General features: G+C 44.5%; 186 protein-coding genes, 1 tRNA gene, 2 pseudogenes, 2 riboswitches and 1 other annotated feature (1 of these 192 running past the window's edge). Of the genes and pseudogenes, 165 read left to right on the top strand and 24 right to left on the bottom strand.

Going from position 1 to position 218,681, the window contains the following annotated elements:
* Positions 1–203: 203 nt before the first annotated feature.
* From DW251_RS05165 to DW251_RS05125, 9 genes are all read left to right on the top strand, one after another.
* On the top strand, positions 204–1,547 hold the full coding sequence (locus tag DW251_RS05165) for an MATE family efflux transporter (RefSeq protein WP_021870558.1): 1,344 nt from the start codon (positions 204–206) through the stop codon (positions 1,545–1,547).
* A gap of 91 nt (positions 1,548–1,638) precedes the next feature.
* Positions 1,639–1,821, top strand: a riboswitch (cobalamin riboswitch).
* Between the two features lie 209 nt (positions 1,822–2,030).
* Positions 2,031–3,182, top strand: a complete 1,152-nt coding sequence (locus DW251_RS05160) for an ABC transporter substrate-binding protein (protein ID WP_021870557.1) — start codon at positions 2,031–2,033, stop codon at positions 3,180–3,182.
* A 5-nt stretch (positions 3,183–3,187) separates the two neighbouring features.
* A complete protein-coding gene (locus tag DW251_RS05155) occupies positions 3,188–4,276 on the top strand; it encodes an iron ABC transporter permease (protein ID WP_118300419.1) in 1,089 nt (362 codons plus the stop codon).
* Positions 4,276–5,127: an ABC transporter ATP-binding protein gene (locus DW251_RS05150; RefSeq protein WP_118300408.1), complete on the top strand. Its 852-nt coding sequence runs from the start codon at positions 4,276–4,278 to the stop codon at positions 5,125–5,127. Before DW251_RS05155 ends, DW251_RS05150 begins: the two co-directional genes overlap by 1 nt.
* 341 nt (positions 5,128–5,468) lie before the next feature.
* Entirely contained in the window at positions 5,469–5,663 is a 195-nt protein-coding gene (gene thiS, locus DW251_RS05145) for a sulfur carrier protein ThiS (RefSeq protein ID WP_118300407.1), read from the top strand.
* 2 nt (positions 5,664–5,665) lie between these two features.
* A complete protein-coding gene (thiF, locus tag DW251_RS05140; protein ID WP_207663354.1) occupies positions 5,666–6,319 on the top strand; it encodes a sulfur carrier protein ThiS adenylyltransferase ThiF in 654 nt (217 codons plus the stop codon).
* A 66-nt stretch (positions 6,320–6,385) separates the two neighbouring features.
* Entirely contained in the window at positions 6,386–7,150 is a 765-nt protein-coding gene (locus DW251_RS05135; RefSeq protein WP_118300406.1) for a thiazole synthase, read from the top strand.
* A gap of 12 nt (positions 7,151–7,162) precedes the next feature.
* Complete coding sequence (gene thiH / locus DW251_RS05130; protein ID WP_118300405.1) at positions 7,163–8,422, top strand: 2-iminoacetate synthase ThiH; 1,260 nt, start codon at positions 7,163–7,165, stop codon at positions 8,420–8,422.
* Between the two features lie 224 nt (positions 8,423–8,646).
* The gene (locus DW251_RS05125; protein WP_118300404.1) at positions 8,647–9,666 is read left to right on the top strand and encodes a hypothetical protein; all 1,020 of its coding nucleotides are present in this window, start codon (positions 8,647–8,649) and stop codon (positions 9,664–9,666) included.
* A 29-nt stretch (positions 9,667–9,695) separates the two neighbouring features.
* Here DW251_RS05125 and DW251_RS05120 read toward each other — a convergent pair whose 3' ends face one another.
* Positions 9,696–10,757: a LacI family DNA-binding transcriptional regulator gene (locus DW251_RS05120; protein WP_021870549.1), complete on the bottom strand. Its 1,062-nt coding sequence runs from the start codon at positions 10,755–10,757 to the stop codon at positions 9,696–9,698.
* 342 nt (positions 10,758–11,099) lie between these two features.
* Here DW251_RS05120 and DW251_RS05115 point away from each other — a divergent pair, with 342 nt between their 5' ends.
* From DW251_RS05115 to DW251_RS05085, 7 genes are all read left to right on the top strand, one after another.
* Complete coding sequence (locus DW251_RS05115; RefSeq protein WP_118300403.1) at positions 11,100–13,313, top strand: PTS transporter subunit IIBC; 2,214 nt, start codon at positions 11,100–11,102, stop codon at positions 13,311–13,313.
* A 12-nt stretch (positions 13,314–13,325) separates the two neighbouring features.
* Positions 13,326–14,174, top strand: coding sequence for an endonuclease/exonuclease/phosphatase family protein (locus DW251_RS05110; protein ID WP_021870547.1), 849 nt, complete (start codon positions 13,326–13,328; stop codon positions 14,172–14,174).
* 48 nt (positions 14,175–14,222) lie between these two features.
* Positions 14,223–15,725 carry a 4-alpha-glucanotransferase gene (malQ, locus tag DW251_RS05105; RefSeq protein ID WP_118300402.1) on the top strand — a complete coding sequence of 501 codons (1,503 nt, stop codon included), beginning with the start codon at positions 14,223–14,225 and terminating at the stop codon, positions 15,723–15,725.
* A 186-nt stretch (positions 15,726–15,911) separates the two neighbouring features.
* Positions 15,912–17,435, top strand: coding sequence for a 4Fe-4S dicluster domain-containing protein (locus tag DW251_RS05100; RefSeq protein ID WP_021870545.1), 1,524 nt, complete (start codon positions 15,912–15,914; stop codon positions 17,433–17,435).
* 168 nt (positions 17,436–17,603) lie between these two features.
* The gene (locus DW251_RS05095) at positions 17,604–19,139 is read left to right on the top strand and encodes an HD domain-containing phosphohydrolase (RefSeq protein WP_118300401.1); all 1,536 of its coding nucleotides are present in this window, start codon (positions 17,604–17,606) and stop codon (positions 19,137–19,139) included.
* Complete coding sequence (locus tag DW251_RS05090) at positions 19,136–19,963, top strand: GGDEF domain-containing protein (protein ID WP_118300400.1); 828 nt, start codon at positions 19,136–19,138, stop codon at positions 19,961–19,963. Before DW251_RS05095 ends, DW251_RS05090 begins: the two co-directional genes overlap by 4 nt.
* A gap of 2 nt (positions 19,964–19,965) precedes the next feature.
* Positions 19,966–20,325 (top strand): Hpt domain-containing protein, encoded by a 360-nt coding sequence (locus tag DW251_RS05085; protein WP_021870542.1) that lies wholly within the window; start codon positions 19,966–19,968, stop codon positions 20,323–20,325.
* Here the strand turns inward: DW251_RS05085 and DW251_RS05080 are convergent.
* A complete protein-coding gene (locus DW251_RS05080; protein WP_118300399.1) occupies positions 20,322–21,359 on the bottom strand; it encodes a HAMP domain-containing sensor histidine kinase in 1,038 nt (345 codons plus the stop codon). The two genes, DW251_RS05085 and DW251_RS05080, sit on opposite strands and share 4 nt — an antisense overlap.
* Positions 21,356–22,030 carry a response regulator transcription factor gene (locus DW251_RS05075; protein WP_182433581.1) on the bottom strand — a complete coding sequence of 225 codons (675 nt, stop codon included), beginning with the start codon at positions 22,028–22,030 and terminating at the stop codon, positions 21,356–21,358. The genes DW251_RS05080 and DW251_RS05075 overlap by 4 nt, the downstream gene beginning before the upstream one ends.
* A gap of 319 nt (positions 22,031–22,349) precedes the next feature.
* Between DW251_RS05075 and DW251_RS05070 the strand changes: the two genes are divergently transcribed.
* The 5 genes from DW251_RS05070 to DW251_RS05050 all read left to right on the top strand — a co-directional run bounded on the left by DW251_RS05070 (position 22,350) and on the right by DW251_RS05050 (position 30,377).
* Positions 22,350–23,507, top strand: a complete 1,158-nt coding sequence (locus tag DW251_RS05070; RefSeq protein ID WP_021870539.1) for an efflux RND transporter periplasmic adaptor subunit — start codon at positions 22,350–22,352, stop codon at positions 23,505–23,507.
* A 13-nt stretch (positions 23,508–23,520) separates the two neighbouring features.
* Complete coding sequence (locus tag DW251_RS05065) at positions 23,521–26,643, top strand: efflux RND transporter permease subunit (protein ID WP_118300398.1); 3,123 nt, start codon at positions 23,521–23,523, stop codon at positions 26,641–26,643.
* Positions 26,644–26,684: 41 nt separating this feature from the next.
* Positions 26,685–27,881: a TolC family protein gene (locus DW251_RS05060; RefSeq protein WP_118300397.1), complete on the top strand. Its 1,197-nt coding sequence runs from the start codon at positions 26,685–26,687 to the stop codon at positions 27,879–27,881.
* Between the two features lie 16 nt (positions 27,882–27,897).
* Positions 27,898–29,235, top strand: a complete 1,338-nt coding sequence (locus DW251_RS05055; protein WP_118300396.1) for a TolC family protein — start codon at positions 27,898–27,900, stop codon at positions 29,233–29,235.
* Between the two features lie 323 nt (positions 29,236–29,558).
* Positions 29,559–30,377 (top strand): YihY/virulence factor BrkB family protein, encoded by an 819-nt coding sequence (locus DW251_RS05050; RefSeq protein ID WP_021870536.1) that lies wholly within the window; start codon positions 29,559–29,561, stop codon positions 30,375–30,377.
* A gap of 101 nt (positions 30,378–30,478) precedes the next feature.
* Here DW251_RS05050 and DW251_RS05045 read toward each other — a convergent pair whose 3' ends face one another.
* Positions 30,479–31,348: a LysR family transcriptional regulator gene (locus DW251_RS05045; RefSeq protein WP_021870535.1), complete on the bottom strand. Its 870-nt coding sequence runs from the start codon at positions 31,346–31,348 to the stop codon at positions 30,479–30,481.
* A gap of 150 nt (positions 31,349–31,498) precedes the next feature.
* On the opposite strand from DW251_RS05045, the gene DW251_RS05040 reads away from it, so the two are divergent.
* The 22 genes from DW251_RS05040 to sigE all read left to right on the top strand — a co-directional run bounded on the left by DW251_RS05040 (position 31,499) and on the right by sigE (position 56,212).
* A complete protein-coding gene (locus DW251_RS05040) occupies positions 31,499–33,277 on the top strand; it encodes an ABC transporter ATP-binding protein (RefSeq protein WP_118300395.1) in 1,779 nt (592 codons plus the stop codon).
* On the top strand, positions 33,267–35,039 hold the full coding sequence (locus DW251_RS05035) for an ABC transporter ATP-binding protein (RefSeq protein WP_118300394.1): 1,773 nt from the start codon (positions 33,267–33,269) through the stop codon (positions 35,037–35,039). Before DW251_RS05040 ends, DW251_RS05035 begins: the two co-directional genes overlap by 11 nt.
* A 150-nt stretch (positions 35,040–35,189) precedes the next feature.
* Positions 35,190–36,536: a hemolysin family protein gene (locus DW251_RS05030; protein WP_118300393.1), complete on the top strand. Its 1,347-nt coding sequence runs from the start codon at positions 35,190–35,192 to the stop codon at positions 36,534–36,536.
* Between the two features lie 154 nt (positions 36,537–36,690).
* Positions 36,691–37,455 (top strand): zinc ribbon domain-containing protein, encoded by a 765-nt coding sequence (locus tag DW251_RS05025; RefSeq protein ID WP_118300392.1) that lies wholly within the window; start codon positions 36,691–36,693, stop codon positions 37,453–37,455.
* Between the two features lie 8 nt (positions 37,456–37,463).
* Positions 37,464–37,841 (top strand): hypothetical protein, encoded by a 378-nt coding sequence (locus DW251_RS18205; protein WP_021870530.1) that lies wholly within the window; start codon positions 37,464–37,466, stop codon positions 37,839–37,841.
* 16 nt (positions 37,842–37,857) lie between these two features.
* The gene (locus tag DW251_RS18570; protein WP_347474619.1) at positions 37,858–37,998 is read left to right on the top strand and encodes a hypothetical protein; all 141 of its coding nucleotides are present in this window, start codon (positions 37,858–37,860) and stop codon (positions 37,996–37,998) included.
* On the top strand, positions 37,971–38,369 hold the full coding sequence (locus tag DW251_RS05010) for a hypothetical protein (protein ID WP_021870529.1): 399 nt from the start codon (positions 37,971–37,973) through the stop codon (positions 38,367–38,369). Before DW251_RS18570 ends, DW251_RS05010 begins: the two co-directional genes overlap by 28 nt.
* Positions 38,370–38,524: 155 nt before the next feature.
* Positions 38,525–39,622: a redox-regulated ATPase YchF gene (gene ychF, locus DW251_RS05005; RefSeq protein ID WP_118300391.1), complete on the top strand. Its 1,098-nt coding sequence runs from the start codon at positions 38,525–38,527 to the stop codon at positions 39,620–39,622.
* Positions 39,623–39,737: 115 nt separating this feature from the next.
* Positions 39,738–40,622 (top strand): prolipoprotein diacylglyceryl transferase, encoded by an 885-nt coding sequence (gene lgt / locus DW251_RS05000; protein ID WP_118300390.1) that lies wholly within the window; start codon positions 39,738–39,740, stop codon positions 40,620–40,622.
* Between the two features lie 238 nt (positions 40,623–40,860).
* Positions 40,861–41,286: a division/cell wall cluster transcriptional repressor MraZ gene (mraZ, locus tag DW251_RS04995; protein WP_021870526.1), complete on the top strand. Its 426-nt coding sequence runs from the start codon at positions 40,861–40,863 to the stop codon at positions 41,284–41,286.
* A complete protein-coding gene (gene rsmH / locus DW251_RS04990; protein ID WP_021870525.1) occupies positions 41,286–42,239 on the top strand; it encodes a 16S rRNA (cytosine(1402)-N(4))-methyltransferase RsmH in 954 nt (317 codons plus the stop codon). The genes mraZ and rsmH overlap by 1 nt, the downstream gene beginning before the upstream one ends.
* Positions 42,240–42,243: 4 nt before the next feature.
* Positions 42,244–42,708, top strand: a complete 465-nt coding sequence (locus DW251_RS04985) for a septum formation initiator family protein (protein ID WP_021870524.1) — start codon at positions 42,244–42,246, stop codon at positions 42,706–42,708.
* Between the two features lie 58 nt (positions 42,709–42,766).
* Positions 42,767–45,049: a penicillin-binding transpeptidase domain-containing protein gene (locus DW251_RS04980; protein ID WP_118300389.1), complete on the top strand. Its 2,283-nt coding sequence runs from the start codon at positions 42,767–42,769 to the stop codon at positions 45,047–45,049.
* Positions 45,050–45,119: 70 nt separating this feature from the next.
* Positions 45,120–46,886: a penicillin-binding transpeptidase domain-containing protein gene (locus tag DW251_RS04975; protein WP_021870522.1), complete on the top strand. Its 1,767-nt coding sequence runs from the start codon at positions 45,120–45,122 to the stop codon at positions 46,884–46,886.
* 65 nt (positions 46,887–46,951) lie between these two features.
* Positions 46,952–47,920 (top strand): phospho-N-acetylmuramoyl-pentapeptide-transferase, encoded by a 969-nt coding sequence (mraY, locus tag DW251_RS04970; RefSeq protein ID WP_118300388.1) that lies wholly within the window; start codon positions 46,952–46,954, stop codon positions 47,918–47,920.
* A 62-nt stretch (positions 47,921–47,982) separates the two neighbouring features.
* A complete protein-coding gene (locus DW251_RS18200; protein ID WP_021870520.1) occupies positions 47,983–49,539 on the top strand; it encodes a Mur ligase family protein in 1,557 nt (518 codons plus the stop codon).
* 13 nt (positions 49,540–49,552) lie between these two features.
* Positions 49,553–50,848, top strand: a complete 1,296-nt coding sequence (locus DW251_RS04960) for an FtsW/RodA/SpoVE family cell cycle protein (RefSeq protein WP_118300387.1) — start codon at positions 49,553–49,555, stop codon at positions 50,846–50,848.
* An 86-nt stretch (positions 50,849–50,934) separates the two neighbouring features.
* The gene (gene murA / locus DW251_RS04955; protein WP_021870518.1) at positions 50,935–52,200 is read left to right on the top strand and encodes a UDP-N-acetylglucosamine 1-carboxyvinyltransferase; all 1,266 of its coding nucleotides are present in this window, start codon (positions 50,935–50,937) and stop codon (positions 52,198–52,200) included.
* On the top strand, positions 52,197–52,931 hold the full coding sequence (locus DW251_RS04950) for a hypothetical protein (RefSeq protein ID WP_021870517.1): 735 nt from the start codon (positions 52,197–52,199) through the stop codon (positions 52,929–52,931). Before murA ends, DW251_RS04950 begins: the two co-directional genes overlap by 4 nt.
* A 201-nt stretch (positions 52,932–53,132) precedes the next feature.
* Complete coding sequence (gene ftsZ / locus DW251_RS04945) at positions 53,133–54,437, top strand: cell division protein FtsZ (protein WP_021870516.1); 1,305 nt, start codon at positions 53,133–53,135, stop codon at positions 54,435–54,437.
* 194 nt (positions 54,438–54,631) lie between these two features.
* Positions 54,632–55,459 carry a sigma-E processing peptidase SpoIIGA gene (locus DW251_RS04940; protein WP_118300386.1) on the top strand — a complete coding sequence of 276 codons (828 nt, stop codon included), beginning with the start codon at positions 54,632–54,634 and terminating at the stop codon, positions 55,457–55,459.
* A 12-nt stretch (positions 55,460–55,471) separates the two neighbouring features.
* Positions 55,472–56,212, top strand: coding sequence for an RNA polymerase sporulation sigma factor SigE (sigE, locus tag DW251_RS04935; protein WP_021870514.1), 741 nt, complete (start codon positions 55,472–55,474; stop codon positions 56,210–56,212).
* Between the two features lie 36 nt (positions 56,213–56,248).
* On the opposite strand, the gene DW251_RS04930 is transcribed toward sigE, so the two are convergent.
* Entirely contained in the window at positions 56,249–57,163 is a 915-nt protein-coding gene (locus DW251_RS04930) for an NYN domain-containing protein (RefSeq protein WP_021870513.1), read from the bottom strand.
* 219 nt (positions 57,164–57,382) lie between these two features.
* Here DW251_RS04930 and DW251_RS04925 point away from each other — a divergent pair, with 219 nt between their 5' ends.
* Both DW251_RS04925 and DW251_RS04920 read left to right on the top strand, forming a co-directional pair.
* The gene (locus DW251_RS04925; RefSeq protein WP_243034881.1) at positions 57,383–58,816 is read left to right on the top strand and encodes a sodium:proton antiporter; all 1,434 of its coding nucleotides are present in this window, start codon (positions 57,383–57,385) and stop codon (positions 58,814–58,816) included.
* 15 nt (positions 58,817–58,831) lie between these two features.
* Entirely contained in the window at positions 58,832–59,851 is a 1,020-nt protein-coding gene (locus tag DW251_RS04920) for a cytidylate kinase-like family protein (protein ID WP_021870511.1), read from the top strand.
* 87 nt (positions 59,852–59,938) lie between these two features.
* On the opposite strand, the gene sigG is transcribed toward DW251_RS04920, so the two are convergent.
* Positions 59,939–60,715, bottom strand: coding sequence for an RNA polymerase sporulation sigma factor SigG (gene sigG / locus DW251_RS04915; protein ID WP_021870510.1), 777 nt, complete (start codon positions 60,713–60,715; stop codon positions 59,939–59,941).
* A gap of 190 nt (positions 60,716–60,905) precedes the next feature.
* On the opposite strand from sigG, the gene DW251_RS04910 reads away from it, so the two are divergent.
* Together DW251_RS04910 and DW251_RS04905 are read left to right on the top strand one after the other, a co-directional pair.
* Positions 60,906–61,337, top strand: coding sequence for a hypothetical protein (locus DW251_RS04910; RefSeq protein ID WP_021870509.1), 432 nt, complete (start codon positions 60,906–60,908; stop codon positions 61,335–61,337).
* The gene (locus tag DW251_RS04905; protein WP_118300385.1) at positions 61,334–62,389 is read left to right on the top strand and encodes a DNA/RNA non-specific endonuclease; all 1,056 of its coding nucleotides are present in this window, start codon (positions 61,334–61,336) and stop codon (positions 62,387–62,389) included. Before DW251_RS04910 ends, DW251_RS04905 begins: the two co-directional genes overlap by 4 nt.
* Positions 62,390–62,519: 130 nt before the next feature.
* Here the strand turns inward: DW251_RS04905 and DW251_RS04900 are convergent, their stop codons facing one another.
* Positions 62,520–63,287, bottom strand: a complete 768-nt coding sequence (locus tag DW251_RS04900) for a type III pantothenate kinase (RefSeq protein ID WP_021870507.1) — start codon at positions 63,285–63,287, stop codon at positions 62,520–62,522.
* 83 nt (positions 63,288–63,370) lie between these two features.
* Here DW251_RS04900 and coaBC point away from each other — a divergent pair, with 83 nt between their 5' ends.
* From coaBC to DW251_RS18475, 7 genes are all read left to right on the top strand, one after another.
* Positions 63,371–64,564 (top strand): bifunctional phosphopantothenoylcysteine decarboxylase/phosphopantothenate--cysteine ligase CoaBC, encoded by a 1,194-nt coding sequence (coaBC, locus tag DW251_RS04895; protein WP_021870506.1) that lies wholly within the window; start codon positions 63,371–63,373, stop codon positions 64,562–64,564.
* A 118-nt stretch (positions 64,565–64,682) separates the two neighbouring features.
* Entirely contained in the window at positions 64,683–66,287 is a 1,605-nt protein-coding gene (locus tag DW251_RS04890; RefSeq protein ID WP_021870505.1) for a peptide chain release factor 3, read from the top strand.
* 38 nt (positions 66,288–66,325) lie between these two features.
* Positions 66,326–66,772, top strand: a complete 447-nt coding sequence (locus DW251_RS04885; RefSeq protein WP_118300384.1) for a GatB/YqeY domain-containing protein — start codon at positions 66,326–66,328, stop codon at positions 66,770–66,772.
* A gap of 75 nt (positions 66,773–66,847) precedes the next feature.
* Complete coding sequence (gene pepV / locus DW251_RS04880; RefSeq protein WP_021870503.1) at positions 66,848–68,251, top strand: dipeptidase PepV; 1,404 nt, start codon at positions 66,848–66,850, stop codon at positions 68,249–68,251.
* Positions 68,252–68,360: 109 nt separating this feature from the next.
* Entirely contained in the window at positions 68,361–68,630 is a 270-nt protein-coding gene (locus tag DW251_RS04875) for a YlmC/YmxH family sporulation protein (RefSeq protein ID WP_347474622.1), read from the top strand.
* 353 nt (positions 68,631–68,983) lie between these two features.
* A complete protein-coding gene (locus tag DW251_RS04870; protein ID WP_182433578.1) occupies positions 68,984–69,313 on the top strand; it encodes a hypothetical protein in 330 nt (109 codons plus the stop codon).
* Position 69,314: 1 nt separating this feature from the next.
* Positions 69,315–69,491 carry a response regulator gene (locus DW251_RS18475; protein WP_118300382.1) on the top strand — a complete coding sequence of 59 codons (177 nt, stop codon included), beginning with the start codon at positions 69,315–69,317 and terminating at the stop codon, positions 69,489–69,491.
* Between the two features lie 17 nt (positions 69,492–69,508).
* Here DW251_RS18475 and aroD read toward each other — a convergent pair whose 3' ends face one another.
* Positions 69,509–70,276 (bottom strand): type I 3-dehydroquinate dehydratase, encoded by a 768-nt coding sequence (aroD, locus tag DW251_RS04860; RefSeq protein WP_021870501.1) that lies wholly within the window; start codon positions 70,274–70,276, stop codon positions 69,509–69,511.
* Between the two features lie 203 nt (positions 70,277–70,479).
* On the opposite strand from aroD, the gene nrdR reads away from it, so the two are divergent.
* The 20 genes from nrdR to DW251_RS04760 all read left to right on the top strand — a co-directional run bounded on the left by nrdR (position 70,480) and on the right by DW251_RS04760 (position 93,685).
* Positions 70,480–70,932, top strand: coding sequence for a transcriptional regulator NrdR (nrdR, locus tag DW251_RS04855; RefSeq protein WP_021870500.1), 453 nt, complete (start codon positions 70,480–70,482; stop codon positions 70,930–70,932).
* A gap of 24 nt (positions 70,933–70,956) precedes the next feature.
* Complete coding sequence (locus tag DW251_RS04850) at positions 70,957–71,457, top strand: YqeG family HAD IIIA-type phosphatase (RefSeq protein WP_118300381.1); 501 nt, start codon at positions 70,957–70,959, stop codon at positions 71,455–71,457.
* 58 nt (positions 71,458–71,515) lie between these two features.
* Positions 71,516–72,904 carry a shikimate dehydrogenase gene (gene aroE, locus DW251_RS04845; RefSeq protein WP_021870498.1) on the top strand — a complete coding sequence of 463 codons (1,389 nt, stop codon included), beginning with the start codon at positions 71,516–71,518 and terminating at the stop codon, positions 72,902–72,904.
* Positions 72,905–73,055: 151 nt separating this feature from the next.
* The gene (gene efp, locus DW251_RS04840) at positions 73,056–73,613 is read left to right on the top strand and encodes an elongation factor P (RefSeq protein WP_021870497.1); all 558 of its coding nucleotides are present in this window, start codon (positions 73,056–73,058) and stop codon (positions 73,611–73,613) included.
* A gap of 120 nt (positions 73,614–73,733) precedes the next feature.
* Positions 73,734–75,521: an arginine--tRNA ligase gene (gene argS / locus DW251_RS04835; protein WP_021870496.1), complete on the top strand. Its 1,788-nt coding sequence runs from the start codon at positions 73,734–73,736 to the stop codon at positions 75,519–75,521.
* 21 nt (positions 75,522–75,542) lie between these two features.
* Complete coding sequence (locus DW251_RS04830) at positions 75,543–78,692, top strand: DEAD/DEAH box helicase (RefSeq protein ID WP_021870495.1); 3,150 nt, start codon at positions 75,543–75,545, stop codon at positions 78,690–78,692.
* On the top strand, positions 78,689–79,711 hold the full coding sequence (locus DW251_RS04825; protein ID WP_021870494.1) for a sugar kinase: 1,023 nt from the start codon (positions 78,689–78,691) through the stop codon (positions 79,709–79,711). Before DW251_RS04830 ends, DW251_RS04825 begins: the two co-directional genes overlap by 4 nt.
* 17 nt (positions 79,712–79,728) lie before the next feature.
* Positions 79,729–81,462 carry a phosphatidylglycerol lysyltransferase domain-containing protein gene (locus tag DW251_RS04820; RefSeq protein ID WP_118300380.1) on the top strand — a complete coding sequence of 578 codons (1,734 nt, stop codon included), beginning with the start codon at positions 79,729–79,731 and terminating at the stop codon, positions 81,460–81,462.
* Positions 81,455–82,297 carry an alpha/beta hydrolase gene (locus DW251_RS04815; RefSeq protein WP_021870492.1) on the top strand — a complete coding sequence of 281 codons (843 nt, stop codon included), beginning with the start codon at positions 81,455–81,457 and terminating at the stop codon, positions 82,295–82,297. Before DW251_RS04820 ends, DW251_RS04815 begins: the two co-directional genes overlap by 8 nt.
* 170 nt (positions 82,298–82,467) lie before the next feature.
* A complete protein-coding gene (rsxC, locus tag DW251_RS04810; protein WP_021870491.1) occupies positions 82,468–83,793 on the top strand; it encodes an electron transport complex subunit RsxC in 1,326 nt (441 codons plus the stop codon).
* A gap of 15 nt (positions 83,794–83,808) precedes the next feature.
* Positions 83,809–84,750, top strand: coding sequence for an RnfABCDGE type electron transport complex subunit D (locus DW251_RS04805; protein WP_021870490.1), 942 nt, complete (start codon positions 83,809–83,811; stop codon positions 84,748–84,750).
* On the top strand, positions 84,747–85,355 hold the full coding sequence (locus tag DW251_RS04800) for an RnfABCDGE type electron transport complex subunit G (RefSeq protein WP_021870489.1): 609 nt from the start codon (positions 84,747–84,749) through the stop codon (positions 85,353–85,355). The genes DW251_RS04805 and DW251_RS04800 overlap by 4 nt, the downstream gene beginning before the upstream one ends.
* 12 nt (positions 85,356–85,367) lie before the next feature.
* Complete coding sequence (locus tag DW251_RS04795) at positions 85,368–86,048, top strand: electron transport complex subunit E (protein WP_021870488.1); 681 nt, start codon at positions 85,368–85,370, stop codon at positions 86,046–86,048.
* A 13-nt stretch (positions 86,049–86,061) separates the two neighbouring features.
* Positions 86,062–86,637, top strand: coding sequence for an RnfABCDGE type electron transport complex subunit A (locus DW251_RS04790; protein WP_118300378.1), 576 nt, complete (start codon positions 86,062–86,064; stop codon positions 86,635–86,637).
* Positions 86,638–86,652: 15 nt separating this feature from the next.
* The gene (locus DW251_RS04785; protein WP_021870486.1) at positions 86,653–87,444 is read left to right on the top strand and encodes an RnfABCDGE type electron transport complex subunit B; all 792 of its coding nucleotides are present in this window, start codon (positions 86,653–86,655) and stop codon (positions 87,442–87,444) included.
* A gap of 635 nt (positions 87,445–88,079) precedes the next feature.
* Positions 88,080–88,922, top strand: coding sequence for a cell wall hydrolase (locus tag DW251_RS04780; protein WP_021870942.1), 843 nt, complete (start codon positions 88,080–88,082; stop codon positions 88,920–88,922).
* Between the two features lie 278 nt (positions 88,923–89,200).
* Positions 89,201–89,665, top strand: a complete 465-nt coding sequence (locus tag DW251_RS04775; protein WP_021870943.1) for a YhcH/YjgK/YiaL family protein — start codon at positions 89,201–89,203, stop codon at positions 89,663–89,665.
* A 313-nt stretch (positions 89,666–89,978) separates the two neighbouring features.
* On the top strand, positions 89,979–90,353 hold the full coding sequence (locus DW251_RS04770; RefSeq protein ID WP_021870944.1) for a GntR family transcriptional regulator: 375 nt from the start codon (positions 89,979–89,981) through the stop codon (positions 90,351–90,353).
* Positions 90,346–91,245: an ABC transporter ATP-binding protein gene (locus DW251_RS04765; protein ID WP_021870945.1), complete on the top strand. Its 900-nt coding sequence runs from the start codon at positions 90,346–90,348 to the stop codon at positions 91,243–91,245. Before DW251_RS04770 ends, DW251_RS04765 begins: the two co-directional genes overlap by 8 nt.
* Positions 91,220–93,685 carry a DUF6449 domain-containing protein gene (locus DW251_RS04760; RefSeq protein WP_021870946.1) on the top strand — a complete coding sequence of 822 codons (2,466 nt, stop codon included), beginning with the start codon at positions 91,220–91,222 and terminating at the stop codon, positions 93,683–93,685. The genes DW251_RS04765 and DW251_RS04760 overlap by 26 nt, the downstream gene beginning before the upstream one ends.
* A 43-nt stretch (positions 93,686–93,728) precedes the next feature.
* Here the strand turns inward: DW251_RS04760 and sdaAA are convergent, their stop codons facing one another.
* Together sdaAA and sdaAB are read right to left on the bottom strand one after the other, a co-directional pair.
* Positions 93,729–94,661, bottom strand: coding sequence for an L-serine ammonia-lyase, iron-sulfur-dependent, subunit alpha (gene sdaAA / locus DW251_RS04755; protein WP_118300377.1), 933 nt, complete (start codon positions 94,659–94,661; stop codon positions 93,729–93,731).
* Between the two features lie 39 nt (positions 94,662–94,700).
* Positions 94,701–95,360, bottom strand: coding sequence for an L-serine ammonia-lyase, iron-sulfur-dependent subunit beta (gene sdaAB / locus DW251_RS04750; RefSeq protein ID WP_118300376.1), 660 nt, complete (start codon positions 95,358–95,360; stop codon positions 94,701–94,703).
* Positions 95,361–95,546: 186 nt separating this feature from the next.
* On the opposite strand from sdaAB, the gene hisC reads away from it, so the two are divergent.
* The 5 genes from hisC (at position 95,547) to DW251_RS04725 (ending at position 101,836) form a co-directional block, all read left to right on the top strand.
* Positions 95,547–96,608: a histidinol-phosphate transaminase gene (gene hisC, locus DW251_RS04745; protein ID WP_118300375.1), complete on the top strand. Its 1,062-nt coding sequence runs from the start codon at positions 95,547–95,549 to the stop codon at positions 96,606–96,608.
* Positions 96,609–96,623: 15 nt separating this feature from the next.
* Positions 96,624–97,742: a sporulation integral membrane protein YtvI gene (gene ytvI, locus DW251_RS04740; RefSeq protein WP_021870951.1), complete on the top strand. Its 1,119-nt coding sequence runs from the start codon at positions 96,624–96,626 to the stop codon at positions 97,740–97,742.
* 31 nt (positions 97,743–97,773) lie between these two features.
* Entirely contained in the window at positions 97,774–99,648 is a 1,875-nt protein-coding gene (locus DW251_RS04735) for a L,D-transpeptidase family protein (protein ID WP_243034879.1), read from the top strand.
* A gap of 142 nt (positions 99,649–99,790) precedes the next feature.
* Complete coding sequence (locus tag DW251_RS18190) at positions 99,791–100,201, top strand: DUF6465 family protein (RefSeq protein WP_021870953.1); 411 nt, start codon at positions 99,791–99,793, stop codon at positions 100,199–100,201.
* Between the two features lie 123 nt (positions 100,202–100,324).
* On the top strand, positions 100,325–101,836 hold the full coding sequence (locus DW251_RS04725; protein ID WP_021870954.1) for an RsmB/NOP family class I SAM-dependent RNA methyltransferase: 1,512 nt from the start codon (positions 100,325–100,327) through the stop codon (positions 101,834–101,836).
* On the opposite strand, the gene DW251_RS04720 is transcribed toward DW251_RS04725, so the two are convergent.
* Positions 101,799–102,734 carry an RluA family pseudouridine synthase gene (locus tag DW251_RS04720; RefSeq protein WP_021870955.1) on the bottom strand — a complete coding sequence of 312 codons (936 nt, stop codon included), beginning with the start codon at positions 102,732–102,734 and terminating at the stop codon, positions 101,799–101,801. The genes DW251_RS04725 and DW251_RS04720 overlap by 38 nt on opposite strands.
* Positions 102,735–102,921: 187 nt before the next feature.
* Here DW251_RS04720 and DW251_RS04715 point away from each other — a divergent pair, with 187 nt between their 5' ends.
* From DW251_RS04715 to DW251_RS04635, 17 genes are all read left to right on the top strand, one after another.
* Complete coding sequence (locus tag DW251_RS04715) at positions 102,922–104,166, top strand: D-alanyl-D-alanine carboxypeptidase family protein (RefSeq protein WP_021870956.1); 1,245 nt, start codon at positions 102,922–102,924, stop codon at positions 104,164–104,166.
* Positions 104,167–104,447: 281 nt separating this feature from the next.
* A complete protein-coding gene (locus tag DW251_RS04710) occupies positions 104,448–106,655 on the top strand; it encodes an SH3 domain-containing protein (protein ID WP_021870957.1) in 2,208 nt (735 codons plus the stop codon).
* Between the two features lie 24 nt (positions 106,656–106,679).
* The gene (locus DW251_RS04705; protein ID WP_021870958.1) at positions 106,680–108,311 is read left to right on the top strand and encodes a cadherin-like beta sandwich domain-containing protein; all 1,632 of its coding nucleotides are present in this window, start codon (positions 106,680–106,682) and stop codon (positions 108,309–108,311) included.
* A gap of 82 nt (positions 108,312–108,393) precedes the next feature.
* On the top strand, positions 108,394–109,596 hold the full coding sequence (locus DW251_RS04700; RefSeq protein WP_021870959.1) for an FprA family A-type flavoprotein: 1,203 nt from the start codon (positions 108,394–108,396) through the stop codon (positions 109,594–109,596).
* A gap of 131 nt (positions 109,597–109,727) precedes the next feature.
* Entirely contained in the window at positions 109,728–110,834 is a 1,107-nt protein-coding gene (mobB, locus tag DW251_RS04695; protein ID WP_182433577.1) for a molybdopterin-guanine dinucleotide biosynthesis protein B, read from the top strand.
* A gap of 65 nt (positions 110,835–110,899) precedes the next feature.
* On the top strand, positions 110,900–111,679 hold the full coding sequence (gene udp / locus DW251_RS04690; RefSeq protein WP_118300373.1) for a uridine phosphorylase: 780 nt from the start codon (positions 110,900–110,902) through the stop codon (positions 111,677–111,679).
* Positions 111,680–111,797: 118 nt separating this feature from the next.
* Complete coding sequence (locus DW251_RS04685; protein WP_021870963.1) at positions 111,798–112,187, top strand: GntR family transcriptional regulator; 390 nt, start codon at positions 111,798–111,800, stop codon at positions 112,185–112,187.
* 1 nt (position 112,188) lies between these two features.
* Positions 112,189–112,797 carry a UvrB/UvrC motif-containing protein gene (locus DW251_RS04680; protein ID WP_118300372.1) on the top strand — a complete coding sequence of 203 codons (609 nt, stop codon included), beginning with the start codon at positions 112,189–112,191 and terminating at the stop codon, positions 112,795–112,797.
* Positions 112,790–113,809 carry an ATP--guanido phosphotransferase gene (locus DW251_RS04675; protein WP_118300371.1) on the top strand — a complete coding sequence of 340 codons (1,020 nt, stop codon included), beginning with the start codon at positions 112,790–112,792 and terminating at the stop codon, positions 113,807–113,809. The genes DW251_RS04680 and DW251_RS04675 overlap by 8 nt, the downstream gene beginning before the upstream one ends.
* A gap of 44 nt (positions 113,810–113,853) precedes the next feature.
* Positions 113,854–116,364, top strand: coding sequence for an ATP-dependent Clp protease ATP-binding subunit (locus DW251_RS04670; RefSeq protein WP_118300370.1), 2,511 nt, complete (start codon positions 113,854–113,856; stop codon positions 116,362–116,364).
* 158 nt (positions 116,365–116,522) lie between these two features.
* Entirely contained in the window at positions 116,523–116,939 is a 417-nt protein-coding gene (locus DW251_RS04665; RefSeq protein ID WP_021870967.1) for a hypothetical protein, read from the top strand.
* A gap of 5 nt (positions 116,940–116,944) precedes the next feature.
* Complete coding sequence (radA, locus tag DW251_RS04660) at positions 116,945–118,327, top strand: DNA repair protein RadA (protein ID WP_118300369.1); 1,383 nt, start codon at positions 116,945–116,947, stop codon at positions 118,325–118,327.
* Positions 118,328–118,549: 222 nt separating this feature from the next.
* Positions 118,550–118,620: transfer RNA gene (locus DW251_RS04655), tRNA-Trp, on the top strand.
* A 106-nt stretch (positions 118,621–118,726) separates the two neighbouring features.
* The gene (locus tag DW251_RS04650; RefSeq protein WP_118300368.1) at positions 118,727–119,992 is read left to right on the top strand and encodes a DUF4317 domain-containing protein; all 1,266 of its coding nucleotides are present in this window, start codon (positions 118,727–118,729) and stop codon (positions 119,990–119,992) included.
* Between the two features lie 195 nt (positions 119,993–120,187).
* Positions 120,188–120,619 carry an NUMOD1 domain-containing DNA-binding protein gene (locus DW251_RS04645; RefSeq protein ID WP_021870970.1) on the top strand — a complete coding sequence of 144 codons (432 nt, stop codon included), beginning with the start codon at positions 120,188–120,190 and terminating at the stop codon, positions 120,617–120,619.
* Positions 120,620–120,880: 261 nt separating this feature from the next.
* A complete protein-coding gene (locus DW251_RS04640) occupies positions 120,881–121,123 on the top strand; it encodes an HPr family phosphocarrier protein (RefSeq protein WP_021870971.1) in 243 nt (80 codons plus the stop codon).
* Positions 121,124–121,279: 156 nt separating this feature from the next.
* Complete coding sequence (locus DW251_RS04635; protein ID WP_347474618.1) at positions 121,280–123,730, top strand: ATP-dependent DNA helicase; 2,451 nt, start codon at positions 121,280–121,282, stop codon at positions 123,728–123,730.
* A gap of 53 nt (positions 123,731–123,783) precedes the next feature.
* Here DW251_RS04635 and DW251_RS04630 read toward each other — a convergent pair whose 3' ends face one another.
* Positions 123,784–124,659, bottom strand: a complete 876-nt coding sequence (locus tag DW251_RS04630) for a LysR family transcriptional regulator (RefSeq protein ID WP_021870973.1) — start codon at positions 124,657–124,659, stop codon at positions 123,784–123,786.
* Positions 124,660–124,800: 141 nt separating this feature from the next.
* Here DW251_RS04630 and DW251_RS04625 point away from each other — a divergent pair, with 141 nt between their 5' ends.
* Genes DW251_RS04625 through DW251_RS04610 form a run of 4 tightly spaced genes read left to right on the top strand, consistent with a single transcriptional unit; the run spans position 124,801 to position 127,863 of the window.
* Positions 124,801–125,742, top strand: a complete 942-nt coding sequence (locus DW251_RS04625; protein ID WP_118300367.1) for a M14 family metallopeptidase — start codon at positions 124,801–124,803, stop codon at positions 125,740–125,742.
* On the top strand, positions 125,739–126,674 hold the full coding sequence (locus DW251_RS04620; protein ID WP_021870975.1) for a M14 family metallopeptidase: 936 nt from the start codon (positions 125,739–125,741) through the stop codon (positions 126,672–126,674). Before DW251_RS04625 ends, DW251_RS04620 begins: the two co-directional genes overlap by 4 nt.
* A gap of 33 nt (positions 126,675–126,707) precedes the next feature.
* Positions 126,708–127,259, top strand: a complete 552-nt coding sequence (locus DW251_RS04615) for a sigma-70 domain-containing protein (protein WP_021870976.1) — start codon at positions 126,708–126,710, stop codon at positions 127,257–127,259.
* A 1-nt stretch (position 127,260) separates the two neighbouring features.
* The gene (locus DW251_RS04610) at positions 127,261–127,863 is read left to right on the top strand and encodes a histidine phosphatase family protein (RefSeq protein WP_021870977.1); all 603 of its coding nucleotides are present in this window, start codon (positions 127,261–127,263) and stop codon (positions 127,861–127,863) included.
* A gap of 124 nt (positions 127,864–127,987) precedes the next feature.
* Here DW251_RS04610 and DW251_RS04605 read toward each other — a convergent pair whose 3' ends face one another.
* Positions 127,988–129,970 (bottom strand): sodium-translocating pyrophosphatase, encoded by a 1,983-nt coding sequence (locus tag DW251_RS04605; protein WP_021870978.1) that lies wholly within the window; start codon positions 129,968–129,970, stop codon positions 127,988–127,990.
* A 237-nt stretch (positions 129,971–130,207) separates the two neighbouring features.
* Here DW251_RS04605 and DW251_RS04600 point away from each other — a divergent pair, with 237 nt between their 5' ends.
* On the top strand, positions 130,208–131,455 hold the full coding sequence (locus DW251_RS04600; RefSeq protein ID WP_021870979.1) for a 6-phosphofructokinase: 1,248 nt from the start codon (positions 130,208–130,210) through the stop codon (positions 131,453–131,455).
* Positions 131,456–131,613: 158 nt separating this feature from the next.
* Here DW251_RS04600 and DW251_RS04595 read toward each other — a convergent pair whose 3' ends face one another.
* Positions 131,614–133,092, bottom strand: a complete 1,479-nt coding sequence (locus DW251_RS04595; protein ID WP_021870980.1) for a DUF1846 domain-containing protein — start codon at positions 133,090–133,092, stop codon at positions 131,614–131,616.
* 329 nt (positions 133,093–133,421) lie between these two features.
* On the opposite strand from DW251_RS04595, the gene DW251_RS04590 reads away from it, so the two are divergent.
* The gene (locus DW251_RS04590) at positions 133,422–137,195 is read left to right on the top strand and encodes a phosphoribosylformylglycinamidine synthase (protein WP_118300366.1); all 3,774 of its coding nucleotides are present in this window, start codon (positions 133,422–133,424) and stop codon (positions 137,193–137,195) included.
* Between the two features lie 288 nt (positions 137,196–137,483).
* On the top strand, positions 137,484–138,350 hold the full coding sequence (locus DW251_RS04585; RefSeq protein WP_021870982.1) for an SDR family oxidoreductase: 867 nt from the start codon (positions 137,484–137,486) through the stop codon (positions 138,348–138,350).
* A gap of 43 nt (positions 138,351–138,393) precedes the next feature.
* Here the strand turns inward: DW251_RS04585 and DW251_RS04580 are convergent, their stop codons facing one another.
* The gene (locus DW251_RS04580) at positions 138,394–138,912 is read right to left on the bottom strand and encodes a GNAT family N-acetyltransferase (protein WP_021870983.1); all 519 of its coding nucleotides are present in this window, start codon (positions 138,910–138,912) and stop codon (positions 138,394–138,396) included.
* Between the two features lie 185 nt (positions 138,913–139,097).
* Between DW251_RS04580 and DW251_RS04575 the strand changes: the two genes are divergently transcribed.
* The 27 genes and pseudogenes from DW251_RS04575 (at position 139,098) to DW251_RS04445 (ending at position 174,412) form a co-directional block, all read left to right on the top strand.
* The gene (locus DW251_RS04575) at positions 139,098–139,679 is read left to right on the top strand and encodes a hydrolase (protein ID WP_118300365.1); all 582 of its coding nucleotides are present in this window, start codon (positions 139,098–139,100) and stop codon (positions 139,677–139,679) included.
* Between the two features lie 229 nt (positions 139,680–139,908).
* Complete coding sequence (locus tag DW251_RS04570) at positions 139,909–141,228, top strand: aspartate kinase (RefSeq protein ID WP_118300364.1); 1,320 nt, start codon at positions 139,909–139,911, stop codon at positions 141,226–141,228.
* A gap of 17 nt (positions 141,229–141,245) precedes the next feature.
* A complete protein-coding gene (locus DW251_RS04565; RefSeq protein WP_021870986.1) occupies positions 141,246–142,085 on the top strand; it encodes a sugar phosphate isomerase/epimerase family protein in 840 nt (279 codons plus the stop codon).
* A 129-nt stretch (positions 142,086–142,214) separates the two neighbouring features.
* Positions 142,215–143,408: a cobalt-precorrin-5B (C(1))-methyltransferase CbiD gene (gene cbiD / locus DW251_RS04560; RefSeq protein WP_118300363.1), complete on the top strand. Its 1,194-nt coding sequence runs from the start codon at positions 142,215–142,217 to the stop codon at positions 143,406–143,408.
* A 37-nt stretch (positions 143,409–143,445) separates the two neighbouring features.
* A pseudogene (cobM, locus tag DW251_RS18565) lies at positions 143,446–144,189 on the top strand (precorrin-4 C(11)-methyltransferase); the annotation flags it as partial.
* On the top strand, positions 144,190–144,987 hold the full coding sequence (gene cobJ, locus DW251_RS18560; protein ID WP_347474621.1) for a precorrin-3B C(17)-methyltransferase: 798 nt from the start codon (positions 144,190–144,192) through the stop codon (positions 144,985–144,987).
* Between the two features lies 1 nt (position 144,988).
* On the top strand, positions 144,989–145,798 hold the full coding sequence (gene cobK / locus DW251_RS04550; RefSeq protein ID WP_021870989.1) for a precorrin-6A reductase: 810 nt from the start codon (positions 144,989–144,991) through the stop codon (positions 145,796–145,798).
* Complete coding sequence (gene cbiE, locus DW251_RS04545; protein WP_021870990.1) at positions 145,785–147,101, top strand: precorrin-6y C5,15-methyltransferase (decarboxylating) subunit CbiE; 1,317 nt, start codon at positions 145,785–145,787, stop codon at positions 147,099–147,101. The genes cobK and cbiE overlap by 14 nt, the downstream gene beginning before the upstream one ends.
* Complete coding sequence (locus DW251_RS04540; protein WP_021870991.1) at positions 147,086–148,573, top strand: cobyrinate a,c-diamide synthase; 1,488 nt, start codon at positions 147,086–147,088, stop codon at positions 148,571–148,573. Before cbiE ends, DW251_RS04540 begins: the two co-directional genes overlap by 16 nt.
* Position 148,574: 1 nt before the next feature.
* On the top strand, positions 148,575–149,675 hold the full coding sequence (gene cobT / locus DW251_RS04535; protein ID WP_021870992.1) for a nicotinate-nucleotide--dimethylbenzimidazole phosphoribosyltransferase: 1,101 nt from the start codon (positions 148,575–148,577) through the stop codon (positions 149,673–149,675).
* 2 nt (positions 149,676–149,677) lie between these two features.
* On the top strand, positions 149,678–150,229 hold the full coding sequence (locus tag DW251_RS04530) for a bifunctional adenosylcobinamide kinase/adenosylcobinamide-phosphate guanylyltransferase (RefSeq protein ID WP_118300362.1): 552 nt from the start codon (positions 149,678–149,680) through the stop codon (positions 150,227–150,229).
* Between the two features lie 2 nt (positions 150,230–150,231).
* The gene (locus DW251_RS04525; protein WP_021870994.1) at positions 150,232–151,017 is read left to right on the top strand and encodes an adenosylcobinamide-GDP ribazoletransferase; all 786 of its coding nucleotides are present in this window, start codon (positions 150,232–150,234) and stop codon (positions 151,015–151,017) included.
* Between the two features lie 73 nt (positions 151,018–151,090).
* Positions 151,091–151,582 carry a bifunctional adenosylcobinamide kinase/adenosylcobinamide-phosphate guanylyltransferase gene (locus tag DW251_RS04520; protein WP_021870995.1) on the top strand — a complete coding sequence of 164 codons (492 nt, stop codon included), beginning with the start codon at positions 151,091–151,093 and terminating at the stop codon, positions 151,580–151,582.
* Positions 151,583–151,703: 121 nt separating this feature from the next.
* Positions 151,704–152,678, top strand: a complete 975-nt coding sequence (gene cbiB / locus DW251_RS04515; protein WP_021870996.1) for an adenosylcobinamide-phosphate synthase CbiB — start codon at positions 151,704–151,706, stop codon at positions 152,676–152,678.
* 118 nt (positions 152,679–152,796) lie between these two features.
* On the top strand, positions 152,797–154,041 hold the full coding sequence (locus DW251_RS04510) for a threonine-phosphate decarboxylase (protein ID WP_118300361.1): 1,245 nt from the start codon (positions 152,797–152,799) through the stop codon (positions 154,039–154,041).
* Between the two features lie 4 nt (positions 154,042–154,045).
* Positions 154,046–155,569: pseudogene (locus DW251_RS04505) on the top strand (cobyric acid synthase); the annotation flags it as partial.
* On the top strand, positions 155,558–156,220 hold the full coding sequence (locus tag DW251_RS18185) for a precorrin-8X methylmutase (protein WP_279217517.1): 663 nt from the start codon (positions 155,558–155,560) through the stop codon (positions 156,218–156,220). The pseudogene DW251_RS04505 and the gene DW251_RS18185, both read left to right, overlap by 12 nt.
* 16 nt (positions 156,221–156,236) lie before the next feature.
* Positions 156,237–157,874 (top strand): response regulator, encoded by a 1,638-nt coding sequence (locus DW251_RS04500; RefSeq protein ID WP_021869422.1) that lies wholly within the window; start codon positions 156,237–156,239, stop codon positions 157,872–157,874.
* Positions 157,874–159,700, top strand: coding sequence for a sensor histidine kinase (locus tag DW251_RS04495; RefSeq protein ID WP_021869421.1), 1,827 nt, complete (start codon positions 157,874–157,876; stop codon positions 159,698–159,700). Before DW251_RS04500 ends, DW251_RS04495 begins: the two co-directional genes overlap by 1 nt.
* Entirely contained in the window at positions 159,693–160,664 is a 972-nt protein-coding gene (locus DW251_RS04490; protein WP_021869420.1) for a substrate-binding domain-containing protein, read from the top strand. Before DW251_RS04495 ends, DW251_RS04490 begins: the two co-directional genes overlap by 8 nt.
* Before the next feature lie 12 nt (positions 160,665–160,676).
* Complete coding sequence (locus DW251_RS04485) at positions 160,677–161,735, top strand: galactose ABC transporter substrate-binding protein (protein ID WP_021869419.1); 1,059 nt, start codon at positions 160,677–160,679, stop codon at positions 161,733–161,735.
* A 175-nt stretch (positions 161,736–161,910) separates the two neighbouring features.
* Positions 161,911–163,041 carry a substrate-binding domain-containing protein gene (locus tag DW251_RS04480; RefSeq protein ID WP_021869418.1) on the top strand — a complete coding sequence of 377 codons (1,131 nt, stop codon included), beginning with the start codon at positions 161,911–161,913 and terminating at the stop codon, positions 163,039–163,041.
* A 120-nt stretch (positions 163,042–163,161) separates the two neighbouring features.
* The gene (locus DW251_RS04475; RefSeq protein ID WP_118300359.1) at positions 163,162–164,703 is read left to right on the top strand and encodes a sugar ABC transporter ATP-binding protein; all 1,542 of its coding nucleotides are present in this window, start codon (positions 163,162–163,164) and stop codon (positions 164,701–164,703) included.
* A 12-nt stretch (positions 164,704–164,715) separates the two neighbouring features.
* Positions 164,716–165,714, top strand: a complete 999-nt coding sequence (locus tag DW251_RS04470) for a hypothetical protein (protein WP_021869416.1) — start codon at positions 164,716–164,718, stop codon at positions 165,712–165,714.
* A gap of 1,014 nt (positions 165,715–166,728) precedes the next feature.
* Positions 166,729–166,804, top strand: a riboswitch (cyclic di-GMP riboswitch).
* Positions 166,805–166,980: 176 nt separating this feature from the next.
* Positions 166,981–169,146: a response regulator gene (locus DW251_RS04455; protein WP_118300358.1), complete on the top strand. Its 2,166-nt coding sequence runs from the start codon at positions 166,981–166,983 to the stop codon at positions 169,144–169,146.
* Positions 169,147–169,258: 112 nt separating this feature from the next.
* A complete protein-coding gene (locus DW251_RS04450) occupies positions 169,259–172,132 on the top strand; it encodes a transporter substrate-binding domain-containing protein (protein WP_118300357.1) in 2,874 nt (957 codons plus the stop codon).
* A gap of 78 nt (positions 172,133–172,210) precedes the next feature.
* Positions 172,211–174,412 (top strand): ATP-binding protein, encoded by a 2,202-nt coding sequence (locus tag DW251_RS04445; RefSeq protein WP_182433576.1) that lies wholly within the window; start codon positions 172,211–172,213, stop codon positions 174,410–174,412.
* Between the two features lie 369 nt (positions 174,413–174,781).
* On the opposite strand, the gene DW251_RS04440 is transcribed toward DW251_RS04445, so the two are convergent.
* Positions 174,782–175,159, bottom strand: a complete 378-nt coding sequence (locus DW251_RS04440) for a type II secretion system protein (RefSeq protein WP_118300356.1) — start codon at positions 175,157–175,159, stop codon at positions 174,782–174,784.
* A 573-nt stretch (positions 175,160–175,732) separates the two neighbouring features.
* Between DW251_RS04440 and DW251_RS18555 the strand changes: the two genes are divergently transcribed.
* Both DW251_RS18555 and DW251_RS04430 read left to right on the top strand, forming a co-directional pair.
* Positions 175,733–175,852, top strand: a complete 120-nt coding sequence (locus DW251_RS18555) for a transposase (RefSeq protein ID WP_347474620.1) — start codon at positions 175,733–175,735, stop codon at positions 175,850–175,852.
* An 88-nt stretch (positions 175,853–175,940) separates the two neighbouring features.
* Entirely contained in the window at positions 175,941–176,375 is a 435-nt protein-coding gene (locus DW251_RS04430) for a TIM barrel protein (protein WP_147352216.1), read from the top strand.
* On the opposite strand, the gene DW251_RS04425 is transcribed toward DW251_RS04430, so the two are convergent.
* Positions 176,372–176,821, bottom strand: coding sequence for a CYTH domain-containing protein (locus DW251_RS04425; protein ID WP_021870761.1), 450 nt, complete (start codon positions 176,819–176,821; stop codon positions 176,372–176,374). The genes DW251_RS04430 and DW251_RS04425 overlap by 4 nt on opposite strands.
* Before the next feature lie 159 nt (positions 176,822–176,980).
* On the opposite strand from DW251_RS04425, the gene DW251_RS04420 reads away from it, so the two are divergent.
* From DW251_RS04420 to DW251_RS04390, 8 genes are all read left to right on the top strand, one after another.
* A complete protein-coding gene (locus DW251_RS04420; protein ID WP_021870760.1) occupies positions 176,981–177,535 on the top strand; it encodes a DJ-1 family glyoxalase III in 555 nt (184 codons plus the stop codon).
* A 263-nt stretch (positions 177,536–177,798) separates the two neighbouring features.
* Entirely contained in the window at positions 177,799–179,817 is a 2,019-nt protein-coding gene (locus DW251_RS04415) for a PTS sugar transporter subunit IIA (RefSeq protein WP_118300355.1), read from the top strand.
* A complete protein-coding gene (locus tag DW251_RS04410) occupies positions 179,814–180,284 on the top strand; it encodes a PTS sugar transporter subunit IIA (RefSeq protein WP_021870758.1) in 471 nt (156 codons plus the stop codon). The genes DW251_RS04415 and DW251_RS04410 overlap by 4 nt, the downstream gene beginning before the upstream one ends.
* Complete coding sequence (locus tag DW251_RS04405) at positions 180,285–180,602, top strand: PTS fructose transporter subunit IIB (RefSeq protein ID WP_021870757.1); 318 nt, start codon at positions 180,285–180,287, stop codon at positions 180,600–180,602. It abuts the gene before it with no gap.
* Between the two features lie 14 nt (positions 180,603–180,616).
* Positions 180,617–181,138, top strand: coding sequence for a hypothetical protein (locus DW251_RS18075; RefSeq protein WP_207663353.1), 522 nt, complete (start codon positions 180,617–180,619; stop codon positions 181,136–181,138).
* Positions 181,080–181,709, top strand: coding sequence for a PTS fructose transporter subunit IIC (locus DW251_RS18070; protein WP_207663352.1), 630 nt, complete (start codon positions 181,080–181,082; stop codon positions 181,707–181,709). The genes DW251_RS18075 and DW251_RS18070 overlap by 59 nt, the downstream gene beginning before the upstream one ends.
* Before the next feature lie 46 nt (positions 181,710–181,755).
* Positions 181,756–182,619 (top strand): ketose-bisphosphate aldolase, encoded by an 864-nt coding sequence (locus DW251_RS04395; protein ID WP_118300354.1) that lies wholly within the window; start codon positions 181,756–181,758, stop codon positions 182,617–182,619.
* Between the two features lie 14 nt (positions 182,620–182,633).
* Positions 182,634–183,818 carry an iron-containing alcohol dehydrogenase gene (locus DW251_RS04390; protein WP_021870754.1) on the top strand — a complete coding sequence of 395 codons (1,185 nt, stop codon included), beginning with the start codon at positions 182,634–182,636 and terminating at the stop codon, positions 183,816–183,818.
* Between the two features lie 100 nt (positions 183,819–183,918).
* Here the strand turns inward: DW251_RS04390 and DW251_RS04385 are convergent, their stop codons facing one another.
* The 5 genes from DW251_RS04385 to DW251_RS04365 form a co-directional block, all read right to left on the bottom strand.
* Positions 183,919–185,286, bottom strand: coding sequence for a sodium-dependent transporter (locus DW251_RS04385; protein WP_118300353.1), 1,368 nt, complete (start codon positions 185,284–185,286; stop codon positions 183,919–183,921).
* Positions 185,287–185,467: 181 nt separating this feature from the next.
* Entirely contained in the window at positions 185,468–186,406 is a 939-nt protein-coding gene (locus DW251_RS04380) for a GTP-binding protein (RefSeq protein ID WP_021870752.1), read from the bottom strand.
* Positions 186,407–186,520: 114 nt separating this feature from the next.
* Entirely contained in the window at positions 186,521–187,582 is a 1,062-nt protein-coding gene (locus tag DW251_RS04375; protein ID WP_118300352.1) for an NAD(P)-dependent alcohol dehydrogenase, read from the bottom strand.
* Between the two features lie 209 nt (positions 187,583–187,791).
* On the bottom strand, positions 187,792–188,460 hold the full coding sequence (gene deoC, locus DW251_RS04370; RefSeq protein ID WP_021870750.1) for a deoxyribose-phosphate aldolase: 669 nt from the start codon (positions 188,458–188,460) through the stop codon (positions 187,792–187,794).
* A 1-nt stretch (position 188,461) separates the two neighbouring features.
* A complete protein-coding gene (locus DW251_RS04365; protein ID WP_021870749.1) occupies positions 188,462–189,181 on the bottom strand; it encodes a GntR family transcriptional regulator in 720 nt (239 codons plus the stop codon).
* Between the two features lie 160 nt (positions 189,182–189,341).
* Between DW251_RS04365 and DW251_RS04360 the strand changes: the two genes are divergently transcribed.
* Together DW251_RS04360 and DW251_RS04355 are read left to right on the top strand one after the other, a co-directional pair.
* Positions 189,342–189,686: a cupin domain-containing protein gene (locus DW251_RS04360; RefSeq protein ID WP_021870748.1), complete on the top strand. Its 345-nt coding sequence runs from the start codon at positions 189,342–189,344 to the stop codon at positions 189,684–189,686.
* A gap of 88 nt (positions 189,687–189,774) precedes the next feature.
* Positions 189,775–190,410, top strand: a complete 636-nt coding sequence (locus DW251_RS04355) for an RpiB/LacA/LacB family sugar-phosphate isomerase (RefSeq protein WP_021870747.1) — start codon at positions 189,775–189,777, stop codon at positions 190,408–190,410.
* A 94-nt stretch (positions 190,411–190,504) separates the two neighbouring features.
* Here DW251_RS04355 and DW251_RS04350 read toward each other — a convergent pair whose 3' ends face one another.
* Positions 190,505–191,572, bottom strand: a complete 1,068-nt coding sequence (locus tag DW251_RS04350; RefSeq protein WP_118300351.1) for a LacI family DNA-binding transcriptional regulator — start codon at positions 191,570–191,572, stop codon at positions 190,505–190,507.
* Positions 191,573–191,832: 260 nt separating this feature from the next.
* On the opposite strand from DW251_RS04350, the gene tig reads away from it, so the two are divergent.
* The 5 genes from tig to yihA all read left to right on the top strand — a co-directional run bounded on the left by tig (position 191,833) and on the right by yihA (position 198,237).
* On the top strand, positions 191,833–193,119 hold the full coding sequence (tig, locus tag DW251_RS04345) for a trigger factor (protein ID WP_118300350.1): 1,287 nt from the start codon (positions 191,833–191,835) through the stop codon (positions 193,117–193,119).
* Between the two features lie 140 nt (positions 193,120–193,259).
* A complete protein-coding gene (gene clpP / locus DW251_RS04340) occupies positions 193,260–193,841 on the top strand; it encodes an ATP-dependent Clp endopeptidase proteolytic subunit ClpP (protein WP_021870744.1) in 582 nt (193 codons plus the stop codon).
* Positions 193,842–193,873: 32 nt separating this feature from the next.
* Complete coding sequence (gene clpX / locus DW251_RS04335; RefSeq protein WP_021870743.1) at positions 193,874–195,202, top strand: ATP-dependent Clp protease ATP-binding subunit ClpX; 1,329 nt, start codon at positions 193,874–193,876, stop codon at positions 195,200–195,202.
* A 93-nt stretch (positions 195,203–195,295) separates the two neighbouring features.
* Positions 195,296–197,608: an endopeptidase La gene (lon, locus tag DW251_RS04330; protein ID WP_118300349.1), complete on the top strand. Its 2,313-nt coding sequence runs from the start codon at positions 195,296–195,298 to the stop codon at positions 197,606–197,608.
* The gene (yihA, locus tag DW251_RS04325) at positions 197,605–198,237 is read left to right on the top strand and encodes a ribosome biogenesis GTP-binding protein YihA/YsxC (protein WP_021870741.1); all 633 of its coding nucleotides are present in this window, start codon (positions 197,605–197,607) and stop codon (positions 198,235–198,237) included. Before lon ends, yihA begins: the two co-directional genes overlap by 4 nt.
* A gap of 150 nt (positions 198,238–198,387) precedes the next feature.
* On the opposite strand, the gene DW251_RS04320 is transcribed toward yihA, so the two are convergent.
* Positions 198,388–198,906 carry a DUF4364 family protein gene (locus tag DW251_RS04320; protein WP_021870740.1) on the bottom strand — a complete coding sequence of 173 codons (519 nt, stop codon included), beginning with the start codon at positions 198,904–198,906 and terminating at the stop codon, positions 198,388–198,390.
* 101 nt (positions 198,907–199,007) lie between these two features.
* Between DW251_RS04320 and DW251_RS17880 the strand changes: the two genes are divergently transcribed.
* From DW251_RS17880 to DW251_RS04235, 18 genes are all read left to right on the top strand, one after another.
* A complete protein-coding gene (locus DW251_RS17880; protein WP_182433575.1) occupies positions 199,008–199,169 on the top strand; it encodes a hypothetical protein in 162 nt (53 codons plus the stop codon).
* Positions 199,166–202,741: a DUF5717 family protein gene (locus DW251_RS04315; protein WP_118300348.1), complete on the top strand. Its 3,576-nt coding sequence runs from the start codon at positions 199,166–199,168 to the stop codon at positions 202,739–202,741. Before DW251_RS17880 ends, DW251_RS04315 begins: the two co-directional genes overlap by 4 nt.
* Positions 202,742–202,810: 69 nt before the next feature.
* A complete protein-coding gene (locus DW251_RS04310) occupies positions 202,811–204,034 on the top strand; it encodes a DUF5716 family protein (RefSeq protein ID WP_118300347.1) in 1,224 nt (407 codons plus the stop codon).
* A complete protein-coding gene (locus DW251_RS04305; protein WP_021870736.1) occupies positions 204,031–204,846 on the top strand; it encodes a hypothetical protein in 816 nt (271 codons plus the stop codon). The genes DW251_RS04310 and DW251_RS04305 overlap by 4 nt, the downstream gene beginning before the upstream one ends.
* 2 nt (positions 204,847–204,848) lie before the next feature.
* Complete coding sequence (locus DW251_RS04300; RefSeq protein ID WP_021870735.1) at positions 204,849–205,319, top strand: YbaK/EbsC family protein; 471 nt, start codon at positions 204,849–204,851, stop codon at positions 205,317–205,319.
* A 71-nt stretch (positions 205,320–205,390) separates the two neighbouring features.
* Positions 205,391–205,689 (top strand) — a binding site (T-box leader).
* A 278-nt stretch (positions 205,690–205,967) separates the two neighbouring features.
* Positions 205,968–208,610, top strand: coding sequence for a valine--tRNA ligase (locus DW251_RS04290; RefSeq protein WP_021870734.1), 2,643 nt, complete (start codon positions 205,968–205,970; stop codon positions 208,608–208,610).
* Between the two features lie 127 nt (positions 208,611–208,737).
* Positions 208,738–209,646, top strand: coding sequence for a DMT family transporter (locus DW251_RS04285; protein WP_021870733.1), 909 nt, complete (start codon positions 208,738–208,740; stop codon positions 209,644–209,646).
* Between the two features lie 49 nt (positions 209,647–209,695).
* The gene (locus tag DW251_RS04280) at positions 209,696–211,000 is read left to right on the top strand and encodes a folylpolyglutamate synthase/dihydrofolate synthase family protein (protein WP_118300346.1); all 1,305 of its coding nucleotides are present in this window, start codon (positions 209,696–209,698) and stop codon (positions 210,998–211,000) included.
* The gene (locus DW251_RS17875) at positions 210,997–211,143 is read left to right on the top strand and encodes a hypothetical protein (protein ID WP_021870731.1); all 147 of its coding nucleotides are present in this window, start codon (positions 210,997–210,999) and stop codon (positions 211,141–211,143) included. Before DW251_RS04280 ends, DW251_RS17875 begins: the two co-directional genes overlap by 4 nt.
* Complete coding sequence (locus DW251_RS04275; RefSeq protein ID WP_021870730.1) at positions 211,140–212,447, top strand: tetratricopeptide repeat protein; 1,308 nt, start codon at positions 211,140–211,142, stop codon at positions 212,445–212,447. Before DW251_RS17875 ends, DW251_RS04275 begins: the two co-directional genes overlap by 4 nt.
* Before the next feature lie 215 nt (positions 212,448–212,662).
* Complete coding sequence (locus DW251_RS04270) at positions 212,663–213,007, top strand: anti-sigma factor antagonist (RefSeq protein WP_021870729.1); 345 nt, start codon at positions 212,663–212,665, stop codon at positions 213,005–213,007.
* Between the two features lie 10 nt (positions 213,008–213,017).
* The gene (gene spoIIAB / locus DW251_RS04265) at positions 213,018–213,479 is read left to right on the top strand and encodes an anti-sigma F factor (RefSeq protein WP_118300345.1); all 462 of its coding nucleotides are present in this window, start codon (positions 213,018–213,020) and stop codon (positions 213,477–213,479) included.
* Between the two features lie 5 nt (positions 213,480–213,484).
* Positions 213,485–214,204 carry a SigB/SigF/SigG family RNA polymerase sigma factor gene (locus DW251_RS04260; RefSeq protein ID WP_021870727.1) on the top strand — a complete coding sequence of 240 codons (720 nt, stop codon included), beginning with the start codon at positions 213,485–213,487 and terminating at the stop codon, positions 214,202–214,204.
* A 70-nt stretch (positions 214,205–214,274) separates the two neighbouring features.
* Positions 214,275–214,511 (top strand): hypothetical protein, encoded by a 237-nt coding sequence (locus tag DW251_RS04255; protein ID WP_118300344.1) that lies wholly within the window; start codon positions 214,275–214,277, stop codon positions 214,509–214,511.
* The gene (locus DW251_RS04250) at positions 214,508–215,155 is read left to right on the top strand and encodes a stage V sporulation protein AA (RefSeq protein WP_021870725.1); all 648 of its coding nucleotides are present in this window, start codon (positions 214,508–214,510) and stop codon (positions 215,153–215,155) included. Before DW251_RS04255 ends, DW251_RS04250 begins: the two co-directional genes overlap by 4 nt.
* Positions 215,145–215,582, top strand: a complete 438-nt coding sequence (locus tag DW251_RS04245) for a stage V sporulation protein AB (protein WP_118300343.1) — start codon at positions 215,145–215,147, stop codon at positions 215,580–215,582. Before DW251_RS04250 ends, DW251_RS04245 begins: the two co-directional genes overlap by 11 nt.
* Before the next feature lie 45 nt (positions 215,583–215,627).
* Positions 215,628–216,074, top strand: coding sequence for a SpoVA/SpoVAEb family sporulation membrane protein (locus DW251_RS04240; protein ID WP_021870723.1), 447 nt, complete (start codon positions 215,628–215,630; stop codon positions 216,072–216,074).
* A gap of 88 nt (positions 216,075–216,162) precedes the next feature.
* Positions 216,163–218,681, top strand: the 5' portion of a protein-coding gene (locus DW251_RS04235) for an ATP-dependent RecD-like DNA helicase (protein ID WP_118300342.1). 136 nt of this gene lie beyond the right edge of the window; 2,519 of the gene's 2,655 nt are visible here — the first part of the coding sequence; the start codon lies at positions 216,163–216,165; its stop codon lies beyond the right edge, outside the window.

Raw genomic sequence — 218,681 nt, 5'->3', positions numbered from 1 at the left:
TTGTAAGTATTCGGAAGATCAACAGTTCAATATGTGGTTTTGAAGGTATGTATAATATAAATAATATTTTGCCTGGGCAGAAATGCTCAGGTTTTTTGTTTTTCTTAAATCATTACACTTGACCCTACAACTGTTGTAGAGTATAAACTGATACAAGCAAATAGATTAATTTGCAATAAGACAACACAGGAGAGACACATATCATGGAAAGAAACCTTACTGAAGGAAGCGTATTTAAAAACATCATCTATTTTTCCCTTCCGTATTTACTATCCTATTTCCTTCAAACCCTGTATGGAATGGCGGATCTGTTCATCATTGGTCAGTTTGAAGGCGTGGCAAGTACCACAGCTGTTTCCATTGGAAGCCAGGTAATGCATATGCTTACTGTTATGATCGTAGGCCTGGCAATGGGAGCAACTGTAAACATCGGACAGGCCATCGGCGCAAGAGATAAGAAAAGAGCAGCAATGGATACAGGAAATACAGCTACTTTATTTATGGTACTATCGGTTGTTTTGACGGTGGTTTTATTCCTTTCCGTAAACGCAATCGTATCCATTATGTCTACGCCGGAAGAGGCAATAGCAGGAACCGCTCTTTATTTAAAGATATGTTTCCTTGGCATTCCTTTTATTACAGCTTATAACATCATCAGCTCTATTTTCAGGGGAATGGGAGACTCTAAGAGTCCTATGTATTTTATCGCCATTGCCTGTGTTGTAAATATTGCACTGGATTACGTTTTTATGGGCGTATTGCATTTAGGACCTTCCGGAGCAGCGCTGGGAACTACCTTATCCCAGACTGTCAGTGTGATCGTGGCCCTGACCATGTTTATGAAGGGAAAAACAGGGATTACAGTAAAGAAAAGCGATTTTAAGCCCAGAAAAGAGACCATGGGCAGACTGTTAAAGATCGGTTTTCCTATTGCTATGCAGGACGGTCTGATCCAGGTGGCATTTATCATTATCACTATTATTGCAAACAGGAGAGGTCTTACAGATGCGGCAGCAGTAGGTATTGTGGAAAAAGTGATCAGCTTTCTGTTTTTAGTGCCGTCTTCCATGTTATCAACAGTATCTGCTTTAGGTGCCCAGAATGTAGGAGCAGGAAAACCGGAGCGGGCGGCAGCTACTTTAAAATATGCCATCTGTATTGCCGGGGGATTTGGTCTGATCATTGCCATTATCATCCAGTTTACAGCAGGAAATGTAGTGAACCTGTTTACCAATGACCAGGCAGTGGTCTATGCCGGTGCCAAGTATTTAAAAGGTTATATCTGGGACTGTATGTTTGCAGGGATCCATTTCAGTTTCAGTGGTTATTTTTGTGCCTGTGGACGGTCCGGGTATTCCTTTATTCACAATATTACCTCCATTGCCCTGGTGCGTGTCCCAGGAGTGTATCTTACCTCTAAGATATTCCCGGAAACATTATTTCCAATGGGACTGGCAACAGCGGGTGGTTCTTTTATGTCGGTTGTGTTCTGTACCGGGTTATTCCTTCTTTTGCAGAGACAGAAACGACAGGAGAAAGGTATATAGAAATACAAACATTGCAGTGTAATAAAAAGGTATTGCGAAATCAGACAAAAAGTGATACCCTTTTAAAGGCTCAACTGAAAACTTGCAGCATCTGGAAAAAAGGCGGTCTGGTACAGAAAAATGAAAGACCGTCAGGGAAGTGGGGTGAAAATCCCCCGCAGCTGCCTCTACTGTAAAAACGGGGACAAAGGACAAAAAAGTCACTGCGAAAGCGGGAAGACGTCCGGAGGATGAACCATAAGCCAGGAGACCGGCCGGATGTCTGACAGAGGAATAGTCTGGGACAGGGACTATTACCTTTCAGTCTGCAAATACATATGCACTATATAAATGTGCAATTTTGTAATTTTGCGGAAGATATGGCTCTGTTATGCAATTTATGATGGAGAGCATATTTTATCCTTGTGCAAAAAGCTGTATATCAATAGATAAAAACAGTAAAAGGGAAACACACAGGATAGCAGACTGAAAGGAGACATAAAAATGAGAAACAGCAAGAGATGGCTGGCAGCGATCTTAGCAGGCGCAATGATCGCAGTAACTGGTTGCTCTGGTTCTGCTTCCAAGCAGGAGACCACAGCAGCTGAAACAACAGTAGCAGAGACTACAGCGGAGGAAACAACCGCAGCTGAAACTACTGCAGAAGCAAAAGAAGGGGAAACAACTACATTCGTAGATGACCTTGGAAGAGAAGTAGAACTGGAACTTCCGGTCACCCGCGCTTGTGTTGCAAACCGTTATAATAATGAGCTGATCCGTGCCGTAGGCGCTGGTGATGCAGTTGTTGGTGTAGATCAGTACACCTCCCAGGACCCTGTATACTGGCCACAGTTTGGCGAAGATGAGACCTTTGGAAAAGATGAGTACGATTATGAGAAGATCGTTGCATTAGATCCTCAGGTACTGGTAGTTCCAAAGAACGGTAAAGTAGAAGAGTCTGTTGAAAAATTAGAGTCCTTTGGTATCAAGGTAGTTGTTATCACAGGTTGGGATAACTCTGATGTTCCGAAGCAGATCCGTCTTTGCGGCGAGCTGTTTGGAAAGCAGGAGCAGGCAGAAGAACTGGTTGATTTCTACCAGAAACCAGTTGATTATATCAATGAGCAGTTAAAGCAGGTAACAGACCGTAAAAAAGTTTACTGGGAGTACGGCGATGATTACAGCACCTGTATCCCTGGAACTTCCAATGACGGCTGGCACAACATGATCCTGATGGCTGGCGGTATCAACATTTTCGGTGATGCTTCTTTAGCAGGTAAGGACATTGATCCAGAGCAGATCTTAACCGAAGATCCAGACCTGATCGTAAAGATCTACGCTGGTAAGAATGTAATCGGAAACAGCGGCGTATTTACAGCACCTCCACAGGAAGAGTTTGCAGAGAAAGCAGATGAAATGCTGCAGCGTCCAGGCTGGAAGGATTTAAAGGCTGTTAAGGAAGGAAACTTCTATCTGAATACAGCATTTATGAGCGGCGGCCTTGGAAAGATGATCGGTGCTGCTTACATGGCAAAATGGCTGTATCCGGATCTGATGACCGACTTAGACCCAGATGCAATCTTCACTCAGTGGATGAAGTATCAGGGATTTGAACCAAACGCACCTCATTACTATCACGTACCTGCACAGGGTTAATGACCATGAGGGCGGATGATAACCAGGAAAAAAGAGATTTAGCAGGTGATTATCTGCGAAGAGCCAGGAGAAAGAACATTCTCCTGGCTGTTCTTCTATTAGTGTTACTGGTAGCAGCTATATGGGCCGCCTGCCTGGGGGTAGCCCAGCTGACACCAGACCGTATGATCGTAACATGGCTCCCTTCTTTTAGCGGAATGTTTAAAGGAGTAGCGCCTTTAGATGCGAAAGAGCAGAACGTGCTCCTTATGTTAAGGCTCCCAAGAATTGCAGCAGCTGTGATCGCGGGAGCCGGACTGGGGATCGCAGGTTCCGGTATGCAGGCTATTACAGGAAACCCGATGGCCAGCCCCTTTACTACCGGTCTTTCCAGTGCAGCAGCTTTTGGAGCGGCTCTTATGATCTTGTTTGGCGGATTTCCTTTATGGATGCAGAAGGGAGCTACTGTAGCGGCCGCGTTTGTCATGTCTGTGATCTGCGCCGTTGTTGTTTATACAGTGGCAAGTTACAAACAGCTTCGTCCGGAAGCATTAGTTCTTACAGGAATTGCCTTAAACTACCTGTTTAATGCTTTAAACTCCACCATGCAGTTTATAGCGAATGAGCAGCAGCTTCCGGCCATTGTACACTGGTCTTTTGGAAGCCTTACAGCCGTAACATGGTCAGATATCGGGATCATGCTGTTTTTCTTTGCAGTATCTTTTCCTGTATTTATGAGTCAGGCATGGGCATTTAACCTGTTAGATGATGGTGGAGATGAAACAGCGAGAGCCTTAGGTGTAAATGTAAAGCGGACCAGACTGCTTTGCGGCGGAGCGGTAACTCTGCTTACAGCCTCTGTAGTCAGCTTCACCGGTATCATTGGTTTCGTTGGCCTGGTAGCGCCTCATATGGCACGTATGCTCATTGGCGGCGATTACCGTCATCTGCTTCCCTATTCCGCTGTAACAGGAGCATTCTTAGTGCTGGCGGCTGATACACTGGGAAGAAATGCATTTTCACCTACTACAGTACCGGTGGGAATTGTTGTTTCCTATGTAGGTGTTCCATTGTTCCTGTACCTCATCCTTCGTGAAAGGAGGAAGAGCCTGTGATGGAAAAGAAAAATGTGATTGGAAATGGAACCAAAACCGAAAATGGAAATGAGAATGGATCGGGAATTGGAATGGGAACTGCCAATGACCTGGAAGTTTCCGGAATTAAGTTCCATTATGGAAAACGTGAGATCTTAAAAGGAACCGGTTTCTGCGCCAGACGAGGGGAAGTATGCCTGCTGTTAGGTGCCAATGGAGCAGGAAAATCTACTTTATTAAAATGTATCAACGGTCTTTTAAAAGCCTCTGATGGAACTGTAAAATGGCTGGGACAGGACACAAAACCTCTTTCCCTCAGGGAAAAGGCAAAGATCTTCGGCTATGTTCCACAGAATACACAGGCCGGTTTAAGCCTTACTGTTATGGAAACAGTTATTTCCGGGCGGCTTCCATTTTCCGGCGGAAAAACAGGAAAAGAAGATGTGGAAAAAAGTGCCCAGGTATTAGAGCAGTTTGGACTGTCTGACTATGCTTTCCGCCAGATGGGACAGTTAAGCGGTGGAGAACGCCAGAGAATATTGATCGCCAGAGCCCTGGCAGGAGATCCTCAGGTGCTGCTTTTAGACGAACCTACCAGCAGCCTGGATCTTCGCTATCAGTATGAAGTTATGGAACTTCTGGTAAAAGTAAGCCGGGAAAAGAATCTGGCAGTAGCAGCCGTGATCCATGATCTAAACCTGGCTCTTGATTTTGCAGACCGGGTGGCATTGCTCCATGACGGTCATGTGCTGGCAGAAGGAGCCACCAAAGAGGTGATCACACCAGAGCGGATCGAAAAAGCCTATGGGATACGGGCTGCGATCCATAATCTGGAAGACAGATGGATCGTATTGCCGGAAAAATCGTTGTAATAGTGTAGAATTTTGCAATATTTTGTAATATTCAGAAAAATCTTATTGAAAAAAATTCTAAGTTAGTGTAATATTAAAAAGTAGGAAATGGACACAGTACCATTTCTGCTTTGTGAACTGGGGGCACCACTTTTCACAAACTTAAAAGGCGCCGGAACATATTTTATGTGTATCCCGGCGATGAATAGAAGAATGTATAAAACGCTTGTGGATATAACATCTGCAGGCGTTTTTTGTTGCCATGTATCAGGAAGAAACTGCCGGTGGCAGGTTCTGCAGGTTGCTAAAAAACGTCTGCACAGATAACAGAAAGCACATTAGATCAGAAAGGAGGAACTGTTTTGGTAACAATCAACGGAGAAGAAAAAAACGCAGCTGGAAAAACAATCTATGCCTATTTATCAGAAGAAGGATACGATACAAGCCGTGTAGTAGTAGAACAGAATTTACAGATCATTCCCCAGGATCAGCTTGAAAATACCCTGATCCAGGAAGGTGACCAGATCGAAATACTTTGTTTTGTAGGAGGAGGCTGAAAATGACAGCCATACAGGAAAAAATGCAGGCCCTTATTTCAAAAGAAGAACTGGAACGGGCTTTTGATGCCAGATTTCCACGGGAAATGAAGGAGAAATTCTCCAACGCCCGTGTGGCAGTAGCCGGACTTGGGGGACTGGGATCTAACATAGCTGTAATGCTTGCAAGAAGTGGGATAGGACATTTGCTTTTAGTGGATTTTGATACAGTGGATGTGACAAATTTAAACCGTCAGATGTATATGATTCCTCATTTAGGCAGACCCAAGGCAGAAGCATTGCCGGATATACTCTGCCAGATCAATCCATATCTGGAATATGAGTCTGTTTGTGTTAAAGTTACACCGGAAAATGTAAAGCAGCTGTTTGAAATGTATCCCATTGTCTGTGAAGCCTTTGACAAACCAGATCAGAAAGCCATGCTGGTAAGAGAACTTTTAGGACAATGTCCGGAGACAATGGTCGTTTCAGGAAATGGAATGGCAGGTCTGGGAGATACCAATGACATACAGACAAGGAAGATGATGAGACGGCTTTATGTATGCGGGGATCAGAAAACAGATGTAGGAAATGGGATCGGCCTTATAGCGCCCAGAGTAGCAGCCTGCGCTGCCCATCAGGCCAATAAAGTACTGCAGCTGATCCTGCAGTCATAAACAGAAGAAGCCTGTAAACAGAAAAATATATAAATATGTACATATGTGAAAAGAGAGGAAAACAACATGGAAGATAAACTGGTTCTTGGGGGAAAAGAATTTAGCAGCCGTTTTATTTTAGGTTCCGGCAAATATAATATCAATCTGATCAAGGCAGCGGTAGAACAGGGCGGCGCCGAGATTATTACTCTGGCATTAAGAAGAGCAAATACCCAGGAAAAAGAAAATATTTTGGATCATATCACGGAAGGAGTAACATTACTGCCCAATACTTCCGGTGCCAGAAACGCAGAAGAAGCAGTGCGTATTGCCAGACTGAGCCGGGCTATGGGCTGTGGGGATTTTGTCAAAGTAGAGATTATGCGTGATACAAAATATCTGTTTCCGGATAATTATGAGACAGTAAAAGCGACGGAGACCCTTGCAAAAGAGGGCTTTATCGTTCTGCCTTATATGAACCCGGACTTAAATGTGGCAAGAGATCTGCAAAGCGCCGGCGCAGCAGCCGTTATGCCTTTAGCAGCTCCGATTGGAAGCAACAAGGGTCTGGCAACCAAGGCCATGATCCAGGTACTGATCGACGAGATCGACCTGCCTATCATTGTAGATGCAGGTATTGGCAAGCCGTCCCAGGCATGTGAGGCAATGGAAATGGGTGCTGCGGCAGTTATGGCAAATACTGCTATTGCAACGGCCGGAGATGTGCCTGCTATGGCAAATGCCTTTAAGCTGGCCATTGAAGCAGGAAGAAAAGCATACCTTACAGGAATGGGAAGAGTCCTGGCAAGAGGCGGCAGCGCATCTGATCCGCTTACAGGCTTTTTACGTTAGGAGGCAGCGGACATGAACGAAGAAAACCAGGTCTATTTTGTAGACAGTGATAAGCTGCCTGAGGAAGCATTAAAGCGGAAGCACCGCTTAGAGCAGGATCCAACTTTCCGTACCAACCACATGGAATACATGGAAGGGATGGAAGTGATCCGGTCTGACATCAAGGACAAAGTGGAAGAGGCCATGAAAGCCTTTGATTATGATGCCTATACGGCAGGGGATGTAGAGCGGGCGCTGTCCCATGAAACATGTTCCATTGAAGATTTTAAGGCACTTTTATCCCCTGCAGCGGCTCCTTATCTGGAGGTAATGGCCAGAAAAGCTGAGGAGATCACAAAAAATCATTTTGGCAATACGGTATACATTTTTACCCCTCTTTATATTGCCAATTACTGCCAGAATTACTGCATTTACTGCGGTTTTAACTGCTACAACAACATCCGCCGCAAAAAACTTACATTTGAAGAGATCGAGCATGAAATGCAGGTGATCGCAAAGACCGGTATGGAAGAGATCCTGATCCTTACAGGGGAAAGCAGGGCCTATTCGGATGTAAAATATATCGGAGAAGCAGTGAAGATTGCCCGGAAATATTTCCGAAATATCGGCATTGAAATCTATCCTGTAAATGTAGATGAGTATAAATATCTTCATGAATGTGGCGTAGATTATGTAACGGTATTCCAGGAAACCTACAATACAGATAAGTATGAAACCCTGCATCTTATGGGACATAAACGTGTATGGCCATACCGCTTTGATGCCCAGGAGCGGGCTCTTATGGGAGGTATGAGAGGTGCAGGCTTTTCCGCGCTGTTAGGTCTGGATGATTTCCGAAAGGATGCTCTTGCAACGGCTCTTCATGTATATTATATCAACCGGAAATATCCACATGCAGAGCTTTCTTTAAGCTGTCCAAGACTACGTCCTATCGTCAATAATGACAAGATCAATCCAAGGGATGTAGGGGAAAAAGAACTTTGCCAGGTTCTCTGTGCATACCGTATTTTCCTGCCATTTGCAGGTATTACTGTATCCAGCCGTGAAAGCGCTGCTTTCAGAAACGGCATTACCAAGATTTGTGCAACAAAGGTTTCTGCCGGTGTATCCACGGGAATTGGAGATCATGAGGAGAAATACGAAGGCAAGGAAGATGCAGACGTAGGAGATGAGCAGTTTGAGATTAATGACGGACGTTCTTTCGCCAGTATGTATGAGGATATGGAAAAAGGCGGTCTGCAGCCGGTCCTTAACGACTACATTTATGTATAATAGAAGAACTTGATAGACAAAAAACACACAGCTTGTCATCTTTAGGCTGCTTTTGTGGGGAAACATCAGAGATTGTAAAAAGTAAGACTGAAATCGTAATAGAAAAGTAATAAAAGGATGTGCTATACTAAAACTAAGTAAAAAACGTCTGAAAACAGATGTCTGGGGTAGGACGATAGGTTCGGGAAATCTGCAGGGACAGACGGAACAGAAGGAGAAGTTTTATGAAGAAGACGGGAAAAATATGGGTAGCACTTATTACAGCACTCAGTCTTGCCATGCCAATGAATGTGTGGGCAGACACGAAGATCACCAGCATCTCATTGAAGATCGATTCGTCCATTGAAGCAGGAGACAGCGACAGTGACGTGGATGTAACTACTTCCTCAAGATACTGCAGTGTAGATGATGTGGAAGTTACAAACGAGCCGTCCGACGAGTGGAAGAGCGGTGCAAGACCAAAGATCAAGGTTACATTATCCTCAGATGGTGATGCGTACTTTGGCACAGGTATTACAAAAAGTGATATTTCTGTCAGTGGAAATGATGCTACCGTTACATCAGTCAGTCGTTCCGGCAAGTATGAACTGAATGTCAGTCTTACTCTGGAAAAACTGGAACGTGACTCCAGTGATTATGATCTGGATGTAACAGGGTTAAACTGGGATGATTATGACGGAACTGCAAGCTGGGAAGAGCCGGAAGATGCAAAGCGCTATGAAGTACGTCTTTACAGAGACGGAAGCAGCGTTTCTTCTGCAATCTCTACTACAGACACCAGCTACAATTTCGCCAGCTATTTCACAAGAAGCGGTGATTACACATTTAAGGTACGTGCGATCTACAACACCTCCAACAAAGGTGACTGGGAAGAGTCAGACGAATTAAGCGTTTCCTCCAGCGAAGCAAAAGATATCCGTGACAATGGAAAATCCTCCGGAAATACACCTTCCAATTCCATAGATGATGACGGCGGCCCTGGAGACACAAACACTAGTCAGGGCGCATGGCTTAAAAATGACACCGGCTGGTGGTACTGCAACGCGGACCGCAGCTATCCGGTAAACCAGTGGCAGTATATCAACAATTACTGGTACTTCTTTAATGCATCCGGCTATATGGTAACTGGCTGGGTACAGTGGAATAACGTATGGTATTACTGCTGTGACAGTGGAGAGATGCTTACCAATACCCGTACACCGGATGGCTATTATGTAGATGGAAACGGGGCATGGATCCAGTAGAAAACTTAAAACGGTCAAATGAGGACATTCTAATTTTTCGGCGGGCAGCAACTATCCCTCTCTACCATATGATGAGGCACCAGGATCTTGGTGGCAGGAAGCCCGGGATCTTCAATGTGGTTGATCATCTGGGTAGCGGCTTCTGCGCCAAGCTGGAAAGAATTGATATCCACAGAAGTAAGCTGAGGCGAAGCAAGCCTTGCAAACAGTGAGTTATTAAAAGAGACAATGGAAAGATCTTCCGGTATGGAAAGACCCATTTCCAGGCAGACACGTTCTAAGGTTGCAGCCAGGATATCATCACTGACTACAACAGCAGTAGGACGGTCCGGTAAAGAGAGAAGACAGCGTAAAGGTGCGCTGTCTTTTTCTGTTGCTGTAGATGACGCACTGGTGCCGCCTGCGTTTATGGCAGCAGTCATTTCCACGCAGTAATCCGCTCTTGGAAGGATATTGTGCTGTAAAAGGGCAGTCTGATAGCCGCTTTTACGGTCTGCGGAGAAGATCATGGAAGTATCACTTCCAATGTAGCCGATCCGTCTGTGTCCCATCTGGTACAGATACTCCGTTGCTTCCTGAGCAGCCAGGAGATTATCATTATCAATGTAGATCGTCTGGTTTGCATGGGAATAGGCTTTTCCTACCAGCACATAAAGAAATCCTTCATTATAGAGAAAATCAGCAATGGGGTCATCCTGGCGGGAATAAAGAACGATAAAACCGTCTACCTGTCCGCTGCGCGCCATGGTCTTGATCACCTGAAGGACTTCTTCTTCACTTTCACCTGTGATCACGGTGTTGATATACTGCCGCTTGTTGCACAGCTGGCTGATCCCGCGGATGGCTTCCAGATAAAAGGAGTTTTCGTATGCCTCTCTGGCGGAAACAGGCAGAATGATCCCGATGGTACGGGAATTCTGGGAAGCCAGATTGCTGGCCTGGAAGTTGGGCTCATATCCTAACTGCGCCATGGCCCGGCGAACTTTTTCTTTTGTTTCCTCACTGATAGAGGGATTGTTTTTACAGGTTCTGGATACAGTAGAAGAAGATACACCTGCCAGAGCTGCTACATCTTTTATGGTAACCGCCATGATAAAACCTCCTGGGATCATTAAAAATCGTCTGATATTATTTTAAAAGAGAATAAGAGCCTTGTCAATAAAGATTGCGCAAACTCAGTGCAAAAATTGCATAAAATATTGCAGGAAAGAAGAGACACCTCTGGAGTTGATAAAACAACTGGAAAATTGCACAAAACAGGGCAGAATAAATTGTGCAAAAAATAGAAAACCTGGAAAATATAGAAAATACACTTGAAAAAGCAATGCAAACTTATTATATTTAATGCAAGCGGTTGCACAATCTTGCAAAAACATGAGACGGGGCACAAAAGGAAAGCAGGCCGCAAAAGAATGTCCGGGAGGGAACAATTTATGAGCAGAGAAGAAGGTAAGAACGTGTTGATACTGTCACCACTGACAGGCAGGGCAGTACCGTTGGAAGAGGTTCCGGATCCTGTGTTTTCACAGAAGATCATAGGAGATGGAATGGCGGTCATTCCAACAGAGGGGAAGATCGTAAGCCCGGCAGACGCACAGATCGTATCCGTAGCAGACACAGGTCATGCCTATGGTCTGAAAACAGAAGAGGGTGTGGAACTTCTGATCCACGTTGGTCTTGAAACAGTATCATTAAAAGGGGAGTGTTTTAAGATACATGTAAAGCCAGGTGACACTGTAAAAGCGGGAGATCTGTTAGCAGAGGTGGATCTTGAATTTCTGGAAGAACGGAAGCTCAACCCCATCACTCCTGTGCTGATCTGCGGCGGAATGGAAGGAAGAGTCCTGGTAAAGAGTCAGCTAGGACAGGTGGAAGCCGGAAAGAGCGTGCTTTTGACAGAAACAACCAAAGAGAACCTGAAAGATGAACAAAAAACACAGACAGATCCATCCGATAACCTGGAAAATTCAGCACCAGAGCCAAAATCAGAAAAGAAAAAGCTGTCCATTAACTTTGACTTTTTACAGAAACTGGGAAAAGTACTGATGGCAGTAATTGCAGTTATGCCTGCGGCAGGTCTGATGATCAGCCTTGGAAAACTGGTACAGATGGCAGGAGCCGATATGAGTATGATCTTCACAGTGGGGAGCACTATGGAGAGCATTGGCTGGGCCATCATCAATAACCTGCATATCCTTTTTGCAGTAGCTATTGGCGGTTCCTGGGCAAAAGAACGGGCCGGCGGTGCCTTTGCATCTGTGATCGCCTTTATCCTGATCAATGTAATTACAGGAGCGCTGTTTGGCATCTCTTCTGACATGCTGGCAGATCCAAACGCAGTTACCCATACACTGTTTGGAAAAGAGATCCTTGTAAATGGATACTTTACCTCTGTTTTAGGCGCGCCTGCATTGAATATGGGTGTGTTCGTAGGTATCATATCCGGTTTCGTAGGAGGTACTGTTTACAATAAGTATTACAATTACAGAAAACTTCCTGATGCACTGGCATTTTTCAATGGAAAACGTTTTGTACCTATGGTAGTGATCCTGTGGTCTGTGATCATTTCCGCTGTTTTAGCAGTTGTATGGCCGGTGATCCAGGGCGGTATCAATGCATTTGGCGTGTGGATCGCAGGTTCTTCCACCACTTCACCGGTACTGGCACCATTTATTTACGGTACCTTAGAGCGTCTGCTCCTGCCGTTTGGCCTTCATCATATGTTGACCATTCCTATGAATTATACTTCTTTTGGCGGTACTTATGAGATCATGACTGGCGTAAATGCAGGAAGCAAGGTATTTGGACAGGATCCTTTATGGCTTGCATGGGCCAATGACCTGATCAACTTTAAAAGCGCAGGAGACATGGCGGCATATACAAACCTTCTTACAACCGTTACACCGGCCCGCTTTAAGGTAGGACAGATGATCGGTGCTACCGGACTGATCTCCGGTATTGCTCTTGCAATGTATAAGAGAGTAGATCCGGATAAAAGGGACAAATACAGATCCATGTTTTTATCCACAGTACTTGCTGTATTTTTAACAGGCGTAACAGAGCCACTGGAATTTATGTTTATGTTCTGTGCCCTGCCGTTATATCTGGTTTATGCAGTACTTCAGGGATGTGCATTTGCAATGGCCGGTATTATCCACCTGCGTCTTCATTCCTTTGGTAACCTGGAATTTATCACCCGTATCCCCATGTCTGTAAAAGCAGGACTGACCGGGGATCTGATCAATTTTGTAATCTGCGTGGTAGCATTCTTTGTGATCGGATATGTGGTTGCCTATTTTATGATCGGAAAATTCCATTTTGCAACACCGGGACGTCTGGGAAATTATACAGATGACGGAGCAGAAGAGGAAGATCAGGGCAGTACACAAACTGGAAGCAAAGAAAAGAAGGACTCCCAGGCAGAGCGCATCATCGCTCTTTTAGGCGGCAGGGAAAATATTGTTTTAGTTGATGCCTGCATGACAAGACTTCGTGTGACTGTAAAAGATGTAGATAAAGTAGCAGAACTGCCTGCATGGAAGGCAGAGGGAGCATTAGGGCTTTTAAAGAAGGATGGCGGTATCCAGGCCGTTTATGGACCAAAGGCAGATGTGCTGAAATCCGATATTAATGATATTTTACAATAGAAAGGCTGTAAAATGAAGATCCTTACGTTAAATACACACAGTTTGGCAGAAGAAAATGCCACAGAAAAAATGGAACTGTTTGCCGGTATCCTGGAAAAAGAGCAGCCGGAGGTCATGGCATTTCAGGAAGTAAACCAGACCATGGCAGAACCATTTATAAATGAGAAAGAAGTTTGTGGTTATCAGCCGGTCAAAGGCTTTGAAGGGAAAATGCGCCGGGATAATTATGGTGCGTCTCTGGCAGAAGCGTTAAGGAAAAAAGGTCTTTCCTACTACTGGACCTGGATCCCTGTAAAAGTAGGATATGATAAATATGACGAAGGACTGGCAATCTTTTCCAAAAGTCCCATTCTTTCTTCCTGTGTATTTAACTTAAGTGCTTCTGATGATTACTATAACTGGAAAACCAGAAAAACTCTGGGAATACACACAGAAAAGGGCTGGTTTTTTACTGTGCATATGGGCTGGTGGAAGGATGAAGAAGAGCCTTTTAAAGCCCAGTGGGAAACATTTTTAAAGAATACAAAGAGCCTGATGGAGAAAAAAGAAACATCCCTGTGGGTCATGGGAGATTTTAACAGTCCTGCTTCTGTAAGGGGAGAAGGCTATGATCTTGTAAGAGTAAGCGGTTTTAAGGATACATGGGATCTGGCAGAGAAGAAAGATGCCGGATTTACAGCACCGCCAAAGATCGATGGCTGGAAGGAAGCAGAAGGAAAATCGCCTGAGCAGGGAATGCGCATCGACTACATCTGGCATTGGGGAGATATTAATATAGAAGAGTCCCGTGTTTTATGCAACGGGAAAAGAGAACCAGCAGTTTCGGATCACTATGCGGTGATGATCAAAACAGGTATATAGAACCGTTGCAACAGGCATTAAAAACAGGGAAAGAGGAGCGTAAATAAAGTGAACAGAACAGCAGGAATACTTTTATCTGTATCCAGTCTGCCATCAAAATACGGCATTGGCTGCTTTTCAAAAAGCGCCTATGAATTTGCAGACTGGTTAAAAGAAGCAGGTCAGAGCTACTGGCAGATCCTTCCTTTAGGACCTACCAGCTACGGCGACTCTCCGTACCAGTCATTTTCCACCTATGCAGGAAATCCTTATTTTATCAGCTTAGAAGACCTGATTGAAGAAGGTGTTCTTACAGAAAAGGAATGTGAAAAACTGGAAACAGAGTCCAAAGAAGGGACCATCGACTATAAAAAGCTGTATGAGGACCGGTATCCTATTTTGCGAAAGGCCTATGAGCGCAGCAATATCAGTGAAAATCCGGATTATCAGCAGTTTCTTGCAGAAAATGAATGGTGGCTTTCTGATTATGCCCTTTTTATGGCAGTAAAAGACCGGTTTGAGGGAAGACCATGGACGGAGTGGGCAGAAGATATCCGCCTGCGTTATGGCTATGCCATGGATTATTACAGAAGAGAACTGTATTTTGACATAGAATTTCAGAAATACCTGCAGTTTACCTTTTATAAACAGTGGAATAAATTAAAGGCCTATGTCAACAGTCTGGGGATCCGCATGATCGGGGATATTCCCATTTATGTAGCTATGGACAGCGCAGATGCCTGGGCGAATCCTTCTTTGTTCCAGTTAGATGAGAAAAATGTGCCTTATGCAGTAGCCGGCTGCCCGCCGGACGGATTTTCTGCTACAGGCCAGCTTTGGGGCAATCCTTTGTACCGCTGGGAATATCACAGACAGACCGGGTATGAATGGTGGTTAAAGCGGCTTTCCCACTGTTTTAAACTGTATGATGCAGTGCGCATTGACCATTTCAGAGGATTTGACCAGTATTATTCTATCCCTTATGGAGCGGAAGATGCTACCAGAGGCCACTGGGAACAGGGACCGGGGATCGATCTTTTTAACCGGGTACGTCAGGTGCTGGGAGAAAAGGAAGTCATTGCGGAAGATCTTGGCTATGTAACAGACTCTGTGCGCAAACTGGTTTATGACAGCGGTTTTCCAGGTATGAAGGTACTGGAATTTGCCTTTGACTCCAGAGATTCCGGTTGTGCCAACGATTACCTGCCTCACAATTATCCGGAAAATTCCGTAGCTTATACAGGAACCCATGATAATGAAACTCTGGCAGGCTGGTTTGACAGCATTACAAAAGAAGAACAGAATATGGTACGTGATTATCTGTGTGATCATTACACTCCAAAGAAATATTTATATAAGTCTTTAAACAGCCTGGTAATGCGTTCTAAAGCTGCCCTTTGTGTGATCCCAATGCAGGACTATCTGGGACTGGATAATCATTACCGTATGAACAAGCCTTCTACTGTAGGAGAAAACTGGAAATGGCGCCTGAAAAAAGGAGAGCTGACTGACTTGTTAAAAGAAGAGATCCGTGGTATGACCCGCAGATATGGACGTTTAAATGGTCAATAACCTGTAATTCGTTTGTTTTTTAACAGAAACATAAGCTATTGAGAAAGAAAATCACTTGCAATGTATTTCGTATATGCGTATAATAAAAACAGAAACAGCCCGAATGAGCTGTTTCTGTTATGTTAATAAAACTTTTTTGATCTATATGCAACTGTTAAAAAAATCACAACAAAGAGGAGAAAGCGAATGAGAGGAGTAGAAACCCGTATTCAGGAGATCCGCCACAGAATTTTCAGAGAAGTAGCCCGTATGGCTTATCATACCGAATGGCCGGTAGACAAGCGTATTGAAGAGCTTCCATATAAGATCATTCCGGGAGAAGTTGGAAACTTCCGTAATGACGTATTCTTAGAGAGAGCGATCGTAGGAGAGAGACTGCGTCTGGCAATGGGACTTCCATGCCGTAATGCATCTGAGCATGCACCAGTTTCTGACAATATCGAAGCAGCAGACAGAGCAGAGACCTACTACACACCGCCTCTGATCAATGTTATCAAATTTGCCTGCAACGCCTGCAAAGAGAAGAGAGTCCATGTAACAGACGGATGTCAGGGATGTTTAGCTCATCCTTGCGTAGAAGTCTGTCCAAAGGGAGCTGTTACCCTGGATCGTACTACAGGACGCTCCCATATTGACGAAGATAAATGTATCAAATGTGGAAAGTGCGCAACTGTATGTTCCTACAATGCTATCATCGTTCAGCAGAGACCATGTGCAGCAGCCTGCGGTATGGATGCTATCTCTTCTGATGAAAACGGTAAGGCAGACATTGACTATGATAAGTGCGTATCCTGCGGACAGTGCCTTGTAAACTGTCCATTCGGCGCTATCGCAGATAAGTCCCAGATCTTCCAGACCATCCGTGCCATCCAGTCCGGTGAACGTGTATACGCAGCAGTAGCTCCTGCATTCGTAGGCCAGTTCGGACCAAAGGTAACTCCTGGAAAACTGAGAGCAGCTATGAAGAAATTAGGCTTTGCCGATGTATTTGAGGTAGCAATCGGTGCTGACCTTTGTGCAGCCCAGGAAGCACAGGACTTCTTAGATGAAGTACCGGAGAAGATCCCATTTATGGCAACTTCCTGCTGTCCTGCATGGTCTGTAATGGCAAAGAAAGTATTCCCGAAATACGCAAACTGCATTTCCATGGCACTGACCCCTATGACCCTGACTGCAAGACTGATCAAGAAGCAGCATGAGTCTGCAAAGGTTGTATTTATCGGACCGTGTGCAGCTAAGAAGCTGGAAGCAATGCGTACCAGCATCCGAAGCGATGTGGATTTCGTACTGACCTTTGAGGAAATGGCCGGAATTTTCGATGCAAAGCATGTAGATATTGAAAATATTGAAGAAGATCCAAACGGTGTCAACGATGCTTCCACAGACGGAAGAAACTTCGCTGTTGCAGGCGGTGTGGCAACTTCTGTTAAGGATGTATTAAAAGAACTGAAGCCGGATATGGAAGTTAAAATCGCAAATGCAGAGGGCTTAAAAGAGTGCCGTCAGCTGTTAAAGCTTGCGACCTTAGGCAAGTATGACGGTTATCTGTTAGAGGGAATGGCATGTCCAGGCGGTTGTGTAGCCGGCGCCGGAACCATGCAGCCTGTTAAGAAATCCCAGGCAGCCGTTAATATTTATGCTTCCAAAGCAAACCACAAAAACTGTCATGAGACAGAATATGTAAAAGAGCTGGATAAACTGGTTGATTAGTGGTTGTTTTAAATTACATTTTCCTTTATAATAATATGTGATTTTGGTAACTCAAAACACTGCTTTCCTGATGGTGAAAGAAAGTCTATGTTTCAGGCTTCGTGTACCAGAAGGGGAGCAGTGTTTTTATATACCAGGAACTTCCGTTTTAGAGGTAATTGAAAATACATGGCAGATAAAAAACAAAAAATACTGATCGTAGACGATTCAGAGATGAACAGGGACATACTGGCTGTAATGTTAGGCAGTGATTATGAGATCCTGGAAGCTGAAAATGGTCTTGAAGCTATAGAGATCCTTCAACAGGGAATGACAGACATTGATCTGATCCTGTTGGATATTATGATGCCGGAGATGGATGGGTTTGACGTGCTTGGCTTTATGAAGCGCAGCCATATGACAGAAGTGATCCCGGTGATCATGATCTCATCTGAAAGTTCTTCTTCCTATATAGAGAAGGCATATGAGATGGGAGCAGCTGACTATATCAGCCGTCCTTTTAATGCCCTGATCGTAGGACGAAGAGTTATCAATACACTGATGCTTTATGCCAAGCAGAAGCGTCTGGTGCAGATGGTAGCAGACCAGGTCTACGAAAGAGAAAAAAACAACGATATGATGGTCAATATTTTAAGTCATATCGTAGAGTTCAGAAATGGAGAGAGCGGACAGCATGTGCGCCATATCCATATGATGACAGAGATACTTTTGCAGCATTTGCAAAAGAGGATCACAAAGTATCAGATCACACAGGAAGATATTGTCCGTATAGCAACGGCATCAGCTCTTCATGACATAGGAAAGATCAGTATACCGGATACCATCTTAAATAAACCGGGAAAACTGACTAAAGAAGAATATGAGATTGTGAAGACCCATTCTATGGCAGGTGCCCAGATGTTAGACGCACTGCCTGAATATAAGGATACGCCTTTTGTAAAGACTGCTTATGAGATCTGCAGGTGGCACCATGAGCGCTACGACGGAAAGGGATATCCGGACGGATTAAATGGAGAAGAGATCCCTATTTCTGCCCAGATCGTTTCTGTTGCAGATGTATATGATGCTCTTACCAGTGAGCGATGTTATAAAAAGTCTTTTTCACATGAAAAGGCAATGGAGATGATCTTAAATGGAGAATGCGGGCAGTTCAGTCCGCTGATCTTAGAGTGTCTCCAGGACTCATCCCAGGAGATCCAGGAAAATCTTTGTGGAAATCCTACAGGAAAAACCAGTGATAAACAGGTTTACAGTGTGGTAGAAGAGATACTGGAACACAAGGACATTGGAGAAAGTTCCTATTCTGGAAACTGGATGGAACGGAACTGGGAAAAAGCAGCATTTTTCAATACCTGGAGCAATGAGCTGCAGTTTGATTACAACAGCAGTACAGGTATGATCTATTTTTCAGACTGGGGCGCTGCACTTTTGGGCCTGACGAAAAATAATATTGATCTGGGAAAAGAAAAACAGCTGTTAGAGCCTTGTGTGGATGTAGAACAGGTGATCAGCCGGATCAAAGAAACATGTCCGGAAAAACCTGAAGTCACTATGGATGTGGAACTGCATCGGCCGGATGGAAGTTTTATTTATGAATTACGTTTAAGATCTCTCTGGACAAAAGAGGAAACTTCGACTTATACAGGTACCATTGGAGTAGCCAAAATCAAAAGTGGCAAAAAAATGGGGGGGGGGGCAAAATGAATTACCGGGAATTAGACGAACTGGTCGTTCAGTTAAAAAAGATATTTGACGTAGTCCGCCTTGTAGATGTAGATAAGACAGAAGTTGTCATGCCGGAACAGTCCCATGCCTGCTATGCAGTCTGGAACAGGCAGGAGCGGTGTGAAAACTGTATCTCTGCCAGAGTCGTTGCCCAGAGGTGCCAGCTGACAAAGATCGAATTTGTAGACTCCAAAATATATCTTGTGATCTCTCACTATGTGGAAATCGATGGAAAGGGATATGCTTTAGAGATGGTAACAGAGATCCGGGATGAGCTGCTTTTTGGAGCTTATGGACGGAGTGAGCTGATCGAGAAGATCGAGCAGTATAACAATAAGATATATCGTGATCCCCTTTCCGGTGCTTTTAACCGGAGATATTATGAAGAGCAGGCCTGCCATATGGTATATATGGACGGTGTTGCCATGATCGATGCAGATGATTTTAAGGAGATCAATGATAAATATGGACATATGGTAGGAGACCTGGCGCTGAAAGCCTATACAGAAGGTGTCTTCTCCGTGATCCGAAGTACAGACATACTGATCCGCTATGGCGGTGATGAGTTTGTCTTACTGATCAATCATGTTCTAAAAGATGTTTTTATTGATAAGCTGGAGAGAATATGCAAAGCTGTTTCTGCGAAAAAAGTAGAAGGATATCCGCAGATCCAGTTATCAGTGAGTATCGGAGGCGTCTATAAAGGCGGTCCGGTGAAAACAGCCATTGTCCTTGCGGACAGTGAAATGTATAAAATAAAAAAGTTAAAAAACAGTGTATCTGTTTATGAAGGAGGAGAGTAGTCGTGAGTTTAAAAGAGTGTTATGATAAGATGGGTGCTGATTATGAAGATGTATTATCCAGACTTAGAAGTGAAGTGCTGGTACGCAAGTTTGCTTTGAAATTTCTGGATGATGACAGTTATGCCAATTTAAAGGCAGCGATGGAAAGCGGAAACGCCCCGGAAGCATTTCGCGGCGCTCATACCTTAAAAGGTGTTGCCCAGAATTTAGGATTTGGACCTCTTTATAAGGCAGCAGCAGAAGTAACAGAGAGCCTGCGTCCATCAGAAACAAGCTCCGGTGATATGGAAAAAGCAGCTAAGTTGATGCCTGCAGTAGATGAAGAATATGCACGCACCATAGCTGCTATTAAAGAACTTTAAGTAGTGCAGTTTACAGGAAGTTTTACCGTAAATTTAGATCCAAGGTCCGGCTGGCTGGTCACCTCAATGGTGCCGTCACAGAGACTGAGGATCTTTTTTACTAATGTCAGTCCAAGGCCATTGCCTTCCATGCTGCGGCTGCCTTCTGCCTGGTAAAATTTGTCAAAAATATGTTTTTGCACCTCTTCGGTCATGCCAATGCCGTTGTCCGCAACGACCACATTTACAAAAGAGTCTTCTGCAGTCATTTTTACAGATACAAGACCGCCGGATGGAGTAAACTTAATTCCATTGGAGATCAGATTGGTCCAGATCTGAAAGATCAGGTCTTCGTTTCCATAGAAAGATATTTCCGGAAGATTCAGGTCAATATCAATATTTTTGGCAGACCAGATGGGCTCTAGGGAAAGGACTGCCTGACGGATCTGTTCATCTAAAGAGAAGGTTTTCTTTTCAGAGATGATGGACTGGTTTTCCAGTTTGGACAATTTTAAAATGTTTCCGGTAAGAGTAGAAAGCTGCTGGGAGCTTTTTAAGATCTGTTCTGCGTACAGCTTATTCTGTTCATCCCTGGTAGAAGCAGACAGAAGGGCAGCGTAGCCTTCAATGGCAGCAAGAGGGGTTTTTATCTCATGGGATACATTCTGGATAAAATCAGACTGCAAAGTTTCAATGGAATTTAACTCCTTCACCATTTTATTGAAGTTTAAATTCATCTCCCTGACTTCATACCAGATGTCATTTTCTTTTAACCGCACATCAAAATTTCCTGCAGATACCTGTTCTAAAGCATGGACCAGGTCCTGGATAGGGCGGAAAAAGTGGTGGGAGATGACTGTGGTAATGCACAGGGAGATCAGTGCGGAACTGCAGGTGTTGGTGAGAAAAGGAAACCAGCCCATAGGGGGATGATCCGGACTTAATATGCCTGCGTGGAATAAACACCAGGCAATGCCGGAAAATACGAAAAATCCCAGTGCCTGCACAACAATGATCAAACTGATAAAAATACCCCATAATTTCAGATCTTTCATTCTTTCATCACCGCCTTATATCCAAGTCCACGGACTGTTATGATCTCAAAATCCGGATTATTCTCAAAACGTCTGCGCAGCCGGTTGATATGTACATCAATGGTCTGTAGGTCTGACTCACTGTTGCGCCCCCAGATCTCATCCATTAACTGCATACGGGTAAAGATCTTATTTGGATAGGAGATCAGCTTAAATAGCAGGAAAAATTCCTTCTGGGGAAGCATCTGGGGATCATCTCCCCAGGTTACGGTCAGTGCATCATAATCCAAGATAGTATGAGGCAGAGTAAGCCGTTTATTACTGGCAATGTGTGAACGGCGAAGCAGTGCCCGCACCCTCAATACCATTTCATCTAAATTTACCGGTTTTGTCATATAATCGTCTGTTCCCAGGGAAAAGCCCTTATTTTTAGAAGGAAAATCATCTTTTGCAGTGATCATCAGTACCGGCATGCCGGGGTTGGAATGGCGCAGCAGTTTGGTAAATTCATAGCCGTCCATAACAGGCATTAAAATATCGGTGATCACCAGATCTACATGTTCGTTCTCGATCAGATCCCAGGCTTCCTGTCCATTGTGTACAGTTAAAACCTTAAAACCTTCTTTTTCCAGCACAATGCGGTAGAGCTGCAGCAGGGAGTCTTCGTCTTCTATTACAAGAATGGTCAATATCTGCATGGTAGTTTCTTTGCCTTTCTTCTTTATATATTTTATAGATTGATCCTATTTTGGGCCTGCATCTTCAGATCAGCCTCATTATCATATTCAGCATAGCACATTTTCATGAACATCAGGTGAAATATTGGGAACAAAATAAAAGAATAAGGAAAGAAAGTTCAAAAAGACCTGAATGGAAATGTGAAAAATATGTGATTTCATCTTCAGTTCATCTTCGATTAAGAAAGGGTTCATTAAGTAATGGTATCCTTAGGAAGAATGTTAATGAGAAAAGCAGCGTTTTTTGCTGCGTGGGGAAAGGATAAGAGAAAAGATGAAGAAAAAGATCATAATTGCAGGGATCTGTATTATTGCATTGTGTGCGGTCATCGTACCTAAATTTACGAAACCGAAACAATTTGCCCAGGCAGTGGCTCTTCCTGTTATGGATGCAGAAAAACCTGAGACAGGAGATATCCGGCTGACCACCAGTGTGATCGGTAAGATCGAGCCTTCTGATGTGGTTTATATTTATCCAAAAGCAGCCGGTGATGTAACAGAGGTAAATGTAAAGGCCGGTGATATAGTGACCAAGGGACAGGTTCTTTGCAACATTGATACCAAGCAGGTAGAATCAGCGAAAAATACCATGGATTCAGCGGCATTAACATTACGTCAGGCACAGGAAGAACTTTCACGCCAGCAGCTTTTATATGCAGGCGGCGGACTTTCTGATCAGCAGTACAGCCAGTACCAGAATGCAGTGTCCAGTGCCCAGATAAACTATGACCAGGCAAAATATAACTACGAAACACAGCTGGAATACAGCCAGATCACAGCACCTATGGAAGGTCTGGTAGAGATCTGTAATGTGGAAAATTATGACAATGTATCCCAGGGCAATCTGATCTTTGTTATTTCCGGACAGGGAAGCAGAGTGGTATCTTTCTCCACTACAGAGCGCATCAGAGGCTATCTGAAAGAAGGAGATACCATTGATGTGGAAAAGGACGGACAGACTTATGAAGGTACGGTTTATGAAGTAAGTACCATGGCGGATGAGACTACAGGACTTTACAAGGTAAAGGCTTCTGTGGACGCAGATGTGGTTCTTCCTACCGGTTCTGAAGTAAAGCTGTATGTAACTTCTGAAAAGGCAGAGGGAGTTATGACCATTCCGGTAGATGCTGTTTATTATGAAAATGGCGAACCTTATGTGTATACATATTCAGACGGAAAAGTATGGCAGAAATTTATTGAAGAGGGAATTTTTGACTCCGATATTTTAGAGGTAAAATCCGGTCTTTCTATGGATGACATGGTAGTTACTACCTGGAGCTCTGAGCTGTATGACGGAGCAGAGGTAAGATTAAAAGGGGAAACGACACAGGATGACAGCACCGGTGATGCAGCCGGAGCACCTGCAGGTGGACCAGAAGGGAATGCACCAGGCGGACCGGGAGCTCCCATGACAGGAAACAAGGCACAGTAAGGAGGACGACATAATGAATGGTTTAACAAGATTTGTCCTCAAACGGCCCATTACCACATTGATGGCAGTGCTCTGCCTGATCGTTTTCGGCTACACTTCTGTAACCAGCATGAGCCTGGAAAATATCCCGGATATGGAAATGCCGGTACTTATGGTCATGACCACTTATTCCGGTGCAAGCCCTGAGGACGTAAATGAGATCATTACAAAGCCCATTGAGGACCAGGTGGGAACCTTAAGCGGTCTTAAATCTGTTACATCTAATTCCAGTGAAGGCAGTTCCATGGTCATGCTGGAATATGAATATGGCACAGATACAGACGAGGCGTATGATGACCTGAAAAAGAAGGTAGATCTGGTAAAAAACAGTCTTCCTGACAGTGCAGGCGATCCTATGATCATGGAAATGGATATGAACTCCATGCCATGTGTTACTTTATCTATTGATAATACATCCCAGGAAAACCTGTATTCTTATGTAGAAGATAAGATCCAGCCGGAGTTTGAAAAAATTGCCCAGGTAGCAGATGTAAGTGTCCGCGGCGGTTCTGATGAATATATTAAGATCCAGATCATTCCGGAAAAATTAAGCCAGTATAAAATGACCATGTCTTCTGTTGCAGCAGATATTGCAGCAGCGGACATTTCCTATCCTTCCGGTGATACCCAGGTGGGAAGCTTAAAGCTTTCTGTTTCTACCCGTACCACCTATGATACAGTAGACCTGTTAAAAGAGATCCCCTTGACCAGTGCAGATGGAAGCACCATTTATCTGGAGGATGTGGCAGATGTATACACTGCACAGGAGGAAAATGACGGTATCGCCCGTTACAATGGAAATGATACAGTGTCGCTTTCTATTACCAAGCAGCAGAGTGAAACAGCAGTTTCTGTTTCCAATGCAGTAAAAAAGACAATTGCAAATCTGGAAGGAGCCGATGAAAACTTACATATCATCACAGTACGTGATGATGCAGACAGTATTATAAGCTCTTTAAAGGATGTAGCCCAGACACTGGTCCTGGCGATCATTATCTCCATGATCATTATCTGGCTGTTCTTTGGTGACTTAAAGGCGTCCCTGATCGTAGGTACTTCCATTCCTATTTCCATTTTGTCAGCACTGATCTTAATGAGTTTAATGGGCTTTACCTTAAATACCATTACCATGAGTGCCCTGACACTTGGCGTTGGCATGATGGTAGATAATTCCATCGTTGTTCTGGAAAGCTGTTTCCGTATGACAGCAAAGCGGCGGGGCGGATTTGTAGAATATATGCAGGATGCCTTAGAAGGTACCAGTCTGGTATGGGAGTCCGTACTCGGCGGTACAGCCACTACCTGTGTTGTATTCCTGCCACTGGCATTTTTACAGGGTATGACCGGACAGATGTTTAAGCCATTGGGCTTTACAATTGTATTCTGTATGGCAGCATCCCTGATCTCATCCATTACCATTGTGCCCCTGTGCTATATGGCTTATAAGCCAACAGAAAAGCTGTCAGCGCCATTTTCCAGACCTGTAAAGAGGCTGCAGGAAGGCTACAGAAAGCTGATGAGCACCCTTCTTTACAGATCTAAGCTGGTTATGTTTACCTCCATTGCACTTCTGGTTTTAGCTCTGTTCGTTGGAAAATCCCTGAAAATGGAGCTGATGGCTGCAGATGATGAAGGTGAGATCACAGTAACTGTAGATACAAGACCGGGGCTTCAGTCAGAAAAGGTAGATGAGATCTTAAAGCAGGTAGAAGCCATTATCAGTCAGGACGAAAACCTGGACTCTTATATGACTTCCTATGGCAGCTCCCGAAGGGGCGGCAGTTCTGCTACTGTGACCGGTTATCTGAAGGACGACCGTACCATGGCAACTGCAGATGTGGCAGCAAAATGGCAGCAGGAGCTTTCTGATATTACAAACTGTGATATTACCGCAGAGGCCGGTTCTTCCATGAGCATGATGTCTGCTACCAGACAGAGCTATGAGGTGATCTTAAAGGGAACGGATTATGACGAAGTAAAAGAAGTAACCAATTCCGTTGTAGAAGAGTTAAAAACAAGGGATGATGTGACAAAGATCCATTCTGACGTGGAAAACTCATCTCCTGTAGTAGAAGTAAGAGTTGATGCCTTAAAGGCAAAGTCAGCAGGTCTTACCCCATCCCAGATCGCGACTGCAGTAAGCAATTGTATTGACGGTGTAAAGGCAACCACCATCCAGGTAAACGGTGAAGATATTGATGTAAAAGTACAGTATGCAGAGGACGAATATAAGAGCATTGACCAGGTACGTGGCATTGTTCTTACCACCGGAAAAGGCGGTTCTGTGGCTTTGTCTGATGTGGCAGATGTAAAATTCGTAGACAGCCCTTCTTCTGTAGCAAGAGAAAATAAGGAATATACAGTGACCATCTCTGCAGAATATACAGAAAAGGCCACCCAGAATACCAGAAACCAGATCCAGGAGGAAGTAGTAAAGCCTCATCTGACCAGCACAGTAAGTATTGGCTTAAATTCCAGGGATCAGTCCAGGAACGAGGAGTTTGCATCCCTGTTTAAGGCACTTGCTATTGCAGTATTCTTGATCTTTGTTGTAATGGCAGCCCAGTTTGAGTCTATTAAGTTCTCCGGAATGGTCATGACCACTATCCCGTTCAGTCTGATCGGTGCATTTGGGCTGTTGTGGCTCACTGACTGTTCCATCAGCATGGTTTCCCTCATCGGTTTCCTGATGCTGATTGGTACTGTTGTAAATAATGGTATTTTGTTCGTGGATACTGCAAACCAGTACCGGGGAACCATGAATCGTGATACAGCTCTTATTGAGGCAGGCGCTACCCGTATCCGACCTATTCTGATGACAACGCTGACAACCGTTGTTTCCATGATCCCTATGGCATTTAGCGGAACCACTACAAAGAGTCTTGCTATTGTAGATATTGGTGGTCTGACAGCTTCCACCATCCTGTGCCTTTTGATGCTTCCTGTATATTACCGCCTCATGAGCGGCAGGGAAAAACCAGGAGACCTTGAGGCACCGGCAAAGAAGCGTAAACGTACCAGAGAGAATATTATGAACAAAATAAAAGGATTATTTGCAGGATTTAGCAAAAAAGGGAACAAAAAGGATGATCAGTAATAAAGATAGCAATGGATCAAAGGATAGAAAGAAGGATGACCATGAGGAAAAATAAATATGGTACATATGGTACATTTTCCAGATCATTCAGCCGTGTGCTGGCAGCCGCTTTTGTGGCGGCTGTGGCAGCGGGGACTATGCCTGTATACAGTGCCTATGCAGCAAGTCCCTCTTTTGCCAGGACCGAAGAGGAATGGGCAAAATTAAGGGATAATGTGATCGAATATGATGAACTGGAAGGGCTGATCCATGAGTACAACGCTACAGTGCAGAATAATCAGTATACTTACCAGAAATTCCGCCAGGACTATGGGAATACCAATGAGGAAGTGGCCCAGGAATATTATAAGCTGGCCCAGGACTATTACAACGATATGTCCGGGGATGATGATGCTTCTTCCCGTATGTCGGACCTGAATTTACAGATCCAGGGAGACAATATGCAAAAGCAGGGAGATGAAACTTTGGAGGACAGTAGGATTTATCTTCTTACCTATGAGCAGGCAGAAAAGAACCTGGTTGTTACGGCCCAGTCAGATATGATCTCTTATTATGAGAATTTGATCCAGAAGGAGCAGGCAGAGGCAACCCTTACAGAGGCAAAGGAAAATCTGGCTCTGGCACAGACAAAGCTTTCTGCAGGTACCATTACCCAGTTAGATCTGCTGACAGCCCAGGAAAATGTACAGACAGCAGAAAATAACTTGACCCAGCTGGAAAATACGATCAAGAACTTAAAAGAGAATTTCCAGGTGCTTTTAGGCTGGAGCTACAATGACTCACCGGAGATCGGAAGTCTGACGGATGTGGATGAAAATGAGATCGCGGCCATGAACCCGGATACAGACCTGGCACAGGCAATCGAGAACAACTATACCTTAAAGATCAATGAGCGGAAGCTGGAAAACGCAAAAAATGAGACAGTAAAGAACCAGCTGACTACAGCCATTGCCAATAATAAGAAGCAGATCGGCGCATCTTTATCCGGCGCTTACAAAAAGGTGCTTTCAGCCCAGATCTCTTTACAGCAGGCCCAGACAAAAGCACAGTTGGAGCAGACCAATCTTTCCAATGCAGCTTTAAAGATGGCAGCAGGAATGATGACTAAAAATGATTACGATGCCCAAGAACGGGCTGCGAAAACCAGTGAAAACTCAGTAAAAACAGCACAGATCAGTCTGTTAAGCACAGTGGAAAATTATAAATGGGCGGTAAAAGGCCTGGCAGCAGCCCAGTAGGAAGGAGGCAGCTTGTATGTTTTTAAAGGATAAATATGGAAAAAAATGGAAACTGCAGGCGGCAAAGGTTTTAAGGACAGGTGCGCTTTGTGTGGCGTTAGCTGGTGTCGGTACAGGCGTTATGGGCACTTTGGGAGAACTTGGAGCTGATCTGGGCCGGCTGGGGCTGATCACTGCCTATGCAGATGAATTTGCAGACCGGCCGGAAGAAGTGGAAGGCAGCTCCCAGATCCAGGTGGGAAATGCAGACGGCTCGGATGCGGAAAAAGAGGATACCAAAGGTTCTGATACTGCCCAGTGGATGGGGCAGGTGGAGACCGATGAGACAAAGCTGCAGGATAACCAGTTAGAATACAGTGAGCTGTATACACTGATCTCACGGTACAATCCTACTATTGAGCAGTCTTTAACCAGTTTTAACCAGTCTTTGGAAGATTATGTCAATGCATGGGATGAATTGAAGTTTGGACAGTCAAGCGCGTCTACGGATCTGCAAACTGCTAAACGGGATGGCGATATGGAAAATTATGCTTACTACAGCCAGGAAAAAGCAGTTTACAAAGCTGCATCCAGCATGTATAAAAAAATGTATGACAGCATGAAAAAAGCCAGTGATAAAAGTTTAAGGACCATGACCCGCCAGCTGACAGTGGCAGCCCAGTCCCTGATGATGACTTATGAGACTTTAAGTCTTCAGAAGGATACACTGACAAAACAGGTGGAAGTATATGAAAAGGCTTTAAACCTGGAAAAAACAAAACAGGCAGCAGGAATGTCTACAGCAGCTGATGTGCTGGAAAAAGAAAATCAGTTGTTAAGTGCTAGGAGCAGCCTTTCTTCCCTGGAAGAGAGCTTAAACAGCACTTACAGCAGTCTCTGCCTTATGGTAGGACGGGATACGGACAGCGGCCTTGTGATCTGTGAGATCCCGGCAGCAGACCTTGCAAAGGCAGACAGTATGGATCTGGAAGCGGATACGAAAAAGGCTATAGGAAATAACAGCTCCCTGATCAGCAGCCGTGGCACGAAGGCAACTTCTACAGCAGCAAAAAATAACCGGAATGCTACCGTAGAAGAGGGGGAGCAGAACCTGACTATTCAGATGAACCAGCTTTATGAGAATGTATTGCTGAAAAAAAGTGAGCTTCAGGCAGCTCAGACTGCGTTCCGGAAGGCAGAAGGACAGAAGAAGAATGCGGATATTAAATACAGCGCCGGTTTATTAAGCCAGGAAGAATATCTCACAGAAGAAATGAACTATATTTCCCAGACAGCAAGCTACAAGGCAGCTGACCTGGCATTTACCCAGGCGGCTGATACTTATGGATGGGCAGTTATGGGAATTACACAGTAGGATTTAAGGATAAGAATTTAGGATATAAGATCGGGATACAGGCAGCGCCGGAGAGGGCGTTGAACTTGAAGGATATTTATGTTAAAATGCAGGCATGTGTATTGTGATGCCTGCATTTTTTGGAGTAAAAGCCGGTATTCCCGGCAGCGCGGGGAGCAGCCAGCCGGACATAGCCAGATGTCCATAAAATCCCCATGTTCCCCCGCGACGCGGGGGGAACAGTCACTCAGACTTTGACATGGGCGCAATACAACTGTTGTTGACACATCTCCGCCCCGCAGGGGGCGGTGATCCACTTTGCTTTAATAAGGAGGACTTGACCCATGGTACGTCTCATTCTCATTGGAAAACGTATCTACGATAAATTTTCAGAAGATGAGATGACGGTGTATGCGGCCCAGGTCTCTTTTTTTGTGATCCTTTCTTTTGTTCCCTTTCTGATGCTGCTTCTCACAGCGGTCCAGATGATCCCGGGAATTTCCAAGGCGGATTTTTTAGAGATCGCCATGGATATTGTACCGGCTGATTATAAATCTCTGGCATTTCGTGTAGTCAATGACCTGATGTTAAAATCCCCGGCAACCATGATCTCTGCTACAGCTGTAACCGCTCTCTGGTCTGCAGGAAGGGGTATGTTCAGCGTGGCAAGAGGCTTAAACCGGGTCAATGGAAGAGGAAGAAGGCACTGGTATGTGTTTAACCGCCTGATCTGCTGCGGTTATACCATTCTCTTTATTGCTGTCTGCCTTATGTCCATGGGCCTTCTGGTATTTGGACGGACGCTCCAGAATTTTATCCAGAGCCATTTTCCTCTTATCGCCCCATTTACCGGCTATGTGATCCAGCTGCGCCAGCTGTGGGGCGCAGCTATCCTTCTTATTTTCTTTTTAGGGATCTACTGTCTGGTGCCGGACCAGAAGGAGAGCGTAAAAGTAGCGTTGCCGGGAGCTGTATTTTCCACAACCGGCTGGATGCTGTTTTCTCTTGCATTTTCCCTGTATTTTAATTTTACAGGAGGGAAAAACTATTCTTATATGTACGGCAGCCTTGCAGCCATTGCTTTGTCATTTTTGTGGCTTTATATCTGTATGTGCATATTGTTTATGGGAGCGGAACTTAACTGGTTCTGGGATGAGATATAAGTAGTGGCTCCTTTGCTCAAGGAATTGCTACGTGCTTTGCACTTTCGCATCTCTGCTCCGCTTCGGTCGGTGCTGAACATGTTCCACTGGCACATAGCATCCTAGTTCGCAAAGTAGTTTGGAAAAAACTGGAAAAATTCTCTGGATACCCGGCTGACCATACCGTGTTTTCTGGCGATCAGCGCGATCCGGCTCATGACCCCCTGATCTTTCAGGGGGATTTTTAATAAGTCTTCGCCCCCTGCTTTTGCCATGGAAGAAGGCACAAGGGCAATTCCGGCGCCGCACTGGGCCCAGGTCATGCTGGTCCTGGCATCGTCATTGATACAAAGGTAATCCGGGGCAGTGCCAGGAAAGCAGTGGCTGATAAAAGGTTCCCATCTGCGGTAGACAATAAGAGGACAGGAAGCCAGGGAAGCTACGGATATGGAATTTGCTGCAGGATCCGGGAAAAATTCCGGCTTTCCTACTGCCATCATAGGTTCTGCCTCTAAAAAGTGGCACTGATAAGACTCTGTAGGAAGTGGAGTCCTTACCACTGCAACTTCAATGAGACCGGAATTTAGCTGATCCATCAGCTCATATGTATTTCCCTCACTGATGCGAAGGGTCACCTCCGGATGAAGACTGACAAAAGAGGAGAGTGCCCGGATCAGCCTGGGAGTCTGGACTGAAGAGATCATTCCAAGATGCAGAGGTCCTTTTAATCCCTGACCCATCTGCTGCAGTTCATCAGAAACAGCCGTAGTCAGATGTAAGATGTGCAAAGCTTTTTCGTAGAAAACCTTTCCTGCCTCTGTGAGAAAAATACTCCTGGAGCCCCGCTCAAAAAGCACCACGCCCAGTTCGTCTTCCAACAGTTTCATCTGGGCGCTTAAAGGAGGCTGGGAGATATGCAGAGATTTGGCAGCGGCAGAGATATTTCCCTCATTTACAATGGCTACAAAATATTCCATCTGTTTCAGGTTCATAAAAGTACCTCTTTTCCAAAAAAAATATAGCAATACCTATACGATAAACATATAATTTCCATATTAAATCAATATTTTAAATATATATTTTCATGTGCTATAATACCAGATAGTTAAATAAAATACAATATTTCATAGGAGAAATGCATTATGAAGCGATTGCTCAGTTACATGTGTGCCTACAAAAAAGAGAGCATACTGGGACCGCTGTTTAAAATGCTGGAGGCCAGCTTTGAGCTGTTTGTGCCTCTGGTAGTGGCCAATATGGTAGACGTAGGTATTGCAAACGGAAGTGTATCTTATGTGGTGCGTATGGGAGGTCTTCTTTTGCTCCTTGCAATCATTGGACTGACCTGTTCCCTGACAGCCCAGTACTTTGCAGCCAAGGCAGCAACAGGAACAGCCACCGCACTGCGAAATAACCTGTTTTCCCATATTGGTACCTTATCTTATACAGAGATCGATACCATAGGAACCTCCACCCTGATCACACGAATGACCAGCGACATCAACCAGGTGCAGAATGGTATCAACATGACCCTGCGTCTGCTGTTACGTTCCCCATTCGTTGTATTCGGTGCCATGGTCATGGCATTTACAGTAGATGCCCATACAGCGATGGTATTTGCAGTGACCATTCCTGTACTCTGCGTGGTAATATTTGGTATCATGTTGATAAGTATGCCATTATACCAGTCTGTACAGAGACAGCTGGATAAAGTTCTCTTGACTACGAGAGAAAATCTCATGGGTGTGCGCGTGATCCGCGCTTTTAACCGCCAGGAAAATGAGAGAGAGAAGTTTGAAGAAGAAAACGGCAGCCTGGTAAAGATGCAGGTATTTGTTGGAAAGATCTCCGCACTGTTAAATCCTGTTACTTATGTGATCATTAATATTGCTACCGTAGCTGTGATCTGGGTAGGTGCCGGAAGAGTAGATGCCGGTATCATCAGTCAGGGTAAAGTCATTGCCCTTGTAAACTATATGGCCCAGATCCTGGTTGAACTGATCAAGATGGCAAACCTGATCATCCTGATCTCCAAGGCAGTTGCCTGCATGAAGCGTGTGGACAGTGTATTTGAGATCAAGAGCAGTATTGAGGAAAAATCTCATGAGACAAAAACTCAAAATGCTGAAAACGAAATGGAAACTACACAGAAGATCAGCCCAGAAACTGCAAAAATGGAATTTGACCATGTGGATTTCGCCTATGCAGGAGCAAAATCTGACTCCCTTACAGACATTTCCTTTAAGGCAATGAAGGGACAGACCATTGGTGTCATCGGTGGTACAGGTTCAGGTAAGTCCACATTGGTAAACCTGATCCCAAGATTTTATGATGTAAGAGAAGGAAAGGTTCTTATTGACGGAGCAGATGTAAGAGATCTGCCTCTTACAGAATTAAGACATGCCATCGGTGTAGTACCTCAGAGAGCTGTCCTCTTTAAGGGAACGCTCCGTGACAATATGCGCTGGGGCAAGGAAGATGCTACCGATGAAGAGATCTGGCATGCACTGGATGTTGCCCAGGCAAGAGATTTTATTGAAGCCAAGGGCGAAGGTCTTGATCTGATGATCGACCAGGGCGGCCATAACTTATCTGGTGGACAGCGTCAGCGTCTTACCATTGCAAGAGCACTGGTACGGGATCCGCAGATCCTGATCATGGACGACAGTGCTTCTGCTCTTGACTTTGCAACCGATGCAAGACTGAGAAAGGCCATCCGGGAAAATACAAAGGATATGACTGTATTTATCGTATCCCAGAGAGCTACCACCATCCGCAATGCAGATACCATTCTTGTACTGGATGATGGAAAACTGGCAGGTATTGGAAATCACAAACAGCTTCTGAAGGAATGCGATGTTTACAGGGAGATCTGCCTGTCACAGCTGTCAAAAGAGGAGGTGGAACGGGATGAGCAGTAAAAAGCCAAAAATGAGCAAGGATAAGAGCATTGAAACATTAAAAAGAGTCCTTGATTACATTGCCGCTTACAGATGGGCCGTATGTTTATCCCTTCTGTTAGCATTAGTAACAGTTGCATTTACCCTTTATATCCCAATTCTTACAGGTAAAGCAGTAGATGAGATCGTAAGTCAGGGAAATGTAGATTTCTCGGCACTGATCAGTATTATTAAAAAGATCATCATGGCAATGGCAGCTACCGCCATCAGCCAGTGGCTTATGAACCATATTAACAACATTATCACCTACAGAGTTGTAAAAGATATCCGTACCAAAGCTTTCGGACATCTGGAAGTCCTTCCTTTAAGTTATATCGACTCCCACCCGTCAGGTGATATCATCAGCCGTATTATTGCAGATATCGACCAGTTCTCCGAAGGTCTGCTTATGGGATTTACCCAGTTTTTTACAGGACTGATGACTATTTTAGGAACCCTGCTTTTCATGGTTTCCATTAACCCGCTGATCACACTGGTAGTTGTAGTTTTAACACCTATCTCTCTGTTTGTGGCAAGTTTCATTGCAAAAAAGACTTATGTTATGTTTAAACATCAGTCTGAAACCAGAGGTGAGCTGACCACACTGACCGATGAAATGCTGGGAAATATGAAGGTAGTCCAGGCCTTTGGCTATCAGAAAGAAGCAGAAGAGCGTTTCCAGACGATCAATAACAAGCTGGCTGGCTACAGTCTGCGCGCTACCTTCTTCTCATCCATTACCAATCCGGCTACCCGTTTTGTAAACAGCCTGGTTTATGCTGCAGTTGGTATTACAGGCGCTTATGCAGCTATCCGTGGTTTTATGACTGTTGGACAGCTTACCAGTTTCTTAAGCTATGCAAACCAGTATACAAAGCCGTTTAACGAGATCTCAGGCGTTGTAACAGAGCTTCAGAACGCCCTTGCATCTGCAGCCAGAGTATTTGAGCTGATCAATGAAAAGACCATTCTGGAAGATAAGAAAGACGCCACAGTCCTTGAAAATGTAAAGGGCCAGGTGGAGATCGAGCATGTAAACTTCTCCTATACACCAGACAGACCGCTGATCGAAGATCTGAACCTTTCTGTAAAACCTGGTGAGAGAGTGGCCATTGTAGGACCTACCGGCTGTGGAAAGACTACCGTGATCAACCTGCTTATGCGTTTTTATGATGTAAATTCCGGTTCTATTAAAGTAGAAGGAAAGGACATCCGCGATGTGACCAGAAAGAGCCTTCGTACCAGCTATGGTATGGTGCTTCAGGAGACCTGGTTAAAATCCGGTACGATCCGGGACAATATCGCCTACGGAAGACCAGAAGCAACAGAAGAAGAGATCATAAATGCAGCTAAAGAGGCACATGCACACAGCTTTATCATGCGAATGCCTCAGGGTTATGACACAGTGATCAGTGAGGACGGCGGAAACCTGTCCCAGGGCCAGAAGCAGCTTTTGTGTATTGCCAGAGTTATGCTCTGCCTGCCGCCAATGCTGATCCTGGATGAGGCAACTTCCTCTATCGATACCCGTACAGAGATCCGCGTTCAGAAGGCCTTTGCCAAGATGATGGAAGGAAGGACCAGCTTTATTGTAGCCCACCGTCTTTCTACGATCCGTGAGGCAGATATGATCCTTGTTATGCGTGACGGACATATTGTAGAAAAAGGAAAGCATGAAGAACTTCTTGCAAAGAACGGCTTTTATGCTGAAATTTACAACAGCCAGTTTGCTGCTGTAGGATAAAAGAAATATTAAAAGTAAAAAAGTCAGTCCCTTTTTGAGAAAATAGGGGCTGACTTTTTTCGTGACTGTCTGTATAATAAAGTCTAAATGATAATCATACGGATGATAATTTGCGAAAATGCATACATCCAAAAGGAGGAATTTTTTATTATGGAAACCGATCCGCAATCGGCCAGTATTTTCACACAGCTTCTTATCTTGCTGGTACTTACTCTTATAAGAGGGTATTTTGCAGGAGCAGAGATGGCTGTGGCTTCTGTAAACAAAAACAAGATCCACAGGTTAAAAGAACAGGGAAATAAGAAAGCAGCCCTGATCGAGCGCCTGATGGAAGGATCAACAGCATTTTTATCTGCGATCCAGTTAATAGTCACACTGGCCGGTTTTCTTTCCAGCGCTGTGGCAGCAACGGGAATTTCAGGAATACTGGCTGTAAAGATGAATAGATGGGGAATACCAGGCAGTAAGATTGCTGCAGTGGTGGTCATTACCCTTATTCTTGTTTATGTGAATCTGGTATTCGGGGAACTGATCCCCAAACGAATGGCATTGCAGAATGCGGAAAAATTCAGTTTATCCTGCATTGGCCTGGTTTATTTTGTATCCTGTATCGTAAAGCCTTTTGTAGGCCTTTTAAATATTTCTACCAGCGGGATCTTAAAGCTTTTCGGTATGCACCATGAAAATCTGGAAACAGATGTATCTGAAGAGGAGATTAAATCCCTTCTGGAAACAGGAAGTGAGACCGGCGTATTTAATGAGATCGAGAAAGAGATGATCACTTCTATTTTCTCATTTGATGATAAAAAAGCAAAAGAAGTCATGGTACCGAGACAGGATATGGTAGCCATTGACATTGACGAACCGGTGGACTCTTATCTGGATGATATTTTACAGTCCATGCATTCCAAGATCCCGGTATATCAGGAAGATATTGATAATATCATCGGTATCCTTTCCACAAAGGCATTGACCATTGAGGCCAGAAAGAAGTCCTTTGAAAATCTGGATATCCGTTCCCTTTTAACACCTGCTTATTTCGTTCCGGAAAACAGGCGTACAGACGCCCTTTTCAGGGAAATGCAGCAGAAAAAAGAAAAACTGGCTATACTGATCGATGAATACGGCGGCGTATCCGGTATGGTCACTCTGGAAGACCTGATCGAGGTGATCGTAGGTGATATCCACGAAGAATACGAAGAAGTAGAACCGGAGATCATCGAATTGGAGCCGGGACATGTATACAGCCTTTCCGGAAGTATTGCACTGTCAGATTTAAAAGAGGAATTCCACCTGGATATGGACAGCGTATGTGATACCTTGTCCGGTTATCTCATGGAAGTTCTGGGATATATCCCTACTGAAAAGGCGCTGCCCCTTACAGTGACCACCCCAGAAGCAGATTACGAGATCTTAAAAATGGAAGACCGGGTGATCGACCGGGTAAAAATGACACTGAAAGAAGCGCAGACCTCAGAAACCGGGGATGCAACATAAAAATCTAAGCAGTCCTGCTTTACAATGGGGACTGCTTTTTTGCTGCCATACATTCGGAAAAGGCTGCCAGCGGCTTTCAATATCTATAGAAACAGCAAGTTGCTTTCCCAAAGCCTGTAATTCTGTTATGATCTATATAACGGAGGTAGATACCATGGAAACAAAAAATGTTATTTTTGAGCTTCGCACGAAAAAAGGGCTGTCTCAGGAAGAGTTAGCACAAAAGGTTATGGTTACACGGCAGGCGGTGTCACGCTGGGAAAATGGGGAGACCGTTCCCAATACGGAGACCTTAAAGTTGTTATCGAAGGAATTTGACGTGTCCATCAATACCCTTTTAGGCGACCCAAGGCAGCTTGTGTGTCAGTGCTGCGGAATGCCATTAGAGGATGGGATTATAAGCCATAACGGTGATGGCACATTGAATGAAGAGTATTGTAAATGGTGCTATGCCGATGGAACCTACACCTATAGTAATATGGATGATCTTATTGATGTCTGCGTAAAACATATGGTAAATGATAAATTCACAGAAGAACAGGCGCGTTCTTATATGAAGCAACTGCTCCCCAGTCTTGATTATTGGAAACGGTATGAAGAATTAAGTGATAATGGACAATTTGAGGCGTTTAAAGAACAATTGATAAAAGAGATCAATGATCTTCACATTGAAGGATTACCGAAAGTGGAAAAACTGAATGCCCTTGTGGGCAGCTATGTAAATCTGGGATATCCGCTGCCAAACGGAAAAACAGTAAAATTTTTAAATGATGAGATCACCTATCTGGGCAATCAGCTGGAGTCAGAATTTGGCGGTGACAGGTGTTTCGGCGTCCTTGCCAATATGGATTTCATTATGATCAGCACATACGGGCCAGAAGGGGAAACTCCGGAACTGGTTCTTTATAAGAAAAGATAACAAATCTATTGCTGTTTGATGGATTGAAAGATGCAGTAGTCCGTATGCTTGCAGGAGAAAGAGTTCAGGTCAATACGGGAACATTTTCCAATGATATGACAAACTTTCAGGGAAAAGATGATGTGCTGACATTACTGATCCATCTGGGATATCTCAGCTATCACTGGCCGGATAAGACAGTTACAATCCCAAATAAAGAAGTTTCCCAGGAATACATCAATGCTATCAGTACAATGAAGTGGTCCGAGGTGACTGCATCTGTTGAGGCTTCAAAAATATTGTTAGAAGCTCTTTGGAATCTGGATGAAAAGGCAGTAGCAGAAGGAATTGATAAAGCCCACAGGGAGATTTCAATCCTTCAATATAATAATAAAAATGCATTTTAATAAACCGGCAGTGATCATGGAATTAAAATGGGATAAAAGCGCAAAAGGCGCTATCAGTCAGATCAAAGAGAAGCAGTATGTGGATGCTTTAAAGGAATACCAGGGGAATTTACTTCTGGTGGGAATTAATTGCTTGTATATCAGGAACTCTGTATAGATACCTGTGCCTTTGGCGTTAATGGTGAGTCTGCACTGGCCAGGAAAAAGAAGATCAGACCACAGGATCTAAAGGATGTCAGGGTCCTGTGTGGAACCTGTGAATATATAGAAGCCTCTTTTGAAGAAATGCTAAAAGATACCGGGGCGAAAATGCAGGACCTACACACAGAATATAATCTGGAATCCATGGTCCAGGCGAAATTTCAGGAGTCCCTGCTTGTATTTCACAGCCATTGGGAAAACTGTTATTCCCATATTTTGAAAGTGCTGCCCTCCCACATCATAGCCGGAAGTGTTGGTGTGGTAATGCGAAAAGGAGAAGAAAAAAGACTGGAAGACCTGGTAAATGAGATCCAAAAAGCAGTCTGAAAGCGTGTTGAACCTTGAAAAAGAGAAATCCTTATGCTATAATCAATGATTGCATTAGACTCTTAAAGAAATGGTACATAATTGGTACATAAAGAATACAAAGAAAGGCGAAAACCTTTGATCTATCCGGGGGTTTTTGAGCAGGTAAAGCAAAAATGAAATTAGGTATCGTAGGACTTCCAAACGTAGGAAAAAGTACACTTTTTAACTCTCTGACCAAGGCTGGTGCAGAGTCTGCAAACTATCCGTTCTGTACGATCGATCCAAACGTAGGTGTTGTACCGGTTCCAGATGAGCGTTTAAATAAGCTGACAGAGATGTATAACTCTGAAAAGACTACTCCTGCAGTGATCGAGTTCGTAGATATCGCAGGTCTGGTAAAGGGAGCTTCCAAGGGTGAAGGTCTGGGCAACCAGTTTTTATCCAATATCCGTGAAGTAGATGCGATTGTTCACGTTGTACGTTGCTTCGATGATCCTAATGTCATCCATGTAGACGGAAGCGTAGATCCTGTAAGAGATATTGAGACGATCAACTTAGAGCTGATCTTCTCTGATATTGAGATCCTGGAGCGTCGTATTGCAAAGCAGTCCAAGGGTGCTTTCAATAATAAGGATCTTGCAAAAGAAGTAGAACTGTTAAAGGTAATCAAGGCACATCTGGAAGACGGCAAACTGGCACGCAGCTTTGAAGTAGAAGACGAGGATGACAGAGAATTTATCAATTCCCTGAACCTGCTGACCTGGAAACCTGTTATCTTTGCTGCAAACGTAGCAGAAGGTGACCTGGCAGATGATGGCGCTTCCAATCACTATGTACAGGAAGTACGGGAATATGCAAAGGCAAATGACTGCGAAGTATTCGTGATCTGTGCTGAGATCGAACAGGAGATCGCAGAGTTAGATGATGATGAGAAGCAGATGTTCTTAGATGACTTAGGCTTAAAAGAGTCTGGTCTTGAGAAACTGATCGCAGCAAGTTACCGTATTTTAGGACTGATGAGCTATTTAACAGCAGGTCCTCAGGAGTCCAGAGCATGGACCATCAAAGTGGGAACCAAGGCTCCTCAGGCTGCAGGAAAGATCCACAGCGATTTCGAGCGTGGTTTCATCCGTGCAGAAGTAGTAAGCTATGATGACCTGATGGCATGCGGCAGCATGAACGCAGCAAAGGAAAAAGGTCTGGTACGTTCCGAAGGTAAGGAATATGTGATGAAGGACGGAGATGTTGTACTGTTCCGTTTCAATGTATAATGATTGAGAATTAATCGATAGTAAAAAACAAACTGCCTGCTCTGCAGGCACTTGTTTTATATGCAGATAGCCATTTAACAGGGCAGCTGCAAATAACGGAAAGGAACAGTATATTATGGAATTACTCACATCCACAGGTGCGGACTTAAGTTTCGTCCATCTTGGGATCACCATAGAACACCTGCGAAACAGCATCAGTATCTTTGGCTTTCGCATTGCATTTTATGGTATTATCATTGGCTGCGGTATGTTAGCCGGTATGGCGGTGGCTTTCTCTGATGCCAAAAGGCGGGGACAGGACCCGGATCTGTATATGGATTTTGCACTGTATGGGATCATTTTTTCCATTATCGGTGCCAGACTCTACTATGTGATCTTTGAGTGGGATAATTATAAAAATGATCTGCTGCAGATCTTTAACCTTCGCGCCGGCGGACTGGCTATTTACGGCGGTGTGATCGGAGCAGTACTGACCCTTCTTATTTTTACAAAAGTACGGAAACAGTCCTTCTTTTCCATGGCAGACAGCGGCGTATTAGGACTGATCACAGGACAGATCATTGGCCGCTGGGGCAACTTCTTTAACTGCGAGGCATTTGGCGGATACACCGATAACCTGTTTGCCATGCGCATTAAAGAAAGTATTGTAAACCCGTCTATGATCTCAGCCGGACTGTTAGAACATGAGATCGTGGAAAATGGTGTAAAATACATCCAGGTACACCCCACCTTTCTTTATGAGTCCTGCTGGAACCTGTGCGTATTGGCATTTATGCTCTGGTATAGGAAGAGAAAGAAATTTGACGGTGAAATGCTGTGGGTTTATTTCCTGGGATATGGTCTGGGAAGAGTGTGGATCGAAGGACTGCGTACGGATCAGCTGAAGCTTCCGGGAACAGGACTGGCAGTTTCCCAGCTGCTTTCCGCAGCTTTAGTGGGAGCAGCAGTAGGCATCCTCCACTACAAACACAGTAAATTAAAAAAGCAAAAAAATATCTAAAAATATCTAAAGAATTTCAAAGCTGCAGAAGACGATTTCTGCAGCTATTTTGTTGTTATTTTGAAAGAAAAACGTAAAAAATCCTTGTCATTTCCCTCTTTCTGTACTATTATAAACATACAAGTGGTAGAAAGTGGTGCAAAGTGGTAGAGGATGGTTGTTGCGTGGATGAAGTGGAGGTATAAGGAGCCTCTTCTGCATCCCGCCTTGCCATGTAATGTACAAGCAGGTGATAGCTATGTTCATGGGTGAATACAATCATACAGTGGATGCGAAGGGGCGCCTGATCGTTCCTTCCAAGTTCAGAGAGCAGTTAGGGGACGAATTCGTGATCACGAAGGGACTGGATAACTGCCTTTTTGTGTATGACAATTCCGAATGGGCTGCATTAGAAGAAAAGCTTCGTGCATTACCGATTACCAACACCGCAGGACGTAAGTTTTCACGTTTCCTGTTGGGAAGCGCCGCCACCTGTGAAGTAGACAAGCAGGGCCGTATCCTTCTCCCCTCTGTTTTAAGAGAATTTGCAGGGATCGGGAAAGACGCAGTGCTTGTAGGCGTTGGAAGCCGCATTGAAATCTGGAATAAGGATAAATGGATGGAAGCCAACACCTTTGATGATATGGAAGAAATTGCAGAACATATGGAAGGCTTGGGTATTTGATGGAGGAACATGGATTTGTACATAAGTCTGTACTGCTGTATGAAACAGTGGGCAGCCTGAATATAAAGCCGGGTGGCATTTACGTAGACGGCACCTTAGGCGGCGGCGGACATGCCTATGAGGTATGTAAGCGGTTGGGCGGCGGAAGGCTCATTGGAATTGACCAGGATGCAGATGCTATCCGTGCGGCGGGAGAGAGACTGGCTCCTTTTAAAGATAAGGTGACCATAGTCAGAAGCAATTATCAGAATATTGAAAATGTACTGAAAGAGTTAAATATAGAAAAAGTAGACGGTATTTATCTGGATCTGGGAGTGTCCTCCTATCAGTTAGATACAGCGTCCAGAGGATTTACCTACAGGGAAGATGCTCCTCTTGATATGCGTATGGATCAGAGAAATCCTACCACAGCAGCTGATATTGTAAATGGATACAGTGAAATGGAACTGTTCCACATTATCAGGGATTACGGGGAAGACAATTTTGCAAAAAACATTGCAAAGCACATTGTAAAGGCGAGAGCAGAAAAGCCCATCGAGACCACCGGTGAACTGTCTGAGATCATAAAAGCAGCCATCCCGGCAAAAGTACGTGCTACAGGAGGACATCCTGCAAAACGTACCTTCCAGGCTATCCGTATTGAATTAAATCATGAGCTGGATGTACTGGAAAATTCAATCGATACAATGATCCGTCTTTTAAATCCGGAGGGAAGATTAAGTATCATCACCTTCCACTCCTTGGAGGACAGGATCGTAAAAACAAGATTTCGTACCAATGAAAATCCATGCATCTGTCCACCGGATTTCCCGGTGTGCGTATGCGGAAGGAAGAGTATGGGCAAAGTGATCACACGAAAGCCGATCCTTCCATCAAAAGAAGAACTGGAGGAGAACAGCCGTTCAAAGAGCGCAAAACTTCGGGTATTTGAGCGTGCGGGAAAGGAGGAATAAGGTTATGGCTTCTTACATTCATGGAACCGGAGCAGAAAAGCTGGCGCCTTCCGAAAGAGAAGAAAGACTGCAAAGAAAGAGAAGGCAGGATGTTGGAAGAAGTGTAAAACGGCAGCACAGGATCCGCAGAAATCAGGAACGTGCCATGTACATGGACCTGCCATATGTTATCATGCTGACCCTGGCGTCGATCTGTACCTTATACCTTTGCGTTAATTATCTTCATCTTCAGTCTGCCATCACAGCCAGAATGCACAACATCGAGGCGATGGAAGAAAAGCTGGAAAAAATGCGTACAGAAAATGACGCATTGGAAACAAGCATCAATACCAGCATTGATTTAAACGAGATCTATGAGATCGCGACCAAGGAACTGGGTATGGTTTACGCAAAAAAGGACCAGGTTCTTTTATATGACAAGACGGAAAGTGAGTACGTAAGGCAATATGAAGACATCCCGGAACACTAAAAACGGTGCTCATAATAAAAAAGAAAATTTATTTCGACGAAGGACATTCGTTAAATACATGCAGGAAAAGCTGGCGATCACGATCATATTGATCTCGCTGGCTTTGTTTGCTCTTATTTTTGTTTTATACAGGATCGTAAATGAAAACAGCGAGCGGTACAACAAGATCGTTCTGTCCCAGAGACAGCAGGAGTATGCAAGCAGGACTATTCCTTACAGGCGCGGTGACATCGTTGACAGAAACGGCACCTATCTGGCAACCAGTGAAAAGGTATACAATCTGATCCTGGACCCAAGCCAGATCATGGATAAACCGGATTATTATTTAGAGCCTACCATCCAGGCATTAGTAGATGTGTTTGGCTTTGATGGGAATGAACTGCGCGGGCTGATCCAGGAACGTCCAAAACAGGCGTATCTGCGCTATAAAAATGGCCGTCAGCTTTCTTATGACCAGAAAACGGAATTTGAACAGACTGAGAAAGAGAGAAATGCTGCTTACAGAAAAAGCGATGATGACAATCAGTCAAGATTTCGCGTTACCGGCGTATGGTTTGAGGATGAATACCGAAGGATCTATCCATATGGTTCCACTGCCTGCAATGTGATCGGTTTTGCAAGCGGGGACGGCAGCAATGGTACCGGCGGCATTGAGCAGTATTATAATGACAGCCTGATCGGTGTAAACGGAAGAGAGTATGGCTATCTGGATGAAGATGCCAATCTGGAAGGTGTGGTAAAGTCTGCAGTAAATGGACGGACCGTTGTATCCACCATTGACGTAAATGTACAGAATATCCTTCAGAAATACATTGATGAATGGCAGACCAGTGTGGGAAGCCATGTAACGGCAGCCATTGCCATGAACCCTAATAACGGTGAGATCCTGGGAATGGCAACCAGCAATACATTTGACTTAAATAATCCAAGAAATACAGACGGATATACAGAAGATGAACTGCTGGCTCTTGGAAAGAAAGAGGCAGTTGGTGTATATCGCCGTGAAAATCCGGACCAGACCATTACAGAAGATCAGGTTTTAGACCACTATTCCAGAGAAGAAGTTATCTCCTATGGTAAACAGGTTGCCTGGAACCAGCTGTGGCGAAACTTCTGTGTCAGCGATACCTTTGAGCCAGGTTCCCCATCCAAGATCCTGACAGTTGCTGCGGGACTTGAAGAAGGGATTTTAAAGGGAAATGAGTACTTTGACTGCGGCGGATATCTTCACGTAGGTGACTGGGACATTAAGTGTACGGCCTACAGAAGAGGCGGTCACGGTTCCTTAAGCCTGACAGAGTCCATTATGCAGTCCTGTAACGTGGCTATGATGCGGATCGGTGCTATGATGGGCCGTGATATTTTTACCAAATATCAGACTATCTTTGGTATGGGACAGAAAACAGGAGTAGACCTGCCTGGTGAAGCAGATGCAGCAGGACTGGTTTATTCTGCTGACAAAATGGGCCCTACAGAACTTGCTACCAATGCGTTCGGACAGAACTACAACTGTACCATGATCCAGATGGCAGCAGCTCTTTGTTCTGTGATCAACGGCGGGTCCTACTATGAGCCTCATGTAGTACGCCAGATCTTAAATGAGCAGGGGTCTGTAGTAGAGCGAAAAGATCCTGTTCTGGTACGTGAAACTGTATCCCAGTCTACCTCTGATTTCTTAAAAGAAGCCATGTTCCAGACAGTAGAAAATGGTACCGGCGGCGCAGCAAAGGTAGCTGGCTATCAGGTAGGCGGTAAGACAGGTACAGCAGAGAAGCAGCCACGTTCCGCAAAGAACTATCTGGTATCTTTCGCAGGTTTTGCACCTGCAGATGATCCTCAGCTGTTTGTATATGTAGTAGTGGACGTACCTGGTTTCCCGCCAGGCGACCAGCAGGCACACAGCTCCTTTGCAAGCAATATCTTCTCAAAGATCATGTCAGAAGCCCTGCCTTATCTGAATGTATTTCCAACTGGAGATCTTCCGGAAGAGAGCCAGGATGCAAATGGACAGACACCATCTGAGGGAATTAATACACCAGCTCCATCTGAAACAGGTTCAGAAGAAAACGGAGAGTCCCAGCCGGAGGAAAGCCAGAAGGTATATGAAACCGATGAATATGTAGATACAGATGGCGGAAGCGGTATACCGGATGCAGTGCCGGGAGATCCTAATGCGCCGGAACTGCCGGCGGCTGATCCGGGTGGTGATACAGAGGCCGGGGCCCAGCTGCCTTCAGCAAATGAAAGCAGCAGTGAGGCAGGAAACTCTCAGGAAGGATCTTCGGAAAACAGTACAGAAAACAGTACAGAAGAAGAAACTTCCCAGTCACAAAGTGAATAAAGGTTCCAAAATGAATAAAAAGAGAAATTACACCGTATATATTTAGGAAAACAGCAGGAAAGAGGCTGTTATGGATCATAGCGGTGGAAATTTAACGAAACACAGAAAAAATATAGCCGTCCTGTGGCTTCTCATTGCGATCGCAGTGTTGGGGCTTTTGGGACGGCTTGTTTTTCTTATGGTCTTCCGGTCGGAGCATTACAGCCAGATGGCCCTTGAACTGCATCAGAGGGAACGGTCCATTAAGGCGGCCAGAGGAAGGATCTTAGACGCAAAAGGAAAGGTGATCGCTGATAACCGGACAGTATGTACTGTTTCTGTGATCTATAACCAGGTAAAAGACAGGGAAAAAGTCACAGACGAATTAAGTGAAATTCTTGGGATCGACCGGGAAACAGTGCAAAAAAAGGTGGAGAAACGAAGTTCCAGGGAGATCATTAAAACCAATGTAGATAAGGAAACAGGGGATGCAGTGCGTAAATTGGAACTGCCTGGCGTAAAGGTGGATGAAGATTACAAACGGTATTATCCTTATGGAAGTCTTGCTTCTAAAGTTTTAGGTTTCACCGGGGGCGATAACCAGGGAGTGATCGGGCTGGAAGTACAGTATGATGCCTATTTAAAAGGAACCAATGGAAAGATCCTTACAATGACAGATGCCAGAGGTGTGGAAATGGAAAACGGGGCAGAGGACCGGATCGAACCTGTGGCTGGAAATGATCTAAGGATCAGTCTGGATATGGAAATCCAGCAGTATGCAGAGCAGCTGGCATACCAGACATTAGAGAAGAAAAACGCGAAAAAAGTATCCATCATCGTGATGAACCCGCAAAATGGGGAGATCTATGCCATGGTCAATGTGCCGGAGTTTGATCTGAATGATCCTTTTACCCCGGACCAGAACCTGCGAAGCGAGAGCCTGCGCAATCAGGCGGCAGAAAGGGATAAAACTGTAAAACAGCAGGAGCTTTTAAATGCCATGTGGCGCAATACCTGTATCAATGATACCTATGAACCAGGTTCTACTTTTAAGATCATAACAGCGGCTGCAGGACTGGAAGAAGGAGTAGTTAAGCTGACGGATCCATTCAGCTGTCCTGGTTTCAGGGTAGTGGAAGATCGGCGGATCCGTTGTCATAAAGCAGGAGGACATGGAGCAGAAACTTTTTTACAGGGAGTCATGAATTCCTGTAATCCCGTATTTATTGATGTGGGACAGAGACTTGGCAGTGATAATTATTATAAATATTTTGTGCAGTTCGGGTTAAAACAAAAAACAGGCATTGATCTTCCGGGAGAGGCAGCTACGATCATGCACAAGAAAGAAAATATAGGCCCTGTAGAACTGGCGACTATTTCCTTTGGACAGTCTTTTCAGATCACCCCCATCCAGCTGATCACGACAGCCGCCTCTATCGTCAATGGAGGAAGACGGATCACGCCTCATTTCGCTCTGGGGACAGTCAGTCCTGATGGGAAAAATTACCGGGAATTTTCCTGGCCATTGGGAAAAAGGATCCTGTCAGAAGAGACCAGTGCTACCATGCGCTATGTGTTAGAGCAGGTAGTAGCAGAAGGAAGTGGGAGAAAGGCAGCAGTGGAAGGATTTTCCATTGGCGGGAAGACCGCAACTTCCGAAAAACTGCCAAGAAGCAGGAAAAAATATATTTCTTCTTTTTTAGGTTTTGCCCCTGCAAATGATCCAAAAGTGATCGCTCTGATCACTATTGATGAGCCGGAAGGGATCTATTATGGAGGTACCATAGCAGCTCCGGTGATCGGAACACTTTTTGAAAATATTCTTCCCTGCATGGATACTTCCAAACCTTTAAGTTGATTATTCTGCAAAAAAGACGTATACTATTTACCAAATAAGACATACATATGAGATTGAGGTGCTTTATGATTCGTGAAACAATATTAGCTATTATTATCGCATTTGCTGTCAGCGCGCTGCTGTGCCCGGTTATCATACCGTTTCTTCACAAACTGAAATTTGGCCAGCAGGTAAGAGATGACGGTCCACAGAGCCATTTAAAGAAGCAGGGAACTCCTACAATGGGTGGCCTGATCATCCTGACCAGCATTATCATTACATCTGTTTTTTACATCCCGTCATATCCAAGGATCATTCCGGTGCTGTTTATGACCGTTGGATTTGGTATCATCGGATTTTTAGATGATTATATCAAGATCATCATGAAACGGTCCGAAGGCTTAAATCCGATCCAGAAACTGATCGGTCAGTTTATCATTACCGGTATTTTTGCCTGGTATCTGCTGCACAGCGGAGAAGTGGGCATTGATATGCTGATCCCCTTTACAGGCGGTTTTGAAAATGGTAAATTCTTATCCCTTGGTATTTTATTTGTACCAGCTCTGTTTTTTATCACTCTTGGTACAGATAATGGTGTAAATTTTACAGACGGACTGGATGGCCTCTGTACCAGCGTTACCATTCTGGTAGCTACTTTCCTGACGATCGTAGCCATCGGGGAAAATATGGGGATCAGTCCTATTACAGGAGCAGTGGTAGGAAGCTTACTGGGCTTTCTGCTTTTTAATGTTTATCCGGCAAAGGTATTTATGGGAGATACAGGTTCCCTGGCTCTTGGCGGTTTTGTGGCTTCCGCAGCTTATATGATGCGTCTGCCTCTGTTTATCCCGATCATTGGACTGATCTACCTGGTAGAAGTGCTTTCCGTTATCGTCCAGGTTACTTATTTTAAGAAAACAGGGGGAAAGCGTATCTTTAAAATGGCTCCGATCCATCATCATTTTGAACTGTGCGGCTGGTCTGAAACACGGGTAGTAGCTGTATTTTCTATCGTAACAGCGCTTCTGTGCATGATCGCTTACCTGGGGCTGTAAGATAAAAGAGGCGTAGCAAAAACTCCGAGAGAACATCAAAAGAACAGGAGGTTAAAAGCAACATGAACCAGAGCAAGGTATTGGTTGCAGGAACCGGCATCAGCGGCATTGCGGCTGCAAAGCTGGTTCTTGAAAGAGGCGGCGAAGTGGTGCTTTATGACGGCAACACAGCGTTAAATACAGATGAGATCCGGGCAAAGTTCGGAAAAGATGCGAAAGTGGGAATCGTCCTTGGTGAGATCAAGCGCTCGGATCTTTTAGGGGTGGAACTTTGTATCATCAGTCCGGGAATTCCTTTAAACAGTGGGTTTGTGGCAGTGGTAGATGAAGCAGGGATCCCTGTTTTGGGAGAGATCGAGTTAGCATATCAGTGTGGTCTGGGAAAACTGGCTGCTATTACAGGAACCAATGGAAAGACCACTACAACAGCTCTTACAGGCGCGATCTTAAGATCCCAGTATGAGGAAACCTTTGTAGTAGGAAATATCGGCGAGCCTTATACATCCAAAGTTTCAGAGATGACAGACCAGTCTGTGACTGTAGCGGAAGTGAGCAGCTTCCAGTTGGAGACTATTATGGATTTCCACCCGGATGTAAGCGCGATCTTAAATATCACCCCGGATCATCTGGACCGTCACGGATCTATGGAAAATTATATCCGCATCAAAGAATGTATCACCATGAACCAGACTGCAAAAGACGCAGTGGTCTTAAATTATGATGATCCTGTTTTAAGGGAATTTGGAGAAAGCCGGATCGAAGAGCCGGAACCTGCAGAGGATGCAGCGGATACAGAAACAGAAGCTGTGGCCCGGGAAGACGGACTAGATGGTGCAGAAGATCTTAGGGAGCCAGATGAGACTGCAGGTGAAGAGCCAGAGCAGTCAGAGACAGAAGTTACAGAAACTGTTTCTGAGTCAGAAGCTGAAGAAACGGATCCGGAGGAAGTTCTTTCCGGTCTTAAGGCCCGGGTATTCTGGTTTTCCAGCCGTGAGCGTCTGAAAGAGGGATTTTTCTTAGATGGAGACAATATTGTCTATGCAGACGGAACAAAAGAGCAGATCCTTGTAAATGTAAAGGAACTGCAGCTTTTAGGACGCCACAATTATGAAAATGTAATGGCAGCTGCCTACATCGGCCTGTTAATGGGAGTACCTTTTGAAAAGATCCGGGAAACAGTCCGGAAATTCAAACCGGTTGAGCACAGGATCGAATTTGTAAGGGAGCGTACAGGTGTGCGCTATTACAATGACTCCAAGGGAACCAATCCGGATGCGGCGATCCAGGCACTTAGAGCTATGCCGGGGCCTGTTCTTCTGATCGCAGGTGGCTATGACAAAAACAGCACCTATGATGAGTGGGCAAAAGAGTTTGCCGGCAGGGTGAAGTATTTAGTCCTGATCGGAAAGACCAGGGATAAGATCGCAGCCTGCGCGAAAAAATATGGTTTCACAGAGATCATGTATGCAGAGGACTTAAAAGAAGCGGTGCAGGTATGCGCTGTGTATGCAGATGCAGGAGATTATGTGCTGTTAAGTCCGGCCTGCGCAAGCTGGGATATGTTTAAAAATTATGAAGAACGCGGGCGCGTCTTTAAAGAATGCGTCATGGCGCTTTAGGAGGTAAAAGACAATGGCGGGAAAGAAACGGCGAAAGAACCGCCCCGCCCCTGCGCAGCAGGCAGTTCCTGTAAGGAGGGGCAATGAGCAGGTGCGTTATGTACAGCCGGGACGGCCTGCTTCTTATCCGGGAGCCGGGCAGGCTTATGAGCAGCCGGTTGCCCAGGAGGGAAAGAAAAGAAAACCCCGTCATTTTTATGATTACAGTCTTCTTTTCATCATTATTTTCCTTACTGTATTTGGGCTGGTCATGATCTACAGTGCCAGTTCTTATACTGCGCAGTTAAGCTCCAAATACAATGGAAACAGTGCCTATTTTATGCAGAGACAGGCGATGATCGCAGCGATCGGATTTTTCATTATGCTGGTGATCTCAAAACTGGATTATCATTTGCTGGCAAAGGTAGCAGTTCCTTCCTATGCACTGTCCTATGCTTTGATGATAGCAGTTTCACTGGTGGGAAGAGCTGTAAACGGAAAGAGAAGATGGCTGGGTGTGGGACCTTTCAGTTTCCAGCCTACAGAGTTTGCAAAGATCGCCCTGATCATTATGCTGGCGTCCTATATCACAGTGAAAGGTGATAAGATCAACCAGTGGAAGTATATGAGGAACGTGACTTTTATGACGCTCCCGATTGCCGGACTGGTTGCTGCCAACAACTTGAGTTCCGGTATCATCCTGGTAGGTATTGGCTTTGTCATGCTGTTTGTGGCATGTAAGATCAAGTGGCCGTTTTACAGTCTGGCAGCATTAGCAATGGGCATTTTAGCAGGTGCCGGACCCATCGGTAAAGCGCTGATGCAGATCAAATTGCTGCAGCCTTACCAGTACCGCCGTATTGAGGCATGGCTAAATCCGGAGCTTGACCCGGAAGGAAAAAGTTTCCAGGTGCTTCAGGGATTATATGCCATTGGTTCCGGCGGCCTTTTCGGACAGGGCTTAGGACAGAGTATCCAGAAGTTAGGTTTTCTTCCTGAGTCACAGAATGATATGATCTTTGCTATCATCTGTGAGGAACTGGGGCTGTTTGGCGCCATATCCATTATTCTGGTGTTCTTATTTATGATCTTCCGTTTTATGGTCATTGCAAATAATGCACCGGATCTGTTTGGAGCTCTTTTAGTAGTGGGTGTTATGGGGCACATTGCCATTCAGGTAGTTTTAAATATTGCCGTAGTAACCAATACCATTCCCAATACAGGTATCACCCTTCCTTTTATCAGTTATGGAGGTACATCGGTGTTGTTTATCATGATGGAAATGGGAATTGTTTTAAGCGTATCCAACCGGATCCGGCTGGAAAAATAAGGGTCAGAAATCAGCTGGCCATGCACATAAGCAGCCATCAGGGCATATGATCAAAGTAGATACACATTTTCTGCGGAGGTGCCTTTTTGGCTGCAATTCAGGTTTATGGGATGAATCCACTGGAAGGGGAGATTTCTGTACAGGGCTCAAAAAACGGCGCACTCCCCATTATGGCCGGGGCTCTGCTCCACAAAGGGACTACAGTGCTTTATAATGTGCCGGATATTGAAGATACCCGGTGTATGACAGATATTTTAAGGGAGATAGGGTGCCGCTGCGAGAAAACGGGTTCCCGTCTGGTGATCGATGCTGCTTTTGTGGACCGTACAGAGGTTCCGGGAAAGTATGTAAAAGCAATGCGTTCTTCCATTATCCTTTTGGGAGCTCTCCTTGGAAGGATGAAAGAGGGAAGGTGCAGCTTTCCCGGCGGCTGTCTGATCGGTGCAAGACCGGTAGATCTGCATCTGATGGTCCTTGAAAAACTGGGAGCTATAATAGAAGAAGAGGACGGACAGTATAAGGCAGAAGCCTTTAACGGTCTTAAGGGCTGTGAAATAGAACTTTCCTATCCCAGTGTAGGCGCTACGGAACAGGCCGTGTTGGCAGCTGTTCTGGCAGATGGGGTGACAGTGATCCACAATGCGGCAAAAGAACCGGAGATCAGCCAGTTATGTCATTTCTTAAATGGCATGGGTGCTGTGATCTGTGGGATGGAAACCGAGCATCTGATGGTCCAGGGAGTAAAAAGACTTCACGACAGTGTATGGAAAATAGAAGGGGACCGGATCGTGGCCGGGACTTACAGTACGGCAGTTATGGCAGCCGGGGGAAATATTTCTTTAAAAGAAGTAAACACAAAACAGCTGAAACTTCCTCTTGAACTTTTGAGAAAAGCAGGAGCAAATGTACGGGAAGAAGAGTTTTCTCTTCATATTTCCATGAAAGACCGTCCAAAAGCCCTTTCTGTGTGCACAGGACCTTATCCGGAGTTCCCTACGGATCTTCAATCCCCTTTTATGGCTTTTCTTGCATGTGCCAAAGGAGAGAGCAGGATCCGGGAGCAGGTGTTTGAGGACCGTTTCGGAACAGCGGCAGCTTTAAGAAAAATGGGAGCCGATATCACCTGTAAAGGAAAAGATGCCTGGGTCAGGGGAGTATATCCCTTAAAAGGAGCAAGAGTAAAGGCACTGGATCTAAGAGGCGGGGCAGCGTTAGCAGTGGCTGCCCTGGGGGCAGAAGGAAAAACTGTGATAGAAGATTGCAGCCATATTGTCAGGGGATACGAAGACATCTGCCGGGATATAAATGCCCTGGGAGGAAAGATAAGCTGGATGGAGAGTGATACGGGATGATAAGAAGAGCAGAGAGAAAAAGCTATAAATGGGTAGGGATCGCCGCAGCTGTTCTGCTGCTTGCGGCGGTCCTGGTGTTTGGTCTGCGCATAAAAGAAGTAAGCGTGTCAGGAAGTAACCGCTATACGCCGGAGCAGATTGAAAATATCCTGTTTTCCGGACGGTGGGGAAACAATACGATCCTGGCTTTTATCAGGGATAAAACACAGCCCCACAGACAGATCCCTTTTGTGGAGAAATATAAGATCGTTTTTCATGGTCCCTTTAAGGCAGAGGTGATCATTTATGACAAAAGCATTGTAGGCTATGTGTCTTATATGAGCAGTTACATGTATTTTGACAGGGATGGTATTATAGTAGAAAGTTCACCGGACTGCCTTCCGGGTGTGCCCTGGATCACAGGCCTGGAATTTGGCCGTATTGTTTTGTATCAGCATCTTCCTGTAAAAGATCCCAAAATATTCGAGGAGATCTTAAATCTGACCCAGCAGCTTTCAGTCTATCATATCCAGGTAGACCGGATCCGCTTTGGTTCTTCAGGACAACCTTCCCTTACCATTGGCCAGATGGAGGTAACACTGGGAGACGGAGGAGATGTTGACGGAAAACTGTCTCTTTTAAATGATATTCTAAGAGACCACCCGGAATTAAAGGATAAAAAGGGAACCCTGGAACTGGATGGATATTCAGATACGGGAAATGACGGGACCATTCCTTTTAAATTAAAATAAAGTCAACTGTCTAACCGTGCTTATGTGCAAGCACAACGCTCGGTTAAACGCTTGACAATGCTTAAAAAAGTAAATTCAGGGTTGATTTTTTCTGGAAAATAAAATATAGTATTAGTTAGGCTAGAAATCAGAAACATTAATTATAGAAAAAACACAGTCCCATGTTCTGTGAGCAGGGTTTTAAGAAGGAGGACAAGTATCTTGTTAGAGATTAAAATAAATGAGTCAGAGAATGCTGCAAGAATTATCGTAGTAGGTGTAGGTGGCGCAGGAAACAACGCTGTAAACCGCATGATCGATGAAAATATCGCAGGTGTTGAATTTATCGGTATCAATACTGATAAGCAGGCACTGCAGTTCTGTAAGGCTCCTACCGCTATGCAGATTGGTGAGAAGCTGACCAAGGGATTAGGTGCAGGCGCACGTCCGGAAGTTGGTGAAAAGGCAGCAGAAGAGAGCTCTGAGGAGATCTCCCAGGCATTAAAGGGCGCTGACATGGTATTCGTTACCTGTGGTATGGGTGGCGGTACCGGTACTGGTGCAGCTCCTGTTGTTGCAAAGATCGCAAAGGATATGGGTATCCTTACTGTCGGTGTTGTAACAAAGCCTTTCCGTTTTGAAGCAAAAGCACGTATGCAGAATGCGTTAAATGGTATTGAATGTTTAAAGCAGGCAGTAGATACTCTGATCGTTATTCCAAATGACCGTCTTCTTGAGATCGTAGACCGCCGCACAACTATGCCGGATGCTCTTAAGAAAGCAGATGAAGTTCTTCAGCAGGCAGTTCAGGGTATTACCGACCTGATCAATGTTCCTGGTCTGATCAACCTTGACTTTGCAGATATCCAGACTGTTATGATCGATAAGGGTATTGCCCATATCGGTATTGGTAAGGCAAAAGGTGATGACAAGGCCATCGAGGCTGTTAAGCAGGCTGTATCCAGTCCTCTTCTGGAGACCACTATTGAGGGTGCAAGCCATGTGATCATCAATATTTCCGGTGACATCAGCCTGATCGAAGCAAATGACGCAGCAAGCTATGTTCAGGAACTGGCTGGTGATGATGCAAACATTATCTTCGGTGCTATGTATGATGAAAATGCACAGGATGAAGCAAGCATTACTGTTATTGCTACCGGACTGGACGAGCATAACGCAACTTCTTCTGTCAGCAAGGTTATGAGCGGACTTAACAGCTATAAGGCACAGCCAGCAGAGAAGAGTGCTTCAAACGAAGCAGCAGCAACTGAAACTGCAGCTCCAACCTTTACAAAGCCGGCACAGCCAGCATTTAACCGCACATTTACACCAAATACACAGCAGACAACCGGATATACCATCCCTAAATTCAACGCTACTCCAACTTTCAATGCAGGAAATGCAGGAAGCCAGCCAGCAGAAAAGCCAGCAGCTCCGGCACAGGAAAGAACCACTCCTTCCTTCCGCCCGGCAGCAAACAAAGAGATGCAGATCAATATCCCGGATTTCTTAAAGAATAAGAGATAATTTGGATCCACAAATATAAAACTTCAAAAAGAATTTTAAAAGACCTTTCCTACAGGAAAAAAGCCTGTGGGAGAGGTCTTTTTTTGTCGAAAAAAACAACCATTTCTCCCCCTTACTTCGACAGCTTTTGCACTTGAGAATGATTATAATGTACCTCAGATGAAAACACAGGAGGTGGAAAAAAGCCAGGAAAGATGGTGTACAGAGTTTACATAGATGTCATATTTGCAGTGAACCTGTTTATGGATCTGGCGGTACTTGCCATGTTAAACCGACTTTTTTCTTACCGCGCAGACCTTAAACATATGATAAGAGGAGCCGTTTTAGGAGCTGTATGGGCCTGTGTCCTGGCTGTGTTTCCAGAGACTCCTCTGCTTTTGCAGATGTTTGGAACCTACGTGGCAGTTGGAAGCCTTATGGCAGTAACTGCTTATGGGATCCGAAGCAGGAAAGAACTGATCCGGGCAGTAGGCGGGATCTATCTAATATCCGTAGTCTTAGGAGGTGTTATGCTGGCGCTTTCTGAGAGCAGTCTGGGAAGGGAAGTTGCAAACTGGATGCCTGGAAGATTTTCCATCCGTTTTTTTCTGGCAGCAGGAGCTTTTTGTTTCTGCTTCTGGGTAGGAGATCTTTTAAGGATCACAGGAAACAGAAAAACGGAGCAGAAATATCTGCGGAATGTCACATTGCTTTATGAGGGCCAGAAAATAAAGACCAGGGGACTGATCGATACAGGAAACCATCTTACAGCTCCTGCAAGCGGTATTCCGGTCCATGTGGCAACTGCAGAGCTGATGAAACGGCTCTGTCCTGTTGTAAAAGGGGTCATGTATGTACCTTACCGCTGCGTAGGAAGCAGCGGGATCCTTCCGGCTGTAAGGATCGATGAAATGAAGGTAGAAGGGGAGAAAGACAGTTTTGTGATCCCGAAACCCTGGATCGCCATTACAAAAGGAAGTCTGTCTCCCTGTGACGAATATGAAGTGCTGATACAGAAGAATGATGAAGGCATGCAAGTGTAGGAGGAATGGATCATGATGATAAAAGTGGCTGTACCAAATCGTTTTCAGTTAAAGACTGTTTCCAGGTTCAGGACGGTTCTTATGCCGGGACAGGGGGAAGTACATTATATTGGAGGGGCTGACATTTTACCGCCACCTTTGGATGCAAGAGAAGAAGGAAAAATGATCGGTATGCTGGGAACAGAAGAGGATGGGAAAGCCCGTTCTGCCCTGATCGAGCATAATCTCCGCCTGGTTGTATACATTGCAAAGAAATTTGACAACACCAGCGTAGGAGTGGAAGACCTGATCTCCATTGGGACCATTGGACTGATCAAGGCGATCAATACCTTTAAGCCGGATAAGAACATAAAACTGGCTACCTATGCGTCAAGATGTATTGAAAATGAGATCCTCATGTATTTAAGGCGGAATAATAAAACCAAGCTGGAAGTTTCCATTGATGAGCCTTTAAATGTAGACTGGGATGGAAATGAGCTTCTGCTTTCCGATATTTTAGGAACAGATGAAGATGTGATCTATCACGGGATCGAAGATGAGATCGAGAAAAATCTGTTAAATACAGCCATCAGCCGACTGGCTCCTAGAGAGCGCAAGATCGTGGAACTGCGCTACGGGCTTACAAATGAAGACGGGGAAGAGATGACACAGAAAGAAGTAGCAGACCTGATGGGGATTTCCCAGTCCTACATATCCAGGCTGGAGAAAAAGATCATGAAGCGGTTAAAAAAAGAAATTGTCCGCTTTGAGTAATAAAGTTGTTTTATAAAAATGTGGTGCAGAGGCGGATCAACGCATCTGCACCACATTGTCTTTGATCTTAAAAGTATTGAAACTGCGGATAAAGCTGGATAAGCGGCTGAAACCGTACTGCTTTACATCAAAGGAAGGAAATGTTTTTTTCAAGTCTTCATGGATAATGCTTAAGTTATCCACACGTCCCTTATTGTTTTTGATCAGACGGCAGATCTCTTTTTCAATTTCTGATTTTGGAACAGAAGCGGTCTTTTCCTGGACGAAATATCCATTATGTAGTTTTACCACATGGAAATCATTGCTGTTTAAACTTTCCAAAAATGTGGAAAGTTTGGAATAACCGTAATTGCGCACATCAAAATCGGAAAAGCGTTTGGTAAGGAAGTTTCCGACTTTTGCCAGGTTTACAGGCTGGTTCTGGCTGTTGTTTTCAATAAGTAGTTTGGTGATGACTTTTTCAATCTCATCTGTACTTACTTTTACAGGGACAACATCCTCCGGCGTGTCTTCGGAAGAAATGATCTCTAGGATCTTAAAAGCGTCGCAGGCAGCGCGGAACGGCTTTGGCGTTTTCTGCTCACCGATCCCCATAACAAACATCCCTGCTTCTCTTAAACGCTGTGCCAGACGGGTAAAGTCAGAGTCACTGGATACCAGGCAGAAACCGTCTACATTTCCGGAATAGAGGATATCCATAGCGTCAATGATCATGGCAGAGTCTGTAGAATTTTTTCCGGTAGTATAGCTGTACTGCTGGATCGGGTTTACAGACCAGTCTAAGAGTACATTTTTCCAGCTTTTCTTTTCTGTATCTGTCCAGTCGCCGTAGATCCTCTTGTAAGTAGCCACTCCCAGATCGGAAACCTCGTTCAGAATGTATTTAATATATTTAGGTGAAACATTGTCAGCGTCAATAAGGACCGCAAATCTTCGATCATTCAGTTCCATAGGTTAAATTCTTCACTTTCTGTGGGTAATTATAATGTCAGCGATAAAATGTATGTTATTTTAAACATGATAGTACCAGTTTATCATACTTAAAGAAGAGGGGCAAGATGAGAAAATACGTGAATAAAATATCAATTCTTGCATTTATCTTAAAAAGTGCTACAATTCAACAATGCGAAGAATGAATGTATAAATGTAAATACAAAGGAGGAGATTATTTTGAAGAAGTTGGTTTCGTTGCTGGAAGCCATACTGCTTATGGTTATGGCATTTCCACTGACAGCGTTAGCCGGACAGGAAGGAACGCAGATCATTTCACCTGTGTTCTGTATTCCTTTTGCAGGTCTTTTGCTGTGTGTAGCCATTATGCCTCTTGTAAAGGCAGAATGGTGGGAAAGCCACCAGCCTCATGCAGTGGTATTCTGGTCTGTTTTATTTGTCATTCCATTTGCAATCTTTTTTGGCGCAGGAGAAGCAACTGAAAAAGTGCTGGAATGCATTATAGATGATTATCTTACATTTATTGTATTGCTGTTTGGCCTGTTCTGCGTAGCAGGTAATATTACCCTGGAAGGAGATCTGGCAGGTTCTCCAAGGATCAATGTAGGACTTCTGCTTTTGGGAACCATGCTTTCCAGCTGGGTAGGAACTACAGGTGCCAGTATGTTAATGGTGCGTCCTGTGATCAAGATGAACGCATGGAGAAAGAGAAGAAGCCACATTATGGTATTCTTTATTTTCCTGATCTCCAATATTGGCGGCTGCCTTACACCCATCGGCGACCCGCCTCTGTTAATGGGCTTTATGCGTGGAGTTCCGTTTTTCTGGAGCCTGCATCTGCTGCCTATCCTGCTCTTTAACGTAGTGGTCCTGCTGACTGTATTTTATTTCCTGGACCGCAGGGCTTACAGAAAGGACATTGCAGAAGGAAGAAAACCAGACATCAGCAAACCAGGTACAGAGGTACATATCCTGGGACTTCACAATCTGATCTTTCTGGTTATGATCGTTGCTGCCGTTATCTTAAGCGGAACTTTACCGGGAATGGCAGCATTTAAAGATGCAAGCGGAGCTGTAAAAGGCATTCCTGTATTTGGGGATGTAAAGCTTACCTATCCGGCACTGATCGAAGTAGTCATCATCCTGTTAGCTGCATTCTTATCCTTTAAAACCACGGATGCAGAGATCCGCCGCAAGAACCATTTTACCTGGGGCGCCATCAGGGAAGTAGCAGTGCTGTTTATTGGTATTTTCATCACTATGCAGCCGGCTCTTATGATCTTAAAGGCAAAGGGTGCAGAGCTTGGTATCACAGAGCCGTTCCAGATGTTCTGGGCAACCGGTTTCCTGTCAAGCTTTCTGGACAATACACCTACCTATCTGGTATTCCTTACGACAGCAGGTTCTCTGGGATTTACAGAGGGAATGCAGACCATTCTTGGAACTGTACCGGTGGCAATGCTGGAGGCAATTTCCTGCGGTGCCGTATTTATGGGTGCCAATACCTATATTGGAAATGCGCCAAACTTTATGGTAAAAGCGATCTCCGACGAAAACGGTATCAAGATGCCTTCTTTCTTCGGCTATCTGATGTGGTCCATTGCATTTCTGGTTCCGGTCTTTTTACTGGACATGCTTGTATTCTTTTTATAAGGAGGGGAACGTATCATGGAATATACCAAGGAAAATCTCCAGGAATTAGCGGAGAGTATATACGATCTGGATGCGGAAGTTTATGCCCAGTTAGGTTCTTCTCTGGGCCGTGTTTTCAACCGTGACCGTGAAGGCTGTGTCAGTGATATGGTACAGCTGATGTTAAGAAAAGACTCTCATCAGCTGCGAAGTGAACTGGCACTGATCAGCAATATGGCCCGTACCATTGAAGATAAGGGAACCCGGTCCATGATCATGACGGAATATAACCGTATTTTAAAGGAAGTAATAGCGCTTCCTACCAGTTTTGCAAGTGGGGATATCCTGGATGCGAAAGCAGCAGGCTTAAATGCACTGCAGTTTAAGGCACGTTTTGGTAAGGACAATCACCGGATCATCTGCATCAGCCGTACTTATGGCTGCGGCGGTAATGAGATCGGTTTTATGCTGGCGGATAAATTGAAGATCAATTACTATGATGCAGAGATCTTCTCCGCTGTTTTAAAACGTCTTCAGGCAGAACAGGATGAAAGGATTAAGGACAGCAGTGCATATCCGGATAAGGCAAACCTGGAAGTGGCTTTTGCAGCACCAAAGAGGATGACCTTAAGAGATCATGCAAGACAGTTCAGCCGTTACCATGGTTTATCCAAACGGGATGCTGTATTCTTTAACCAGAGTGATCTGATCTGTGATATGGCAAAAAAAGAGGATTTTATCGTTATGGGACGTTGCGCCGATGTGATCCTTACCAACAACCATATTCCTCATATCAGCATTTTTATTACAGCACCTTTTGAGCGGCGTGTGCAGCGTGCAATGGAAATGCATCCGGATTTTAATGAAAAGAAAGCAAAGCACATGCTGCGGCAGTTAGACCGCCAGCATGAGAGTTATTACCGGTTCTACACAGGTCGCAGATGGGGCAATGCAGATAACTATGACCTGTGTATCAACAGTTCTGCTTATGGAATTGAGGGCTCTGTGGATTTTATTTTAAGGATGTTGAAAAATTCAGAAGAGAAGGAAGCCTGATTTCAAGGCTTCCCGGCAGTATAAAGCATAGACTCTGATCATCAGGTCCGGTTTGGGGACAGAGGTGGCAGCAGGAGAAATCACAGATCAGGCCAGATAGGTACGCATGGAACGCAGGGCATTTTTTTCAAGCCTTGAGACCTGGGCCTGGCTGATGTGGATCTCCTGTGCCACCTCTGTCTGTGTTTTACCTTCAAAAAAACGCATGTCGATAATGTGGCGTTCCCGGTCCGGAAGCCGTTTCATGGCTTCTAAAAGAGAAAGGTCTTCCACCCAGTTTTCTTCCCGGTTTTTCTTATCGCTGATCTGATCCATAACATAAAGAGGATCACCGCCGTCTGTGAAAACCGGTTCATAGAGACTGACCGGTGTCTGGATGGCATCTAAGGCATAGGTGATATCTTCCCCGGAGATGCCGATCTCCTGTGCGATCTCCATGATCGTTGGCTCTTTTGCGTGAAGCCTTGTAAGCTGTTCCCTGGCACAGAGCGCCTTGTAAGCAGTATCACGCAGGGAGCGGCTGACCCGGATGGCATTATTATCCCGCAGATACCTTCTCACCTCCCCTAAGATCATTGGTACGGCATAAGTGGAAAATTTAACATTCTGTGTAATATCAAAATTGTCAATGGCTTTGATCAGGCCGATACATCCGATCTGGAACAGATCATCTAAATTCTCCTGACTGCCGGAAAAACGCTGGATCACACTTAGCACCAGCCGCAGGTTTCCTTTAATGTAGCGTTCCCTTGCATCTTTATCCCCTTTTAGTATCTTCTCAAACAATTCTTCTTTTTCTTTGCTGCTAAGAAGCGGCAGCTTTGCTGTATTCACTCCGCAGATCTCAACTTTATAGCCGGACATATTGTGTCTACCTCCGTTATGATAGCTTCGATGAAAAACGCCGTTATAACGGAATGATGCACGGAATGAGGGGATTTTATACCTGGAAAAAGAAATTGCGTGGATCAGAAGAAACAATTATAATATAAGAGTGTGTGCGAAAATGAAAAATTCCGAGAGGATATAAAACAGAAACGGGGTGTAAAATCGTATGATCCTGATCGTGTGTGTGGATGACAACAAGGGCATGATGTTTAACCATCGCCGCCAGAGCCAGGACAGGGTGCTTCGTCGGCATATTCTGGACAGAGTGGGAGATGCAAAACTGTGGATGAATGGGTACAGCGCAAAAATGTTTGAGAAAGATGAAAGCGAACAGGTACGAAAGTGCCTTATAGTGGATGAAGACTTTCTTAAAAAGGCTGCAAAAGGAGAATATTGTTTTGCAGAGTCAGATCCCTGTGGCAAAGACATGTTTCCTGATACAACCCAGGTTGATTCAGTGATCCTGTACAAATGGAACCGGGTATATCCTGCAGATCAGTATTTTGCTATGGATCTGTCCGGATGGAAACTGGTGGAAACAGTGGAATTTCCAGGTTCTTCTCATGAAAAGATAACAGAAGAGAGGTACGAAAGATGAGAAAAATAAAATATTGGGTATTGGGACTGGCAATGTCTGTGTCCCTTTTAGTTGGCGCCTGTGGACAGGCACCTGCTACGGGGGCGTCCGCAGCTGTAAAAGAGACAACAGAGGCAGTTACAGAAAGCGTGACTGTAGAAGCAGTCCAGACACCAAAGGCGGCAGCTGCCCAGACTGGAAACAGCGGGGCATTTGATCTGTCTGCGATCCCGGCTTATTCGGGACAGCCGTATGTTGCAGTTAATAACAATGTTCCCTTCTTTTCCGACGCAGATCTGACCGATGTTTCTTTTGAAAGTTATGGGGATCTGGATGCGTTGGGACGGTGCAGTGTGGCATATGCTTCTGTAGGAACGGATACCATGCCTACAGAGAAACGTGGAAATATCGGTCAGGTAAAGCCAACGGGCTGGCATACAGTAAAATATGACTTTGTAGATGGCAAATACCTGTATAACCGGTGCCATCTGATCGGATACCAGCTGACATCGGAAAATGCAAATGAGAAAAACCTGATCACAGGAACCAGATACTTAAATGTCCAGGGAATGCTGCCTTTTGAAAATATGACAGCCGACTATGTAAAAGAAACAGAAAACCATGTTTTATACCGTGTGACCCCTGTTTTTGAGGGTAATAACCTGGTAGCAGCAGGTGTGCTTATGGAGGCAGAGTCAGTAGAGGATAAAGGAGAAGGCGTTGAGTTCTGCGTATTTGTCTATAATGCGCAGCCGGGAGTAACGATTGATTATGCTACCGGTGACAGCTGGTTAGATGAAAATGGTACGGGAAATCAGCAGGCTGCTGCGAAGGAAACAAAAACAGTAGTGGAGACAGAGATCCAGGCAGAAAAACAGACTCAGGCTGAAAACACTCAGGCACCAGCAAAAGAGACTTCCACGTATATCCTGAATACTAATTCAAAGAAATTCCATAAACCGGGCTGTTCCGCTGCGTCACAGATAAAAGCGGCAAACAAAGATGAGTTTACAGGAACCAGGGATGAAGTGATCGCCAAGGGATATGAACCTTGTAAGAAATGTAATCCATAGGGGAACGAAGATCTTGTAAAAGAATGATCAGATGTACCCAGCATAACACAGGTGCGGGGAGAATTCAATCACAAAAATAAATAAATTAAAATTATTTCAGGAGCGGCAGAAATACCGCTCCTGAATTGTTTTATTGGGTATTCTTCCGGTAAAGGATCAGAAGTCCTTTAAGCAGCAGCGCATCATCAAAGATGATCTCATGTCTGCAAAGAGGGGTGATAAAACGTGCCAGACCGCCGGTTGCGATTACAGTAGGTGTTTCTCCCAGTTCTTTTTCCATACGGTCTAAGATACCGTCGATCATGTCTACATTGCTGAAAACAATACCGGCTCTCATACAGTCGATGGTGTTCTTTCCAATGACCTTATTTGGCACTTCCAGGCTGATGTAAGGAAGCTGGGCCGTTTTTCCGCTTAAGGAGTTTAAGGAAACACGCAGTCCTGGTAAAATGACGCCGCCTATGTAATTGCCCTTTTTATCAGCAACACTTAAGGTAGTAGCAGTTCCCATGTCGATCACCACCAATGGAAGAGGATGTTCATGGATAGCAGCTACTACATCTACGATCATGTCACTTCCTACGCTTTTAGGGTTGTCCATAAGGATGTTCATGCCGGTTTTCATACCGGAGCCAACTAACAGAGGGCGGATGCCTACTGCCTTTTCTACGGCATTTAAGATCGTAGTGTTTAAAGGCGGAACAACAGAAGAAAGAATGGCGCCTTCTATGTCAGATAACTGGATGTGGTGCATTTCCAGGATGTTTTTAAAGTGAATGGCGTACTCGGTGTCTGTGCGGCCCTGATCTGTGGTCACACGTTCGATGAAATAGGTCTGCTTTTCGTCAATACCACCCAGTACGATGTTGGTATTGCCCATATCAATGGCTAAAATCATGAGGGGGAACTCCTTTCAAATACTTGAAATGTGTGTTATGATTGTATCACACAAAAATAAGAAACACAACCGGAGGAACCCTTATGTTAAAAGGAAAAACAATACTCCTTGGAGTGACCGGCAGCATTGCCGCATATAAGATCGCCTATCTGGCAAGTGCCCTGGTAAAAGCAGGAGCGAAAGTACATGTACTTATGACACAGAATGCTACTAATTTCATTAATCCCATTACCTTTGAAACACTGACGGGAAATAAGTGCCTGATCGACACTTTTGACCGGAATTTCCAGTTCAGCGTGGAACATGTATCTTTGGCAAAAGAAGCAGATGTTTTTATGGTAGCCCCTGCTTCAGCCAATGTGATCGGCAAACTGGCTCATGGCATTGCAGATGATATGCTGACCACTACGTTTATGGCCTGTACCTGTCCAAAGATCATCTCACCGGCCATGAATACACGTATGTATGAAAATCCTATTACTCAGGATAATTTAAAGATTTTGGAGCACTACGGAATGGAAGTGATCCGTCCTGCAAGCGGATATTTGGCCTGCGGCGATACAGGAGCAGGCAAGATGCCGGAGCCGGAAACATTGTTTGAATATATCCTGCGCACGGTAGGATACCCGAAAGATATGGCAGGAAAGAAAGTTCTCATCACTGCGGGACCTACCAGGGAAGCCATTGATCCGGTTCGCTATATCACCAATCATTCTACGGGAAAAATGGGTTATGCCATTGCAAAGGCAGCAGCTTACAGAGGGGCAGAGGTAACTTTGGTAACCGGGCCTGTAGCGATCAAGCCACCTATGTTTGTAAAGGTAGTTCCTATTGAAAGTGCAGAAGATATGTTCCAGGCAGTGACCGGTGCAGCACCGGAACAGGATATTATTATCAAGGCAGCAGCAGTAGCAGATTACCGTCCGGCTGTAGTGGGCCAGGACAAGATCAAGAAAACAGACGGGGATATGTCCATTGCCCTAGAGCGGACCAAAGATATCCTTGGCTGGCTGGGACAGCACAGAACACCGGGACAGTTCTTATGCGGTTTCTCCATGGAAACAAGGGACATGCTGGAAAATTCCAGAGCCAAACTTGCCCGAAAGAACCTGGATATGATCGTTGCCAACAACTTAAAGGTAGAAGGCGCAGGTTTCGGTACTGACACCAATGTAGTGACCATTATCACAAAAGACAGTGAAAAGGAACTGCCGAAGATGAGTAAAGAGCAGGTAGCTGACGAATTGCTGACACAGATTCTTGACTTTACTTCATAATCATAATACAATAATATGTCGATACCAGGGTCAAAAACCCGGAAATCCGACGCAAGCTTGCTTGCAGGAGGATTTTTGAAAATTAATCAGTGAGTTAGTAAGAACGGAGGAAAGACCATTGTCACAGACAAATGATCAGATAACAGAACAGATAAAGAACCGCAGAACATTTGCGATCATTTCCCACCCTGATGCAGGTAAGACAACTTTAACAGAGAAGTTTCTTCTCTACGGAGGCGCTATCAACCTGGCAGGTACTGTAAAGGGAAGAAAGGCTGCAAAGCATGCGGTTTCCGACTGGATGGAGATCGAGAAGGAGAGAGGTATTTCCGTTACTTCTTCCGCCATGCAGTTTAATTACGAAGGCTTTTGTATTAACATCCTGGACACACCTGGACACCAGGACTTCTCAGAGGATACTTACCGTACCCTGATGGCGGCTGACTCCGCTGTCATGGTCATTGACGGATCCAAGGGTGTTGAGGCGCAGACCATCAAGCTGTTTAAGGTTTGTGTTATGCGCCATATCCCAATCTTTACATTTATCAACAAATTTGACCGTGAAGCAAGAGATCCATATGAACTGTTAGACGAGATCGAAGAAGTATTAGGAATCCGTACTTGTCCGGTAAACTGGCCCATCGGCTGCGGAAAGAACTTTAAGGGCGTATATGACCGCTTTACAAAGAAGGTAACTACCTTTACCGCTGCACAGGGCGGTGCAAAAGAGGTTGCTACCCAGGAATTTGACGCAGAGACAAATGATGTGGAAAGCATTATCGGCTTCCAGTACCATCAGCAGTTATTAGATGATATTGAATTACTAGACGGTGCCAGCGATGAACTGGATATGGACCGTGTACAGAAGGGTGATCTTTCCCCTGTATTCTTTGGTTCTGCGCTGACCAACTTCGGTGTTGAAACATTCCTGGAGCATTTTCTGAAAATGACCACACCGCCTCTTCCAAGAAAAACACTGACCGGCGTAGTAGATCCATTTAACAAGGATTTCTCCGCATTTGTATTTAAGATCCAGGCAAACATGAACAAGGCCCACAGAGACAGAATTGCATTTATGCGTATTGTTTCCGGCAAGTTTGAGGCTGGTATGGAAGTAAACCATGTTCAGGGCGGTAAAAAGATCCGTCTGACTCAGCCGCAGCAGCTGATGGCCCAGGATCGTAAGATCGTAGAAGAGGCATATGCAGGGGATATCATTGGTGTATTTGATCCAGGTATCTTCTCTATTGGTGATACTCTTTGCGCATCCAATGAAAAATTTGAATTTGAGGGCATCCCTACTTTCGCACCGGAGCATTTTGCAAGAGTGCGCCAGGTAGATACCATGAAGCGTAAGCAGTTCATCAAGGGCGTAAACCAGATCGCCCAGGAAGGTGCCATCCAGATCTTCCAGGAGTTTAATACGGGTATGGAAGAGATCATCGTAGGCGTTGTAGGTGTACTTCAGTTTGAAGTCCTTACTTATCGTTTACAGAATGAATACAATGTAGAAGTTATCTTAGAGAAGCTTCCATATGAATATATCCGCTGGGTAGAAAATCCACAGGAAGTAGATGTGGCGCGTATCCAGGGAACATCTGATATGAAGCGTATTAAAGACTTAAAGGACAACCCACTGCTTCTGTTTATTAACAGCTGGAGCGTTGGCATGGTCCTTGAAAGAAATCCGGGTCTTAAATTAAGCGAGTTTGGTAATAACTAAACATAAATCTGAAGGCATATTTAAGGAGGTTTTACAAAATGAGCAAGATCGATGTAGTAAGAGCAGCTATGGTACAGGCAATGAAGGCAAAGGATAAGGCAAGAAAAGACTCTCTTTCCATGTTATTATCCGCTTTAAAGAACGCAGAGATCGACAAGAGAGAGCCCCTTACAGAGGCAGAAGAAGACGCAATCGTTAAAAAAGAGATCCGTCAGACACAGGAGACTTATGATTTAGCTCCAGCTGACAGAGATGATATCCGCGAAGAGGCAGGCGCACGTCTGGCTGTTTACAAGGAATTTGCACCGGAAGACATGTCTGTAGACCAGATCAAAGAAGTGATCGACGGTGTATTAAAAGAACTGGGGATCGAAAATCCTACACCAAAGGACAAAGGCGCTATTATGAAGGTACTGATGCCAAAGGTAAAGGGAAAAGCAGATGGCAAGGTTGTCAACGAAACTCTGGGTGCTATGCTGAAGTAATAGCAGAATAAATAAAAAATAGTCTGGCCATGCAGATGTCATGGCTGGATTGTAAAAAAAGAACAGGAGAAGGTCATGTACAGAAAAGAAATCGAAGAATATATTGATTCCCACAAGGACCAGATGATCGAAGATATTTGCACTCTCTGCCGGATCAATAGTGAAAAAATGCCTTACACAGAGGGGAAACCATTTGGCGAGGGCCCATTTGAGGTATTACAGACAGCTCTTACCATGATGGAAAATTATGGTTTTTCTGTCCGCAATTATGACAATTATGTAGGAACAGCAGACTTAAATGATAAGGAAGCACAGCTTGACATCCTGGCCCATCTGGATATAGTGCCTGCAGGGGAAGGCTGGACTGTGACTGAGCCCTTTGAGCCAGTTATTAAAGACGGAAAGCTTTATGGCCGCGGTACTGCAGATGACAAAGGACCGGCTGTTGCAGCTCTTTATGCAATGCGTGCAGTAAAGGAACTGGGAATTCCTGTAAAGAAAAATGTCCGTCTGATCTTAGGTACAGATGAAGAATGTGGAAGCTCTGACATTGCTGTTTACTATAAGCAGGAAAAAGAGGCTCCAATGACCTTTTCACCAGATGCAGAATTCCCTGTGATCAACGTGGAAAAGGGACGGCTTCCAGGTCATTTTGTAGCTTCTTTTGAAAAATCCGATGCTATGCCAAAGCTGGTTAAGATCGATGCAGGCCTTAAGAGCAATGTAGTTCCTGGAAAGGCAAAAGCAGTTGTAGCTGGTGTAGAGGATGCTGTATTAAATGAAACAGCAGCTGCTGTTACAAAAGAAACAGAGGTTACATTTACCTTTACAGGCTGTGAAGAAGGAGTCCTGATCACAGCAGAAGGAGAAGGCGCTCACGCATCTACTCCGGAAGAAGGAAAGAATGCATTAACTGCACTGTTAATGCTGATCACAAAACTGCCGCTAGCTTCCTGCCCGCAGATGGATGCAGTAAAGAGCCTTGTAAAGCTGTTCCCTCATGGAGATACCAGAGGAAAAGCTTTAGGCGTTGCTATGAGTGATGAAGTTTCCGGAGAACTGACTATTGCATTTGACCTGCTTCATGTAGACGCAGAAAGCCTGGATGGCACCTTTGACTGCCGTGCTCCGATCTGCGCAAATGATGAAAATGCATTAAAGGTAGCAAAGGCACATATGGCAGAGGAAGGCATTGAGCTGCTGGCAGAACATATGAGAGCACCTCATTATGTAGATGGCGACTCCCATTTTGTACGCACTCTCTTAAAGGCGTATGAAGAATACACTGGTTTAAAGGGCAGCTGCCAGTATACAGGTGGCGGTACTTATGTACACAGCCTGAAAAATGGTGTTGCTTTTGGCTGCTCCATGCCTGGAACAGATAACCGTATGCATGGTGCAGACGAGTTTGCAGTTGTAAAGGAACTGGTTGACAGTGCGAAGATCTTTGCACAGGTAATCGTGGATCTTTGCTGCTGATAAAAGCCTGGTTACATGGATAAGAACTCTATCTCCTATATCGTGGGGATAGGGTTCTTTTTTTCTTTTTCCAAAATATATTTATAAATAAGAGAAGGAAAAGGGGCAGATAGAGATCCGTCTTTATGATCTGAAACAAAAGGAAGTCATCAATATAAAGGACTGCGCCCGCCTAGGGTATGTAGGAGATCTGGAATTTGATGAAAAAACAGGCTGTATTACAGCACTGGTAGTGCCGGGTCCCGGGTGTATCTGCGGATTTTTAGGAAGGGAAAAGGAATATGTGATCCCGTTTTGTGATGTATGCCAGATCGGAAGTGACATTATCCTGGTAAGCTTTAAAGAGAAAGAAAAGGAAAAGCCGGATAAGAAGTGCTAAGATGTAAAAAGTCCCATAAACGAGGAGTGGCCGACAGGTTTTCACCTGTCGGCCGATTTGTGAGAAAAAGTTGTATGAAAAGCATTCGCTTTTAACGTAAATAAATATACTGAAAAAATGTGAGAAAAAGTTGTGTAAAATGTGAAGAATGTGTGAACAAAAATCATTTGCGGCTGTTAAAGATTAACGCATTATCATATGGACATTTATTTTGTTGTCAACAAAGACCGTCCTGACATAAAAAAAGCACTGGACAGCGCAGTGGATTTCTTTCAAGGGAAGAGAAAAAATGGATCGCGGACCATGGTCCCATTCGGATCGGCTATTTAAATGATGATGCAGGTGTCGGTGTCATGGATCCTGCAACCGGTGAACTGACAGGAGTTATCAAGGATTATGTGGAGCTTGCAAAAGATTGTCTTCAGGGGCAGACTCTGGAATTTGACCTGAAAGGTTATGATACAAGAAATGAGCAGCTTCAGGCTTTACATATCGGGGAGATCGACCTGATCTTTCATGTCAGCCAAAATCCTTATTCAGCAGAAACAAACGGTTTTGTCCTGTCTGATACCATATGGACCTTTAATATGGCTGCTACTACGGCAAAGGACTCTTTTAATGAAAATGCAGAAAATACAGTTGCGGTTACGAAAGATAATTTTGCGTTAAAAGCGTACATTTAAGATCTGCGCCTTAGAACGGCCGGATGGAAAAACGATCCCTATTATTGCAATGACAGCCAATGCCTTTGCGGAAGATATGCAAAAATGCCTGGATGCAGGTATGAATGCCTATCTTGCCAAACCGTTGGAGGTCCAGAAAGTCATTGCTGTCATTGCACAGGGTTGTAATAACAGTTAATGGAATAATGGAATGAATCAGCTGTTTTCGTGAAGGATATGAAGGACAGAACGAAGTTTTAATGCATCGATCTGACCTGGTGCGGAAATATTTCCTGCAGTGCCAAAGGTAAGGCAGGAGCCGAATACTTCCCCGCTTAAGCGGCTGATCAGGCCTGTGCCTGCCATAGACATGGTGATAACAGGACAGGTGAGTTCTTTCTTTGCTTTGCAGGTGGCAGAAAGAAGAGTCAGTACATCTTCTGTGCTTTCAGGCATAACAGCGATCTTTGCAATATCAGCCCCTGCTTCCTCCATCTGCTTCAACCTTGAAAAGATCTCGTTTCCTGAAGGGGTTTTAAAGAAATCGTGGTTGGAAAGAATGGTTTTTACATTTTTTTCTTTTGCCAGGGCGATCAGCTCATTTACAGTATCTTTATCAGAAAACAGTTCAATATCTACCAGGTCTACCAGGCCGGAGCAGATGGCTCTTTTTACCAGTTCTTTATACTGTAAAAGGCTGGCAGCCATATTTCCGCCTTCCTTTTTGGTGCGGAAGGTAAAAAGAAGAGGAGTATCCCCGGCTGCTTTTCGTACAGCAGGAAGGATCTCTTCCAGATAGCCTTTTTTTAAAATGTCATCCATCCAGTCAACCCGCCATTCAATAAGATCAGCGCTGTGATCCAGCGCTTTTTTCATATCATTTAAAAGTGCATCCAGGCAGGTGCTTACAAGAGGGATACAGATCTTTGGGATCCCTTCTCCTAAAACTATATTTCTCACAGAAACAGAGGGTGTATGGTTCATGTTTTGTTCTCCTTTTAAACAGCATAGACTGTATTATTATCCGCTATTATAAGACATAAAAATGGTCTTCGTCTATAGATATAGGAACAAATATGGGAAAAACTGGGGAATTGTAACAAAAATCTTGCGCTTGAGGGGGCTTTCGGTTAAAATAAAATCATCATTTTGTAAAAAATACATGAGAGAAAGGATGTGCAGAGTTTATGAAGTGCCCGTACTGTAATGAAGCAGATACCAAAGTGATCGATTCCCGTCCGGCAGATGATAACAGTTCCATTCGCAGGCGCCGTCAGTGTGAACGCTGTGGCAAGCGTTTTACTACGTATGAAAAATTAGAGACCATGCCCCTTATGGTCATTAAAAAAGATGATTCCAGAGAGGCATATGACCGCTCCAAAATAGAAGCAGGCATTCTGCATTCCTGTCATAAACGTCCGGTATCTCCCCGTCAGATCAGTACCATGATCGATGAGATCGAAAACCAGATCTTTAACAGGGAAGAAAAGGAGATCCCAACTTCTGTGATCGGTGAACTGGTCATGGACAAACTGAAAAGTGTAGACGAAGTAGCTTATGTGCGCTTTGCCTCTGTTTACAGGGAGTTTAAGGATGTAAGTACCTTTATGGAAGAATTGGGAAAACTTTTAAAGAAATAAGTCTAAAAGAAAGTAGAATTTAATATGTTTCAATGTTTTTACCCCAGTAAAATGGAAGAGTCCTCTTATGTTATTCCTTATGAAAACTGGAAAAAAATGGGGATCCAGGGGATCGTTTACGATATTGATAATACTTTAGTCCCGCATGGGGCACCGGCGGATGAGAGAGCCATCCGGCTTTTTGAGCATCTGAGAGGCTTGGGATTGAAAACCTGCCTTCTTTCCAATAATAAAGAACCGAGAGTGAAATCTTTTGCGCAGCAGGTAAAATGCCCTTATATTTATAAAGGGGGAAAACCAGGGGCAAAAGGCTATAAAAAGGCCATGGAGACCATGGGGACCGATGTGAAAAATACGCTGTTTGTAGGAGATCAGCTTTTTACAGATATCTGGGGCGCCAACCGTCTGGGGATCCAGACTGTCCTGGTACGGCCCATCAACCCAAAAGAAGAGATCCAGATCGTATTAAAACGTTATCTGGAAAAACCGGTTTTATACTGTTACAGGAAAAGCCTTGAAAAGTAAGATCCAGACAAAAGAAAATCGTGTGAAAAAGTAAAAAGAGACAGCAGGAGATAACGCAATGGATGGAAAAACAAAAGTATACGGTGTAATGGGAGATCCCATCGAACATTCCATGTCACCGCTTATGCATAATTTTTACGCAGAGCGTACAGGAACAGACTTAGTCTACGTTCCCTTTCACGTAAACAGGGGAACTGTGGAAATGGCTGTAAAAGGTGCCTTTGCTTTAAATATCCAGGGAATGAATGTAACCGTTCCACATAAACAGGATGTAATGAAGTGCTTGGAAGCCATTGATGAAGACGCAAAAGCCATCGGTGCTGTAAATACCCTGGTGCGTACAGAGCATGGATACAAAGGTTATAATACAGACGGTGCAGGCTTAAAACGTGCTATGGATGAAGCAGGTATTTCTATTGCAGGAGAAAAATGTATCCTCATAGGAGCCGGAGGCGCAGCCAAGGCAGCAGCCTACATCCTTGCAAAGTCCGGCGCGTCCGTTGTATATATCTTAAACCGAAGCGTGGAGAAAGCAGCGGCTTTAGCTGATTATATTAACGGACTGATGGGCCGTGCAGTGCTTATCCCGTTAAAACTGGAAGAGTATGACCAGATCCCTCAGGAAGAAAAGGGCTATCTGGCGATCCAGTCAACCAGCGTAGGCATGCACCCTCATACAGAGGACGTTATTATAGAAGATGAAGCTTTTTATAAGCTGATCCACACAGCAGTGGACATTGTATACACACCTTCCTGTACGAAGTTTATGAAAATGGTACAGGCTGCAGGGGGAAAAGCAATTAACGGTCTGGATATGCTTTTGTATCAGGGGCTGATCGCGTTTGAACTGTGGAATCCGGAGGTAAAGGTAGATAAAGATACCATTGACAGGATCCGTGAAATGATCCTGGATCATTTACATGGAAATACCAGAAAGCACAATGTGATCTTTACTGGCTTTATGGGAGCAGGAAAGACCAGCGCAGGCCATTTTTATGCAGATCATTATCACATGCCGTTCATTGATACAGATCAGGAGATCGAAAAAGAAGCAGGTATGGCTATTTCCCAGATCTTTAAGGAACAGGGAGAGGAAGCCTTCAGAAAGTTAGAAACACAGTGCCTGGAAAAGCTGTTAAGGACCACAGACGGGGCAGTGATCTCTGTGGGCGGCGGACTTCCTTTAAGAGAGGAAAACCGGGAACTTTTAAAGAAGCTGGGACTGGTAGTATATCTGGATGTTTCACCGGAGACTGTTTATAAGCGGATCGGTGCAGATGTGTCCAGCCGTCCTATGCTGCACAGTGATGATGTGCCCGGACGGATCAGAAGTTTACTTAATGAACGCAGGCCATTATACTTAAAAGCAGCCCATGTGGCAGTGGATGTAAATGACCGGTCTTTAGATGCCATCACAGAGGAAATCTACAGGGAAGCCCATAAATAAGTGGCTGGTGGCTGTAAAATCATCCAGAATAAGCTGTAAAACAGAAAAAAGAACTTGAAAAACGTACATACATAGTATAAAATAAAAAAGATTAGAGAGAAATTAGAGGATGCAGGCAGCATCCTGAACGAACTTAAGGAGGAATATCTTTATGATATCAGCAGGCGATTTTAGAAACGGAATTACACTGGAAATTGATGGACAGGTTGTTCAGATCCTTGAATTCCAGCACGTTAAGCCAGGCAAGGGCGCTGCTTTCGTGCGTACCAAATTAAAAAATGTTATCAACGGCGGTGTTGTTGAGCGTACTTTCCGTCCAACCGAGAAGTTCCCGGCAGCAAGAATCGACCGTGTAGATATGCAGTATCTGTATGAGGATGGAGATCTGTATAACTTCATGAACGTAGAGAACTACGAGCAGTTAGCATTAAACAAGGACATCATTGGCGATGCATTAAAGTTCGTTAAAGAGAACGAGATCTGCAAGGTTTGTTCTTACAACGGCAACGTATTCTCTGTAGAGCCACCTCTGTTTGTAGAGCTGGAGATCACTGATACAGAACCAGGCTTCAAGGGTGATACAGCAACTGGCGCAAGCAAGCCTGCAACTGTAGAGACCGGAGCTACTGTAAGTGTTCCGTTATTCGTAAACACAGGTGATAAGATCAAGATCGATACCAGAACCGGCGAATATCTGTCCCGTGTATAAGCAGATTATTGCTTAGATAAAAAGTAAAAGATTGCTCCGGCAGACCGCCGGAGCGATTTTCGTATATGAGATATACTCCCGGGGAGTACATCAAGAAAAGAATACAAGGAGAATGATATTGTGAAAAAGATTCTGGAAGCTCTGGAGCAGGAGCTGAAAGCAGCATTTACAGCCTGCGGCTATGAAGAAAAATTCGCAAAAGTGGTTTTATCCAACCGCCCGGACCTGTGCGAATATCAGTGCAACGGCGCTATGGCAGCTGCCAAGGCATATAAAAAGAAACCTATCGACATTGCAAATGCAGTGGTAGAACAGCTTACAGGAGAACATGCAAGTTCTGTATTTTCTGAGGTTGTGGCAGTAATGCCTGGTTTTATCAACTTAAAACTTTCTGAAGGCTTTTTAGCTGACTATATGAACGGTATGGCAGCAGATGAGAAGCTGGGTCTGGGAGAACCGGAAAAGAAAGAGACCATTATCGTAGACTTTGGCGGTGCCAATGTGGCAAAACCTCTTCATGTAGGACATTTGCGTTCTGCAGTTATCGGTGAGAGCGTAAAGCGCATGGGACGTTTCCTTGGCCACAATGTGATCGGCGATGTGCATTTAGGCGACTGGGGACTGCAGATGGGCCTTATTATCGAGGAACTGCGCGACCGCAAGCCGGAACTGCCATACTTTGATGAAAATTATACAGGAGAATATCCAGCAGAAGCTCCTTTTACCATCAGCGAGTTAGAGGAGATCTACCCGGCTGCCAGCGGCAAGTCCAAGGTAGATGAGGCATTTAAGGAGCGCGCCCATCAGGCAACCTTAAAGCTTCAGAAGGGATATCCGCCATTCAGAGCCATCTGGAAGCATATTATGAATGTTTCTGTAGCGGACCTTAAGAAGAACTACTCCAACCTGAACGTAGATTTCGACCTGTGGAAGGGCGAAAGCGATGCAGAGCCATATATCCAGAAGATGATCGACACTCTGGAAGCACAGGGACTGGTACATGAAAGCCAGGGCGCTTTAGTTGTAGATGTAGCAGAAGAAAGTGATACCAAGGAGATTCCGCCATGCCTGATCCGTAAGTCAGACGGTGCTTCCCTGTATGCAACTTCTGACCTTGCTACCATTGTAGAGCGTGAGGAAGACTTTAAGCCGGACCGCTATATTTACGTAGTAGACAAGCGTCAGGCCATGCATTTTGAACAGGTATTCCGCGTTGCAAAGAAGGCCGGTATTGTAAAGCCTGAGACCCAGATGGTATTCTTAGGTTTCGGTACTATGAACGGCAAGGACGGAAAGCCTTTTAAGACAAGAGAAGGCGGCGTTATGCGTCTGGAGAAGCTGATCGCAGATATTGATGAGGCTGTTTACCAGAGAATTATGGAGAACCGCACTGTATCTGAGGAAGAAGCAAAAGAGACAGCAAAGATCGTAGGTCTTGCAGCTTTAAAATACGGAGATCTGTCCAACCAGGCTTCCAAGGATTATATCTTTGATACTGACCGCTTTATCTCCTTTGAGGGAAATACGGGTCCATACATCCTTTATACCATCGTCCGCATCAAGTCCATTTTAAATAAATATAAGGAAAATGGCGGACAGGTAACAGAAGAGGGCTCTGAAAAGAAGATCCTTCCTGCAAAGGGCGCTTCTGAGAAGGCACTGATGCTTCAGCTTTCCAAGTACAATGAAGTCATCGAAAACGGCTTTGCAGAGACAGCTCCTCATAAGATCTGTCAGTATATTTATGAGCTGGCAAATGCATTTAACAGCTTTTACCACGATACAAAGATCCTCTCTGAGGAAGACCAGGCAGTAAAAGACAGCTACATCGGTCTGATCACACTGACCAGAAGAACACTGGAGATCTGCATCGGACTTCTGGGAATCGAGGCTCCGGAGCGGATGTAAAGAAGGGATAGATCAACGTCAATGAAGATCGTCAAAATGGATACAAACAGTTTCTGGAAAGGCGAAGCTGGCGTAGTGGGTCTGGTGGAGGACCAGGCCCACACCTTTAAAACAAAGTTATATCTGAAAAATGGTCAGGTAAAGGATTATTCCTGTACCTGTGAAAAAGGGAATTCTTACAGGGGCATCTGCGCCCATGGGGAGGCCCTTTTTGCATATTATAAAGAATATCAGGCGGAAATGTCCAAACCTCTGGTACACAGTTCTTCCCAGGTCCACACGATGATCCGGGAGTATACCAACCAGGAGGTAGCCCGCATCTTAGAGGAAGAAGAGGGAAGCCAGGTAAAACTGGTGCCTGCTGTGATCTTAAACGGAAGGGATGTCCGGCTGGAATTTAAAGTAGGCCGTGAAAAAATGTATGCAGTAAGGGATCTGGCAGCTTTTTCCGATGCAGTGGCTGTAGGCGCCTATGTGGAATACGGAAAAGAATTGGCTTTCCATCACCAGGGAAGTTCCTTCTGTCCGGAATGCAGGGGACTTTTGTCTTTAGTCATGGCACTGACAGAGGGACAGAAATCCCAGAGGGATATATCCTTAAGCCGTATGAACCGGGAACGTTTTTTTGAGGTTTTACAGCAGGAAGAACTGGAGGTGCAGCTTCCGGGAGGGATCCGTTCCCAGCTTAAAGTACAGAAAAAAGATCCGAAACTGGTGATCCGCATCCGCAGATATGGAAGGGACGGCGTGGAAGCTGTGTTAGAAGGTGTCCGGACAGACGAAGAAGGGGACACAGAGCCGGTACTGGCTTTTTTCAGGGGAGAGCGGCGCATTTATATTGTCACAGGAAAGACCCTCTGCTGCTGTTCCCACCACTTCAGCCAGGCGGCAGGTACCTTTTTGGAGCAGATCACAAAGGAGAGGGAATACCGGATCCAGGCAGGAGCAAAGGACATTCCTCTTTTATATGAGCGTGTACTTAAGACATTAAAGCCCTACAGCATCATGATCCAGGAAGAAGTAGATCTGGAAGAATATAAAATGGAGCCTTTGAAAGCGGTGTTCCGTTTTGACGCAGACGAAAAAGGCACTTTATATATGGAACCTCTTTTATCTTATGGGGAATATACCTTCCATCCCATAGAAGATGAAAATCTTCCGTCTGCGATCTGCCGTGATGTGCCGGGAGAGTTTAAGATCAGCCAGGTGATCCGCAAGTATTTTAAGTGCAGGGATCCAAAAGACGGCAGGCTGGTATTAAAAGAGGATGAAAAAGCCTTGTACCACTTGTTAGATCAGGGAATGGAAGAATTCCGGGGACTGGGAGATGTATACCTGTCTGAGTCCATGAAAAACTGGAAAATTGTGGAAACTCCTTCTGTATCTGCAGGTGTCAGCGCTTATTCCGGCTGGCTGGAACTGACCGTGGATATGGGAGAATTTCCAAAAGAAGAACTGGGACGTATCCTGACTGCCTACAGCCAGAAAAAGAAATATTACCGCTTAAAGAGCGGACAGTTTTTAATGCTGGACCAGGGCGGTATGTTTACCCTTACAAAACTGGCGGGAGAGCTGGGAATCAGCAAAAAGGACTTACAAAGCGGCACCATCCGCCTGCCTGCTTACAGAGCACTGTATCTGGACCATATTTTAAAAGAAGGTCCGGGCATTACCTATTACAGGGACCAGCTGTTTAAGTCAATGGTCCGTGCTGTAAAGACGGTTGAGGACAGCGATGAGCCGGTTCCTGCCCGGTTTGAAGCTATTTTAAGGGAATACCAGAAAACTGGCTTCCGGTGGATGAAAACCCTGGATAAATGCGGCTTCGGCGGCATTTTAGCGGATGATATGGGTCTTGGAAAGACCATTCAGGTGATCGCTCTTTTTGAAGATACCTACAGCAGCGGGGAGAAGGCCCCAAGCCTTGTAGTCTGCCCAGCATCCCTGGTTTATAACTGGGAGCAGGAAATCCAGAAATTTGCCCCGGATCTGAAGGTTCGGTCTGTAGTGGGAACAGGACCCCAGAGATTGGAACTGCTGGAAAAAATAAAAGAAGATCCTTCCGGCTGCCAGATCCTGATCACTTCCTATGACCTGTTAAAGAGGGATATTGCCCACTATGAGGGGATTGATTTCCGATTCCAGATCATTGATGAAGCCCAGTACATAAAAAATGCCACTACCCAGAGTGCCCGCTCTGTAAAGGCTGTCCAGGTGCGTTCCCGTTTTGCGCTGACCGGTACGCCTATTGAAAACAGGCTGGGAGAGTTATGGAGTATTTTTGATTTCCTTATGCCCGGATTTTTGTTTGGAAATCAGTATTTCCGCAAGGAATATGAGGTACCTATTACGAAAGACCGGGATGAGCAGGTGTTAAAACGCTTAAAGGGACTGATCGGACCGTTTATCCTGCGAAGAGTAAAGAAAGATGTGTTAAAAGAACTTCCGGATAAGCTGGAAAAAGTAGTTTATTCTACTTTAGAGGAAGAACAGAAGAAGCTTTATACGGCAAATGCCCTTTTATTAAAAGAAAAGCTGGAAGCAGATGACTTTAAGGGAGCAGAAAAGCTGCAGATCTTATCAGATCTTATGCAGCTGCGCCAGATCTGCTGTGATCCGAGGCTCTGCTATGGAAATTACAAGGCAGGCTCTGCCAAGCTTAAGACCTGTATGGATCTGATCCGTACAGGTGTAGAAGGAGAACACAAGATCTTATTATTCTCCCAGTTTACCTCTATGTTGGATCTGATCGAGGAAGAACTGAAAAAAGAGGGGATCGAATGTTATAAGCTGACAGGGGCAACGCCAAAGGAAGAACGGATCCAGATGGTATCCCGCTTCCACCAGAATGAGGTTCCCGTATTTCTGATCAGTTTAAAGGCGGGGGGAACGGGACTGAACCTGACAGCGGCAGATATTGTGATCCACTATGATCCATGGTGGAATGTGGCAGCCCAGAACCAGGCGACAGACCGTACCCACAGGATCGGTCAGGAAAAGCAGGTTATGGTATATAAGCTGATCACCAGTGATACCATTGAAGAAAATATTTTAAATCTCCAGGAAGCAAAGCGAAATCTGGCAGACCAGATCGTAACCGGAGGAGGCATTTCCTTTGGCGAACTTACAAAAGCAGATATTTTAAAGATGATAGAGGAGAGCAGACCATGAAAAGAACAGTAACTTTTGGTGAGATCATGCTCCGATTAAAAACTCCGGAGCATATGAGGATTTTGCAGACAGATGCATTTGAGGCAAGTTACGGAGGCGCAGAAGCCAATGTAGCAGTTTCCCTGGCAGTGCTTAAGGATCCGGTATCCTTTGTGACGAAACTGCCGGAAAATCCTGTTGGCACAGCAGCCTTAAATGAAGTGAGAAGATACGGGGCAGACACTTCCAAGGTAGTCATCGGAGGTTCCAGACTGGGAATTTATTTCTTTGAAAAAGGAACAGATATTCGGCCTACCAATGTAGTCTATGACAGGGAAGGAAGCGCTCTGGCGTTGGCAAAGCCGGAAGAATTCCACTGGGATGAGATCTTAAAGGATACAGATATTTTCTATTTTTCCGGTGTGACACCGGCAGTCAGCGAGAATATAGCAAAGGCAGTATTAGAAGCCTTAAAATACTGCAAAGCCCACGGGATCGAGACAGTCTGCGACTTAAATTACCGCTCTAAAATGTGGGATACAAAAAAGGCACAGTCAGTTATGAGCGAGCTGATGAATTATGTAACATTATGCATTGCCAATGATGAGGATTTTGAGTCATCTTTAGGGATCCACGCATATGACGGGGATATTTCAAAGGGAATTGATCAGATTGAAAGCTACAAGGCAGGCATGAAAGAGATCCAGAACCGTTATCCAAACTGCAAGGCAGTTGCCAGCGTCCTTCGCAACATGTATACAGCAGAAGACGGTGACTGGATGGCGATCTATTTAAAAGATGGTGTGTTCTATGAAAGCCCGGTACATAAAGTACACAGCTTTGAGGCAGTAGGAGCAGGAGATGCTTTTGCAGGAGCGCTGTTACACAGTCTGGTAAGAGGATTTGAACCTCAGAAACTGATTGATTTCTCTATTTCAGCCAGTGTATTAAAACTGATGATCCAGAGAGACTTTAACCTGGTAACGGAAAATGAAATCATGAGAGTTATGGAGTCTAAAGCGGCAAACCTGCAAAGGTGATTTTGAGGGTGGCTTCTATGAGCAGACAGAAAAAAATACAACTAGAAAATGGAACCATATTATTTTTAGGAGCAGCAGCCTTTATCTTACTGGCAGCCAGTCTGTTTCCTTCTTCTGCCATGTCACAAAAGGTGCGCTCTTATCTGGAAATGAACCGGATGGTGGAGAGAGCTTTTGCAGTGATGCTGCTGGTCCTTTCCACCCAGCTGATGAAGCGAAAGAGGACGGCCTGGGAAATGACCATGGCTGTACTGACTTTAAGTCTCCTGCGGGGACTGGAAGAGATAATACATACAGGACTGGAGGCCCGAAGTTTATTCCTGCTGGTCCAGGCGGCTGTCTTTTTCATCCTTTTGTGGAGCAGAAAAGATTTTTGCTGTCCGGCCTCTAAAAAGTCGGTGGAACAGGCTGTTGGCTTTATCCTCTTATCCCTGTTGGGAGTAGCTGTCAACGCAGCCATCACCCGCCATTATATAAATCTGGCTCTGGGAAAAGGAACGGTCTCTTTTGTTGAAAGCCTTGCAGCTGGTGTGGGAATGCTTTTTGGCATAGGCGGTGAATTTCCAGGAGGAGAGTTTGCGGAGCATTTAGAGCAGCTGATGTTTCTGTTCAGCTGGGGCTGTATCCTGGCCGGGGCAGTCCATATATTCCGTCCGTGGATGGAATATCCCGGGAAAACAGCATCTGACCTGCAGCATGCCAGGACCTTATTAAACCTTTACAGCCAAAATCCCTGCTCCTATCTGACCTTAGAAGATGATAAGATCCTCTATTTTGGAAAGCAGGTGGACGGCGTTATCCCCTATGGGATCGTAGGCGATACTGTGGTAGTCAACGGTGACCCGGTTTGTAAAGATGAGGACTTTCCCAAGTTACTGGATGAATTTAAGGAATTCTGCTTAAAAAGCGCCCACAAGCTGTTTATCTTAAGTGTGACAGACCATTATCTGGACGAGTATAAAAAACAGGGCTTTGGAACTGTAAAATGCGGGGAAGAGGCGAGATTTAAGCTGGCTGACTATGAGATCAGCGGTAAAAAAGGCGCCAAGATGCGTATGAACATCAATCATGCGAAAAAAGCGGGGATCGATGTTTACGAGTATAAGATACTGGAGAAGAGGAATGCAGCTTTAGAGGTAGAATTTAACCGCATTACCGATGAGTGGCTGGAAGGTAAGAAAAGTTCCATGTTAAAATTTACCATGGGTACTCTGGGACTGGATGATCCTATGGACCGGCGGTATTTTTATGCAGTAGACGAAAGCGGAAGCATGGTAGCCTACATTGTTTTTGTGCCTTTCCTTGGAAAGAACGGATATATGGCAGATATGACCCGTCATGGAAAGAAAGCACCAGGCGGTGTTATGGAACTGATCATGTATGAAGCGTTTCAGGTATTTAAGGAAGAAGGCGTGGAGTATGCCAGCCTGGGGGTAGCGCCTCTTGCTGGATTAAAAGAAGAGAATGCCAGTCTTATGGAGAAGCTTTTGGAGTTTGTCTATGAGCATTTAAACCAGTGTTATGGTTTTAAAGATCTTTACCGGGCAAAGGAGAAATACAGTCCTACCGTCTGGGAACCATCTTATTATGCGTATCTGCCGAAGATCCCTTCTCCGGATATGTTCTATGCAGTGGTGAAGATCCAGAACCCACAGGGTATCCTTGATTTCTTCCAGACAGTAAAATTTCCAAAGTTTTGGGATCATGGACAGAAAAAGCAGGAAACAGAGGCGAAAAAAGACCATGAGTGAAAAGGAAAAAGAAACAGGTGAGATAGAGGAAAGGGATGGTTTTATCGCTATTCCCGATGGATCTTTATACTATAAAAAATACGATATACAGGGAAAGGTCGGACTTCCGGTGGTGCTCCTTCATGGAAATAGGGGCACTCACCGGGATTTTTCTTCTTATATAGAAGTCCTTACGAAGGCAGGCTGTTCTGTAATCGCCATGGACAGCAGGGGACATGGGGCATCTGTGATGAAAATGGCGGCATTAAAAGCAGCTGTATTAAAAACAGGCCGCTCACAGGAAAAGGGAAAAAGAAGATGGACCGGGGCTGCGGATATGGCGGAAGATGTAGTCCGTCTGTTAGATCATCTGAAAATAGAAAAGGCAGTGATCCTGGGATTTTCAGATGGCGCCAATACAGCTTTGGAGTTTGCCGCAGATCATCCAGAGCGGGCAGAAAAGATCATTGCAGTCAGTGCCAATGCACTGCCGGACGGTCTGATCCCTCCTATGCTGTTTATGGAGAATACCCGTTTCCAGTGTGCGAAGATCTTAGAGAATATAAAGCCAGTGGGAAAATTTGGAAAATGGTGTAAAAGAGAGCAGTTTTTAAGCAGCCTGATCCTTCATTCCCCTTTTCTCACAGAAGAGAGATTGAAAAAAATATCCGTTCCCGTACTTTTAATGGCGGGAACCCATGATCTGATCAAAGAGTCTCATACCCGAATCATTGCCCGGTGCATCCCGGGAAGTCGTCTGGTTTTGATCAAAGGGGGTACACACCAGGGCTTTTTTAGAAAAAAAGAACGCTATATAGGAGAAATTCTGAAATTTATTTTTGACGAAAGATGTTAGTCAAAACTAACAACTTTATCAAAAAATTAACATAATTATTAAAAAAATAACGATAACTTTTCATATTGTATACAAAGTTAAAGTGTGTTATACTCAAAAATGGCTGTTAGGGACATGCTAAAATTGTTCCATTAAACAAAAGAAATCAAAAAGAAAGAGGGGAAGAAACCATGGGTTTGGCGACTTTTAAAGGCGGCATTCATCCGTATGAAGGAAAAGAATTGTCAGAAAACAAACCGATCCAGGTCCTTCTGCCAAAGGGCGAACTGGTATTTCCTATGTCTCAGCATATAGGAGCACCTGCAAAGCCACTGGTAGCAAAGGGTGACAGGGTTCTTGCTGGACAGAAGATCGGAGAAGCCGGTGGATTTATTTCAGCAAATGTGATCTGTTCTGTATCCGGTACTGTTAAGGCAATCGAACCAAGACGTATGGTAAATGGCGCAATGGTACCTTCCATCATCGTAGAAAACGATGGTGAGTATGAAACAGTAGAAGGAGTAGGAGAGGACAGAGATCCTTCCACACTCTCTAAAGAAGAGATCCGTTCTATCGTAAAAGAGGCAGGAATCGTAGGTTTAGGAGGCGCAGGCTTCCCAACTCACGTAAAGCTGACTCCAAAGGATGAGAATGCGATCGATTATGTAATCGTAAACGGCGCAGAGTGCGAGCCATATCTGACCAGCGACTATCGTATGCTGATCGAAGAGCCTGAGAAGATCGTAGGCGGTCTGAAGGTTATCTTACAGCTGTTTGATAACGCCAAGGGTGTGATCGCAATCGAGAACAACAAGCCGGAGGCTATTAAGAAACTGACAGAGATGGTAAAGGATGAACCCAAGATCACTGTCTGTCCGTTACTTACCAAGTATCCTCAGGGTGGTGAGCGTTCTATCATCTACGCTGTAACAGGACGCAAGGTAAATTCTTCCATGCTGCCGGCAGATGCAGGCTGTATCGTAGATAACGTAGATACAGTTGCTTCTATTTATATGGCTGTATGCAAGTCTACTCCATTAATGAGAAAGATCATTACCATTACAGGTGATGCTGTGGCAGAACCACAGAACTTCAATGTAAAACTGGGAACCAATTACCAGGAACTGATCGAAGCAGCAGGCGGTTTCAAGACCGAGCCTGAAAAGATCATCTCCGGTGGTCCTATGATGGGACAGGCCCTGTTTACTGTAGATGTGCCTGTATGTAAGACTTCTTCTGCTTTAACCTGTTTTACAAAAGACCAGGTAGCAGCTTTTGAACCAACTGCATGTATCCGCTGCGGACGCTGCGTAAGTGTCTGCCCAAGCCATATCGTTCCAGTCATGATGATGAAAGCAGCTATGAACCGTGACTGTGAGACCTTTGAAAAGATCAACGGTATGGAATGTATGGAATGCGGAAGCTGTACATATATCTGTCCTGCAAGACGTCCTCTGACCCAGGCATTCAAGGAAATGCGTAAGACGGTTGCGGCTAACCGCAGGAAGAAAGGCTAGGAGGGGACAAAAGCTATGAATAAATTATTAAACGTATCTTCATCTCCTCATGTGAGATGCAGTGTGAATACACAGAACCTGATGCTGGACGTAGTGATCGCTATGCTTCCTGCGGCAGCTTTCGGTGTATATAATTTTGGCTTCCACGCACTGCTTGTACTTTTAGTCACATCAGCAGTTTGTGTGGCAAGTGAATATGTTTACGAAAAACTGATGCACAAGCCAATTACCATTGCAGACGGAAGTGCTCTTGTTACAGGTATGATCCTGGCACTGAACATGCCACCTCAGATCCCTGTATGGGTACCTGCACTGGGCGGTATCTTTGCGATCATCGTTGTAAAGCAGCTTTACGGCGGACTGGGACAGAACTTTATGAACCCGGCTCTGGCTGCAAGATGCTTCCTGTTAATTTCCTTCGCTGGCATGATGAACAACTTCTCAGCTGCAAGCCTGGGATTTGACAGCGTTTCCGGAGCAACTCCTCTGGCAGCTATGCGTGCCGGACAGAGCGTAGATCTGGCTTCCATGTTCATTGGACGTATCCCTGGTACCATCGGTGAAGTTTCTACCATCGCTCTTCTGATCGGCGGTATTTATCTGTTAGTCCGCAAGGTAATCTCCTGGAGAATTCCGGTGATCTACATTGGAACAGTTGCAGTATTTGTATTTATCTTTGGTGGTTTTGATGTAAATTATGTACTCTGCCAGGTATGTGGTGGTGGTCTTATCTTCGGTGCTTTCTTTATGGCAACTGACTATGTGACCAGCCCGATCACTCCAATGGGACAGATCGTATTCGGTGTTGTCTTAGGACTTTTAACCGGTATCTTCCGTCTGTGGGGTGCTTCTCCTGAAGGTGTTTCCTATGCGATCATTTTAAGCAACCTGTTTGTACCAATGATCGAGCGTGTAACCCTTCCAAAAGCATTTGGAAAGGAGGCAAAGAAGGCATGAAAGGAATTTTAAAAGACGCTGCCATCCTGTTTGTCATCACTTTAGTTGCAGGACTTTGCCTGGGCGCAGTTCACGAAGTAACATTAGATCCGATCGCAAAGGCTCAGGAAGCAGCAGCTACCAAAACTTATAAAGAAGTATTCCCGGAAGCAGCAAAATTTGAGCAGACCGATGAACTGACAGCAGCAGTAGCAGCATCTGCAGATGAGATCCTGGCTCAGGGCTTTGGAAATGTATCTGTTGATGATGCACAGGTTGCAGAAGCAGAAGATGGTTCTGTTCTTGGATATCTGATCACTGCAAGTTCCACAGAAGGCTACAATGGTCTGGTACAGATCTCTGTAGGCATCACTTCTGAGGGAAATCTGACTGGTCTTGGTTTCTTAAGCATCAGCGAGACTCCTGGTCTTGGTATGAAGGCAAAAGAACCAGATTTCAAGGATCAGTTCAATGGAATGAAAGCACAGAAACTGGAAGTAACAAAGACAGACGCAACAGCTGATAACCAGGTTCAGGCGATCAGTGGCGCTACCTATACTTCCAAGGCAGTAACCGGTGCCACAAATGCAGCTATTTACTTTGTGGAAAACTGCGTTGGAAAGTAGGAGGTGTAAGAAATGAACAAGTATACAGAACGTCTTTATAATGGTATCTGGAAAGAAAATCCTATTTTCGTTCAGATGTTAGGTCTGTGTCCTACACTGGCTGTAACTACATCTGCTATGAACGGTCTTGGTATGGGTCTTTCCTCTACCGTAGTATTAGTAGCAGCAAACTTCATTATCTCACTGATGAGAAGCATCATCCCGGGAAGAGTCCGTCTTCCAGGTGAGATCGTAGTTGTTGCTTCCCTGGTAACCATCGTAGACATGCTGATGGAAGGCTTTACACCAGATCTTTACAGCGCACTGGGTATCTACATTCCTCTGATCGTTGTAAACTGTGTAATCTTAGGCCGTGCAGAGGCATTTGCTATGAAGAACAAACCGATCATCTCCGCATTCGACGGAGCAGGCATGGGTCTTGGATTTACCTTCGCCCTTGTTTGTATCGGTGCTGTCCGTGAACTTTTAGGTGCAGGTTCCATCTTTGGTGTAGCCATTATGCCTGCTTCCTATCAGCCTATTTCCATCTTTATCCTGGCACCTGGCGCATTCTTCGTTCTGGCTTGCTTAACTGCTTTACAGAACAAGTTAAAGATGCCTTCAGCAACTAACGGTTCCGCTAAGGGCAAGAAGGCTAAGACCGCTTGCTGTGGCGATTGCGCAAACTGTGCAGAATCAAAGACGGAAGAATAGGAGGTAAAAACGGATGAAAGAGTTACTTGTTATTGCCATTAGCTCCGCATTTGTGAGCAACGTGGTATTAAGCCAGTTTTTAGGCATCTGTTCCTTCGTCGGCGTATCTAAAAAGGTAGAGACAGCAGCAGGTATGGGCGGTGCGGTTATCTTCGTTATCACCATCGCTTCCGTTGTTGCAAGCCTGATCTATCAGTTCGTCCTGAACCCATTAGGACTGGATTATCTGAAGACCATCGTCTTTATCCTTGTAATTGCGGCTCTGGTACAGATCGTAGAAATGTTCTTAAAGAAATGTATGGTTTCCCTGTACAACGCATTAGGTGTATTCCTTCCGCTGATCACAACCAACTGTGCAGTATTAGGTGTTGCACTTACTAACGTACAGAACGGCTACAGCTTTGTACAGAGTGTAGTAAACGGTATTGCAACTGCTATTGGTTACACTGTTTCCATCGTACTCCTTGCTGGTATCCGTGAGCGTATTGAAGGAAATGATATCCCATACAACTTCCAGGGATCTCCTATCGTACTGGTAACTGCAGGTCTTATGGCAATCGCATTTTTCGGATTTTCCGGATTACTGTAGAAGGAGGAGACGAAGATGAACATAACAGCAATTTTGATTGCTGCTGCAGTTATTGCAGTAGCAGGTATCATCGTAGGAATCGGCCTTGGACTTTTTGGTGAGAAGTTCAAGGTAGAAGTAGATGAAAAGGAAGTAGCTATCCGTGAGGAACTTCCTGGAAACAACTGCGGCGGCTGCGGTTTCGCAGGCTGTGACGCGTTGGCAAAGGCAATTGCAGAGGGCAAAGCTCCTGCAAATGCATGTCCTGTAGGTGGAGCACCTGTAGGCGAAAAGATCGCTGCTATCCTTGGCGTATCTGCCGGAGCAGCAGAGAAGAAGGTTGCATTTGTACGTTGTAAAGGTACCTGTGACAAGGTTAAGACTCTTTACAACTACGAAGGTATTGATGACTGTGCAAAGGCATCTGTAGTGCCAGCCGGCGGTCCTAAGGCCTGCAGCTACGGCTGTACCGGTTTTGGTTCCTGTGTAAAGGCATGTCAGTTTGACGCGATCCATGTTGTAGACGGTGTAGCTGTTGTAGACAAGGAAAAGTGCGTAGCCTGCGGCAAGTGTGTTGCTACCTGTCCAAAGGGACTGATCCAGATCGTTCCTTACAGCGCAGAACATTTAGTACAGTGCAGCAGCCATGACAAGGGCAAAGATGTAAAGGCTGCATGTCAGGCTGGATGTATCGGATGTACCTTATGTACCAAGCAGTGTGAGTCAGATGCTATCCATATGGATAACAACCTGGCATTCATTGATTACGAGAAGTGTACAAACTGCGGCAAGTGCGCGGCAAAGTGCCCTGCTAAGGTTATTCTGTAATTTAAGAAAAACAGTATTTAAAAGAGCTTCAGACGGTGTGAAAATATCGTCTGGAGCTCTTTTTATTTTGCTTTTGTAAACGTTCTAATAACAGGGCAGAGCTGTGGCAGCCATTTCCGTTTTCCTTAATGGATGATTGTCATAACCGGATATACATAAAAAATTACAAAAATGTTAAAAGTGGGGACTACACCCATTTTTTGACAAAATTATACAAGGAAAATCGAAAAATAAAATCACGTAAAATCAAGGGTTTGCGGCCACTAACAGTTTACATAATATGGCTAAAAAACATTGTTTATAAATTAACAAAATTAATTATTAACAAAAATGTAATAAATACGTAAAAAACAAATCGTTATAATGCTGATTTGAAGGATAAAATAAAGAAATAAATATACAAAACGCATAAAATAATTTACAAAAATCTCCACTGACAAATAAAACGTAACAAAGTTGTTACCCAATGGTTGACGTTTAGGATTTAATCCCATATAATTACCGATACATCCCAGAAAAACAGGCATAAAGTGGGGACTACATCCCACAATGGCACTTGGGAGCGGATGCAGTTTAACCGCTCTGAAACGGATTTACGAGGCAGTATGCTTCGGGAAAGAATATGAGGAGTATGTATGCTTACATGGCATTCATTCCTTCAGTCGGTGATGTTTTTTGTACGTTCTATTTCTGTTAAGGTGACAAAGAACCATTACCGTTCGTCTTCTGTCCTTATGTCAGGAGCCGTTGTGATTGCAGTAGTCGCTTTTTCAGCCAATGGATTTGGCGGAGGCGGAAAGAACGCAATGGCAGCGCCCAGAACCGTAGACTCTCTGGAAGCAGATGAGGAACCGGAGACAGAGGCACTTTTTGAAGGAAGCAGTTTTGTTACAGAAGCAAAAATACAATTCGGACTTTTGAACACAGGCAGTGAAGGTCAGCATCTGGCCGGTGCGCTGTTGGAGAGAGATGTCCGGGACAGACAGCGCAGGCAGGCAGATGCGCAGATAGAAATAGAAGCGCTTCAGAAACAGATATTAAAAGAAAAAGAAGAGGCTGAAGCAAGACGGAAAGCAGAGGAAGAGAGAAGAGCCGCCAGAAGGATCAAAGTGTCTGATGAAGATTATCAGGTATTACTTCGGATCGTTCAGGCAGAAGCTGGTGTATGTGATGAGAAAGGCAAGATCTTAGTGGCCGATGTGATCATCAACCGCGTTCTTTCAGGAAAGTTTCCTGGAAGCGTAAAGGGTGTTGTATACCAGGGTTCCCAGTTCCAGCCGGTGTCCAACGGCAGGATTAATTCCGTAAAAGTAACAGCTGAAACCATTCGGTGTGTGGACCGTGCACTGGACGGGGAAGATTATTCCAACGGTGCGTTATATTTTATGAACAGAAAAGCTTCCGGCAGAAAAGCAGGCTGGTTTGACTCCAGATTAACCTACCTTTTCGCACACGGAGGTCACGAATTTTTTAAATAGTTCAGCCATGCGCTGGCTTGAATGAGGGAGTGTGTTGCAAGCTTGCTTGCATAAGCACTTTCTCATTCGAACCAGCATATGGTGGAACCACAAGGCTTCTTGTTTTCATGAATATGGAAACAAGAAGATGTCATGGCTGGACTGTAATTAGTTTTTTTAAATAGCTGTAAGAAAGGGATTGAGTTTCAGGCTGCTTTGGGTGTATACTGGTAAAGACAGGAAACTGATAGAAAAATATCAATAAACTTGTCAATAACGACTCAAAGGAGAAAAAGACCATGATTTTTGATGAAAAACAGAATTTGGACTTTTACAGAAACTTAGGTATTGAGGGAAGATACGCAAAGGCAGTAGACTTCTTAAAGAATACCGATCTTGCAGCATTAGAGCCTGGAAAGTATGAGATCGACGGAAAAGACGTATATGCAAATGTTACCGCTTACACCACTATTCCGTGGGAAGAGGCTAAGTATGAGGCACATGAGCATTATACCGATATCCAGTACGTGATCGAGGGAAGTGAGGTTATGACCTACGCTCCTGTACATGAAATGACTGTAAAGACTCCTTACAATCCAGATAAGGACGTAGTATTCTTCGAGAATACCACAGACGGTCTGCAGGTAGTTGTAAAAGCTGGTCAGTATCTCATCTTCAATCCATGGGATGCACATAAGCCGAAGGCAGCTAACGGCGCTCCGGCACCTATCAAGAAAGTTATCGTTAAGATCAAAGAAGATTAATGGATCAGTAAGTTGATCGGATGATCAACAGATAACTCTGGGAAATGTAAATGAAATAAGTTTACGAAAAATATCGTCTGAACAGGACCATGAAAAATGGACTGTGCAGGCGATATTTTTTATTATGACTGAAAGTGAAGAAGGCTTTGTAATATATTCTTAAGAAAAAATACCCTTGTATAAATCATAAGATAATGCTATCTTAAGTGTATCACAACTGTATTAATATGATTAGTACAGTTAATACAATTCATACAGTCAAAACAGTTCATATATATGTTACAGGTGAACAGACAGAAAGGAGAGAGGCTAAATGATCGTGCTGGATTACAGGGACCGGCGTCCGCTGTATGAACAGGTGACGGAAAAACTGGAAGAGTTGATGTTTTCAGGCGTATTGCCGTCGGACAGCCGTCTGCCGTCGGTGCGCAGTATGGCAACGGAGCTTTCCATTAATCCCAATACTATACAGAGAGCCTACGCAGAATTAGAACGCCAGGGATATATTTATTCCATTCAGGGAAAAGGAAGTTTTGTTTCAGATGGAAGACATCTTGCAGAGGGGATACGCAAGGACTGGGAAAAGCAGTTTGACGCAGCCATAGAAGAGGGACTTCGCATTGGTGTAAGTTACCAGGATATGATAAAGATCTTAGAAGAGAGGGAAGGAGGTAAGGCAGATGCTTAAGGCAGTGAACCTGACAAAAAAATTTGACGATCTGGTAGCAGTGGATCACATTAACGCAGAGATCAAAAGCGGTTCTGTATTTGGTCTTATCGGAACCAACGGAGCAGGAAAATCTACGTTTCTGCGTCTGGCAGCCGGGATCCTTAAAGCAGATGAGGGCCATGTGACCATAGACGGAGAAGAGGTATTTGAAAACATAAAAGCAAAGAAAAAGTTTTTCTATATACCGGACGATGCTCATTTTTTCAGCAATGCTTCTCCTCTTGATATGATGGAATATTACAGCGTTGTGTATGAACGTTTTGACAAGGCCCGTTTCCATAAATTAATGGGTAATTTCGGCTTAGACGAAAAGAGAAAGATCCACACTTTTTCCAAGGGCATGAAAAAGCAGGTATCTGTGATCCTGGGCATCTGTTCCAATACAGATTATCTTTTCTGTGATGAGACCTTTGACGGCCTGGATCCGGTAATGCGCCAGGCAGTAAAGAGCATTTTCGCAGCAGAGATCGAAGACCGGAACATGACTCCTGTGATCGCATCCCACAACCTGCGGGAACTGGAAGATATCTGTGATCATGTAGGGCTGCTGCACAAAGGCGGCATCCTTCTTTCTAAGGATTTAGATGATATGAAGTTAAATATCCATAAGATCCAGTGTGTATTAAAAGAAGGAATGACGGCAGATGACTTAAAGGGACTTCAGATCCTTTCACAGGAAGGAAGAGGACGGCTTCTTACCCTTACAGTAAGAGGCACAAAACAGGAAGCAGAGGACATTATGAACCGGTATGAGCCAGTATTTTTTGAGTGTATCCCTCTGTCCTTAGAGGAAATATTCATCAGTGAAACGGAGGTGGCAGGTTATGACATCCGCAAGCTTATTTTTTAAACTGCAAAAAGAAGACTTAAAGCGCAGGATCTGGGTCATTGCCCTGTTGTTTTTAGGATTTTTCTTTGCCTATCCTGTAAATCTGGCGCTGATCATGGAAAACGCAGCAAACAGCCAGTTTGCCATGTACAACGGATATACGCCTCTGGTAGATACCGGAACACCGGAATACCTGGCAAAAGTGCTGGAATATAAAACAAAGGCGGTAGTGGATCTGGTTTCCTATGGAAATGTTATGCCATTATTTTTAATGGTAACAGCAGCGGTAGTGATCGGTGCAGCCGGTTTTGTTTATCTTCACAACCAGAAGAAGGTAGATTTTTACCACAGCCTTCCTGTAAGAAGGGAAATGTTGTATCTGGTATATCATGTAGATGGTATCCTCATACTGGCAGTCACCTATCTTATCCATCTTTTAGTGCTTACAGCGGCAGCTGCTGCATACGGCGTAAGCCCGGCAAAATTTGCAGGACCTATGCTCTTTGGCTTTTTCATGAACCTGCTGTATTACATGGTGACCTATGAGACCGTTATTGTGGCAATGATGATGACGGGAAAGATCATAGTGGGACTTTTAGCTACGGTTGTATTTTTCAGTTTCTTTCCGGTAGTTGGTGCTCTGATCGAGGGCTTTGAAGACATATTTTTCATTACGGCCAACCAGGTGCCAAATGAAGCGCTTTTTAATACACTGGGTCATTTATCCCCTGTAGGCGCGTACATTATGTCTCTGGCAGATATCTCCGCTGGAAAGACAGTGGAGGCAGATCAGATCCTGGGACTTTTGATCGCTATTTGTGCAGGAGCAATCCTGGGACTGGAACTTTACAGAAAACGTCCTATGGAAGCAGCAGGAAAGGCAATGGCCTTTAAAAAGACCATGGCACCCATCCGTATCCTTATTGTCCTTGCAGCTGGTATGGGAACCTCCATGTTTTTCTGGACTTTACAGAGCCGTCTGCGCTGGGGACTCTTTGGAATGGTTGTTGGCATCCTTTTAGCCCACTGCATTATTGAGATCATTTACCAGGCTGATTTTAAGAAGCTGTTTTCCCATAAAATACAGCTGATGGGCTGTGTGGCAGCAGGTGTCCTGTTTTTCTTATCCTTCCGCTATGATTGGTATGGCTATGACCGTTTTATCCCGGAAGAAGGAAAGATCGCATCAGCAGGTCTGGAACTTTCTATTGATGAAAACTTCTTAAACTGGTATGCACATGCAGTGGAAGAAGACGGTAAGTGGGTAGTTAAACATACCAGCAATATTGATTTTGTACAGAACCATATGCAGCTGACAGACATGGATACAGTACTTACTATAGCAGAAGCAGGCGTAACCCAGGCTGCCCAGGAACGGAAAACTCGTTTTGACCAGTTTTATGGAATATCCGTGGCAAGAACATCAGGTCTTGTGGTCCAGGAAACTGCCGCAGCAAATGCGGTTTCTGTGATCGGCGGGGCTGACGGTCCTACATCCATCTTTGTTGCCGGAAAAGTGGGTTCCGGTGAAAGTGATCCTTTAGAGAAAGATATTACGATTTCTGTGAATGTATTTTACAACTTAAAAAACGGTAAACAGGTGGGAAGATGTTATAATGTATCTTTAAACAGCATTATGAGTGCCTATGATACTCTGTATGCTTCAGAAGAATACAAAAAGGGTCTGTATCCTGTTTTTGAAGAGAACACAGGAGAACTTTCCAAAGTAGTCTACAAAGAAGCAGGAAGTATCTGGTATCAGACACAGGACAGCGCAGTAGCAGAAGAGGTGTTAAAGGCATACCAGGCAGACCTTCTGACTCAGACTGTGGCAGACAGAAGACAGGAAGATCCGGTAGGAAGCCTGGTGTTTATAGATAACAATATGGCCGCTTTCTTACAGCAGCAGGGCTACTGGAAAGAGGTTATGGAGATGCCTGTAAATGTTATGGCAGGCGGGTTTGAGTCCGGATATTATTATGACGGTGATTATACTTATGATATAGCAGATGATTACTGTGTTTCCTGGCCAGTTTATCCTTCTTTTAAGAATACAATGGAAGTTTTAAAGAAGCAGTCCGTTGTGCCGGGAAGTTATATGACGGCAAAAAATATCCAGAGCATAAGGATCGACCTGCAAAGCCTATATGTAGGTGAAGAAGGTGCCATAAGACTTCCTCAGGGAGATGAATTAGAAAAGCTAAAAGAAGAAAATCCTCATTATTCTGAACAGGGACGTCTGGATATTACAGATTCTGAGGAGATCGCAGAGCTGATCGGCGCCTGCCAGGAAAGCTCTTTAGCAGAGAATAATGGTCTTTGCAGCAGTTTTAATGGAGATGAAGATCTGTTTGTCTACGTGACAATGAAAAATGGAAGCCAGATCAGGAGCAACTTAGACCTTGAAAAACTGACTTCCAGGGGAAAAGAGTTATTTACAGGAATTCCTGTAGCTTTTTAATAAAATGCAGTTATCCGGTCTATAGCCAGATAACCATGAAAATTTATGAATGACAGCCGGAACAGCCGCTGCATCCGCCGGAAACGTTGCCAGGACCGAATACCTGGTCGTGAAGCTTTCTTCCTGTTGGTGTGGCGGCTAATCCGCCTTCTGCTGTTTCTTTTAAGGTAGGTGACATAACATCGCCGATCCGCTTCATGGACCAGATCACCTCGTCAGCCGGGATCGCACTGTCAATGCCTGCAAGAGCCATTTCCGCAGCAACAAAGGCACCGGCTACACCGGAAGCATTGCGCTTGATACAGGGGATCTCCACCAGACCTGCTACCGGGTCACATACAAGGCCAAGGATATTTTTTAAGGCAATGGCAACTGCCTGGGAGACCATATGGGGAGTTCCGCCAGCCAGCTCTGTGATAGCAGCAGCAGCCATGGCAGCAGCAGAACCGCACTCAGCCTGACATCCGCCCTGGGCGCCTGCTAAAGAGGCATTGTTTGCAATGACCATACCAACGGCAGAGGCTGTAAAAAGTGCCATTACGCAGTCGTGGTCAGAACATCCTTTCTCTTCCTGCATGGTGATCAGGGCAGCTGGAAGGATGCCGCAGCTTCCGGCAGTAGGAGCAGCTACGATACGGCCCATGGAAGCGTTTAATTCAGAGACAGCCAGTGCCCGGTAGAGAGCACCGGAAAGGAAGGAACCGGTAAGGCTTTTGCCGCTTTCACTGTACCGGCGCAGCTTAAAGGCATCGCCTCCTGTAAGTCCACTGGTACTTTTTAAGTGTTCATCACAGCCAGGTTCGATACATTCCTTCATAACCTGGAAATTAGAAGCCATTTTTTCATATACGGTCTTTTCGTCCAGTTCTATCTGCTGTGCCTGCTGGCTCAGCACCAGGGCTGAAACGGGAAGATTATTTTTTTCTGCAGCCTGGATCAGGGAGGCAACAGAAGAGTAGTTAAAATCAGTATTCATGATGTAAAGAAACCTCCTTAAGATTTAATGTTCTCTTTATCAGATAGGCTGCAGCATAGTGCTGGAATAGATATTGGGAAGCGTATTGATCTTCTTATTGATCTCAGGACTTGGTTTTCCGTCCAGTTCAATGGTCATAACCGCCTCGCCGCCTTTTTTCTGTCTGGAAAGACGGAAATTGCAGATGTTGATGCCTTCTTCTGCCATGACTTCTGTAACAGCGGCAATGGTGCCGGGAGCATCTTTGTGAAGGACGATCAGAGTCGTATACTGTCCGGTAAGGGAAACTTCCATACCATTGACTTCCGTTACCAGGATATTTCCGCCTCCGATACTGGAACCCAGAAGAGAAACCTGCCGTCCGTTGGCATCTGTCAATGTAACTTTTGCAGTATTTGGATGGGCGCCGTCAATGTCACCTGTGGAAATGTGTACTTCCAGGCCGGCTTCTTTTGCCAGTTCCGGAGCCTGTCGGATACGCACATCATCAGTAGCCATTCCCATGATTCCGGCGATCAGTGCCTTGTCTGTACCATGGCCTTTGTAGGTTTTTGCAAAGGAACCGTGAAGGAGGATATCTGCTTTTACAGCAGGAGCTCCAAGGAGTGTCCTTGTAATACGGCCGATCCTGGCAGCGCCGGCAGTATGGGAGCTGGAAGGACCGATCATAACAGGACCAAGTATGTCAAATACGTTCATAAGTACACCTTCTTTGATTTAGATTTTTAAAACATTTTTTAAGAAAGCTTTTTTGCGATCTGAGATAAAATCATTACTGAAAGTATACATTAAAATGTAAGAAAAAACAACGCTTCTTCTATATTGACAATCGGGGGTATCAAGGATAAAATCAAGAGAAGCAAATGTGAGAGGAGAGCTAAGCTTATGAGACCATGGGAAAAAAACATCCGTCAGGTAGTTCCTTATGTACCGGGAGAACAGCCTGCAGGTGATAAGATCGTTAAATTGAATACAAATGAAAATCCATATCCACCGGCGCCAGGTGTAAAAAAGGTCTTAGAAGAGATGGAAGCAGACCGTTTACGTAAGTATCCGGATCCTACAGCGTCCATTTTAGTTAAGGAACTGGCTTCTTATTATGGATTAAACGAGGATCAGGTTTTCGTGGGAGTAGGTTCAGATGATGTACTTGCCATGTCATTTCTTACTTTCTTCAACTCAGATAAACCGGTGCTTTTCCCGGATGTGACCTATTCTTTCTATAAAGTATGGGCGGATCTTTTTAAAGTACCGTTTGAGACACCTGTTTTAAAAGAAGATTTTACCATTGATGTAAAAGATTATGAAAAGGAAAACGGCGGTGTGATCTTCCCAAATCCAAATGCGCCAACAGGTGTATATATGCCACTGGATCAGGTAGAAGAGATCTTAAAGGCAAATCAGGATGTGGTAGTGATCGTAGATGAGGCTTATGTGGATTTTGCAGGGCCTTCCGCACTGGAACTTCTGGATAAATATGAAAATCTTTTAGTAGTCCAGACTTTCAGCAAGTCCCGCTCCATGGCAGGTATGCGTATTGGTTTTGCAATGGGACATCCGGATCTGATCCGCGCTTTAAATGATGTAAAATACTCTTATAATTCCTATACCATGAACCTTTCATCTCTCTTAGCAGGTGTGGAAGCAGTAAAGGATAAGGAATATTTTGAAAAGACAATTGAAAAGATCGTAGCTACCAGGGAACATGCAAAGAAGCGTCTTACAGAACTGGGATTTACCTTCCCCAATTCCCAGTCAAATTTTATTTTCGCTTCTCATAAGTCCGTTCCGGCAGAAAAGATCTTTGAGGCATTGAAGAAAGAACAGATCTATGTGCGCTATTTTAAAACACCTGGTCTGGACAACAGTCTTCGTATTTCTATAGGAACAGATGAAGAAATGGATACATTATTCCGCTTTTTGGAAGCATATTTACCCAATGCCTGAAAGGAAGATGAGTGAATGGATAAACATATCCTGCGTCTGATACTAAAGATCCTGCTGCCTGCGTCCGGATGGTTTCTTTTATGCTTTTTCGGACCCAGGTGTTTGAAATTTTTTATGCCCTTTGTGATCGGCTGGCTGATCTCCATGCTGGCCAATCCGCTGGTGCGTTTTCTTGAGAGAAAGCTATGCCTGGTGCGAAAACACAGTTCCATGGTCATTGTAGCCGGAGCCCTGGCTCTGGTCATTGGCCTTATTTATCTGGCTGTGTCAAATGGTGCCAGGCTTTTGTGGTCTTTTATGAAAGACCTGCCTGACTTATATGCAGGGATCGAAGCGGAAGTTCAGGAAAGCCTGACCCATTTGGAAAATCTGTTTGCCTATGCACCTGCAGGCATCAGGACAGGCTGGGAAAAACTGGGAAATAATCTGGGGGAACTGGTAGGAAAGCTGGCAGGTTCCATTGCCCCGCCTACAGTAGAGGCAGCAGGGGCAGTGGCGAAAATGATCCCCTCGCTTATGGTGTACTCTGTTGTTACTATTCTGTCAGCTTATTTTTTTATTGCAGACAGAGACCGGATCCTGGCTTTTGTAAGAAGCCATATGCCTGACTGGGCAAAAAAATACAGCCAGTATATAAGGACAGAGGCCCGACGTCTGATCGAATGCTATTTTACTGCCCAGTTCAAAATTATGGCAGTGGTATGGATAATACTGACAGTGGGATTTTTCATACTTGGAGTAAAATATAGCCTGTTATGGGGATTTCTCATTGCATTTTTAGATTTTCTTCCGGTATTTGGAGCAGGAACAGCTCTGTTTCCATGGGGGATCATTAAGCTGCTGGGAGGGGAATATGCCTTTGCAGCAGGGCTTCTGCTTATTTATGTACTTACCCAGGTGATCCGCCAGGTAGTACAGCCTAAGTTAGTAGGAGACAGTCTGGGATTAAACCCCATATTGACCCTGCTATTCCTGTATTTAGGTTTTAAATTAAAAGGTATTGCAGGAATGATCCTGGCAGTACCCTGTGGTATGTTTTTTGTGAGCCTGTATAATTATGGAGCCTTTAGAAATATCACGGACAGCCTAAAGGAGCTGACAGATATCCTGAAAGCATTCATGAATGAAAAATGACAATGTCAGAAAGGTTTTTTATATAAAAGATATGGAAAAAAAAGAAAAAAAGATTCCTGTAAGCCGCAGTAAGTCGGCTTTTAAAGAAAGGGAGCGGGAAAGAAAAGAAAAAGAAAGAGCGGAAAGAGAAAAGGCCAAGGCTGTCATGGAAGAAAACCTGGCAGATGAAAATGAAACACAGGAAAATGAAACACAGGAAACAGAGAAAAAGCCATTTTCCTGGAAGCTTGCAGCGGGAATACTGGCAGGTGTAGTAATAACCGGTGCAGCCGGATATGTGGGTATGTCTATGAAATACCAGAATACATACCTTCCAGGTACCTGCATTAATGGAATGAATGCAGCAGGAATGAGTCCTAAAGCAGTAGAAGAAGCTATGGCAAAGGAGGCAGGCGATTATTCCCTGCGCCTGGTGTTGAGAAATGATGCGTCTGAGAATATAGAGGGAAGTGCCATTGGGCTTAATACTGTATTTGATGGAAGTCTTGAAAACATCCTTAAGCAGCAAAATCCTTATACCTGGCCCATTCATATGATAAAAGGGGAAAATTATGAGATCGAGACTATGCTGGCTTATGAGGATGAGGCTCTTGATCAGGCAGTAGACAGCTTAAATGCCATGGATCCGGCTCATGTGACTGCGCCGGAGAATGCTCATTTATCAGACTATATAAAAGGAGAAGGCTATTCTGTTATTCCTGAGACAGAAGGAGACCAGTTAAATCCTGAAAAAGTAAAGGAAGAAGTAAAGGCGGCTATTAACGATCTGAAAGAAGAGATCGATCTGGATGAGCTGGGCTGCTATGAAGAGCCTGCTGTCCGCTCAGATGATGAAAGCCTTACAGCTATGGCTGACAGCCTGAACCATTATGTAAATATGACAGTCACTTATACCATGGGGAGCAAGAATGAGATCCTGGACGGTGAGCAGATCCATACCTGGCTTTCTTATTCAGATGGTCAGGTCACAGTGGATGAAGGAAAGATCTCTGAATATGTAAAGTCCCTGGCATCCAAATACAATACTGCATATACAAAACGTACCTTTAAGACCAGTTATGGACCGGAAGTAGAGGTAAGCGGTGTTTATGGCTGGCGTATTGACCAGCAGGCAGAGGCAGCTGCATTAAAAGAAGCCCTTGCAGAGGGAAAAAATGTTACAAAGGAACCTGCCTATGCCCAGAAAGCGGCCAGCCATGATGGCAATGATTATGGAAATACCTATGCAGAGGTAAATTTAACGGCCCAGCATATGTATTTTTACAAAGATGGAAAGAAGATCCTGGAGTCTGATTTTGTATCCGGAAATGTTTCAAAGGGATATACCACGCCTCCGGGACTGTTCAGCCTGACTTACAAGCAGAGGGATGCAACCTTAAAGGGACAGGGGTATGCAAGTCCTGTAAAGTTCTGGATGCCATTTAACGGCGGTATCGGTTTCCATGATGCCAGCTGGAGAAATACCTTTGGCGGCACTATTTACAAAAAGAATGGCTCCCATGGCTGTGTAAATATGCCATATGCAGCAGCCAAAACTTTATTTGAAAATGTGTATGCCGGTATGCCGGTCATCTGTTATAACCTGGCAGGAACGGAAAATGCCCAGTCTTCCAAGGCTTCAGGAAAGGATGACACAGCAGTACCTGCACAGCCAACAACGGCAGCACAGCCGACCCAGGCACCGTCCCAGACCCAGCCGGCAGAGACTCAGGCACCTGCTACAGACCCTGCGGGACCGGGAGAGACCACAAAGGCACCAGAGACTGCTGCACCGACCCAGGCACCTTCCGAGTCTGCTATTGTACAGCCGATAGAAACCACCTCTCCGGCGGAGAATGCCACAAAAGAAGTGGGGCCTGCGTTTACCACAGAAGCTCCTGCAGAGGAGATCGGACCAGGGGTCTGATGGCAGAAAACGTTGACAAATCGCAAAAACCATTCTATAATGCGTTTTGACACAACGAGGACGAACATACATAGAACGAAATAAAGACGGATTTCGGAGTTGGACTCCGGATATCCCAGATCCAACCAGGGAGGAATGAATTATGACAATGGCTAAGAAGGCAGCTAAAACATCTGCAGTAAAAGAAAATGTAAAAGAAACCGCAAAAGAGGTAGCTCCAGTAGTAAAGGAGACTGTAAAAGAAGCAGCAGCTACTGTAAAGGCAGTTGCAGCAGAGGCAAAGGAAGCTGTTAAGAAGGCTCCTGCAAAGAAGCCTGCAGCTAAGAGAACAACTGCAAAGAAGGCAGTTGAGCCAAAGATGGAAGTACATTTCCAGTTCGCTGGTAAGGATATCCTTGCTAAGAGCGTATTAGATCAGGCTGTAGAAGCATACAAGAGCACTCACAAAGATGTAGAGATCAAGAAAGTTGAGCTTTACATAGTTGCAGAAGAGGGCGCAGCTTACTATGTAGTAAACGGTGAAGCATCTGACGACTTCAAGGTTATGCTGTAATCGAAAAATCTTTTAGAACAGAAATTATGAAAAAGGCTGGTGGGCGGATAGACCTGCCGGCCTTTTCCTGTTTGTAACATAATCTGATAAACTCGTAATTTGACAAAGAAAGGAAACAATGGGATGACAGAACTGCCACAACGCTTTAAAGAGCGCATGAGGGAACTGCTTGGAAATGAATATGAAGCATTTGAAGCCAGCTATGAGCAGGAAAAGGTACAGGGACTGCGGTTTAACAGTTTAAAGACAAAAGAGGGAAGAGAACCTGACTGGGAAGAAGCAGGGGTAAAGACTCTGGCAGCAGAAACCGCAAAACTCTTAAATATGGAATTAACGCCGGTTCCCTGGGTAAAAGAAGGTTATTATTACCCGTTAGATGCAAGACCTGGCAAACACCCGTTCCATGAAGCAGGACTTTACTATATCCAGGAGCCAAGTGCCATGTCCGTAGTAGAGTTTTTAAATCCGAAACCAGGGGAAAATGTATTGGATCTGTGTGCAGCTCCCGGCGGAAAGTCCAGCCATATTGCATCCCGTTTAAAAGGAGAAGGCTTTCTTTTATCAAATGAGATCCATCCGGGCAGGGCAAAGATACTTTCCCAGAATATGGAGCGCATGGGAGTTGGAAACTGCGTAGTCACAAATGAAGATGCAGCAAGCCTTGCGAAAGTCTTTCCTCAGTTTTTTGACCGGATTGCAGTAGATGCTCCCTGTTCCGGAGAGGGAATGTTCCGTAAAGAGGAAGAAGCAGTCAGACAGTGGAGCGAGGACCATGTAAAAATGTGCGCTGCCCGTCAGAGAGAGATCTTAGAAGATGCAGCTTCTATGTTAAAACCAGGGGGAACCATGGTCTATTCTACCTGTACTTTTGCGCCGGAAGAAAATGAAGGGACCATTCTTGCCTTTTTAAAGAGCCATGATGATTTTTACCTGGAAGAGAGAGAATGCCCCAAAGGGCTTATGGCTGCAGTGCCGCAGTGGGCCTTTTTTGGAGCAGATAAGGAAGATGACTCTGAACGGGACCTGGCAGGAGAGAACGGAATTGAAAAGTATCATCTGGAACGTGCGTTCCGCATTATGCCCCATAAGACAGAGGGAGAAGGCCATTTTATGGCAGTGCTCCGCCGCAAAGAAGACGGTATGGGCTTTTCAGGAAAAAGAAGCCTGCCTGCTTATATGGATCTGAAAAAAGAAAAAGATGTGTTAAAAGAACTGCACCGTTTTCTGGAGGAGACACTGACAGAGCCGGAAGTACTGAAAAAAAGAAAAGAATATCTGCGTTTTGGGGACCAGCTGTATCTGCTGCCGCCTCAGATGGTAAGTTTAAAAGGACTGAAAGTGCTGCGTCCGGGGCTTCATATTGGAACCATTAAAAAGAACCGCTTTGAACCATCTCATGCCCTGGCATTGTGGCTGTTTCCGGAAGATGCAAAAGTACAAAAAGAAGTAGAACCAGATGGAACAGAGGCAGTGAAATATTTAAAGGGGGAGACACTGACCGGTGATACCGGTATGTCTGCTCCCTGTGAAAAAGGCTGGGTATTGATCTGTACAGGAAATGTAAGTCTTGGCTGGGGCAAGATGGCTGCCGGGACCATTAAAAATCATTATCCCAAAGGCCTTCGGTGGATGTAAGTTCCGGCTCTTTTACCAAAGCTGCCATATCCGCAGGCAGATGGGCCGTAAAGCTTAAAGGCTCTCCGGTAAGGGGATGGATAAACTCCAGACCATAAGAGTGAAGGGGCTGGCGGCTGATATAACGGTAGTCCGGGTTATAGAGGAAATCTCCGGGAAGGGGGTGGCCAATATAACTCATATGGACACGGATCTGGTGGGTCCGCCCCGTATCTAATTTAAGGCTGATATAGGAAAGATCCTTTTCTTCATCATAAGAGAGCAGGCGGTAACGGGTCCTGGCTGTCTCACCATGTTCAAAGTCAATACGGCGAAGGACGGTAGAGTCTTCAGCCCGTCCAATGGGGGCATCAATGATGCCCTCTTTTTCTGTTTTTCCGCAGACAATTGCCCGGTACTGTCTGTGGATCTGCCTGTTAAGCATCTGGTCTGAAAGGATGCAGCCAGCTAAAAGATGTTTAGCGATCACTAAAAGGCCGGTGGTATCCCGGTCTAAGCGGTTGATCGCCCGGTAGACTAAGGTCTGGCCTTTGCTCTGGTAATACCAGGCAACTGCATTTGCCAGCGTGTGGTCAAAATGGCCCTGGGAAGGGTGGATGGGTACACCGGCATCTTTATTTACCACTAAAATATCTTCATCTTCGTAAACAATATTTAAAGGAAGTTCTACAGGGACAATATTCTGAGAATTTTCCTCCTCTAAAGTAGCAATAAGTATCTCACCTGCCTGGAGCCTGTGGATGGTAAATGCAAGCTCTCCCCCGATGGTAAGGCCGGTAGGAGAATTCCGCAGTTTTACCACCAGACGGTGGGAATAACCTTTGCTTCTTAAAAACTGTTCTACGGTCTTTCCCTGGTCCTTTTCTGTTATTTTATATTGTAATGTCTTTTTGATCATCGATTGTCTGTATTCCCTTCATGATCTTTGTTAGATCGTTTATCTGTTTTAAGTTTCCTGTAAATCATAACACAGCCTAAAAGGTTCGTCAAAAGCTTCCGGTGCAGGTTATTGCATATCTGCAGGAAAATGGGAATAGGATGAAATAAGATTTTGAGAGTACATAAATGCTCCAGGGAGAAAATGGATGAGAAAAAAGATCAGGCCTGTATGGTTATGGCTTCTGTTTTTAACACTGTTTCTGGGGCTGATATTTCAAAGTTTTCCTGTTAAGGCCCAGGAACAGGAAGAACTCCGCCTGTATTCCCAGTCCGTCGTGCTTATGGATGGTTTAAGCGGACGCATCTTATATGGAAAAAATGCAGAACAGATCCGTCCCATGGCCAGCACCACGAAGATCATGACCTGTATCCTTGCCCTTGAAAATGGAAAAACGGAAGAATGGGTAAGTGCCTCTTCTTATGCAGCCTCCCAGCCTAAAGTCCGTATGGGAGTAAGAAAAGGGGAGCAGTACCGTTTAAAGGACCTGCTGTATGGCCTGATGCTGGAGTCTTATAATGATGCAGCTGTGATGATCGCGGAATTTATAGGCGGTACAAGAGAAGGTTTTGCAGCTATGATGAATGAAAAAGCCAGGGAGTTAGGCTGTAAGGATACCTGGTTTATTACCCCCAATGGTTTAGACGCCCAGGAAACAGATGAAAAGGGAGAAATACATACCCATTCCACTACAGCAAAAGATCTGGCAAGGATCTTATTATACTGTATACAGGAGTCGCCGAAAAAAGAGGAGTTTTTAAAGATAACCAGGACCCAGAACCATGGATTTTATGATCTGGAAAATAAAAGGCAGATCCAGTGCCGCAATCACAATGCTCTTTTGGATATGATGGACGGGGCCCTTACAGGAAAGACCGGTTTTACTGGGGGCGCAGGTTATTCTTATGTTGGTGCGCTGGAAAAAAATGGAAAACTTTTTATCATTGCCCTGTTAGGCTGTGGCTGGCCTCCTCATAAAACCTGGAAATGGTCAGATGCCAGAAGCCTTCTTTCCTATGGAATGGAAAATTATGAGAAAACAGATCTGTATGAACGCTGCCAAAAAACAGAGCCATTGCCTGTAAAAGTAGATGGCGGCATCTGCTGGGGAGAGCAGCCTCAGGACCATGTGCTGGCAAGGGAAGATTTACGATCAGAGGAAAAACATGTTTATGCTCTGGTAAAAAAAGAGGAAAAACAGAAAAAAAAGGTGTTCCTGCCAAAGCAGCTGCAGGCTCCTGTAAAAGAAGGGCAGAAGATAGGACGGGTTTGTTATTATGTAGAAGGGGAATTGCTAAGGGAAATTCCCTTATACAGTGACCGCCAGATCACAAAAATGACTTTTTGGGGAACGCTGGAACATATTTTTGGTCTGTGGGTCCACAAGTGTTAAAGTTTTCTTACGAATTAGTTTGATTTGTGTGAACATTTTTTGTTGCGGTTGACATTAAGGAGTAAATATCATTATAATGATACCAGTGTCGAAAGGTAAAAATCCGACGCAAGCCTGCTTGCAGGAGGATTTTTTATCTTGGGACACGCAAAAACATGAGTAAGTAGCCATTTTTGCAAAAAATGAGCGGATTACGAATGGTTTTGAAGATTGCGAGAGCACAAAGTGCGTAGCAATCTGGTATCATGAGATACAGAAAATTCAGGAGATAATACAGCAAGATGAAGGGAAAAATATACAAAAAAGGTCTGGCAGTCCTGTTAGGCCTGACACTGGCGGCCAACCTTCCGGTGACCAGCCCGTTGTCCATCCACATGTTGGATTCCTATGCTTATACGGGGGCGGCTACAGTCAAGGCGTCCTCTTTAAATGTAAGAAGTGATGCAGGAACCGGTTACAGTGCAGTGGCCCGTCTGGCAGCAGGAGCCAGCATCCAGATCACAGGAGAAAAAAAGGGAACTGATGGAAAGACCTGGTACCGGATCCAGTACACAGGCAGTAACGGTCAGGCAGGTACAGGTTATGTATCCGCCGCTTACATAAGACTCCCTGTTTCCTATTCTACAGATGCAAGCTTTGAGTCCTATCTGACTTCCCAGGGATTTCCGGAAAGTTATAAGGATGGTTTAAGACAGCTTCATGCCCAGTATCCAAACTGGGTATTCCGGGCGAAAAATACAGGGATCGACTGGAATACGGCCATTGAAAATGAGTCGGTCCTGGGTCGAAACCTGGTTGCAACAGGAAGCATTTCTTCCTGGAAATCCGTAGAAAGCGGTGCCTATAACTGGGATAACAGTACCTGGACCGGCTTTGACGGCAGCAACTGGGTAGCAGCTTCCCAGGACATTATCCGTTATTACATGGACCCAAGAAACTTTTTAGATGATACCTATGTATTCCAGTTCCTTTCCCATGAATATGATGGAAGCACACAGACAAAAGAGGGCCTTACAGGAATGGTTTCCGGCTCCTTCCTTTCCGGAACAACAGACTCCACCGGAACAGGGGGAAGTTCTTCTTCCGGCGGTTCTTCTACACCAGGAGGCAGCAGCTCTTCCGGCAGTTCTTCCAGTTCTGTTTCACAGGAGGGACCGGGAGGAAGAAACGGTGCAACAGGTGATACAAATCATGGACCTGGTGTGGCAGGAGGCAGCCCTTCCGGCAGCAGTTCTTCTGGTGAGAGCAGCACTACATCCGGCAGCAATGATGTAAGCACCCAGGCACCGGGAAGCAGTTCCGGTTCGGGAAACAGTACAGAAAGCAGTACAGGAGATGGAAATGTAAGTCTGGAAGCGCCTCATGCGTCTATTACACCAAAGGAGCATAACCTGGTAACTTCCAATGTAAGCCTGGTAGCTCCGGGACAGTCTGATGGCACGATAAATAGCACAGGCAGTTCACAGCCTGGAACTGTAACCACTGATAACAGTTCTTCCAGTCCTTCCGGCCAGACAACAAGTCCTTCTTCCGGCTCATCTGGAAGCAAGAGCTATGTGGATATCCTTATGGATGCAGCAGCGCAGTCCGGCGTAAGTCCTTATGTTTTAGCTGCCATGATCCTTCAGGAGCAGGGAACCAATGGCGGAACACCGCTGATCTCAGGTAATTATTCCGGATATTCCGGTTACTATAACTTCTTTAACGTAGAAGCCTATCAGTCCGGTTCCATGTCTGCAACCCAGATGGGACTGCGGTATGCAAGTCAGTCCGGCAGTTATGGAAGACCATGGAATACAGTAGAAAAATCCATTTTAGGCGGTGCCCAGAATTATGGTGACAACTATGTAAAAGCAGGGCAGAATACATTTTACCTTAAAAAGTTCAATGTGCAGGGATCCAATCCTTATAAACATCAGTACATGAGCAATGTACAGGGAGCAGCCTCAGAAGCAGAGCGCCTTTCCAAGGCATACAGTTCCTTAAAGAGTTCTGCCCTGGAATTCCAGATCCCTGTATTTAACAACATGCCGGCACAGGCATGCAGCGCGCCTACAGGAGACGGAAGTCCTAACAACAAACTTTCTGGTCTGAGTGCAGATGGTTTCAGCTTAACTCCTTCCTTCAGCAAGGATACAACAAGCTACAATCTGATCGTAGATACTTCTGTGACCAGCCTTCAGATCAGCGCTACAGCAGCAGACGGCAAGGCATCCGTTGCAGGTACCGGAAATACAGAACTTACTGGTAATTCCAGTGATATTACTATTACTGTTACAGCTCAGAATGGAAGCACAAGGACATACAGTATCCACGTAGTACGTCAGTCAGGAGGAAACACACCTTCCGGCACGGGATCAGCAAATTCTTCAAACAGCAGTTCCTCTTCCAGTCCGGCAAGTCCGGGCGGAAGCAGTGGAGGACCAGGTGACACGGGAAGCAGCCAGACACCTGGAGGCAGCAATGTGACCATTGTGAATGTGCAGTAAAAAAACAGGAAAGCAGGAATGAATATGACAATCAAACAGATCAGACGGTGGGCAGCCGCAGTTGCAGCCATCTGTCTATTAACCTTATTTTTGCCATTATACGGAATGACGGCGTTTGCAGCTACTGCAAGGATCGCTTTTTCAGATCCTACCGCATCTGTAGGCAGTGAGATCAATGTAAAAATGAAGATCACCAGCAGTGATAACCTTTCTACAGCGGATATCATGCTGGCATATGATCCGGGAAGCCTGGAATTCATAGAAGGAACCAATGCAGAAGGCGGAAATGGAGCAGTCCGTGTTCATGGTGACGGCGGTGGCGCAAATACCACCACCCTTGCCTATGACTTAAAGTTTAAGGCATCTGCAGCAGGAACCAGCAAGATTACAGTTACCAGCCAGGAGATCTACGATGCGTCTTCCCAGATCGTAACCGTAGACAAACAGGGTGAGTCCCAGGTAACAGTCAGTGCTTTATCAAGCGCTTCCAAGGACGCAAGCTTAAAATCCCTTCAGGTATCCCCGGGAAGCCTGACACCGGAATTTTCTTCTGATGTAGACTCCTATGCAGTTACCGTAGGAACCGATGTGGATAAACTGATCATCAGTGCAGATACTACAGATGAAGGCGCTTCCAAGGTGGTAAGCGGCAATGAAAATCTCCAGATGGGTGAAAACAGAGTTACTTTAAAAGTAACTGCCCAGGACGGAGAAACTACAAAGGAATATGTGATCGTTGTCACCAAGCAGGAAGGCGGTCCAAATGAAAGTACACAGGATGGAACTGGTGAAGAAAGCTTTGAACAGTTCCAGATGACTGTATCCAGACGCAGCTTTACAGTGATGGCACCGGATGCTTCTGTACAGGTACCGGAAGGACTGGTGGAAACAGCCATTACCATTGACGGACATGCTGTAAAAGGCTGGGTATGGGGCAATGAAACAGAGCATCAGTATTGCGTGATCTACGCTATGAATGAAGCTGGCGAGAAGAATTTCTACCGCTATGACTTAAATAATAATGAGCGTACCATTCAGCGTTACTTTGAAGACCCGGCTGCTCAGGGAGCAGTAAGTGAGGAAGTTTATACACAGCTGGCAGACAAGTATGACTCCTTAAGAAATGACTACAGCCTGTTCAGGACACTGCTGATCGCTGCCATCGTTGTAGCACTGATCTTTATGGTACTTCTCATCGTATCTGTTACAGGTAAGAAAAAGAAATCTTCTTCAGCAGAGAAAAAGACAGCCCGTTCTGAAAAGAAACCTGTAAAAGAGGAAGATGAGGACGAGGACGATCTTTATGGCGAAGAGGTGGAAGAGCCTGAAGACGAACCGGAAGATGATCTGGAAGAAGTAGACGACCAGGACGAGGATGACTTCCAGTTTGAGGATCTGGATGATGCAGATGATAAGGAACCGGAAGAGGACGAGCCAGAGGAAGACTCTGTAGATGAAAATGAAAAAGAAAATCCAAAAGAGGATACAGAGGATGAAGATCTGGAAGAAGATGATATAGAAGACTTTGACTTTGAAGATCTGGATATAGACGAGGTGGAAGAGCAGGAAGAAGAAAAAGAACCTGCCGGATCCGAAGAAACTTCTGAAGACCAGAACGAAAAAGAAGAAGATGATTTTGAGGTATTTGACCTGTAAAATGTAACGCTTAAACAACCAGGCGGCCCTGAAAGTCAGGAATGGGCTGCCTGACAAATAGGAACAGAAAGGATGATAAGCGATGTATTGTGTAAAAAAAGTAAAAGAAGATTTATTCTGGGTAGGAGGTACAGACAGACGTCTGGCTCTGTTTGAAAATGCATACCCGATCCCAAGAGGTGTTTCCTATAATGCCTATGTTTTGTTAGATGAAAAGACGGTTCTTTTTGATACAGTAGACTGGGCAGTAGCAGGACAGTTTTATGAGAACCTGGCAAAGGTTTTAGACGGCCGTCCATTAGATTATATCGTAGTAGACCACATGGAACCAGACCATGCTGCAACCTTAGGACAGATCGCAGAAAAGCATCCGGAAGCAAAGATCGTATGCAATGCAAAGACAGTTGGTATTATCAAGCAGTTCTTTGATCTTGATATTGACTCCAGATCCGTAGTAGTAAAAGAAGGAGATACTCTCTGCACCGGTAAGCATAACCTTACATTTGTAATGGCACCAATGGTACACTGGCCGGAAGTTATGGTTACTTACGATACCACAGACAAGACTTTATTCTCCGCAGATGCTTTTGGTACTTTCGGCGCCATGAATGGCAACCTGTTTGCAGATGAAGTAAACTTTGAGCGTGACTGGTTGGATGATGCAAGAAGATATTATACCAATATCGTTGGAAAGTATGGCATGCAGGTACAGACACTGCTTAAGAAAGCAGCAGGACTGGAGATCGCTACCATCTGCCCGCTACATGGACCTGTATGGCGTGAAAATATCAGCTGGTATGTAGATAAATACTTAACCTGGAGCAGCTATGCACCGGAAGAAAAGAGTGTTATGATCGCCTATGGTTCTATTTACGGAAATACGGAAAACGCAGCCAATATCCTGGCATGCAAGCTGGCTGACAAGGGTGTGAGAAATATTGCAGTTTATGATGTATCTGCAACCCATCCATCCCAGATCGTAAGCGAAGCATTCCGCTGCAGCCATCTGGTATTTGCAGCAGCTACCTATAATGGCGGCATCTTTACCAATATGGAACATGTTTTAAATGACTTAAAGGCACATGGACTGCAGAACCGTACTGTAGCTGTGATCGAAAATGGTACCTGGGGTGTTGTTGCAGGAAAGCAGATGAAAGAGATCCTTTCCGGCATGAAGAACATGAACATTTTAGAGCAGACTGTCACTGTTAAATCTGCTTTAAAGGATGAGCAGGATGCACAGTTAGAGGCACTGGCAGATGCTATTGTTGCATCTTTACAGTAAGATCTTGTAAGTACATTAGAAAATAAAAAGGCAGGAAGCGGGATATATGGCTTCCTGCTTTTTTACACCTGGATATTGGAAAATAACGAAAGATTTCCAGGTGTACGTATTTCATGATAAAGAGAAGGAAAATGAAAATGGAACAGTATGGATGTGTCCTGCTTAAAGGCGGAAAGTCCAGCCGTATGGGCGGAAGTGATAAAGCCAAGCTTCTTTACAGGGGAAAAAGTTTTGAAGAACGGATCAAAGGAGAACTGGAGCAGCTGGGATTGTCGGTTTTTGTATCAGAGGCAAAAAAAAGCCCGGATCCCAGGGCAATCCCTGATCTGATCCCAGAGGCCGGACCTTTAGGAGGGATCTATTCCTGTTTAAAACAGACCGGTCTTGATGGACTGTTTTTTGTTTCCTGCGATATGCCCTTATTTGCATCTTATCTGGGGAAACGCGCTCTTATGGAAGCAGGAGATAAATGGGATGCTGTGATCTGGAAAACAAGAGACGGGCGGATTCATCCAGTGTGCGGCTGGTATTCAGCCAGATGTCTGCCGGTTCTTGAAAAACAACTTTTGGAAAAAAATGGGAAAGTACGTGATCTGTTAGGAAAACTGCAGGTAAAGGTTTTAGAAACAGAAAACGAACATGTACCTGACCGGTGGTTTTTAAATGTGAATACTCCCCAGGCATTAGGAGAACTTACATGCTTGAAAACACCGGTATTTGCAGTCAGCGGAAAGAAAAATACGGGCAAGACGACTCTTACGGAAACTTTAGTCCGGGAATTTTCCGTGCGCGGGCTTAGGGTGGCTGTGATCAAACACGATGGCCATGATTTTGTGCCGGATGTACCGGGAACAGACAGTTACCGTCACAAAGCAGCGGGGGCAGTGGGAACGTTAGTCTATTCGGAAAATCGTTTCTGTCTGGTAAAAGAGGAAAAGGGCCATGAGGCAGAAGATTTTTTGCCTTTTTTTCAGGATATGGATCTGATCCTGGTGGAAGGACTGAAAGACTCCCATTATGCCAAAATAGAAGTGATGCGCCGTGATGTTTCAAAAAAAGCTGTGTGCAGAAAAGAGACTGTAAAGGCGTATGTTACAGATTTCAGGCCGGATACATGGTCCGGATTTGATGCAGAGTCTATGTCAGACTGTCCGGTGTATGATTTTCATGAGATCGACGCTATTTTGGAAATCGTTTTAAAAGAAGCAGAAAAGTTCTGGGACAACCGGAGAATTTGACAGACGATATAGGGGTGTGGTACAATAAAAACAGAAAATTTATGGATACAACAGGAGGGATTATTATGCCAGTTGCATACAGTGTAGGAAACGAGGAATATCATTTAAAAATACGTCCGGGAGATGTAGGACGGTATGTGATCCTGCCAGGTGATCCGGGCAGATGTGAGAAGATTGCCAGATATTTAGAAGATCCCAGATTTGTTGCTTCAAACAGGGAATATACCATTTATACAGGTACATTGGAAGGAGAGAAAGTAAGTGTGTGCAGTACAGGCATCGGGGGCCCGTCTGCTGCCATCGCAATGGAAGAACTGATCCACTGCGGCGCTGAGTGCTTTATCCGTGTGGGAACCTGCGGTGGTATAGAGGAAAATGTACTGGGCGGTGATCTGGTGATCGCTACCGGTGCGATCCGTATGGAAGGCACCGGGCTTCAGTACGCGCCTGTTGAATTTCCGGCAGTGGCGGATTTTCAGGTTGTAAATGCCCTGGCAGAGGCAGCAAAAGCAGATGGCCAGAGGTTCCATACAGGAGTTGTCCACTGCAAAGACTCTTTTTATGGCCAGTTAGATCCGGACAGTATGCCCGTAAGAGGGGAATTAAAGTCAAAATGGCAGGCGTGGCTTGACTGTGGCGCTCTTGCCAGTGAGATGGAGTCAGCTGCTCTGTTTGTTGTGGCAGCAGCAAGGAGAGTCCGCGTGGGAACGGTCCTTTTAGTACTGGGAAACCAGACAAGGCGGGCTAAAGGACTTGAGGATATCCAATGCCATGATACGGAGCAGGCAGTGCGTGTAGCAGCAGATGCCATGAGGCGCCTGATCAAAAGAGATAAAACTTCTTGACGGATGCAAAAAAAGTTGTTATATTATTATTAGAACAGATATAACTTAGCAGATAAAAACAGTGGGGCTGCCGCAGACAAAGATTTTGTAGCGGCAGCCCCTGAAAGTTGGTGGGTTTATGATACTGAAAATTGATTTTAACAGCGATGAAGCAATCTATATCCAGCTGCGCAACCAGATCATCATGGGGATTGCTACAGATATGATCCGGGAAGGGGATACCTTACCTTCTGTGCGACAGATGGCAGATCATATCGGCATTAATATGCATACAGTAAATAAAGCGTATTCTGTTCTGCGCCAGGAAGGGTTTGTGAAACTGGACCGCCGCAGAGGGGCTGTAGTTTCCCTGGATGTGGATAAGATCCAGGCCATCGATGAGATGCGTCAAAATCTGGATGTAGTGCTTGCCTGCGGGATCTGCAGGGATGTTTCCAGGGAGGAAGCGCATCAGCTGGTAGATGAGATCTATGACAGATATACGAAGCGTGAGGCCCGGGAGGATTAATATGTTATGTGAAAAATGCAAAGTACGGGAAGCGAATATTAAATATACAGAGATCATTAACGGAGTAAAAACGGAGCATAATCTCTGCTCCCACTGTGCGAAGGAAATTGATTTTGGACAGTATACGGCTTTGTTAGACGGAGAATTCCCGCTGGGAAAACTGCTTTCCGGACTTTTAGGGTTGGAGGAAGATGAAGAAGAAACCGATGAACGTTCCAGGGTGGTGTGTCCTACCTGCGGTACCAGTTTTGATGATTTTGTTCAAAACAGCCGCTTCGGCTGTCCGGACTGCTATGGCGTTTTTGATCTTTTTATCAATGATAAGATCAAGCAGCTCCAGGGCAGTGAAAGCCACAGGGGAAAACAGCCAAAATATCAGAGGGCACAGGAAACCATTTCTGAAAACAATGAAGAGATGGTACCGGCTGATGTTTTGCAGAAAGCAGGAGAGAATGCCGCAAAAGAGCAGCCGGAAGGCATGAAAGAGATAACGCAGCTGGAGCGAAGATTAAAAGAAGCCCTGGAAAAAGAAGATTATGAAACAGCAGCTGCATGCCGGGATCAGATCCGGGCATTAAAGGCAGGAAAGGGCGGCGAAGTGCATGAGTAAATGGTATGAGAAAACATTGGAAGAAAAGTCCAATATTATATACAGCAGGATCCGCCTTGCAAGAAACTGGGATGAATATGTATTTCCTTCCAGACTGGACGAAGAAGGAAGCAGGGAGCTGGTAGACGGCTTAAAAGACGGTTTAAAAGAGATCCCTTATCCCTACTATGCTCTGGAAAATATGCAGCAGGCAGAAAAGAAAGCCTTAAGGGAACGGCGGATCTTAAACCGCTGTGCAGTGGAAAAAACATACGCACAGGGACTGTACCTGTCAGAAGACGAGTCAGAAAGTATTTTACTGGGAGCAGATGACCATATAAGGATGCAGTTTTTGGCACCTGGTCTGTGCCTTGAAAAGCTGTGGCAGAAAGCAGATGCTGCAGACGACAGGATCAATAAACATTTCCCTTATGCCTATGATGAAAAATATGGTTATCTGACCACGTTCCCTACCAATATGGGAACAGGACTTAAGGCCTGCGTGGTGATCCACCTGCCTATGCTGTCCCAGCTGAAGAAATTTCAGGGGATCGTGGCAGATATGGGAAGACTGGGAACGTCCATACGGGGACTTTTCGGGGAAGGCAGTGAAAATGCAGGCAATATGTACGAACTGTCAAACCAGAGAACCTTAGGACTGTCAGAACGGGAGATCATTGAGCTGGTAAACAAAGCAGCTGTCCAGTTAAACAGTCAGGAACAGAAAGTGAGAAAAGCCGCTTTAAATGCCAGAAAGCTGGAGCGGGAAGACGAGACGTATAAATCCTATGGTGTTTTAAAGTATGCGCGGAAAATGGCAGAAAAAGATGCCAGGGTATTTATTGGACAGCTGATCTCCGGAGAGACAGACGGACTGATCTCTTTTGAGAAAGAAGAAAGTCTGTACAGTCTTTTGGTAGGTATCAAACCGGCCAACTTAAATCTGTGGGCCAGCAGGCCTTTGGACAAAGAAGAGACGGACTGTGTAAGAGCAGCTTATATCAGGGAACATTTACCTCAGATATGCAGCTGACAGATGGATTTTTGAAATGCACAGGGACATAAAGGAGGACAACAATGGAACGATATACACCGCAGGCGAAAGAGGCCTTAAGCCTGGCAGTAGGAATGGCAGAAAGCTTAAACCACGGTTATGTGGGAACCGAGCATCTGCTGATCGGCCTTTTACAGGAAGGAACCGGCGTTGCAGCCAGGGTCTTAGAGGAAAATGGGGTTGAGGAGTCAAAGGTAGTAGAATTAGTCAGCCAGCTGATCTCCCCAAATACTTCTGTACAGATGGCAGAAAATGCAGCCTATACCCCAAGAGCCCGCAGGGTAATAGAAAACAGTTATAGGGAAGCAGTACGCTTTAAGGCAGCACAGATCGGTACAGAACACATTCTGATCGCTATTTTAAGAGAAGGAGACTGTGTGGCAAGCCGTCTTTTAAATACAATGGGGATCAGTGTACAGAAATTATATATTGACCTTCTGGCAGCTATGGGTGAAGATGCGCCTTCTATTAAAGATGAGATGCAGCGTGGAAATTCCGGAAAACGGGGAAGTTCCACACCGGCCCTTGACAGCTACAGCCGCAATCTGACCCAGATGGCACTGGATGGAAAGTTAGATCCTGTGATCGGCAGGGAACATGAGATCCAGAGAGTGATCCAGATCTTAAGCCGCCGTACTAAGAATAATCCGTGTCTGATCGGAGAGCCGGGAGTAGGAAAGACCGCAGTAGTAGAAGGACTTGCCCAGAGAATTGCAGCAGGGGATGTGCCGGATACCATTGCGGATAAGAGAGTTATGACTCTGGACCTTTCCGGTATGGTGGCAGGTTCCAAGTACAGAGGCGAATTTGAAGAGCGCATTAAGAAAGTGATCGCAGAGGTAGTAGAAGCAAAAGACGTCCTTCTTTTTATTGATGAGATCCACACCATTATAGGTGCTGGCGGTGCAGAGGGTGCTCTGGATGCATCCAATATCTTAAAGCCGTCCCTTGCAAGAGGGGAACTGCAGCTGATCGGTGCTACTACCATTAACGAATACAGAAAATATATAGAAAAAGACTCTGCCTTAGAGCGCCGGTTCCAGCCGGTTACTGTGGACGAGCCTTCAGAAGAAGAGTCCATTGCCATTTTAAAGGGGCTGAGAAGCCGTTATGAGGAACATCACAGGGTAGAGATCACAGATGATGCCTTAGAGGCAGCTGTAAAGCTTTCCAGCCGCTATATCAATGACCGTTTCCTGCCGGATAAGGCCATTGACCTGATCGATGAGGCAGCTTCCAAAGTACGCCTGTCAAATTATACAAAGCCGTCCAAGATCAAGGATTACGAGGCACAGATCGATGATCTGGAAGAAGAAAAAGAGTCTGCGATCCGTGATGAGGCCTATGAAAAGGCAGGAGATATTAAGAAAAAACAGGAAAAACTGAAAGAAAAGATCCGCTTGACTCTGGAAAAATGGGAAAAAGAGAAAGAAACCAGAAAACTGGTAGTAGGTGAAAATGAAGTGGCAGATGTAGTAGCCGGATGGACCAAGATTCCGGTGAAGAAACTGGCACAGGAAGAGTCAGAGCGTTTAAAGAACTTAGAAGGCATCCTCCACGAAAGAGTCGTAGGCCAGGAGGAGGCTGTTACCGCTGTATCAAAAGCCATCCGAAGAGGCAGGATCGGCTTAAAAGATCCAAAGCGTCCCATCGGTTCTTTCTTATTCTTAGGACCTACCGGTGTGGGAAAAACGGAACTTTCAAAGGCACTGGCAGAAGCCATGTTCGGTACAGAAAGTTCCCTGATCAGGGTAGATATGTCTGAGTACATGGAAAAGCACAGTGTTTCCAAGATGATCGGTTCCCCGCCAGGATATGTAGGCTATGAGGAGGGTGGACAGCTCAGTGAAAAAGTGCGCAGAAATCCTTACAGCGTGATCCTGTTTGATGAGATCGAAAAGGCCCATCCGGATGTATTTAATATCCTTTTGCAGGTATTAGATGACGGACACATCACAGATGCCCAGGGAAGAAAGATCGACTTTAAGAATACCATTATCATTATGACTTCCAATGCAGGTGCTGAAAATATCATCGCACCGAAACGTCTTGGCTTCGGAGTTGCCACAGACGCAAAGGCAGATCATGAATTCATGAAGGGCCGTGTGATGGAAGAGGTAAAACGCCTGTTCAAGCCGGAGTTTTTAAATCGTATTGACGAGATCATCGTATTCCATCAGCTGACGAAAGAGCATATGAAGGGAATTGCGGATATTATGCTGAGAGGCATTGAAAAACGCAGCAAAGAACAGCTTGGCATTACCCTTACTGTAAATGAGGCGGCAAAGGATCTGCTGATCGACAAGGGCTATGATGATAAATACGGTGCAAGACCGCTGCGCCGTACCATCCAGAGCCTGTTAGAAGATAAGATGGCAGAAGAGATCCTGGACGGAAAACTGAAGAAGGGTGTAAATGTGGAAGTTGACTGTGAAGAAGGAAAACTTACCTTTACAGTAAAGAAGAAAGCAGCAGCCAGAAAGAAAAAAGCGCAGGCAGCAGATACTGCTTCAAAGCCTGAGGCAAAGGCGTAAAATATACTGGTTATTTTATGAAAATTGTTGTATAATTATAGATACCCGTTATAAATGATCTACTGGGAATACGGTGAAAACCCATAAAGTCTGACAGGAATGCCGGATGAAAAGGTACGACCAGAGAATTTACAGATAAAGAGCAGGAGGATAAAAAGATGCCAGTTGTTGAAGAATTGATCCGCACAGAGCAGGATGGCACCATCAGTTTTGGAAATTACAAGTTAGGACAGAAGTCAAAGAAGTCCGATTTTGAATACCAGGGAGATATCTATAAGGTTAAAACTTACAACGAAATCACAAAATTAGAGCGCAACGAAATGTTCGTATATGAGTCTGTTCCGGGCACAGTAGCAGAACATTTTAAAGTAACAGATGACAGTATAGAGTTTGAAGTAGAGGGCGATAAGGATGCCCAGATCACAGTTCAGCTGGAAAATGATACTGACTACGAAGTATATGTAGACGGAGCTGCTGTGGGAAGCATGAAGACCAACATGAGCGGAAAGTTAAGCGTCAGCGTAGAGTTAGAAGAAGGAACTTCCGTTAAGGTAAAGGCAGTAAAGAGAGCATAGAAAATATGGCAAAAGCAAAGACAACTGCATTTTTCTGCAAAGAATGCGGATATGAGTCATCCAAATGGCTGGGACAGTGTCCCGCCTGCCGGGCATGGAACACTCTGGTAGAGGAACCGGTGGCAGGTACAGCTTCGGCTGCAGGAAAAGGACGTATGTCTTCTGATCGAGGAGCGGGGAGAGCTGTGGCTAAACCCGCTCTTCTTTCAGAAATACGTCTGGAACAGGAAGACCGGATCTCCACTGGTTTTAAGGAACTGGACCGGGTATTGGGAGACGGCATTGTAGCCGGTTCCCTGGTGCTTGTAGGCGGTGATCCGGGTATTGGAAAATCAACCCTTTTGCTGCAGGTATGCCGCCATCTGGCAGCAGACGGACAGAAGGTACTTTATATTTCCGGAGAAGAGTCATTAAAACAGATCAAAATGAGGGCAAACAGGATCGGAACGGTCACAGGGGAACTGCGCTTTTTAAGTGAGACGAATTTAGAGCGCAGTGAGGCTGTGATCGATCAGGAAAAGCCTCAGATCGTAGTGATCGACTCCATTCAGACCATGTACCGGGAAGAGATCACCTCTGCGCCTGGAAGTGTAAGCCAGGTGCGTGAGTCTACCGGCGTTTTAATGCAGATCGCAAAAAGCCGTGGAATTGCCATCTTCGTAGTAGGTCATGTGACCAAAGAGGGAGTAGTGGCAGGTCCAAGGGTATTGGAACATATGGTAGATACAGTCCTTTACTTTGAAGGGGACAGACATGCTTCTTACAGGATCCTGCGAGGCGTAAAGAACCGTTTTGGTTCCACCAATGAGATCGGTGTATTTGAAATGCGGGAAGAGGGTCTTGTGGAAGTAGAAAATCCCTCTGAATATATGCTGGATGGACGGCCTCAGGAGGCATCAGGAGCAGTGGTATCCTGTTCCTTAGAGGGCACAAGGCCTATCCTTTTGGAGGTTCAGGCACTGGTAGCGGAGACAAATTTTGGTATGCCAAGAAGAACAGCGGCAGGTACGGATTACAACCGTGTAAACCTTTTGATGGCAGTGCTGGAGAAACGGTGCCGCTACGAATTGTCCCGTCTGGATGCCTATGTAAATATCACCGGCGGCATGCGTATGAGTGAACCGGCTCTGGACCTTGCCATTGTCATGGCACTGATGTCCAGCTATAAAGACCGGCCTGTAGATCCGGGTATGCTGATCTTTGGGGAAGTAGGTCTTTCCGGCGAAGTTCGTGGTGTATCCCAGGCAGCCCAGAGAGTAGCAGAGGCAGCTAAGTTAGGATTTACCACCTGTGTGCTTCCGAAAGTAAATATGGATAAGATAAAGCCTGCAGAGGGGATCCGCATGATCGGGGTGTCGAATGTGCGGGAAGCCATCGGGTTGTTATAAAAATATAGCGTAAAAAGAACAGCACCTGCCTGTGCCTGGTGTAAAAGCCGGTGTCAGGCAGGTTTATGTTTCAATAAAACTGTATTAAAAAACAGAAAAAAATAAGCAATTACTTTTTTTGAAAAAACTTTGAAAAAAATTCAAAATAGTTGTTGACAGTGTTGGAAACCTGTGATATTATAATACTCGTTCGAGGGAACAAAACAAAAAACAAAAGAACATAGGGGAATAGTTCAATGGTAGAGCAGCGGTCTCCAAAACCGTAGATGGGGGTTCGAGCCCCTCTTCCCCTGCTGACTATTTGAGAGAATAGCCCAACCCGAAGGAAGTTCAGAAGTCGTATGGCTTTTGGGCTTTTTCTTTTGTGTTAAAATCTACAAAAACAGGGGAGATACATACATGAACAAAAAAGAATGCAACGAAATAAAAAAACTTTTCACTCCGGCAAACTGTGCCATCAGCCGGATCTGCGGCTGCTATGTAGACTCAGAGAAAAATAAAAAAACAGAACTGAAGGAAGCATTTTTATCCCTTCCGGAAGAAGAAGCCTTTAAATATTTTACCATTTTCCGCAATGGCCTTTCAGGAACCATTGGAAAAAATCTGATCAATATGGAATTTCCCCTTCACACAGAAGAAGAGGGCGGTACCCAGAATTTCCTTTTAAAGCTTCGGGACAGTGAATTAAAAGACGATGGGCTGATCGAGGAATTTTATGACCGTGTGATCGCCAATTTTGACTATGCAGAGAATTATTATATTATCCTGATCCACTGTGCATATGACATTCCTGCAAAGGCTACAGACGGTTCTGAGATGTTTGACGCTTCTGATTATGTGTATGAGTTTATCCAGTGTACAATCTGCCCTGTAAAGCTTTCCAAGGCAGGTCTGTGCTATAATTCCACTACCAATGTGATTGAAAACAGGATCCGTGACTGGCTGGTGGAGGCACCTGTGACCAGTTTCCTGTTTCCTGCATTTAATGACCGGAATACAGACATCCATAGCCTTTTACTTTATGCGAAAAACGGAGAACAGCTGCCGGATACACTGATCGATGAAGTGTTGGGCTGCCATATCCCTATGTCTGCCAAAAACCAGAAAGAGACCTTCCAGACTATCGTAGAGGAAACTTTAGGGGAAAACTGCGACTTTGAGACTGTAAAAAGCATCCATGAAAATTTAAGTGAACTGGTGGAAGAGACAAAAGATGAACCTGCACCGCCGGTACTGAATAAAACACAGCTTAAACAGCTTCTGGAAAACAACGGGGCAGCACCGGAAAAACTTCAGGAATTTGAAAGTCGTTATGCAGATGTAGAGGACGGTCCTGAAACCAGTTTCGCTGTATCAAATGTAGTGAATACAAAGAGCTTTGAGATCAAAACCCCGGATGTGACCATTAAGGTAGCCCCCGATAAGACCTATCTGGTGGAAAACCGTATGATCGACGGACGGCCCTGCCTTGTGATCGCTATTAACGAACATGTGGAGATCAATGGTATCTCTGTGCGTCCTGTACCACTGGCAGACCGCAAGACGGCAGGAGAAGGGGCAGAAGATACAGCACCATGGCAAGAAGAAAATGGTACACAGGATCCTTTCGGATCTGATGAGATCCGTCCGGTGGCAACGGGGATCCGCTCTGCAGATGAAGTATAAGAAAAAGCGAATACTCCCCCTGGTTTTGTAAAAATAAGATATTATCTTTCGCAAGTTTAGGATATAATCTGGACAAAATGAACAATAGTTGTTATAATGACTATGTTGGTCTGTGAAAAATAAAACGTACCAGCAAATGGCGACTACTCCATTGGCTAGAAAGAAAATTTTACGAGCGGAAGGAAGAGAGTACAAATGAGTCGGACAATTAAAGCAGGACATGTTTATCGGCAGTATTCCAAAGATGGAATGCCCATAGCAGATTATAAAAGTTCAAGACTGGCCCACGAGGCAACAGGTGTTTCTTTAGGCTCCATTGCCAGAGCAGCCCATGGCGAGCGTAAGACAGGAGGAGGCTATCTGTGGCGTGTAGTTCCGGAAGACCTGCCCTGGGAACCGATCCAGGTGGACTTAAGCAGCAAGATCGGATACCATGATAAGAGACCGCTGATCCAGCTGACATTAGACGGACAGGTAGTAGCAGAATATCTTTCTATTGCTCATGCCAGCCGTGCTTTAAATATCAGCCGCAGAAGTATTTCCTGCGCGATGACAGGAGCTCAGAAAACAGCCGGCGGTTATAAATGGGTGGAAAAAGAAACTCCCGAAACAAAAGAAAAAGAGTAACTATTCAGGTGGATTTCCAGGATATGGGAAGCCACCTTTCTTTTATGCATAAAATCAGATACAATGTAAAAATAATTTACAGCGATTTATATAAATATTTACGAAAAAGGGCATAATCTGAAAAGAGGAATAAAATTTGACATTGAAAAATAATAGTGCTATATATATTCCAACGTTCAGGAGTGACTGGACGGACACACTTTAACCAGGATGATCTGCCTGTAAAAAACAGGTGGAAATCTTAAAAAGGAGTCTTGAATTATGAAAGAAAAGAAAATCATGCTGCCATCTGTAGAAGAAGCAAAACATTTTGTAGCAGAGGCAACGAAATGTGACTTTGATATTGACGTATTCTATAACCGTGTGACCATTGATGCCAAGTCGATCTTAGGTGTTTTAAGCCTGGATCTGGCGCGGGTACTGACCGTACAGATGAATGGTGATAATGCAGAATTTGAAGAATACCTGGATACCCTGGCACCTGTATCTACCACTGCTGCTTAAAGTGGGATGACAGGATCATGGCAATCGCAGAATAAGAATCAGAAATAAGAAAAAGAGCGGGAACGAACATCAGTTTGCATTCCTGCTCTTTTTGTGTTATCCTAAAGTCATGAATTTTAGGAGTACAGATGGAGGGAAACATTGGAAGGCAGTTTGATGACAGAAGCACAGTCTAAGATCCGCATCTCTGTCCGCAATTTAGTAGAGTTTGTCCTGCGGTCCGGGGATCTGGATAACCGCAGGAGCCAGGGCGGAAAAAAAGAGGCTATGCAGGCGGGGAGCAGGCTGCACAGAAAGATCCAGAAACGCATGGGAGCGGATTACCGTTCAGAAGTTGCTTTGAAACATCAGGTGCGGGAAGATGAATTCAGTATCCTTTTAGAAGGCAGGGCAGACGGGATCATTACAGAAACGTCCGGGATCGTGATCGATGAGATCAAATGTATTTACATGGACGTAGAGCGTTTGGAAGAGCCGGATCCGGTTCATCTTGCACAGGCCCTGTGTTATGGATATATGTATGCCAGTGAGCAGGATCTGGACAGTGTGGGGATCCAGCTTACCTATTGTAATATAGAAACAGAACAGATCCGCCGTTTCCGCCAGGCAAAAACAAGGGAAGAACTGGAAGAATGGTTTCAGGGTCTGATCCATGAATATGTAAAGTGGGCCAGATACCTTTACCATCACAGCATCCGCAGAACAGAATGTTTAAAAGAACTGCAGTTTCCTTATGCATACAGGGAAGGTCAGAAAGAACTGGCGGTTTCTGTATACAGAAGTATTGCCAGAGGGAGAAATCTTTACATACAGGCGCCTACAGGGATCGGAAAAACCTTATCCTGTGTCTTTCCAAGCCTGAAAGCTATAGGAGAAGGCTATGGGGAGAAGCTGTTTTATCTCACAGCCAAGACTATTACCAGAAGCGTGGCAGAAGAGACGTTTGAATTGTTAAGGGAGCGGGAAAACCTGTATTTCAGTACTGTGACCATTACTGCAAAAGAAAAGCTGTGTGTCCTGGAAAAACCGGACTGCAATCCAGTTGCCTGCCCAAGGGCAAAGGGACATTTTGACCGGGTCAATGACGCTGTTTATGAGATCATACAGGAAGAGCAGGGGATTACCAGGGAAACGATCCTTGCATATGCAGAGAAATACCAGGTCTGCCCCTTTGAACTCTGTCTGGACATCAGCAGCTGGGTAGACGGCATCATCTGTGATTATAATTATGTATTTGATCCCAATGTGCGCCTGAAACGCTATTTTGCAGAAGGAGAAGAGAGGGAAAATTATATTTTCCTTGTAGATGAGGCCCACAACCTGGTTTCAAGAGCCAGGGAGATGTACAGTGCTGTTCTTATAAAGGAAGAGCTGCTTGCTGCAAAAAGGATCTTAAAAGGGATCCCCGAGGCAGGAAAAGTCCTGAAGCTGTTAGAACGGTGTAATCGCAGGATGTTGGATCTAAAACGCCTGGGGGAGACAGAACCCTTTTCTGATGAAGCAGACATGGAACTGGCGTTTGAAGGGGGAGCACGGATGGTTCTGGGGGAACATTACCGCATGCATTCGGATGTAAAACTTCTTTCCCTGGAGTTAATGGGGCTGTTTGGGGAGATGGAAGTATTTTTAAATGAAAACAGCGAATTTGATGACAGGGAGACAGTCCTTGATCTGTATTTTAAGATCCGTGATTTCCTTTATGTAAGTGACCGGCTGGATGAAAATTACAGGATATACAGCCGCTTACTGGCGGATGGCTCTTTTATGGTAAAACTGATGTGTGTCAATCCTTCCAGCTGCCTGCGGGAATGCCTGGACCGGGGCGTGAGTACAGTGTTTTTTTCTGCAACGCTGCTGCCGATCCGTTATTATAAGGAACTTTTAAGCGGAAGCCAGGAAGAATATGCCGTGTATGCAAAATCTCCTTTTCAGGCAGATAAACGGCTGGTACTTGCGGCTTCTGATGTAAGCAGCCGTTACAGCAGACGGGGCAGGACCCAGTATGAGCGGATCGCTGACTATATAGAAGGGGTCATAGGAGGAAAGACAGGAAATTACATGATCTTTTTCCCATCCTATCAGTTTCTGTTTCAGGTACAGAAGGTTCTTGAGGAACGGCAGGAACAGGGAAAGTTAAAATTTGAATGGAAAGCCCAGTCATCGAATATGTCAGAAGAAGAAAGGGAAGAATTTCTTTTAAGTTTTAAGGAAGAACCAAAGGAGTCATTTGCTGGTCTTTGTGTAATGGGCGGTATTTTTTCAGAAGGGATCGATCTGAAAGAAGAGAGACTGATCGGAGCGATCATCATAGGAACAGGACTTCCACAGGTAAATCCGGAACAGGAGATCTTAAAGGAATATTTTGACGAACAGGGAGAAGGTGGCTTTGATTACGCCTATCAGTATCCGGGGATGAATAAAGTAATGCAGGCAGCAGGCCGGGTCATCCGCACTGTAAATGATAAAGGGGTGATTGCCCTTTTGGATGACCGTTTCCTGCTGCCTGAATATGTGGCATTATTTCCAAGGGAATGGGAACGTTATACGGTTGTGAACCGCTTTAATGTAAAACAGGCGGTAGATGATTTCTGGGGACAGTTTGTGTAGTGGCTGCAGCAGTCTGACGTGTGGTCAAAGAACTTCTGTGAAAGGTTGCCATTTTACAACATATCCATAAACTGCTTGGCAGCCTGGGATACAGGAAGGCTTTCATTGAAAGCAACCACCATCTGACGGGCAGGAAGTTTTTCTGAAAGTTCCAGGATAAACAGATCCTTATCATTAGCCGGGATACAGAAATCCGGAACAAAAGCAATCCCGAGACCGATGCGGGCCAGGTCGATCAGCAGGTCATTACTGGAAAGCTCGATCTCCGGTACCAGGTCCAAATGACTTTTCTGGAAAATCTGGTGCAGGAATTCACTGGTGGTACTTTTACGGTCTAACATCATGATCGGGTATTTTAACAGCTCTTCTAAGGTCAGTTCCTTTCCTTCCAAGTCAAAGGCCTGACGGCTGGCTACAAATACATCATGGAATTCATTGATGACCCGGGTGTGCAGGTTGCCTGCGAGAGCAGAGTTAGGATAATTGGCAATGATAAAATCAGTCTGACCATTTTCCAGGGCTTTGGCACATTCAATGGAAGTGTGGTTGATCACTTTGATATGAATGTTGGGGTATTCTTTGTGGAACTGTTTTAAGTAGGGTACCAGATAGTAGCGGCAGATGGTGTCGCTGGCGCCAATACGCAGCTGGCCTCCGTTTAAGGTATGGGCCTCTAACAGCTGGTTTTCCCCCTTCTGGATCAGGTTCATGGCTGGTTCAATATGTTTTAATAAAATTTCGCCCTCTGGTGTCAGCTGTACTTTTTTGGTACTGCGGATGAAAAGCGGCTGTTTCAGCTTCTTTTCAAGGACCTTAATGGACTGGCTTACAGCAGACTGGGAAATAAAAAGCTGTTTGGAAGCTTCCGAGAAACTAAGTGTAACGGCTACGTGATAAAATACCTTGTATAATTCATAATTAATATCCATTATTAAGTCCTCCTTATAATTACCTATATTCTATCACGGGTGACTTTATTTTGTAAAGATGAATAAAACTTGACGAATAAAGAGGGATGGATTATCTTTATAACAGACATAAAACTTAGACAAAGGCAGAGAATACAAGTAATGATAGAGACAGTAGTATCCTTAGGACTGCCTGCCGGTGAGCGGCTTCTTGTAAAGAAGAATGTGTTAAAACCAATGGTGATAACAGGCAGTGAAAAAAGAGTATGTATTGTAACCGGCACCCACGGTGATGAACTGGAGGGGCAGTTTGTCTGTTATGAATTAAACAGACGGATTGAAGAACATTTGGAATATTTAAAGGGAATCGTAGAAATTTATCCTGCGTTAAATCCTCTGGGAGTAAATTCGATCACCAGAGGTGTTCCGGGATTTGATCTTGATATGAACCGTGTATTTCCGGGTTCTGAGGAAAGCTCCCTGCCGGAATACGCAGCGTATAAGATCATGGAGGATCTGAAAGGTGCTTCTCTTTGCATTGATATCCATGCCAGCAATATTTTCCTCAGGGAAATTCCACAGGTAAGGGTCAGTGCAGAAATGGCCGAAAAACTTCTTCCATATGCAAAAAAACTGAATACAGATTTTATCTGGATCAGTTCGGCAGCTACTGTTCAGGAATCTACGCTGGCTCACAGCTTAAATGATGCGGGAGTACCTACATTGGTAGTAGAAATGGGAGTAGGCATGCGCATTACCAGAGATTTCGGCCATCAATTAACAGAGGGCATCTTTTCATTGTTAAAAGAATTAGGTGTATGGGATGGAGAAATAAAGGTACCATGCATACCGGTTTCATCTCAAAACCGGAAAGTATGTTTTATCAATGCGGTTAAACCGGGTATTTTTCTTCCGGCAGCACAGCACAGAAAAGATCTGAAAAAGGGCGAACTGATCGGACAGATTTTAAATCCTATCAATGGTACAGTAGAGGAGGAAATCGTATCTCCGGAGGATGGCCTGCTTTTTACACTCAGGGAATATCCGGTTGTAATGCCAGGTTCTCTGATCGCCAGAGTACTGGGAGGTGAGATAGAAGGATGAGAAAAGAAAAAATATACTCCCTTTCCAGTCTTTACAGGGAAAATATGGACATATACGGATATCGCTTTGGAAAAGGTGAAAAAGCAGCCTGTATTGTAGGGGCTATGCGTGGCAATGAGATCCAGCAGATGTATATAGGTGCTCTGCTGGTGAAAAGTTTAAAAGAATTAGAAGAACGGGGATCGATCGTAAATGGCAATGAGATCCTTGTGATTCCCCATGTAAATGACTATTCTATTAATATAGGAAAGCGCTTCTGGCCGGGAGATAATACGGATATTAACCGTATGTTTCCGGGAAACGAAGAAGGAGAGACAACGAAACGGATTGCTGCAGGACTTTTTGAAAAAGTAAAAGGCTACAGTTACGGTATCCAGTTTCCCAGCTTTTATATGCCCGGAGATTTTGTTCCCCATGTGCGTATGATGGAAGCTGGAATGGAAAGTGCCAGTCTGGCGAATCTGTTTGGACTGCCTTATGTAGTTATGCGAAGTCCGCGTCCTTATGATAAGGCAACCCTTAATTATAACTGGCAGCAGTGGAACACCCATGCGTTTTCCATTTATACAGGAGCCTGTGACCAGGTAGATGAAAGTTCTGCAAAACAGGCTGTATCGGCTGTTTTACGTTTTCTTACCCGTATGGGGATTTTACGTTACACCAGTCACAGCGGTTATATTGCCAGTGTAGTGGTGGAGCAGGATCTTACCAGTGTCTGCTCTGATAATGCAGGAATTTACAGGCGTTATTTTAAGCCGGGAGATGAAGTAAAGCGTGGGGAGGTGCTGGCAGATGTGATCAGTCCGGATGACGGTTCCGTGATCAGCCAGATCCATTCGCCTACAGAAGGAACCATATTTTTTGCCTGTGGACAGCCTTTGATCATGGAAGGAACCCTGCTTTACAGGATCATCCGCAGACTTCATCAATAGATTTAATTTAGAACAGGAGAAAACCGGAAAATTATGGAAGTAAATTTTTATGAAATGTATTTAGAAGAAATGGCATTGATCCCTGTACTTGAGGCAGAGGAAGAAGAAAAGGTTTTAGCTCTTGCAGCTACAGGGGATAAAGAGGCAAAGAAACGCCTGGTAGAAGGCTCTCTGGCAAAAGTTGCCCAGATGGTAAAAGAATACGAGGGAAGAGAGCTTCCTATGTCTGATGTGGTACAGGAGGCAAATGTGGCCCTTACAGCAGCTGCAGCAGCTTATGACGGAAGTCAGCAGTGGCAGGAATTTTTAGCCCAGGAGATCCGTCAGGCAGTAGAGGCAGCTTTAGAGGAACAGAAGACAGAAGCTGAGATCGAAGAAAATATGACAGCCAGAGTAAATGTACTCCAGACTGTATCCCAGGTGATGGCAAAAGAGCTGGGAAGAGAAGCAACTGTGGCAGAACTGGCTGAAAAGATGAAAATGACAGAAGATGAAGTAAAAGATATTATGAAACTGGCTCTGGATGCGATCACTGTAAACGGAGAAGGTGCAGTATCGGAAGAGCAGCAGAAAGAGGAAGAGTAAAATGAAACTATACATCATACGCCATGGTCAGACAGACTGGAATATAGCCAAGAAGATCCAGGGACGGCAGGATATCCCCTTAAATGAAAGAGGACATTTTCAGGCACAGTGCCTTGGGAAAGCAATGGAAAACCGTCCTATTACAGCTGTATTTTCCAGTCCCCAGATCCGTGCCATGGAAACAGCAATAGCAGTTGCTTCTCCTGCAGGTGTTCCGGTGATCCCTGTAAGGGATCTGATGGAGATCAATTACGGAGTCTGGGAAGGAAAGACAGAGGAAGAACTTTTAAGAGATGACAGAGCCCTGTATGAGGCATGGTGGTCCCATCCGGCAGAAACAGCGCCTCCTGAGGGAGAGAGCATTAACCAGGTCAATGAGCGCTGCCGTCAGGCATGGAAGGAGATCAAACCCCAGCTTACAGGTGATGCCGCGATTGTGGCTCATGGCGGTCTGCTGGCTCATTTTATGGAGCAGCTTTTAGGCAGCGAAAGCATTGCTGCATCCACCGTTGCCCACAACGCAAGTATTACCACCATTGAATACGAGCCGGAAACAGAACGTTTTGTGCTGGTAGAGTTTGATGATTATAAGCATTTGCTGTAAAACAGATGATGTGGAGAAATTCAGAAAAAAGGACCTTGCAGAGATCATTCCCTGCAGGGTCCTTTTTCTAAAAATGGGTTTGGCTGTTTTAAACATTTTCAATCAGTTATATAGGATCTATGTATTAGATCAGTCCTCCAAACTGAAGGAAGAGAGGAGCGAAAACTAAAGATACGATGGTCATCAGCTTGATCAGGATGTTGATAGAAGGTCCTGAAGTATCCTTAAATGGATCACCTACTGTATCACCTACAACAGCAGCTTTATGAGCGGTACTTCCCTTGCCGCCGTGATTTCCTTCTTCGATGTATTTCTTTGCATTATCCCAGGCACCGCCGGAGTTGGACATGAAGATGGCCATAAGTACACCGGTTAAAAGAGCACCGGTTAACAGTCCGCCTAAAGCGTCAGGTCCAAGGATCAGACCTACTGCGATCGGAGCAAGGACTGCCATCAGTCCTGGAAGGAACATTTCCTTTAAGGCTGCATTGGTGGAAATAGAAACACAGGAAGCATAATCCGGACGGGAAGTTCCTTTTAAGATACCGGCGTCTTCATGGAACTGACGGCGTACTTCCTCGATCATCTCATGTGCTGCCTTGGATACAGATTCCATGGTCATAGCAGAGAAGAGGAAAGTAAGCATACCGCCCATAAATAAACCTACAATAACATGTGCATTTAAAATATCAATGGTCTTTAACTGAACAGCCTCTGCATAGGAAACGAAGAGTGCCAGAGCAGTCAGAGCTGCGGAACCGATAGCGAAGCCTTTACCGATCGCAGCAGTGGTGTTACCTACGGAGTCTAACTTGTCAGTGATCTCACGGACGGAGTCATCCAGTTCGGACATTTCAGCGATACCGCCGGCGTTATCAGCGATAGGACCGTATGCATCAATAGCTACGGTGATACCGGTTGTGGAAAGCATACCAACAGCAGCAAGAGCGATACCGTAAAGTCCCATTAAACGGTTGGCAACCAGGATACCTGCGGAAACTAACAGGATCGGAACAGCAGTAGACTGCATACCAACAGCAAGACCGCTGATGATCGTAGTAGCGGAACCTGTCTCAGACTGTTTTGCGATCTTCTTTACAAAACGGTAGTCACCAGAGGTATAAACTTCTGTAATAGCACCAATAAGAACACCTACAAAAAGTCCGGCGATCACGGTGAAAGCAGCTAAGAAGTTGCCAAAGAAAGTACGGCTTAATACCAGAGCACTGATCACAACCAGAGCAGTAGCGCTGTATTCGCCTGTTTTTAATGCCTTGTGTGGATCAGCATTGCCAATCGCCTTTACTAAAGCAGAACCGATCATAGAAGCGATGATACCTGCTGCAGAAAGTAAAAGCGGGAAGAGAACACCTGCTTCCTGATAGAAAACAATACCAAGAGTCAGAGCTGAGATCAGGGAACCTACATATGACTCAAAAAGGTCAGCGCCCATACCTGCAACGTCACCAACATTATCACCAACATTGTCTGCGATAACAGCAGGGTTACGTGGGTCATCTTCCGGAATGCCGGCTTCTACCTTACCAACCAGGTCGGCGCCTACGTCAGCAGCTTTTGTATAGATACCGCCGCCTACACGGGCAAACAGGGCGATAGAAGAAGCACCTAAGCTGAAACCGGAGAGAACGGAAACATCACCGGTAATGATATAAAGGGTGCCAACGCCTAAAAGGCCAAGACCGACAACGGCCATACCCATAACACTTCCGCCGGAAAATGCCAGAGCCAGGGCGCGTTTCATACCCTGGGTACGGGCAGCGTTTGCAGTACGGCAGTTTGCGCGGATCGCAGCGCTCATTCCCAGATAACCGGCAGCAGTAGAGAAAAGGCTTCCGGTGAGGAAACATACAGCTGTTACCCAGTTGCGGGTACCAACACCTATAACGACAAATAATACAGCAACGAAAATGACCAGAATGCGGTATTCAGAAGCAAGGAATGCTCTGGCTCCTTCTGCGATCGCGTCTGCGATTTCACGCATCCTGTCAGTGCCCGGATCCTGTTTGATCACATAGGACTTAAGAAAAATGGCAAACAGTAAGCCTGCCAGTCCTACGACCGGGACTAAGAATAATAGTTCTTTCATAATACCCTCCTAATAAAAATATATTTGTTAAAAATGTAGCTAACACCCTGTAAATATTGTAGCAAATATAGTTAAAATTATCAACAAAAAAATTGTAAAAACCTAAAAAAATTTGCGTTTAAAATTACTTGCTATTCTCCCCATCCTGTATTACAATAAAAAATATAAGTGTAAGCGCTTACAATGTACGTTCGAAAAATTTGAGGGTACATATTAAAACATGGGAGGTATTTTAAGATGAATGGTATAAGAGGCAATGTGATCGTAGGACAGTCCGGCGGCCCTACAGCAGTAATCAATTCAAGTCTTGCAGGTGTATTTAAAACAGCAAAAGACAGAGGGGCAAATAAGGTGTACGGTATGCTCCACGGTATCCAGGGACTTTTACAGGAGAGATATGTGGATTTAGAGGACCACATTAAAAATGACCTGGACATTGAACTTTTAAAGAGAACACCTTCCGCTTATTTAGGTTCCTGTCGTTTCAAACTGCCGGATATTTCTCAGGACAGAGAGATCTATGACAAGATTTTTGACATTTTAAATAAATTGGAGATCGAGTATTTCTTCTATATCGGAGGAAATGACTCCATGGATACCATTAAAAAGCTTTCTGATTATTCTTTATTAAATGGAAGCAACATCCGTTTTATGGGTGTTCCAAAGACCATTGATAATGACCTGGCAGCTACAGACCATACACCTGGTTACGGAAGTGCTGCAAAATACATCGGTTCCATTACAAAGGAAGTCATCCGTGATGGTCTGGTATATGATCAGCAGAATGTTACTATCTTAGAGATCATGGGACGTAATGCAGGCTGGCTGACCGGTGCTGCAGCTTTAGCAAAATGCGAAGACTGCGAAGGCCCTGACATGATCTTTCTGCCAGAGGTTACTTTTGATGTAGATGAATTTATGAAGAAGGTAGCAGAGCTTCACAAGAAGAAAAAGTCTGTAGTAGTAGCTGTATCTGAAGGCGTGAAGACGGCAGACGGCAGATATGTATGTGAATTAACAGACGGTATTGATTTCGTAGATGCTTTCGGTCACAAGCAGCTGACTGGAACTGCCCGTTTCCTGGCTGAGAAGATCAACCGTGAAGTAGGCTGCAAGACCAGAGCAATCGAATTTAACTCCCTTCAGAGATGCGCTTCCCATATTGTATCCAGAGTGGATATCACTGAGGCTTACCAGGTTGGCGGCGCTGCTGTAAAAGAAGCGTTTGAGGGTGAAACAGGTAAGATGATCATCTTAAAGAGAGTTTCTGATGATCCATATATCTGCGTTACTGATATTTATGATGTACATAAGGTCGCAAATGTGGAGAAAAAGGTTCCAAGAAACTGGATCAATGAAGCAGGCGATTATGTAACAGAAGAATTTGTAAATTATATCCGTCCGCTGATCCAGGCAGAATTAACCCCGATCATGACAGACGGACTTCCAAGACACCTGTATTATACAGACGTAGAGAAGAAGTAAGAGAGTGATAAAAAAGATCCTTCGCCAGATGGCGGGGGATCTTTTTGTTGCCTGATGGAAATTATCACATTTTTTAGTAAATCACATTATATTCTATTTCCATAGGAATGTCAATATGCCAACTGAGGGCATTTTAAACAATATTTTATTCTTCACAATCAATGATACAGCTTATTATGCTCATAAACAGGTTCGCTTGTCAGCTGAACACCCAGTTTCTTGAATGTCTTAATATCCACATTAGAAAGCATAACAGAAGTGTGTACCTGGCAGCCGCGCAGTTTTGGAAGCTGGGCAAGAGCCTTCTTTGCAGTCTCATCCGTAGCAGCGCTCATGGACAGGGCAATCAGGACTTCATCTGTGTGAAGACGAGGATTTTTGCTGCCAAGATAACCGGTCTTTAATACCTGGATCGGTTCAATGGCAGAAGGTGCGATCAGATGTACATCATCCGGGATATCTCCTAAAACCTTGATAGCATTTAAGAGAACAGCAGCAGAAGCACCTAACAGATCGCTGGTCTTTCCTGTAACGATACGTCCGTCATCTAATTCCAGTGCAGCAGCAGGGCAGGAAAGTTCTTCAGCGCGCTTTAAACATGGACCAACTACACTTCTCATCTCAGGAGTGATCTTAGCCTGGTTCATCAACAGTTTTAACTTGTAAACTTCGTCAGAGTTGTCATCCTCTTTTGCAAGGCGGTTTAATGCCTGATAGTAGCGGCGGATGATCTCCTGTTTGGAAGCTTCGCAGCATACCTCATCATCACAGATACAGAAACCGGCCATATTTACGCCCATATCAGTAGGAGATTTGTAAGGACTGGAACCATAGATGCCTTCAAAAATAGCATTTAATACAGGGAAGATATCCACGTCACGGTTGTAGTTGACAGTGGTCTTTCCATAAGCTTCCAGGTGGAATGGGTCGATCATATTGACGTCATTTAAGTCAGCAGTAGCAGCCTCGTAAGCCAGGTTTACCGGATGCTTTAAAGGAAGGTTCCAGATCGGGAAGGTCTCAAACTTTGCATATCCGGCCTTGATGCCACGTTTGTTTTCATGGTAGAGCTGGGATAAGCAGGTAGCCATTTTGCCGCTTCCTGGTCCTGGAGCGGTAATGACAACTAATGGTCTGGAAGTTTCGATATAGTCATTTTTGCCGTAACCTTCATCACTTACGATCAGCGGGATATTGCTTGGATATCCTTCGATGCAGTAGTGGCGGTATACACGGATGCCCATGTGCTCCAGCTTCACCTTAAACTGGTCAGCGCCACTCTGGCCGCTGTACTGGGTGATGACTACGCTTCCTACATAAAGGCCTTTTCCCTGGAATTCCTGGATCAGACGGAGCACATCTACGTCATAAGTGATACCCAGGTCGTGGCGTACCTTGCTTTTTTCAATATCAGCAGCGCTGATAACGATGACTACTTCTGCCTGGTCAGCTAACTGAAGCAGCATACGTAGCTTGCTGTCCGGTGCAAATCCCGGAAGGACTCTGGATGCATGGTAATCGTCAAAAAGCTTGCCGCCGAACTCCAGATACAGTTTGTCACCGAACTGTCCGATCCGCTCTTTAATATGCTCTGACTGCATGGAAAGGTATTTGTCGTTGTCGAATCCGATTTTCATGTTCTTGTATCTCCTGCTATGATTTCTCTTATTTAAACACGTACATTTGCGCATTTACTTTAGTATAGCATAATTTTACATGCCATACCAGAACTTTTAAAAGTTGTAGTTTGAAAGGTTTTTATAAATATAAGGAAAGAAATTGTAAAACATTCACAGAACACTTATAAGTAACAAATATAAGAATAATTAAATATATTAATTTTACTAATTTATATAATCTGTGCTATGATAGAGACAAAAGTTAAAGTAAAACAGGCAAACGAGGCCATTTATATAATGGTCCGGCACAGAAGAAGCTAAAAGCTATGAAAAACAGGAGGTCTGTAATGAGCGTAAGACGAATTTTTGTAGAGAAAAAGCCTGATTATGCGGTAAAAGCAGGAGAGTTAAGAGAAGAGTTAGTAAGCTACCTTGGCATTACCGGAGTGAAGAGTGTACGGGTACTGATCCGTTATGATATTGAAAATCTTTCAGAAGATACCTATAAGAAAGCACTGGGAACCATTTTCTCAGAGCCGCCTGTAGATGAGGTTTATGAGGAAGAATTTCCAAAGAACCCGGGAGATCTGGTATTTTCCGTCGAGTACCTGCCGGGACAGTTTGATCAGAGAGCAGACTCTGCCATGCAGTGTGTCAAGCTGTTAAAAGAAGATGAGGAACCGGTGATCCGTACAGCAACTACCTATGTGATCACAGCACCGCTGACTCTGGCACAGGAAGATGCCATCCGCCATTTCTGCATCAACCCGGTTGACAGCCGTCAGGCAGAAGAGGACAAGCCAAAGACTCTGGTAACTGAGTTTGAGGTTCCGGAAGATATTAAGAGCTTTGAAGGCTTTGCAAAGGCTTCTGAAGAAGAATTAAAGGCATTATATGATACCTTAAATCTTGCAATGACATTCAAAGACTTCTTATATATACAGAAATATTATGCAGGAGAAGAACACAGAGATCCAACTGTAACTGAGATCCGCGTGTTAGATACCTACTGGTCTGACCACTGCCGTCATACCACCTTTTCCACAGAGCTTAAAAATGTAACCTTTACAGAGGGCGAATACAAGAAGCCAATTGAAGATACTTATAAGAAATACCTGGCTGACCGTGCAGTAATCTACAAGGACCGCAAGGACAAATATGTATGCCTGATGGACCTGGCTCTTATGGCAATGAAGAAGCTGCGCAGCGAAGGCAAGTTAGAAGACCAGGAAGAGTCTGACGAGATCAATGCCTGCAGCATCGTAGTTCCTGTTGAGATCGACGGAAAGACAGAAGAGTGGCTGGTAAATTTTAAAAATGAGACTCACAACCACCCAACAGAGATCGAGCCTTTCGGCGGCGCGGCTACTTGCTTAGGCGGTGCCATCCGTGATCCGTTATCCGGCCGTACTTATGTATATCAGGCAATGCGTGTTACCGGTGCAGCAGATCCTACAAAGCCATTAAATGAGACTTTAAAGGGCAAACTTCCTCAGAGAAAGATCGTTACCAGCGCAGCTGCCGGATATTCTTCTTATGGAAACCAGATCGGTCTGGCAACCGGTTATGTAAAAGAATTATATCATCCAGGTTATGTAGCTAAGAGAATGGAGATCGGTGCTGTTATGGGCGCTGCTCCAAGAAAATATGTAAAGCGTTTAACCTCTGATCCAGGAGATATCATTATCCTTTTAGGCGGTCGTACCGGCCGTGACGGTATTGGAGGTGCTACCGGTTCTTCCAAGGTACACACCACTGCTTCTATTGAGGTATGCGGTGCAGAGGTACAGAAAGGAAATGCACCTACCGAGCGTAAGATCCAGAGAATGTTCCGTCGTCCGGAAGTAAGCTCCATTATTAAAAAATGTAATGACTTTGGTGCAGGCGGTGTATCTGTTGCAATCGGTGAGCTGGCAGCAGGTCTTCAGATCGACCTGGACAAGGTTCCGAAGAAATATGCAGGTCTTGACGGTACTGAGATCGCTATTTCCGAGTCCCAGGAGCGTATGGCAGTTGTAGTTGATCCTGCTGACGTAGAGAAATTCTTAGGCTATGCAGCAGAAGAAAACCTGGAAGCAGTTACCGTTGCAGTTGTAACTGAAGATCCAAGACTGGTGATGAACTGGAGAGGAAAGACCATTGTAGATATCAGCCGTGCTTTCCTTGATACAAACGGCGCTCATCAGGAAGCAGATGTTACCTTAGAGGTTCCTGCACATGAGGGAAATCTTTTTGATAAGAAAGAAGTAGGAAATGTAAAAGATAAATGGCTGAACATGCTGTCCGACTTAAATGTGTGCTCACAGAAGGGACTGGTAGAGCGTTTTGACGGTTCTATTGGCGCAGGTTCTGTATTTATGCCATTTGGCGGCAAATATCAGCTGACAGAAACACAGTCCATGGTAGCAAAGCTTCCTGTATTAGAAGGACATACAGATACCGTTACCATGATGAGCTACGGCTTTGATCCATATCTTTCCAGCTGGAGCCCATACCATGGCGCTGTTTATGCAGTTGTCTCTTCTGTAGCAAAGATCGTGGCTGCAGGCGGTGATTATAAAAAGATCCGCTTTACTTTCCAGGAATACTTCCGCAGAATGAGCAGCGACCCAACCAGATGGAGCCAGCCATTTGCAGCACTCCTTGGTGCTTACAATGCGCAGATGGGCTTTGGACTTCCTTCCATCGGCGGTAAGGACAGTATGTCCGGTACCTTTGATGATGAACACGGTGAGATCAATGTACCTCCGACACTTGTTTCCTTTGCAGTAGATGTAAACAGCTGCAAGAACATCATTACTCCTGAATTTAAGAAAGCAGGAAGCAAGATCGTAGAATTTAAGATCAACCGTGATAACTATGATCTGCCGGATTACGCCCAGATCATGGACGGCTACGGAAAGCTGTTTGAAGATATCAAGGCTGGAAAGATCCTTTCTGCATATGCAGTAGAAGGCAGAGGCGCTGCGGAAGCTGTAAGCAAGATGGCATTCGGCAACAAGATGGGCGTTAAGATCGAGCACAATGTAGATCCAAGAGATTTCTTTGGCGCAGGCTGGGGCAATATCGTATGCGAAGTAGCAGAAGGAAAAGTGGGAGAACTTTCCATCCCATATACTTTACTTGGCGAAGTAACAGACAAGGGTGTATTTGAATATGGAAATACCACCATTACCATGGATGAAGCTTTAGCAAGCTGGATGAAGACCTTAGAGGACGTATTCCCAACTGTTACAGGCAAAGAAAAGACAGGCGAAGCTGCAAAGATAGAAGAAAAGCTTTACGATACAGATACTATTTACATCTGCGACCACAAGCTGGCACAGCCGGAAGTATTTATCCCTGTATTCCCTGGTACTAACTGCGAGTACGACAGCACAAAAGCCTTTGAACGTGCAGGCGCAAAGGTAGTAACAAAGGTATTTAAGAACTTAAGTGCACAGGATATCCGTGAGTCTGTAGAAGAATACAAGAAAGAGATCGCAAAGGCACAGATCATCATGTTCCCAGGCGGCTTCTCCGCTGGTGATGAGCCAGACGGTTCCGCTAAATTCTTTGCAACTGTATTCCGCAATGCAGTGATCAAGGAAGAGGTAGAAAAGCTGTTAAATGAACGTGACGGACTTATGCTTGGTATCTGCAACGGTTTCCAGGCCCTGATCAAGTTAGGCCTTGTTCCGGAAGGAAAGATCACAGAGCAGAAGCCAAATTCTCCTACACTGGCTATGAACACCATTGGACGCCATATTTCCAAGATGGTTTACACCAAGGTTATGACAAATAAGTCCCCATGGCTGGCAGAAGCAAAACTGGGCGGTGTATACTGCAATCCGGCTTCCCACGGTGAAGGACGTTTCGTAGCAGACGAAGCATGGCTCCACCGCCTGATCGCAAATGGCCAGGTAGCGACCCAGTATGTAGACGATAAGGGCAATGTGACCATGGACGAATACTGGAATCCAAACGGTTCCTACATGGCAATCGAAGGTATCACAAGCCCGGATGGCCGTATCCTTGGTAAGATGGCTCACTCTGAGAGAAGAGGCGAGGCAGTTGCCATGAACATTTACGGCGAACAGGATATGAAGATCTTTGAGTCTGGTGTGAAGTACTTTAAGTAAGAGTAAGCTATGACACAGGTAGTGTAATATTGTAAAATGTCCCGGAAGACGGTCTTGAGAAATTCGGATTATCTTCCGGGATTTTTGTATTGATGAAAAGGGGGAAAATTTAATAAAATAAAGTTTAGAATACCAGTTGACGGGAAGCATATTTTATATTATATATTGATATATATGTCCGGTATACCGGTATGCCGATGCAGGATGATCATACATGTTACCTACATATGTTTCATGTATCAGTAAATATAAAACAGTGCCCTAAAGGGCGCGGAAAGAGGAGAAGCGATGAAAGTACCTTTTAGTGTGGATCTTACAGGAAAAACAGCCATTGTAACAGGAGGAAGCGGTGTGCTTTGTTCTGCTATGGCATATGGTCTGGCTGTGAACGGGGCGAAAGTTGCCATTATCGGGCGCAATAAGGAAAAACTGGCGAAAATGTCTGAGACCCTTACAGAAAATGCCAAAAATGAATACAGCAAAGAAGCAACAGTAAAAGGCTACAGCTGCAATGTACTGGATAAAGAAGAACTGGTAAAGACTTATGAGCAGATCAAAGCAGCGCTGGGAAGCTGCGATATCCTGATTAACGGCGCGGGGGGAAACCAGCCGGGAGCCATTGCCTCTGTAAAAATGTTAAAGAAGGAAAAACAGGAGGACGATTATTCTTTCTGGGATCTGAAGGAAGAGAATATCAGAAATGTAATGGATCTGAATTACATGGGAACCTTACTGCCTATCCAGGTATTTACCAGAGATATGGTGGAAAAGAGAAAGGGAAGCATTATCAATATCGCTTCTGTTTCCTCTATCCTTCCTCTTTCCAAGGTTATGGCTTATTCCAATGCAAAAAGCGCTGTCCAGAGCCTGACTCAGTGGCTGGCGATCCACTTTGGACAGAGTGGCATCCGCTGCAATGCCATTGTACCGGGATTTTATGCAGCAGAGCAGAACCATGATCTGTTATTTAACAAGGATGGCTCCTACACAGACAGAGCCGGAGACATCATTGCCGGAACTCCTATGGGACGTTTTGGTAATCCAGAGGAGCTGATCGGCGCAGCCCTGTTTTTGGCAAGTGATGATGCAGCCGGCTTTGTAAATGGCATTGTACTGCCTGTAGACGGCGGTTACAGCGCTTTCAGCGGGGTATAATTGGGCTCATGACCAATCTCAGGTCAAACCAACGCTATATGCATTAATTTAAAATTTTCTGGTAGGCGAACCGGGGATCTCCGGCTTCGCTTCCGGAACATAATGTGATCTTTCCGCAGAAAGTATAGCCATTTTTGGCTAATGCTTTCTGCATGGAGAGATTGTCCGGATGGGTGTCGATACGAATGTTTCTGACACCCTTTTCTTTTGCAAATGCCTCAGAATAAGAGAAGAGGCTTGCAGCCAATCCTTTTCCTTTGTGTGCCTCGGATACGCAGACTCTGTGGAAAGCAAAATAAGGCTCGTCATTCAGCCAGGCGCCGTCGATAACAGCGTAGTCGGCTTCAGGACCGGGCACAACGGTGATCATGCCTAAAACTTCTCCATTTTCTTCCAGGACATGTACAACGCTTTTTTCAATGCCTTCTGTAAGCCCCTGTTCGTTTGGTTCTCCCTTTTGCCACTGGTCAATATTTCTAGCCCGAAATCCTTCTTTGGCTTCTTCTACCATTTTCATCATGGCAGGCAGGTCTGCTGTTTGGGCGGTTCTGTAATTTAACATAGGGATACCTCCTTTTAACTCTTTCGTCATTTATATTATTTTAGTAACAGTATAATCACAGTCTTAAGGATTTTCAAGGCAGTCAGCCTTGCATTTTTTACATGTGAGAATTATAATAGTGAAAAATAAAAAGATATATTCCTACAGGATATATCTGAATATCCGGTGGAAAGGAAGCAGAAGAGATGACTACGAAACTTACAAGAGAACAGGGATTGGAATTACTGAAAAAGTATAATAAGGAGCCATTTCATATTTTACATGGTCTTACAGTAGAGGGAACCATGAGATGGTTTGCAAATGAACTGGGATACGGTGAAGATGCGGATTTCTGGGCTATGGCAGGACTTCTTCACGATATTGATTTTGAAATGTATCCGGAACAGCACTGTATCAAGGCGCCAGAGCTGTTAAGAGAAGCAGGAGCAGAAGAAGAGCTGATCCACGCCATCTGCAGCCATGGTTACGGCATTGCCTGTGATGTAAAGCCGGAACATGAGATGGAAAAGGTGCTTTTTGCAGTAGATGAGCTTACAGGTCTTGTAGGAGCAGCAGCCAGAATGCGTCCTTCCCGCAGCGTAATGGATATGGAAGTTTCCAGCCTTAAAAAGAAATTCAAAGATAAAAAGTTTGCTGCCGGATGTTCCAGGGATGTGATCCGTGAAGGTGCGGAAACCCTGGGCTGGACACTGGAAGAACTGATGGAAAAGACCATTCTTGCCATGCGTTCCTGTGAAGAGTCTGTAAACAAGGAAATGGAAAATTAAAATGCTGCGTTAATAGGCTAAGAGCAGAAGCTTAAATAAAACGTTAAATAAAAGACAGAACCATTTTAAAGTATGCCGTGCAAAGACATTTGTCCTTGCACGGCAAATTTTTTAGTCCAAAACTATTGACATGATGGGAAAAGTACGGTATCATTTGCACTTGTAACGCACTAAATCAGAGACTGATCAAAAAGGTGTGTTTTACTACGATTTAAGGGAGATAAAGATCATGAAGAAAGTGGTTAAGTTCGGAGGCAGTTCACTTGCAAATGCAAAGCAGTTTAAAAAAGTGGCTGACATTATTAAAGCGGATAAATCCAGAAGATATGTAGTGCCGTCTGCACCAGGCAAGCGCAATGACAAGGATGAGAAGGTAACCGATATGCTGTATGCATGTTATGATGCAGTAGCAGAGGGACGTTCTTACAAGAAGATCCTTGACAAGATCAAAGAAAGATACAATGAGATCATTGACGGACTGGATCTGAACCTGAACCTGGATCATGAATTTGATAAAATTGAAGAAAACTTTCTTGCAAAAGCAGGAAGAGATTACGCTGCTTCCAGAGGCGAATACTTAAATGGTATCGTTATGGCAAATTATCTGGGATATGAGTTTATTGACGCTGCAGAGGTTATTTTCTTTGATGATAATGGAAACTTTGAAGCAGACACTACCGATAAAGAGCTTTCTGAGCGATTAGAGCATGTAGAGAGAGCAGTTATCCCTGGATTTTACGGTTCCCGTCATGACGGTACTGTAAAGACCTTCTCCAGAGGTGGTTCTGATGTAACCGGTTCTATCGTTGCAAAAGCGATCCATGCAGATCTCTATGAGAACTGGACCGATGTTTCCGGATTTTTAGTAGCTGACCCAAGAATTATCAAAGACCCTGAGGTTATTGAGACTATTACTTATAAAGAGCTTCGTGAACTGGCTTACATGGGTGCAAGTGTTCTTCACGAAGATGCTATTTTCCCGGTACGTAAGGAAGGTATCCCGATCAATATCCGCAACACCAACCGTCCGGATGATAAGGGAACCCTGATCGTAGAGACTACCTGCCGCAAGCCGCGTCATACCATTACCGGTATTGCAGGTAAGAAGGGCTTCTGCTCTATCAACATTGAAAAGGCAATGATGAATTCTGAGGTTGGTTTTGGGAGAAAAGTTTTAAGCGTATTTGAAAAATACGGCATCAACTTTGAACATATGCCATCCGGTATCGATACCATGACTGTTTTCGTTCATCAGTCAGAATTTGAGGCTTATGAGCAGTCTGTAGTAGCAGGTATCCACAGAGTGGCAGAGCCGGATACCATTGAATTAGAGTCAGATCTGGCACTGATCGCAGTGGTAGGCAGAGGTATGCGCTCCAACAGAGGCACTGCAGGCCGTATCTTCTCCGCACTGGCACATGCAAGAGTCAATGTAAAGATGATCGATCAGGGATCCAGTGAATGGAATATCATTATCGGTGTTAAGAACGCTGATTTTGAGACTGCTATCAAGGCGATTTATGATATCTTTATTACTGTAGATTTATAAATTGTTGGGGGAAAACTATGAATTATGGAATGAGATGCCATGACCTCTGCCCAAAGACGGATATTGATACACTGGTAAACACAATTGCTGCCAATCACGTAGATCAGATCCAGCTGGCGATGGGAAAATCCATCGCCGGATATAATTTTGATCATGGTCATTATTCGCCTGGATTTGCACGGATGATCAGAAAAAAACTGGATGAAAATGATATTCATGTGGCTGTACTGGGGTGCTATATCAATCCTGTAAATCCAGATGAGAAAGAACGCCAGAAAGCAGTAGCAAAGTTTATTGAACATTTAAAATATGCGAAGGTTATAGGCGCCGACATGGTGGGAACGGAAACCGGACGTTATGATGCAGGTTTTAAGGTAGTTCCCTATACCTATACAGAAGGCTGCTATCAGTTGTTATTAAAGAGCATGAGGGAAATTGTATCTGCTGCGGAGAAATTAGGGGTGATCGTGGGAGTAGAGGCGGTTCATGATCATACTCTTTACTGCCCGGAGATCATGAGGAGATTTTTAGAAGACATTGATTCTCCAAATGTGGAAGCAATTTTGGATCCGGTAAACCTGATCAGTGCAGAGCATGTTGCAGATCAGGATGAAGAGATCAATAAAGCATTTCGTCTTTACGGAGATCGTATTTCGGTTGTTCATGTAAAGGATTTCGTGATGAAAGAAGGAAAACCGGAATTTGCCCATGTAGGGGAAGGTCTGTTCCATTATGAACCTTTAATGAAAAACCTGAAAAAAGACAAGCCTTATATTACAATGCTTCTGGAAAATTCCACAAAAGAGCGGTATCATCAGGATGTAGAGTATTTACAAAAAATATACGATGCAGTATAAAAGCCGCTATATGCAGACACACAGTTTTGGGACCGAAAGGTCCCATTTTTGCGTTGTAGAGTAATGGGTAATATGGTATGATACCACAAGAGGATTTTTAAGATCATAAAGGGTCTGTGGGTATTTGCTATGGAAGAAATGTATGTATATAAAAATCAGAAAAAGTTAAGATGGGGCTATACCACCGGTACCTGCGGGACGGCGGCTTCTATGGCAGCGGCTCTTATGCTCCTTGGACAGAAACGGGTGGGTCAGGTGAAAGTCTCTACACCTAAGGGGCTAGACCTGGATCTGGAGATCGAGGAGATCCGTTTTACAAAGGAGCAGGCAGTCTGCGCTGTGCGAAAGGACTCCGGAGATGATCCGGATGTGACCAATGGGATCGCTATCTATTCCAGAGTATCATTTAGGGATGATAAACCGGAGACAGAAGGCTATATCTGGGAAAATGAGGTTATCCGGCTTCATCTTACAGCAGGAGAGGGCGTGGGTATCGTTACAAAGCCGGGACTGGCCTGTGAAGTAGGAAAACCTGCTATTAATCCGGTACCAAGGGAAATGATCTTTACCCATGTGGAAAGAGCCTGCAGACAATATGGATTTCAGGGCAGTCTGCATATTGAAATATTTATTCCTCAGGGAATAGAAATCAGCAAAAAGACCTTTAATCCCCGTATGGGTATCAAAGGCGGTATCTCCCTTTTGGGGACCAGTGGCATGGTAGAGCCTATGAGTGAGAAAGCACTTACCGATACCATACAGTTAGAATTGCATCAGAAACATGTGGCCGGACTTAAAAGCATGATCCTGACACCGGGGAATTATGGGGAAAGCTTTTTACGGGATGAGTTGAATGTAAATCTGGATTACGCTGTAAAGTGCAGTAATTTTATTGGTGACTCTCTGGACATGGCAGTGCAGGAAAATATTGAGGAGGTACTGTTAGTCGGACATGGAGGGAAGCTGATCAAGCTGGCAGCCGGTGTGATGAACACCCATTCTTCTGTAGCGGATGGAAGAATGGAAACTCTGGCAGCCTGGGGCGGTGCCTGCGGTGCAGGACCGGAGCTGATCCGGGAGATTTTAGAGTCCGTTACTGTAGATCAGGGATTAAAACTTTTAGAGACAGTGCCGAGGCTTCGTGAAAAGGTTATGGAACAGGTGGTAAGACGGGCCTGGGAGCATCTGACATTGCGGGCAGGAGAGTCCATGAAGGTAGAATGTATCCTGTTTACCAATGAAAGAGGGATACTGGGAATGTCTCCCGGAGCCATGGACATGTTAAAAAGGATACTGGCCCAGGATATGACGAAACTGGACTGAAAATAAACGAAAATAAATTCCGGAAAGGAAGAGAAATATGGTACACATTGTAGGAGCTGGTCCGGGAGCAGAGGACCTGATCACAGTAAGAGGACTGAGACTTTTAAAACAGGCAGATATCGTTATTTATGCAGGTTCCCTGGTCAATCCAGGTTTATTAAAAGAGACAAAACAGGGGGCTGTGATCTACGACAGCGCAAAAATGACCCTGGAACAGGTTATGGAAGTTATAGAACAGGCATGGAAAGAGCAAAAAGAGGTAGTCCGCCTGCATACAGGAGATCCCTGTCTCTACGGTGCCATCAGAGAGCAGATGGATGCAATGGACAAGCTGGGGATCACTTATGATATCTGTCCGGGAGTCAGTTCTTTCTGCGGCACAGCAGCCGCTTTACAGATGGAGTATACTCTTCCGGGAATATCCCAAAGCGTAATTATTACCAGAATGGCAGGCAGGACACCGGTGCCGGAAAGAGAGAGCATCCGCCAGTTTGCTTCTCATCAGGCAACCATGGTGATCTTTTTAAGTACGGGAATGTTAAAAGAACTGTCAAAGGAATTAATGGCAGGGGGGTACAGCCCGGATACACCAGCTGCTATTGTATACAAGGCAACCTGGCCGGAAGAGAAAACCGTGCGTACCACTGTGGCAGAGCTGGCAGAGGCAGCGGAGCGTGAACATATTACAAAAACAGCCTTGATCGTAGTTGGAAATACAGTGGCACAAAATGGCTATGACCGGTCAAAGCTGTACGATCCGGGATTTACAACAGAATTCCGTATGGCAGAAAGCTCCCACAGCGGGAAAATAGTTTCGGCTGTGCCGGAAATAGCAGCATCAGGAAAACTCTACGTAGTAGGTATGGGACCGGGTTCCTTAGATGGAATGACAAAAGAAGCGTTTAAAGCCATTGGAGACTGCCAGGTGATCGCTGGATATACGGTATATGCGGACCTTGTAAAGCCCTATTTCCCGGACAAAGAATATCTTACCACGCCTATGACAAAAGAGGAGGCACGGTGCCGTATGGCCTTTGAATGCTGTATGGAAGGCAAAGATACAGCCATGATCTGCAGTGGGGACAGCGGTGTTTACGGTATGGCAGGTCTGATCCTGGAGCTGTCAGCACAGTATCCGGGAGTAGAGATCAAGATGATACCCGGGGTTACAGCTGCCTGTGCCGGTGCTGCAGGCCTTGGAGCACCGTTGACTCATGATTTTGCAGTGGTCAGCTTAAGTGACCGTTTAACACCCATAGAAATGATCTGGGAGCGCATAGAAAAGGCAGCCCAGGCAGATTTTGTTATCTGCTTATATAATCCCCGCAGCAAAGGCAGACCGGACTATTTAAAGCAGGCCTGTGAGCGGATCATGAAATACCGTTCACCGGAAACAGTCTGCGGTGTAGCTTCCTGTATTGGAAGAGATGGGGAAGAGATGAAGGTAATATCTTTAAAAGAACTGGCTGATTATCCGGCGGATATGTTTACGACAGTATTCATTGGAAAAACCAGTACTGTAAAGATCGGCAAATGGATGGTGACACCAAGAGGCTATCTGCAAAAGAAGGAGAAATAACATGGCAAAAAAGCATGTGATCCTCTTTGCGGGAACAACAGAAGGGCGGATACTGGCTAACTGGCTGGACGAACAGTCAGGTGTTACCGGAATCGTCTGCGTGGCAACGGAATACGGTGCAGAGCTTCTGGAAGAAGAAATGTCTTTAAAGCATTTAACGGTACACTGCGGTCGCCTGGACGAGGGTGCGATGGAAGCTTTTTTGAAAAAAGAGAGCCCGTCTCTAGTGATCGATGCCACCCATCCCTATGCCCAGGTGGTGACTGCCAATATCCGGAAAGCCTGTGAAAAATATCCGGATATCTGCCTTCTGCGCTGCCTGCGAAAAGAAAGTGAAGATGAGGCAAAAGATAGCAAAGGCGATAAAAATGGCATTATCCATGTGAAAAATACAGCAGAGGCAGTCAGGTATCTTTCTGAAAAAGAAGGAAATATCTTCCTCACTACAGGAAGCAAGGAACTGGTTCTGTGGCAGGGACTTCCGGGACATTTAGAACGGATTTTTGCAAGAGTCCTTCCTGTGGAAGCTTCTGTTCATATCTGCAGGGAACTGGGCTACAGCGGAAGACATATCATTGCCATGCAGGGACCGTTTTCAGCGGAAATGAATTATATACAATTGAAGGAATTTCAATGTTCTTATATGGTAACAAAGGACGGGGGAGATACAGGCGGCTTTAAAGAAAAGATGCAGGCTGCAAAAAAAGCGGGAGCAACAGCTGTTGTGATCGACCGGCCAAAAGATAAAGGAATGTCCTTAGAGCAGACAAAAGAAGCAGTAAAGGAGTGGATGAAGGATGTCTCAGAATGAATATGAGGAGAGAAAACCCATTATCTATCTTGCAGGGATCGGAATGGGGCAGGATGACCAGCTGACAGGCGAGGTTTTAGACTGCTTAGACCGGGCAGATGCTGTAATGGGAGCCAGAAGGATGTTAGATGCAGCTGCACCTTATACAGAAGGAAAAGCAGTGCTGGCAGCTTATAAGCCCAGTGAAATGGTAAACTGGCTTTCTTCTTTTGAATGGGATGAGGCAGTGCTGGTGCTCTCCGGGGATACCGGCTTTTACAGCGGGGCAGAAGCGGCTTCCAAAGCTTTCCTGCAGGAAGGCTGGGAGGTAGAATATATTCCCGGTGTATCCAGTCTTTCTTATTTCTGCGCCAGACTCGGCAGAAGCTGGCAGAATGTTCACAGTATCAGCAGCCATGGCCGCAGCTGCGACGTAGTTTCCCATATCCGTCATTATGAAGACTGTTTTATCTTACTGGGAGGAAAGGGCAGTGTTTCTGCTCTTTGCAGGGAACTGGTAAGTAATGGACTTGGAAATGTGAAAATATGGGCTGGAGAAAATTTCTCATACGAAACAGAACGTATTCTCTGCGAAGCTACCCCTGCAGAATTGCTGATGGAAGAGGAGAAGAGGCCCTTTGGAAGTCTTGCCTGCGTTATTGTGAAAAATCCTCACGCAGAAGAGACGAGAATTTATCTCACAAAGCACCCGAAAGACGAAGATTTCATCCGGGGAAAGGTTCCGATGACCAAGGAAACCATTCGCCGGCTGTCTATAGAGAAACTTTATATCGGTAATCACAGTGTCTGTTATGATATTGGCGCGGGAACGGGCTCTGTATCCGTGGAGATGGGTCTGGCGATCCGAAGAAGCTGTAATGAAGGCAGTGTGTATGCCATTGAGCGGGAACCGGAAGCTTTGGAACTGATCCGGGCAAATGTGCAAAAGTTTCATGGAAACTGGGAAGATATCCACATTGTAGAGGGAGAAGCACCGGAGGCTTTTGAGGGACTTCCGGCACCTACCCATGCTTTTATCGGCGGCAGCGGCGGAAAGATGAAGGAGATCATTGGTACCCTGTTAAACTTAAATCCGGCGGTGCGGATCGTGGCAAATGCCATTACTTTGGAAACTGTATCAGAGATCCTTGCATGTATGAAGGAATATGGTTTTGAAGACGGTGAACTTCTGCAGGTTCAGGTTTCTCCTGTTAAACAGCTTGGCAGCTACCATATGCCAATAGCTCAGAATCCGGTATACATTGCAGTGATGCAGCATCCGGTAAAAGACGATGTGGAGGAGATAGAGTGGCTGGATTCATGATCGCAGCTCCAAGAAGCGGCAGCGGAAAGACTATGGTCACCTGCGGCATCCTGGAACTTTTAAAACGAAAACAGAAAAATCCATTTTCCTATAAATGTGGACCGGACTATATTGACGGGCTGTTTCATCGGAAAGTCCTTGGCATTGAGGGAGGAAACCTGGACAGTTTCTTTGAACAGCCACAGGACATGAGGGAAAAATATGCAGCAGTGTCTGAAACGCATTTTCCAGTAGTAGAAGGCGTAATGGGATATTTTGACGGCTTAGGCGGAGATACAACAGCTGCCAGTTCCTGGGAGGTAGCGGATATTTTAGATCTGCCGGTGGTGCTGGTAGTGGATGCAAAAGGAGCCAGCCTTTCCCTGGCGGCGCTGATCAAGGGCTTTCAGGTCTTTCAGGGAGAGTCACAGCTTTCTCAGGCAAATAAAAATGGAAATCATATTCAGGCAGTGATATTAAACAGGATCTCTCCTATGTTATATCCGCGGATGAAGGCAGTGATCGAAAAAGAAACAGGTGTGCTGGTAGCAGGATATGTACCGGAACTGGATTTCTGGCAGGTGGGAAGCCGTCATTTAGGACTTGTGCTTCCTGGGGAGATCGAGAACCTTCAGGAGCAGATGAGGCAGTTAGGTGACTGTCTGGAGAAGACATTGGATGTGGATGTATTACTTAAGCTGGGAGAAAAAGCAGATATAGATGTGCTAGGGTCTGTGACTGTGACAGCAGATGGTTCCAGCCAGAAGTGTGAAGCTCAGAAAAATGCTGATTTGGTTTTGCAAAACCAATTTGCAGGAGAAAAAATCTCACATTCAGTTATCCGCATCCGTCTTGGCGTTGCCTGGGATGAGGCTTTCTGCTTTTATTACAGGGATAACCTGGAATTTTTGGAAAAACAGGGCGTTCAGATCGTCCGGTTCAGCCCTGTCCATGATAAGCATCTGCCAGATGATCTGGATGGTCTTTTACTTGGCGGCGGTTATCCGGAGCTTTATGCAAAAGCGCTGGAAGAAAATGAGACCATACGAAATGAGATCCGCCGGAAAGCAGAGGAAGATATGCCCATTCTGGCAGAGTGCGGCGGTTATCTCTATCTTTTAAAAGAACTGGAAGATGAAAATGGAACCGGCTATGAGATGGCAGGTGTATTTTCCGGGAAAGGCTACAAAAAAGGGAAAAATTCTCATTTCGGCTATATTACGGTACGGACAGAAAAGGACAGTCTGTATTTAAAAGCAGGCGAGACCATCAAAGGCCATGAATTCCATTACTGGGAAAGTACCCAGGATGAAAATGAACTCAAAATGCAGGCAAAAAAGCCAACAGGAAAGCGCAGCTGGCCCTGCGTCACTGTAAAAAATCAGGTAATGGCAGGTTTTCCCCATTTGTATTATCCTTCCCTGGAAGGTTTTGGGGAACGGTTTGTACAGGCCTGTGACAGATACAGAATGAAAAGAAAGAGGCAGCAGTAAGATGAACCAGAAACAGACTGTTTCCCCGGAAACTGTGTTAAAGGGGATAAAACCGATTGATAAAGAAGCAGTAAAGTCAGCAAAAGCCCACTGGGACCGGGTGGCAAAGCCATTAAACAGTTTAGGCGTGTTAGAAGAAGATATCTGCCGCATTGCAGGGGTAAAAAGGCGGGAAGAATTTTCCCTGGATAAAAAATGTATTGTAATCATGTGCGCAGACAATGGGATCGTAGCAGAAGGTGTGACCCAGACAGGACAGGACGTAACAGCAGCAGTTGCCAAAAATATGGCAGCCAGAAGATCCTGCGTCTGCCTGATGGCAGCTTGTGCAGGGGCAGAAGTCCTTCCTGTAGATGTGGGAATCGCGGCGGATATGACAGGAACCGGAATTTTAGACCGTAAGATCGCCTGGGGAACCAGAGATTTCTTAAAAGAACCTGCCATGACCAGAAAAGAGGCTGTAAAAGCATTGGAAGTGGGGATCGAGGCAGCCGGTATCTTACATGAAAAAGGCTGTGATCTGGCTGGCACAGGAGAAATGGGCATTGGAAATACCACTACTTCCAGCGCTGTGATCTCTGTGCTTACAGATCTGGACCCAGAGGTGGTAACAGGCAGAGGCGCAGGTCTTGATCATGCTGGTCTTAAGCGTAAAATAGAAGTGATCAAAGAGGGAATCCGTATCCACAGACCGGATCCTTCTGACGGGATCGATGTTTTATCAAAAGTAGGCGGCCTGGATCTGGCGGCACTGACAGGTTTTTATCTTGGCTGTGCCTACTGGCGGATCCCGGTGGTTTTAGACGGTCTTATTACCGGAGCGGCAGCTCTGGCAGCCGTGAAGATCTGTCCGGCTGTGGCTGACTATCTTCTGGCTTCCCATGTGTCCGCGGAACCGGCGGGACAGGCAGTTTTATCCAGCCTTGGGCTAAAGGCTGCGATCCAGGCGGGAATGTGCCTGGGAGAAGGAACGGGAGCAGCTGCGTTTTTCCCTATGCTTGATATGGCCCTTACTATTTACAGCAAAATGGATACCTTTCAGGATATACAGGTAAAGCCTTACTGTCATTTTGAAGAAGATAAAAACGAGGATAAAGAATAGCTATGATACTGATCACCGGGGGAAGCGGCAGCGGTAAATCTGCCTATGGAGAAAAAAGAATACTGGAAGCAGGAGAAATGACCCGGTATTATATTGCCACTATGGAAGTATTCGGGGAAGAAGGCAGGAAAAAGGTAGAGCGGCACAAAAAGCTTCGCCAGGGAAAAGGATTTATTACCATTGAGAGTCCGAAAGATGTGGGACGGGTGGAAAAAACTGGAAATAATAAACTGGCAGTGTTGCTGGAATGTGTTTCCAATCTCACAGCCAATGAAATGTTTGGCAGTTCTTTTGGAACAGAATTAGAACCTGGCAGACGCACAGAAGCGCTGGCGGAAAAGATCTGCGCTGACATTGCCAAAATTGATGAAGCAGCTGATTTTTTCGCAGTGATCACCAATGAAGTAGGCTCTGATGGGGAAATGTATGAAAAGGAAACCTTAGAGTATATCCGCCTTTTAGGTCTTGTTAACTGCCGTCTGGCGAAAATGGCTTCAGAGGTAGTTGAAGTAGTATACGGTATACCGGTTATGAAAAAAGGAGCAGAAGTGTAATTATGAAATGGTTGGAGTCCTGTCTGATCGCAATTTCCATGTATTCAAAGATCCCTGTACCCCAGGTAGAGTGGACCAAGGAAAAAATGAGCCATGCCATGTGCTTTTTTCCGCTGGTAGGTGTTATAGAAGGATGCCTTTTAGGGCTTTGGCTCTTTATTGCAGCGCAGTTTAATCTGTCTGTGGGGATAAGATTTCTCTGGGCGTCGGCCATCCCCTTTCTTGTAACAGGGGGCATCCATATGGACGGTTTTATGGACACTATGGATGCGGTCCATTCCTATGGAGACAGAACGAAAAAGTTGGAAATACTAAAAGATCCCCATTTAGGGGCGTTTGCAGTGATCTGTGCGGTTGTATATCTGTTATTATATACAGGAAGCATGTATGAATTTTGTGAAAATGCCCGGGGAAAGGCCATGTTTTACCCGGTGCTGTTTTTATTCAGTGAGCGGGTGTTCAGCGGCCTTTCCGTAGTCATGTTTCCGTCAGCGAAAAACAATGGGCTGGCAGCTGCCTTTTCCCAGGCTTCTGAGAAAAAGCTGGATAAGAAAATATTGCTCCTGTCATTGGTGCTCCTTGCAGTGCTGGCTTTTGGCATCTGGGGCGTACAGGGACTGGAAGTTTATGGAGTCTGCCTGGTGCTTCAGGGAGTGCTTTTTGCTTGGTATGATAAATGGTCCAAAAAGAATTTCGGAGGTATTACTGGAGACCTGGCTGGATTTTTCCTGCAGGCAGAGGAACTGATATGTCTGACGGTAGTGGCATTTTTATTGAGAATAATGTGAAAATATCTGAACTTGTAAAAATAAGTTGAAAACAGGGTTCATAAGCATAGGAGAACCGAAGGAGAAAAATCGAATGATCATGGTCATTGGAGGAAGATGTCAGGGAAAGTCTTCCTTTGCAAAAGAACATTTTGAAAATAGGGTACAGGAAAAAGGAAAAACTCAGGAAGATCATCAGAAAGATCCAAAGGCAGATCACTGGGCAGATGGGGAAACATCCACCTGGGAAGAATTTCTTACTTCCACCTGGTGCCGGAATTTTCACCTGCTGGTACGCCGGATTTTAAAAAAAGATGAGACATTGGGATTGCCGGATGAGCAGGAAACAGCTTTATTTGAAACAACATCTGCAGGTCTTCACAACTGGAAAAATCTGGCAGAAACCATTTATAACGCCAACCTGGACCGCATTTTAGTTACAGATGAGATTGGTTACGGTATTGTCCCAATTGATCCCTTTGAACGGGAATACAGGGAAGAAACAGGCCGCATCTGCTGTCTGCTGGCAGAAAAGTCAGAGGAAGTCTGGCGGGTCTGCTGTGGGATTGGAACGCGGTTAAAGTAGGGAGAAAAAGGTGCAATTTGCTGTATTTCAATGTGAAACCACGGCAAATTCCATTGCTGGTCGCGCAATGCATGAACAGTAATAACGCCAAATGGTATAAGAGAAACGAAAGGATAGTAACATGGAATGGATACAATTGTGGCAGCTTCATGGGCTGGCCCTTTTAACAGGCAGTATTCTGGACTGGATCTTTGGGGATCCCTATCATTTTCCCCATATGATACGCCTGATGGGAAATATGATAAGCGGATTGGAGAAGAGATTGCGAAAACTTTTTCCTGAAAAGCCACGGTTTGCAGGAATCTGTCTTACCCTGATCATGTGTCTTTTCTGGATCATTATGCCTGGTCTGCTCTTTCATATAACGGGAAGATATCTTGGCCTCACTGCAAGATTTATTCTGGAAAGCTTTTTCTGTTATCAGCTTCTGGCTGCAAAAAGCCTTTGTGTGGAGAGTATGAAGGTATGCAAAGAACTGAAAAAGGGAGATACAGAAGGAGCCAGAAAGGCAGTTTCCATGATCGTAGGCCGTGATACCAGTGTTCTGGACACAGCAGGTATCACCAGAGCGGCGGTGGAGACAGTGGCAGAAAATACCTCAGATGGTGTGATCGCCCCGTTCCTGTTTATGGCCATTTTCGGACCGGTAGGCGGCACTTTTTACAAGGCAGTGAATACCATGGACTCCATGATCGGCTATACCAATGATAAATACATTTTATTTGGTCGGACAGCTGCAAAGCTGGATGATGTGTTAAATTTTATCCCGGCCCGCATTTCCGGCTGTCTGCTGACACTGGCAGCATACCTGCTTCCGGGGGCAGACGGAAAAAATGCCTGGCGCATATTTTTAAGAGACCGGCGTAAACATGCCAGCCCCAACTCAGCCCACGGAGAAGCCGCCTGTGCCGGAGCCCTTCATTTACGTCTTGCCGGGGATGCCTGGTATTTTGGGGTTCTTCACAAAAAGCAGTTTATCGGGGATAATGACAGGGAGATCGTCCCGGAGGATATCTGGAAAGCCTCTCTTTTAATGTTCCTGGCAGAGGGGATACTGATGGTGGTGCTGTTAATGATCCTGGCAGCAGTCAGGTGATAGGTGATAATCACGGAAATACAAATACAGATATTCAAATAACTGGTTCAAGATCATCCCCAGCCGGGCTGGGAGATGAACAGAGTATAGATATTCATTTTGGAAAGAAGGAATTCATATGCATACCAAATATCAACACGGCGGTGACATTTACAGCAATAAAGTTTCTATAGACTATTCCGCCAATATCAATCCTTTAGGACTGCCTCAGGGAGTAAAAGAAGAGCTGGCCCGTTGTATAGAAGAGCCAGTCTGCTGCGTTTACCCGGACAGCCAGTGCAGGGATCTGGTAAAGGCATTAGCTGACTACCATAAGGTGACTCAGGACTGGATCCTCTGCGGTGATGGGGCAGCGGATCTGATCTTTGGACTTGCATTTGCCTTAAAGCCGAAAAAAGCACTGCTTTTAGCTCCTTCTTTCCTGGAATATGAGCAGGCATTGAAGGCAGTGGACTGTGATATTGATCTTTTTTATCTCAAAGAGGAAAATGGCTATCGTCTGGATGTGGAGGAACTGTGTAAAACGCTGGAACGGGCTAATGCCACTTATAATACTACCGCAGTCGGTTGTTCTGACCAACAGAAATCTACATCAGAAGCCAACAACGGCTACGACATTTTATTCCTGTGCAACCCCAACAACCCAACCGGCATTACCGTAAAAAAAGAGCAGGTCTTAAAACTGGCTGAAACCTGCGAAAAAACAAATACCTTTCTGGTTGTGGATGAGTGTTTTGAAGAGTTTTTAGATGAACCGGAAGCTTACAGCATTATTCCGTTTTTAGAGAAGCTCTCCCATGTCTTTGTTTTAAAGGCATTTACCAAGATCTATGCCATGGCAGGCCTGCGTTTAGGTTACGCTTTATGCAGTAACGAAGATGTTTTAACAAAGATCTGTCAGGTAAGACAGCCCTGGTCTGTGTCAGGACTGGCCCAGAGAGCAGGCATTGCAGCCTTAAAAGAGACAGAATATGTATTAAAAACCAGAAAACTGATCCATGAGCAGAGAGAAAAAATGGAGGCGGCATTAACAGAACTGGGCTATATCGTCTATCCGTCCCAGGCCAATTATATTTTCTTTATGGAAAAGACTCTGGAAGGAGCAACAGACAGCCTGTACGACCGCATGCTAAAACAGGGCGTCCTCATCCGCAGCTGCTCCAATTATCCGGGCCTGGACGCATCCTGCTACCGCATCTGCGTAAAAACAGAAGAAGAAAACAGAGAGTTCTTACACAAACTTTCCCAATGTACAGTCACCAAACGTACAGATATAAAATGTGCAGATACAAAACATACAGATACCGTATATACGGATGCCAATCCAACACAAGCACCCCACAGACCTGAAAAGGAGGAATAAAACCATGGCAAGATCCATTATGATACAGGGAACCATGTCCAATGCAGGAAAAAGTCTGATCGCAGCGGGCCTGTGCCGCATTTTCGCCCAGGACGGCTATAAAACAGCGCCTTTTAAATCCCAGAACATGGCTCTTAACTCCTTTATTACAGAAGACGGCCTGGAAATGGGCCGGGCACAGGTGGTCCAGGCAGAGGCGGCAGGAGTAAAGCCTTCTGCGGATATGAACCCTATTTTGCTCAAACCCACTACCGATGTGGGTTCCCAGGTGATCGTAAACGGTGTTTCCATCGGAAATATGCGGGCAAAAGACTATTTTGCCTACAAAAAGCAGCTGATCCCACAGATCATGGAAGCATACAAACGTCTGGACGAAGCCTATGACGTGATCGTCATTGAAGGCGCAGGAAGTCCGGCAGAGATCAACTTAAAATCCGATGACATTGTAAACATGGGACTGGCTGCCATGGTAGATGCGCCGGTGCTCCTTGCCGGGGATATTGACCGGGGCGGTGTGTTCGCCCAGCTTTACGGCACAGTAGAACTTTTAGAGCCTGAAGAGCGGAACCGCATAAAAGGGCTTATTATTAATAAATTCCGGGGAGATAAGTCGATCCTGGAGCCGGGACTTCGCCAGTTAGAAGATCTTTGTAAGATACCGGTGGCAGGCGTTGTCCCCTATATGAATGTAGATATCGAAGATGAGGACAGCTTAAGCAGCAAACTGGGAAATACAAGACAGAAGGGCTGCATCGACATTGCGGTGATCCGTTTTCCAAAAATTTCCAACTTTACAGATATGGATGTATTTGAGCGTATGGATGAGGTCTCCATCCGTTATGTCTCAAAGCCTTCTGAATTAAAAACGCCAGACATGGTGATCCTTCCGGGAACGAAAAATACCATTGATGATTTATTGTGGATGCGCCAGATCGGCCTGGAAGCAGCGATCCTTAAGCTGGCAGCCCGCCAGGTTCCTGTATGGGGAATTTGCGGCGGTTTCCAGATGATGGGAGAATGGCTGGTGGACGAACTTGCCATTGAGTCATCCCACAAAGGAAAGATCCGTGGAATGGGTCTTTTTCCTGTAGAAACTGAATTTGAAGAAGAAAAAGTACGCACCCAGACAGAAGGCCGATTCGGGGAACTTTACGGCTGTTTCAGGGAACTTTCCGGAAAGAGATTAACTGGTTATGAGATCCATATGGGCCGTACAAAGAGCCGGGAAAAAGAACAGCCACTGTGCCTGTTAAATGCAGGAGAAAGTGCAAATGGCAGAGAAGCCAGGGGTATCCCCTGTGGCTGGAACCGGAAAAACCTGTATGGTTCCTATGTCCATGGCGTATTTGATGCCCCCGGCATCTGCGAGACCATAGCAACTGCCCTGGCAGCCAGAAAGGGCATTACCCTGGAAATGGCAGGGCAGATGGATTACATAGCATATAAGGAAGAACAGTATGATAAACTGGCAGAAATACTGCGGGAGAGTCTGGATATGGAAAAGATATATGAGATCATGGGGCTGGAAGAGAAGGTGCATATAGAACAGGTGCTTCCGGCAGACATAGAACACAGAAGCTTTGAGATCATCGGGGAAGAATTAAAGGCTATGGGAAAGGAACTGGAACCGGAACTGGCACCGGTGATCATGCGTGCTATCCACACAACAGCGGATTTTGATTATGCAGATCATCTGAAATTTTCCGAAAATGTTGTAGAAAAGGCAAGAGAAGCCATTAAAAAGGGAGCAGTGATCATTACTGATACGAAAATGGGCTGGTCCGGCGTAAATAAAAAGCGGCTGGAAAGCTACGGAGGAGAAGCTTTATGCTTTATGGCAGATGAAGATGTGGCAGCAGAGGCAAAGAAAAACGGCAGCACAAGAGCGGTTGCAAGTATGGATAAGGCAGCCAATCTGTTTGGAGACGGAACAAGACCCTGTATCTTTGCCATTGGAAATGCCCCAACGGCTCTGATCCGCCTGTATGAGCTGATCCAGGAGAGAAAAATAAAACCGGCCCTGATCATCGGTGCGCCGGTAGGCTTTGTGAATGTGATCCAGTCCAAAGAACTGATCCTTTCATTGAAAGACACGCCTTACATCGTGGCAGAAGGAAGAAAAGGTGGAAGCAACGTAGCAGCGGCAATCTGCAACGCTTTGCTATATGGGATAAAATAAAAAGGGGACAAAATACATGAAACTATATCGTATTATCCTTGTAGATGATGAGGAAGAGGTAAGAAAGAGCATTATCCGCAAGATCAAATGGGAGGAAAATGGATTTTTAGTAGCAGGGGATGCGGAAAACGGGGAAGATGCCTTAGAAAAGATTGAAGCTTTAGAGCCTGACCTGATCTTAACCGACATTCGCATGCCTTATATGGACGGACTGACACTGGCAGAGCGTGTGCGCCAGAAATACCCGTCTATGAAGATCGTTATTTTCTCTGGTTACGATGACTTTGAGTATGCGAAGCAGGCTATTAAATTAAATGTAACTGAGTACATATTAAAGCCGGTAAACGTAGAAGAGCTGACTGCCATTTTACAGAAGATCAAGGCAAATCTGGACCAGGAGATCGAGCAGAAGCGAAATGTAAACCTGCTGCGGGAAAATTATATTAAAAGCCTGCCGATCCTTCGTGAACAGTTTTTAAATGAGCTGGTAAATGCCCCGGTTGCTTCTGAGACCGTTGAAACACGTTTAAAAGAATACGGCATTCCTCTTTCAGGTGCACAGAAATGGATCGCAGCAGCGGTAGGCATTGACCGGCCGGAAGAAGAGGGCGAAGGGGAACTGGCGATCCACCGTGAACAGGACCTGATCCCTATTTCTGTTATGCAGATCTTAGAGGAAAAGCTTGGAAAATACTGCCGTTTTTCAACTTTTAATTCTACTGGCAGCAGCGATGCCCAGATCGGTGTGATCGCAGCGATTGATGAGGAAAATACCCAGACCGGTCTGACTGCTGTATTAAGTGATATCTGCAAAGAAACCAGAAAGATCCTTGCAGTGCCCATCACTATTGGTATCGGTCACAGCACCCAGGACTTGGGAATGATCTGTGAGTCTTATAAAGATGCGGTAAATGCCTTAGGCTATAAGGCCATCGTAGGAGCCGGAAATACCATTTACATTAACGATGTGGAGCCGGTAAGCAGGGGAAAACTGCAGTTTGACAGCAAAGACGAGGCAGAACTGGTAGGTGCTGTAAAATTCGGCCCTCAGGAAAAGATCGAAGAAGTGGTACATAAAATTGCCGACAAGATCAGTGATGCAAAAGTCCATCAGCGTCAGTGCCAGACCTATATGTTAAGTGTGTTAAACTGTATGATCCAGCTGGTGCAGATGTATGATCTGGATATGGAGACCATTTTCCAGGGAGAGTCTGACTTAAATGAGGCCTTTGTCCTGATCTCCAGCACCCAGAAAAAGGAAGATTTTGTAAAATGGCTTCTCCAGGCGGCCACAGCAGTAAACCAGTCTGTAAATACAGAGCGTGATAACACCACAAAACAGGTGATCCAGGAAGCCAGACAGTATATTATGGACAATTATCAGGATGCGGATCTGTCTGTGGAGAAGATCTGCCGTCACCTGCATATGAGCCCGGCTTATTTCTCCACCATGTTTAAGAAAGAAACAGGAAAGACCTATGTGGCTTATCTGACGGAAGTGCGGTTAGACAAAGCTGTGGAGCTTTTAAATAAAACGGATGACAAGACCTATGTGATCGCGGCAAAAGTAGGATATCAGGAGCAGAATTATTTCAGCTACGTGTTTAAGAAACGTTTTGGTATCTCACCTACAAAATTCAGAGGAGCAAAATAATGTTTTTGAAACAGCGAAAACACCGGCTTCAAAATGCCAGTATCCGTTCTATTATCTTTATGTATTTCACCATTACTGCTCTGGCAGCCAGCGTTTTTATCGGAGTGTCCCTTTATGGACGGCTGTCAGGGCAGATGTCCTCTGCCCTTCAGGAGGAAAATCACATTCTTATCAATCAGTTAGGCCGGACCATGGACTCCTACCTGCGTCTGGTAATGAAACTTTCAGACTCCCTGTATTACGGCGTGATCAAAAATGCCGATCTCTCAGATGGTTCTATTAACGGGGAGATCACCCTTCTTTATGATAATAATAAAGACAATGTAGAAAATATCGCCCTGTTTTCCAAAGAAGGAGAACTGCTTGAGTCTGTTCCTGCAGCAAGATTAAAAAACAATGCCCAGGTGGCAGATCAGGACTGGTTTACGGCGGCATTGGAAAAAACAGAAAATCTTCATTTTTCCATGCCTCATGTACAGCATATTTTTGATACAGGAGACAGCCAGTATCGTTGGGTGGTATCTGTGGCAAGAGCAGTAGAGATCACAGACGGTCCTTATACAGATCAGGGCGTTTTGCTCATTGATCTGCGCTATAACAGTCTGGAACAGCTGTTTGACGGAATGAACCTGGCAAAAGGAGGCTATGTTTATCTTACAGACAGCAACGGGGACCTGATCTATCACCCGAACGGCCAGCTGATCAGCTCCGGCCTTGCAATGGAAAATAATGATAACACAGCCATTTTAAGGGATGGAAATTATCAGGAGCAATGGCAGGGACAGACCCGGGTAGTATCTATAAAAACAGTAGGTTATACAGGCTGGAAGATCGTAGGTGTCATGCCTCTTGACACAGTATCTTTAAACGCTATTAAGACACGTATTTTGATCGTGTTTATTATTGCACTGGTGTTGTTTATTCTGACCATCATCAACTCCTATATTTCTTCCCGTATTACAGACCCCATTAAGGAACTGGAAAAATCTGTCAATCAGATCGAGGAAGGAAATCTGGAAACAGAAGTTTATACAGGTGGATCCTACGAGATCCAGCATTTGGGAAAATCCATCCAGAACATGGCAAGGCAGATCAAACGTCTTATGGATGATATTGTGGCAGAACATGAGTCCAAGCGAAAAAGCGAGTTTGATACGTTACAGTCCCAGATCAATCCCCATTTCCTCTACAATACACTGGATATCATCGTATGGATGATCGAAAATGAAAAGCAGTCAGAGGCGGTGAAAGCAGTAACGGCGCTGGCACGTTTCTTCCGCATCAGTTTAAGTAAGGGAAAAAGTATTATCCCGGTGCGGGACGAATTGGAGCATGTGCGAAACTACCTGATGATCCAGCATATGCGCTATAAAAATAAATTCTCTTATTCTATTGAGGCAGAGGACGAGGTATTAGGACTTGCCAGTCTGAAGCTTATTTTACAGCCTATGGTGGAAAATGCCATTTATCATGGAATGGAATTTATGGATGGTGACGGCGAGATCAAAATACGGGCATGGAAAGAGAACAACGATCTGTATTTAAGCGTAGAGGACAATGGACTTGGCATGACCGAAGAACAGGTAGAGCGTCTGTTTACAGATACCAGCCATGTCCCTTCCAGGCGGGGTTCCGGCATTGGCGTAAAGAACGTAAATGAGAGGATCCATCTGTATTTTGGAAAAGACTATGGTCTTTCCATAAATTCAGAACCGGATGAAGGAACGACAGTGCTGATGCATCTGCCGGCTGTTTCATATGAAGAAATAGCAAAAGAAGAAGCATTAAAAGAGCAAAATGCAAAGAAGGAGGAGAAACATGCCTAGAAGAGAAAAAATGCTTTTATGCGCAGGGGCTGTGTTTCTGGTCCTTCTGTTTCTGATGTCTTCTACAGATCTGATCATAAAAGAGCGGGCTGTACAGATCGACTCCATTTCTGTAATCTTAAGCGAAGACACGGACGATTATTATCAGAATTTCAGAAAAGGAATGGAAAAGGCAGCTACAGATCTGCGAAGTGATGTAAGGTTGATCACTCTTTATGACCGAAAAGATCAGGATCAGCAGGTGGAACTGACCACCAGGGAGATCCGGGACGGGGCAGGTGCTGTGGTGATCGAACCGGCAGAGGAAAAGGCGGCGGTTATGGCGTTAGAAAGTTTAAATCCAGGATGCCCGGTGATTTTTGTAAGCGCGTCTTCCCCCAGTGATTTTGTGACAGACTCTATTCTCATTGATTATTTTGAAGCCGGAAGAATATTGGGAGAAAAAGCAGCAGAAAAGAACCTTCCAGGTGAAAAAGTGTGTTTGTTTGCCCAGGGAATGGCTTATAACGGCGTACAGGACGCCTACGAAGGGGTCTGCTCTGTTTTAAATGACCAGGGGATCTCTTATGAGTTATATGTAGATAAAGAAGGAAAGGCTTTTCGCAAGGTGATCGAAAATACAGTCTATCCGGGGACCGGTCCGGTAGAAGTGGTGGCTCTGGATGTGCAGTCTTTGGACCGGACAGCTTCTATCTTAAATGAAAGCTCTGTTTACAGGGATCATGTATCTGCCCTTTATGGCATTGGTTCTACTACGGGGATCTTAAATCTCCTGGATCAGGGTATTATTGACGGACTTGTGACCTATGACCAGTTCAGCCAGGGATATTTAAGCATAAAAAAAGCAGTGGAAGCCATTCACGGAAGCAGGCAGAAACAGGAAACTTTGTTGGATCCGGTCTATCTGGATCAGCAGGAACTGGCTTCCGGCGCATATGAGAAAATGCTCTATCCAATGGAATAGGGGGTAAAAAGGATGAAGAAAACAAAAGGAACCGGAGTAATGCTTTTTGGTATGTTTGCGATCATCGTAATTATCGCGGTGTTTATCCTGGCAGGAAACGGAGCAAAAAAAGAGGCGGCGTCCAAGGAAATACGTGTGGGACTTCTTCTTTACAGGGGGGATGATACCTTTATCAGCACCCTGCGTTCTTATATCGAAGAAAAGGCGAAAGAATATGAACGGACAGAGGGGATCAAAGTGACCCTGGATATTTTGGATGCAAAAAGCAACCAGAATACCCAGAACAACCAGGTGGACCGGCTGCTGGAGTTAGGATGCAATGCCTTGTGTGTGAATATCGTAGATCGCTTTGCAGCTTCTGTTGTCATTGATAAAGCCATGGCAGCAGATGTGCCTGTGATCTTTTTTAACAGGGAACCAGTGGAAGAGGATATGAACCGGTGGGAGAAGCTTTATTATGTAGGGGCAGACGCAAAAGAGTCTGCTGTTCTGGAAGGAAAGATCCTGGTAGATGCCTACAGGAAGGATCCTGCAAGCCTGGACCGGAACGGGGATGGAACCGTCAGCTATGTACTTTTAGAAGGGGAAAGCAATCACCAGGACTCCCTGATCCGTACAGAATGGTCTATCCAGACATTAAAAGACGGGGGAGTTCCTCTGGAAAAAATCACAGGCGGCATTGCCAGCTGGGAACGCAGCCAGGCATCTGCCATGATGGAACAGTGGCTTACCGACTATCCGGACCAGATCGAACTGGTCATCTGCAATAATGATGATATGGCCTTAGGCGCGATCGATGCTATTGAGCGGGCGGGGATCCTTCCCGGAACGATCAAATTAGCAGGTATCGATGCAACGCCTCCCGGTGTGGAAGCACTGAAGGCAGGAAAGCTTTTTGGAACTGTAGAAGCGGATAAAGAAGGCTATGCAAACGCTATTTTCGGGATCGCAGCCTCTTTAAGCCGGGGACTTCCCATTGATGAGAGCATAAAACTGGAAAACGGAAAATATTTCTGGTGCAGCCAGAAAGGACTGACCCAGGCGGATATTGCAGGAACTGACAATAAATGACATAAAAATAATAATTTTTTTCAGCAATAATGTAAAATCAAAGAAATTTCATAATACTCCTTAAAAAATCTTATAGAAAAATGCACAACGCAGATTTATAATGTGCTTGTCGTTAAGGAAAAAACACCAAAAGCGATAAAAAAACAAAATCATATGTATAGGGAGGATTACAATTATGAGATTAGTTAAGAAAGTTACAGCAGCAGCTATGGCATCCGCAATGGCACTTTCACTGGCAGCCTGCGGCGGCGGAAACACCGCTACAACAGCAGCTCCTACTGAAGCAGCTAAGGAAACTGCAGCAGCAAGCGAAGCAGCTACAGAGGCAGCTAAGGAAGCAGCAGAGACTGCAGCAAATGCAGCTGGAACAGCAGATGTTGCTGATAAGAAAGTGGGCATCAGCATTTATAAATTCGATGATAACTTTATGACTCTGTACAGACAGGAACTGCAGCGTTATCTGACCGAAGATTTAGGATTTAAGCCAGAGAACGTAGTTATCCAGGATGGTAAGGGCGATCAGGCAGAGCAGACCAACCAGATCAACAACTTCATTACCCAGAAGTATGATGTTCTGATCCTGAACCTGGTACAGGCTTCTTCCGCACCGGAGATCACAGATATGTGTAAAGAAGCAGGAATTCCTGTTGTTTACATCAACCGTGAGCCAGATGAGGCAGAAGAGCAGAGATGGGTTGACGAAAAGATCAACGCTACTTATGTAGGCTGTGATGCAAGACAGTCCGGTACCTATCAGGGCGAAGAGATCTTAGAGACAGAGACCAAGGGCGATATCAATGGTGATGGAAAAGTTTCCTACATCATGATCCAGGGCGACCCTGAGAACGTAGATGCCCAGTACAGAACTGAATTCTCCGTTAAGGCATTAACAGACGCTGGCGTAGAAGTAGAAGAACTGTTAAAGCAGCGTGGTGACTGGGATCAGGCTAAGGCTCAGCAGATCGCACAGGATGCTTTAAACCAGTACGGCGACAAGATCGAAGTTATCTTCTGCAACAACGACGCAATGGCACTGGGCGCTTTACAGGCAATCGAAGCAGCTGGACGTAAGGTAAATGAAGATATTTACTTAGTAGGTGTAGATGCTCTGACCGAGGCAGTTCAGAACGTTATCGATGGCAAGCAGACCGGTACTGTATTTAACGATCACTTCTCACAGGCTAAGGCAGCAGCAGACGCAGCTGTTCAGTTCATCAGCGGCGAAGAAGTTGATGCAAAGATCCCTGTAGACTACATCAAGGTTACTAACGCAAACGCACAGGAAATCCTTGACAAGTTAAAATAAGTTACAGTTAACTGACTATTTATCGGGTGTGCGGGTCATTCCGTCACACCCGATTTTTAAGGAAAATATGCTCCCGGAGGGCATAGAAAAAGCGTCACAGGAATTGAAAGGAGTAACGGGATGGCAGAGCAGTACAGACTGGAAATGATAGGAGTCAGTAAAAGCTTCCCTGGCGTAAAGGCACTGGATGGGATAAACTTGAAAGTACGTCCCGGAACTGTCCATGCGCTGATGGGGGAAAACGGCGCCGGAAAATCCACCCTTATGAAATGTCTTTTCGGCATTTATAAGATGGATGAAGGACAGATCATTATTGATGGTGAAAAAACGGAGATAACAAATCCGGATGATGCCCTTCGCAAGGGCCTGGCAATGGTTCATCAGGAACTTCAGCCAATACCGGATCGTTCTATTGCAGAAAATATGTATCTGGGAAGATATCCCATGAAGAGTGTTGGTCCTCTTAAAATGGTGGATCACAAGACCATGAACAGTGAAGCTGAGAAATGGTTAAAAGATGTAAAAATGAATTTTGATCCTAAGGCAAAACTGGGAACATTGTCAATTGGACAGATGCAGTCAGTAGAGATCGCAAAGGCAGTCAGTCAGCACGCAAAGATCGTGATCCTGGATGAGCCTACATCCTCTCTGACTGATAATGAAGTAGAAGCGCTGTTCCGCATTATCAGGGACTTAAAGTCCAGAGGCGTTTCTATGATATATATCAGCCATAAGATGGCTGAGATCCGTCAGATCGCAGACGATATTACTATTATGCGAGATGGTACATATGTAGGATCCTGGGAAGTAAAGGATATTTCCGATGATGAGATCGTAAAACAGATGGTTGGACGTGAGCTGACCAATGTATATCCTCCAAAGGAAGATTACAGAACAGATGAGACGATTCTGAAGGTAGAGCACCTGTGCAGCATTCATGAACGTTCCTTCCAGGATTGTTCCTTTGAGTTAAAGAGAGGCGAGATCCTTGGATTCGGCGGTCTGGTAGGCGCACAGAGAACAGAGATGATGGAAGCAATCTTCGGTATGAGACATATTGCCAGCGGTACGGTAGAAGTCCTTGGCAAGCAGGTTAATATCAAGAAACCGGAAGATGCTATTGATAATTCCATTGGTATGATCACAGAGGATCGTCGTGGAACTGGTATCTTAGGCTGCTTAAGCATCAACGATAACACTGCGATCGCTTCTTATAAGAACTATACAAACAACGGTGTGATCGATCAGAAGAAAGTAGATGCAGTTGTAAAAGACAGCATCCAGAAGCTGAACATCAAGACTCCTAGTGGAAAGACACTGATCCAGTCTCTTTCCGGTGGTAATCAGCAGAAGGTTATCATCGCCCGCTGGCTGGCAAACAACCCGGATATCCTGATCATGGATGAGCCTACAAGAGGTATTGACGTAGGTGCCAAGTATGAGATCTATCAGATCATGATCGACCTGGTAAAACAGGGCAAGTCCATTATCATGATCTCTTCTGAAATGCCGGAGCTGATCGGTATGTCCAACCGTATCATTGTAATGTGTAACGGACATATCACCGGCGAAGTAGAAGGGGAAGAAGCAACCCAGGAGAGAATTATGTCCTTTGCGACACAGTTTGATCTTCAGGGAAAATCAACCACAGAGTCCAAGTAGGAGGATTAAGCCATGACAGCGAAAAAATTTAATTTAAAGGATTTCCTTATTAATAACGGAATTATAGTCGTTCTGGTGTTATTAGCTATTTACACCGGTATCATGCAGCCGACATTCGTATCCGGCTCCAACTTAAAAAATATTGCACTTAACGTAGCACCACGTTTCATCATCGCCTGCGGCGTATCCGGGTGTCTGATCACCAAAGGTACTGACCTTTCTGCAGGACGTATGGTAGGTTTATCTGCCTGCCTGGCAGGTACTTTACTTCAGAAGGCTGATTACAGCGGCAAGTTCTTCCCTAACATGCCATTTTATGGTGTATGGTGGGTAGCAGCTGTACTGCTTATCTGTGTAGCTGTATGTGCTATCTTTGGTGCTATCAACGGTATCGTAGTTTCTTATCTGCAGGTTCCTGCATTCATCGGAACCTTAGGTATGCAGCTAATCGTATACGGTGTCTGCCTGGTTTATACCAACGCAACTCCTATTGGTGGTTATCGTGCTGCTTACACAGAGGTTGCAAAAGGACAGTTATTTGGTTTTATCCCTTATCTGTTCCTGATCGCTTTAGCAGTTGGTATTGTAATGTGGTTTGTATATAACAAGATGCCTCACGGCAAATATATGTACGCTATCGGTGGAAATGAGCAGGCAGCAGAAGTTTCCGGCGTAAATACAAAGAAAACCAAGATCATCATCTATATCACAGCAGCAGCATGCTACGCACTGGGCGGTTTCCTGGTAGGTGCTAAATCCGGTGGTTCCTCTGTAAATATGGGTTACGGCTGGGAGCTGGAAGCAATCGCAGCCTGCACCATCGGCGGTGTATCTGTAAACGGTGGTATTGGTCGTATCTCCGGTGTTCTTATCGGCGTTCTGGTATTTGAGATCTTAAAGACCTGCTTACAGTATCTGGGTGTTGATACAAACTACCAGTACATTGCACAGGGTATCGTTATCGTAGTTGCGATCGCACTGGATATCAGAAAGTACATTGCTAAGAAGTAATTACTGACTCATAATATTCTAAAGCATAAAATATTTTTGGCTGGGCGCCAGATCTGTGATTGACCGGATCTGGTGCCCATATTTTTTCTGTCATGTATGGAAAAATGCTGCCGGTGACAGGTTCTGTGAGCTGGCACTTGCATTTTTTGAAAGTAAGGCTACCGCAATTCCACTGGCTTTAGACGGTGGGTTAAGGTAGCCAAAAGTGGAAAATTGTTATATACTTGTGGCATGGGAACAAGGAACATGCAGGTTATCCGAAATTTAAGAGCAAACACGATAATCATAAGTCATATACAACAAATTTTACGAATGGCAATATAAAAACCCCCTTTTATTCGTTTTTTCGCTGCTTCGCTTGCCGCCCAGCGGCGTTCTGCGCTGTATGGGGCGGTCGGCCAAAAGGAGAACCGCCCCTTGCGAATTTCAAACTCCATGCAGCCCGTGCCCGGGTCTGCGTGTGTCAAGAGCCGGCGTTGAAGCAAATACAGCAGTTAAGGACGCAGGGAAAGCTGAAAGAAAGCCAGTAGCACAAAAGAGAGCAATGACAGGAAAAGAGAAGAAAACGTCAATCCATGAACGCTTGGAAATCAATAAGAAAATTATCCAGGGAAAGCAGGGACAAGATAAGATGGAGAGAGGGGCTGATTTGGGTGTAAGGACAGTGTAGAATAAGCAGAATGAGTCGGAGGTCATGGATAACACTGTGGCTTCCAATTTTTTGTTTGACGTTAAAAATTTTTATATGACAAACTTTTTTCAGGAAGGTAATTCAGAGAACCTGACAGAAGATTAGAAAGAAGTTTTAAGGATATGGAACGATTTGAGTACAAATGAGCAGGAAACAGTAATGTCAATGCTACATGGACTTCGGAAGTAGGAGAATAGTTCGAATGTATATATCGGCTGTTCTTTTTTTATTTTTAGCGTTAAAGCGGTAATGTTTTTTCTTGTGTACAGTAGAGTGCTATAGTATAATAAAATCAGTTTTTTGCATACGTTTAAAAGTTATAATAAGGAAATCGGCAAACCAGATGAAAGTCTGGGACGCAAAGCTATAGGGCCTGTAAAATGGTAGCCAGTTGCCACGTTAAAGATGCATTGTTTGCAATGACAATGCTTTTTTCATTTTTGGAGATCAAAAAGAAACTAAAACAGGCAAGTAATAATTGGTGGCTGCTAAAATATAAAAATGGAGCAGATAAAAATATTAGCAGAGGTATTTCATGAATTAGTGGAATACTTGGGAATGTAGGGGGATGGGAAATGAAAACAAAAGATATTCAGGAACTTTATAAAATAAAATTACATAGCATGGATACGATTCTGCATCAGATTTCGCTTATGGATCAGGTGGAAAATGAGCAGGAGTTGTCAGAAATCATTCACTCTTTGCTGCAGGCAATTGGAAACTATACAGGGGCAGACCGGGTATATGTTTTTGACTGGGAAACCGATCAGAAGGACAGTCTGAGTAATACATTTGAATGGTGTGCCGATGGAGTGATACCAGAGATAGATAATCTTCAGGCAATCCCAGTCAGTTTGATGCCAAGCTGGATGAAACGCTTTGAAAACAAGGAAACAATTGTGATCCATGATCTGGAAGCAACAAAATGTTCTGAGCCGGAGGAATATGAATTATTAAAAACACAGGAAATATGTTCCTTGATTGCAGTGCCGATTTACGCTAATCATCAAATGAATGGATTCATCGGAGTGGATAATCCTGATTTGAGTCAGAATGAAATTTCCATCACGCTGCTGTCTGATGTCGGTGGGCATCTTGGATGTGTGAGGGAAAATCTGAAAAGTACGGTACAGTTGAAAAAGGCTTTTGATGAGGCAACAAAGAGGACAGAGATTATTTCTGCAATTGCCACATTGTATGTAACGATTGTGTATGCCAATATTAAGGAGCGGACATATGAGCTTCTGGAGGGCTATGACTTTGTGCGAAAAATACTTGGTCAAAAGGGAAAAATTGATGATGTTATGGAACAGCTTCCAACGGCATTTGCTGGTCTTGAAGAGAGAGAAAGGTACCGAAAGTTTCTTGAATTTGATACATTGACCGAGAGACTCCGGAATACGAATTCTGTTTCAATTGAATTTATGGGAGCAAATGGAAAATGGAGGCAGTCCAGATTTATTGTAAAGAGCAGAGATGCGCATGGAAACGCTGTGGATGTGCTTTATGTCGCTCGGGATATTACGGAAGAAAAATCACGGGAACTCATGTATCAGAAACGGCTTAAGGCAAGCATGGAAGATGCTCATCGTGCGAATCTTTCAAAAACAGCCTTTCTCCAGCGTATGAGCCACGATATCCGTACACCGCTAAACGGAATCGTGGGGATGATCCATATCGCTGAAAAACATAACAATGATGTGGTCAAGTTACAGGAATGCAGGCAGAAGATACTTCAGTCCACAGATTATCTGCAAAATCTGATCAACAATGTCCTGGATATCAGCAAACTGGAATCCGGCTCCCTTGTGTTGGAACATAAATCTTTTGATCTGGCAGAATTGTTAAGTAATAATCTGACGGTTGTTGCAATGAGTGCTTATGAGAATGGTGTAAGATTTGAAGGCGGCGTGGACGCAAGCACAATCCGCCACAGACATCTGATTGGAAGTCCGGTACATCTGAGCAGGATTTTAATGAATCTTTCTTCTAATGCGATTAAATACAATCATTTTCATGGAACAGTGAATGTTCATTGCGAAGAATTATCGGATGATGGGGATACGGCGGTTTTTCAGTTTGTATGTTCAGATACCGGCCTTGGAATGAGTGAGGAATTTCAAAAACATGCGTTTGATGCTTTTGCGCAGGAAGGCAAACGGTCAACTACGACATTCAGTGGCTCCGGTCTGGGGCTTTCAATCGTGAGAGATATAGTTGAACTGATGGGTGGAACAATAGAACTGGAAAGCGAAGAAAATATTGGAAGCACGTTTACGGTTCCATTTGAGATAGAGCATCTGGCTGAAAAGAATGATCCGCAGAAGGATAATTGTCCACAGAGCATGAATCTGTCAGGAAAGCGTGTGCTTCTTGTTGAAGATAATGCCATCAATATGGAGATCGCCCATGCAATACTGGAAGAAGAGCACCTGGATATTGCTGAAGCAAGAAACGGAAAAGAAGCACTTGAAATATTCCGAAATTCTAAGACGGGTGAGTATGATTTTATCATCATGGATGTGATGATGCCGGTCATGGATGGACTGGAAGCAACAAAAGCAATCCGTGAGTTGGAACGTGAAGATGCCAAAAAGATCCCGATCATTGCCATGACGGCAAATGCTTTTGAGGAAGACCGAAAAGCTTGTCTGGATGCTGGGATGGATGAACATATCGGAAAGCCGATTGATATTCCGTTATTAAAAAGCGCAATCATAAAACTGCTGGCAAAATCATAAAAACCGCATATATAAAGGAAATTAAAAATATGGATAAAAGACAAAAAATACTCATTATAGATGATGGGGAATTTAACAAGCAAGCGACTGTAGCCTGGAGGGTGGGAGAAAGATGAAGAAGTGCAAATTAGTACAGAATATAAGGAATTTTAAATTTTGCTACTTTATATTTTGCACAATTATATGTTTTATTGTTTTATCCGTTCCTGCATCTGCCAAAGAAAACTCTGACAATGTTATCCGGGTAGGATCTTTTGAGGAAACTTATAATGTAGTCAATGAAAATGGAGAAAGAAGCGGCTATGGTTATGAGTATCTTCAAGATATTGCAGGTTATGCAGGATGGACATATAAATACATAACAAGTGATTGGAAAAACTGCTTTACACAGTTGGAAAATGGAGAGATTGATATTCTTGGTGACATTTCCTATACAGACGAACGTGCTGAAAATATGCTTTTTTCCGATATGCCTATGGGGGAAGAGAAATATTACATCTATACGGATGCATCCAATATGGATCTTACAGCAGGAAATTTGGATTCTTTTGAGGGAAAAAATATTGGTGTGTCTAAAGATAATATAGAGGAGGATGTGCTTAATGAATGGGAATCAAAATATGGTCTGCATACGAAGCATATCAATGTTTCTACAACCACAGAAATTATGGACAAACTGTCGAAACATGAAATTGACTGCTTCGTTTCGGTAGAAGAATCCCGTTGGGAAGAATCGGATATTTCACCGCTTACAAGTATTGGAGAGACAGAAATCTATTTCGCTATAAATCCAGAACGTCCGGATATCAAAGAAGCATTGGATAGTGCTATGCGCAGAATCAAGGATGACAACCCATTTTACACAGATGATCTCTACAGGCGTTATCTTTCTGCACAGAGCAGCTCCTTTCTTTCAAAAGAAGAAAGTGAGTGGATCAGGCAGCATGGTGCAATCCGGATAGGGTATCTGAATCAGGATGGAGGTATCAGCAGTGTAGATCCATCAACAGGTAAACTGACAGGTGTTATTACAGATTATGTGGATCTTGCAGAAAATTGTCTGCAAGGTCAGACTCTGGAATTTGAATTAAATGGATATGAGACAAGAAGTGAACTGCTTCAGGCATTGCAGGATGGAAAAATAGACCTGATTTTTCATGCAAACCAGAATCCATACTTTGCAGAAACAAATGGATTTGCTTTGTCGGATACGCTATTGACTCTCAATATGGCAGCAATTACGGCAAAGGATTCTTTTGATGAAAATAAAGAGAATATAGTTGCCGTTGAAAAAGATGATTTTGCATTGAAAGCATATCTTTCATACAATTATCCGCAATGGAAGGTTGTGGAATATGAAACATCAGATGCAGCAGTAAAAGCAATGCAGAAAGGGGAGACGGATTGTATTGTAAGCAATTCAGGTACTGTTTCAGACTATTTGAAAAATAATAAGCTTCATAGTGTTTTCCTGACAAAAGAAGCTGATGTTCCATTTGCTATTCAGCAGGGAGAACCGGTTCTTTTGTCCATTCTGAATAAAACACTGACATCTATGCCTACAACTCAATTTTCAGGTGCAGTAGTTTCGTATAATGCTTCCTCACGAAAAGTTACAGCGAAGGATTTTATTCAGGACAATTTACTGACAGTATCACTTATCGCTGGAATTTCTTTTTTCGTTGTTCTGTGTATCATTCTTGATTTTTTGAAAAAATCAAAACGTGCGGAAGAAAAATCCAAGAAGTCTGCTGAGCAGGCATTGAAGCTGAATCAGGAGCTTGAAGAAAAACAGCAGGAATTACAAAATGCACTTGTAGAAGCACAGAGTGCCAATAAGGCTAAGACTTCCTTTTTAAATAACATGTCTCATGACATCAGGACACCGATCAATGGCATTATTGGTATGCTTATGATTCTTGAAAAAAGCGGAAATGATGGTGAGCGGGCAAAAGATTGCCTGAATAAAATAAAGGAGTCTTCGAAACTGTTATTATCATTGGTAAATGATGTTTTAGATATGGCAAAGTTAGAATCAGATACAGTGGTTTTTAATGATGAATCCATCAATCTGGATGAGGTATGTCAGGAAATCACGGAATCGTTATCTTTTCAGGCAGAAGAAAAAGGACTTCATGTTGTAGGGGAACATGATGATTACAGCGGTATATATGTCTGGAGCAATTCAGTTCACCTGAAAAAAATATTGATGAATTTGTTTACAAACAGTATGAAGTACAATAAGGTGAATGGTTCTATTTACATGAGTATGAGAACGATCGAGAGATCAGAAGATCATATGACATGTGAATTTAAAATAAGAGATAATGGAATTGGAATGTCAGAAGAATTTATAAAAAATGAATTATTTACTCCATTTGTACAGGCGGACAATTCTGCACGTTCTGATTATAGTGGTACAGGTCTTGGAATGCCTATTGTGAAACAACTTGTAGAAAAGATGGGCGGAACCATAACAGTTGAAAGTAAGCTGGGTGAAGGGAGCTGTTTTACTGTAGTACTTCCATTTAAAATTGATACGAATGCACGACCAGAAGAAAAAGAAGATTTTCATGCAGATATATCAGGCATCCGGATATTGCTGGTTGAAGATAATGAGTTGAATGCGGAAATAGCAGAATTCATGCTGACGGAAAATGGGGCTGAAGTAGAAACGGTAAACAATGGGTTAGAAGCTGTTCAGCACTTTGAAGCTTCCGAACCGGGAACATACGATGTTATTTTAATGGATGTTATGATGCCGGTGATGGATGGTCTTACTGCTACAAGAACAATAAGAATTCTGGAACGGCAAGATGCAAAAACAATCCCTATCATTGCTATGACTGCAAACGCATTCAGGGAAGATGCAGAAAAATGCTTGGAAGCAGGAATGAACGCACATCTTGCAAAGCCGTTGGATGATAAAAAAATTAAGCAGACCATAAGCGAGGAGTTGAGAAGGTCAAATGCCTGTCATGAATGATTATGAGGCAACCGCAGCAATCAGGAGCTTTCTGGGTGCATGGAAAAAGCAGGCAGGAAACAGAGAGAGGATTTTGCTATGACAGAAACTAAATACATATTTCCAAAGCAAATGCAGTCTGTAGCCGCTTTGGTTTTTATAGCCGTGCTGATCGTTCTGCTTCTTATCCTGACTGTAATGGTACATATGAGGAACAGAAAACTGAAAAGTACGCTGGAAGAACAGATAGCGGAAAGACGGCTTTTGGACAAAATATGTGCAGATTTTACGGCTGTCTATTATGTTGAATTAAATACCGGTTTCTTTGAGATTCTGCATATGAATGACGGAACCAATGCAAAAAAAATGAATCTGAAACAGTGTGATAATTTCAATTATGCTGCTGACCAATATGCGGTTCAGTATCTGTATGAAAAAGAGAGAAAAGAATTTAAAGACTGGATTTCGACGAGGTATCTGAAGGAACAGCTTTCCCGGAGGGAGCGCATTACCTACCATTACAGAAGCAAACCAAATCCGAATCAGCATGAATTTTTTGAGGCGCAGGCAATCAAAATATACCAGGACGAGAAACATTTTTTCGCACTGGTGGGTTTCCGACATATTGATGATATCATGGAAAAAGAAACTACGATCCAGAATCAGTTAAGGCAGGCACTGGACGAGACACGGCTGAGTAATGAAATAATTTCGGCAATTGCTAAGAGTTACTGTTCTATCTACAGGATTGATGTGCAGAAAGATTTTTTTGAAGAGGTATCAAATGACAGCGAAATACACAAACTGACAGGAAACAGAGGATGTGCATTGGAGAAACTGTATCAGCTTTGTGATACAATGGTTGCACCGGAATACCGTCCGCTGATACGTCCGTTTCTGGATGTTTCTACACTTTCCGCAAGATTGAAGACGGAAGAATGTATTTCTACAGAATACAGGATGTGTGATGGCAGCTGGCATCGGATGCTTTTTACTGTAAAAAAACGGGATGAATCTGGAAATGTGACCCATGTCTTATGTACGGTCCGCAGTATCAGTGATTCCAAGAGACGTGAAGAGAATCTTAACTTTGCAGCGGAAGCAGCAAAGAGGGAAGCCGAAATGAAAACAAGGTTTCTGGCAACCATGAGTCATGATATCCGTACACCATTGAACGGTATTATCGGTATGGTAAATATGGGAAATCAGTATGCAGATGATCCACAGATGCAGCAGAAGATCAGAGAAAAGGCAATGGAATCCCTGAAATATCTTGTGTCTCTGGTAAATGATGTGCTGGATATGAATAAACTTCAGAGCGGAGATTTAAAGGATTATCAGCTTTTGTTTGATCTGACAACGGTACTGAGGGAATTGAACCAAATTTATGATGAGCGGGCTGCAAAGAAAGGCATTCAGTATGAGATTGACTGGAAAAATGGTACATATAGTCACATCGCTCTGGTTGGAAATCCGGTATATCTTGGCAGGATTCTATCGAATATTTTGGACAATGCTATAAAATTCAGTCAGGTGGGTAGTGTGATCACGGTCTGGGTTAAGGAAGAAGCGCTGGATGATGGCAGAGCATTTTTCACTTTCTATTGCAAAGATCAAGGCGTGGGTATGAGTGAAGATTTTATTGCCCATGCTTTTGATATGTTCTCCCAGGAAAGCCAGACAAGCAGATCCAGATATGAAGGCACCGGACTGGGGCTAGCGATTACGAAACAGCTTGTGGACAGGATGGATGGAAGAATTGAACTGAAGAGCAAAATTGGTGTTGGTACTACAGTTGTTGTAAAAATACCGTTCAAAATTGGAGTACAGGATAAAATCAGTAATTCACCAGAAAACAATTCGGTAAGCCTTGAGGATTATTCAGTGGAAGGTATGCGGGCATTGGTTGTGGAAGACAATGAGCTGAACATGGAAATTGCCAGATGTATACTGGAAGACAGTGGTATGGAGGTTACCTGTGCAGCGGACGGACAGGAAGCAGTTGAAATCTTCGGGAAATCCGCACTGGATTATTTCGGGGTGATTTATATGGATGTTATGATGCCGAGGATGAATGGACTGGATGCGGCAAGGATAATCAGGGAAATGAAAAGAAGAGATGCCATGAGGGTTCCGATCATTGCAATGTCCGCAAATGCCTTTGCAGAAGACATAATTAACAGTCGGCTGGCAGGAATGAATGCCCATCTTGCAAAGCCGTTGGATGCGGAAAAAATGATTGTTGCTTTAAAACAATGTATGGCAGATAATAGGGATATAAAACTCCACGAAGATTTATAGGAATAAAAAGACAGAAATTGCGTTTGAAAAATCCTTGTATAATTAAAATACAGAGAAGTTAACTGATAATTTTCATAATTGCAGATATACTCACTGTATTTCGTTCATATGTTATTATTTAAATTATATCATGGATAGAATATTATGTCGAATTACTGCCTGTTGGAATATATCTTAAAAAGGACATAACAACGCATTATGCTGAACTTCTTTTTGGAAATTCGATAAGCTATCTGCGGTAAGAGTAAATTTAGTGAAAGGCGAGTGGTTTGACCTTTACGTTGCGTGGAAGGCCAGGGTAAAATAAGAAAAAGGCTCTATAGGAGAGGACGGAGTACTCCGTTCCCATAGGCCCATGGAACTATATTCTTAGTCTTCTGGAAGCATTAATCGACACTTGTCATGATAGTCATTGCAAATATACAGCAGGTTGTATCCACCATTATTGTTTTCTGGTGCAACCCATAGACATCCGGTTTTTAGTTTCACAGTCTGTCCTGTTAATTGAAAAGAAGTGATCCCTGGCTTTTGCCATTCATTCAAGTATTCATCCTTGACTGTTTCTGTTTCCATAAAATCATACTGGAGCTGCGAATAGTAGTTTCTTACATTGGCCCAGTCTGTCGCAACTCTGGCTTTATGAAGCTGCTGACTGAAGATCGGAACGGAGATCGCCACAAGAACTCCAATAATAGCGACAACGACCAAGAGCTCTGCCAGCGTGAATCCATCGTTTTTCTTTTTCATAGCACTTCACCTCCTCATATAATCAAGTGTTTTCTATTGAAAATTCAAGGTTTTTCAACCTTTCATATCTCAGTGAATAAGCCACATCTATAAGCATTTCGATGTATCAGTGTCAGGTACTGAAATAGCGGTTGAATGGTATACCCTTCCCTCTATGGCAGCTAACCTCCTATATCCACCAGGATCATAATCCACACGTTTAGTCTGCATCGCATAATCTCTAACTAATCCTACTATAACATTCGGATCCTTACGGTCATTTTTAGTTGTATTATTGTCGTTTTGCGTTCTGTGTGTAAGACTTCATTGTAGATACCTCTCTCTGTTCAATAAGATTTTTACTAACCTGTCAGTCAATAGTCTTATTGTACTCTGAGGTATTTTCAATTTTCAACATCCAGGTTTTTTATTATACAGAAAGTTCCGATTTTGTTCAACTATTATATCTTGAAAACGTAAAAACACAAATGGAATCTATAAGGATTCGAAGGCAGAAGAGCGTATTGGTCTTTCGATCTTTCGAGGTCTGCTGGGAGAGCACACAAAGAAAAAAGAAGCCAAAACTACTACAAAATAAAGAAAAAGATAGCATTATGCTACGAGAAAATAACAAATACCAGAAAAGATTATCTGCACAAGATGTCACATGAGATTATCAGCGAAAACCAAGTGATAGTTTCGGAAGATAAATAAATTTTATGCCAGCAGTCAGCTGTGTGCCGTTTGCGGATACCAAAATACAGAAACAAAAAAACTGTCCGTAAGGGAATGGGTAGTTCACGTGGAAAACATGTGGGGTGAGACAAAAGAAGGGGTGAAGCGCTACTGTATCCAGCCGGAGGAATTACTGGATCTGTTAAAAGCCATTGGCTCCGACAATCTGGGTATCTGCTGGGATACAGAACACGGCGCCATCGAAAACCTGGACCAGGATAAGGCGATCGCCAAAGTAGGTCCCTATCTTCGGGCTACCCACATTTCCGACCAGACAGACCGGGGAAATGTTCATGTGCTTCCTTATACAGGAAATACAGACTGGGATATGATTTTAAAAGCTCTGGCAAAGGCAGATTATAAAAGGGCTTTTACCTATGAGATCCAGCATTATCTTCTTGCTATGCCGGAGAAGCTGGTGCCGGATGCCATCCTTCTCAGCTACAAAGTAGGCGAAGAGATGGCAGACCAGCTGGAGCATTATAAAAAGATATTAGCTTAACCCTTTGACAGGCGGCTGTTGTGATACTCACCGGAAAAAGTAACGTCCTCTCCAAACCATGCAGGCGGGTTAAATGCCTTTGCTTCCTCTTCACTGGCAAATTCTACCTCTGCAAGGATAAGACCGTCGTAGTGGCCTTCAAAGACGTCTAATTCAATGGTAAGGTGATCATTTCCCGGAACCGGGATCATATATCTCTTTTTTGTAAGGATAATGCCATCTGCCTTGGCAAGCAGATGTTCATAGGCTTCTTTATTCAGAGGAAGATTATATTCTTCCCTGGATAAGAGGCCTTTTCCCTTGTAGGTGAGATAGTAGTCATCATTGTCCCTGCGGACCCGGACCACAGGATCTGTATTTAAGTAGGCCTGTTCGATCTGTCTGCAGGGAAAAGATGTACACCCTTCAGGGATTTGTTTAATGAGAAATTTTCTTTCGATCTCCATGTAGATACTCCTTCTGGTTGTGTGCTTTTTTAACAATATTTTGCACGTTTTGGTATACACTATCATAGCATTTATCTCTTTTCAGAAAAAGGGAAAAATGGTAAAATAAATAAAGTTTCAGATCGGTTACACATTATATGTATAAAGGGAGAATAAAAAATGTCAAAAGTTTTTGCGTTTCTTGCAGATGGGCTGGAAGAAGTGGAATGTCTTGCAGTAGTAGACGTTCTTCGCCGTGCCGGAGCAGAAGTAACACTTGTATCAGTAACAGGAAGCCGTGAGATCACAGGCTCTCATCATATTCATTTTCAAGCAGATGCCCTTTTTGATGAAACAGCAGCAGAAGAAGCAGATGTATTATTCCTCCCAGGAGGTATGCCGGGAACCAATACATTAAAGGCTCATGAAGGCTTAAAGAATGCGATCTGCAAGGCAAACAAGCAGGGGCGCCGCATTGCAGCCATCTGCGCAGCTCCAAGTATCCTTGGGGAAATGGGACTGTTAAAGGGAAGAACAGCCACCTGCTATCCAGGTTTTGAGGACAAGTTAGAGGGTGTTTCCTACACCCGTCAGGGCGTGATCACAGATGGAAATATCACCACAGCAAGAGGACTTGGATATGCCTTAGATCTGGGGATCGAACTGATCCGTCTGCTGATGGGACCTCAGCATGCACAGATGGTAAAGGATTCCATCCAGTACGACCAGGTATAAGGAATATAGATTATCATATTAAAATAAGTAACAGGAGTAAAAAAGACTGCACAGATAAGAAGTGCGGTCTTTTTTTCTAACTAATAATTGGGAAAAACTGGAAATTTAAAAATACATTAATGCTTTTAAATGTGTCAAAAAAATAAAGTAAAAAACCGGAAATGTGTCAAAAACAAAAAAGGAGCGGGAAAAATGTTCTGTTATAATAAAGGCACAAAGTTAAAGATTCACAGAAATCAAAAAGGAAAGGGGAATGAAGAAGCATGACAGAAAGACAGATGGATATTCTGTATTACCTTCATGCGCAGGATGATTTTGTTCCTGTATCAGATATTTCAGTGGCCTTGCAGGTATCTGTGAAAACCATAAGAAATGAATTACTGATCATACAGGAGGTGATCAAAAAGGAAAGCCTGGGAACATTGGAGAAAAAGCCCAGACTGGGAATAAAGCTGGTAATTGAAGCTGAGGTCTGGGAGAGATATACAAGACAGCTGGAAAGTAAAGGGTTAACCGCAGAAGAAGCGGATGAGAAAAGCCTGTTGATCTATTATCTTCTTACAAAAGGACAGATTAATTATACAGAGATCCAAAAATATCTATATATGGGTCGTTCGGCAGCAGAAAGACTTATACCTGAGGTGGAAAAATGGCTGAAAAACCGAAAGATTACCCTGGAAAAGGGACGGGGAAAAGGATTTTGGATTCTTTGTGATGAATTTTCCTGGCGGATTGCGATGTGGAATCTTTTCCTAAGGATAAAAAAGGAAAAATATACATGCAGGCAAAAAGGGGAGTATTTGCTGATAGAAGATTTTTTAAAAGGGTTTGATACCAATGGAATCAACAAAGCAATTTGCTTTTTAGAACGGCAGTACAGTTTTTCTTTTGGATATGAAGCTCATATACAAATGTTTTTCTTATTATCCTTATCCATTGTCCGGGCAAGAAATAATAAAAATGTTCAATTACCGGATGTTTCACCTATAAAGGTAAAAGAAAGATATACAAAACATATTACGGAAACGTTGATCAAAGAACTGGAAAGAAATTATAGCTTATCTTTGCAGGATACAGAGAAACAATTTATTGAATTCGCAGTTGGGATTTCTGATATCCAGATCTTTCAGGATGAAAAGCAGATGCTGCAATGTGAAGCAGATGATATAGAACTTTGCTATTTCAGTATACGTTTGATCTCACTGTTAAGTGATATTGTAAATGTTAATCTCAGACAGGATCTGTTTTTTTCAAAAACTTTGTTTTTACAGCTGCGTTCCATGATCGTAAGGTTACAGTACAATATAAAAATTGTAAATCCGCTTTTAAAACAGGTAAAGCAAAAATATCCAAATGTTTTTGCAGCAGTTTATGGGGCAGGCGTATATTTTGAGAAAGAATTGGGATTGGAATTAAATGAGCATGAAATGTGCAGTCTTGCATTACTTTTAGGAGGTGCTATAGAGCGCAGCCTTTCCCGAGTTTCAGCCTGTGTGATCTGTGATTACGGAATTGGAATGTCGCAGATCCTGCGGGAACAGTTAGAGCGTAATATAAGTGATCTCTGTATTACAGAAGTTCTTTCTATAAGGGAAATAAGAAAATTGAAATCAGTTTCCTGTGATCTGGTGATCACCACAATGCAATTGGATACGCCTTATTATGGAAAAGAAGTAGTGGTTGTAGATTGCCTGATGACCCAGTATGACATACGAAATATTGAAAATCGTATGAAGCAGGTAAGAAGACGAAAATTGAAAACAAAACAGCCCTGTAATCAGTTGCATATCCAGAAAAATCTTTTTTGTGAAGAATTTGTGCATCTGAATCTTGAAATAAATGATAAAAACGAACTGCTTCATATGCTGTGCAAACAATTAGAGGACAGTGGTTACGTTACAGCAGAATTTGAAAAGTCTGTATTGGAACATGAGGTAACAGCACCTACAGCTCTTGGAAAAGGAGTTGCGATCCCTCACGGAAATGCCAAATGTGTTATAAGGCCTGCGGTTATGGTTGCCACATTGAAACGACCAGTGAAATGGCAGGAAGACGAAGATGCAGATGTTATATTTCTTCTTGCATTTAATCTGGATGATTCTATGGGAATGAAGGAGGAAACTGTAAAGTTTTACAGTGTTTTTCTGGATCTGTGGGATGAAGAAGCAGAAGTGGAAGCAATCCGGAATATGCAGGATGGGCATTGGTTGGCAGTAGAAATGAATCGAAGGATTCAGGCTGCAGTAAACAGTAGCAGAGAAAAAGGGGAGGAAGGAAAATGACAGGAGAAATGACTATTGAAAATGTGATTAACAGGTCATGTATTAACCTTCACATGAAGGGAAGGGATAAGAAAGAAGTAATTGAAGAAATGGCGGAGATGTTTGATCGGGCCGGAGTTTTGGTGGACAAAGCTGGATATATTAAAGCTGTGTATGAAAGAGAGAGTGAAGGTCCTACTGGAATTGGAGATCAGGTTGCGATCCCTCATGGAAAGACAGCTGCTGTAGGCAAGACTGCTATGGCAGTAGGAAGACTGGATAAGGGAATTGAATGGGAGACGCTGGGAGAAGGAACAACAAGAGCTTTTGTTATGTTTGCTGTAAATGATAAAGATACATCAGAGCTGGTTTCATTATTATCACAGGTAGCTATAGCGCTTTGTGATGAGAAGGTAATAGAAACATTATTAAACACAGAGAGTGAAGCAGAAATATTCACTTTATTTAACAGAAAGGGGGAGCAGTGAATGAAGATCGTAGGAGTAGCAGCATGTACCGCAGGAATAGCACATACCTATATGGCAAGGGAAAAGTTGATAAAGGGAGCAAAAGCCAGAGGCCATGAATGTGTTGTGGAAACCCAGGGAACGATCGGGACGGAACATAAATTGACATCAGAGCAGATTGCAGAAGCTGATGTAGTAATCCTGGCGGTAGATGTAAAGATCTCAGGAGAAGAACGCTTTAAGGGAAAACCGGTGATCCGAGTGGGGACGGCAGCAGTGATCAAAAATGCCATCGGTTTTATTGAAAAAGTAGAAAAAGCGTTAGAAAACAAAAATTAAAAAGGAGAAGGACTATGAAAGAACATGGAGTGATCGCAATTATTAAGAAACATGTATTGACAGCAATTGGTTATATGATTCCTTTAGTAGTAGCTGCTGGATTGTGTATGGCTTTAGGACAGTTTATTGACGGAGATGTTCGTAATTCTACATCAGGTATTGGCTGGTATCTGTATAAAGCCGGTGGCTTTGGAATGTCGGCAGTAGTTCCTGTTATTACGGCGGGTGTTGCTTATTCTATAGCAGACAGACCTGGTATTGCACCTGGCTTGATTCTTGGCTTTATCTGTACGGAAATTAAAGCTGGTTTTATCGGTGGTATCGTAGCCGGATTTTTAGTTGGCTATCTGGTATTGGCTGTAAAAAAATATGTAAAGCTTCCAAGCGCAATGCAGGGATTGATGCCGGTTATGGTGATTCCTGTACTTGTAACGGCAGTAGCATCTGTTCTTATGTTTACAGTAGTAGGGCAGCCGTTTGCATGGCTTCAGGGTAACGCTGACAGCAGCAATCAGTGGTCTTCAGAATGGTTCTAAATTTGTATTTGGTGCAGTTTTAGGTGGAATGGCATGTTTTGATTTTGGTGGTCCTGTTAATAAGACAATGTCAACTTTTGTAAATGGACTTATGGTGGATGGAGTTTTAGAACCAGAAGCAGTTAAATTTGTAGGTTCCATGATTCCTCCTTTTGGAATTGCTATTTCCTGTCTCCTTACCAGAAATAAATATACAAAGGCAGAAAAGGAAGCTTTAAAAGCAGCTGTTCCTATGGGATTTTGCATGATCACAGAAGGCGTTATTCCAATCGCAGCAAGAGATTTAGTTCGTGTGGTTTTCTCCTGTGTATGTGGTTCCGCAGTTGCAGGTGGTTTATCTATGATGTGGGGATGCGGCTCACCAGTACCTCATGGCGGAATGCTTTCTGTACCGTTGTTTACTAATCCGGCAAAGTTCTGTCTGGCACTTGCTATCGGCAGTGTGATAACAGGAGTCATCTTATCATTGCTTAAAAAACCTGTAACCGAGGAAGATGAAAGCTTTGAAGATTTAGGAACAGAGACTGGTGCAGCTTCAGATGATGGGGAGATCAAAATAGAAACATTTTAAGGGAAATGAATGGGAGAATAAATAATATTTAAGGAGGAAAATAAATATGCTGATCAATATGGAGGAAATGTTAAAAGTAGCAGACAAAAATCAGTTTGCAGTAGGTGCATTTAATGCAACGGAGAGTTCACTGTTTCGTGCAGTGGTAGAAGAGGCAGAAGCGCAGAATGCGCCGGCCATTGTACAGGTAGCACCAGGTGAATTTGATTTTGCCACAAGAGATTTTTATCAGTATGTAAGGGCAAGATTATCTAACAGTAAAGTTCCCTTTGTTCTTCATCTGGATCATGGAAAAACCATTCAACAGTGTATGAAAGCGATCCAGGCAGGTTTCACATCAGTTATGCTTGATGGTTCAGAACTGCCTTATGAGGAAAATGTCCGCCTCACAAAAGAAGTAACAGACTTGGCACATATGGTAGGAGTATCAGTGGAAGGTGAGATTGGAACCATCGGAGTTATGAGTAACTCAGATGAAGGTGGAGTAGAAAATGTTACATATACAAATCCGGAAGATGTCATTGATTTTGTAACCAAAACAGGGGTTGACTGCCTTGTAATTGCAATTGGAACAGCGCATGGAATCTATCCAAAAGGATTTGTGCCAAAACTTCAGCTGGAGCTGTTAGAGCGGATCAAAGAAGTTGCACCTGTACCATTAGTCCTTCATGGTGGAAGCAACAATCCGGATGATGAGATCCGTAGGGCATGCCAGATTGGAATCCGAAAAGTGAATATTTCAAGTGATTTTAAATATGCGTTCTTTAAGAAGGTAGATGAAGTGATTCAGGAAACAGGTGGATTTGTTCCTGCTAAAGTATTGACTCCAGGAATCAATGATGCAAAACAGGTGATCCGGGAGAAAATGGAGTTATTTGGATCTTTGGGAAAGGCAGAATTATACAGATAAGGACGGGAAGAAATATGATCAATTTTGAATTTTCTAATACGACAGAAATTGTGTTTGGAAAAGGTACGCAGGAACAGGTTGGAGAGAAAATACGAAAATACAGTGACTGTAATAAGGTACTCGTAGTATATGGCTCAGACCGTATTAAGAAAAATGGGCTTTTTGATGCAGTAAGCAGTTCATTGAAACAGCAGAAAATTGATATTCTGGAATTGGGAGGCGTGAAACCAAATCCGAGGCTAAGTCTGGTGCGCAGAGGAATTGAAATATGCCGCAATGAGAAAATTGATTTTATCCTTGCGATCGGTGGCGGAAGTGCTATTGACACTGCGAAAGCAATCGGTGTTGGTGTCCCTTATGAGGGAGATGTCTGGGATTTTTATCTTGGTAAAGATACCCCAAAGAAAACCCTAAAAACAGCCGTAATTTGTACTATACCGGCAGCTGGAAGTGAATCAAGTTTAAGCTCTGTTATTACAAATGAAGATGGATGGTATAAAAAGAGTATTAATCTGGACCTGATCCGCCCGGTATTTGCCATTATAAATCCTGAACTTACATTTACATTGCCTGCATACCAGATCGGCTGTGGAGTTGTAGATATGATGACCCATATTATGGAACGCTATTTTACCAACACAACACATGTGGATCTGACAGATCGGTTATGTGAAGCAGCACTTCGCAGTATTATTGCCAATGGAGAGAAAACTTTAAAAGAGCCGGAAAATTATGACACAAGAGCCGAAATTGTCTGGGCAGGAACTCTCGCTCATAATGGATTATTAAATACAGGAAGAGTACAGGATTGGGCGTCCCATCGTATCGCGCTGGAAATGAGCGGACTTTACGATATTGCTCATGGAGCAAGTCTTTCTATTGTATATCCTGCATGGATGGAATATGTTTACAGTCATGATAAAAAACGCTTTATGCAGTTTGCAGTAAGAGTATGGGATGTAGATCTGGCATATGGAGAAGAAGATGAAATATGTCTGGAAGGTATCAGACGTATGAGAGAATTCTTTAAAAAACTGGGAATGCCTTTGACGTTTGAAGATGCCGGATTACCGACAGATGCGTTTGAAGAAATGGCCGATAAGGCAACTTATGGGGATACGATTCCAGTAGGTAATTTTGTAAAGATCGGAAAGTCTCAGATGATTGATATTTATAAACTGTGTACAGAAAGAAAATAATAAGGTAAATAGTATAAAGACTGCTGCATAACGGAGAAAATCCATTTTGCAGCAGTCTTTTAATTGGCATAGGAAACAATATAAGAGTTATTGGTAAAAACTACATAGAAATCCATCCAAATGCATTAGCCACGGAACTGATCAGGATAATGGCTGCAAAGATAGGGCACAGGTACTGGATCATAAAATAGAAGATCTTTTTTCTTCGGAATGGCTTTCCTTCTAAGGTGACTTCTTCTTCGATCTTTTTTACACCGATGACTCTGGAGACCAGAAGGCAGGTGGCAATGGCTGCGATCGGCATCATCACAGAGTTGGTGAGGAAATCAAAGAAATCTAGAAACTGCATGCCGATGATGGTCACATTTGCCAAAGGTCCGTATCCCAGACAGGATAAAGAACCAAGGGATACCATGATCACTGCCATAACAATGGTAGATTTTTTACGTCCCCAGTACAACTCATCCTCAAAGGTAGAAACGGCGCTTTCGGTCAGTGCGATGGAGCTGGTCATTGCTGCAAATAATACCAGTAAGAAGAACAGGATACCGATACCGGTTCCAAGGCCCATATTGGCAAATACTTTTGGAATGGTAATAAACATCAGTGCAGGACCGGCGTTCAGTGTATCAGGATCACCGCCGGAGAAAGCAAATACTGCAGGGATGATCATAAGACCTGCCATAATGGCGATAGCAGTATCGAAAATCTCTACATTCTGGGTGGAGTCTTCAATGGACATATCCTTTAACATGTAGGAGCCGAAAGTCACCAGGATACCCATGGCAATGGACAGAGAGTAGAACATCTGGCCCATGGCGGAAACAACTGTCATCCAGGAAAAGTTTGCCGGATTGGGTACCAGAAAGTATTTAACGCCTTCCAAAGCACCAGGTCTGGTAACAGAATAAATGGCAATGATCACGGAAAGAACTACCAGGACCGGCATCATAAACTTGGAAACACGTTCAATACCATTCTGCACACCTGCGTAGATGATGCCTAAGGTGCAGAAGGTAAAAACAATAAAGCAGATCTCTGTGGAAGCTCCATTGGAGATAAAAGCGGAAAAATAAGTGTCAGAGGCAAGTGTCTGCGCCTGTCCGCTGAAATAGCCGATCAGATATTTGATGACCCATCCGCCGATTACGGAGTAGTAAGGAACGATCAGGATCGGGATAATGGCATTGATCCAGCCGCCAAGAGAGAGCCATTTGGATTTTCCAAAACTCTGGTAAGCGCCTACCGGGCTCTTTTTGGTCATTCGTCCCAAAGATGTCTCAGCCATGATCATGGTGTAGCCGAAGGTAAGAGCCAGGATGATGTAGACCAGTAAAAAGATGCCGCCGCCATATTTGGCAGCCAGATACGGAAATCGCCAGATGTTTCCAAGTCCTACAGAAGCACCGGCAGCAGACAGTACAAAGCCCAGTTTTCCGGAGAATGTACTTCGTTTGTTTTTGCTCATGTGATTTAACCCCTTTATTTTTATAAATATGATTTTGCTATATCTAAAACAGTTTAACATAGGAGAAGATAAAATGCAATTACAGGCATATGTTTCCAGACACTTTTTAAAAAGAGAACATTAAAAAACGCCTGGTGAAAGGCGTTTTTGGGAAGATCAGGTATGCTCAGACTGTCAATGTTCATCGTTTTTTTACGACGATTTTTTTCTGGATCATCTTACTTAATACCACACGGCGGATGGGTTGTCTGTGGATCTCTGTGCCGATGAATACAGCTTTTCCAGTCTTTTGGGGTTCACAGCCTGTAATGCCATAACGGCTGTCGGCTACATCAAACTGAAACCACTGGGAACCGGCAAGGATCTGTCCTTTGGCGCGGAAAATATTTCCGTACTGTCCCCGGATCAGATCTTCTAAGAATATAAGAAGAGACTCTGGGGAAGAAAAATAGGCGTTTTCAATGGAAAAGGTATCCGGAAGGTTTTCGGTTTCTTCTGCCTTTACCTGGTACAACCGTCCGTCATACCCTGTTTCAAGAAGCCGCAGCCAGTCTTTCTCAGGAAGAGAAGAGTAGTGGTCTGTATAGATCGTAGCTGTGGGATTGATCCCGGCTAAGACCTGTCTGGCTTCTTCTTTTTCTTCAGCAGAAGCCTGTTCGGACTTTGACAGGAAAATAGTTCCGGCATCTTTGATCTGGTTCTCGTAAAGAGCAGGATATTCTTTTAAATAGCGCCGGTAGCTGTAGATATCTGCAATGGTCACAGGTGCCAAAATGGAAATATGCTCGTATTCGATCTGCTTTAAATTTTCCATGACATTGCCAAGCATACCGACACCGGTAGGTTCGATGACCAGATATTCCGGGTCAATGGTATTGGCAATGGAGAGAACGGACAGGGAAAAATCTCCTTTGGCAGAGCAGCAGATGCAGCCTTCTGTCATTTCCCAGATGTTGACAGGGCTCTGACCTTCTTCTGCACGCAGCCGGTCTGCGTCAATGCCAGCGGCACCGTATTCATTTTCCAGTATGGCAAAGTCTTTTTTTGTGTGTTTTGCCAATGCCTTGATAAAAGTAGTTTTTCCTGCGCCCAGGAAGCCGGATACGATCAGTATTTTCATATGATAACCAAAATCCCCAATTCCCAGAGTACGTGCTCTGTTTTCCTGTAGTAGAACGAGAACGCGCCAGAAGCGCGTCCTCAAGATAAGTATGCTATTTAGCCATTAAAGTCTTTATTCTTCGATCACAACAACTGGCTTGATCAGGTCAGCTGGCTTGTCTCTCATAAGGAATAATGCTTCTTCCAGGTGATCCCAGCCCTTGAATACATGAGTGCTTAATGGGGAAACATCCAGTTTTCTGGCAGATACTAAAGCGCCCAGTTTTTCCATACGTAAACGTCCGCCTGGCATTAAACCGCCGTTAATCTGCTTGTGACCCATACCAACGCCCCATTCTGTACGTGGGATATCAATGGTATCGCCGGAGCCAAGGTAGTTTACGTTACCGATCTTGCCGCCTGGCTTTAAGCACTTAACTGCTTCTGCGAAGGTTTCAACGCCGCCGCCTGCGATGACAACTTTGTCAACGCCCTTGCCGTCTGTCATATCCATAACCTGTTTCCAGATCGGGCCGTTCTTGTAGCTTACAAAATCAGTAGCGCCGTACTTCTTTGCAGCCTCTACACATACAGGACGGGTTCCAACTGCGATAATACGGGAAGCGCCGCGCATATTGGTTCCTGCTACAGACATAAGTCCTACAGGTCCGATACCAACTACTAAAACAGTATCACCAAACTGAACATCTGCCAGCTCTACGCCATGGAAACCGGTAGGAACCATATCAGACAGCATACATGCGTCAGTTGGGCTGATGTTGGATGGCAGCAGTGCCAGGTTGCCGTCTGCATCATTTACATGGAAGTATTCGGAAAATACGCCATCTTTGAAGTTGGAGAATTTCCAGCCCGCTAACATACCGCCGGAGTGCATGGAGAAACCAGCCTGAGCCTCTAAGGAGTTCCAGTCAGGAGTGATAGCAGGAACCAATACACGGTCGCCTGGCTTGAAATCTTTTACCATAGAACCAACTTCAACTACTTCTGCACAGCACTCATGTCCTAAGATCATGTTGTGGCGGTCGCCGATAGCGCCTTCCCAGAGAGTATGTACATCGGAAGTACAGATAGCAACTGCTAATGGCTTACAGATAGCGTCCATTGGTCCACATACAGGACGGTCTTTCTCGATCCAGCCAGATTCTCCGATTTTTAACATTGCGTAACCCTTCATAAATAATGTTCTCCTTTCAATGATGCGTTTATATAGTATTTGCTTGTTAAAAAAATATCATCTGATAGTTAAAAATATATCACTAAAAGGTCATAAAATCAATGGTGACTTTATAGGCATATTTCACAATGTTTCAGGTATCTTTTTAGAACAAATGCCAGAAAGGTTATTGAAAGGTATCTTTAAAAGGGCAGATACAGGATAGATCATTAAGACAGGTCCGTAAAAAGCTTTAGAGCAGAAGAGAGACCGATGCCAAAACGGTCACAGCCGGCTTCTTCCATGGCATGGATGGTTTCTAATGTGCGGATCCCTCCGGCAGCTTTGATCTTAATACGTCCCTTTGCCTCATCTGCCATGATCTGTACCTGGGAGAGGGCAGAAGGGTGTGCAGGATACCAGCCTGTGCTTGTTTTTGCGTAATCAGCACCAGCCCGGATGCATAAATTTACTGCCCTGCGTATTTCTTCCTCTGTCAGCTGAGGTGCTTCAATAATGACCTTTAAGATATCTTTACCAGCTGCTTCCCGAACAGCACCAATATCTTCCAGTACATAATTGTCTTCATGACTCCGCAAAGCTGTTAAATTCATAACCATATCAAGCTCTTTACAACCGGCTTCACGCAGTTCTTTTGCCTGTCTGCTTTTCTGGGAAATAGTATCACCGCCTCCCGGAAAGCTGATGACGCCTCCTGTGTGGATGTCCGGGTAATCAGCCAGCTTTTTTGCTACATAAGAAGAAAAGGCAGGAAGGGTGAAAACAGCAGCGAAATGATACCGGATGGCAGCTTCTACCATAGAGTCGATCTCATCACGGGTATGGAATGCCCGGACGCAGCTGATGTCGATCTTTTTTGCAAGTTCTGTGAGACACATATTATTTGCTCCTTCCTTTTCCTGAGATCTCTGCCTCGTACTGGCTGCCAATGATGCGCACGTGGTCAATGCTCACCGGCTTATCCTGATAATAGGAAATACGCCGGATCACTAAAAGAGCGGTTTTGGGTTCTATTTCCAGGACACGGGCTTCTAAGAAATCTGCAGATTTGGCTGAAATACGGTCTCTGGTAGCATCGATGATCAGGCCATAGGTCTCTTCTAAAAACTGATACAGGGCAACGAAATGGCCGCTGTGCTGCTCAATGCCAGGGACTTTTGCATATTCAATATAGTTTTCCATTAAAGTTACTGGTCTGCCATCTGCCAGCTGCAGTCTCTGGATCCGGGCAACCGGCGTTCCTTCCGGTATAAAAAGGTCTGCAGCAATATCCCTGGAAGCCGGGATCACATCGATCATCATGCTTCCTGTGGTCACATCATAGCCACGTTTTCGCAAAGACTCAGTTACAGAAGTGACCTGGTTATAATTCTGAGTAGTGCGGATGTCCATGACCATCGTGCCACAGCCCTGGCGCACACTTAAAATACCTTCATCAGAAAGCAGTTTTACAGCCTTGCGGATAGTAGTGCGGCTGACCTGGTATAAAGTTTCCAATTCCTGCTCTGTGGGAAGAAAACTTCCCGGCGGGTAGGTGCCGCCCTTGATAGCGGATTTTAATTTATCGTATATTTTTATGTAGATCGGTTTGTTTGTCATTTTAAGTATTCCCCCTGGGCTTCATTATATATATTTTTCAGAAAAAACGCAAATTTAATGAATTATATTTAAAAAAGTAAACGTTAACTCTTGACGCATCCCCATAAGGAACGTATAATAAGCTTATTATATATGTCAATCAAATCAACAAGGAGGAATTATGGACTATCCAAATAAAGATCAAAGATGGGTTTTTCATGAAAAAACAGAGGCACAGGAGACAGCACCAGGAGTTGTGCGCCGGGTCTTAGCTTATTGTGATAATGTTATGTGCGTGGAAAATACCTTTAAGAAAGGTTCCATCGGAGCAATGCACAACCATCCACATACCCAGATCACCTATGTGGCATCCGGTAAGTTTGAATTTACCATTGACGGAGAAGTACATACAGTCAGTAAAGGGGATACGCTGCTGAAGCAGGACGGAGTGATGCATGGCTGTACCTGTCTGGAAGATGGTATTTTGATCGATATCTTTACTCCTATGAGAGAAGATTTTCTGTAAGATTAAGATCAAGATGAGAAAAATATGGCTGCGTCAGAGGACGCAGTTATAGGTGAAAATGTATTTTAGGGATCAGGAGGATAAAATAATGAGAATTGCGTTGATCAACGAAAACAGCCAGGCTGGCAAAAACGAGATCATTTACCGTGAACTTAAGGGAGTAGTGGAACCAATGGGACATGTAGTAGACAACTACGGCATGTATTCCGCAGATGACGAGGCACAGCTTACCTATGTGCAGTGCGGTATTCTGGCTTCCTTGCTTCTTTCTTCAGGAGCTGCAGATTTTGTAGTGACAGGCTGTGGTACTGGTCAGGGAGCTATGATCGCCTGCAACAGTTTTCCAAATGTAGTGTGTGGACACGTATCCAATCCATCAGATGCATTTCTGTTTGCACAGGTGAATGACGGAAACTGCGTAGCTATGCCATATGCACAGAATTACGGATGGGGCGGTGAGCTGAACCTTCGTTACAGTTTTGAGAAATTATTTGGTTTTGGCAGCGGTAACGGCTATCCGCCGGAGCGTGTAGTACCGGAGCAGAGAAACAAGAAGATCCTGGATCAGGTGAGAGCCAACAACTTTAAAGATGTGATCACCTGCTGCAAGGGACTGGATCAGGAATTGGTAAAGGGCGCTGTAGCCGGACCAAAGTTTAAGGAACTGTTCTTTGCAAATTGCAAGGATGAGGCGATCAAGGCTTACGTAGAAACACTTCTGTAAGTATAAAAACTGAGAAAAATAAAATATGAGAAAACGGTTATTTCCTGTGCAGTCATCTGCCGTGGAAATAACCGTTTTTTTATAGTCGGTACGTTTATTTTTGCAAGTCTGAATGGCTTTGGAAATTGCTCCTTAACACTATTTCCGGTTCCATGACCAGACAGCTGCTGCGGGGATAATCCTTTTTTAGCAGATAATCAAACAGGGTCTTTACGGCAAGAGCGCTTTGCTTGGAGATTTTTTTGTCGATCACTCCACGCAGGATGCCATCGGACAGCGCCTGACGGCTTTCTGTGAAAAGATCGTTGCCTATGACCTGGATACGGTCCTGGATTCCTAACTGTCGGATGCATTGGGAAATATGGTAGGTAAAACGGGCACTGCAGGTATAAATGGCATAGGTATCCGGATGGACCGTCAGATACTGCCGGATCTCTTTGCTGACAGCAAGGGGATCAGAACCCTGGAACGGGACTGTTTCAATAGATGGCGCATAGGTATGCAGGTAAGCTGAAAATGCCTGCATATTAAGGCGCTGATCCTCCATGCCAAGGCAGCCATAGTCTCCGGCCATAAGGATCTTTGCCGGATAGCCGGATGGAAGAAAAGCAGTGAGAAGCTCTGCAGCAAGATAGCCCACAGCTGTATCATTTGCTTTGATGCAGCAAAGACGAAAATCTGTATGAAGATCAACGCCAATAAGCACCACCGGGATCTGCTTTTTGGCAAATTTTTCCAGGAAATAAGAAGAGCGGTCATGGTCCATGGCAATGGTGATCAATCCCTGGAGATCATCAGAGTCCTGGTTGAATATTTTTTCCAGGACCAGTCCGTTGCCGTCACGGGTAAGCGGATAGGCATATTCTGAAACTGTGATAGGAAATTCACTTACGGTATCCAGATAATTTCGGATGCCGTCCCAGAGAGCACCATAGTAAAAACGGTTATCCCCATCTGTATTTGGCAGAACAACTGCAATGTGAAATTTTTTCTTTGAGAGAGAGGATGCCATATAGTTAACTTTGTATCCCATCTGCGCAGCAACTTTCATGATTTCTGCGCGTCGTTTTTCGCTGACGCCTTCTTTACCGTTAAGCGCTTTGTGAACTGTGGTGATTGTTACTCCCAATTTTTCTGCAACATCTTTTAATGTCACTGACATAGTCTATATCCGCCTCTCTGTGAGTTTTTCTGAAATAAGTATATCGACTTTAAGAAGATTAAACAATAGTTTTCTGGGGATAGAACTTTATTTGGTGAGACTGTTCTGCCGGAAATTGCAGCAGATTGTGTGCTTTTTTATGAAAGTTATCAAAAAATACTAGCGTTTTTCTGACTGCCATGTTATAATGCTAACTTGAAGTGTAGCGCCCTCATGGATATGGGCGAATCACATATATTTTCAAGGAGGAACCCGTAGAAATGAGTGTACAGGTAGAAAAATTAGAGAAAAACATGGCAAAACTGACTGTAGAAGTCAGCGCTGAGGATTTTAAGGCTGCGATCAAGAAAGCGTTCAACAAGAACAAGAACCGCTTTGCGATCCCAGGTTTCCGTAAAGGAAAAGCTCCTCAGGCTATGATCGAAAAGATGTATGGCGAAGGCGTATTCTATGAGGATGCAGCTGATGAAGCAATCAACGCTTCCTACGCTGAGGCTATGAAGGAAAGCGGACTGGATATCGTTTCCAGACCAGAAGTTACTATCGAGAAGATCGGCAAAGATGAGCCATTCGTATACAGCGCATTAGTAGCAGTTAAGCCAGAAGTTACTTTAGGCCAGTACAAGGGCGTAGAAGTAGAGAAGGCTGACGCTTCTGTAAGTGCAGAGGACGTTGAGGCTGAATTAAAGAAGGTTCAGGAGCAGAACGCAAGATTGCTTACTGTTGAAGACCGTGGAGTAGAAGACGGTGACCAGACCGTGATCGACTTCGAGGGATTTGTAGACGGCAAGGGCTTTGAAGGCGGAAAGGCTGAGGACTATCCATTAACCATCGGTTCCCATTCCTTTATCGATACCTTCGAGGAGCAGCTGATCGGCAAGAAGATCGGTGAAGAGTGCGAAGTAAACGTAACCTTCCCAACCGAGTACCATGCAGCAGATCTGGCTGGAAAGCCAGCTACCTTCAAGGTAACTGTTAAGGAAATCAAGGTAAAAGAACTTCCAGAGTTAAATGATGAGTTCGCATCTGAAGTTTCTGAATTCGATACTTTAGACGAGTACAAGAAGGACGTTGAGAAGAAGTTAGCTGAGAAGAAAGAGATCGAAGCAAACTCCAAGAACGAAGACGCTGTAGTTGCTAAGGTAGTTGAGAACGCAACCATGGAGATCCCGGACAAGATGATCGACGCTCAGGCTGAGAACATGGTTCAGGATATGGCTCGCCGTATGCAGAGCCAGGGACTGTCTCTGGATATGTACTTAAAGTACACCGGCATGACTGTAGAGCAGATGAAGGAACAGGCTCGTCCGGATGCTGAGAAGAGAATTCGCACCAGACTGGTTCTGGAAGCAGTTGCTAAGGCTGAGAACATCCAGATCTCTGACGAGAAGGTTGACGAAGAAGTAGCTAAGATGGCAGAAGCTTACAAGATGGAAGTTGAGAAGTTAAAGAGCTACATGAGCGAAAGCGATGTTAAGCAGATGAAGGAAGACTTAGCTGTACAGCAGGCAGTTGATCTGTTAGTAGCAGAAGCTAAGCTGGCTTAATTATTAAAAGTTGTACACAAGAGACCGGGGGGATTCTCTGCTGAGAGTCTCCTTGGTTTTGTATATTAAACGTATATCTGGGAAAAATTCCCGCTATGGGGTGGAAAACAGATATAAAGATCATAACGGAGGATGGTTATATGAGTTTAGTACCTTATGTCATTGAGCAGACAAGCCGTGGCGAGCGCTCTTATGATATTTATTCCAGACTTCTTAAGGAAAGAATTATTTTTCTGGGAGAAGAGGTTAATGACACTTCCGCAAGCATTATCGTAGCACAGCTGCTGTTCCTGGAAGCAGAGGATCCTTCTAAGGATATCCATCTGTATATCAACAGCCCAGGCGGTTCTGTATCTGCTGGTTTTGCTATTTACGATACAATGAACTACATCAAGTGCGATGTGTCCACTATCTGTATCGGTATGGCAGCAAGTATGGGCGCTTTCCTGCTTTCCGGAGGAACAAAGGGAAAACGTTTTGCACTGCCTAACTCTGAGATCATGATCCATCAGCCATCTGGCGGCGCCAGAGGACAGGCAACAGAGATCCAGATCGTTGCAGAGAACATTTTAAAGACCAAGAAGAAATTAAATGAGATCCTGGCTGCCAATACTGGAAGAAGTTATGAGGAGATCGCCCGTGATACTGAGCGTGACAACTACATGACTGCACAGGAAGCAAAAGAGTATGGTCTGATCGATGAGATCCTTGCACATCATTAATAGTGTTAATGAAAGGTTAGGTACAATATAGTATGCCAATTAGACCAGATGATACGATCCGCTGCTCCTTCTGCGGAAGGACACAGGATCAGGTTAGAAAAATGATCGCCGGTTCAGGCAATCATAATGTATTTATCTGCGATGAATGCATTGAATTATGCTCAGAGATCTTAGAGGAAGAGTTGGGAAAACAGGAAGAGGAAGATGTAGAAGAGGAAGCACCTCTTTTTAACGATATCCACCTGTTAAAGCCAAAGGAGATCAAGGCATTTCTGGATGAATATGTGATTGGACAGGATGATGCAAAAAAAGTACTTTCTGTAGCTGTATACAACCACTATAAGAGAGTTACTTCCTGCCAGCATATGGATGTAGATGTACAGAAAAGCAATATCTTAATGATCGGACCTACCGGTTCCGGTAAGACCTACCTGGCACAGACGATGGCAAAGATCTTAAACGTTCCTTTTGCCATTGCAGATGCAACCTCTCTTACAGAGGCAGGCTATGTAGGCGAAGATGTGGAAAATATCCTGTTAAAGCTGATCCAGGCTGCAGATTATGATATTGAACGTGCTGAGTACGGCATTATCTACATTGATGAGATCGATAAGATCACCAAGAAATCAGAAAATGTTTCTATCACAAGAGATGTATCTGGTGAAGGTGTGCAGCAGGCCCTTCTTAAGATCTTAGAGGGAACCGTTGCCAGCGTTCCGCCTCAGGGGGGAAGGAAGCATCCTCATCAGGAACTGATCCAGATCGATACAACCAATATCCTGTTTATCTGCGGCGGTGCTTTTGACGGACTGGAAAAGATCGTAGAGCAGCGTATGAGCGCAGGTTCCATTGGATTTAACGCAGAAGTGGTAAATCGCAATGAGATGGATATTGATGAACTTTTACGGCAGGTAGAGCCGAGAGATCTTACCAAATTTGGTCTGATCCCTGAGTTTATCGGTCGTGTTCCGGTCATGGTTTCCTTAGAGCAGCTTACAAAGGAAGCAATGGTAAGAATTCTTTCTGAACCGAAGAATGCCCTTACCAAGCAGTACAAGAAGCTGTTTGAGCTGGATGATGTAAAACTTGAGTTTACACCGGAGGCTCTGGAAGAAGTGGCAAATCTGGCAGTAAAGAGAAAGATCGGTGCCAGAGGACTGCGTTCCATCCTGGAAAATGCTATGATGGATCTGATGTATGAGATCCCGTCTGATGATACAGTAGGTATCTGTACCATTACAAAAGATGTGATCGATAAGACAGGTGAGCCGGAACTGGTATATCGTGATGCAGCTCCGACAACTGCCCGTAAATCTGTTGCAGACAGACTGCGTGGCGGAAAAAAAGGAGAGATCGCCTGATAGATTTCGAGAGAAGATTAGGGGGCTGTCGTAAAGTAGTCTTATTTTGCGGCATGCCCTCTTTTTGATAGATTGAAAGGTGCATAAGATAGAATGGAAGAACAAGTAATAGTAATGCCTACTGTGGCCCTGCGGGGAATGACCATCCTGCCGGGTATGGTGCAGCATTTTGATGTAAGCAGACCGAAATCCATAGCAGCGGTTGAAAAGGCAATGTTAGGGGATCAGAAGCTGTTTTTAGTCAGCCAGAAGCGTCCGGAGATACCGGATCCGGAACTTTCGGATCTGTATCAGATCGGTACCGTTTCTGTAGTAAAACAGCTGGTAAAGCTTCCCTCTAAAAACGTCCGCGTTCTAGTGGAAGGTCTGGAAAAAGCGGAACTTCTCTGCTTTGATACGGAAGAACCTTATCTTATGGGTGAGATCAGCCTCATGGGGGAAGAGGAAGAAGATACAGAACCTCTTGCCGGAGAGGCAATGCTCCGTATTTTAAAGGATAAACTGGAAGAATATGGAACTGTCAATCAGAGAGTGGCAAAGGAAACACTTCCGGCGCTGCTGCTGATCGGTGATCTGAAGGAGATGTTAAAGCAGATTCCTATCCAGATGCCATGGGATTATACCGTATGCCAGGCGATCTTAGAGTGTTCCAGCATATCTGCAAAATATGAGGCTGTCCTTCAGACCCTTATGACAGAAATGGAAGTTTACCGTATAAAAAAGGAATTCCAGGAGAAAGTAAAAGCAGATATTGACCAGAACCAGAAAGAGTATATCCTCAGAGAACAGATGAAGATCATCCGTCAGGAGTTAGGGGAGGATAATCCTTTATCTGATGCAGATGAGTATCAGAAGAAAACAGAAAGCTTAAAAGCAGACAAAGAAGTAAAGGAAAAGCTGTTAAAAGAGATCGGCCGTTTCCGTACCATGCCTGCCGGAAGCCAAGAAGCCAATGTGCTGCGGACCTACATAGAGACTCTTTTAGAACTGCCGTGGAAGAAAACTTCCAAAGATAACGAAGATATCCGCCATGCAGAAAAGATCTTAAATGAGGATCATTATGGTCTGGAAAAGGTAAAAGAGCGTATTTTAGAGTATCTGGCTGTGCGTTCTCTTACCAAGAAGGGTACAAGCCCGATCATCTGTTTAGTAGGTCCGCCAGGAACCGGTAAGACCTCCATTGCAAGATCTGTTGCAAAAGCATTAAATAAAAAATATGTGCGCATCAGCCTTGGCGGTGTAAGAGATGAGGCAGAGATCCGTGGACACAGAAAGACTTATGTAGGGGCAATGCCGGGACGTCTGGTAGAAGGACTGCGCCAGGCAGGAGTTGCCAATCCGCTGATGCTTTTAGATGAGATCGATAAGGTAAGCAGTGACTACAAGGGAGATACTTCCTCTGCTTTGCTGGAAGTATTAGACGGGGAGCAGAATGTAAAATTCCGCGATCACTATGTAGAAGTTCCTGTGGATCTTTCCCAGGTACTGTTTATTGCCACTGCCAATACCACCCAGACCATACCGGGACCATTACTTGACCGTATGGAACTGATCGAGGTAAACAGCTATACAGAAAATGAGAAGTTCCACATTGCAAAGGACTATCTGGTAGGAAAACAGATCGAGCGAAATGGCCTTACACCACAGCAGATCGTATTTTCCGATAAGTGTCTGGAAAAGATCATCCACAATTACACCAGAGAAGCCGGTGTGCGAAACTTAGAGCGCCGGATCGGGGATGTGTGCCGCAAGGCAGCCAGAAAATATCTGGAAAAGAAGCAGGGACCGATCCGTGTAAATGAAGGAAATCTGGAAAAATATCTTGGAAAAGAGAGAGTCTCTTTTGAAGATGCCAATGAAGAAGATGAAGTAGGTATTGTAAGAGGTCTGGCATGGACCAGCGTAGGCGGCGATACCTTACAGATCGAAGTAAATGTGATGCCTGGAAAAGGAAATCTCCTTATGACAGGTCAGATGGGTGATGTAATGAAGGAGTCAGCTCAGATCGCTCTGACTTATGTGCGCTCGATCTGTCCGGATTACCAGGTGGCAGATGATTACTTTGAAAAACATGATCTGCATCTGCATATTCCGGAGGGTGCAGTTCCAAAGGATGGCCCGTCTGCAGGTATTACCATGGCAACAGCTATGCTTTCTGCTGTAATAGGACGGAAAGTTCTGGCAAAAGTGGCTATGACCGGTGAGATTACCTTAAGAGGAAGAGTGCTTCCGATCGGCGGCCTGAAGGAGAAGATCCTGGCAGCCAAGATGGCCCACATTAAAAAAGTCCTGGTTCCGGATAAGAACCGGCCGGATATGGCAGAATTATCAAAAGAGATCACCAGAGGTTTGGAGATCGTTTATGTTAAAAATATGGATGAAGTAATAAAGGAGGCATTTGTATGATCATCAGAGATGTAAATCTGGAAACAGTCTGCGGTGTTACCAGCAAACTTCCGGACAACACACTGCCGGAGTTCGCTTTTGCAGGAAAGTCAAATGTAGGAAAATCCTCATTGATCAATGCACTGATGAACCGGAAAGCCTACGCAAGAACTTCTTCCCAGCCTGGAAAGACCCAGACCATTAACTTTTACAATATCAATAAAGAGTTGTACTACGTGGATCTTCCTGGATATGGTTATGCCAAGGTTTCACTGGAAGCCAAGGAAAAATGGGGCAAGATGATCGAGCGTTATCTTAGAAACTCCGCCATGTTAAAACTGGTTTTTCTTCTGATCGATATCCGTCATGAACCATCTGCCAACGACAAGATGATGTATGACTGGATCATCTATAACGGCTATCATCCGGTGATCATTGCTACCAAATTAGACAAGATCAACCGCAGCCAGATCCAGAAAAATGTAAAGATCGTCCGTCAGGGTCTTGGAATGGAAAAAGATGGGATCATTATCCCGTTTTCTGCTGAAACAAAGCAGGGAAGAGATGAGATCTGGAGGCTGATCGAAGATACCATGGCAGATGTAAATGAAAATACAGCTGCAGAGGCAGAAGAGAAAACAGAAGAATAATTAAGGGAACATATATAAAAAATGTGCTCTGACACAAAAACACGACCGGGAGAAAAACTCTCAGGTCGTGTTTTTTGATGATTTATTACGATTGACTGCCAGTATATCGCAGGTGCGGCGGTCATGGATGATCACAGTGTTTCTCAAAATTTAAGACAGCAGGGTATGCATCACATGAGAATAAATCTCCTGGCTTTTACGTCTCCAGGCGCCGCATACAGCTTCCGCCTGCTCTTTGTCAGGAACAGAAAGGTCCAGCCCGATCAGGACTGCCTTATTTTCACGTACTTCACAGTGGACGATGTAGTCCTGGTTGGTACCTTTGTAAAAGTCGGCGGTGGTACCTACCTCTTCACGCAGGCGGAATTTATTTTCCTTTAAATATTCATCCATGTCATTGATAATGGCAGGAGAAATATTTTTGCCAAAGAAGTTTAAGGTTTCTTCCCCTTCTTTGGTAATATCATAGCGGGTGCTGGAGTGGCTGGCTTCTTTGTGGATCAGCCCGGCATCCTCTAATTCATTTAAGGCCTGCTGCAGTGTGAAATAAGTAGTATAGTCGTGTTCTGTAAAAAAGCTGGTCAGCTGTGCATTGGTAAGAGGAAAATTCACCTGTTTTAACAGATACAGGTTCATCAGTTTATATAAAGTCATAGGTTCCGTAAGCATTATTTCACACTCCGTTAAAAGATTTCTGAACATTCTTATCTATCATAACAAGTTTGCTTCTTTAAATCAAGACAGATTTCACTTTTAAAACAGAAGGAATTGTGTTATCATGGGGGTTAGGTGCTATGTGCCAGTGGCAAATGTTCAGCACCAATCGAAGCGAAGCAAAAATGCGGGAGTGCAAAGCTTACAGCAATCCGGCATTTGAGAAACTGACAGATAAATATGCGAGAGTACATATAGATACAGGTGGTAGTGTATGAGAGAACGGATCAACCGCCTGGCCCGCGGGATCATTGACAGCAGCGTGCCAGAGCTGGTGATAAAACCAGAGAGGATCGAAGGGGTCCTTTCACCGGGAGAGTCCGTGCGGGGAGAATTTTCCGTTCAAAGCGGAAATGACCTGTATATTAAAGGGCTGGTGTATTCCGGAAATGAGAGAGTAAAATTAGAAAGCGAAGCATTTGGTGGACTTCGCAATCACATTATATATAACATCGACACCCGATACTTAGAGGATGGAGATACAGTTAAGGGATCTTTTTACCTGGTCACAAACGGAGGCGAGAAAGAGATTCCTTATTCTTTGCGCATACAGACAGGAAACAGGACAGAGGAACTGGGAAGCTTAAAAACCCCAAGGGATTTTGCAGCTCTGGCAAAGAAAAACTGGGAACTGGCCCTGCGCCTGTTTGAATATCAGGATTTTACAGAAGCGCCTTTTATGCAGGATGTGCAGGCAAGGACGATCTATGAGGGTTTAAAGGGAAGAAACGGCAGAAATAATCTGTTAGAGGAATTTTTAGTAGCTCTTCATGTAAAGGAAGCGGTTTCCCTGCGTACAGACGGGGAAAAGATCCTGTTAAATGCACCGGAAACCATTACAGAAGGTGTGATCGGGCTTACAGCCAGTGGCTGGGGCTATGTAAAAATACAGGTAGAAGCAGACGGGGATTTTCTTGCTGTGGAAAAAAATGCAGTGACCACCCGTGAGTTTGACCAGGGCAACTGCCAGATCCATTACCAGATCCTTCCACAATATCTTCATGTCGGAAGAAACTTTGGTTCTGTGCGCATCCGTTCCCTGCGCCAGGAATTTGTTTTCCCTGTAGAAGTAATAAAGAAAAATGTTCAGGGAGCAGATGGAAGAGAGAAAAAAACAGCAGATAAGGCATCTGTCTGTGAATTTTCCCGTCTGCGCCTGAAACAGGAATTTACAGATGAGGGAGATTTTTCTGTAAACAGCGGGTTATTAAAGAAAACAGAAAATCTCCGTGCCAGATATCCGGAAGATATAGCTGTACGTTTGTGGCGGACAGAACAGCTTTTTAAAGCAGGAAGAAAAGATGCGTATACAGCGGCTCTTGCAGAGATCGGAGATCCTGTTTTAAGATGCAGGGATACAAGACCGGAAATCTACTGCTTTTATCAGTATTTAGAGCTGTTAAATGAGCCTTCTTCTGAAGAGAAAAAGGCAGCACTGGCCCGCTACATACGTAAGCTCTTAAATGAAAACAGGAAAACGGATGGCTGGCTTCTTAACCTGTTAGTAAAAACAGACAGGACCTGCCTGCAAAATCCGCTGGAGCTTTATGAACAGATGCGCTCCATGTTCGGATATGGCTGCAGAAGCCCGTTTTTATATGGACTGGCCTGCCGCCTTCTTAAGATGCATCCGGATCTGTTTGTAAAAATGGGAGAATTTGAGATCCAGGTCTTCCTTGGTGGATTAAAAAATGGCTGGCTGGACCAGAACCTGGCTGTAAAAGCTGCTTTATCCCTTTCAGAGGTAAAGCATTACAGGAAGATCCTGGAAAGACTGTTAGTAAATTTATACAGATCCTATCCGGAAATGCAGGTATTAGAGGCATTATGCGGTCTTCTGATCCGGGGAGAAAAGAAAGACAGATCCGCCTTTGGCTGGTATGAGAAGGCCTTAAAAGCCCATATCAATCTTACAAGGCTTTATGAATATTTCCTTTATTCTCTGCCGGATGATTATGGACATGCCCTTCCAAAAGAAGTGCTATTGTATTTCTCTTATGATAAATCTTTAGACCAGGCCAATAAAAGTGTGCTGTATAAAAACATTTTACAGTATGTAAACCCTTCTACGGAACTGTATCAGGTCTATGTGCGGGAAATGGAGCAGTTTGCCATGGAACAGCTGCTTGCAGGCAGAATGAACGGCTGTCTGGCTGTGATCTATGAGCACATGATCTATACAGATATGATCGATCCCAGGGCTGCAGGGATCCTGCCAAAGATCCTTTGTTCCAGCCGCGTAAAATGTGATGATCCGAGAATGAAATATGTGATCGTGCGCTGTGAGGAATTAAAAGAGGAAGAGGCATTTTTATTAGAACATGGGGAAGCTTATGTTCCGGCTGTTTCTAAGAATACAGTCCTGTTTTTCCAGGATGCATATGGGGGAAGATATCTGAATATAAGCCATCGGAAACTGCCGGTCATGGACCGGAAAGAGCTCCTTGACCGCTGTTATGAGGTATATCCGGATCATCCTATCTTAAAGCTTCGCGCCTGTGAGGCTGTGTTAAAAAAAGGCGTGGAAAAAGAGGAGGAAGCCCTTCTTTTAGAAGATACCTTAAGCCAGTTAAAGCTGAATCCTGTATTTGAGAAAAAGCTTCTTCATCTGGTAACAGAATATTACTGTAAAAAGGCTGTTTCCAAGGAAGAAGAAGAGCGGTGCGCTTTCCTGATCCAGTTAGATAAGGACCTGCTGGAGCCGTCCATGCGAAGAAAGATCTGTGAGATCTTTATAGACTGTAATTATTTAAGAGAAGCATATAATATGCTTTTAACTTATGAAATAGAAGATGTGGATCCGGAGAAGCTGTTAAAGCTTTGTACCCGTATGATCTTACAGCAGCTGTTTGACCAGGATGACCGTTTACTGGAACTGTCCTGGAGAGTGTTTGAGGCTGGAAAAGCGGACAGCGTGATCTTAGATTATCTCTGTGAACATTTTAACGGGACCACTTCCCAGATGTATGAGATCCTGATCCAGGCAGTAGGGGAACATGTGGAAACCTATGATCTGGAAGAACGTCTGTTAGCTCAGATGTTGTTTACAGGCAGCTGTGACCAGATTGATTCTGTATTTGACCTTTACATGAAGCGCAAGCGCACCAGGGAAAGTATGGTAAAAGCATATTTTACCCAGAAGTGTATCCAGTATTTCCTGGAAGAAAAGGAGATCGACAGTCAGATCTTCCAGTACCTGAAAAATGCAGTGGGCGCGGATCCTGGCAAGGAAAAGATCCCTACGATCTATCTGCTGGCTCTTACCCGTTACTATGCAGGACAGGCAGAGATCACGGCAGATGAGAAGAAACAGCTGCAGATCATGGTAAATATTCTGTTAGAGTCAGAAATGGTATTTCCATATATGAAGGATCTGGGACGGTTTGTTTCTATCCCGGAAGACATTATGGATAAGACCATGATCGAGTACCGGGGAGACAAAAATGTACAGCCCTGGATCGAAATGCGTATCCTTCCCCAGGAGGACCATTTTACCAGGGAAGAGATGAAACGGGTATATCAGGGCATTTATGTAAAGAAACTGACCCTGTTTAAGGGAGAACTTTTAGAATACCAGATCTATGAACGGGGCGAAAAGGGCGCTGTTCTTGTAAAAGAAGGCCGTACCTGCTGTGACCCGGAAAGAGCCGGAAGAGAAAACAGCCGCTTTGCCTGCTTAAACCAGATGTCAGAGGCAGTGGCAAAGCAGGATGCAGAAGGGCTTTTAGGGGCAATGGAAGATTATGTAAAACGATCAGCTGCCCTGGGGATCCTATTTCCTGTGAACTGACGTGTTTTTGAAATGGGATCCAAAAAGATTTCAAACGTACATATGAACTACAACGGAGGAAACAAATAGATGGAAGGACTTGTGATCGGGTTAGATCTGAATGACGATTATTCCCAGATCAGCTGCAATGAAAAAGAAAAGTCCTGGACAGTTCCTACAGTGATCTGCCGCAGAAAAGAGAAAGAAACCTGGCTCATAGGAGAAGAAGCCTATGCAGCCACTCTTTTAGGCGAAGGCGTGATCGTAGACAAGCTGCTTAAAATGGTCCGCAAGGAGGGAACTTCTACTATAGGAGGGATCTGCTATACAGGTACGGATCTATTAAAGATATTTTTGAAAAAGCTGTTAGACTGTCCTTTTAAGGAATTCCATACAGACCAGGTGGAGCAGCTGGTGATCACCATGCACGGAACAGACGCAAAAGTAACAGACTGCCTGATGTACTGTGCAGATTATCTGAACATTCCCAGGGACCGTGTCCATGTGATCAGTCATACAGAAAGTTTTGCTTACTATGTGCTCAGTCAGCGCAAAGAGCTGTGGAGTAACCAGGTAGGTTTATTTGAGTTATCAGAAGACCGGCTCTGCTATTATGAAATGAAGGTACAAAGGGGCATGCGCCGCAACATGGTCCAGGCAGAAGCACAAAACCAGGAAGAAGCCTTTGACTTGGATATCCTTGACTCCCCTTCCGGAAGCAAGCTGGCAGATCAGATCCTTTGTTCCTGTGGGGAAAAACTTCTGGAAAATAAGTTGTTTTCAACCGTATTCCTTACAGGAAAAGGCTTTGAACGTCAGGACTGGGCAACCGGTTTTATGAAACTTGCCTGCAACCGGAGAAGGGTGTTTGTGGAAAATGTGCTGTTTTCCAAGGGAGCAGCGATCAAGGCAAGGGACTATATGGTTCAGGGAACGGAATTTCCTTATGTGTTTGTCTGTGAAGGTAGATTAAAGGCAGAAGTAGCCCTGAAAGTCATGCGTGCAGGAAAAGAGATCATGCTGGCAGTTGCCTCCTATGGGGATAACTGGTATGAGTCAAAAAGTTCTCTGGAACTGATCTTAGATGGACAAAAAGAGATCGAATTTCTTATTTCCCATCTGGACTCCCGGAAAAAGAGAGCCGTTTCCGTGCCCCTTACAGGTTTTCCTGACCGGCCGGAAAAGACTACCAGGATCCGGATGAATATTGGATTTACAGATGAAAATACCATGGCGGTGGTGATCCGGGATATGGGCTTTGGAGAGCTGTTCCCGGCATCTGATGCAGTGATCAGACAAGAGGTAATCTTATGAGTTTATTATTGTGCAGAAGGGAAAAAGTAAAACATCCCTTTTATATTGAAGTTCTGGGGATCCATATATATTCTTCCCAGGAACTTTGCTATGTGATCTACCATCATCCCCTTCTTGTGATGAATGATTTTGTAGATGCCTCTTTGTTTTTCTTTGTGAAAAATGAGCTGGGACTTGGCTTTCTTGCAGGACGCATGGAAAAGCTGGTGGAAGCCGGCGGCCGCCCGGAAGAGGCTTTGTACCTGTTCCTTTCTGAATGTGATTACTATACAGAAAAAGAGATACAGAAATTTAAGCAGGTAACGGCTTCTTACAGAAACCTTTCTCAAAATGCTTATGGAAAGGCAGTGGCAGATTATCTTTTTTCCCAGAAACAGTATGGAAAAGCACTGCAGAAGTATGAAAAACTGACCGAGGAAGGGGAACGCAAAAAAGGAGAAGAGGCATTCTGGTCCCAGGTCTATCAGAACTTAGGGGCTGCCTGTGCCCAGATGTTCCAGTTTTCCAGGGCATATAAGGCATATGATACAGCCTATGGATTAAAGGAAGAGGATCAGATCCTGGAAAAGATCTATTTTCTTACCTGTTTTGCTCCGGGACTTTCCGTTGATGAAAGCTATGAGGCTCTTTTTAAGCCAGAATGGAAGGAAGAATGGAAAGGGAAACTGTCCCAGGCAGAAACAGATGCCAAACAGGCAGCAAGTGTGAGAAATTTAAGAGCCCTGTGGAAACAGGATCCTGAAGGACAGTTAGAAAAGGCAAAAAAACTGATCAGCAAATGGAAAAGTGAGTACAGGAAACAGGAGGCATAATCATGGCATTTCAGGCAGCAAAGGAATTTCTGGAAAAAAGAGGATTTGGAGACAGGATCAAAGAGTTTGATGTTTCCAGTGCAACGGTAGAGCTGGCAGCAGTGGCAGTAGGCTGTGAACCGGCCCACATTGCAAAAACATTATCTTTTTTAACAGGAGAAGGACCGGTCCTCATCGTGGCAGCAGGAGATGCGAAGATCGACAATCACAAATATAAATCCTTTTTCGGTGTAAAAGCAAAAATGCTGACCGTAGAGCAGGTGTCTGAACTGATCGGCCATGAGGTTGGGGGTGTATGCCCTTACGGTATCAAAGAGGGCGTAAAGGTGTATTTAGATGAGTCTTTAAGACGCTTTGATGTAGTTTATCCTGCATGTGGAAGCAGCAATAGTGCTGTAAAACTGTCCATCCCGGATCTGGAAAAGTCCTGTGACTTTGAACAGTGGGTGGATGTGTGCAAGCTGCCTCAGTAAAGATACATCTATAATAACTTTGCTCTTGACAAATCCGTAAAAAATATTTATGCTTGAAAACAGCAGTATAAAAAATGGTGATGAACAAGAGGAGTACATTTTTAAGACCCTCAGAGAAAGCGGCTCACTGGCTGAAAGGCCGCTTGGGAATACTTGAAAATGGAAGGTAGCTTGTGAGCCGGACAGGTGAGAAAGATACATTAGCCTGTTCCGTTGGCCCGCGTTAAGGGAGCGAGTACGAAAGGCTTTAAAATATATATAAGATATGTTTCAGGTTTTCGTATTCCATGAGATGACCGGATATGGATGATATATGTGTTGTACATATCGGTTGGATCAAAGGTGGTACCGCGATACAGTCGCCCTTTGCTTCCCCTATGGGATGCAGAGGGCTTTTTTGCTGTTTCAAATGGATACAACCTCTGCCAGGAGGTTTACTGCAAAGAGAAAAGCTGTACTTATTAATGTTCTCTCGGAATCTTTTTGTACTTGATTTTGTGAGAAGATTTTTTGTCAGTTGTGCCCAAATTTCTGAGGCGTACGCGGTGCGTACGTTGATGAAATTCGGGCACAGCTGGCGGAAAATCGGCCACAAAGGCAGGTGCAGGAAAGACTCCGAGAGGACATATTATAAAAAGGAGAATTCAGATGAAGGAACTGGAAAAGACCTACAATCCGGCGGAAATTGAAGACCGCCTCTATGACAAATGGCTGAAGGGAAAATATTTCCACGCAGAAGTAAACAGAAGTAAGAAACCATTTACCATTGTTATGCCGCCGCCAAATATTACAGGCCAGCTGCATATGGGACATGCATTAGATAACACTATGCAGGATATCCTGATCCGCTATAAGAGAATGCAGGGATACGAAGCATTATGGCAGCCAGGCACTGACCATGCAGCCATTGCAACGGAAGTTAAGGTTATTAACAAACTGAAAGAAGAAGGGATCAGCAAGGCTGACCTGGGAAGAGAAGGCTTCTTAAAGGAATGCTGGAAGTGGAGAGATGAATACGGCACCCGTATTGTAAAGCAGCTTCACAAATTAGGCTCTTCCGCTGACTGGGACAGAGAGCGTTTCACTATGGACGAAGGCTGTTCTGACGCAGTTTTGGAAGTTTTTATCAAATTATATGAAAAAGGATATATTTATAAAGGTTCCCGTATTGTAAACTGGTGCCCTGTATGCAAGACTTCTATTTCTGATGCAGAAGTAGAGCATGTAGAGCAGGACGGTTTCTTCTGGCACATCAACTACCCGGTAGTAGGAGAGCCAGGACGCTTCGTAGAGATCGCAACAACCAGACCTGAGACTCTCTTAGGCGATACTGCAGTTGCTGTAAACCCGGATGATGACCGTTACAAGGATATTGTTGGAAAGATGCTGCAGCTGCCATTAACCGACCGTCAGATCCCGGTTATTGCAGATGAGTATGTAGATAAGGAGTTTGGTACCGGCTGCGTTAAGATCACACCTGCTCATGACCCCAATGACTTTGAGGTTGGAAAGCGCCACAACTTAGAGGAGATCGTTATCTTAAATGATGACGCTACCATCAACGTACCTGGACCATACTTTGGCATGGATCGTTATGAGGCAAGAAAGGCCATGGTAGCAGACTTAGACAAGATGGGCCTGTTAGTAAAGGTTGTTCCTCATTCCCACAATGTAGGTACCCATGACCGCTGCAAGACCACAGTAGAGCCTATGGTAAAACAGCAGTGGTTTGTAAAAATGGATGAAATGGCTAAACCTGCCATTGAAGCATTAAAGAGCGGCCAGTTAAAATTCGTTCCGGAAAGTTTTGGAAAGACTTATCTTCACTGGTTAGAGAACATCCGTGACTGGTGTATTTCCAGACAGTTATGGTGGGGCCACAGAATTCCTGCTTATTACTGCCAGGACTGCGGTGATGTAGTTGTTGCAAAAGAAGCTCCAACTGTATGCCCGAAGTGCGGTAAGAACCATTTCAAGCAGGATGAAGATACTCTGGATACCTGGTTCTCCTCTGCATTATGGCCATTCTCCACTCTTGGCTGGCCAAATAAGACAGAAGATCTGGATTACTTCTACCCAACTGATGTACTGGTAACCGGATACGATATTATCTTCTTCTGGGTAATCCGTATGGTATTCTCCGGTATTGAACAGACCGGCAAATGCCCATTTAACACAGTACTGATCCATGGTCTGGTAAGAGACTCCCAGGGACGTAAGATGAGTAAATCCCTTGGAAATGGTATCGATCCTCTGGAAGTTATTGACAAGTACGGCGCAGACGCTCTGCGTATGACCCTGATCACAGGAAATGCACCTGGAAACGATATGCGTTTCTACTGGGAGCGTGTAGAAAACAGCCGTAACTTTGCAAATAAGGTATGGAACGCTTCCCGTTTCATTATGATGAATATTGAAAAGGCAGCAGATGTTTCCGGTGTTACTGAAAAAGACCTGACACTGGCAGATAAGTGGATCCTTTCCAAGGTAAATGCCCTGACTAAGGATGTAACTGAAAATCTGGACAAGTATGAATTAGGTATTGCTCTTCAGAAGGTATATGACTTTATCTGGGAAGAGTTCTGCGACTGGTACATTGAGATGGTGAAGCCAAGACTGTACAATGAAGCAGATGAGACCAAGGCTGCAGCTATCTGGACCTTAAAGAACGTACTGATCCAGGCATTAAAGCTGCTGCATCCATTTATGCCATTTATCACTGAGGAGATCTTCTGCAACTTACAGGAAGAGGAAGATACCATTATGCTTTCTAACTGGCCTGTATACAAGGAAGAGTGGGCATTTGAGGCAGAGCATGAGGCAACTGAGACCATCAAAGAGGCAGTAAGAGCAATCCGAAATGTACGTACTTCCATGAACGTTCCGCCAAGCAAGAAGGCAACTGTTTATGTAGTATCTGAGGATGATGCTGTATTAAAGATCTTTGAGAACAGCCGCAGCTTCTTCGCATCCTTAGGATATGCCGGTGAAGTCATCCTTCAGAAGGATAAGGCAGGTATTGGCGAGGACGCAGTTTCTGCTGTGATCCACAAGGCAGTGATCTACATGCCATTTGCAGAGTTAGTAGATATTGAAAAAGAAGTTCAGCGCTTAAAGACAGAAGAAAAACGTCTGGAAGGCGAATTAAAGCGTTCTCATGCTATGCTTGGAAATGAGAAGTTCGTAAGCAAGGCTCCTCAGGCCAAGATCGACGAAGAGAAGGCAAAACTGGAGAAATACACCCAGATGATGGCGCAGGTAAAAGAGCGTCTGGCACAGCTGGAGAAATAATCAAATGTGCGAAAGCACGTAAAATAAAAACGGCCCGGATGGCAGAACCTACATGCCGTCTGGACCGTTTTGCCAAACAGGGCGAACAAAAGGCTGAAAAGCTTGTATGAAAAAGGAAAAACAAACGATGAAACTGAAAAATGCTCTGATATTACTTTTAACTGCTACGATCTGGGGTGTTGCCTTTGTTGCCCAGAGCGTAGGCATGGATTATGTGAGCCCTTTTACTTTTAATGGTGTGAGAAGCATCATCGGCGGTCTTGTGCTGATCCCGGTGATCCTTGTTTTAGATCGCAAAAAGAAGGCAGAAGGAAAGGATTATAAGGCACCTGGTGACAGAAAAACACTGATCTTAGGCGGGATCTGCTGTGGCGTTGCTCTTTGTGTGGCATCTAATTTCCAGCAGTTTGGTGTTATGTATACAAGCGTGGGAAAAGTTGGCTTTATCACAGCCTGCTATATTATCATTGTGCCGATCCTCAGCCTGTTTCTTGGCAAAAAGTGCAGTCCGGCCATCGCCGGGGCAGTAGTCCTTGCAGTTGCAGGTCTGTATTTACTTTGTATGTCAGGAAGTGATCATGGACTTCAGAAAGGTGATTTCCTGATCATGATCTGCTCTTTTATCTTCTCCATACATATTATGATCATCGACTATTTCTCACCGGCAGTAGACGGAGTGAAAATGTCCTGCATCCAGTTTCTGGTAAGCGGAACTATTTCCCTGATCTGTATGACGATCTTTGAAGAGCCTCATATCGCCCAGATCCTTGCTGCATGGAAACCGATCCTTTATGCTGGTGTTATGTCCTGTGGTATGGGATATACCTTACAGATCGTAGGACAAAAAGGCGTCAATCCAGCCAGCGCTTCCCTGATCTTAAGTCTGGAGTCCAGTATTTCCGTACTTGCAGGCTGGCTGATCTTAGGACAGAAGCTGACAGGAAGAGAGATCCTTGGCTGCGTTCTTATGTTCTCAGCGATTGTGCTGGCACAGGTTCCGGATGTTATTTTAAGTCGAAAAACCGGGGAAAGATAGAGTTGATAACCGGAAAAAATTTGTATAATATAAAGAGGAAAGGAAACAGATGGAAGCAGAAGCATATTTGAACCGGCTTCCCATGTGGGCCAACAAGAAAAATTCCTTAAAGGATATCCGTATATTTTTAGATCAGATGGGCGGACCGGACCGTAAGATCCCTGCTATCCACGTAGCAGGTACCAACGGAAAGGGCTCTGTCTGCGCGTTTATGACCTCTGTATTAAAAAAGGCCGGTCTGCGTACAGGTACTTTTATTTCCCCTCATCTGGTGGAGATCCGGGAACGTTTTCTTATAAACGGGGAACCGGCAGAGAAAAATGCCTTTGAAGAGGCCTTTGAAACAGTAAAAAAACAGGCGGAACATATGGTAGAAGAAGGCTTTTGCCATCCTACTTTTTTTGAGTTCCTTTTTTATATGGCAATGGTACTGTTTGCCCGTGAAAAAGTAGATGTAATGGTGATCGAAACAGGTCTTGGAGGACGTCTGGACGCGACCAATGTGTTAGAGTCTCCCAAAGTTTGCGTGATCACCTCCATCAGCAGGGATCATATGCAGTATCTTGGAAACACGATCCCACAGATCGCAGGGGAAAAAGCGGGGATCATAAAAATGGGCGTTCCGGTAGTATTTGATGATACAGATAAAGACGCCAGCGCTGTGATCGGTGCAAAAGCAAAGGAAATGAAGGCAGTTTCCCTGCCTGTGTCAAAGCTGCTTTATGATACAGAAGACAGCTCAGAGGGTATTTTACTTAAAGAAAAGGGAGAAAAAGGGCTCAGGCTTTCTATTCCTTTTGAGGCACCTTACCAGGCACAGAATGCAGAGATCGCCGTAACGGCTCTTCGCATTTTACGGGATCAGAAAGGTATTTTTACAGGTATAACAGATGCAGTGATCTGTGAAGGGATCAGTGCAGCCAGATGGCCGGGAAGAATGGAAAAAGCTTCAGAAAATGTTTATCTGGACGGCGCCCACAATCCTGGGGGAATTGCTGCTTTTATCCAGGCAGCAGGAAAGATCCAGAAAAGAACCGGTAAAAAAACCTGGCTTTTATTTGCTGCTGTGGCAGATAAAGAATATGAAACCATGGCAAAAGAACTTTGTGAAGGTCTTAACTGGGCAGGAATCGGTGTGGTGCATATGAACAGTGACAGAGGGCTGTCAGCAGGGCGGCTTTCTGATGTTTTTAAAACATACGCCTCCTGCCAGGTCGTTTCTTATGAGGATACAGAAGAAGCAATGGAACAGATGCAAAACAGAGCAGGAGATGATCTGCTTTTCTGTGCAGGTTCCCTGTACCTGATCGGAGAATTAAAGGTACAGCTTAAGAAAGGAGAAAAGATACAGTGATCGATTTTGAAGAAGAAATTGAGCGTTTCAAACCAAGCCTTGATGTAGAGGCAGTAGAAGATGCCATTGTAAAAAGCGACCTTACGGATATGACAGACATTATGATGGAACTGATCAAGGAAAGAGACGGAAATAAACGATGATGGATATTGCAGCAAAGAACAGACAGATAGCCAACAGCTATTACAATCTGGGTCTGGAAAAGGCAAAGGTGCGGGACCTTTCCGGAGCAGCACAGTGCCTGAAAAAAAGCCTGCATTTTTCTAAATATCAGACAGATGCCAGAAATCTTTTGGGTCTGATCTATTATGAAAATGGGGAAGTGGCAGATGCATTAGTCCAGTGGGTCATCAGCTTAAACCTGCAGCCGGAAAATAATCTGGCAGATCATTATTTAGATGAGATCCAGAGAAAACCGGGACAGTTAGAAACAGAAAGCCAGAATGTGAAAACATTTAACCAGGCGCTGTGGCATGCACAAAACGGCAGTGATGACCTGGCGATCCTGCAGCTGGCCCGTGTGGTGGCAGCCAAGCCTCATTTTGTAAAAGCCCATCTTCTTCTGGCTCTTTTGTATATGCGCAGGGAAGATTACAATAAGGCAGGACGTTCCCTTTTTAAGATCCTGCAGATCGACAAAAGCAATCCCAAAGCCCTGTATTACATGTCTTTGGTAAAGCAGAATACAGGCCGGGCAGATGCAGAAAAGCGGAAGATGATCAAGGCATTTTCCCACAGACAGATGCAGGATGATGATGTTATCATCCCAAATACCTACAAGGAAAATACCGGTCTTTCCACTGTGTTTCATATTATCATTGGTCTGATCATGGGACTGGTTGCCTTTTATGTACTGGTCCTTCCTGCAAGGGAGAGCAGTTTAAACCGTGTCAGGGATGATGAACTGATTGGCTATATGCAGCAGCTTAATAATGCAAACCAGCAAAATGACAGCTTGCAGCAGGAAAATGATGATCTGAAAGCCCAGAAAGACGAGGTACAGAAAAAACTGGACGAGCTTACAACAGGAAATACCAGTGTCCTGGCCCAGTACCAGAGCCTGATCTGGGTGCTCCAGTATTACCGCACCGGTGATCTGGTAACCGCAGCAAAGACCTTTGCAGACGCAAACTTTGATATGATCGAAGATGAAAATATCCAGGGGATCATAAGCAACATCCGTCAGGATATGGCAGGCAACATCTATCAGAGTCTGGTACAGCAGGGACTGCAGCTGTGGAATGGCGGTGACAAGACACAGGCAATGGATTACTTCCAGGCCAGCTTAAAGATCCAGCCGGATAACCCGGAAGCCATGTTTTATGTAGGCCGTCTGTATCAGGAAAATGGAGATACTGAAAATGCCAATGCCATGTTTGATAAGATCGTTGGAGAACATGGAGACTCTGAGTACGCCCAGAGGGCAGCAACGGCAAGAGGGTATTAAAATGTGTAAAGTTCTCCGGTTGGGAAAACCGGGGTCAGTAATTGAATATTGAAATTATACAGCAGAGAAAAGAATAACAACCTTTTCTCTGTTTTTTTGGCTTTACATACGGATAACGCGCTGACTGCGCGTATGCCAGACTTATATGTCCGGGAGTTTCGTCTGCCGGTCCGGCGGACATCCCATAATAATATTATAAGGAGGAACTGGGAACCATGAAACAGGCAAAAATTACATACGAAGCATTGGGAGATACGTTACTGATCCATATGCCAAAAGAGTTGGATCACCATAACTGCAGGGACTTAAAAAGGGATACGGACCTGATGTTAGATGAAAACTATATCAACCGCATTATCTTCGATTTTGGAAAAACAGAATTTATGGACTCTTCCGGGATTGGGGTCTTATTAAACCGTTATAAGCAGATGGCAGCCAGCAGAGGGACTGTTACTTATTACGGAGCAGGCCCGAGAGTGGTCCGTATCCTTGAAATGGGCGGGCTGGTGCGTCTGATCCGGGGGTTTAAGGACCGTGAAAGTGCTCTGGGAAATTTATAAAAGCAGGAGGATGGAAAAGGTGGAAGGACAGAAGGAACAGACCAGACAGAAAGAACATGTAAGACTGGAATTTGAAAGCAATTCCCGTAATGAAGAGTTTGCCAGGGTGGTGGCAGCTGTATTTATGAGCCGCTTAGATCCCACATTGGAGGAGACCCAGGATGTAAAAACAGCAGTGTCAGAGGCAGTCACCAATGCCATTATCCATGGTTATGGAAAAGAAGGTGGAGAGATATTTTTAGATATGACGGCTGATCCAGCTGAAAAAACACTGACCGTCTGTGTGACAGATACAGGAGCCGGTATCCAGGATGTAAAAAAGGCCATGGAACCCTTATATACAACGGATACCACCGGGGAACGTTCCGGCATGGGATTTTCCTTTATGGAAGCGTTTATGGATGAAGTGACCGTGGAGTCGGAACCGGGAAAAGGGACAGCAGTGACCATGAAAAAACATATTGGAAGGTAAGCTTTATGGATGAGACCCTGAAATTGATCGAATTAGCTCACCAGGGAGATAAAGCAGCCAGGGACAGGCTGGTAACAGACAATATGGGACTGATATGGAGCATTGTAAAACGCTTTGCAGGTCGTGGATATGAACAGGAAGATCTGTTTCAGATCGGAAGTATCGGTCTGATCAAGGCAATCGATAAATTTGACCTGAATTACCAGGTGAGGTTTTCTACCTATGCAGTACCAATGATATCAGGTGAAATCCGGAGATTTTTGCGGGATGACGGCATGATTAAGGTAAGCCGTTCTTTAAAAGAACTGGCAGGAAAAGTATTTCTTGTAAAAGAAGAATTATCGGACTGTTATGGACGGGATCCAACCGTAGAAGAGATTGCAGGGAAGCTTGGGGTAAGCAGTGAAGAAGTAGCCGCTTCCCTGGAGGCAGGCGCCCAGGTGGAGTCTATTTACAGGCCTTTAAGCGCCACAGAAGGAGAAAAAGGTGTTTTAATGGACAAGTTAGAAGAAAAAAGTGAGGCCCAGGAACAGCTTTTAAACAGGCTTACCCTGGAAAAAGTCATGAAAGATCTGGCACCCCAGGAAAAAGAACTGATCCTGCGCCGGTATTTTTATAATCAGACCCAGATGGAAACTGCAAAAGCGTTAGGGGTATCCCAGGTCCAGGTTTCCCGCCTGGAAAAAAAGTGTTTAAAAGAACTGCGAAAGCGTTTTGAAGGATAAAATAAACGGATAAAAACGAATAAAAATGAAAAAAAGGCACATTCTAGCTGTGAAAGGATGTGAGTTTCAGATGAAAATGAAAAGCGTAAAAGCAGTTCTTATTTTTCTTCTTCTTTTAGCAGGTATGGTCACAGGGTATCTGTTGTGGAGTATGAGGGAACCGGAGTATGAAAAAGAAGGGATGCTGGTGGAAAATGAGGTAACGGCGTATTATAACATGACAGAAACCGGAATTCCGGCTTTTGCGGCAGCGCCGGCCAGTCTGCTGATAGAAGAAAATGGCGAAGGGTGGAGTGAAAACCTATGAGCCAGACAGGCAGCAGCCAGAGTCAGACCGTCTATATACAGTTAAACCAGATCACGGAGCTCCGCCGCAGGGATGTATTTTTAAAGGATGTAGGGGAAGTGACCTGCCGGGATAAGGTGATCTTAAGTAAATGCAGGGCATTAAAAGTAAAGAGTATCCCTGAAAAAGAAGCAAGGCGTTATGTAATGAGCGCGCTGGAAGTAGTGCGGATGTTAGAGGCATTGGATCCGTCCATTGAGGTAAACAACCTGGGAGAGTCGGATTTTATCATCGCCTATAAGCCGCCAAAGGCTTCGGAAGTTTGCTGGCAGTGGATAAAAACAGTCTTTGTGTGTCTGGTCAGCTTTTTCGGGGCAGCATTTGCTATTATGACCTTTAATAATGATGTAAATGTAGGGGATGTACTCAGTCAGGTCTACTTTCAGGTCATGGGACGGCAGCCAGATGGTTTTGGGCTGATGGAAGCAGGATACAGTGTGGGACTTGCTATTGGGATTTTGGTATTTTTCAACCATATTGCAGTGAAAAAGCTGAATACCGATCCCACACCTTTGGAAGTGGAAATGCGCCTTTATGAAGAAAATATCTGTAAGACCCTGATCGACCAGGCAGGTAGAAAGGAGAAAGAGATCGATGTGGATTAAAAATATCTTTCTCCTTTTTTTCGGCCTTTGTTCCGGCGGGATCATTGCAGCCGGCGTTTATGCATTTCTGGCCATCATCGGTGTTTTTGTGCGGCTGATCGGGAAAACGAAGACAAAGAAAAATATCATGCTCTATGAAAATATGATCATTCTCGGGGGAGTATTGGGAAATATCATGGAGCTTTATAAGGTAAGACTGCCCTTAGGCGAAGTGTTTGGGCAGATCTTTCTTCTTACAGGGGGCGTCAGTGTGGGAATATTTACAGGCTGTCTTGCCATGTCTCTGGCAGAAACCTTAAAAGCACTTCCCACATTTTCAAGGCGGATCCGGCTGTCTGTGGGGCTTCCATGGCTGATCATTGCTATTGCTGCAGGGAAATGTGGCGGATCGCTGCTGTATTTCTGGAGGCGGATGGCAGCAGGATGAGAATGAAAAAAGTGGTTTCAACATGGTCATAGAAAGGAAAAGAACATGGAGATCGACAAGAAAAACTATGCGGACTACATTAAAGAGATCACCCCGGTCCATAATCTTTGGGCTTCTATGGGAAAAGCATTTATAACAGGGGGACTGATATGCACTCTGGGGCAGTTGATTATGAACCGGGTGACAAATACCTGGGGGCTGGAGGCAGAGGCGGCAGGTGCCTGGACTTCCATTATCCTGGTATTTTTGAGCGCCTTATGTACCGGTCTTAACATTTACCAGAAACTGGTAAAATTCGGCGGAGCCGGAGCCCTTGTACCCATCACCGGCTTTGCTAATTCCGTAGCTGCTCCCGCAGTGGAATTCCGCTCCGAAGGCCAGGTTTTCGGTATCGGTGTAAAGATATTTACCATCGCCGGGCCTGTGATCCTGTATGGCGTGGGAGTAAGCTGGATATTGGGAATGGGATACTGGGTTTTGCAGAAAATGTGAGTCGCATAGACGGCTCATTTTTTGTGTGTTATACTATTGATTATTAACTATCATAAAAGTCAGAAGAGAAGGATAAGGAGAGAAATACATGGAGCATCTGCGCTGCGTGGTGGAGCGTATTACATATCAAAATGAGGAAAATGGTTATACAGTTTTAAAATGCGCAGTGAAAAACTATAGTGATCTGGTAACAGTAGTTGGCACTATGCCGGATACCCATGTGGGCTCTGTCCTGTCTTTAGACGGCTTCTGGAAAATGAACGCCAGATACGGCAGGCAGTTTTGCGCAGAGCGCTTTGAGGAAACGCTTCCTGCCACTGTATATGGTATTGAAAAATATCTTGGGTCCGGTCTTGTCAAAGGGATCGGGCCTGTTTTTGCAAGAAAGATCGTGGAAAAATTCGGTGAAAATACGCTGGATATTATCGATGAGACACCGGAAGAACTGATCAAAGTTCCCGGCATTGGAAAAGTGCGGGCAGAACGGATCAAAACCAGCTGGAAGGACCAGAAAGAGATCAAAAATATTATGCTGTTCCTTCAAAGCAACGAAGTCAGCACTTCCCATGCTACCAAGATCTATAAAACCTATGGAAGTGAAAGCATTTCCATTGTAAAAGAAAATCCATACCGCCTGGCAGATGATATCTGGGGCATTGGATTTAAAACAGCCGATTCCATTGCGGAGAAAATGGGCATTGACAAGACAAAATTTGTCCGTCTGCGCAGTGGTATTTTTTATACCTTAAATAAACTGGCGGAAAATGGTCACTGTTATGGGGAACGGGAGCAGCTGGTAAAAAAGGCAAAAGAACTTCTGGAAGTAGAAGAAGGAGAAATTGAAGTTACCTTAGATGAGATGCTTCGCACCAAGGACGTGATCCAGGAGGAAGAAGCCATTTATCTGCCGCCTTATTATTTTTCAGAAAGCGGTTGCGCAAAGCGGCTGCTGGAACTTTTGCTTACCGGACGAAAATCTGTGATTGATGCAGAAAAAACACTGGAAAAAGTGGTATCTCAGTCGCAGATCACCTACGATGAGATCCAGTTAGAAGCAGTAAGAACAGCTATTTCTTCCAAAGTCATGATACTCACCGGCGGTCCGGGAACCGGAAAAACCACTACCACACTGGGTATTATATCTGCCTATAAGATGGCCGGTTATAAGATCCTTTTAGCAGCTCCAACAGGGCGGGCGGCAAAGCGTATGGCAGAGGCAACAGGTATGGAAGCAAAGACCATTCACCGCCTTTTGGAATACAAGCCACCGGAAGGATACCAGAAAAATGGGGACAAGCCTTTAGAGGGAGATGTGCTTATCCTGGATGAATGTTCCATGGTGGATATCATGCTTATGTACAACCTGTTAAAAGCAATTCCGGAACATATGTCTCTGGTTTTAGTTGGTGACATTGATCAGCTTCCAAGTGTAGGCGCCGGAAATGTGCTCCGTGATATGATCGAGTCCGGGCGGATCCCGGTGGTGCGTCTTACCAGGATCTTCCGTCAGGCCCAGGGAAGCCGTATTATCATGAACGCCCATAGGATAAATAAAGGGGAAGCTATTGATATGCGGGGCGGCAGAAATTCCGACTTTTTCTTTGCGGAAAAGCAGACAAACGAAGAAACTGTGGCAACGCTGGTTCAGTATTGCAAAGAAAACCTCCCACGGTATTACCATGTAGATCCTATTCAGGATATCCAGGTGCTGACGCCTATGCAAAGAGGAGAGTGCGGCGCAGTCAATCTAAACCAGATACTTCAGGAAGCCATGAATCCTACAGATATCTGCCTGCGCCGGGGTGGTACCCAGTATCGGTTGAATGATAAAGTAATGCAGATCAGAAACGATTATGACAAAGAAGTATTTAATGGGGATATTGGGACTATCTGCAAAGTGGATACAGAAGAACGGGAACTGACGGTAGATTTTGATGGGCGAAAGGTAGTCTATGATGTGACGGAACTGGATGAGTTGTCATTAGCTTATGCAGTCACCATCCACAAAGCCCAGGGAAGCGAATATCCCATTGTAGTCATGCCCTTTACCATGAGTCACTTTGTGATGCTGCAACGAAATCTTCTCTATACAGGTGTTACAAGGGCGAAGAAGATACTGGTATTGATCGGGGAGCGGAAAGCCATTTTTTATGCCATCCGCAATGAAACAACAGCAGGGAGAAATACGAAGCTGGCGAAGCGGCTACAGCCGGAAAGTGAAGAGTCGCGGGCTGTGGCAGCGGCACTGGCAAAAAAACTGGTCCAGGGAGAAGAAACTGTGGGGGCTGACGGAACAGCTTTGCAAAAACCAAATTCAGCACAAAAAGAAAAAATGATCGTATACAAAAACAGTATCCAGCCGTCTATGGTATCGGAAACACCGGCCGCCTACGAAGGCAACCTCTGGAAACGCCTTTCCCAGTCGAAATTTCGCAGCAGTTTCACATTAAAGGCTAATGACAGGCATTATGTAATAGAAAAAGGTATGGATACAGTGCGAAGCCATGCCACAGATTTTATCCGTGACAGGCTGGCACCTGCAGAGCCGAAAAATGATGGAAAACAGACACCAATGAGAGGTCATCCTGTATTTATCGGGCAACACGC

Source organism: Clostridium sp. AM22-11AC, assembly GCF_003473545.1.
In the GTDB taxonomy this organism is placed as follows: Bacteria; Bacillota; Clostridia; order Lachnospirales; family Lachnospiraceae; genus Enterocloster.
Note: the sequence above shows the minus strand (reverse complement) of the source record. Positions and strands in the feature narration are given on the sequence as shown.

Bases quoted from the DNA above. Each gene is read 5' to 3' on its own strand.
- DW251_RS04760 (WP_021870946.1), top strand. From the start codon at position 91,220: ATGACATCCGCAAGCTTATTTTTTAAACTGCAAAAAGAAGACTTAAAG.
- DW251_RS04475 (WP_118300359.1), top strand. From the start codon at position 163,162: ATGGCAGAGCAGTACAGACTGGAAATGATAGGAGTCAGTAAAAGCTTC.
- DW251_RS04520 (WP_021870995.1), top strand. From the start codon at position 151,091: ATGATCATGGTCATTGGAGGAAGATGTCAGGGAAAGTCTTCCTTTGCA.
- DW251_RS04885 (WP_118300384.1), top strand. From the start codon at position 66,326: ATGAGCAAGATCGATGTAGTAAGAGCAGCTATGGTACAGGCAATGAAG.
- lgt (WP_118300390.1), top strand. From the start codon at position 39,738: ATGGAATTACTCACATCCACAGGTGCGGACTTAAGTTTCGTCCATCTT.
- lon (WP_118300349.1), top strand. From the start codon at position 195,296: ATGGAAGAACAAGTAATAGTAATGCCTACTGTGGCCCTGCGGGGAATG.
- udp (WP_118300373.1), top strand. From the start codon at position 110,900: ATGCCAGTTGCATACAGTGTAGGAAACGAGGAATATCATTTAAAAATA.
- DW251_RS05030 (WP_118300393.1), top strand. From the start codon at position 35,190: ATGGAAACCGATCCGCAATCGGCCAGTATTTTCACACAGCTTCTTATC.
- ytvI (WP_021870951.1), top strand. From the start codon at position 96,624: ATGGATAAACATATCCTGCGTCTGATACTAAAGATCCTGCTGCCTGCG.
- DW251_RS05095 (WP_118300401.1), top strand. From the start codon at position 17,604: ATGGCAGATAAAAAACAAAAAATACTGATCGTAGACGATTCAGAGATG.
- DW251_RS05150 (WP_118300408.1), top strand. From the start codon at position 4,276: ATGGAAAAGAAAAATGTGATTGGAAATGGAACCAAAACCGAAAATGGA.
- DW251_RS04960 (WP_118300387.1), top strand. From the start codon at position 49,553: ATGGCGGGAAAGAAACGGCGAAAGAACCGCCCCGCCCCTGCGCAGCAG.
- DW251_RS05025 (WP_118300392.1), top strand. From the start codon at position 36,691: ATGGAAACAAAAAATGTTATTTTTGAGCTTCGCACGAAAAAAGGGCTG.
- DW251_RS04910 (WP_021870509.1), top strand. From the start codon at position 60,906: ATGATCCTGATCGTGTGTGTGGATGACAACAAGGGCATGATGTTTAAC.
- DW251_RS04900 (WP_021870507.1), bottom strand. From the start codon at position 63,287: ATGATTTTAGCCATTGATATGGGCAATACCAACATCGTACTGGGTGGT.
- rsmH (WP_021870525.1), top strand. From the start codon at position 41,286: ATGGAGGAACATGGATTTGTACATAAGTCTGTACTGCTGTATGAAACA.
- DW251_RS04920 (WP_021870511.1), top strand. From the start codon at position 58,832: ATGGAATATACCAAGGAAAATCTCCAGGAATTAGCGGAGAGTATATAC.
- DW251_RS04270 (WP_021870729.1), top strand. From the start codon at position 212,663: ATGAAACAGGCAAAAATTACATACGAAGCATTGGGAGATACGTTACTG.
- DW251_RS04805 (WP_021870490.1), top strand. From the start codon at position 83,809: ATGAATAAATTATTAAACGTATCTTCATCTCCTCATGTGAGATGCAGT.
- mobB (WP_182433577.1), top strand. From the start codon at position 109,728: ATGAAAATGGAACAGTATGGATGTGTCCTGCTTAAAGGCGGAAAGTCC.
- DW251_RS04830 (WP_021870495.1), top strand. From the start codon at position 75,543: ATGAAGATCGTCAAAATGGATACAAACAGTTTCTGGAAAGGCGAAGCT.
- DW251_RS05115 (WP_118300403.1), top strand. From the start codon at position 11,100: ATGAGCAGAGAAGAAGGTAAGAACGTGTTGATACTGTCACCACTGACA.
- mraY (WP_118300388.1), top strand. From the start codon at position 46,952: ATGATTCGTGAAACAATATTAGCTATTATTATCGCATTTGCTGTCAGC.
- DW251_RS04375 (WP_118300352.1), bottom strand. From the start codon at position 187,582: ATGAAGGGTTACGCAATGTTAAAAATCGGAGAATCTGGCTGGATCGAG.
- DW251_RS04980 (WP_118300389.1), top strand. From the start codon at position 42,767: ATGCAGGAAAAGCTGGCGATCACGATCATATTGATCTCGCTGGCTTTG.
- clpP (WP_021870744.1), top strand. From the start codon at position 193,260: ATGAGTTTAGTACCTTATGTCATTGAGCAGACAAGCCGTGGCGAGCGC.
- coaBC (WP_021870506.1), top strand. From the start codon at position 63,371: ATGTTAAAAGGAAAAACAATACTCCTTGGAGTGACCGGCAGCATTGCC.
- DW251_RS05125 (WP_118300404.1), top strand. From the start codon at position 8,647: ATGAAGAAGACGGGAAAAATATGGGTAGCACTTATTACAGCACTCAGT.
- DW251_RS04380 (WP_021870752.1), bottom strand. From the start codon at position 186,406: ATGAAAATACTGATCGTATCCGGCTTCCTGGGCGCAGGAAAAACTACT.
- thiF (WP_207663354.1), top strand. From the start codon at position 5,666: ATGACAGCCATACAGGAAAAAATGCAGGCCCTTATTTCAAAAGAAGAA.
- DW251_RS04310 (WP_118300347.1), top strand. From the start codon at position 202,811: ATGGAAGGACTTGTGATCGGGTTAGATCTGAATGACGATTATTCCCAG.
- DW251_RS04675 (WP_118300371.1), top strand. From the start codon at position 112,790: ATGAGTAAATGGTATGAGAAAACATTGGAAGAAAAGTCCAATATTATA.
- hisC (WP_118300375.1), top strand. From the start codon at position 95,547: ATGAGACCATGGGAAAAAAACATCCGTCAGGTAGTTCCTTATGTACCG.
- DW251_RS04440 (WP_118300356.1), bottom strand. From the start codon at position 175,159: ATGAAAAAGAAAAACGATGGATTCACGCTGGCAGAGCTCTTGGTCGTT.
- DW251_RS04425 (WP_021870761.1), bottom strand. From the start codon at position 176,821: ATGGAGATCGAAAGAAAATTTCTCATTAAACAAATCCCTGAAGGGTGT.
- deoC (WP_021870750.1), bottom strand. From the start codon at position 188,460: ATGTGTCTCACAGAACTTGCAAAAAAGATCGACATCAGCTGCGTCCGG.
- DW251_RS04470 (WP_021869416.1), top strand. From the start codon at position 164,716: ATGACAGCGAAAAAATTTAATTTAAAGGATTTCCTTATTAATAACGGA.
- DW251_RS04490 (WP_021869420.1), top strand. From the start codon at position 159,693: ATGCCTAGAAGAGAAAAAATGCTTTTATGCGCAGGGGCTGTGTTTCTG.
- DW251_RS04975 (WP_021870522.1), top strand. From the start codon at position 45,120: ATGGATCATAGCGGTGGAAATTTAACGAAACACAGAAAAAATATAGCC.
- DW251_RS04610 (WP_021870977.1), top strand. From the start codon at position 127,261: ATGAAACTATACATCATACGCCATGGTCAGACAGACTGGAATATAGCC.
- tig (WP_118300350.1), top strand. From the start codon at position 191,833: ATGAGTGTACAGGTAGAAAAATTAGAGAAAAACATGGCAAAACTGACT.
- DW251_RS04605 (WP_021870978.1), bottom strand. From the start codon at position 129,970: ATGAAAGAACTATTATTCTTAGTCCCGGTCGTAGGACTGGCAGGCTTA.
- sdaAB (WP_118300376.1), bottom strand. From the start codon at position 95,360: ATGAACGTATTTGACATACTTGGTCCTGTTATGATCGGTCCTTCCAGC.
- DW251_RS04320 (WP_021870740.1), bottom strand. From the start codon at position 198,906: ATGCTTACGGAACCTATGACTTTATATAAACTGATGAACCTGTATCTG.
- DW251_RS04630 (WP_021870973.1), bottom strand. From the start codon at position 124,659: ATGGATATTAATTATGAATTATACAAGGTATTTTATCACGTAGCCGTT.
- sdaAA (WP_118300377.1), bottom strand. From the start codon at position 94,661: ATGAATACTGATTTTAACTACTCTTCTGTTGCCTCCCTGATCCAGGCT.
- DW251_RS05155 (WP_118300419.1), top strand. From the start codon at position 3,188: ATGAGGGCGGATGATAACCAGGAAAAAAGAGATTTAGCAGGTGATTAT.
- DW251_RS04775 (WP_021870943.1), top strand. From the start codon at position 89,201: ATGATTTTTGATGAAAAACAGAATTTGGACTTTTACAGAAACTTAGGT.
- DW251_RS04290 (WP_021870734.1), top strand. From the start codon at position 205,968: ATGAAGGAACTGGAAAAGACCTACAATCCGGCGGAAATTGAAGACCGC.
- DW251_RS04485 (WP_021869419.1), top strand. From the start codon at position 160,677: ATGAAGAAAACAAAAGGAACCGGAGTAATGCTTTTTGGTATGTTTGCG.
- DW251_RS04455 (WP_118300358.1), top strand. From the start codon at position 166,981: ATGAAAACAAAAGATATTCAGGAACTTTATAAAATAAAATTACATAGC.
- DW251_RS04275 (WP_021870730.1), top strand. From the start codon at position 211,140: ATGATGGATATTGCAGCAAAGAACAGACAGATAGCCAACAGCTATTAC.
- DW251_RS05060 (WP_118300397.1), top strand. From the start codon at position 26,685: ATGAGGAAAAATAAATATGGTACATATGGTACATTTTCCAGATCATTC.
- DW251_RS04700 (WP_021870959.1), top strand. From the start codon at position 108,394: ATGTATTGTGTAAAAAAAGTAAAAGAAGATTTATTCTGGGTAGGAGGT.
- DW251_RS04360 (WP_021870748.1), top strand. From the start codon at position 189,342: ATGGACTATCCAAATAAAGATCAAAGATGGGTTTTTCATGAAAAAACA.
- DW251_RS04650 (WP_118300368.1), top strand. From the start codon at position 118,727: ATGAACAAAAAAGAATGCAACGAAATAAAAAAACTTTTCACTCCGGCA.
- radA (WP_118300369.1), top strand. From the start codon at position 116,945: ATGGCAAAAGCAAAGACAACTGCATTTTTCTGCAAAGAATGCGGATAT.
- DW251_RS04620 (WP_021870975.1), top strand. From the start codon at position 125,739: ATGAGAAAAGAAAAAATATACTCCCTTTCCAGTCTTTACAGGGAAAAT.
- DW251_RS05040 (WP_118300395.1), top strand. From the start codon at position 31,499: ATGAAGCGATTGCTCAGTTACATGTGTGCCTACAAAAAAGAGAGCATA.
- DW251_RS04280 (WP_118300346.1), top strand. From the start codon at position 209,696: ATGGAAGCAGAAGCATATTTGAACCGGCTTCCCATGTGGGCCAACAAG.
- cobT (WP_021870992.1), top strand. From the start codon at position 148,575: ATGAACCAGAAACAGACTGTTTCCCCGGAAACTGTGTTAAAGGGGATA.
- DW251_RS04355 (WP_021870747.1), top strand. From the start codon at position 189,775: ATGAGAATTGCGTTGATCAACGAAAACAGCCAGGCTGGCAAAAACGAG.
- DW251_RS04410 (WP_021870758.1), top strand. From the start codon at position 179,814: ATGACAGGAGAAATGACTATTGAAAATGTGATTAACAGGTCATGTATT.
- DW251_RS04710 (WP_021870957.1), top strand. From the start codon at position 104,448: ATGAAGGGAAAAATATACAAAAAAGGTCTGGCAGTCCTGTTAGGCCTG.
- DW251_RS05090 (WP_118300400.1), top strand. From the start codon at position 19,136: ATGAATTACCGGGAATTAGACGAACTGGTCGTTCAGTTAAAAAAGATA.
- DW251_RS05100 (WP_021870545.1), top strand. From the start codon at position 15,912: ATGAGAGGAGTAGAAACCCGTATTCAGGAGATCCGCCACAGAATTTTC.
- yihA (WP_021870741.1), top strand. From the start codon at position 197,605: ATGATCATCAGAGATGTAAATCTGGAAACAGTCTGCGGTGTTACCAGC.
- DW251_RS04635 (WP_347474618.1), top strand. From the start codon at position 121,280: ATGACAGAAGCACAGTCTAAGATCCGCATCTCTGTCCGCAATTTAGTA.
- DW251_RS04870 (WP_182433578.1), top strand. From the start codon at position 68,984: ATGGATCCTGCAACCGGTGAACTGACAGGAGTTATCAAGGATTATGTG.
- DW251_RS04405 (WP_021870757.1), top strand. From the start codon at position 180,285: ATGAAGATCGTAGGAGTAGCAGCATGTACCGCAGGAATAGCACATACC.
- DW251_RS04670 (WP_118300370.1), top strand. From the start codon at position 113,854: ATGGAACGATATACACCGCAGGCGAAAGAGGCCTTAAGCCTGGCAGTA.
- DW251_RS04770 (WP_021870944.1), top strand. From the start codon at position 89,979: ATGATCGTGCTGGATTACAGGGACCGGCGTCCGCTGTATGAACAGGTG.
- DW251_RS18570 (WP_347474619.1), top strand. From the start codon at position 37,858: ATGGAATTAAAATGGGATAAAAGCGCAAAAGGCGCTATCAGTCAGATC.
- DW251_RS05110 (WP_021870547.1), top strand. From the start codon at position 13,326: ATGAAGATCCTTACGTTAAATACACACAGTTTGGCAGAAGAAAATGCC.
- DW251_RS04780 (WP_021870942.1), top strand. From the start codon at position 88,080: ATGCTTACATGGCATTCATTCCTTCAGTCGGTGATGTTTTTTGTACGT.
- cobK (WP_021870989.1), top strand. From the start codon at position 144,989: ATGGCAAAAAAGCATGTGATCCTCTTTGCGGGAACAACAGAAGGGCGG.
- DW251_RS04785 (WP_021870486.1), top strand. From the start codon at position 86,653: ATGAACATAACAGCAATTTTGATTGCTGCTGCAGTTATTGCAGTAGCA.
- DW251_RS04305 (WP_021870736.1), top strand. From the start codon at position 204,031: ATGAGTTTATTATTGTGCAGAAGGGAAAAAGTAAAACATCCCTTTTAT.
- DW251_RS05120 (WP_021870549.1), bottom strand. From the start codon at position 10,757: ATGGCGGTTACCATAAAAGATGTAGCAGCTCTGGCAGGTGTATCTTCT.
- thiH (WP_118300405.1), top strand. From the start codon at position 7,163: ATGAACGAAGAAAACCAGGTCTATTTTGTAGACAGTGATAAGCTGCCT.
- pepV (WP_021870503.1), top strand. From the start codon at position 66,848: ATGTACAGAAAAGAAATCGAAGAATATATTGATTCCCACAAGGACCAG.
- ychF (WP_118300391.1), top strand. From the start codon at position 38,525: ATGAAATTAGGTATCGTAGGACTTCCAAACGTAGGAAAAAGTACACTT.
- DW251_RS04445 (WP_182433576.1), top strand. From the start codon at position 172,211: ATGACAGAAACTAAATACATATTTCCAAAGCAAATGCAGTCTGTAGCC.
- DW251_RS04850 (WP_118300381.1), top strand. From the start codon at position 70,957: ATGTTTCAATGTTTTTACCCCAGTAAAATGGAAGAGTCCTCTTATGTT.
- DW251_RS04390 (WP_021870754.1), top strand. From the start codon at position 182,634: ATGATCAATTTTGAATTTTCTAATACGACAGAAATTGTGTTTGGAAAA.
- DW251_RS05165 (WP_021870558.1), top strand. From the start codon at position 204: ATGGAAAGAAACCTTACTGAAGGAAGCGTATTTAAAAACATCATCTAT.
- DW251_RS04585 (WP_021870982.1), top strand. From the start codon at position 137,484: ATGAAAGTACCTTTTAGTGTGGATCTTACAGGAAAAACAGCCATTGTA.
- DW251_RS04705 (WP_021870958.1), top strand. From the start codon at position 106,680: ATGACAATCAAACAGATCAGACGGTGGGCAGCCGCAGTTGCAGCCATC.
- DW251_RS04255 (WP_118300344.1), top strand. From the start codon at position 214,275: ATGAAAATGAAAAGCGTAAAAGCAGTTCTTATTTTTCTTCTTCTTTTA.
- DW251_RS05035 (WP_118300394.1), top strand. From the start codon at position 33,267: ATGAGCAGTAAAAAGCCAAAAATGAGCAAGGATAAGAGCATTGAAACA.
- DW251_RS04575 (WP_118300365.1), top strand. From the start codon at position 139,098: ATGACTACGAAACTTACAAGAGAACAGGGATTGGAATTACTGAAAAAG.
- DW251_RS04315 (WP_118300348.1), top strand. From the start codon at position 199,166: ATGAGAGAACGGATCAACCGCCTGGCCCGCGGGATCATTGACAGCAGC.
- DW251_RS04950 (WP_021870517.1), top strand. From the start codon at position 52,197: ATGATAAGAAGAGCAGAGAGAAAAAGCTATAAATGGGTAGGGATCGCC.
- DW251_RS04985 (WP_021870524.1), top strand. From the start codon at position 42,244: ATGGCTTCTTACATTCATGGAACCGGAGCAGAAAAGCTGGCGCCTTCC.
- DW251_RS04300 (WP_021870735.1), top strand. From the start codon at position 204,849: ATGGCATTTCAGGCAGCAAAGGAATTTCTGGAAAAAAGAGGATTTGGA.
- DW251_RS04525 (WP_021870994.1), top strand. From the start codon at position 150,232: ATGAAATGGTTGGAGTCCTGTCTGATCGCAATTTCCATGTATTCAAAG.
- cbiE (WP_021870990.1), top strand. From the start codon at position 145,785: ATGTCTCAGAATGAATATGAGGAGAGAAAACCCATTATCTATCTTGCA.
- DW251_RS04415 (WP_118300355.1), top strand. From the start codon at position 177,799: ATGACAGAAAGACAGATGGATATTCTGTATTACCTTCATGCGCAGGAT.
- DW251_RS04615 (WP_021870976.1), top strand. From the start codon at position 126,708: ATGGAAGTAAATTTTTATGAAATGTATTTAGAAGAAATGGCATTGATC.
- cbiB (WP_021870996.1), top strand. From the start codon at position 151,704: ATGGAATGGATACAATTGTGGCAGCTTCATGGGCTGGCCCTTTTAACA.
- DW251_RS05135 (WP_118300406.1), top strand. From the start codon at position 6,386: ATGGAAGATAAACTGGTTCTTGGGGGAAAAGAATTTAGCAGCCGTTTT.
- DW251_RS04500 (WP_021869422.1), top strand. From the start codon at position 156,237: ATGAAACTATATCGTATTATCCTTGTAGATGATGAGGAAGAGGTAAGA.
- DW251_RS05065 (WP_118300398.1), top strand. From the start codon at position 23,521: ATGAATGGTTTAACAAGATTTGTCCTCAAACGGCCCATTACCACATTG.
- efp (WP_021870497.1), top strand. From the start codon at position 73,056: ATGATATCAGCAGGCGATTTTAGAAACGGAATTACACTGGAAATTGAT.
- DW251_RS04815 (WP_021870492.1), top strand. From the start codon at position 81,455: ATGAGTGAAAAGGAAAAAGAAACAGGTGAGATAGAGGAAAGGGATGGT.
- DW251_RS04800 (WP_021870489.1), top strand. From the start codon at position 84,747: ATGAAAGGAATTTTAAAAGACGCTGCCATCCTGTTTGTCATCACTTTA.
- DW251_RS04450 (WP_118300357.1), top strand. From the start codon at position 169,259: ATGAAGAAGTGCAAATTAGTACAGAATATAAGGAATTTTAAATTTTGC.
- DW251_RS04530 (WP_118300362.1), top strand. From the start codon at position 149,678: ATGATACTGATCACCGGGGGAAGCGGCAGCGGTAAATCTGCCTATGGA.
- DW251_RS04570 (WP_118300364.1), top strand. From the start codon at position 139,909: ATGAAGAAAGTGGTTAAGTTCGGAGGCAGTTCACTTGCAAATGCAAAG.
- DW251_RS04725 (WP_021870954.1), top strand. From the start codon at position 100,325: ATGACAGAACTGCCACAACGCTTTAAAGAGCGCATGAGGGAACTGCTT.
- DW251_RS05050 (WP_021870536.1), top strand. From the start codon at position 29,559: ATGGTACGTCTCATTCTCATTGGAAAACGTATCTACGATAAATTTTCA.
- DW251_RS04625 (WP_118300367.1), top strand. From the start codon at position 124,801: ATGATAGAGACAGTAGTATCCTTAGGACTGCCTGCCGGTGAGCGGCTT.
- mraZ (WP_021870526.1), top strand. From the start codon at position 40,861: ATGTTCATGGGTGAATACAATCATACAGTGGATGCGAAGGGGCGCCTG.
- DW251_RS18200 (WP_021870520.1), top strand. From the start codon at position 47,983: ATGAACCAGAGCAAGGTATTGGTTGCAGGAACCGGCATCAGCGGCATT.
- DW251_RS18190 (WP_021870953.1), top strand. From the start codon at position 99,791: ATGACAATGGCTAAGAAGGCAGCTAAAACATCTGCAGTAAAAGAAAAT.
- DW251_RS05070 (WP_021870539.1), top strand. From the start codon at position 22,350: ATGAAGAAAAAGATCATAATTGCAGGGATCTGTATTATTGCATTGTGT.
- DW251_RS04245 (WP_118300343.1), top strand. From the start codon at position 215,145: ATGTGGATTAAAAATATCTTTCTCCTTTTTTTCGGCCTTTGTTCCGGC.
- DW251_RS04820 (WP_118300380.1), top strand. From the start codon at position 79,729: ATGAGCAGACAGAAAAAAATACAACTAGAAAATGGAACCATATTATTT.
- DW251_RS04420 (WP_021870760.1), top strand. From the start codon at position 176,981: ATGTCAAAAGTTTTTGCGTTTCTTGCAGATGGGCTGGAAGAAGTGGAA.
- DW251_RS04715 (WP_021870956.1), top strand. From the start codon at position 102,922: ATGAGAAAAAAGATCAGGCCTGTATGGTTATGGCTTCTGTTTTTAACA.
- rsxC (WP_021870491.1), top strand. From the start codon at position 82,468: ATGGGTTTGGCGACTTTTAAAGGCGGCATTCATCCGTATGAAGGAAAA.
- aroE (WP_021870498.1), top strand. From the start codon at position 71,516: ATGGATGGAAAAACAAAAGTATACGGTGTAATGGGAGATCCCATCGAA.
- DW251_RS04645 (WP_021870970.1), top strand. From the start codon at position 120,188: ATGAGTCGGACAATTAAAGCAGGACATGTTTATCGGCAGTATTCCAAA.
- sigE (WP_021870514.1), top strand. From the start codon at position 55,472: ATGATGATAAAAGTGGCTGTACCAAATCGTTTTCAGTTAAAGACTGTT.
- nrdR (WP_021870500.1), top strand. From the start codon at position 70,480: ATGAAGTGCCCGTACTGTAATGAAGCAGATACCAAAGTGATCGATTCC.
- DW251_RS05055 (WP_118300396.1), top strand. From the start codon at position 27,898: ATGTTTTTAAAGGATAAATATGGAAAAAAATGGAAACTGCAGGCGGCA.
- aroD (WP_021870501.1), bottom strand. From the start codon at position 70,276: ATGAACCATACACCCTCTGTTTCTGTGAGAAATATAGTTTTAGGAGAA.
- DW251_RS04825 (WP_021870494.1), top strand. From the start codon at position 78,689: ATGAAAAGAACAGTAACTTTTGGTGAGATCATGCTCCGATTAAAAACT.
- clpX (WP_021870743.1), top strand. From the start codon at position 193,874: ATGCCAATTAGACCAGATGATACGATCCGCTGCTCCTTCTGCGGAAGG.
- DW251_RS04240 (WP_021870723.1), top strand. From the start codon at position 215,628: ATGGAGATCGACAAGAAAAACTATGCGGACTACATTAAAGAGATCACC.
- DW251_RS04940 (WP_118300386.1), top strand. From the start codon at position 54,632: ATGGTGTACAGAGTTTACATAGATGTCATATTTGCAGTGAACCTGTTT.
- DW251_RS04580 (WP_021870983.1), bottom strand. From the start codon at position 138,912: ATGTTAAATTACAGAACCGCCCAAACAGCAGACCTGCCTGCCATGATG.
- cobJ (WP_347474621.1), top strand. From the start codon at position 144,190: ATGGCAGAAAGCTCCCACAGCGGGAAAATAGTTTCGGCTGTGCCGGAA.
- DW251_RS04595 (WP_021870980.1), bottom strand. From the start codon at position 133,092: ATGAAAATCGGATTCGACAACGACAAATACCTTTCCATGCAGTCAGAG.
- sigG (WP_021870510.1), bottom strand. From the start codon at position 60,715: ATGTCCGGCTATAAAGTTGAGATCTGCGGAGTGAATACAGCAAAGCTG.
- cbiD (WP_118300363.1), top strand. From the start codon at position 142,215: ATGGAAGAAATGTATGTATATAAAAATCAGAAAAAGTTAAGATGGGGC.
- DW251_RS04790 (WP_118300378.1), top strand. From the start codon at position 86,062: ATGAAAGAGTTACTTGTTATTGCCATTAGCTCCGCATTTGTGAGCAAC.
- DW251_RS04250 (WP_021870725.1), top strand. From the start codon at position 214,508: ATGAGCCAGACAGGCAGCAGCCAGAGTCAGACCGTCTATATACAGTTA.
- DW251_RS04495 (WP_021869421.1), top strand. From the start codon at position 157,874: ATGTTTTTGAAACAGCGAAAACACCGGCTTCAAAATGCCAGTATCCGT.
- DW251_RS04720 (WP_021870955.1), bottom strand. From the start codon at position 102,734: ATGATCAAAAAGACATTACAATATAAAATAACAGAAAAGGACCAGGGA.
- DW251_RS04685 (WP_021870963.1), top strand. From the start codon at position 111,798: ATGATACTGAAAATTGATTTTAACAGCGATGAAGCAATCTATATCCAG.
- DW251_RS04640 (WP_021870971.1), top strand. From the start codon at position 120,881: ATGAAAGAAAAGAAAATCATGCTGCCATCTGTAGAAGAAGCAAAACAT.
- DW251_RS04480 (WP_021869418.1), top strand. From the start codon at position 161,911: ATGAGATTAGTTAAGAAAGTTACAGCAGCAGCTATGGCATCCGCAATG.
- DW251_RS04735 (WP_243034879.1), top strand. From the start codon at position 97,774: ATGGAAAAAAAAGAAAAAAAGATTCCTGTAAGCCGCAGTAAGTCGGCT.
- DW251_RS04795 (WP_021870488.1), top strand. From the start codon at position 85,368: ATGAACAAGTATACAGAACGTCTTTATAATGGTATCTGGAAAGAAAAT.
- DW251_RS04600 (WP_021870979.1), top strand. From the start codon at position 130,208: ATGAATGGTATAAGAGGCAATGTGATCGTAGGACAGTCCGGCGGCCCT.
- spoIIAB (WP_118300345.1), top strand. From the start codon at position 213,018: ATGGAAAAGGTGGAAGGACAGAAGGAACAGACCAGACAGAAAGAACAT.
- DW251_RS04385 (WP_118300353.1), bottom strand. From the start codon at position 185,286: ATGAGCAAAAACAAACGAAGTACATTCTCCGGAAAACTGGGCTTTGTA.
- DW251_RS04765 (WP_021870945.1), top strand. From the start codon at position 90,346: ATGCTTAAGGCAGTGAACCTGACAAAAAAATTTGACGATCTGGTAGCA.
- DW251_RS04930 (WP_021870513.1), bottom strand. From the start codon at position 57,163: ATGGAACTGAATGATCGAAGATTTGCGGTCCTTATTGACGCTGACAAT.
- DW251_RS04680 (WP_118300372.1), top strand. From the start codon at position 112,189: ATGTTATGTGAAAAATGCAAAGTACGGGAAGCGAATATTAAATATACA.
- DW251_RS04905 (WP_118300385.1), top strand. From the start codon at position 61,334: ATGAGAAAAATAAAATATTGGGTATTGGGACTGGCAATGTCTGTGTCC.
- DW251_RS04590 (WP_118300366.1), top strand. From the start codon at position 133,422: ATGAGCGTAAGACGAATTTTTGTAGAGAAAAAGCCTGATTATGCGGTA.
- DW251_RS18185 (WP_279217517.1), top strand. From the start codon at position 155,558: ATGGGGCTGGAAGAGAAGGTGCATATAGAACAGGTGCTTCCGGCAGAC.
- DW251_RS05080 (WP_118300399.1), bottom strand. From the start codon at position 21,359: ATGAAAGATCTGAAATTATGGGGTATTTTTATCAGTTTGATCATTGTT.
- DW251_RS05160 (WP_021870557.1), top strand. From the start codon at position 2,031: ATGAGAAACAGCAAGAGATGGCTGGCAGCGATCTTAGCAGGCGCAATG.
- DW251_RS05045 (WP_021870535.1), bottom strand. From the start codon at position 31,348: ATGAACCTGAAACAGATGGAATATTTTGTAGCCATTGTAAATGAGGGA.
- DW251_RS04565 (WP_021870986.1), top strand. From the start codon at position 141,246: ATGAATTATGGAATGAGATGCCATGACCTCTGCCCAAAGACGGATATT.
- DW251_RS18075 (WP_207663353.1), top strand. From the start codon at position 180,617: ATGAAAGAACATGGAGTGATCGCAATTATTAAGAAACATGTATTGACA.
- DW251_RS04260 (WP_021870727.1), top strand. From the start codon at position 213,485: ATGGATGAGACCCTGAAATTGATCGAATTAGCTCACCAGGGAGATAAA.
- DW251_RS04285 (WP_021870733.1), top strand. From the start codon at position 208,738: ATGAAACTGAAAAATGCTCTGATATTACTTTTAACTGCTACGATCTGG.
- DW251_RS04665 (WP_021870967.1), top strand. From the start codon at position 116,523: ATGCCAGTTGTTGAAGAATTGATCCGCACAGAGCAGGATGGCACCATC.
- DW251_RS04395 (WP_118300354.1), top strand. From the start codon at position 181,756: ATGCTGATCAATATGGAGGAAATGTTAAAAGTAGCAGACAAAAATCAG.
- DW251_RS04365 (WP_021870749.1), bottom strand. From the start codon at position 189,181: ATGACAAACAAACCGATCTACATAAAAATATACGATAAATTAAAATCC.
- DW251_RS04350 (WP_118300351.1), bottom strand. From the start codon at position 191,572: ATGTCAGTGACATTAAAAGATGTTGCAGAAAAATTGGGAGTAACAATC.
- DW251_RS04510 (WP_118300361.1), top strand. From the start codon at position 152,797: ATGCATACCAAATATCAACACGGCGGTGACATTTACAGCAATAAAGTT.